200 protein-coding genes and 5 tRNA genes (1 of these 205 cut by a window edge) are annotated in these 228,872 nt (G+C 62.9%); 101 read left to right on the forward strand and 104 right to left on the reverse strand.

What is annotated here, in order from left to right:
* The 3 genes in view from ASD44_RS13825 to ASD44_RS13835 are tightly spaced (at most 9 nt apart) and all read left to right on the forward strand, a layout consistent with a single transcriptional unit that may run on beyond the window.
* Window positions 1–723: the end of a TonB-dependent receptor gene (locus tag ASD44_RS13825; protein ID WP_056116200.1), read on the forward strand. The gene continues 1,527 nt to the left of window position 1, outside the view; only the last 723 of its 2,250 coding nucleotides appear in the window; its start codon lies off the left edge, out of view; its stop codon occupies window positions 721–723.
* Between the two features lie 9 nt (window positions 724–732).
* The gene (locus tag ASD44_RS13830) at window positions 733–1,125 is read left to right on the forward strand and encodes a hypothetical protein (RefSeq protein ID WP_056113022.1); all 393 of its coding nucleotides are present in this window, start codon (window positions 733–735) and stop codon (window positions 1,123–1,125) included.
* Window positions 1,122–2,396 carry a RhtX/FptX family siderophore transporter gene (locus ASD44_RS13835; RefSeq protein WP_056113025.1) on the forward strand — a complete coding sequence of 425 codons (1,275 nt, stop codon included), beginning with the start codon at window positions 1,122–1,124 and terminating at the stop codon, window positions 2,394–2,396. Before ASD44_RS13830 ends, ASD44_RS13835 begins: the two co-directional genes overlap by 4 nt.
* A 26-nt stretch (window positions 2,397–2,422) precedes the next feature.
* Here the strand turns inward: ASD44_RS13835 and ASD44_RS13840 are convergent, their stop codons facing one another.
* Entirely contained in the window at window positions 2,423–3,601 is a 1,179-nt protein-coding gene (locus ASD44_RS13840) for an MFS transporter (protein WP_082542478.1), read from the reverse strand.
* A gap of 257 nt (window positions 3,602–3,858) precedes the next feature.
* Between ASD44_RS13840 and ASD44_RS13845 the strand changes: the two genes are divergently transcribed.
* The 4 genes from ASD44_RS13845 to ASD44_RS13860 are packed head-to-tail and all read left to right on the forward strand — an operon-like array spanning window position 3,859 to window position 9,705.
* Window positions 3,859–5,496, forward strand: a complete 1,638-nt coding sequence (locus tag ASD44_RS13845; RefSeq protein WP_244478776.1) for an IucA/IucC family protein — start codon at window positions 3,859–3,861, stop codon at window positions 5,494–5,496.
* Window positions 5,493–6,557: a GNAT family N-acetyltransferase gene (locus ASD44_RS13850; RefSeq protein ID WP_056113034.1), complete on the forward strand. Its 1,065-nt coding sequence runs from the start codon at window positions 5,493–5,495 to the stop codon at window positions 6,555–6,557. The genes ASD44_RS13845 and ASD44_RS13850 overlap by 4 nt, the downstream gene beginning before the upstream one ends.
* Entirely contained in the window at window positions 6,554–8,368 is a 1,815-nt protein-coding gene (locus ASD44_RS13855) for an IucA/IucC family siderophore biosynthesis protein (protein WP_056113037.1), read from the forward strand. Before ASD44_RS13850 ends, ASD44_RS13855 begins: the two co-directional genes overlap by 4 nt.
* A 5-nt stretch (window positions 8,369–8,373) precedes the next feature.
* Window positions 8,374–9,705, forward strand: coding sequence for a SidA/IucD/PvdA family monooxygenase (locus ASD44_RS13860; protein ID WP_056113040.1), 1,332 nt, complete (start codon window positions 8,374–8,376; stop codon window positions 9,703–9,705).
* Window positions 9,706–9,710: 5 nt separating this feature from the next.
* Here ASD44_RS13860 and ASD44_RS13865 read toward each other — a convergent pair whose 3' ends face one another.
* On the reverse strand, window positions 9,711–10,883 hold the full coding sequence (locus ASD44_RS13865) for a GGDEF domain-containing protein (RefSeq protein ID WP_056113043.1): 1,173 nt from the start codon (window positions 10,881–10,883) through the stop codon (window positions 9,711–9,713).
* Between the two features lie 106 nt (window positions 10,884–10,989).
* Complete coding sequence (locus ASD44_RS13870) at window positions 10,990–12,087, reverse strand: NAD(P)/FAD-dependent oxidoreductase (protein ID WP_056113046.1); 1,098 nt, start codon at window positions 12,085–12,087, stop codon at window positions 10,990–10,992.
* Between the two features lie 250 nt (window positions 12,088–12,337).
* Here ASD44_RS13870 and ASD44_RS13875 point away from each other — a divergent pair, with 250 nt between their 5' ends.
* Window positions 12,338–13,237: a 2-dehydropantoate 2-reductase gene (locus tag ASD44_RS13875; protein ID WP_056113049.1), complete on the forward strand. Its 900-nt coding sequence runs from the start codon at window positions 12,338–12,340 to the stop codon at window positions 13,235–13,237.
* 4 nt (window positions 13,238–13,241) lie between these two features.
* Here the strand turns inward: ASD44_RS13875 and ASD44_RS13880 are convergent, their stop codons facing one another.
* Together ASD44_RS13880 and ASD44_RS13885 are read right to left on the reverse strand one after the other, a co-directional pair.
* Window positions 13,242–14,465 carry a YeeE/YedE family protein gene (locus ASD44_RS13880; RefSeq protein WP_056116203.1) on the reverse strand — a complete coding sequence of 408 codons (1,224 nt, stop codon included), beginning with the start codon at window positions 14,463–14,465 and terminating at the stop codon, window positions 13,242–13,244.
* 165 nt (window positions 14,466–14,630) lie between these two features.
* Window positions 14,631–14,942: a hypothetical protein gene (locus ASD44_RS13885; RefSeq protein WP_056116206.1), complete on the reverse strand. Its 312-nt coding sequence runs from the start codon at window positions 14,940–14,942 to the stop codon at window positions 14,631–14,633.
* Window positions 14,943–15,178: 236 nt separating this feature from the next.
* On the opposite strand from ASD44_RS13885, the gene ASD44_RS13890 reads away from it, so the two are divergent.
* Together ASD44_RS13890 and ASD44_RS13895 are read left to right on the forward strand one after the other, a co-directional pair.
* Window positions 15,179–16,387, forward strand: a complete 1,209-nt coding sequence (locus tag ASD44_RS13890) for a GGDEF domain-containing protein (protein ID WP_320409849.1) — start codon at window positions 15,179–15,181, stop codon at window positions 16,385–16,387.
* 56 nt (window positions 16,388–16,443) lie between these two features.
* The gene (locus ASD44_RS13895) at window positions 16,444–17,658 is read left to right on the forward strand and encodes a GGDEF domain-containing protein (RefSeq protein WP_056113052.1); all 1,215 of its coding nucleotides are present in this window, start codon (window positions 16,444–16,446) and stop codon (window positions 17,656–17,658) included.
* Here the strand turns inward: ASD44_RS13895 and ASD44_RS13900 are convergent.
* Window positions 17,642–17,989 carry a hypothetical protein gene (locus ASD44_RS13900; RefSeq protein WP_056113056.1) on the reverse strand — a complete coding sequence of 116 codons (348 nt, stop codon included), beginning with the start codon at window positions 17,987–17,989 and terminating at the stop codon, window positions 17,642–17,644. The two genes, ASD44_RS13895 and ASD44_RS13900, sit on opposite strands and share 17 nt — an antisense overlap.
* A 397-nt stretch (window positions 17,990–18,386) precedes the next feature.
* Between ASD44_RS13900 and ASD44_RS18910 the strand changes: the two genes are divergently transcribed.
* The 6 genes from ASD44_RS18910 (at window position 18,387) to ASD44_RS13930 (ending at window position 22,952) form a co-directional block, all read left to right on the forward strand.
* Window positions 18,387–18,572, forward strand: coding sequence for a hypothetical protein (locus ASD44_RS18910; RefSeq protein WP_320409845.1), 186 nt, complete (start codon window positions 18,387–18,389; stop codon window positions 18,570–18,572).
* A 252-nt stretch (window positions 18,573–18,824) separates the two neighbouring features.
* A complete protein-coding gene (gene sdhC / locus ASD44_RS13910) occupies window positions 18,825–19,247 on the forward strand; it encodes a succinate dehydrogenase, cytochrome b556 subunit (RefSeq protein ID WP_056113062.1) in 423 nt (140 codons plus the stop codon).
* Window positions 19,244–19,627, forward strand: coding sequence for a succinate dehydrogenase, hydrophobic membrane anchor protein (gene sdhD, locus ASD44_RS13915; protein WP_056113065.1), 384 nt, complete (start codon window positions 19,244–19,246; stop codon window positions 19,625–19,627). The genes sdhC and sdhD overlap by 4 nt, the downstream gene beginning before the upstream one ends.
* Before the next feature lie 3 nt (window positions 19,628–19,630).
* Window positions 19,631–21,466 carry a succinate dehydrogenase flavoprotein subunit gene (gene sdhA, locus ASD44_RS13920; protein ID WP_056113068.1) on the forward strand — a complete coding sequence of 612 codons (1,836 nt, stop codon included), beginning with the start codon at window positions 19,631–19,633 and terminating at the stop codon, window positions 21,464–21,466.
* Between the two features lie 10 nt (window positions 21,467–21,476).
* On the forward strand, window positions 21,477–22,256 hold the full coding sequence (locus ASD44_RS13925; protein ID WP_056113070.1) for a succinate dehydrogenase iron-sulfur subunit: 780 nt from the start codon (window positions 21,477–21,479) through the stop codon (window positions 22,254–22,256).
* A gap of 63 nt (window positions 22,257–22,319) precedes the next feature.
* Complete coding sequence (locus tag ASD44_RS13930; protein WP_056113073.1) at window positions 22,320–22,952, forward strand: DUF480 domain-containing protein; 633 nt, start codon at window positions 22,320–22,322, stop codon at window positions 22,950–22,952.
* A gap of 73 nt (window positions 22,953–23,025) precedes the next feature.
* Here the strand turns inward: ASD44_RS13930 and lpdA (ASD44_RS13935) are convergent, their stop codons facing one another.
* From lpdA (ASD44_RS13935) to ASD44_RS13995, 14 genes are all read right to left on the reverse strand, one after another.
* Entirely contained in the window at window positions 23,026–24,429 is a 1,404-nt protein-coding gene (gene lpdA / locus ASD44_RS13935) for a dihydrolipoyl dehydrogenase (RefSeq protein ID WP_056113076.1), read from the reverse strand.
* 32 nt (window positions 24,430–24,461) lie between these two features.
* On the reverse strand, window positions 24,462–25,214 hold the full coding sequence (locus ASD44_RS13940; RefSeq protein ID WP_056113078.1) for an SDR family oxidoreductase: 753 nt from the start codon (window positions 25,212–25,214) through the stop codon (window positions 24,462–24,464).
* A complete protein-coding gene (locus tag ASD44_RS13945; protein WP_056116211.1) occupies window positions 25,211–25,678 on the reverse strand; it encodes a hypothetical protein in 468 nt (155 codons plus the stop codon). The genes ASD44_RS13940 and ASD44_RS13945 overlap by 4 nt, the downstream gene beginning before the upstream one ends.
* A gap of 88 nt (window positions 25,679–25,766) precedes the next feature.
* A complete protein-coding gene (gene odhB / locus ASD44_RS13950) occupies window positions 25,767–27,098 on the reverse strand; it encodes a 2-oxoglutarate dehydrogenase complex dihydrolipoyllysine-residue succinyltransferase (protein WP_056113081.1) in 1,332 nt (443 codons plus the stop codon).
* 43 nt (window positions 27,099–27,141) lie between these two features.
* Window positions 27,142–30,129 carry a 2-oxoglutarate dehydrogenase E1 component gene (locus ASD44_RS13955; RefSeq protein ID WP_056113084.1) on the reverse strand — a complete coding sequence of 996 codons (2,988 nt, stop codon included), beginning with the start codon at window positions 30,127–30,129 and terminating at the stop codon, window positions 27,142–27,144.
* Between the two features lie 108 nt (window positions 30,130–30,237).
* Window positions 30,238–31,140: a succinate--CoA ligase subunit alpha gene (gene sucD, locus ASD44_RS13960; protein WP_056113087.1), complete on the reverse strand. Its 903-nt coding sequence runs from the start codon at window positions 31,138–31,140 to the stop codon at window positions 30,238–30,240.
* A gap of 15 nt (window positions 31,141–31,155) precedes the next feature.
* Window positions 31,156–31,650, reverse strand: a complete 495-nt coding sequence (locus tag ASD44_RS13965) for a DUF1579 family protein (RefSeq protein ID WP_056113090.1) — start codon at window positions 31,648–31,650, stop codon at window positions 31,156–31,158.
* Window positions 31,651–31,674: 24 nt separating this feature from the next.
* Window positions 31,675–32,868 carry an ADP-forming succinate--CoA ligase subunit beta gene (gene sucC, locus ASD44_RS13970; protein ID WP_056113094.1) on the reverse strand — a complete coding sequence of 398 codons (1,194 nt, stop codon included), beginning with the start codon at window positions 32,866–32,868 and terminating at the stop codon, window positions 31,675–31,677.
* Between the two features lie 13 nt (window positions 32,869–32,881).
* Window positions 32,882–33,850, reverse strand: coding sequence for a malate dehydrogenase (gene mdh / locus ASD44_RS13975; RefSeq protein ID WP_056113097.1), 969 nt, complete (start codon window positions 33,848–33,850; stop codon window positions 32,882–32,884).
* A 405-nt stretch (window positions 33,851–34,255) separates the two neighbouring features.
* On the reverse strand, window positions 34,256–34,519 hold the full coding sequence (locus ASD44_RS13980) for a YMGG-like glycine zipper-containing protein (RefSeq protein WP_056113100.1): 264 nt from the start codon (window positions 34,517–34,519) through the stop codon (window positions 34,256–34,258).
* Between the two features lie 125 nt (window positions 34,520–34,644).
* Complete coding sequence (locus tag ASD44_RS13985; protein ID WP_056113103.1) at window positions 34,645–35,679, reverse strand: aspartate-semialdehyde dehydrogenase; 1,035 nt, start codon at window positions 35,677–35,679, stop codon at window positions 34,645–34,647.
* Between the two features lie 111 nt (window positions 35,680–35,790).
* On the reverse strand, window positions 35,791–35,913 hold the full coding sequence (locus ASD44_RS18880; RefSeq protein WP_274533096.1) for a hypothetical protein: 123 nt from the start codon (window positions 35,911–35,913) through the stop codon (window positions 35,791–35,793).
* Window positions 35,914–35,972: 59 nt separating this feature from the next.
* The gene (locus tag ASD44_RS13990; RefSeq protein WP_056113105.1) at window positions 35,973–37,022 is read right to left on the reverse strand and encodes a Gfo/Idh/MocA family oxidoreductase; all 1,050 of its coding nucleotides are present in this window, start codon (window positions 37,020–37,022) and stop codon (window positions 35,973–35,975) included.
* Between the two features lie 46 nt (window positions 37,023–37,068).
* The gene (locus ASD44_RS13995) at window positions 37,069–37,854 is read right to left on the reverse strand and encodes a ThuA domain-containing protein (RefSeq protein ID WP_056113107.1); all 786 of its coding nucleotides are present in this window, start codon (window positions 37,852–37,854) and stop codon (window positions 37,069–37,071) included.
* Between the two features lie 156 nt (window positions 37,855–38,010).
* On the opposite strand from ASD44_RS13995, the gene ASD44_RS14000 reads away from it, so the two are divergent.
* Window positions 38,011–38,748, forward strand: a complete 738-nt coding sequence (locus ASD44_RS14000) for a DUF805 domain-containing protein (RefSeq protein WP_056113110.1) — start codon at window positions 38,011–38,013, stop codon at window positions 38,746–38,748.
* Between the two features lie 8 nt (window positions 38,749–38,756).
* On the opposite strand, the gene leuB is transcribed toward ASD44_RS14000, so the two are convergent.
* The 5 genes from leuB to leuD form a co-directional block, all read right to left on the reverse strand.
* A complete protein-coding gene (gene leuB, locus ASD44_RS14005) occupies window positions 38,757–39,860 on the reverse strand; it encodes a 3-isopropylmalate dehydrogenase (RefSeq protein ID WP_056113114.1) in 1,104 nt (367 codons plus the stop codon).
* Window positions 39,861–39,990: 130 nt separating this feature from the next.
* Entirely contained in the window at window positions 39,991–40,341 is a 351-nt protein-coding gene (locus tag ASD44_RS14010) for a VOC family protein (protein WP_056116214.1), read from the reverse strand.
* Window positions 40,342–40,420: 79 nt separating this feature from the next.
* Entirely contained in the window at window positions 40,421–40,804 is a 384-nt protein-coding gene (locus ASD44_RS14015; protein WP_056113117.1) for a RidA family protein, read from the reverse strand.
* A 15-nt stretch (window positions 40,805–40,819) separates the two neighbouring features.
* Window positions 40,820–41,689: a hypothetical protein gene (locus ASD44_RS14020; RefSeq protein WP_056113120.1), complete on the reverse strand. Its 870-nt coding sequence runs from the start codon at window positions 41,687–41,689 to the stop codon at window positions 40,820–40,822.
* Between the two features lie 42 nt (window positions 41,690–41,731).
* A complete protein-coding gene (leuD, locus tag ASD44_RS14025) occupies window positions 41,732–42,337 on the reverse strand; it encodes a 3-isopropylmalate dehydratase small subunit (protein ID WP_056113123.1) in 606 nt (201 codons plus the stop codon).
* Window positions 42,338–42,511: 174 nt separating this feature from the next.
* On the opposite strand from leuD, the gene ASD44_RS14030 reads away from it, so the two are divergent.
* On the forward strand, window positions 42,512–42,934 hold the full coding sequence (locus ASD44_RS14030) for a GNAT family N-acetyltransferase (RefSeq protein WP_056113128.1): 423 nt from the start codon (window positions 42,512–42,514) through the stop codon (window positions 42,932–42,934).
* On the opposite strand, the gene ASD44_RS14035 is transcribed toward ASD44_RS14030, so the two are convergent.
* From ASD44_RS14035 to ASD44_RS14045, 3 genes are all read right to left on the reverse strand, one after another.
* Window positions 42,931–43,812, reverse strand: a complete 882-nt coding sequence (locus ASD44_RS14035) for an NAD(P)/FAD-dependent oxidoreductase (protein WP_056113132.1) — start codon at window positions 43,810–43,812, stop codon at window positions 42,931–42,933. The two genes, ASD44_RS14030 and ASD44_RS14035, sit on opposite strands and share 4 nt — an antisense overlap.
* A gap of 9 nt (window positions 43,813–43,821) precedes the next feature.
* Window positions 43,822–44,265 (reverse strand): Rrf2 family transcriptional regulator, encoded by a 444-nt coding sequence (locus ASD44_RS14040; protein ID WP_056113135.1) that lies wholly within the window; start codon window positions 44,263–44,265, stop codon window positions 43,822–43,824.
* Between the two features lie 600 nt (window positions 44,266–44,865).
* On the reverse strand, window positions 44,866–46,035 hold the full coding sequence (locus ASD44_RS14045) for an FAD-binding oxidoreductase (protein WP_056113138.1): 1,170 nt from the start codon (window positions 46,033–46,035) through the stop codon (window positions 44,866–44,868).
* An 84-nt stretch (window positions 46,036–46,119) separates the two neighbouring features.
* Between ASD44_RS14045 and ASD44_RS14050 the strand changes: the two genes are divergently transcribed.
* Entirely contained in the window at window positions 46,120–46,998 is an 879-nt protein-coding gene (locus ASD44_RS14050) for a CoA ester lyase (protein ID WP_056113140.1), read from the forward strand.
* Window positions 46,999–47,028: 30 nt separating this feature from the next.
* Complete coding sequence (locus ASD44_RS14055; protein ID WP_056113143.1) at window positions 47,029–47,238, forward strand: DUF1737 domain-containing protein; 210 nt, start codon at window positions 47,029–47,031, stop codon at window positions 47,236–47,238.
* 88 nt (window positions 47,239–47,326) lie between these two features.
* Here ASD44_RS14055 and ASD44_RS14060 read toward each other — a convergent pair whose 3' ends face one another.
* Window positions 47,327–47,749: a metallopeptidase family protein gene (locus ASD44_RS14060; protein ID WP_056113146.1), complete on the reverse strand. Its 423-nt coding sequence runs from the start codon at window positions 47,747–47,749 to the stop codon at window positions 47,327–47,329.
* Between the two features lie 184 nt (window positions 47,750–47,933).
* Here ASD44_RS14060 and ASD44_RS18790 point away from each other — a divergent pair, with 184 nt between their 5' ends.
* The 3 genes from ASD44_RS18790 to ASD44_RS14070 are packed head-to-tail and all read left to right on the forward strand — an operon-like array spanning window position 47,934 to window position 53,693.
* Entirely contained in the window at window positions 47,934–48,881 is a 948-nt protein-coding gene (locus ASD44_RS18790) for a hypothetical protein (RefSeq protein WP_244478777.1), read from the forward strand.
* A 16-nt stretch (window positions 48,882–48,897) separates the two neighbouring features.
* A complete protein-coding gene (locus tag ASD44_RS14065; protein ID WP_244478839.1) occupies window positions 48,898–50,376 on the forward strand; it encodes a DNA polymerase Y family protein in 1,479 nt (492 codons plus the stop codon).
* A complete protein-coding gene (locus ASD44_RS14070) occupies window positions 50,373–53,693 on the forward strand; it encodes an error-prone DNA polymerase (protein ID WP_056113155.1) in 3,321 nt (1,106 codons plus the stop codon). Before ASD44_RS14065 ends, ASD44_RS14070 begins: the two co-directional genes overlap by 4 nt.
* Window positions 53,694–53,732: 39 nt before the next feature.
* Here the strand turns inward: ASD44_RS14070 and ASD44_RS14075 are convergent, their stop codons facing one another.
* The 4 genes from ASD44_RS14075 to ASD44_RS14090 all read right to left on the reverse strand — a co-directional run bounded on the left by ASD44_RS14075 (window position 53,733) and on the right by ASD44_RS14090 (window position 56,270).
* Entirely contained in the window at window positions 53,733–53,942 is a 210-nt protein-coding gene (locus ASD44_RS14075; RefSeq protein WP_056116219.1) for a Trm112 family protein, read from the reverse strand.
* 29 nt (window positions 53,943–53,971) lie between these two features.
* Entirely contained in the window at window positions 53,972–54,643 is a 672-nt protein-coding gene (locus ASD44_RS14080; RefSeq protein WP_056113158.1) for an LON peptidase substrate-binding domain-containing protein, read from the reverse strand.
* A gap of 71 nt (window positions 54,644–54,714) precedes the next feature.
* Window positions 54,715–55,695 carry a thioredoxin gene (gene trxA / locus ASD44_RS14085; protein ID WP_056116222.1) on the reverse strand — a complete coding sequence of 327 codons (981 nt, stop codon included), beginning with the start codon at window positions 55,693–55,695 and terminating at the stop codon, window positions 54,715–54,717.
* A 77-nt stretch (window positions 55,696–55,772) separates the two neighbouring features.
* Entirely contained in the window at window positions 55,773–56,270 is a 498-nt protein-coding gene (locus ASD44_RS14090; RefSeq protein WP_056116225.1) for a prolyl-tRNA synthetase associated domain-containing protein, read from the reverse strand.
* 211 nt (window positions 56,271–56,481) lie between these two features.
* Here ASD44_RS14090 and ASD44_RS14095 point away from each other — a divergent pair.
* A tRNA-Gly gene (locus tag ASD44_RS14095) sits at window positions 56,482–56,556 on the forward strand.
* Window positions 56,557–56,677: 121 nt separating this feature from the next.
* Window positions 56,678–57,727 carry a DNA polymerase III subunit delta gene (holA, locus tag ASD44_RS14100; protein ID WP_056113160.1) on the forward strand — a complete coding sequence of 350 codons (1,050 nt, stop codon included), beginning with the start codon at window positions 56,678–56,680 and terminating at the stop codon, window positions 57,725–57,727.
* A gap of 17 nt (window positions 57,728–57,744) precedes the next feature.
* Here the strand turns inward: holA and ASD44_RS14105 are convergent, their stop codons facing one another.
* From ASD44_RS14105 to mnmE, 5 genes are all read right to left on the reverse strand, one after another.
* Window positions 57,745–58,629: a ParB/RepB/Spo0J family partition protein gene (locus tag ASD44_RS14105; protein ID WP_056113163.1), complete on the reverse strand. Its 885-nt coding sequence runs from the start codon at window positions 58,627–58,629 to the stop codon at window positions 57,745–57,747.
* 32 nt (window positions 58,630–58,661) lie between these two features.
* Window positions 58,662–59,462, reverse strand: coding sequence for a ParA family protein (locus ASD44_RS14110; RefSeq protein WP_056113166.1), 801 nt, complete (start codon window positions 59,460–59,462; stop codon window positions 58,662–58,664).
* 35 nt (window positions 59,463–59,497) lie between these two features.
* Window positions 59,498–60,142, reverse strand: a complete 645-nt coding sequence (gene rsmG, locus ASD44_RS14115) for a 16S rRNA (guanine(527)-N(7))-methyltransferase RsmG (protein WP_056113169.1) — start codon at window positions 60,140–60,142, stop codon at window positions 59,498–59,500.
* Window positions 60,139–62,010 carry a tRNA uridine-5-carboxymethylaminomethyl(34) synthesis enzyme MnmG gene (gene mnmG / locus ASD44_RS14120; RefSeq protein WP_056113171.1) on the reverse strand — a complete coding sequence of 624 codons (1,872 nt, stop codon included), beginning with the start codon at window positions 62,008–62,010 and terminating at the stop codon, window positions 60,139–60,141. Before mnmG ends, rsmG begins: the two co-directional genes overlap by 4 nt.
* Before the next feature lie 67 nt (window positions 62,011–62,077).
* Window positions 62,078–63,403, reverse strand: coding sequence for a tRNA uridine-5-carboxymethylaminomethyl(34) synthesis GTPase MnmE (gene mnmE, locus ASD44_RS14125; protein WP_056113175.1), 1,326 nt, complete (start codon window positions 63,401–63,403; stop codon window positions 62,078–62,080).
* 53 nt (window positions 63,404–63,456) lie between these two features.
* Here mnmE and ASD44_RS14130 point away from each other — a divergent pair, with 53 nt between their 5' ends.
* Complete coding sequence (locus ASD44_RS14130; RefSeq protein WP_056113177.1) at window positions 63,457–65,475, forward strand: thioredoxin domain-containing protein; 2,019 nt, start codon at window positions 63,457–63,459, stop codon at window positions 65,473–65,475.
* A 39-nt stretch (window positions 65,476–65,514) separates the two neighbouring features.
* On the opposite strand, the gene rho is transcribed toward ASD44_RS14130, so the two are convergent.
* From rho to hemE, 3 genes are all read right to left on the reverse strand, one after another.
* Window positions 65,515–66,780: a transcription termination factor Rho gene (rho, locus tag ASD44_RS14135; protein WP_156459853.1), complete on the reverse strand. Its 1,266-nt coding sequence runs from the start codon at window positions 66,778–66,780 to the stop codon at window positions 65,515–65,517.
* A gap of 165 nt (window positions 66,781–66,945) precedes the next feature.
* Window positions 66,946–67,488, reverse strand: coding sequence for a protoporphyrinogen oxidase HemJ (gene hemJ, locus ASD44_RS14140; RefSeq protein WP_056113181.1), 543 nt, complete (start codon window positions 67,486–67,488; stop codon window positions 66,946–66,948).
* A complete protein-coding gene (gene hemE, locus ASD44_RS14145; RefSeq protein ID WP_056113185.1) occupies window positions 67,485–68,516 on the reverse strand; it encodes a uroporphyrinogen decarboxylase in 1,032 nt (343 codons plus the stop codon). The genes hemJ and hemE overlap by 4 nt, the downstream gene beginning before the upstream one ends.
* A gap of 400 nt (window positions 68,517–68,916) precedes the next feature.
* On the opposite strand from hemE, the gene ASD44_RS14150 reads away from it, so the two are divergent.
* From ASD44_RS14150 to dnaQ, 5 genes are all read left to right on the forward strand, one after another.
* Complete coding sequence (locus ASD44_RS14150; RefSeq protein ID WP_056113187.1) at window positions 68,917–69,735, forward strand: pyruvate, water dikinase regulatory protein; 819 nt, start codon at window positions 68,917–68,919, stop codon at window positions 69,733–69,735.
* Between the two features lie 27 nt (window positions 69,736–69,762).
* Window positions 69,763–70,359 (forward strand): Maf-like protein, encoded by a 597-nt coding sequence (locus ASD44_RS14155; RefSeq protein ID WP_056113190.1) that lies wholly within the window; start codon window positions 69,763–69,765, stop codon window positions 70,357–70,359.
* On the forward strand, window positions 70,352–71,194 hold the full coding sequence (locus tag ASD44_RS14160; protein WP_056113192.1) for a shikimate dehydrogenase: 843 nt from the start codon (window positions 70,352–70,354) through the stop codon (window positions 71,192–71,194). The genes ASD44_RS14155 and ASD44_RS14160 overlap by 8 nt, the downstream gene beginning before the upstream one ends.
* Entirely contained in the window at window positions 71,191–71,781 is a 591-nt protein-coding gene (coaE, locus tag ASD44_RS14165) for a dephospho-CoA kinase (RefSeq protein ID WP_056113195.1), read from the forward strand. Before ASD44_RS14160 ends, coaE begins: the two co-directional genes overlap by 4 nt.
* A gap of 64 nt (window positions 71,782–71,845) precedes the next feature.
* On the forward strand, window positions 71,846–72,550 hold the full coding sequence (gene dnaQ / locus ASD44_RS14170) for a DNA polymerase III subunit epsilon (protein ID WP_056113197.1): 705 nt from the start codon (window positions 71,846–71,848) through the stop codon (window positions 72,548–72,550).
* Window positions 72,551–72,610: 60 nt separating this feature from the next.
* Here dnaQ and secB read toward each other — a convergent pair whose 3' ends face one another.
* Window positions 72,611–73,108, reverse strand: a complete 498-nt coding sequence (secB, locus tag ASD44_RS14175; RefSeq protein WP_056113199.1) for a protein-export chaperone SecB — start codon at window positions 73,106–73,108, stop codon at window positions 72,611–72,613.
* A gap of 112 nt (window positions 73,109–73,220) precedes the next feature.
* Window positions 73,221–73,718, reverse strand: coding sequence for an FxsA family protein (locus ASD44_RS14180; protein WP_056113202.1), 498 nt, complete (start codon window positions 73,716–73,718; stop codon window positions 73,221–73,223).
* Window positions 73,719–73,917: 199 nt separating this feature from the next.
* Here ASD44_RS14180 and ASD44_RS14185 point away from each other — a divergent pair, with 199 nt between their 5' ends.
* Genes ASD44_RS14185 through ASD44_RS14200 form a run of 4 tightly spaced genes read left to right on the forward strand, consistent with a single transcriptional unit; the run spans window position 73,918 to window position 76,632 of the window.
* A complete protein-coding gene (locus ASD44_RS14185) occupies window positions 73,918–74,616 on the forward strand; it encodes a Tim44/TimA family putative adaptor protein (RefSeq protein ID WP_056113204.1) in 699 nt (232 codons plus the stop codon).
* A 17-nt stretch (window positions 74,617–74,633) separates the two neighbouring features.
* Window positions 74,634–75,740 (forward strand): murein transglycosylase A, encoded by a 1,107-nt coding sequence (locus tag ASD44_RS14190; protein ID WP_056116230.1) that lies wholly within the window; start codon window positions 74,634–74,636, stop codon window positions 75,738–75,740.
* Window positions 75,737–76,273: a Smr/MutS family protein gene (locus ASD44_RS14195; RefSeq protein ID WP_056113207.1), complete on the forward strand. Its 537-nt coding sequence runs from the start codon at window positions 75,737–75,739 to the stop codon at window positions 76,271–76,273. The genes ASD44_RS14190 and ASD44_RS14195 overlap by 4 nt, the downstream gene beginning before the upstream one ends.
* A complete protein-coding gene (locus tag ASD44_RS14200; protein ID WP_056113209.1) occupies window positions 76,270–76,632 on the forward strand; it encodes a helix-turn-helix transcriptional regulator in 363 nt (120 codons plus the stop codon). The genes ASD44_RS14195 and ASD44_RS14200 overlap by 4 nt, the downstream gene beginning before the upstream one ends.
* A gap of 6 nt (window positions 76,633–76,638) precedes the next feature.
* Here the strand turns inward: ASD44_RS14200 and ASD44_RS14205 are convergent, their stop codons facing one another.
* Complete coding sequence (locus ASD44_RS14205; protein ID WP_056113212.1) at window positions 76,639–77,247, reverse strand: TetR/AcrR family transcriptional regulator; 609 nt, start codon at window positions 77,245–77,247, stop codon at window positions 76,639–76,641.
* A 78-nt stretch (window positions 77,248–77,325) separates the two neighbouring features.
* Here ASD44_RS14205 and ASD44_RS14210 point away from each other — a divergent pair, with 78 nt between their 5' ends.
* On the forward strand, window positions 77,326–79,026 hold the full coding sequence (locus ASD44_RS14210; protein ID WP_082542480.1) for an MFS transporter: 1,701 nt from the start codon (window positions 77,326–77,328) through the stop codon (window positions 79,024–79,026).
* 23 nt (window positions 79,027–79,049) lie between these two features.
* Here the strand turns inward: ASD44_RS14210 and ASD44_RS14215 are convergent, their stop codons facing one another.
* Window positions 79,050–80,639, reverse strand: coding sequence for a peptide chain release factor 3 (locus ASD44_RS14215; RefSeq protein ID WP_056113217.1), 1,590 nt, complete (start codon window positions 80,637–80,639; stop codon window positions 79,050–79,052).
* A gap of 219 nt (window positions 80,640–80,858) precedes the next feature.
* On the opposite strand from ASD44_RS14215, the gene iolC reads away from it, so the two are divergent.
* From iolC to ASD44_RS14260, 9 genes are all read left to right on the forward strand, one after another.
* Window positions 80,859–81,872, forward strand: a complete 1,014-nt coding sequence (gene iolC / locus ASD44_RS14220) for a 5-dehydro-2-deoxygluconokinase (protein ID WP_244480487.1) — start codon at window positions 80,859–80,861, stop codon at window positions 81,870–81,872.
* Between the two features lie 130 nt (window positions 81,873–82,002).
* Window positions 82,003–82,488: a dUTP diphosphatase gene (dut, locus tag ASD44_RS14225; RefSeq protein ID WP_056116233.1), complete on the forward strand. Its 486-nt coding sequence runs from the start codon at window positions 82,003–82,005 to the stop codon at window positions 82,486–82,488.
* Between the two features lie 3 nt (window positions 82,489–82,491).
* A complete protein-coding gene (locus ASD44_RS14230; protein WP_056113224.1) occupies window positions 82,492–83,154 on the forward strand; it encodes an HAD family phosphatase in 663 nt (220 codons plus the stop codon).
* Between the two features lie 115 nt (window positions 83,155–83,269).
* Window positions 83,270–84,070, forward strand: coding sequence for an isocitrate lyase/phosphoenolpyruvate mutase family protein (locus ASD44_RS14235; RefSeq protein WP_056113227.1), 801 nt, complete (start codon window positions 83,270–83,272; stop codon window positions 84,068–84,070).
* A gap of 101 nt (window positions 84,071–84,171) precedes the next feature.
* Entirely contained in the window at window positions 84,172–85,164 is a 993-nt protein-coding gene (locus ASD44_RS14240) for an adenosine kinase (RefSeq protein WP_056116235.1), read from the forward strand.
* A gap of 84 nt (window positions 85,165–85,248) precedes the next feature.
* Window positions 85,249–85,833 carry a histidine phosphatase family protein gene (locus ASD44_RS14245; protein ID WP_056113232.1) on the forward strand — a complete coding sequence of 195 codons (585 nt, stop codon included), beginning with the start codon at window positions 85,249–85,251 and terminating at the stop codon, window positions 85,831–85,833.
* A 166-nt stretch (window positions 85,834–85,999) separates the two neighbouring features.
* Window positions 86,000–86,815: an ABC transporter ATP-binding protein gene (locus tag ASD44_RS14250; protein ID WP_056113236.1), complete on the forward strand. Its 816-nt coding sequence runs from the start codon at window positions 86,000–86,002 to the stop codon at window positions 86,813–86,815.
* Window positions 86,812–87,582 carry an ABC transporter permease gene (locus ASD44_RS14255; RefSeq protein ID WP_056113239.1) on the forward strand — a complete coding sequence of 257 codons (771 nt, stop codon included), beginning with the start codon at window positions 86,812–86,814 and terminating at the stop codon, window positions 87,580–87,582. The genes ASD44_RS14250 and ASD44_RS14255 overlap by 4 nt, the downstream gene beginning before the upstream one ends.
* A 26-nt stretch (window positions 87,583–87,608) precedes the next feature.
* A complete protein-coding gene (locus ASD44_RS14260) occupies window positions 87,609–88,637 on the forward strand; it encodes an ABC transporter substrate-binding protein (RefSeq protein ID WP_056113242.1) in 1,029 nt (342 codons plus the stop codon).
* 59 nt (window positions 88,638–88,696) lie between these two features.
* Here the strand turns inward: ASD44_RS14260 and ASD44_RS14265 are convergent, their stop codons facing one another.
* Window positions 88,697–90,982: an NADP-dependent malic enzyme gene (locus tag ASD44_RS14265; protein WP_056113245.1), complete on the reverse strand. Its 2,286-nt coding sequence runs from the start codon at window positions 90,980–90,982 to the stop codon at window positions 88,697–88,699.
* A gap of 252 nt (window positions 90,983–91,234) precedes the next feature.
* Between ASD44_RS14265 and mutS the strand changes: the two genes are divergently transcribed.
* Complete coding sequence (gene mutS / locus ASD44_RS14270; protein WP_056116238.1) at window positions 91,235–93,946, forward strand: DNA mismatch repair protein MutS; 2,712 nt, start codon at window positions 91,235–91,237, stop codon at window positions 93,944–93,946.
* Here mutS and ASD44_RS14275 read toward each other — a convergent pair whose 3' ends face one another.
* The 3 genes from ASD44_RS14275 to ASD44_RS14285 all read right to left on the reverse strand — a co-directional run bounded on the left by ASD44_RS14275 (window position 93,947) and on the right by ASD44_RS14285 (window position 97,242).
* A complete protein-coding gene (locus ASD44_RS14275) occupies window positions 93,947–94,333 on the reverse strand; it encodes a tautomerase family protein (RefSeq protein WP_056113248.1) in 387 nt (128 codons plus the stop codon). It lies immediately after the preceding gene.
* 113 nt (window positions 94,334–94,446) lie between these two features.
* Complete coding sequence (locus ASD44_RS14280; RefSeq protein WP_056113250.1) at window positions 94,447–94,836, reverse strand: DUF305 domain-containing protein; 390 nt, start codon at window positions 94,834–94,836, stop codon at window positions 94,447–94,449.
* Between the two features lie 39 nt (window positions 94,837–94,875).
* A complete protein-coding gene (locus ASD44_RS14285; RefSeq protein ID WP_056113253.1) occupies window positions 94,876–97,242 on the reverse strand; it encodes a heavy metal translocating P-type ATPase in 2,367 nt (788 codons plus the stop codon).
* Window positions 97,243–97,393: 151 nt separating this feature from the next.
* On the opposite strand from ASD44_RS14285, the gene ASD44_RS14290 reads away from it, so the two are divergent.
* The 6 genes from ASD44_RS14290 (at window position 97,394) to ASD44_RS14315 (ending at window position 105,344) form a co-directional block, all read left to right on the forward strand.
* Window positions 97,394–98,173, forward strand: a complete 780-nt coding sequence (locus ASD44_RS14290) for a GGDEF domain-containing protein (protein WP_056113256.1) — start codon at window positions 97,394–97,396, stop codon at window positions 98,171–98,173.
* Between the two features lie 78 nt (window positions 98,174–98,251).
* On the forward strand, window positions 98,252–101,053 hold the full coding sequence (locus ASD44_RS14295; RefSeq protein ID WP_056113260.1) for a [protein-PII] uridylyltransferase: 2,802 nt from the start codon (window positions 98,252–98,254) through the stop codon (window positions 101,051–101,053).
* 229 nt (window positions 101,054–101,282) lie between these two features.
* Complete coding sequence (gene murJ, locus ASD44_RS14300; RefSeq protein ID WP_056113263.1) at window positions 101,283–102,869, forward strand: murein biosynthesis integral membrane protein MurJ; 1,587 nt, start codon at window positions 101,283–101,285, stop codon at window positions 102,867–102,869.
* Between the two features lie 146 nt (window positions 102,870–103,015).
* The gene (gene trpS / locus ASD44_RS14305; protein ID WP_056113266.1) at window positions 103,016–104,089 is read left to right on the forward strand and encodes a tryptophan--tRNA ligase; all 1,074 of its coding nucleotides are present in this window, start codon (window positions 103,016–103,018) and stop codon (window positions 104,087–104,089) included.
* A gap of 72 nt (window positions 104,090–104,161) precedes the next feature.
* Window positions 104,162–104,653: a universal stress protein gene (locus ASD44_RS14310; RefSeq protein ID WP_056113269.1), complete on the forward strand. Its 492-nt coding sequence runs from the start codon at window positions 104,162–104,164 to the stop codon at window positions 104,651–104,653.
* A gap of 121 nt (window positions 104,654–104,774) precedes the next feature.
* Window positions 104,775–105,344 (forward strand): NifU family protein, encoded by a 570-nt coding sequence (locus ASD44_RS14315; protein WP_056116241.1) that lies wholly within the window; start codon window positions 104,775–104,777, stop codon window positions 105,342–105,344.
* A 152-nt stretch (window positions 105,345–105,496) separates the two neighbouring features.
* On the opposite strand, the gene ASD44_RS14320 is transcribed toward ASD44_RS14315, so the two are convergent.
* Window positions 105,497–106,117, reverse strand: a complete 621-nt coding sequence (locus ASD44_RS14320; RefSeq protein ID WP_056113274.1) for a L,D-transpeptidase — start codon at window positions 106,115–106,117, stop codon at window positions 105,497–105,499.
* 235 nt (window positions 106,118–106,352) lie between these two features.
* Between ASD44_RS14320 and cueR the strand changes: the two genes are divergently transcribed.
* Window positions 106,353–106,745 carry a Cu(I)-responsive transcriptional regulator gene (gene cueR, locus ASD44_RS14325; protein ID WP_056113275.1) on the forward strand — a complete coding sequence of 131 codons (393 nt, stop codon included), beginning with the start codon at window positions 106,353–106,355 and terminating at the stop codon, window positions 106,743–106,745.
* A 43-nt stretch (window positions 106,746–106,788) separates the two neighbouring features.
* Window positions 106,789–107,289, forward strand: coding sequence for an MmcB family DNA repair protein (locus ASD44_RS14330; protein WP_056113278.1), 501 nt, complete (start codon window positions 106,789–106,791; stop codon window positions 107,287–107,289).
* Here ASD44_RS14330 and nhaA read toward each other — a convergent pair whose 3' ends face one another.
* From nhaA to ASD44_RS14410, 16 genes are all read right to left on the reverse strand, one after another.
* Window positions 107,290–108,480 carry a Na+/H+ antiporter NhaA gene (nhaA, locus tag ASD44_RS14335; RefSeq protein ID WP_056113281.1) on the reverse strand — a complete coding sequence of 397 codons (1,191 nt, stop codon included), beginning with the start codon at window positions 108,478–108,480 and terminating at the stop codon, window positions 107,290–107,292.
* 111 nt (window positions 108,481–108,591) lie between these two features.
* Window positions 108,592–109,155: an ActR/PrrA/RegA family redox response regulator transcription factor gene (locus tag ASD44_RS14340; RefSeq protein ID WP_156459854.1), complete on the reverse strand. Its 564-nt coding sequence runs from the start codon at window positions 109,153–109,155 to the stop codon at window positions 108,592–108,594.
* 74 nt (window positions 109,156–109,229) lie between these two features.
* The gene (locus tag ASD44_RS14345; protein ID WP_056113284.1) at window positions 109,230–110,555 is read right to left on the reverse strand and encodes an ActS/PrrB/RegB family redox-sensitive histidine kinase; all 1,326 of its coding nucleotides are present in this window, start codon (window positions 110,553–110,555) and stop codon (window positions 109,230–109,232) included.
* Between the two features lie 51 nt (window positions 110,556–110,606).
* Entirely contained in the window at window positions 110,607–113,102 is a 2,496-nt protein-coding gene (gene hrpB / locus ASD44_RS14350) for an ATP-dependent helicase HrpB (RefSeq protein WP_056113285.1), read from the reverse strand.
* Between the two features lie 112 nt (window positions 113,103–113,214).
* Window positions 113,215–114,591: a glucose-6-phosphate dehydrogenase gene (zwf, locus tag ASD44_RS14355; RefSeq protein WP_056113288.1), complete on the reverse strand. Its 1,377-nt coding sequence runs from the start codon at window positions 114,589–114,591 to the stop codon at window positions 113,215–113,217.
* Between the two features lie 16 nt (window positions 114,592–114,607).
* Window positions 114,608–115,639: a phosphogluconate dehydrogenase (NAD(+)-dependent, decarboxylating) gene (gnd, locus tag ASD44_RS14360; RefSeq protein ID WP_056113291.1), complete on the reverse strand. Its 1,032-nt coding sequence runs from the start codon at window positions 115,637–115,639 to the stop codon at window positions 114,608–114,610.
* Window positions 115,640–115,825: 186 nt separating this feature from the next.
* A complete protein-coding gene (locus ASD44_RS14365; protein WP_056116247.1) occupies window positions 115,826–116,221 on the reverse strand; it encodes an MAPEG family protein in 396 nt (131 codons plus the stop codon).
* Between the two features lie 170 nt (window positions 116,222–116,391).
* Window positions 116,392–116,476 (reverse strand) — tRNA-Leu (locus tag ASD44_RS14370).
* 85 nt (window positions 116,477–116,561) lie between these two features.
* Entirely contained in the window at window positions 116,562–117,182 is a 621-nt protein-coding gene (locus tag ASD44_RS14375) for a 2,3-bisphosphoglycerate-dependent phosphoglycerate mutase (RefSeq protein WP_056113294.1), read from the reverse strand.
* Between the two features lie 33 nt (window positions 117,183–117,215).
* The gene (gene dapB, locus ASD44_RS14380) at window positions 117,216–118,043 is read right to left on the reverse strand and encodes a 4-hydroxy-tetrahydrodipicolinate reductase (protein ID WP_056113297.1); all 828 of its coding nucleotides are present in this window, start codon (window positions 118,041–118,043) and stop codon (window positions 117,216–117,218) included.
* Window positions 118,040–119,902, reverse strand: a complete 1,863-nt coding sequence (locus ASD44_RS14385) for an ABC transporter ATP-binding protein (RefSeq protein WP_056113300.1) — start codon at window positions 119,900–119,902, stop codon at window positions 118,040–118,042. The genes dapB and ASD44_RS14385 overlap by 4 nt, the downstream gene beginning before the upstream one ends.
* A gap of 81 nt (window positions 119,903–119,983) precedes the next feature.
* The gene (locus tag ASD44_RS14390; RefSeq protein ID WP_056116249.1) at window positions 119,984–121,006 is read right to left on the reverse strand and encodes a glucokinase; all 1,023 of its coding nucleotides are present in this window, start codon (window positions 121,004–121,006) and stop codon (window positions 119,984–119,986) included.
* Window positions 121,007–121,213: 207 nt separating this feature from the next.
* Entirely contained in the window at window positions 121,214–122,314 is a 1,101-nt protein-coding gene (gene mepA, locus ASD44_RS14395; RefSeq protein ID WP_056113302.1) for a penicillin-insensitive murein endopeptidase, read from the reverse strand.
* Between the two features lie 92 nt (window positions 122,315–122,406).
* Window positions 122,407–123,303, reverse strand: a complete 897-nt coding sequence (locus ASD44_RS14400) for an SDR family NAD(P)-dependent oxidoreductase (protein ID WP_056113304.1) — start codon at window positions 123,301–123,303, stop codon at window positions 122,407–122,409.
* Entirely contained in the window at window positions 123,300–124,466 is a 1,167-nt protein-coding gene (gene queG, locus ASD44_RS14405) for a tRNA epoxyqueuosine(34) reductase QueG (RefSeq protein ID WP_056113307.1), read from the reverse strand. The genes ASD44_RS14400 and queG overlap by 4 nt, the downstream gene beginning before the upstream one ends.
* Window positions 124,447–125,139, reverse strand: coding sequence for a glutathione S-transferase family protein (locus ASD44_RS14410; RefSeq protein WP_056113310.1), 693 nt, complete (start codon window positions 125,137–125,139; stop codon window positions 124,447–124,449). Before ASD44_RS14410 ends, queG begins: the two co-directional genes overlap by 20 nt.
* Window positions 125,140–125,296: 157 nt before the next feature.
* Between ASD44_RS14410 and ASD44_RS14415 the strand changes: the two genes are divergently transcribed.
* Window positions 125,297–126,235 (forward strand): undecaprenyl-diphosphate phosphatase, encoded by a 939-nt coding sequence (locus ASD44_RS14415; RefSeq protein ID WP_056113312.1) that lies wholly within the window; start codon window positions 125,297–125,299, stop codon window positions 126,233–126,235.
* A gap of 8 nt (window positions 126,236–126,243) precedes the next feature.
* Here ASD44_RS14415 and ASD44_RS14420 read toward each other — a convergent pair whose 3' ends face one another.
* On the reverse strand, window positions 126,244–127,218 hold the full coding sequence (locus ASD44_RS14420; protein ID WP_056116253.1) for a complex I NDUFA9 subunit family protein: 975 nt from the start codon (window positions 127,216–127,218) through the stop codon (window positions 126,244–126,246).
* Window positions 127,219–127,332: 114 nt separating this feature from the next.
* Window positions 127,333–127,776, reverse strand: coding sequence for a DoxX family protein (locus ASD44_RS14425; RefSeq protein WP_156459926.1), 444 nt, complete (start codon window positions 127,774–127,776; stop codon window positions 127,333–127,335).
* A 205-nt stretch (window positions 127,777–127,981) separates the two neighbouring features.
* Here ASD44_RS14425 and ASD44_RS14430 point away from each other — a divergent pair, with 205 nt between their 5' ends.
* Window positions 127,982–128,689, forward strand: coding sequence for an SDR family NAD(P)-dependent oxidoreductase (locus tag ASD44_RS14430; RefSeq protein WP_056113318.1), 708 nt, complete (start codon window positions 127,982–127,984; stop codon window positions 128,687–128,689).
* Window positions 128,690–128,793: 104 nt separating this feature from the next.
* Here the strand turns inward: ASD44_RS14430 and rpsA are convergent, their stop codons facing one another.
* From rpsA to aroA, 4 genes are all read right to left on the reverse strand, one after another.
* Window positions 128,794–130,491, reverse strand: coding sequence for a 30S ribosomal protein S1 (gene rpsA / locus ASD44_RS14435; protein WP_056116257.1), 1,698 nt, complete (start codon window positions 130,489–130,491; stop codon window positions 128,794–128,796).
* A 199-nt stretch (window positions 130,492–130,690) separates the two neighbouring features.
* Complete coding sequence (gene cmk, locus ASD44_RS14440) at window positions 130,691–131,329, reverse strand: (d)CMP kinase (RefSeq protein WP_056113321.1); 639 nt, start codon at window positions 131,327–131,329, stop codon at window positions 130,691–130,693.
* Window positions 131,326–131,970 (reverse strand): FMN-binding negative transcriptional regulator, encoded by a 645-nt coding sequence (locus ASD44_RS14445; RefSeq protein ID WP_056113323.1) that lies wholly within the window; start codon window positions 131,968–131,970, stop codon window positions 131,326–131,328. Before ASD44_RS14445 ends, cmk begins: the two co-directional genes overlap by 4 nt.
* 1 nt (window position 131,971) lies before the next feature.
* Window positions 131,972–133,324: a 3-phosphoshikimate 1-carboxyvinyltransferase gene (gene aroA, locus ASD44_RS14450; protein ID WP_056113325.1), complete on the reverse strand. Its 1,353-nt coding sequence runs from the start codon at window positions 133,322–133,324 to the stop codon at window positions 131,972–131,974.
* 198 nt (window positions 133,325–133,522) lie between these two features.
* Here aroA and ASD44_RS14455 point away from each other — a divergent pair, with 198 nt between their 5' ends.
* From ASD44_RS14455 to ASD44_RS14515, 13 genes are all read left to right on the forward strand, one after another.
* The gene (locus tag ASD44_RS14455) at window positions 133,523–133,909 is read left to right on the forward strand and encodes a TIGR02300 family protein (protein WP_056113327.1); all 387 of its coding nucleotides are present in this window, start codon (window positions 133,523–133,525) and stop codon (window positions 133,907–133,909) included.
* A 176-nt stretch (window positions 133,910–134,085) separates the two neighbouring features.
* Window positions 134,086–134,161, forward strand: a tRNA-Ala gene (locus ASD44_RS14460).
* A 706-nt stretch (window positions 134,162–134,867) separates the two neighbouring features.
* Window positions 134,868–136,718, forward strand: a complete 1,851-nt coding sequence (locus ASD44_RS14465; protein WP_056116260.1) for an iron ABC transporter permease — start codon at window positions 134,868–134,870, stop codon at window positions 136,716–136,718.
* A gap of 1 nt (window position 136,719) precedes the next feature.
* The gene (locus tag ASD44_RS14470; RefSeq protein WP_056113329.1) at window positions 136,720–137,847 is read left to right on the forward strand and encodes an ABC transporter ATP-binding protein; all 1,128 of its coding nucleotides are present in this window, start codon (window positions 136,720–136,722) and stop codon (window positions 137,845–137,847) included.
* Between the two features lie 22 nt (window positions 137,848–137,869).
* Complete coding sequence (locus tag ASD44_RS14475) at window positions 137,870–138,991, forward strand: ABC transporter substrate-binding protein (protein WP_056113332.1); 1,122 nt, start codon at window positions 137,870–137,872, stop codon at window positions 138,989–138,991.
* A 55-nt stretch (window positions 138,992–139,046) separates the two neighbouring features.
* Complete coding sequence (locus ASD44_RS14480) at window positions 139,047–140,180, forward strand: ABC transporter substrate-binding protein (RefSeq protein ID WP_156459855.1); 1,134 nt, start codon at window positions 139,047–139,049, stop codon at window positions 140,178–140,180.
* 53 nt (window positions 140,181–140,233) lie between these two features.
* Window positions 140,234–141,376: an ABC transporter substrate-binding protein gene (locus tag ASD44_RS14485; protein ID WP_056113338.1), complete on the forward strand. Its 1,143-nt coding sequence runs from the start codon at window positions 140,234–140,236 to the stop codon at window positions 141,374–141,376.
* Between the two features lie 58 nt (window positions 141,377–141,434).
* The gene (locus ASD44_RS14490; RefSeq protein WP_244478778.1) at window positions 141,435–142,289 is read left to right on the forward strand and encodes an inositol monophosphatase family protein; all 855 of its coding nucleotides are present in this window, start codon (window positions 141,435–141,437) and stop codon (window positions 142,287–142,289) included.
* Window positions 142,289–143,104 (forward strand): HAD-IA family hydrolase, encoded by an 816-nt coding sequence (locus tag ASD44_RS14495; protein ID WP_056116267.1) that lies wholly within the window; start codon window positions 142,289–142,291, stop codon window positions 143,102–143,104. Before ASD44_RS14490 ends, ASD44_RS14495 begins: the two co-directional genes overlap by 1 nt.
* The gene (locus ASD44_RS14500; RefSeq protein WP_056113342.1) at window positions 143,101–144,012 is read left to right on the forward strand and encodes an inositol monophosphatase; all 912 of its coding nucleotides are present in this window, start codon (window positions 143,101–143,103) and stop codon (window positions 144,010–144,012) included. The genes ASD44_RS14495 and ASD44_RS14500 overlap by 4 nt, the downstream gene beginning before the upstream one ends.
* Window positions 144,013–144,106: 94 nt before the next feature.
* Complete coding sequence (locus ASD44_RS14505; RefSeq protein ID WP_056113346.1) at window positions 144,107–144,928, forward strand: inositol monophosphatase family protein; 822 nt, start codon at window positions 144,107–144,109, stop codon at window positions 144,926–144,928.
* Between the two features lie 31 nt (window positions 144,929–144,959).
* Window positions 144,960–145,604, forward strand: a complete 645-nt coding sequence (locus tag ASD44_RS14510) for a dual specificity protein phosphatase (RefSeq protein ID WP_056113348.1) — start codon at window positions 144,960–144,962, stop codon at window positions 145,602–145,604.
* A gap of 3 nt (window positions 145,605–145,607) precedes the next feature.
* Window positions 145,608–147,314, forward strand: a complete 1,707-nt coding sequence (locus ASD44_RS14515; protein WP_056113349.1) for a metallophosphoesterase — start codon at window positions 145,608–145,610, stop codon at window positions 147,312–147,314.
* Here ASD44_RS14515 and ASD44_RS18225 read toward each other — a convergent pair.
* The 11 genes from ASD44_RS18225 to ASD44_RS14570 all read right to left on the reverse strand — a co-directional run bounded on the left by ASD44_RS18225 (window position 147,218) and on the right by ASD44_RS14570 (window position 159,873).
* Window positions 147,218–148,291: a substrate-binding domain-containing protein gene (locus tag ASD44_RS18225; protein WP_082542482.1), complete on the reverse strand. Its 1,074-nt coding sequence runs from the start codon at window positions 148,289–148,291 to the stop codon at window positions 147,218–147,220. The genes ASD44_RS14515 and ASD44_RS18225 overlap by 97 nt on opposite strands.
* 248 nt (window positions 148,292–148,539) lie before the next feature.
* Window positions 148,540–150,123 carry a cysteine--tRNA ligase gene (gene cysS / locus ASD44_RS14525; RefSeq protein WP_056113351.1) on the reverse strand — a complete coding sequence of 528 codons (1,584 nt, stop codon included), beginning with the start codon at window positions 150,121–150,123 and terminating at the stop codon, window positions 148,540–148,542.
* Window positions 150,113–151,207: an enoyl-CoA hydratase/isomerase family protein gene (locus tag ASD44_RS14530; RefSeq protein ID WP_056113352.1), complete on the reverse strand. Its 1,095-nt coding sequence runs from the start codon at window positions 151,205–151,207 to the stop codon at window positions 150,113–150,115. Before ASD44_RS14530 ends, cysS begins: the two co-directional genes overlap by 11 nt.
* A 26-nt stretch (window positions 151,208–151,233) precedes the next feature.
* A complete protein-coding gene (locus ASD44_RS14535) occupies window positions 151,234–152,244 on the reverse strand; it encodes a 3-oxoacyl-[acyl-carrier-protein] synthase III C-terminal domain-containing protein (RefSeq protein ID WP_056113355.1) in 1,011 nt (336 codons plus the stop codon).
* 11 nt (window positions 152,245–152,255) lie between these two features.
* The gene (locus ASD44_RS14540; protein WP_056113358.1) at window positions 152,256–153,245 is read right to left on the reverse strand and encodes a 3-oxoacyl-[acyl-carrier-protein] synthase III C-terminal domain-containing protein; all 990 of its coding nucleotides are present in this window, start codon (window positions 153,243–153,245) and stop codon (window positions 152,256–152,258) included.
* Window positions 153,246–153,290: 45 nt separating this feature from the next.
* Window positions 153,291–155,000 carry a cobalamin-dependent protein gene (locus tag ASD44_RS14545; RefSeq protein WP_056113366.1) on the reverse strand — a complete coding sequence of 570 codons (1,710 nt, stop codon included), beginning with the start codon at window positions 154,998–155,000 and terminating at the stop codon, window positions 153,291–153,293.
* Window positions 155,001–155,025: 25 nt separating this feature from the next.
* The gene (locus ASD44_RS14550) at window positions 155,026–155,304 is read right to left on the reverse strand and encodes an acyl carrier protein (protein ID WP_056113369.1); all 279 of its coding nucleotides are present in this window, start codon (window positions 155,302–155,304) and stop codon (window positions 155,026–155,028) included.
* Window positions 155,305–155,703: 399 nt separating this feature from the next.
* Entirely contained in the window at window positions 155,704–156,852 is a 1,149-nt protein-coding gene (locus tag ASD44_RS14555; RefSeq protein ID WP_056113372.1) for an acyl-CoA dehydrogenase family protein, read from the reverse strand.
* Window positions 156,853–156,907: 55 nt separating this feature from the next.
* Window positions 156,908–158,191 carry a TRAP transporter large permease gene (locus ASD44_RS14560; protein ID WP_156459856.1) on the reverse strand — a complete coding sequence of 428 codons (1,284 nt, stop codon included), beginning with the start codon at window positions 158,189–158,191 and terminating at the stop codon, window positions 156,908–156,910.
* A 117-nt stretch (window positions 158,192–158,308) separates the two neighbouring features.
* The gene (locus ASD44_RS14565) at window positions 158,309–158,821 is read right to left on the reverse strand and encodes a TRAP transporter small permease (protein ID WP_056113379.1); all 513 of its coding nucleotides are present in this window, start codon (window positions 158,819–158,821) and stop codon (window positions 158,309–158,311) included.
* Window positions 158,822–158,880: 59 nt separating this feature from the next.
* Entirely contained in the window at window positions 158,881–159,873 is a 993-nt protein-coding gene (locus ASD44_RS14570) for a TRAP transporter substrate-binding protein (protein ID WP_056116269.1), read from the reverse strand.
* A 458-nt stretch (window positions 159,874–160,331) separates the two neighbouring features.
* On the opposite strand from ASD44_RS14570, the gene ASD44_RS14575 reads away from it, so the two are divergent.
* The 8 genes from ASD44_RS14575 to ASD44_RS14610 all read left to right on the forward strand — a co-directional run bounded on the left by ASD44_RS14575 (window position 160,332) and on the right by ASD44_RS14610 (window position 170,125).
* A complete protein-coding gene (locus ASD44_RS14575; RefSeq protein WP_056113383.1) occupies window positions 160,332–161,261 on the forward strand; it encodes a LysR family transcriptional regulator in 930 nt (309 codons plus the stop codon).
* Window positions 161,262–161,478: 217 nt separating this feature from the next.
* A complete protein-coding gene (gene ilvD / locus ASD44_RS14580; RefSeq protein WP_056113386.1) occupies window positions 161,479–163,152 on the forward strand; it encodes a dihydroxy-acid dehydratase in 1,674 nt (557 codons plus the stop codon).
* A gap of 224 nt (window positions 163,153–163,376) precedes the next feature.
* Window positions 163,377–164,399, forward strand: a complete 1,023-nt coding sequence (gene dctP / locus ASD44_RS14585) for a TRAP transporter substrate-binding protein DctP (RefSeq protein WP_056113389.1) — start codon at window positions 163,377–163,379, stop codon at window positions 164,397–164,399.
* Window positions 164,400–164,488: 89 nt separating this feature from the next.
* On the forward strand, window positions 164,489–165,100 hold the full coding sequence (locus tag ASD44_RS14590) for a TRAP transporter small permease subunit (protein ID WP_082542485.1): 612 nt from the start codon (window positions 164,489–164,491) through the stop codon (window positions 165,098–165,100).
* Complete coding sequence (locus tag ASD44_RS14595) at window positions 165,097–166,383, forward strand: TRAP transporter large permease (protein WP_200946422.1); 1,287 nt, start codon at window positions 165,097–165,099, stop codon at window positions 166,381–166,383. The genes ASD44_RS14590 and ASD44_RS14595 overlap by 4 nt, the downstream gene beginning before the upstream one ends.
* A 47-nt stretch (window positions 166,384–166,430) precedes the next feature.
* On the forward strand, window positions 166,431–167,117 hold the full coding sequence (locus ASD44_RS14600) for a YggS family pyridoxal phosphate-dependent enzyme (RefSeq protein ID WP_056113396.1): 687 nt from the start codon (window positions 166,431–166,433) through the stop codon (window positions 167,115–167,117).
* Window positions 167,118–167,130: 13 nt separating this feature from the next.
* On the forward strand, window positions 167,131–168,480 hold the full coding sequence (locus ASD44_RS14605; RefSeq protein ID WP_056113398.1) for a hypothetical protein: 1,350 nt from the start codon (window positions 167,131–167,133) through the stop codon (window positions 168,478–168,480).
* Between the two features lie 58 nt (window positions 168,481–168,538).
* Window positions 168,539–170,125 (forward strand): amino acid adenylation domain-containing protein, encoded by a 1,587-nt coding sequence (locus tag ASD44_RS14610; protein ID WP_056113399.1) that lies wholly within the window; start codon window positions 168,539–168,541, stop codon window positions 170,123–170,125.
* Window positions 170,126–170,233: 108 nt separating this feature from the next.
* Here ASD44_RS14610 and ASD44_RS14615 read toward each other — a convergent pair.
* Both ASD44_RS14615 and ASD44_RS14620 read right to left on the reverse strand, forming a co-directional pair.
* A tRNA-Cys gene (locus tag ASD44_RS14615) sits at window positions 170,234–170,308 on the reverse strand.
* 142 nt (window positions 170,309–170,450) lie between these two features.
* On the reverse strand, window positions 170,451–170,918 hold the full coding sequence (locus ASD44_RS14620) for an Lrp/AsnC family transcriptional regulator (protein ID WP_056113402.1): 468 nt from the start codon (window positions 170,916–170,918) through the stop codon (window positions 170,451–170,453).
* Window positions 170,919–171,097: 179 nt separating this feature from the next.
* Here ASD44_RS14620 and ASD44_RS14625 point away from each other — a divergent pair, with 179 nt between their 5' ends.
* The 5 genes from ASD44_RS14625 to ASD44_RS14645 all read left to right on the forward strand — a co-directional run bounded on the left by ASD44_RS14625 (window position 171,098) and on the right by ASD44_RS14645 (window position 178,102).
* Window positions 171,098–172,372, forward strand: a complete 1,275-nt coding sequence (locus ASD44_RS14625) for a 3-methyl-2-oxobutanoate dehydrogenase (2-methylpropanoyl-transferring) subunit alpha (RefSeq protein WP_056113406.1) — start codon at window positions 171,098–171,100, stop codon at window positions 172,370–172,372.
* A 50-nt stretch (window positions 172,373–172,422) separates the two neighbouring features.
* Window positions 172,423–173,436: an alpha-ketoacid dehydrogenase subunit beta gene (locus tag ASD44_RS14630; RefSeq protein ID WP_056113410.1), complete on the forward strand. Its 1,014-nt coding sequence runs from the start codon at window positions 172,423–172,425 to the stop codon at window positions 173,434–173,436.
* Window position 173,437: 1 nt separating this feature from the next.
* Window positions 173,438–174,763, forward strand: coding sequence for a dihydrolipoamide acetyltransferase family protein (locus tag ASD44_RS14635; protein WP_056113413.1), 1,326 nt, complete (start codon window positions 173,438–173,440; stop codon window positions 174,761–174,763).
* Window positions 174,764–174,773: 10 nt separating this feature from the next.
* Window positions 174,774–176,171 carry a dihydrolipoyl dehydrogenase gene (gene lpdA / locus ASD44_RS14640; RefSeq protein WP_056113416.1) on the forward strand — a complete coding sequence of 466 codons (1,398 nt, stop codon included), beginning with the start codon at window positions 174,774–174,776 and terminating at the stop codon, window positions 176,169–176,171.
* A 377-nt stretch (window positions 176,172–176,548) separates the two neighbouring features.
* Window positions 176,549–178,102: an MFS transporter gene (locus tag ASD44_RS14645; RefSeq protein WP_056206831.1), complete on the forward strand. Its 1,554-nt coding sequence runs from the start codon at window positions 176,549–176,551 to the stop codon at window positions 178,100–178,102.
* A 200-nt stretch (window positions 178,103–178,302) separates the two neighbouring features.
* Here ASD44_RS14645 and ASD44_RS14650 read toward each other — a convergent pair whose 3' ends face one another.
* The 4 genes from ASD44_RS14650 to ASD44_RS14665 all read right to left on the reverse strand — a co-directional run bounded on the left by ASD44_RS14650 (window position 178,303) and on the right by ASD44_RS14665 (window position 183,611).
* Window positions 178,303–179,073 (reverse strand): 2OG-Fe(II) oxygenase, encoded by a 771-nt coding sequence (locus ASD44_RS14650; protein WP_056113421.1) that lies wholly within the window; start codon window positions 179,071–179,073, stop codon window positions 178,303–178,305.
* A 110-nt stretch (window positions 179,074–179,183) separates the two neighbouring features.
* Window positions 179,184–181,043, reverse strand: coding sequence for an IucA/IucC family siderophore biosynthesis protein (locus tag ASD44_RS14655; protein WP_056113424.1), 1,860 nt, complete (start codon window positions 181,041–181,043; stop codon window positions 179,184–179,186).
* A gap of 29 nt (window positions 181,044–181,072) precedes the next feature.
* Complete coding sequence (locus ASD44_RS14660) at window positions 181,073–182,443, reverse strand: SidA/IucD/PvdA family monooxygenase (RefSeq protein ID WP_056113426.1); 1,371 nt, start codon at window positions 182,441–182,443, stop codon at window positions 181,073–181,075.
* A gap of 436 nt (window positions 182,444–182,879) precedes the next feature.
* A complete protein-coding gene (locus ASD44_RS14665) occupies window positions 182,880–183,611 on the reverse strand; it encodes an ectoine synthase (RefSeq protein WP_210168689.1) in 732 nt (243 codons plus the stop codon).
* Between the two features lie 287 nt (window positions 183,612–183,898).
* On the opposite strand from ASD44_RS14665, the gene ASD44_RS14670 reads away from it, so the two are divergent.
* On the forward strand, window positions 183,899–185,050 hold the full coding sequence (locus ASD44_RS14670; RefSeq protein WP_056113431.1) for an amidohydrolase: 1,152 nt from the start codon (window positions 183,899–183,901) through the stop codon (window positions 185,048–185,050).
* Between the two features lie 24 nt (window positions 185,051–185,074).
* Here the strand turns inward: ASD44_RS14670 and ASD44_RS14675 are convergent, their stop codons facing one another.
* A complete protein-coding gene (locus tag ASD44_RS14675; RefSeq protein ID WP_056113435.1) occupies window positions 185,075–186,226 on the reverse strand; it encodes a mandelate racemase/muconate lactonizing enzyme family protein in 1,152 nt (383 codons plus the stop codon).
* A gap of 139 nt (window positions 186,227–186,365) precedes the next feature.
* Between ASD44_RS14675 and ASD44_RS14680 the strand changes: the two genes are divergently transcribed.
* Genes ASD44_RS14680 through ASD44_RS14715 form a run of 8 tightly spaced genes read left to right on the forward strand, consistent with a single transcriptional unit; the run spans window position 186,366 to window position 195,256 of the window.
* The gene (locus tag ASD44_RS14680) at window positions 186,366–188,081 is read left to right on the forward strand and encodes an SMP-30/gluconolactonase/LRE family protein (RefSeq protein WP_056113438.1); all 1,716 of its coding nucleotides are present in this window, start codon (window positions 186,366–186,368) and stop codon (window positions 188,079–188,081) included.
* A gap of 13 nt (window positions 188,082–188,094) precedes the next feature.
* A complete protein-coding gene (gene ugpC / locus ASD44_RS14685) occupies window positions 188,095–189,189 on the forward strand; it encodes a sn-glycerol-3-phosphate ABC transporter ATP-binding protein UgpC (protein ID WP_056116276.1) in 1,095 nt (364 codons plus the stop codon).
* Entirely contained in the window at window positions 189,186–189,992 is an 807-nt protein-coding gene (locus ASD44_RS14690) for an SDR family oxidoreductase (protein WP_056113442.1), read from the forward strand. Before ugpC ends, ASD44_RS14690 begins: the two co-directional genes overlap by 4 nt.
* A 49-nt stretch (window positions 189,993–190,041) precedes the next feature.
* Window positions 190,042–191,316 carry an extracellular solute-binding protein gene (locus ASD44_RS14695; RefSeq protein ID WP_056113446.1) on the forward strand — a complete coding sequence of 425 codons (1,275 nt, stop codon included), beginning with the start codon at window positions 190,042–190,044 and terminating at the stop codon, window positions 191,314–191,316.
* Between the two features lie 56 nt (window positions 191,317–191,372).
* Window positions 191,373–192,314, forward strand: a complete 942-nt coding sequence (locus ASD44_RS14700) for a sugar ABC transporter permease (RefSeq protein WP_056113451.1) — start codon at window positions 191,373–191,375, stop codon at window positions 192,312–192,314.
* Between the two features lies 1 nt (window position 192,315).
* A complete protein-coding gene (locus ASD44_RS14705; RefSeq protein WP_056113452.1) occupies window positions 192,316–193,152 on the forward strand; it encodes a carbohydrate ABC transporter permease in 837 nt (278 codons plus the stop codon).
* The gene (locus ASD44_RS14710; RefSeq protein WP_200946423.1) at window positions 193,149–194,066 is read left to right on the forward strand and encodes a dihydrodipicolinate synthase family protein; all 918 of its coding nucleotides are present in this window, start codon (window positions 193,149–193,151) and stop codon (window positions 194,064–194,066) included. The genes ASD44_RS14705 and ASD44_RS14710 overlap by 4 nt, the downstream gene beginning before the upstream one ends.
* Before the next feature lie 8 nt (window positions 194,067–194,074).
* Window positions 194,075–195,256, forward strand: coding sequence for a mandelate racemase/muconate lactonizing enzyme family protein (locus tag ASD44_RS14715; protein ID WP_082542488.1), 1,182 nt, complete (start codon window positions 194,075–194,077; stop codon window positions 195,254–195,256).
* A 24-nt stretch (window positions 195,257–195,280) separates the two neighbouring features.
* Here the strand turns inward: ASD44_RS14715 and ASD44_RS14720 are convergent, their stop codons facing one another.
* The 5 genes from ASD44_RS14720 to fabD all read right to left on the reverse strand — a co-directional run bounded on the left by ASD44_RS14720 (window position 195,281) and on the right by fabD (window position 205,768).
* Window positions 195,281–196,027, reverse strand: coding sequence for a sulfite exporter TauE/SafE family protein (locus tag ASD44_RS14720; RefSeq protein ID WP_056113455.1), 747 nt, complete (start codon window positions 196,025–196,027; stop codon window positions 195,281–195,283).
* 383 nt (window positions 196,028–196,410) lie between these two features.
* A complete protein-coding gene (locus ASD44_RS14725; protein WP_162246425.1) occupies window positions 196,411–200,556 on the reverse strand; it encodes a beta-ketoacyl synthase N-terminal-like domain-containing protein in 4,146 nt (1,381 codons plus the stop codon).
* A 72-nt stretch (window positions 200,557–200,628) separates the two neighbouring features.
* Window positions 200,629–202,536, reverse strand: a complete 1,908-nt coding sequence (locus ASD44_RS14730; protein WP_056113458.1) for a polyketide synthase — start codon at window positions 202,534–202,536, stop codon at window positions 200,629–200,631.
* A 5-nt stretch (window positions 202,537–202,541) separates the two neighbouring features.
* Entirely contained in the window at window positions 202,542–204,647 is a 2,106-nt protein-coding gene (locus tag ASD44_RS14735; protein WP_056113461.1) for an AMP-binding protein, read from the reverse strand.
* A 233-nt stretch (window positions 204,648–204,880) separates the two neighbouring features.
* Complete coding sequence (fabD, locus tag ASD44_RS14740) at window positions 204,881–205,768, reverse strand: ACP S-malonyltransferase (RefSeq protein ID WP_162246426.1); 888 nt, start codon at window positions 205,766–205,768, stop codon at window positions 204,881–204,883.
* A 56-nt stretch (window positions 205,769–205,824) separates the two neighbouring features.
* Here fabD and ASD44_RS14745 point away from each other — a divergent pair, with 56 nt between their 5' ends.
* The gene (locus ASD44_RS14745) at window positions 205,825–206,616 is read left to right on the forward strand and encodes a 4'-phosphopantetheinyl transferase superfamily protein (protein WP_244478840.1); all 792 of its coding nucleotides are present in this window, start codon (window positions 205,825–205,827) and stop codon (window positions 206,614–206,616) included.
* A 73-nt stretch (window positions 206,617–206,689) separates the two neighbouring features.
* Here ASD44_RS14745 and ASD44_RS14750 read toward each other — a convergent pair whose 3' ends face one another.
* Window positions 206,690–210,736 carry a non-ribosomal peptide synthetase gene (locus ASD44_RS14750; RefSeq protein WP_056113471.1) on the reverse strand — a complete coding sequence of 1,349 codons (4,047 nt, stop codon included), beginning with the start codon at window positions 210,734–210,736 and terminating at the stop codon, window positions 206,690–206,692.
* Between the two features lie 170 nt (window positions 210,737–210,906).
* On the opposite strand from ASD44_RS14750, the gene ASD44_RS14755 reads away from it, so the two are divergent.
* Window positions 210,907–212,439, forward strand: a complete 1,533-nt coding sequence (locus ASD44_RS14755) for an NAD(P)/FAD-dependent oxidoreductase (protein ID WP_056113474.1) — start codon at window positions 210,907–210,909, stop codon at window positions 212,437–212,439.
* Entirely contained in the window at window positions 212,432–212,689 is a 258-nt protein-coding gene (locus ASD44_RS14760) for a phosphopantetheine-binding protein (protein WP_056113478.1), read from the forward strand. The genes ASD44_RS14755 and ASD44_RS14760 overlap by 8 nt, the downstream gene beginning before the upstream one ends.
* A gap of 62 nt (window positions 212,690–212,751) precedes the next feature.
* Here the strand turns inward: ASD44_RS14760 and ASD44_RS14765 are convergent, their stop codons facing one another.
* The 3 genes from ASD44_RS14765 to ASD44_RS14775 form a co-directional block, all read right to left on the reverse strand.
* Window positions 212,752–213,591: a fumarylacetoacetate hydrolase family protein gene (locus tag ASD44_RS14765; protein WP_056113480.1), complete on the reverse strand. Its 840-nt coding sequence runs from the start codon at window positions 213,589–213,591 to the stop codon at window positions 212,752–212,754.
* Between the two features lie 32 nt (window positions 213,592–213,623).
* Window positions 213,624–214,508, reverse strand: a complete 885-nt coding sequence (locus tag ASD44_RS14770; RefSeq protein ID WP_056206834.1) for a glycosyltransferase — start codon at window positions 214,506–214,508, stop codon at window positions 213,624–213,626.
* A gap of 102 nt (window positions 214,509–214,610) precedes the next feature.
* On the reverse strand, window positions 214,611–215,357 hold the full coding sequence (locus ASD44_RS14775; RefSeq protein ID WP_056113487.1) for an SDR family NAD(P)-dependent oxidoreductase: 747 nt from the start codon (window positions 215,355–215,357) through the stop codon (window positions 214,611–214,613).
* 252 nt (window positions 215,358–215,609) lie between these two features.
* On the opposite strand from ASD44_RS14775, the gene ASD44_RS14780 reads away from it, so the two are divergent.
* Window positions 215,610–216,575, forward strand: coding sequence for an aldo/keto reductase (locus ASD44_RS14780; RefSeq protein WP_082542574.1), 966 nt, complete (start codon window positions 215,610–215,612; stop codon window positions 216,573–216,575).
* Between the two features lie 50 nt (window positions 216,576–216,625).
* On the opposite strand, the gene ASD44_RS14785 is transcribed toward ASD44_RS14780, so the two are convergent.
* From ASD44_RS14785 to ASD44_RS14795, 3 genes are all read right to left on the reverse strand, one after another.
* Window positions 216,626–218,137 (reverse strand): altronate dehydratase family protein, encoded by a 1,512-nt coding sequence (locus ASD44_RS14785; protein ID WP_056113492.1) that lies wholly within the window; start codon window positions 218,135–218,137, stop codon window positions 216,626–216,628.
* 216 nt (window positions 218,138–218,353) lie between these two features.
* The gene (locus ASD44_RS14790) at window positions 218,354–218,683 is read right to left on the reverse strand and encodes an L-rhamnose mutarotase (RefSeq protein WP_056113495.1); all 330 of its coding nucleotides are present in this window, start codon (window positions 218,681–218,683) and stop codon (window positions 218,354–218,356) included.
* Window positions 218,684–218,711: 28 nt separating this feature from the next.
* The gene (locus tag ASD44_RS14795) at window positions 218,712–219,386 is read right to left on the reverse strand and encodes a GntR family transcriptional regulator (RefSeq protein ID WP_056113498.1); all 675 of its coding nucleotides are present in this window, start codon (window positions 219,384–219,386) and stop codon (window positions 218,712–218,714) included.
* A 224-nt stretch (window positions 219,387–219,610) separates the two neighbouring features.
* Between ASD44_RS14795 and ASD44_RS14800 the strand changes: the two genes are divergently transcribed.
* The 6 genes from ASD44_RS14800 to ASD44_RS14825 all read left to right on the forward strand — a co-directional run bounded on the left by ASD44_RS14800 (window position 219,611) and on the right by ASD44_RS14825 (window position 226,940).
* Window positions 219,611–221,110 (forward strand): sugar ABC transporter ATP-binding protein, encoded by a 1,500-nt coding sequence (locus ASD44_RS14800; protein WP_056113501.1) that lies wholly within the window; start codon window positions 219,611–219,613, stop codon window positions 221,108–221,110.
* Window positions 221,107–222,105: an ABC transporter permease gene (locus tag ASD44_RS14805; protein ID WP_244478779.1), complete on the forward strand. Its 999-nt coding sequence runs from the start codon at window positions 221,107–221,109 to the stop codon at window positions 222,103–222,105. The genes ASD44_RS14800 and ASD44_RS14805 overlap by 4 nt, the downstream gene beginning before the upstream one ends.
* Window positions 222,105–223,100, forward strand: a complete 996-nt coding sequence (locus ASD44_RS14810; protein WP_056113503.1) for an ABC transporter permease — start codon at window positions 222,105–222,107, stop codon at window positions 223,098–223,100. Before ASD44_RS14805 ends, ASD44_RS14810 begins: the two co-directional genes overlap by 1 nt.
* Entirely contained in the window at window positions 223,097–224,035 is a 939-nt protein-coding gene (locus tag ASD44_RS14815) for a sugar ABC transporter substrate-binding protein (protein WP_056113505.1), read from the forward strand. The genes ASD44_RS14810 and ASD44_RS14815 overlap by 4 nt, the downstream gene beginning before the upstream one ends.
* A gap of 121 nt (window positions 224,036–224,156) precedes the next feature.
* A complete protein-coding gene (locus ASD44_RS14820; protein ID WP_056113509.1) occupies window positions 224,157–225,200 on the forward strand; it encodes a MupA/Atu3671 family FMN-dependent luciferase-like monooxygenase in 1,044 nt (347 codons plus the stop codon).
* Window positions 225,201–225,212: 12 nt separating this feature from the next.
* Window positions 225,213–226,940 (forward strand): polyketide synthase, encoded by a 1,728-nt coding sequence (locus ASD44_RS14825; protein WP_056113512.1) that lies wholly within the window; start codon window positions 225,213–225,215, stop codon window positions 226,938–226,940.
* 63 nt (window positions 226,941–227,003) lie between these two features.
* On the opposite strand, the gene ASD44_RS14830 is transcribed toward ASD44_RS14825, so the two are convergent.
* Window positions 227,004–228,206: an MFS transporter gene (locus ASD44_RS14830; RefSeq protein ID WP_056206836.1), complete on the reverse strand. Its 1,203-nt coding sequence runs from the start codon at window positions 228,204–228,206 to the stop codon at window positions 227,004–227,006.
* Window positions 228,207–228,572: 366 nt separating this feature from the next.
* Window positions 228,573–228,648, reverse strand: a tRNA-Ala gene (locus ASD44_RS14835).
* Window positions 228,649–228,872: the final 224 nt, after the last annotated feature.

A 228,872-nucleotide genomic window follows, 5' to 3' on the forward strand; every position in this document is an offset into this window, starting at 1 on the left:
GGCGGCTTCACCCGCCGCGCCGGCCTGAACTCCAACGGCGAGATCTGCGATGCCTATGGCAGCACCGTCGCGCCTCTGGGGCTGCCATGCGTCGGCGCCCCGGACTACGCCATCAGCTATGCCGACATCGCGCCCGAGCCTCAGCTGGTGAACACCTATGAAGCCGGCCTGCGCGGCGACTGGGGCACCTATCGGGGCGGCGTCAGCGCCTACATGTCCACCTCGGACAACGGCGTCAGCTACGACATCGCGGCCAACCGCGTCTCGCAGCAGAAGGAACGCATCTGGGGCTTTGAAGCGAACGCCGAGACGGACCTCAACGGCATGTTCACGCTGGGCGGCTCCGTCGGCTATGTCGAGGGCAAATACGACGCCGACCGCGACGGCAGGATCGAAAGCAGCGAATACCTGCCCAACAACCGAATACCCTCGACGTACAAGGGGCTGGTCTATCTCGTCACCCATTTCGAGAACGATCTGACGCTGCGCACCGAACTGGAGCTGTTCTCCGGCCGCGACCGCGTGGCGACACAGGAACTGGACGGCGCGGCGCTGGTCAATGTCGGCCTCTCGAAGAAATTCGCCAATGAAAGCGTGCTGAGCCTCGCCGTCCGCAACGTCTTCGACACCGACTACGTCAACCCGTCGGCATCGGCGACGCGCGGCGCCGACGTTCCCGGTCTCGGCCGATCCTTCGGCATGTCCTACCAGGTCACTTTCTAGGGCAGCCCGATGACGATAACCCTGCAACGGCAAGGCAACGTGGTTTCGCTGGTCGGCGAAGCCCCCGCCGATCCGGCCGACGGCGAGCGCTACGTCGAGGCGATCAGGCGGATTTCGTCGGAGCCGGGACCGTTCGTCCTGCTGGTTGATATCGGCGTCGAGATCAATCTGACCGACGCCCAGCGCAAGGCGCAGAACCTTTGGTACAAGGCGGACCGCGAGACGGTCGAGGCCGCCTGCCGCGCTTGCGCGCTCGTTCGCCCTGCTGCCGACGACAAGATGCAACGCGTCTGGCAGGGCCTGTTCGACTTTCCGGTTCTTGTCACCCGCAGCCGCGCCAAAGCCGACGCCTTCCTGAACATATTCGTATCGGAGCCGCTTGTCGGCGGAGCGCACCAATGAGCCCGTCCGCTGAACGCCGTGCCCCCGGCGCATCGCGCATCAGGCTGTTCGTCGTGCTGGCGTGCCTTTATCTGGCGCAGGCGATCCCGAGCTACCTCTTCGCCGCCGCCATTCCGCCCATCCTGCGAGAGCAGGGCGTCTCACGCACCGCCATCGGCATGATGGCCCTGTTGATGCTGCCTCTGATCCTGAAATTCCTGTGGGCGCCACTGGTTGACCGCTTCCGCCCTGTGGCACGCGCGCACCGCGCCGGCTGGGTTATCATCACCCAGATCGGCGTCATCGCCGGCATCGCCGCCATGATGTGGGTCGAGCCTACGGATGTCACTGGCATCTTCGCCATCGGCTTCGTCGTCTCCGTCCTGATGTCAACGCAGGACATCGCCACCGACGGCTACGCCGCCAAATATCTCGACCCGAAGGACCGGCCGATCGGCAATGCGATCCAGGGCGGTTCCGTCGCGCTCGGCGTCGTGCTGGGCGGCACGCTCGGCCTCCTGACCTACCACCATTTCGGCTGGACCAGCATGCTGGCCATGGTCGCTTCCGTGTCGGTCATCCCACTGTTCGCCGCCCTGGCCATGCGCGAGACTGACCCGGTCAGCAACGGCCAGGCGGCGATCACCCGTCCTTCCATCACGCGCTTTCTGCGCCGGCCGGAAGCACGCCAGATTCTGTGGATCGCGCTCATCTACCGCGCCAGCGAAGGACTGGTGAAGTCGATGGAGGGGTCCTATCTCGTCGACGCCGGCGTGCCGCTCGACATCATCGGCTATCTGTCGGGCGGTGCGGCGTTTACTGTCGGGCTCGGGGGTTCGGCGCTGGCGGCATGGCTGCTGCACAAGCGCGGCGCGGCGTCCGTGCTCGGCCTGCTGGGCACCTTGCGCACCGTCTGCTTCCTGATGTTCGCGCTGCACGCCTTCGGCGCGCTGACCGGCTTCTGGCCGATCTTCGGCGCCTCGTTCCTGCAGACGCTGGTGCGCTATATGGAAATCGTCGCGCTCTACAGCCTGTTCATGGCCGTCACCTCGTCGGACCAGCCGGGCACCGACTTCACCATCCTGTCCTGCACCCAGCTCATCGTCTATCTCGTCGGCTCGATGCTGGCCGGACGCCTTGCCGACATGCTCGGCTATTCGGCGCTGTTCACCCTCGCGGCGGCGCTGTCGGCCATTGCCGTGATCGCGACCTATCGCATGCTCAATGCCTATGCCGCCGATGCCGGAAAGATACGGGCCAATGCGCGGCCGCTCCCGGAGGTCGCCGAATGAGGGCGTTTCCGGCAGCCCGCTTCACGCTATTGGCCGCTACCCTTGACCGTGGTCGCGAAGCAGGCGGCGATAAGCGCCAGCGCCGCGCAGCCAGCCAGCGGGGCGAACGGCCAAAGCGTGAAGGCGAAGCCGCCGACCAGCGCACCGATGCTCTGCCCCAGCACATGGGTGCTGGCCAGCCATCCGGCCGCCGCACCCTGCTGTTGCGGCTCGACGCGCTTCGTCAACCAAGCGATGTAGCCCGGCGTCGCCACCGCGATGCCGGCCGCGGCCGCCGCCAAGGCAATAGCCGAGACGGTATGGTTGCCCGTGACCGCCAGCAGCACCATGCCGGCGCAGACCAGCAGGCATCCGGCGACGACGCTCTTGCGCTCGCTCAGGAGCAGCCGTGCCACGACCAATCCCTGCACCAGCACCATCACCACCGCCACCAGCATCAGCGCCACGCCGGTGACCGTCGTCGCCTGTGTTGCGTCGAGGCCGAAACGCTGCTGGATCATAGGCCCAAGCATCATCTGCACCTGACCGAAACCGAGCGTCAGGCAAAAGCCGATCGCCAGGCAGGGCAAGACACGGCGGTCGAACGGCGATATGCCAACGTCCTTGCTGGCATTGACCGCATTGCCGTCCGCTCGTCCGCCGCTTTCTTCCTTGCCCGGCGCCAGCCACAAGAGCAGCGGGCTGAGCACGAACAGCAGCGGAGGCAGCAGCGGCGAGATGATGGCTGCGGCAGCCGGCACCGCGCCGGCCAGCCTTCCGGTGCTGACGCCGGCGCCGAGCAGACCCAGCGCCGCCTGCCGCCTGTCGTCGGCAACCGCTCGGCTGGCCCAGACTTGCACCGTCGGCATGACGCCGGACGCGGCAAAGCCGTATACGAATCGCGACAGCATCAGCAGAACGATGCCCAGCGCTGCGCCGGCTCCGAACACCAGAAGCGCCGCGAACATCGCCTGCGCCGCCAGCATGGCGAGGCCGAGCAGACGCAACAGCTTCCCGTATCCGAGCCGCTCGCCCATGCGGCCCCACAGGGGCGAGCCGACCAGGAAGGCGGCGGCGCCAATGGCCGTCGCCGCGCCGATGGCAAATGCGTCCAGCTTCAGCCGTTCCATCACCATGGGGACAAGCGAGACGAAGGCGGACTGGCCGAACCCGATGGCCGATACCGCCATCGCCAACCGAGGCAGCAAAGCGGACGATTTTTCCATATCACTCACGGCAAAAGCAAGTTCGTTTCTTGGCGTTTGTTAATTGATAAAAAGTAATATTGAAAGCTATAAAGTATAAATATCTATCTCCATTATATTGTACTTCCAATATGAGGAAACCCATGGAACCAAGTCCATTTGGAGCGTCTCCGGCATTGAGCCCTTTTCTTAATGCTCTCTTACGGGAATGGAACGGCTGGGAATTTATCACCGGCGTACCGACCGGACTATTCCGCCCGCGGGCGGACGTCCTCCGCTTGAATTTCCCTGCCTCGCGCTGCGCGGTTCTGGTCGAGGCACGGCACCGCTCCAAAGTCGGCTACCACGACTTCGCCATGCCGCTCTTGCGGCTCCGCCCCGATGGCGAGGCGACCGAGATCGATCTTTTCAGCCTTCTGGCGCTGATCCTTGAGGAGCCCGGCATTGCCGGCCGCGCCACGCCGAAAAGCCGGATGACCTTCCTGCGCCGCAGCCTCGCCAGCATCGCGGCCATCGGCGAGGTGAGCGCGGCCCGTGGCGAAATAAGGCCCTTTGCCGAGGGCGACCCGGACTTCATCGAGGCGGAAAGCGCCCTGCGCTTCGGCCACGCCGTCCACCCCGCCCCGATGAGCCGCGAGGAGTTCACGCATGTCGACTCAGAACGCTTCGGCCATGAATACGGCAATGACTTCACCCTTCGCTGGTGGGCTGTCGATCCCTCCATCCTTGCCTCGGGAAGCGTCGAGCCTCTCAACGTCGTCGATATGGCTCGCAAGCTCGCCGCCGGCGATCCGCAACTTCTGACCCGGGCAGCAAGGGAATATGGCAAGGTCCTTGTCCCAATGCATCCCTGGCAGACCCTGCGGCTGATGCAGGAGGAACGTATCGAAAGGCTGTTCCGCGACGGCCGCATCGTCGATCTCGGGCTCGGTGGGCCGGCGTGGCGCGCCACCACCTCGTTGCGCACGATCCATTCATCACGAACGGACTGGATGCTGAAGTTTTCGCTCAGCCTGCGCCTGACCAACTCCCGGCGCATTGTCGAGGAGCATGAATGCCGGCGCGGCCTTTCGGTGCACCGGCTGGTCAAGGGCAAGCTTGGTGAGGCCCTGCGCAAGCGCTGCCCAACCCTGACAGTGCTGGGCGAGCCGGCCTGGTTCGGCCTGCGCGATGAAGATGGCAGCCTGATGACCGACACCATCGTCTCCTTTCGCGAAAACCCGTTCCGCGGTGAGGACAGCCCCTCGGCGGTCGTGCTCGGCGCATTGTGCGAGCGCCATCCCGGCCGCACCGAAAGCCATCTGTCCGATCTGGTCAACCGCATCGCCCGCGACGAAAAGAAGCCGGTGGAGGATGTTGCGCGCCTGTGGTTCGAGCGATTCCTCGCAACCGCCATCGAACCCTTCATCGTCGCCTTTTCGGAATTCGGCCTGCTGTTCGGCGCGCACCAGCAGAACCTCGTCGTCGGCCTCGCCGGCGGCTGGCCAGACGCGCTCTATTTCCGCGACTGCCAGGGCACCGGCTATGTCGAGGAATTCCTGCCGAAACTCCGGCAGTTCCTGCCCGAGGCGGGCCAGAAGGGCGACCACGTTTTCCCGGCGCCCGCGGCGGCAAAGCTCTTCGGCTACTATTTGATCGTCAACGGCGCCTTCGCCACCATCGCCGCGCTCGCCGCCGCCGGCCTGGTGAAGGAGGACGGGTTGCTGGCGATCTTCCGCCACTCGCTGGAAAGATTGGCCAAGCAGCCGATGGCCGACAGAACTTGCCTCGACTATTTGCTCAACGCCCCGACGCTGGCCGCCAAGGGCAATTTCCTGATCGCGCTGCGCAACATCAACGAGAACACCGAGGTGACCGACCCGCTGGCAGGTTACGTGGAGCTTCCCAATCCCCTGCTGGTGAGAGAACACGCATGAACATCGAGACCGCGAAGAACTGGCCACATGCCAGCGACCTTGGCACCGGGGGATGGCAGCACCTGGCATCCGCCACCGAGCCGCTGGCGATTCACGTCGATGGCGAGCGCCTCAGTCTGAATGCCGCAGACGGCACGCCGGCCGGACAGGCGCGCGTCACGACCACGGATGGTCGGCTTCTTGTCGACGATGTCACCTTCGCCGCCGAACGGCTCAACCAACCGCAGATCCTCGCCGGTCTCGTCGACGCCGCGTTCCGCCTGTATCCGGCTATCGACCGCGCCTTGCTGCCGTCGGCCAGGACGCTTTGGCCGGTTTCGGCATTGGCGACGGAAACCCTCCCGGACGAAGCCGAACGCGCCCTCGTCCATCGCTCGGTCCTGCGCCAGCTGCCGCTTCTGTGGCGCCGGCAGGCTTCGCACGTCACCTATCCCGAACTGCCCACGGCTCTCGGTCCGCAGGATCGCCTGCCGCCGCTGCGTCCGCCGCGCCCGTGCGGGCCGATGTACGAGCGCTGGATCGCGGAAATCGGCATGACCCTGTCGTTCCGGCCCATAGACCGCCGGTGCGATCTCGACCTCTTTCATCGCTGGATGAATGACGGGCGCGTCGCCTTTTTCTGGGAGCTTGCCCAGAGCCGCGAGGAGCTGGACAAGTATCTCGCCGACCAGGAAAGCGATCCGCATATTTTCGGCGTCATCGGCAGCTTGGACAACGAGCCTGTCGGCTATTTCGAATTCTATTGGGCCAGGGAGGACAGGCTCGGACCCTACTACGAACCGCACGACTATGACCGCGGCTGGCATGGGCTGATCGGCAACGCGCGCCACCTCGGCCGGCCGAAGACGCTCGCCTTCTTCCGCTCGATCACGCACTATTTGTTCCTCGACGAGCCGCGCACGCTGCGCATCGTCGGCGAGCCGCGCGCATCGCATCAGAAGATGCTGAGCTATTGCGCCGACGCCGCCTATAACAAAGTCAAGGAATTCGACTTTCCGCACAAGCGCGCCGCACTGGTCTGCTGCGAGCGCGAGCGCTTCTTCCGCGAGGTGCCGCTGTGACGGCACACCAACCCGTATCCAAGGCTCGCGACACCGCGACCTGGGTCGCGATCAACCGTGACGTGGTCGCCAAGGCGATTTCCGAATTGACCTTCGAGGAATGCCTTGCGCCGCGCGAGGCATCGCCCGGGCGGTGGGAGCTGACGCTCGGCTCCGGCGTCACCTACCGCTTTGCCGCCACGCGCCGCATTTGGGGCCAGCTTAGCGTCCGTCCCGAAACCCTCACCCGCGATGCCGGTGTTGAACTGCCGGTCGATGACGCGGTGGCCTTTTTCGCCGACTCGCGAGAGACGCTTGGCATGTCGCCGGCCACCTTCTGCACCTATGCGAAGGAACTCTACAACACGCTGATGGCCGACAGGCGTATCGCCGAGCGGCGAGGCGCGAGATCCGCTGCTGAACTCGCAATGCTACCGGACCCGGAATTGCAGACGCTGCTCGATGGCCATCCGAAGGCGCCCGCCAACAAGGGCCGGCTCGGCTGGGGACTGGACGATTTCGAGCGTTATGCACCGGAATCCGGTGAGACATTCCAGCTTTTCTGGCTCGCCGCCGCGCGCGACCGCTGCAAGCTGGCTCTGGATCGCGAACTGGACGAAGAGGCCTTGCTGCAGGCCGCGCTCGATCCGGACGAACGGAGAAGGCTTGAAGCAACCCTTGCCGCCGCCGGCCTCTCCCGCCGCACTCACCTGTTGATGCCGGTCCATCCATGGCAATGGCAGGGCATGATCGCTTCGCAGTTCGCGGGTGAAATCGCCGCCCGCAGGCTGGCGCCGCTTGGCCGTTTCGGCGACCCGTTCCTGCCGCTGCAATCGCTGCGCACGCTGGCAAACACGGCGCGACCGGAGGCGTTTCACGTCAAGCTGCCGCTGACCATCCTCAATACATCCGCCTGGCGCGGCGTGCCGGGTAAATACATGGAGATCGGCGCCGACCTGTCACGCTGGCTGGGTGAGGTTGCGGCCGCCGACCCTGTGCTCAAGAATGTGAAAGTGCTTAGGGAAGTCGCCGGCGCATTCTACCCGCACCCCCACTATAGCGGCGTCGATGGCGCACCCTATCAGTTCTGCGAAATGCTCGGCGCCATCTGGCGCGAAAGCCCGGAAAAGGACCTGCCTTCGGGCCACCGCCCGATGATGATGGGGGCATTGCCGCAGCGCGACGCCCATGGCCGCCCGATCGCCAGCGCCCTGATCGAACAGTCTGGTCTCGACGCCGAAGTCTGGCTCGACCGGCTGTTTTCCTCGGTTTTCGTGCCGCTCTACCATTTCATGTGCCGCTACGGCGTCGGCTTCATCGCCCACGGGCAGAACATCACCGTCATCCTCGATGGCGCGACGCCTGTCGGCGTGGCGGTCAAGGACTTCCAGGGCGATCTCGACCTTGTCGATCAGTCTTTCCCCGAACTCGGCGCGCTCGATCCGAAAATCCTCTCAACGCTGAAACGACGGCCGCCGGCGCACCTGCTCCAGCATCTGCAGACAGGCCACATCGTCAGCGTGCTGCGCTTCCTCTCCGAGGCGCTGGCCGAATATGACAGCTTTGACGAACGACGCTTTTACGCCATTCTGGCCACAGCCACCCGGCGCTATCAGGCCGAACATCCCGAACTGGCCGACCGCTTCGCGCTTTTCGACCTGTTCGCTCCCGAAATACCGCGCATCGCCATCAACAAGGTCCGCTTCGCGATCGGTTACGGCGATGCCGGCGAGCGCCCCTTGCCCGATCTCGGCACACCGCTCGACAATCCGCTCAACCCGAGTCAGCCCGGCGATCTCCCATCGGCCCAGCCAGCTCCAAACGGAGTTTGACCGCCATGACCCATACGCTTGATCTTGCCGGCATCGGCATCGGACCTTTCAATCTCAGCCTCGCCGCACATCTCGATTCCATCGAGGGCTTCGAGGCCCGCTTTTTCGACCGCGAACCAAGTCTCGAATGGCATCTCGGCATGATGCTGCCGGGCGTCGAGCTGCAGACGTCTTTCCTCAAGGATCTCGTCACCGCCACGCACCCGACCAGCCCATGGTCGTTCATGGCCTATCTGGTCGCGCAGAAGCGCTTCTATGAATTTCTGAATGCGGACTTCAACGCCATCCCGAGGCCGGAATTCGCCCGCTATCTCTCCTGGGTCAGCGAGAACCTCGCCTCACTTCGCTTCGCCAGCGCGGTCGAGGAAATCGATTTCGACGGCAGGGATTTTCGGCTCCGCCTTGGTCGCGAAGACGTGACCGCACGCAATCTGGCGATTGCCGTCGGATTGAAACCCAACATCCCTGCCTGGGCGCAGGCGGCGGCGGGGGAGCGCTGTTTCCACAACAGCCAGGCCGCCGACCGGCTGGATCGCCTGACCGGAAAACGCATCGCCATCGTCGGCGGCGGCCAGAGCGGCGCCGAGGTAATGTTGCATCTGATCTCCTCGGACCGTTTCGCCGGCTGCGAGATCGACTGGATCAGCATGCGGCCGAACTTCCTGCCGCTGGATGACTCGCCCTTTACCGACGAGTTATTCACGCCGGGTTACGTTGAAAACTTCCACCGCCTGCCGCGGGGGCGGCGCGAAACCATCCTCGAGCAGCAGGTACTCGCCGGCGACGGAGCCTCGACCAGCACTCTGAAGGCGATCTACCGCCAGCTCTACACGCTGCGGCATCTTTCCGCCGATGCCACCACGATCAACCTGACGCCGCACCGCGAAGTGTTGAACCTGACGCGCGAAGGCAACGAATACCGCCTCATCATGCGCAACGGCTTCGACGGGGCGATCGAGGCGCGGACCGCCGACGCGGTGGTGCTGGCCACCGGCTATGCCTTCGCCATTCCCGACTGCATGAAACCGCTGCTCGGCAGGATCGCCCTGGACGAACGCGGCCACTACCGGCTCGATGCGAATTTCGAGATCGAGTGGGACGGCCCCGCCGACCGCCACATCTATGCGCTCAATGCCGGACGCCTGACCCATGGCATCGCAGAGCCGCAGCTCAGCCTGATGGCGTGGCGCAGCGCCACCATCGTCAACGCGCTGCTCGGCCGCCACCATTTCGACCTCGAACTGCCGCAGCCGCCGGTGACATGGGCTTCCAGGCAGACGGCGCGGGCCAGCCATCTCTACAGCGTCGGCCAGGAAAGGCAGCCGGTGCTCGGATAGGGGGCTCAGGCCACGGCGATCTGCGACGGAGCCGCCGAAGTGCAGACCCGGTTGCGGCCAGATCGCTTGGCCTCGTAGACGGCGGCATCGGCGTCGGCCATCAGGTCAGCGATCGTCCTGTGCCGACCGGGTCCCCGGCAGGCCAACCCGATGCTCACCGTCACGGTGCGCTTTATCGCCGGGGAATGAGCGTCGGACAGCGTCTCCACATTGCTCCGCATCTGCTGCGCAACGGTTTGCGCCGTGTCTTCATCGACATGCACAAGGACGATCGCGAATTCCTCGCCACCCTGCCGCGCGACGAGATCGACCCCCGGTCTGGCGCTAGCCTGCAGTTCTGCGGCGACTAGCACCAGGCAGGCATCGCCCTCCGCATGGCCGAAACTGTCGTTGTAGGCTTTGAAATGATCTACATCCACGATCAACACCGCGCAGCGTTCGGGCGCGGCGCGGGCAAAGCTCATCAGCTGGCGCCGGTTGGCCACGCCTGTCAGCGGATCGGTCAGGCTCTGAATCCTGAGTTCGCGATTGGCGGCCTCCAGCGCCGCTCCGCGCACCTGCAATTCCTCGGCAAGCTTGCGGTTCTCGTCATAGAGGCGAAGCGCCAGCACCAATTGCGATCCCATCCCCTGACCGATGATCGCGGCGAAGATGCACAGCAGCCCGGAGGCTATGGAAAGCAGTGCGCCAAACTCCATGCCGCTTGTGGCAAGGCCGATAGCGAACATCAAGAAGATCGGCACCTGGAAAAGATTGTAAGCCGGCGCATAAACCACGGCTGGGAACGTGACCGTCACCGCGCCCATGGCCAGGCAGCAGATCACCAGGGCCTGCTGCTCGTTGCCGTGGCCGAGCATCCAGGCGCCGCCGACGCCCCAGGAGAGGCCGGAAGCAAAATAGATAGCGCTGGCGACGCGCGCCCAGGAGACCGGCGTCCATCTCGCCGGCCTGCCGCTGGCGCGCAGGGCGGTGCCCGCGAGATGCAGCAGGGCCACCGTGCTGACGCAGCCGACCCACAGGATCAGTCCGAACTTCAAATCAGGCGACCAGTAGGCGAAGATGGCCATCAGGGCGCCGGAAATGCTCAGTATGGAAGCCGGGGCCGCCTTGTAGAGCGCGTCCATCTGCAGGGCCAGCACATCGGCCGCCTCGCCCCTGTTCCCGTCTGCCTGCGTCACACCAAGCCCCTCGTGCGCCTGCAGCCATACATGCCTAGTCCTAAGATTTGATTGCCCCAGGGTCACCCCAAGGCAAGCCCATTCATGGCTTTGGCCGGCGGGCGTCCTAGACCAGAGCCGCCACGTGGGCGGCAATCGCCAGCGACGCCGTCAATCCGGGAGACTCTATGCCGAACAGATTGACCAGCCCGACGATCCCGTGCGCCGCGCGGCCCTGGATGACGAAATCGTTCCAGCCGGCGCCGGGCGCGGCGAGCTTCGGCCTTATGCCGGCATAGTCCGGCAGCAGCGATCCATCCGGCAGCGCCGGCCAATAGCGGCGGATCGCAGCATAGAAGCTCTCGCCACGCGCCGGGTCGACGGCGTAGTCGATCTCGTCGATCCATTCCACGTCCGGACCGAACCGGGCACGTCCGGCGAGATCGAGCGTCAGATGCGTACCGAGCCCGCCAGGGACGGGAACCGGATAGATCAGGCGGCTGAATGGCGAACGGTCTGCAAGCGAGAAATAATTGCCCTTGGCGTAATACGGTTTCGGTACCAGTGCAGGCGGCATGCCCTTGATGCTTGCCGCCAGTGTACAGGCATTCAGCCCGGCGGCGTTGACGAGGGCGCGGCAGCGCATGGACATCCCCGCCTCACCGCCGATGTGAAGAACGATAGCGTCTTCACCGGCCTCGCCGCGCAGCACCGGAGCATGGAAGGCGAAGGCCGCGCCGGCGTTTTCGGCATCGCCTTGCAGCGCCAGCATGAAGCCATGCGTGTCGAAGATGCCGGTCGAGGGCGACAACAGCGCCGCCGTGCAGGACAGCGCCGGCTCGAGGTCGCGGGCGGCGGCGGCGTCGAGTTCGACCATGTCGTCGACGCCGTTTTGACGCGCATGGGCGGCGATGGCTGCGAGGCGGGCGCTTTCCGCCGCATTCGTCGCCACGATCAGCTTGCCGCATTGGCGGAACGCGATCTGGCGTTCGGCGAGATAGCGGTAAAGCCGATGCCGGCCCTCCACGCACAGAAGCGACATCAGCGAACCGGCGGGATAGTAAATGCCGGCATGAATGACTTCGCTGTTGCGGCTGGATGTCTCTCGGCCAATCGCAGAATTGGCCTCCAGCACCAGGACCTCGCGGCCCTGCAGCGCCAGTTCGCGGGCAACGGCAAGGCCGACCGCGCCAGCACCGATGACGGCTACGTCAATGTCCTCCACATTGGTCTCCCGCTTGGCCGATGGCCGTTGCCCGGCAACATATGCCGCTCGCGCATAAACGCACGGCACCTATGCAGAAAGCTCAATTGCCAGATTTTTGGATCGCGTTATAGGTCAGTGATGCTGACAATTCATTCCTCCCGGAACAATGTTGGCACAGACTGCGGTGCACCTCCTCCCGCGCCGCTGTTCAGATCAGGCCTGCCGGTCCTCCCCCGGCGGGCCTTTTTCTTGTCCGCGAGGTGATCTCATGAACATTGCCGTGATGGGCGCTGGTGCTGTTGGCTGCTACATGGGCGCGATCTTGGCGAAGGCCGGCCATGCCGTAACCCTGATCGGCCGGCCGCAGCATGTCGAGGCAGTCGGGCAGAGCGGTCTTCTTCTTGAGAGCAAGTTAAGGTTCACCGGCCATGTGCCGATGCAGGCGACGACCGAACCTGACGGCGTCGCCGGCGCGGACATCGTCCTGTTCTGCGTGAAATCGACCGATACCGAAGCGACCGGACGGCAGATCGCGCCGTATCTCGGCGACCGGACGGCGATCATCTGCCTGCAGAACGGCGTCGACAATGCCGAACGCCTGCGGGCCGTCATCGGACACACAACCATCCCGGCTGCCGTCTACGTGGCGACGGAAATGGCCGGGCCCGGCCATGTCAAACATCACGGCCGCGGCGATCTCATCATCGGCGCCTCGCTGGATAGTGACAGGATCGCCGAAGCATTCACGGCGTCCGGCATCCCGACGGTCGTCTCGGACAATGCCATCGGCGCGCTGTGGAGCAAGCTGATTGTCAACTGCGCCTACAACGCCTTGTCGGCCATCCCGCAGCTTCCCTATGGCAGGCTGCTTGAGACCGATGGCGTCAAAGAGGTCATGCAGGATGTTTTGAACGAATGCCTGGCCGTCGCCCGCGCGGCCGATGTCACTGTTCCGCCGGAAACCGCGCAGACCGTCGCCAACCTCGCCGCCAGCATGCCGAACCAGTATGCCTCGACGGCGCAGGACCTCGCCCGCGGCAAGCCGACCGAGATCGAGCATCTCAACGGCTACGTCGTCCGCAAGGGCGACGCGCTGGGTGTTCCGACCCCGGTCAACCGGACGCTTCTAACGCTTGTCAGGCTGATCGAGGCGAAGGCGCTTTCCTGAGACGTCAGCCGTCGCCGCGGGCGACGATGCGGCGCGGCTCGAAGAAGAACGGCCGCATGCCGACGCCCAGGATGTTGCCCGCGAACGCCGCAATCGCCCATAGATAGCCGTGCAGGCTGCCGGATGCGATGCCGGAGAAATAGGCGCCGATGTTGCAGCCATAGGCGATGCGCGCGCCATAACCCAGAAGCAGGCCGCCGATCACCGCTGCCGCGACCGAGCGCAGCGGAATGTCCAGGCTCGGCGCGAAGCTGCCGGCGAGCGCCGCCGCCAGCATGGCCCCGGCGACAATGCCGAAATCCATAACTGAGGTGATGTCGGCGAACACGCTGTTCGCCAGTGCGCTGGCATTGCCCGGCGTCTGCCAGTATGCCCATGCCGTCGGATCGATGCCGACAAGCTGTGCGCCCTTGGCGCCCCAGAGCGCGAATGCCGAGGTTATGCCCCAGGGGCGTCCAGCCAGCGTCAGCGTGGCGAAATTGAGCATCACCAGCGCAACGGCGCCGAACACAAGCGGCCATGGTCCACGCAGGAATCGCGACAGGCCGTGACGCGGCGAGGCCGGCGCCGTTTCCAGCGCGCCGTGCTTGCGTTTTTCCACCAGAACGGAAATGCCCGCCACGGCGGCGAAGACCACCAGCGACAGCGCGATGCCGCCTGCCGCGCCGAAGCTCTGCACCAACGAGATCGGCGGTAGCGAAGGCAGGCTCGTCCACCAGTCGAAATTGACAGTGCCGAGCAGCGACCCGACGATGAAGAACAGCAGCGTCACCAGCATCCGCGCATTGCCGCCGCCGGCCGTAAACAGGGTTCCGGAAGCGCAGCCGCCGCCCAGCTGCATGCCGAGTCCAAACATGAAAGCGCCAACGACGACCGAGACCCCGGCCGGAGAGACCGAGCCCTTGATCGGGTTCCCGAACAGCGTGCCCTGCGCCAGGAAGGGGAAGAACAGCAGCACCGCCAACGCCAGCAGCAGCATCTGCACCCGCAAGCCCCGGCCACGGCTTTCGGCGATAAAGACCCGCCAGGCCGAGGTGAAGCCGAAGGCGGCGTGGTAGAGCGCGATGCCGAGGCCGCCGCCGACCAGGAACAGCGCCCCTTGCGCCGGACCGTAGGCATAGGCGAGAAGCAGCGTGCCGATGACCAGCACGGCAAGCGCCGTGATCCCGGCCGGGCCGATGGGCGGGAAGCGGCTTTCGGCCGCCAGAGGCTGAACCAGTGTCGACATCGTCATTCTGCCCTTGGATGTTACCGTGACGTCAGGATCGGAACCTAAACCCTCCGGCGCCAGCCGGCGAGGCCCATGTTCCCGCTGGCTCGTGGTCTACCGGAACGATGTTTCCTTCAGCGGGTCTCAGCCGGATTCCCTTTCCGGGAGCGCGCACGGTCCTTGTCAGTCTGAGCGGCGCACCAGCTGGTGATACTGTTCCCGCCTGCCGGCCTGCTCCGCTTCCACCACCAGGGCCAGTTCCAGTTCATCGAATAGCGTGAACCATTCATCCCACTCGACCAGTTCGTACCCGCCAGCATTGGCCGGCCGGTCCGCCTGATCGTTGTCGGCATAGGCGTGCTGGCCGAAAACGATCCGCAGCATAGGTTGCGTGCCGCTTTCCGGCGACACGTCGACGATCGCCGGGAAACCGGCGCGGGCGGCGGCCCAGTCGCGGACGGCTTCGTGGTCGGTAAGGGTTACGGTTTCAGCCATCTCAATCTCCTGAATCGCAGTGTGCATCCGCATAGAAGGGTTGGCCGTGCAACGCCGGCCGCCGCCGCTGGTTCCAGGCAAAGGCGCCGGGCCGTTCGTGCCATGCCGGGGTGGCCGACGCCGGCAACGTCGCGGCGTTGCGCCGCACTTGGCGATCCAGGAGTTTAACCCGTTGTTTGTGCTTGCCCCTTATGCTCCTTCCGCAGGGGAAACGGCTGAAGGCGCAATCGGTGAACATGGGCCTGGTGACAGCGCTGCTCAATCCGTCGATCGCGCTTATGCTGGCGGCGTCGTTCGCCACCCTGTGGCTTTATCAGCGCCATAGCCGCTATCTGGCCGTGCTTGCCTTCGGCTATCTTTTTTCCTCCGTCGGATTCCTGCTGCAGTATTTCGTGCTGCCCATCGGCTTTTACCCCACCAAGCTCATCTCCAACGTCGCCTTCATCGCCGGCACCGCCTGTATCGCTCTGGCGGTCAGCGCCCGCTACACGGCGCGCCCGCCCTATGCCGCCGTCGGCATCCTTTCAGCGATCGGGCTTTCGCTTCTGATCTGGTTCCTTTTCATCGATCCCAACCTGTCCTGGCGCATCTACGCCATGAACTTCTCGCTCGGCGGCATCACCTTCTTCGTTGCCGCGCAGATGTATCGGGCGCCCGGCAGAGGGCCTCTCGGAACGGTCCTGGTGATGCTAACTTTCGTTGTTGGGCTGAATTTCGTCGCCCGTACCGCCGTCGTCCTGTCCTTGCAGGATGGTCCCCTCACCTATGATAACCTCTACCAGTCCGCCTACTGGATGTCCGCCGTGCTGTCGCATGCGCTGCTGTCGCTGATGCTGGCGCTGGTCCTGCTCGCCGGCGCGGGGCTGGACGTGGTGTCCGGGCTCAAGGCCGATTCGCATACCGACCCGTTGTCCCGGCTGCTGAACCGCCGAGGCTTCGAGGAGCGCGCCGCGCGCCTGCTGGACCGTTGCGGCAAGACCGGGCTGCCCGTGGCGTTGGTCCTGGCCGACCTCGATCATTTCAAGGCGGTCAACGACGTTCACGGCCATCAGGCCGGCGACAGGGTGATCGCCGATTTTGCCCGCAAGCTGCAGGCCGCCGCCGGCAACCGCGCCCTGGTTGCGCGGTTGGGCGGCGAGGAATTCGCCATACTGCTGCCGGTGGCTGATCTCGCTGCGGCCCGCCTGTGCGCCGAGGCGATCCGCACCGGCTTCGCCGCCGCCGATGTGGACGGACTGCCGCCCGGCAAGCGCGTCACAGCCAGCTTCGGCATTGCCGCACGCAGCTCCGGCGAAAGCCTTGAGCCGCTGATGCGCCGCGCCGACGACACCCTTTATAAGGCCAAGCGAAGCGGGCGCGACAGCGTGCGCCTGTCCTATGAGCGCCCTGCCGCCAGCCCCTTGCCGGCCCACCCGATGTCATTTGTCGCCGTGGATCCTGCCTGACGTTAACTGGATTTTCGTGCCTGCGTGATTAGCTGGGCCACACGCGTGGAACGACGATGAGCGGAGCAAACTTCATCCTGGCGATCAACATGGTCGTTGCCGGCCTGCTGGCCGCGGCGTTCCTGGCGATTGCCGTTCAGGATGCAAGGCGCATAGCGGCGCGATGGATGGCCGCCAGCTATTGCATCGGCATCGTCTATCTCCTGATCGAACTCTCGATCCAGTCCTTAACCGACGCGCGCTGGCCGGTGGTGGCCGCCTTCGCCGTCCTGCTGGTCGCGACGATCGTCTTCAACACCGGTCTCGCCCGCAAATACGACGTCGCACCACCCTGGTGCTCCATGCTGGCCTTCCTCGTGTTCGCCAGCGCTGCCGTCTATCTGGTTCAGGATCTGCCGCGGCAATCGCTGGCGAGGATGATGGCCTATCAACTGCCTTATGCCGCGATGCAGCTGATCGGCCTCGGCATCGTCTGGTCGTCGCCGCACCGGAAGGAGGCGCTGGATCGCATCCTCATGGGCGTTCTCGCCGCCAGCGCGCTGCAATTTCTGAGCAAGCCCTTCATCGCCCATGCCGTTGGCGGCTGGGGAGCCGATGCGACGGCGTATCTGCAGACCACCTATGCCATGGTTTCCCAGTCCCTCGGCACGGTGTTTTCGATGGCGCTCGCCCTTCTGGTGCTTGTCATCCTCGTGCGGGACACGCTGACGGAGGCAGCGTCGCGCTCCGACACCGATTCGCTTTCGCTGCTGCTCAATCGCGGCGGCTTCGAACGCCGGGCCGGGGCCGTGCTTTCAGGCGCGGCGCGCCGCGGCATATCCGTGTCGCTGGTGATCGCCGATCTCGATCATTTCAAGTCGATCAACGATAGTTTCGGCCATGCCTGCGGCGACAAGGTTATCGAGACCTTCGCCAGTTTCCTGCACGAAGCCAGCGTCGAACGCCATGTCGCCGGACGCATAGGCGGCGAGGAATTCGCCATTCTTCTGGTTGGCACCAATCTGGCCGGCGCCCGGCTGCTGGCCGAAGGCACCCGCAGCGCTTTCGGCGCGCTCCCGGTGGAGGGTCTGCCCCGCGACTATCGCTGCACTGCAAGCTTCGGCGTCGCCGAACTGACGCCGTATGAAAGCTTTGCCGAACTGATGCAGCGGGCGGATCACGCGCTCTATGAGGCGAAGAAGGGCGGCCGCGATCAGGTCCGTGTTTCGGCCGTCTCCTCGATCATCTCGACCGGCGCAAGATCCGGACGCGACTTCAACGGCAAGGGCTGATCTGCGGCATCTCACCGTCGGAAAGACCGTACATGTAGCTGCGGCCCTTCACCAGGACGGGAGGCCGGTAGCAGCCGCGCTCCGAGCTGGCGTCCGGCTCGCTGGAATAGACGACCTCCGGCTGGCCGGCGCCGGTATAGCGCGACAATTCCTTCGCCATCGCGCCTTCGCCGACAAGGATGCGCTTGTAGCCGGCAGCGCTTTCCACCACCAGATTGCCGAACGAATCGGCATAGACGTGATCCCGCTCGCGCGCCGAGGCGGATTGAAGGCCTGCGCAAAGCGCCAGAACGGCAAGCATTCCGAAACGAAGCAAATGTGTCGAACGCATTGAGCGTCCTCCCTGATAAGAACGTGCCGCCTCGATTCGCCAAATTAACCTTTTCTTAACCTTTGTTAAGAGGTGCGTGCCTCAACCAGGCCTGCCTTCAGCAAACATGGTTAACGCCGTAGTTTCGGTCAGCCGAGCCAGCCATTTTCTTGCGTTTGTCCGCCAGGACCAGCTAAGTTCTGCGGCAGGAGAATAGAAAATGGCGTCATGCCAATTCCATCGGACGATACTTGCCGTCCTCCCGCTCGTTGCTGTTTCAGCCTGTGTTTCCCAGCCCGGGACGCCACAAGCCGGCGCTTCCGGTCCGGGCCCGTCAGCAGCGCTGCCAGCGGCTCACGTCGAAACCGATCCGGCGCAGCCGCGCGTTGCGACCTACACTTGCGCCGATGGCGGCAGAATGACGGTCGAAAACCTCGGCGGGTCTGTGCGCCTCGTCGGGTCGGATGGCATGAGCGAGGAACTGCCCGCCTCGCCCTCCAATCAGAACAGCCGTTTCGGGTTTGAGCACGACGCTATCGTCATCGACGGCAGCGAGGCGCTGGTCATGAAGGGCGGCTCGTCTCCCATGGCTTGCAAGCGCTGATTTTTTGGTGGAAGTGACACTTTCCGATGGGCCAGCCCGGGCCTGAAACCGGTCGGCAAGGATACCCTCACCGGCTTCAATCGTTTGAAGCGCCGCATGCGGGATTTCTCAGACTAAATGACTTTTCCAAAACGGTTTTCCGGCTTTGACGCAGTGCAAAAAGAGTTCTAGAAACGCGCTGTCCGAAGTCGCAACCGGAATGGTCGTGCCGGTTTCCGAGTTGCATTCATGGGCGTCGATTCTGGGGGAGCCATGAGCCAATCACCAGCCACCCAAGCGCCGATCCGCCGTGAGAGGCCGCTTTCACCGCACCTGACGGTCTATCGCTGGCCGATCACCATGACGGTGTCGATCGTTCACCGCATCACCGGCGGCGCGCTCTATGTCGGCACGCTGCTGGTTGCATGGTGGCTGCTGGCTGCGGCGACCTCCGAACAGCAATTCTCCTTCATTGACGGCATCGTGGGCTCCTGGTTCGGCCGGCTGGTTCTGTTCGGCTACACCTGGGCGATTTTCCAGCATCTGCTCGGCGGCGTCCGCCACCTGATCTGGGATACCGGTATCGGTCTGGAAAAACATACCGCTTCACGTCTTGCCTGGCTGACCGTCATCGCTTCGGTGGTGCTGACCCTGGCGCTGTGGGCGCTCTATTTCTTCGTCGGGAGCGCCACATGAACGACTTTCGAACCCCTCTCAACCGCGTCCGCGGACTGGGCTCCGCTAGGGAAGGCACCGGCCATTTCTGGCGTCAGCGCCTGTCCTCCATCGCGCTTCTTCCCTTGTCCTTCTTCGTCGTCGGCTGGATCGTCTCGCTGCGCGGCGCCGGCTTCGCCGAAGTGCGCGCCTCGCTGGCGCAGCCGCTGGTGACGCTGGTGGTGGCGTTGTTCCTCGTCATCGGCCTCGACCACATGCGCCTCGGCATGAAGGAAATCATCGAGGACTACACGCACCATGAAGGCAGCAAGCTTGCCCTGATGGTGCTCAACACCTTCTTCACGGTAGCGGTCGGCGTCGTCTCCATCTTCGCCCTGCTCAAGCTCGCATTCGGAGGCTGAGCCTTGGCAACTGAAACGAAAACGGCCGGCAATTCCGCCTATACCTATGTCGACCATAAATTCGATGTCGTCGTCGTCGGCGCCGGCGGCGCCGGCCTGCGCGCCACCCTCGGCATGGCCGAACAGGGTCTGCGCACGGCCTGCATCACCAAGGTCTTCCCGACCCGTTCGCACACCGTCGCGGCGCAGGGCGGCATCGCCGCCTCGCTCGCCAATATGGGCCCCGACAACTGGCAGTGGCACCTTTACGACACCGTGAAGGGTTCCGACTGGCTGGGCGACGTCGACGCCATGGAGTACCTCGTGCGCGAGGCGCCGGCCGCTGTCTACGAGCTCGAGCACTATGGCGTGCCCTTCTCGCGCACCGAGGAAGGAAAGATCTACCAGCGTCCGTTCGGCGGCCACATGACCCAGTTCGGCGACGGCCCGCCGGTGCAGCGCACCTGCGCCGCGGCCGACCGCACAGGCCACGCCATCCTGCATACGCTTTACGGCCAGTCGCTGAAGAACAACGCCCAGTTCTTCATCGAGTACTTCGCCCTCGACCTGATCATGGAGCCCGACGGCACCTGCACCGGCGTCGTCGCCTGGAACCTCGATGACGGCACCATCCACCGCTTTTCCGCCAAGACGGTGGTGCTGGCGACCGGAGGCTACGGCCGCGCCTACTTCACAGCCACCTCCGCCCACACCTGCACCGGCGATGGCGGCGGCATGGCGGCCCGCGCGGGACTGCCCCTGCAGGACATGGAGTTCGTCCAGTTCCACCCGACCGGCATCTACGGCGCCGGCTGTCTCATCACCGAGGGCGCTCGCGGCGAAGGCGGCTATCTGGTCAATTCAGAAGGCGAACGCTTCATGGAGCGTTATGCGCCCTCGGCCAAGGACCTCGCTTCGCGCGACGTCGTCTCGCGCTGCATGACGCTGGAAATCCGCGAGGGCCGCGGCGTCGGCAAGCTCAAGGACCACATCTACCTGCACCTTGACCATCTCGACCCGGCCGTGCTGCACGAACGCCTGCCCGGCATTTCCGAATCGGCCAAGATCTTCGCCGGCGTCGATCTGACCAAGGAGCCGATCCCGGTCTCGCCGACGGTTCACTACAATATGGGCGGCGTGCCGACCAACTTCTGGGGCGAGGTGCTGAACCCGACCGCCGGTGAACCCGACCGTATCTCGCCCGGCCTGATGGCTGTTGGCGAGGCAGGCTGCGCTTCCGTTCACGGCGCCAACCGGCTCGGCTCCAACTCGCTCATCGACCTTGTCGTCTTCGGCCGCGCCGCCGCCATCCGCGCCGGCCAGGTGGTGGACCGCAAGTCGGCGATTCCCTCGCCCAATCAGGCGTCTGTCGATGCGATCATGGACCGTTTCGACAGACTTCGTCACGCCAACGGCCCGATCCCCACCGCGGTGCTGCGCGACAAGATGCAGCGCACCATGCAGGAGGATGCCGCGGTGTTCCGTACTGAGGAATCGCTGCAGAATGGCTGCAAGCGCATTTCGGAGATCTGGAGCGAGTTGAAGGACATCAAGGTCTATGACCGCTCGATGATCTGGAATTCCGATCTGGTCGAGACGCTGGAGCTGGAGAATTTGATGGCCAACGCGATTACCACCGTCTACGGCGCCGAAGCCCGCAAGGAGAGCCGCGGCGCCCAGGCGCGCGAGGATTATCCCGACCGCGACGACGTCAACTGGCGCAAGCACACGCTGGCCTGGCTTTCTGCCGATGGCAAGGTGACGCTGGGTTATCGCCCGGTCCACACCGAAACCGTGCTGCCGCAGTCCGAAGGCGGCATCGACCCGAAGAAGATCGCGCCCAAGGCGCGGGTTTATTGAGGATCGCACCATGGTCGAACTGACCCTTCCCAAGAACTCGCAGATCAGGCAGGGCAAGACCTGGCCGAAGCCGGACGGCGCGACCAATCTGCGCGAATACCGCATCTATCGCTGGTCGCCGGACGACGACGAGAACCCCAGCATCGACACCTATTTCGTCGACATGGACGATTGCGGGCCGATGGTCCTCGACGCCCTGCTCTGGATCAAGAACAAGATCGATCCGACGCTGACGCTTCGCCGTTCCTGCCGCGAGGGCATCTGCGGTTCCTGCGCCATGAACATCGACGGGTCCAACACGCTCGCCTGCACCAAGGGCTGCGACGACATTTCCGGCGCCGTGAAGGTCTATCCGCTGCCGCACATGCCGGTGGTCAAGGACCTGGTGCCCGACCTCACCAATTTCTACGCCCAGCACCGCTCCATCGAGCCATGGCTGAAGACGGTTTCGCCCGAGCCGGCCAAGGAATGGCTGCAGAGCCATGAGGACCGGCAGAAGCTGGACGGGCTCTACGAGTGCATCCTGTGCGCCTGCTGCTCCACCTCCTGCCCGAGTTACTGGTGGAACGGCGACCGCTATCTCGGCCCGGCGACGCTGCTGCAGGCCTATCGCTGGCTGATCGATTCGCGCGACGAGGCGACCGGCGAGCGGCTCGACAATCTCGAAGACCCGTTCCGGCTCTATCGCTGCCACACCATCATGAACTGCGCGCAGACCTGCCCCAAAGGCCTGAACCCGGCCAAGGCGATCGCCGAGATCAAGAAGATGATGGTGGAACGGCGGGTTTAGGCCGCGATCGTCTGGTATTTAGGCGCCGCGGCTAGCGCGCCGCGAGCCTGAGAGCAGCAAACTATGACCGAAGACCTCCCTCACCTCTCTCCGGCCGAAGCGCGCATCCTCGGCTGCCTGATCGAGAAGAAGGAGCTGACACCGGACGTCTATCCGATGACGTCGAACGCGCTGGTCGCCGCCGCGAATCAGAAGACAGCGCGCGAGCCGGTCATGGCGCTCGACATGGCGGACATCAACCGGGCGCTCGGCACGCTGCAATCAAAGGGACTGGTGCGGCAGGTCTTCGCCTCGCGCGTCGAACGCTACGAGCATCAGATGGCGCAGAAATTCTCGCTGACGCGTGGCCAGACCGCCCTTGTCGGCCTGCTTCTGCTGCGTGGGCCGCAGACGGTGCATGAACTGTTGGCGCGCAGCGAACGGCTGGCGCAGTTCGCCGATGCCGATGCGGTGCGCGGCGAACTCGACATGCTTATCGGCCGCCGGCCGCCGCTGGTGCAGGATATCGGCCGCGCGCCCGGCCAGCGCGAGGAGCGCTTCGCCCATCTGCTCGCCGGCCCGGTCGAAGCGGCAGCCGCGATTGAGCCTTTCAAGGCCTCGCCAGTTGCGAACTCAGGTCTCGAATCCCGCGTCGCGGCGCTGGAAGCCGAGGTGGCGGAACTGCGTGCGTTGATCGAGGCCCTCACACGCGCGTAGCGCATCGTTACGGTCCCGAATCGAGCAGTGTGAAAATTCACTTCACAGGCCAGGTCTTCGAGCCGTGGCCCTCTCAGATATGAATCGGCTTGAAGAACGTCGCCAGAGCCGCTTCCTTAACCGCTTCCGACATGGTCGGGTGCGCATGGCAGGTGCGGGCCAGATCTTCCGACGAACCACCAAACTCCATCAGCACCGCCGCCTCGTGGATCATCTCGCCGGCGCCGAAGCCGACGACGTGAACGCCCAGAACCTTGTCGGTCGTCTTGTCGGCCAGGATTTTGACGAAACCGTCCGTGTGCAGCATGGCGCGCGCCCGGCCATTGGCCGTGAACGGGAACTTGCCGGCCTTGTACTCGATGCCCGCCTTCTTCAACTCCTCCTCGGTCTTGCCGACTGAAGCAATCTCCGGGCTGGTGTAGACGACGCTCGGGATCACCTCGTAGTTCACATGCCCGGCCTGCCCGGCGATGGTTTCCGCCACCGCGACGCCCTCGTCCTCCGCCTTGTGCGCCAGCATCGGCCCGGCGATGGCGTCGCCGATCGCCCAGATGCCGGGCACATTGGACTTCAGATGGCCGTCGGTCTTGACCCGGCCGCGCTCATCGACCTCGACGCCGGCTTCCTTCAGCCCGAGCCCGTCCGTATAGGCGCGCCGGCCTGTGGCGATCAGCACCACATCGGCATCGATCGTCTCGGTCTCGCCGCCCTTAACCGGCTCGAAGGTGACGCTCGCACCCTTCTTCGCCTTGGCGACGCCGGTGACCTTGGCGCCGAGCTTGAAGTCGAAGTCCTGCTTGGCGAGCAGCCGCTGGAACTGCTTCGATACTTCGCCGTCCATGCCGCCGAGGATCGTGTCGAGGAACTCCACCACCGTCACCTTGGCGCCGAGCCGCGCCCAGACAGAGCCGAGCTCAAGCCCGATGACGCCGCCGCCGACCACGACCAGATGACCCGGCACCTTGTCCAGCGACAGCGCGCCGGTGGACGAGACGATGGTCTTCTCGTCGATATCGACCTTGACGCCGGGAATGCCGGCGACATCCGATCCGGTGGCGATGACGATGTTCTTCGCCTCGATCTCCTGGCTCTTGCCGTCCTCGCCGGTCACCGAAACCTTGCCGGCGGAAACAACCTTGCCGGTGCCACGGAAGGCATCGATCTTGTTCTTCTTGAACAGGAAGGCGACGCCCCCGACATTCGAGGCGACAGTAGCGTCCTTGTGAGCCATCATCTTCTTCAAGTTCAGCTTCGGCGTCACCTCGACGCCCAGCGTGTCGAAGGAATGGCCAGCCTCGGCGAACATTTCCGACGCGTGCAGCAATGCCTTGGACGGAATGCAGCCGATGTTGAGGCAGGTGCCGCCGAAGGTCTCGCGCTTTTCCACCACGGCCACCTTGAGGCCAAGCTGAGCCGCCTTGATCGCGCACACATAGCCGCCGGGGCCGGAACCGATCACCACAACATCGTAAGCCATTTCATTTTCCCTTCTTGGTCCGGTCCACGACCTTAGCGCCCGCCGCTGACGTCGAGCAGCGCGCCTGTCGTATAGGAAGCTTCGTCAGAAAGCAGCCATAGTACGGCCGCGGCGATTTCATCGGCGCGGCCTTCCCGCTTCATCGGGATCAGCGCACGCATCCTTTCGATCCTGTCCGGCTGGCCGCCGGAGGCGTGGATTTCGGTGTCGATCATGCCCGGCCGCACCGCATTGACGCGAACACCCTCGGTCGCGACTTCCCGGGCAAGCCCCACGGTAAATGTGTCTATGGCCCCCTTGGACGCGGCATAATCGACATATTCGCCGCTGCTGCCGAGCCTGGCGGCTGCGGAAGACAGATTAACGATGGCGCCGCCCCGACCGCCATGCCGGCTCGACATGCGCTTCACCGCTTCGCGTGCGCACAGGATCGAACCGATGACGTTGATGCGGAACATCCGCTCCAGCCGTTCGCCCGACATCTCGTCGATCCGCGCCTTCTGGTCGACAACGCCGGCATTGTTGACCAGCCCATCCAGCGAGCCGAAATGGGCATCGACGGTTTCGAACAGCCGCATGACGTCGGCCTCGCTGCCGACATCGGCCTGCACCGCCAAGGCTTTCGCGCCTGTCTCCTCGAGCTCCCGCGACAGACTGTCGGCCGCTTCGCGGTTCGCGACATAGCTGAAGGCGACAAGCCAGCCGCGCGCCGCCGCCATGCGCACGATCGCCGCGCCGATGCCGCGCGAGCCGCCGGTCACCAGCAGCGTTTTCGGCGCGTTCATTCCTGGCACCCCTTCAACGCGAAGACGTCCCACGGTAGTTTCGAAAAGCCTTGCGCGCCGTAGGCGGAGGAGTGGCGCAGCGAAGGGCCGAGGTCGGGAAAGATCAGCGTCTTCGGCGCATCGCCCTTCTTCGGCAGCAGGCTGACCACGCCGGTCTCGTCCGCTGCATAGATGACGCCTTGCCATAATGTGCAGGCTTGCAGTTCGGCGCCCGTCACGTCGCCGTCCGGACACTTGTACATCAGAGCCCCATAGGGCCGCTCGACGTCTTCGCTCCACATCACCATGCCGTCGAGCTGGACGCCATTTTCGAGATTCATCCTGAAGGCGTTGGTCACCGTTGCCGACTCCGTCGCTGGCCGGAAATCGATTCCGGCTGCATCGTCGCGATCACCATACACGGCGAGTTCGACCGGGCAGCCGGCAAGGGCCGCTTGCGCCGTCGAAAGGACCGAGACGGCCATCACCGCGGCCCTGATCAGCCACCCGCTGTGGCCAGGCAACAGTCCGGCTTTGGCAACTGATGCTCCGAGCGAACCCATTCCACTGTGCTTACAGATCCAGCACCAGCCGTTCGGGATCTTCCAGGCTTTCCTTGACCCGCACCAGGAAGGTGACGGCTTCCTTGCCGTCGACGATGCGGTGGTCGTAGGAAAGCGCCAGATACATCATCGGCCGGATCACGATCTGGCCGCCGACAACGACCGGCCGGTCCTGGATCTTGTGCATGCCGAGAATGCCCGACTGCGGCGCGTTGAGGATCGGCGTCGACATGAGCGAGCCGTAGACGCCGCCATTCGAAATCGTGAAGGTGCCGCCCTGCATGTCGGCGACCGACAGCTTGCCGTCGCGGGCAGCCACGCCAAGCCTTCCGATTTCCTTCTCGATCTCGGCGATCGACATCTGGTCGGCATTGCGGACGACCGGAACCACCAGGCCCTTCTCGGTGCCGACGGCCACGCCGATATGGGCATAGTTCTTGAAGATGATGTCGGTCGCGTCGATCTCGGCATTGACCGACGGGATTTCCTTCAGCGCATGGGTAACGGCCTTGGTGAAGAAACCCATGAAGCCGAGCTTCACGCCATGCTTCTTCTCGAACACGTCCTTGTATTTGGCGCGCAGATCCATCACCGCCTTCATGTCCACCTCGTTGAAGGTGGTCAGCATGGCGGCGGTTGCCTGCGCTTCCTTCAGCCGGCGCGCAATCGTCTGGCGCAGCTTGGTCATGCGCACCCGCTCCTCGCGGCCCGCATCCTCTTCCGAAGTCGGCGTCCGCGCCGCGGGAGGAGTGGAAATCTTCGGCGTTTCGGCCGGCTGCGACGGCGCGCCCTTGGAGATCGCATCGAGCACGTCGCCCTTCAGCACCTGGCCGCGCTTGCCCGAACCAGAGACCTGGTCTGCCGAGAGATTGTTCTCGGCAAGCAGCTTGGCGGCGGACGGCGCCGGCGGGGTGTCGCGCGGCTCGACGGGGCTTTCGCCGGCGATCTTGGCCTGCTGGGCAGCGGCCTCCTTGGTGGTCGAAGCGGCAGTCGGGGCCGACGCTTGTGCGACTGCCGTTTCCTGCTTGGGCGTAGGCGCTTCGCCGGTCTTTTCCGAGGTCTTTTCAGCCGGTTTGGCAGCCGGCTTTTCCGACGCCTTGTCGCTACCAGCGGAGATCGCGCCAAGCACCGCGCCGACGCCGACGGTTTCGCCTTCCTGGACGATGATGTCGGACAGCATCCCGGCAGCCGGCGATGGCACTTCGATCGTCACCTTGTCGGTTTCCAGCTCGACCAACGGCTCGTCGGCCGCGACGCTTTCGCCCGCCTTCTTGAACCATTTGCCGACGGTCGCTTCGGTGACGGATTCGCCCAGCGTCGGGACTTTGATTTCGGTGGCCATTGGTTGCTTCCGTTGATTCGAGGTCTATCAGCCGTGGGTCAGGTCAGCCGCCCAGCGCGTCTTCGAGGAAGGCGGCGAGTTGGGCGAGATGCTTCGACATCAGGCCGGTCGCCGGCGATGCGGCTGCAGGACGGCCTGTATACCGCACCCGTTGATGCTTGGCGTCGATATGGGCGAGCACCCATTCGAGATAGGGGTCGATGAACGCCCAGGCGCCCATGTTCTTCGGCTCTTCCTGGCACCACACCATCTCGGCATTGCGGAACCGAGACAGTTCGGTGATCAGCGCCTTGGCCGGGAACGGATAGAGCTGTTCGACGCGCAGCAGATAGATGTCGTTGATGCCCCGCTTCTCGCGCTCCTCGTAAAGATCGTAATAGACCTTGCCCGTGCACAGCACGACGCGGCGGATCTTCGAATCCTTGGTGAGCTTGATCGCCTGATCGGGCAGCATCTGCGCATCATCCCACAGCAGCCGGTGGAAGGCGCTTTCGCCCGACATTTCGGGAAGCGTCGATACCGCCCGCTTGTGGCGCAGCAACGATTTCGGCGTCATCAGGATCAGCGGCTTGCGGAAGTCGCGCTTCAGCTGCCGACGCAGTATGTGGAAATAGTTAGCCGGCGTCGTGCAGTACGCGACCTGCATGTTGTCCTCGGCGCAAAGCTGCAGGAAACGCTCCAGCCGCGCCGACGAATGCTCCGGCCCCTGTCCTTCATAGCCATGCGGCAACAGGCAGACGAGGCCCGACATGCGCAGCCACTTACGCTCGCCCGACGAGATGAACTGGTCGAACACCACCTGCGCGCCATTGGCGAAATCGCCGAACTGGGCTTCCCACAGCGTCAGCGCCTTGGGTTCAGCGAGCGAATAGCCATATTCGAAGCCGAGCACGGCCTCTTCCGACAGCATCGAGTTGATGACCTCGTAGCCGGCTTGCGCGGCCGAGAGATTGTTCAACGGAATGTAGCGCGTTTCGTCCTTCTGGTCGTACAGCACCGAATGGCGCTGCGAGAAGGTTCCGCGCTCCGAATCCTGGCCCGAAAGACGGACCGGATTGCCGTCGAGGAGGATGGCGCCGAAAGCCAGCGCCTCGGCGGTCGACCAGTCGATGCCTTCGCCCGACTCGATCGCCTGGCGGCGATTGTCGAGAAAGCGGCCGATGGTCTTGTGGACCTCGAAGTCCTTCGGCACCTCGGTCAGCTTCTTGCCGATTTCCTTCAGCGTCTTGACCGGCACGGCGGTCTTGCCGCGGCGCTGCTCGTCCTGATTGTCGGCGCTCCGCAGGCCAGTCCATGCGCCGTCCAGCCAGTCGGCCTTGTTGGGCTTGTAGGACTGGCCGACCTCCCACTCGCTCTCCAGATGCGCGCGCCAGTCGGCCTTCATCTTGTCGAACTCATCCTGGGTGAGGAGCCCTTCCGAGATGAGCCGGTCGGCATAAAGCTGCACCGTCGTCTTGTGCGAGCGAATGTTGCGGTACATGAGGGGCTGCGTGAAGGCAGGCTCGTCGCCCTCATTGTGGCCGAAGCGGCGGTAGCAGAACATGTCCACCACGACCGGCTTGTGGAACTTCATGCGGAATTCGGTCGCGATCTTGGCGGCGTAGACCACGGCTTCCGGGTCGTCGCCATTGGCGTGCAGGATTGGCGCTTCCACCATTTTGGCGACGTCGGAGGGATAGGGCGACGAACGCGAGAAACGCGGATCAGTGGTGAATCCGATCTGGTTGTTGATGATGAAATGCAGCGTTCCAGCGACGCGATGGCCGCGCAGCCCCGACAGGCCGAAGATTTCGGCGATCACGCCCTGGCCCGCAAAGGCGGCGTCGCCATGCAGCAAAAGCGGCATGACCTTGGCGCGCTCTTCCAGCGGCACCAGTTCGCCGCGCGAGCGCCCGAACAGATAATCCTGCTTGGCGCGCGCCTTGCCCATCACCACGGGATTGACGATTTCCAGATGCGAGGGGTTTGCCGTCAGCGAAAGATGCACCTTGTTGCCGTCGAACTCACGATCCGACGAGGCGCCGAGATGGTACTTGACGTCGCCCGAGCCTTCGACGTCGTCGGGAGCGTAGGAGCCGCCCTTGAATTCGTGGAAGACCGCCCGGTGCGGCTTCGACATCACATTGGTCAGCACGTTGAGCCGGCCGCGATGCGCCATGCCGAGCACGACTTCCTGCAAGCCGAGCGAACCGCCCCGCTTCAGGATCTGTTCCAGCGCCGGGATCAGCGATTCGCCGCCGTCGAGGCCGAAACGCTTGGTGCCCTTGTACTTGACGTCGATGAACTGCTCGAACCCCTCGGCCTCGATCAGCTTCGACAGGATCGCCTTCTTGCCCTCCGCCGTGAAGATGATCTCCTTGTCGGCGCCTTCGATACGCGACTGGATCCAGGCCTTCTCTTCGGGATCGGAAATATGCATGAACTCGACGCCCAGCGTCGAGCAATAGGTGCGGGTGAGGATTTCCAGCATCTGCCGGACGGTGCCGAATTCCAGCCCCAGCACATTGTCGAGGAAGATCGGGCGGTCGTAATCGGCTTCGGTGAAGCCGTAATTCTCCGGCGACAACTCGTTATAGTCCTCGAGCGGCTTGGCGATGCCGAGCGGATCGAGATTGGCGTGCAGGTGCCCGCGCATGCGATAGGCGCGGATCATCATGATGGCGCGCACCGAATCGCGCGTCGCTTGGTGGACGTCGGCGTCGGACATGGTCGCGCCATTGGCAACCGCCTTGTCCTTGACCTTCCTGTCGATGACCTTTTCGACCAGGCCCCAATTGCCGTCGAGCGCCGAAACCAGTTCGCCATTGGCGACGAGCGGCCAGGACGGGCGTTCCCAAGAGGCGCCCTTGGCGTTCCTCTGGACGTCGTTGGAATCGTCCTTCAGCCCGGCGAAGAACTCCTGCCACTGCGGATCGACCGACTGTGGATCCTCCTCATAGGCGGCATAGAGCGCGTCGATGTAGTCGGCATTGCCGCCATAAAGGAAGGAAGTGAGGGAAAACTGGTCGTTGGCCTGATCTTGTCGTGCCATTTTATGTCTGCGGAGCCTTGCTCCGTCTCCTTGTTCCGAGGCAGTCGGTCTTCGGCAGTCGGCAGTCGATAACGCGGCCCCGACTGCCTATTGCCGATTGCTCACTGTCTAGCCCTTTATCGCTTCCACCAGCGTTGTGCCAAGACGCGCCGGCGAGGGCGAAACCTTGATGCCCGCGGCTTCCATCGCCGCGATCTTGTCTTCCGCGCCACCCTTGCCGCCCGAGATCACCGCGCCGGCATGACCCATGGTGCGGCCGGCAGGCGCCGTGCGCCCTGCGATGAAGCCTGCCATCGGCTTCGAACGGCCGCGCCTGGCTTCGTCCCGGAGGAACTGCGCGGCGTCTTCCTCGGCCGAGCCGCCGATCTCGCCGATCATGATGATCGACTTTGTCTCGTCGTCGGCGAGGAACATTTCCAAAATATCGATGAACTCCGTGCCCTTGACCGGGTCGCCGCCGATGCCGACAGCGGTGGTCTGGCCGAGGCCGACATTGGTGGTCTGGAAGACTGCTTCATAGGTAAGCGTTCCCGAGCGCGAAACAACGCCAACCGAACCCTTCTTGAAGATCGAACCCGGCATGATGCCGATCTTGCATTCGTCCGGCGTCATGATGCCCGGGCAGTTCGGCCCGAGCAGCCGCGATTTCGACCGGTCGAGCCGCGCCTTGACCCGCACCATGTCCATCACCGGGATGCCTTCGGTGATGCAGACGATGAAGGGGATTTCGGCGTCGATTGCCTCGATGATCGCTTCAGCCGCGCCCGCCGGCGGCACATAGACGACCGAGGCGGTGGCGCCGGTCGCTTCCTTGCCTTCGGCGACGGTGGCGAAGATCGGCAGTTTCTCGCCTTTCGCCCCTTCCCAGGTCTCGCCGCCCTTCTTGGGATGGATGCCACCGACCATCTTGGTGCCGTGATAGGCCAGCGCCTGTTCCGTGTGGAACGTGCCGGTCTTGCCGGTCAGCCCCTGCACCAGGATTTTCGTGTTCTTGTCGACGAGAATGGACATGCCTTACCTTCTTGCTCAGAGGGTGATCGATGAAGACGAAACGCGGCTGAAAGCGCCCTTCGCCATGTCTTGCCAGGTTTCCGAGCCCGCCGGCCGAAATCGCAGTTCGGTACGGTAGCTATCCTGGCTTTCGAGAATATAGGTGATGCGCGCCGCGCCACGCGGCGACGAGCGCTCCAGGACCAATCTAGCGCCGTCCCACGATCCGCTGGCTGGGGAAGCCGGGACAAAGCCCATCGAATCGAACGCGTACATCTTGGTCAGCCCGTCCGCCTGGTCGAAACCGAAGACATTGCGCGCGGCGAAGCTTTCCCTGCCGTCGCGCATCTGACGGTAACGCTGGGTGACGAACAGGCCGCCGAACTCGGCTTCCCCAACCGCCTCGGCGCTCGCCGTGCCCGCCGGCGCCCATTGCGTCGCCGACATTTCTTCCACGCCACGCCACGCGCCGACCAGCGCCTGCAGGCGCTGGTGACCGTCGGAGAGGGCAAAGGAAGGCGCCGCGTTCATGTGTCTCTCGCTCCGTCAGCCGGCTTACTTGCCCACCGCCGCGACGATCTTCTTGGCCGCATCGTCGAGATCGTCGGCTGAAATGACGTTCAGGCCGCTTTCGTTGATGATCTTCTTGCCGAGCTCGACATTGGTGCCTTCCAGCCGCACCACCAGCGGCACCTGCAGCCCGACTTCCTTCACCGCGGCGATGACGCCCTCGGCGATGATGTCGCACTTCATGATGCCGCCGAAGATATTGACCAGGATGCCTTTGACGGCCGGGTCCCTGGTGATGATCTTGAACGCCGCCGTGACCTTTTCCTTCGTGGCGCCACCGCCGACGTCGAGGAAGTTCGCCGGCTCGGCGCCGTAGAGCTTGATGATGTCCATCGTCGCCATGGCGAGGCCCGCGCCATTGACCATGCAGCCGATATTGCCGTCGAGCGCGACATAGGCGAGGTCGTATTTCGACGCCTCGATCTCCTTCTCGTCCTCTTCGGTCGTGTCGCGCAGTTCCACCATGTCCGGGTGGCGGAACAGCGCGTTGTTGTCGAACGACATTTTGGCGTCGAGCACGCGCAGCCTGCCGTTCTTCATCACGATCAGCGGGTTGACCTCGAGCAGGCTCATGTCCTTCTCGACGAAGGCCTTGTAGAGGATCGGGAACAGCTTTTCGCCGTCCTTCGCCGCATCGCCATCGAGCTCATAGGCGGCGTTGATCTTCTTCACATCGTCCGGCGTCACGCCCTTTTCCGGGTCGATGGCGAGCGTGATGATTTTTTCCGGCGTGTCATGCGCCACGCCTTCGATGTCCATGCCACCCTCGGTCGAAACGACGAAGGCAACCTGTCCGACAGTGCGGTCGACCAGCAGCGACAGATACAGCTCGCGCTCGATATCGGCACCGTCCTCGATATAGAGGCGGTTGACCTGCTTGCCGGCCGGGCCGGTCTGCTTCGTCACCAGCGTGTTGCCGAGCATCTCGTTGACGTTGGCGACCACTTCCTCGGCCGACTTCGCCAGCCGTACGCCGCCCTTGGCGTCGGCGGAAAGTTCCTTGAACTTGCCCTTGCCGCGGCCGCCGGCATGGATCTGGCTCTTCACCACATAGAGCGGGCCGGGCAGCTTCTTCGCCGCCGCTTCCGCCTCGCTTGCCTTGAACACGGGCACGCCTTCCGCAACCGGCGCGCCGAACCCCTTTAGAACCTGCTTGGCCTGATATTCGTGGATGTTCATGGCTGCCTCCGGATCACTTCTTGCCGAGTTGCGGGGCGATCCCGACACAGGCTTCGCAAAGCCCCTTCACCGCCGCCACCGACTTGTCGAACATCTGCTGCTCAGCCTTGTTGAAATCGATCTCGATGACACGCTCGACGCCGCCGGCGCCGATCACCACCGGCACGCCGACATACATGTCCTTGACGCCGTACTGGCCGGTCAGGTGCGCCGCGCAGGGCAGAACGCGCTTCTTGTCCTTGAGATAGCTTTCCGCCATGGCAATCGCCGAAGCGGCGGGTGCGTAATAGGCCGATCCGGTCTTGAGCAGGCCGACGATCTCGCCACCGCCCTTGCGGGTCCGCTCGACGATGGCGTCAAGTTTCTCCTTGGTCGTCCAGCCCATCTTGATCAGGTCAGGCAGCGGAATGCCCGCGACCGTCGAATAGCGTACCATCGGCACCATGTCGTCGCCGTGGCCGCCCAGCGTCATGGCGCTGACATCCTCGACCGAGACCTTGAACTCGTCGGCGAGGAAATAGCGGAAGCGGGCCGAGTCCAGCACGCCGGCCATGCCGACGACATGGCTCTTCGGCAGGCCGGAGAACTTCTGCAGCGCCCACACCATCGCGTCGAGCGGGTTGGTGATGCAGATGACGAAGGCGTTGGGCGCATACTTCTTGATGCCCGCGCCGACCTGCTCCATCACTTTCAAATTGATGCCGATGAGGTCGTCGCGGCTCATGCCGGGCTTGCGCGGCACGCCGGCGGTGACGATGCAGACATCAGCGCCCTCGATGCCGGCATAGTCGTTGACGCCGGTCAACCGCGAGTCGAAGCCGTCGACCGGCGACGATTGGGCGATATCGAGACCCTTGCCCTGCGGCGTGCCTTCCGCGATATCGAACAGAATGACGTCGCCGAGATCCTTCAGTCCGATCAAATGGGCGAGCGTGCCGCCGATCATGCCCGAGCCTATGAGCGCTATCTTGTTGCGTGCCATGTGAGGATCAATTCCCTTTGCATTGGGCGACGCCGGGCGGCGTCGGAGAGGGGCCGAGGAGGACGGAAACCGCGAATTTTCGCCGCACCCAATAGCCCCGGAGCGCTGAAAATTCAAACGATTATTTCAAGCCTAATAATTTCAATCGGTTAGAAACGTTTTGTCTTACGTAAACGTCAAAATATACGAAGCAAGATCGGCGCATGGAGGCGAGCTGGACCTGTTCACCCAGAAGAACGTTAAAAGCCGATGACAATGTGGCGTCCGCGGCGACAAACAGCAATCACATTGCGCTGCATCGTGACCAATGACAAACGGCGCACGGCGATTGCTCGCCGCGCGCCGTTCAAGCGTCGCGTTTTCAGGACCAGCCGACAGCCGGCCCGTTCCCTTAGCCAGCGCTTTTTAGTAACCGCGCGGGCAACGGGAGGTGTAGACGCGGCCATAACGGTCGCGATAACGGCACTGGCCGCGTTCGCTGGCATGGCCGACCAGCGCGCCGGCAACGGTGCCGACGGCGCCACCGATGATGGCTCCCTCTAGCGGGTTGCCGGATACGGCCGCGCCGATGGCTGCACCGCCGAGGCCGCCAACGGCGGCACCCTGCTCAGTCTGGGAGCAGGCGGCGAGCGGAATAAGCAGCGCCGCTAGCACGATCAATTTCTTCATAAGTTTTCCTCTCGAAACCGGTATTGCCCCTACCGGGCCCATAACGCGGCAGTCGCGGATTCGATCCATCGCTGTTCGACAACAGGCAAAGTCGCTGTTTTCAGCCTGACAGCGGGAGGGCTAATTCAAGCCGCCTGCTTCTTCGGCTGGATCAGCCCGCGCTCGACCAGAAGCTCGGCGATCTGCACCGCGTTCAACGCCGCACCCTTGCGCAGATTGTCCGATACGATCCAAAGATTGAGGCCGTTATCGACGGTCGAATCCTCGCGGATGCGCGAGATGTAGGTGGCGTCTTCGCCGGCGCTCTCGATCGGCGTGATGTAGCCGCCGTCCTCGCGCTTGTCGATGACCAGGCAGCCCGGCGCCTCGCGCAGGATCTCACGCGCTTCGTCGGCGGTGATCGGCTTCTCGAACTCGACATTGACCGCTTCCGAATGGCCGATGAACACCGGCACGCGCACGCAGGTCGCAGTCAGCTTGATCTTGGGGTCGAGCATCTTCTTGGTTTCCGCCACCATCTTCCACTCTTCCTTGGTGGTGCCGTCCTCCATGAACACGTCGATATGCGGAATGACGTTGAAGGCGATGCGCTTGGTGAACTTCTTCACGTCAACCGAATCGGCGACGAAAACGGCGCGGGTCTGCGTGAAGAGTTCGTCCATGCCTTCCTTGCCGGCGCCGGAAACCGACTGGTAGGTGGCGACGACGATGCGCTTGATTGTGGCCGCATCGTGCAGCGGCTTCAGCGCCACGACGAGCTGCGCGGTCGAGCAGTTGGGATTGGCGATGATGTTCTTGCGCGTGAACAGCGAGATCGCGTCCGGGTTCACTTCCGGCACGATCAACGGCACGTCCTGGTCGTAGCGGAAGGCCGACGAATTATCGATGACGACGCAGCCTTGCTTGCCGATCTTCGGCGACCATTCCTTCGAGACGTTGCCGCCTGCCGACATGATGCAGAGGTCCGTGTCGGAAAAATCATACTGGTCGAGCGTGCGCACCTTCAGCGTCTTGTCGCCGAACGACACTTCCGTCCCCTGGCTGCGGCGCGACGCCAGCGCCACGACCTCGTCGACCGGGAACCCGCGTTCCTCCAGTATGTTGAGCATTTCCCGGCCCACATTGCCCGTGGCGCCGACGACCGCAACCTTGAATCCCATAAGAATGTCTCCTGTCGCTCTCCGCTTGTTGGCTTGGAGAAACCCGCCGGCCGGTGCGGGTTCCGTCCCCCTCCGGCTAGACCCGGGAGAGGGCGGTGCAGCCAAGGGAGATCAGACCGTGGTGGCGGTCGTTTTTTTGGCCGTGGTTTTGGTGGAACGGCGCGGGGCTGCTTCTCCGGCCATATGATGGCCGGGGAAGTCGAATGCGAAAAGCGCCAGGATGAGGCCGCGCATGGTGTGTTCCTGTTCGAGGCGGGCTTTTACGCTGTTTGGAAGAAGAGTCAATCAGCGCTTCAGCCTGTGATGGCCGCCCGTCCGGTCGCGCTGCTTTCGAACGCTGCGTCGATCAGTTTCTGCATGTCGGCTGCGCGGTGGAATGAAGGCTCGCCGTTCACGCCGCTGGCCAGCGCATCGACGAAACGGCGGGCGTTGCGCTTCACCGCCAGCAGTTCGATCGCGCGCCATTGCGCCCTGTCGATGTCTTCGCCGAAGCAGCCCTTGAGCAAGGACTGCTTGCCATCGGTCTCGACCAGCAGCGCGCCGCGCGTGCCATGCAGCTTGAGCGTCAGTTCGTTGAGATGGCCCGTGGCGTAGCGCGTCGCCAGCACGGTGCCGAGCGCGCCGGATGAGAACCGCACGGTCATCGCCACGCTGTCATTGGCGTCCAGCGTGTAGGCGCCGATTCGGTCGCCCTCGGCCTTCGGGAAGGTGGCGAGATCGGCATGAAGCGAGACGATGTCCTGACCGGCGCCGAAGGTGGCGAAGTCGAGAATATGGATGCCGACATCGCCAAGCACGCCGGTCGAGCCATGGCTGGTCGACAGCCGCCACAGCCAGGTGTCCAGGCTGCGCCAGTCGCCCCATGCCTTCGACACCAGCCAGCTCTGCCGGTAGCTCGCCTCGACATGGCGCAGTTCACCGATCTCGCCGGCCTCCACCATCTGCCGCGCCATCTGCAGGGCAGGGGAATTGCGGTAGGTCAGATTGACCATGTTGATAAGGCCGGCCTGCTCCGCAGCTTCGGTCATTTCCAGCGCCTCGGCATAGGTCGGCGCCAGCGGCTTTTCGCAGAAAACATGCTTGCCCGCCGCCAGCAGCGCCAGCGTCGTCGCCTTGTGCACGCCATCCGGCGTGGCGTTGATGGCGGCATCGAACGCGCCCCATTGCAGCGCCGTCTCAAGACCCTCGAAAGCATGGCCAATCTCGTTCTGCTCGGCGAAGGCTTGCGCCCGACCCGGTATGGCATCGGCGCAAGCGACGATGCGGCAATCTTCCAGCAGGCCGAATTCGGTCATGTGCTGGCCGGCAATGCCGCCGGTGCCGAGAAGCAGAAGCCGATGCATGATTTCAGAACCTTTTCGAGGATGCGTCAGAGCGCGACGAAGATTTTTAGCGGAGACCTTCCTCGCCGTCCCGATGCAGCCGGGGTCCCTTCTGCACCAGCTTTTCCTTCGCCGCCGCAACCGGGACGTTCGGCGCGTCGGCGATCGCCGTCCACGCCGGCGCGGGATTGTGGGCCCAGTGCACGGCGTTGCGCAGCACCTGCCGCACCTCGGTATTGTGATAGATCGGATAGGTCTCGTGGCCGGGACGGAAATAGAAGATTTTTCCGGCGCCGCGCTGGTAGGTCAGGCCGGAGCGGAACACCTCGCCACCCTCGAACCAGGAGATGAACACCGTCTCCAGCGGCTCCGGCACGGCGAAAGGCTCGCCATACATTTCGGTGTTGGGCAACTCGATGCATTCGCCCAGCCCCTGTGCGATGCGATGACTGCGGTTGACGACCCAGATGCGCTCGCGCTCGCCCGCCTCGCGCCATTTCAGCGAGCAGGCGGTGCCCATCAGCCGCTTGAAGATTTTCGAGAAATGGCCGGAATGCAGCACGATCAGCCCCATCCCTTCCCAGACGCGCTTCTGCACCCGCTCGACGATGGCGTCCTCGACCTTGCCGTGCGCCGCATGGCCCCACCAGACGAGCACATCGGTCTTGGCCAACCGCTCTTCAGTCAGCCCATGTTCGGCGTCCTGCAGCACCGCCGTTGTCGCCGCGATGCCGGCATCCTCGTTCAGCGCCGAAGCGATGGTGGCATGCATACCCTCGGGATAGAGGCCGGCGACGACCGGGTTCTCCTGTTCATGCACGTTTTCGCCCCAGACCAGTGTCTTGATCGGCATGATGCATCTCCTGCGAATTCGCAAATTGGATCGTTTCAAATACAACATCGGGCGTTCACCGCAAGGGCCTGGCTCAACGATCCGGCATTCGTGTCCAGCCTCTTGCGGATCGGCCGGACTTTGCACAATCTCAACCGGCAAACCCCGGAGGCAGCAATGCGCGGCGAAGTGCTTTACTACGATGAAAGCCAGGGTTTTGGCTTCGTCCATGCCGACGATGGCGAGCGTTATACCTTTACGCGTGAGGATTTACGCCGCGAGGCCACGGTCGGGCAGGGCACGCTCGTCGAATTCCAGCCGAATGGCGGGCGCGCGCGCGACATTCTCATCCTCCGCGCCCAGATCGGCGCCTCCACCCCGGATCGGCACGAAGAGGCGGCTACTCAGCCGGCAGGGGCGCAGTCCGCGGCGCATTTCGGCCGCCTGGCGATGGAGGATGAACGGCAGTCCTCGGCCAGCCTGCCGGGATATTTCTGGCGCGCGCTCACCACCAATTATGTGAATTTCGCCGGTCGCGCCCGCCGCAAGGAATATTGGGGGTACGCGCTGTTCTGGCTGATTGGATTCACCGTGCTGCTGATCGCCGGGCTGCTGCTCGATGTGTCAACCGGCAGCCTAGACAGCGGACAGGACTTGCCAATCGCCACGTTCGGCATCGTCGGCACCTTCACGGTGGCAACCTTCTTTCCCGGCATCGCGCTGATGGCGCGCCGCCTGCACGATATCGGCCTGTCGGGCTGGCTGGTTCTCGTCGTGGTGATCCCGCTCGGCTGGCTGGTCATGCTGGTCTTCGCGCTGGTGCCGACGCAAAAGCGCGAAAACCGCTGGGGACCGATCCCGGAAGGCGTCACGCCTACGCCAACGACGCCGCCGGATGAAGAGGCTGTCTACTAACGGGACACCTACCCCAGGAATTTTGCCAGGATCGCGTCGCCCATCTCTGTCGTGCCGACTTCCTTCATGCCGGCCGACATGATGTCCTTGGTCCGCAGGCCATCGTCCAGCACGGCGGCGATCGCCGCCTCCAGTTGGTCGGCCTCGGCCACCATGGCGAAGGAATAGCGCAGGCACATGGCGAAGGAGGCGATCATCGCGATCGGATTGGCGATGCCCTTGCCGGCGATGTCCGGCGCCGAACCGTGCACCGGCTCGTACAGCGCCTTGCGCTTGCCGGTTTTCGCGTCCGGCGCGCCGAGCGAAGCCGACGGCAGCATGCCGAGCGAGCCGGTCAGCATCGCCGCCACATCCGACAGCATGTCGCCGAACAGATTGTCGGTGACGATGACGTCGAACTGCTTCGGCCAGCGCACCAGCTGCATGCCGCCGGCGTCGGCCAGCATGTGGTCCAGCTTGACGTCGGAATATTTCGCTTTGTGGGTCTGGGTCACCACCTCGTTCCACAGCACGCCCGACTTCATGACGTTGCGCTTTTCCATCGAGGTGACGTGGTTGTTACGGGTGCGCGCCAGCTCGAAGGCGACGCCGGAAATGCGTTCGATCTCGAACGTGTCGTAGACCTGCGTGTCGATGCCGCGCTTCTGGCCGTTGCCGAGATCGATGATCTGCTTCGGCTCGCCGAAATAGACGCCGCCGGTCAATTCGCGCACGATCAGAATGTCCAGGCCCTCGACAACTTCCTGCTTGAGCGAGGAGGACGCGGCGAGCGCCGGGTAGCAGATCGCCGGACGCAGATTGGCGAACAGCTCCATGTCCTTGCGCAGGCGCAGCAGTCCAGCCTCGGGCCGCACCTCATAGGGCACGCTGTCCCATTTCGGCCCGCCGACGGCGCCGAACAGCACCGCATCGGCAGCCATCGCCTTATCCATATCGGCGTCGGAGATCGCCGCGCCATGCGCGTCGTAGGCGCAACCGCCTACCAGTCCTTCGTCAGTGACGAAACCGGCGCCGGTTTTATCGTTCATGGCTGCGATCAGCTTCTTGACCTCGGCCATGGCCTCGGGGCCGATGCCGTCGCCGGCGAGGAGGAGAAGCTTTTTCAATGCCATGATGATTGTCCTGAAATCTGCGCCTGGAATGTGTGAATAGCCGCGAACTTGCTAACCGCCGAAGCGCCGCCGCGCAAGCATATCGTTCGACTGATCGGTTATGTTCTGCAGGTCGAAACGGGAACCGGCTCTAGCGGTGCTGCAGGATATTCACCAGCCGCCCGAAGGGATCCCGCACGTAGAAGCGCCGCACGCCCCATGGCTCCTCCACCGGCCCGTATTCGATGGCGACGCCGGCCTCCTTCATCGCGGCAAGCGCCGCATTGACATCGTCGACCTCGATGGAAAGGTCCGGCACCGGCGTCCCGCTGCCGCCTTCCGAGGCGAAGCTGACCTGCACGCTCATGCGCTCGGCCGAACCGTAGGTGGCGATCCAGCCATGGTCCATCAAAAGATCGAGGCCGAGTATATTCCCATAAAAATGTTTCGCTGCCGAAACATCCGCCGTCGCGATATTGGCGACGATGCGCCTGACCTTCACCGGGCTGACCTTCATGAGAAGAACTCCTCGCTGCCGCAGGCAAACACAACGAACGCATTTCCGGTCGGTCTTCAGCCAGTCAGGCGCCGCGCCGCAGCGCCGTCACTTCGATCTCGATCTTCATTTCCGGCCTGTTCAGCCCGCAGACGATCATCGTCGCGGCAGGGCGTATCTCGCCGAAGGCCTCGCCAAGGATCGGAAACACCCGATCCACGAATACCGCATCGGTGATGTAGTAATGCGCCCGCACTACGTCCGCGAGTTCGAAGCCGCCTTCCGCCAGCGCCTTTTCGATCGTCGCCAGGCAATTGCGCGCCTGCGCCTCGACCTCGTCCGGCATCGTCATGGTGGCGTAGTCGTAGCCAGTCGTGCCGGAAACGAAGCACCAGTCGCCCTGCACCACGGCGCGCGAATAGCCGGCGGTCTTTTCGAAGGGCGAACCGGTGGAGATCAGCTTGCGCACGGCCTGCTCGCCGGCTCAGTTCGGCGGCGTCAGCGCGGTCTTCATCGCCTGCCGCAGATCGGCCGGCCATTTATCCGCCGCCGGCCAGGCCTGCGGGGCGCCCTTGTCGCTCTGATGCGCGAAATACAGCGCCTTGTTGCCGGCATCGACGGCCATGAAGGAATCGGCGACACCGCAGGCATGCGGCGTGCAGCCGCTGGCGTAGATCGCGCCGGAAGCCATCTTTTCGGTGCCGCCGCCGACCAGCAGCCCGGTGACGACCTCGGTAAGGTCCTTGCCCAGCAGCTTGCGGCCCGCTTCATAAACGGCCTCGTTGTGGAAGGCGTCGATGATGTTTTGGAATTTCGATGCGTCGATGTCCTTCCAGTCCGTCTTCGGCTCGGGGACATAGCTTAGCATGCCGGCCGTCATCAGCCCGCTGTCGGGTGTCCAGCTCAGCACAGCCTTCGATTCACCTGGCAAAAGGTAGGGCACGAAACTGATGCTGTAGTCGGAAACCGCCGCCGGCGGCGCGCCGCATTCCTCGGCCCCGACCGAAACAGTGCGGATGTCGGCATCCTTCGGTTTCCACACCAGCAGCATGGCCGGTCCGCAGGCATTGCCGCCGGGACCGACGTCGAACAGCGCCACCTTGGTGCCGGCGACATCGACGACCTTCTCGAAATAGACGACATAGTCGCGCGCCAGCTCCTTGCCGCCGAAGGACAGGATCTTCTCGCCATATTCTTCCGGCTGCGCGATCGTCAGCTCGCCGCCCTCGAAGGGGATCGGCGCCTGCTTTTCGCTGGCCCCGGCGTCCGCATCGGGCGCGGCCGTCTGCGCAAATGAGGCTGCGGACGCCAAGAACAGCATTGCCGCCGTGGTTGCGATGAGAAAGGGCCGCATCGTCACCTCCCGGTTGCCGGCTCTACGCGATGCCCGGGCCGTTCAGGCCCAGGGCCGGCTTTCGGCGTTGCGCTTTTCGAACGAGGCGATGGCGTCCGACTTCTCCATCGTAAGGCCGATATCATCCAACCCGTTGAGCAGGCAATGGCGCTTGAAATCGTCGAGGTCGAAATGCACCACGCCGCCATCCGGACCGCGGATTTCCTTGGCTTCGAGATCGATCGAAACCGTCGCGTTGGAGCCGCGATCGGCGTCGTCCATCAGCTTTTCCAGATCTTCCGGGCTGACGGTGATCGGCAAGATGCCGTTCTTGAAGCAGTTGTTGTAGAAAATGTCGGCGAACGAGGTCGAGATGACACAGCGAATGCCGAAATCCAGCAGCGCCCACGGCGCGTGCTCGCGGCTCGAGCCGCAGCCGAAATTGTCGCCCGCCACAAGAATCTGCGCCTTGCGGTAGGCCGGCTTGTTGAGCACGAAATCGGGATTTTCCGAACCGTCGTCATTGTAGCGCATCTCGGCGAAAAGCCCCGTGCCGAGCCCGGTCCGCTTGATCGTCTTGAGGTAATCCTTGGGGATGATCATGTCGGTATCGACATTGATGATCGGCAAGGGCGCGGCGACGCCGGTGAGCTTGGTGAACTTGTCCATGGCTATTGCCCGTCTTTCACGTTGCGGGGATTTTTTGTTGGGGTCGGTTTACACAAAGGCTCGGGCAAAGAAAAGGCGGCTGTTGCGGGCGGGTCTTGATTCAGGAATGGTCCTGCTGCCTGCCGGCGTTGGAAAACCGGTCGAAACCATTCCATTTTCGTGCAAACTGCCGGCATGAGCGACCGCCCTGCCGTAATATACGCTGCCGAACCTGGCCTCGGTCCCGCCGAATTCCGTCGCGTGCTGGAAGAATCCGGGCTTGGCGCGACCCGTCCTGTCGATCCGGAGCGGCTGAAGGCGATGCTCGACGGCGCCGATCTCTTGTTGACCGCCCGTCTTGGCGGCCCCGAAGGCGAACTGATCGGCGTCTGCCGCGCCATCACCGATTTTTCATGGGTCTGCTACATCTCCGAATTGGCGGTGTCGAAACAGGCGCAAGGCCTCGGCATCGGCAAAGGCCTGCTGGACGAAACCCGCCGCCGGCTGGGCCCGTGGGTTGCGCTTGCGCTGATCTCGATGCCGGACGCGGTCGGCTTCTACGAGCGCGTTGGCCTGGCACGCATGACCGATGCGTTTTGGCAAAAACGCGAACGCTAGAACACCAGCGAGCGATGAAGCTGCACACCGGCCCAGGCGCCGTCGCCAACCGCCAGCGTGACCGAATGAGGGATACGTGCCGCATCACCACAGGCGAACGCGCCCGGCACGGTCGTTTCCTTGGTCTCTTCGGTCTTGATCTGCGATCCGAACGGCGTCGGCTCCAGCTCGGCACCAAGGCCTGCGGCGACGGACGAGGCAGGATGCGTCTCAGTCGCGGTGAAAAGCCCGGCGAAGGAAAGAACCCGCCCGTCTGTCAATTCCACATCCGCATGGCCTTTGATTCTTGCGATGGGTGTTTCCTCGACGCTGACCTGGCGCGCCACCAGGTCAGCGCGTATCGCATCGTCGAGCGGCACGGCGTCATTGGTAAAGAACGTCACCGCGCCCCATTCGGGGATGAACTGCGCCTGGTGCACCGACATCTGGCTCGTGCCGATGACGCCGATCCGGCCTCGGCCGAGTTCATAGCCATGGCAATAGGGACAGTGGAAGATGCTCTTGCCCCACCGTTCCCCGACGCCCTCGATGGCAGGTAAAGTATCGGCGACCCCGGTGGCGAAAAGCAGGCGGCGCCCTCCATGCTCGTCACCGTCCTCGATCCCGACGACAAAGGCGTCCTTGTCGCCCCGCGCTGTTTCCGCGCGTCCGTCGATCCAGGTCAGCGTCGGATAGGCGAGAAGCTGTTCGCGCGCCTTGGCCGCAAGGACCGCCGGATCGACGCCATCCTGGCCGAGAAACCCGTAGGAATGGCTGGCGAAGCGATTGCGGCGCTGCCCCGCGTCGATCACCAGCACCGAGCGGCGCGCGCGCAGAAGCTGCAGCGCGGCGGCCATGCCGGCATAGCTGCCGCCGATAATGATCACATCATGCTGCATGTCGATGTCCTATGCTTGCGGCGTCCGGATGGATTGGTGCCGCCGGGCAAAATCCGCTGCGATGTCGCCGATCCTCACCTGCGCGAAATGTTCCAGCAGCAGCGCTTCGGCCTTGGCGAAGGCGCCGTCGAGCGCGGCATTGACCGACTGTTCGACCAGGCATTCCGGCACTTCGCTGTGGTTGCCGATGGCAAAGACAGCCGGTTCGCCAAGAACCTCGTGCAGTTGGCGCAGTGTCACCGTCGACAGATCGGCGGTAATCGACCAACCGCCGGCATGGCCGCGCGCCGAAGCGACGATCCCGGCCTCGCGCAGCAGTCCCATCGTGCGCCGCACAACGACGGGATTGGTGTTCATGCATTGCGCCAGCGCCTCCGACGTCATCGGCCGATCGTGTTCGGCCATGTGCAGAAGCGCGTGCAGGACTGAGGAAAGGCGGCTGTCTCTTTTCATGTAACTTTTGATATTACGAATATGAACAGGCTGTCAAGAAGCCGCTGCCGAAGCCATCGTCATCGGAAGCTGCAGCGAAGCCTGGGCTGGCCGGCTCCGGTCCCAGAGGCCGCGCGCTTCCAACAAAAAATCTATCCACGCCCTCTCCATCCCCTCCTACACTCTCCGTAGTTCCTACCGCGGGAGCGCCGGTCATGACGGTGGTTGTGCGTAGAGGAACCGGTTCCCGGCAAAACCGCTAACGTGGCGGCGGAGGCGGGCCGCGGTCCTTTTCCGGAAGGGGAAGACTTGAAAATTGTTCGCCAGCCGGTAACGGGGCGCGGGCAAGAGACAAGCGGGCCTGATGAGGCAGCGCTGGGTTTTCCTCCGGAGCGGTAAGCTTCCTTCCAAAGAAGCAGCTCCGCTCCCTTGACCGGGGAGCTCCCCTGCGGAAGCCGCGGTAAAGACTGGACGGGCGGTTGTGAGACCGCACGACTGCCCCCTCCCAGATGAGCGATCGCGCGACCGCCCGTCTTCCCGACCTTCGCCTTGTGGCAGGTCAATTCTCCGGCAATGGCCAGACTGCGAAAGCAGGGCGTGGCGAAGAGGAGGCGCGTCCGTTCAAATCACATTCAGTTCCCGGAACGGACGCCCGGACGTCACCCGTTCGTAGCCAAAGGCCGAGCAATCGATGGAGCGGTAGCCGCCATGCACGACCAGTTCCGCCAGCGCCTTGCCCACCGCCGGCGCCTGCTGCAGCCCATGCCCGGAAAAGCCGTTGGCGAAGAGAAAGTTGCCGACCTGGGGATGCGGCCCGATCACCGCATTCTGGTCGAGCGTGTTGTAGTCATAATGACCAGCCCAGGCGCGCGTCATCTTGATCGCCTCGAAGGCCGGGATGCGGGTCGCCAGCACCGGCCAGATCGTTTCCTCGAACAGGCTCCATTCCGGCTCGAAATCGGCCGGGTCGGCGGCGGTCTCGCCCTCTTCCGATTCGGCGCCACCGGTCAGATAGACCGAGCCTTCCGGCCGCACATAGATGCCGCTCGGATCGACCAGCAGCGGCATGTCGGCGAATTTTTCTCGCGCTTCGAACACGAACACCGTGCGCTTGCGCGGCTCGACCGGCAGGGCGATGCCGGCCATGGCGGCGACCTTGCCGGCATTGGGGCCAGCGGCGTTGACGACGATGCCGGCGTCCAGCCGCTCGCCATTGGCGAGCGTCACGCCGGTGACGCGGTTGCCCTCCCGGCCGATCGCGGCGACCGGCGCGGTGATAAGATCGACATCCATGCCGCGCAGCGCCTTGCGCAACAGAGCCAGCAGCGCATGGGCGTCGAACCAGCCTTCGCCGCTCAACCCGAGCGCGCCGGCAACCACGCCTTCCGGCGAAAGCCAGGGGAAACGCCGCCGCAGCGCCTCGATATCCTCCAGCACGATGTCGGCGCCCTCGGCGATCTGTGTTTCATGGTTCGCCTTGAGGATCGGCAGGCCTTCCTCGCCGGCGAGGATCAGATAGCCACCTTCGCGGAAGCCGATATCGGCCTCAGTGCCGAACTCCTCGCGCAATCGCCGGAACAGGCCGAGCGTGAAGCGCGACAGGCGGATGTTTTCGGCGATGGAGAATTGCTGGCGGATCGACGCCATCGACAGGGTCGTCGCCGCGTGGGCAAACTGCGGATCGCGCTCGATCAGCGCCACCGTCCCCGAAAACCCTTCCTTGCGCAGATGATAGGCGAGCGACGAGCCGACGATGGCCCCGCCGACGATCACGATGTCATAGTGCGCCATGATGCATGTCCCGGATTGCTTCGATGCAAACAGCTTGAGCCGCTAGACCTTGCAAGGGCCAGCCTTGAAAGGCAAGAAGACCAGATGACCCAGACATACCGCCCGCGCCGTTCCGTGCTTTACGTACCCGCCACCAACGACAAGGCGCTGGCCAAGATCGCCACGCTTGCCTGCGATGCCGTCGTCATCGACCTCGAGGATGCCGTCGCGCTGCAGGACAAGGCCGCCGCCCGCGAAAAGCTCGGCGCCATTTTCGCCAACCGGCCGGGCAAGCGCTACGAGATGATCATCCGCGTCAACGCGCTCGCCAGCGAATGGGGCAGCGACGATCTCGCCGCCGCCGCCGCCTGCGAACCGGACGGAATCCTCCTGCCCAAGGTGGATACGGCGCGCGATATAATCGAGGCCGGCGATGTGCTGGACGATGCCTTTGCGCCGGAAAGCGTCCGGTTGTGGGCGATGATCGAGACGCCGAAGGGCCTGCTCAACATCGGCGCCATCGCCGAACTCGGCCGCGACCCGGCCTCGCGGCTTGCCTGTTTTGTCGCCGGCACCAACGATCTGGCCAAGGAAACCGGTGTCCTCGCTTTGCCGGACCGGCGCTATATGGTGCCGTGGCTGATGCAGATATTGTTGGCTGCGCGTGCCGGCGGCCTCGATGTCGTCGATGGCGTCTTCAACGATTTCCGCGATGCCGACGGCCTGGCGCGCGAATGTGCCGAGGCGGTCGCCATGGGATTCGACGGCAAGAGCGTCATCCACCCGGCACAGATCGAGGCGGTCAACAAGTCGTTTTCGCCCTCGGAGGTGGCCTTGACGGAAGCCCGCGCCATCCGGGATGCTTTCGCCAGGCCGGAGAACGCCGGCAAGGGCGTCATCGGCCTGGATGGCAGAATGGTTGAGCGCCTGCATCTCGCCCAGGCCGAAAGACTTCTCGCCAAGGCCGGGGCGATTGGCGCATGATAACGAAGATTACAGCATAGGATCGACCCGATGCGACTCTACCGTTTCCTCACCGAAGTCGACGATTCCAAATTCTGTCACAAGGTGACCGCGGCCTTGAACAAGGGCTGGCACCTCTACGGTTCGCCCACCTACGCCTACGACAAGAAGGGCAAGGTCATGCGATGCGGCCAGGCCGTGGTGAAGGATGTCGATGGCCAGGAATACAAGGCAGGCGAAACCAAGCTGGGCGACTGGTAGGACTTTTCCTTGCCCCTTCAGGAAAAGGTGCCGAGCGAAACGAGGCGGATAGGGCGTTTAGTTCTGAATCGCTCTAAAGCGGACAGTTCTACTCCGCCGCTTCCTCGAGCTTTTCCATGTCGTCGTCGGACAGGCCGAAATGGTGGCCGATCTCGTGGATCAGAACATGGGTGACAATGTCGCCCAGCGTCTCCTCGTTCTCGGCCCAGTAGTCGAGGATGGCGCGGCGGTAGAGCGTTATCCGGTTCGGCCCCTCGCCGGTCGCCGGGTTCCAGCGCTCGGCAATGCCGCGCCCCTCGAATAGGCCGAGCAGGTCGAAGGGCGTTTCCAGCGACAAATCGTCCATGATCTCGTCGGTAGGGAATTCCGCCATCTGGATGATGATCTCGCCGGTCAGATTGCGGAAATCCGCCGGCAGATGCGCATAGGCCTCCAGCGCCAGGAACTCCAGTTCTTCCAGCGAGGGTGATAGTTCACCATGCCAGGTGCGGGTCTTGTAGATGCGGGCCATTCTTCGTCCTTCGTCTCGCGGCATATAGGCTTTTGTACGGGACTCGGCAAACGACGGTCATGCCCGGCGGGGCCGCTTCGAAAACAACAGGAATAAATTCTTTTCTTCGGGGCGCTTGACTCTCGTCGCAGGCTCAGGAATCTATAAGAACACAACAGGAACAAACTGTAGGAAAGCGACCGCCATGGCGACGAACGCCGTGGCGCAGAAGGCTATTTTCGCCCTGCGCCGGGAAATCTCGAGGATAGAAGGCACGCTGCCCGAACGGTTCGCCGAACCCGGTTCGGAGGACGCAGTCGTGCTGCGCCACAATGGCCGCCCTCGCGGCGAGGCCAGCCTGCTCATTACCGGAGTCCCAGCCTTGGACGAAGCGCTGGGCGGCGGGATTTCCAAGGCAGCGTTGACCGAAATCCACGGCCAGCATTCCCGCGATGCCGGCGCCGTGACGGGTTTCACGCTGTCGCTGATCAGCCTCCTGCTCAAACAGGCGCCGTCAAAGCCGGTTCTGTGGATCGGCACATCAGGGTTTTTCGCCGAAGCGGGCCTTCCCTATGCGCATGGGCTTTCCCGCCTGTTCGGCATTATGCCGCAGGGCGTGCTGTTCGCCGAAGCGCCGAGACCGGTCGATGCGCTGTGGATCGCCGAGGAGGCGGCTGGGCTGAAGACACTGGCGACCGTCGTCATCGAGATCTCAGGCAATCCGCAACGGCTGGACCTGACCGCGACACGCCGGCTGCACCGCCGCGCTGCCGAGGCGGGCCGCCCGGTCTTCCTGCTCCGACAGTCGGCACAGGCCGAGGCGACCGCCGCACCCCTGCGCTTCGCCGTCACCCCGGCGCCGGCCGGGAAGCGGCATATCCTTGGCCGGCCGCTCGCTGGTTCCATTGGGCCACCGGCCTTCATCATCGCCCTCGACAAGAACCGTCTGGCGCCTTCAGCGCGCTTTGTACTCGAATGGAATGCCGATGAACGCACCTTTGAAACGCGTGATGCACTCCGGCACGGCAGGCCGCAGGATCCTGTCGCTCTGGTTCCCCTACCTCGCCACCGACCGGATATGGCGGCAGCGGCTGGGCCGCGCATGGCTTACGGCCTGTTCCGCTTTCCCCCCGCTGCTCGTCAGCCATCGTGACGGCAACGCTCAGCGCATCGCCGCGCTCGACCATCGCGCCGAGATGCTGAAACTGAAGCGAGGTATGGGCGTTGCCGATGCGCGCGCCATGCATCCTTCGGTGGAAATCGTCGAGGCCGACCCCGAAGCCGACCGCCGCCTGCTCGAAGGCCTCGCCGACTGGTGCGACCGCTACACGCCGCTGGTGGCGCTCGACGGAACCGACGGGCTTTTCCTCGACATCACCGGCTGCAGCCATCTTTTCGGCGGCGAGGAGGCTCTGGTCGCCAACATGCTGCGCCGCTTTTCCGAGCAGGGTCTTGAAGCAAGCGCCGCCGTCGCCGCAACGGCCGGCACGGCTTGGGCCGTCGCCCGTTTTCGCGGCAATTTCGTCGTGCCCGATGGCGAGGAAGCCGGTTGGCTGATGCCATTGCCGCTGGCGGCTTTACGTCTCGATGCAACGATCTGCACGGCCCTCGACAGCGTGGGCCTACGCACGATCGAGGCAGTCATGACGACGCCCCGCGCGCCGCTTGTCCGCCGCTTCGGCAAGGCGCTTGTCCTGCGTCTTGATCAGGCGCTCGGCCAGATCGACGAAGCGCTGTCTCCGCGCATGCCGGTGCCGGAACTGTCGGCCGAGCGCGCGCTAGCCGAACCCGTCATGATGGTGGAGGACATCGAGCGCATTATTCTTCTCCTCGCCACAGCGCTCCAGGAAGCGCTGGAAAGGCGTGGCGCCGGCGCGCTCGGCCTGCGGCTCTTCCTGTTTCGGGTCGATGGCGCCGTCACCCGGCTTTCCGTTCATCTGTCACGGCCGGCGCGTGCCCCGGACCGGATGGCAAAACTTTTCCATGAACGGTTGGCGGCACTTGGCGATAGCCTCGACACCGGCTGCGGCTTCGATCTCGTCCGGCTCGCGGTGGAATCGGTTGCGCCGCTTGCCGCACAGCAAGTCGATCTTGGCCATGCGGATCGCGACGACGACGCCGATCTGGCGCTGTTCGTCGACCGGGTCTGCGCTCGGCTCGGCCGCAACGCCGTGCGTCGGCCGGTTCCCGTCGCAAGTCACCTGCCGGAACGGTCAGTGGCTTTTTCATCCTTCGCCAATGCCGCCAAAATCGTCGAGACCGCGCTGCCGGCCAGGGCGGAGCGCCCGATGCGTTTGCTCCGCCAGCCCGAACACGTCGAGGTCGTGGCCGAAGTCCCGGAGGGTCCGCCCCTGCAATTCCGTTGGCGACGCGCACATTACCGCATTGCCCGTGTCGAAGGGCCGGAGCGGATCAGCCCGGAATGGTGGCTTGAGAGCTTGCCTCCCGTCGAGAAAAAGGACGGTGAAACGGATCCGGATCACGAAAAGCGCCGCAAGCAGGCCGCGGCGCTGAAAACGACGCGTTCGGTTCGCGATTATTTCCACGTCGAGGATACCGACGGCCGGCGCTACTGGCTTTACCGCCAGGGATCTTACGGCAATGCCGATGCGCCCCCGCGCTGGTTCCTGCACGGCATCTTCGCATGAGGCCGACGCTACCGCCCTGCAGCACGCCAATTGAACCGCGCTATATCGAGTTCGGCGTCCAGTCGAATTTCTCTTTCCTGCGCGGCGCCTCACAGCCAGAGGAACTGGTCGTCGCCGCCTGCATGTTCGGTCATGCCGGCATGGGTCTTGCCGACCGCAACAGCGTCGCTGGCGTGGTGCGCGCCTGGAGCCAGTCAAAGCATATCCAGCTTGCCGACGCAGAGCCCGTGCACCTGCCCTATCATCCCGGTTGCCGCCTCGTCTTTGCCGACGAAACGCCTGACATCCTGGCCTATCCGCAGGACCGCCAGGGTTGGGGGCATTTGTGCCGCATGCTGACCCAGGCCAATTTGCGCGACGAGACCGGGAAAGGCGCGACGCTTCTCAAGCGAACCGATCTTCTGGAATGGGGCGATCGGCTGTCCCTGGCGGTCCTGCCTGAACTGGCCGCTACCGAAGACGCAACGCTTACTCTGCTGCGCGGGCTGAAATATCGGTTCGGCGACGACATCCGATTGGCCGCCGCCCCCGCCTATCACGGCGACGACCATTTCCGTCTGGAGAAAGCCGCGGCTTTGGCTGGCGCGGCGAAATTGCCGCTGATGGCCACCAACGACGTGCTCTATCACGCATCCGAGCGCCGGCCGCTGCAGGATGTGCTGACCGCCATCCGGCTGAACAAGACCGTCGCCGAGGCCGGGTTCGCTCTGGAAGCCAATGCCGAGCGCCACATGAAGTCCGGTTTTGAAATGGCGCGGCTGTTCCGCCGCCATCCGGAAGCGCTGGACGAGACGCTGCGCTTTGCCGAAAGCCTGACCTTCTCGCTCGATGAATTGAAGCACAATTATCCCGAGGAAACGACCGAGGAAGGCGTCGATCCGCAGACCGAACTGGAACGATTGACCTGGAAAGGCGCCCACCGGCGCTATCCCGGCGGCATTCCGCAAAAAGTCACCGGCCTGATCCGCCATGAACTGGCGATCATCGCGGAGAAGACCTATGCCCGGTATTTCCTGACCGTGAATGACATCGTCCGCTTCGCACGGGAAAAGGCGGATGTCCTGTGCCAGGGACGCGGCTCGGCCGCCAATTCCGTGATCTGCTATTGCCTCGGCATTACCGATGTCGATCCGTCGCTGATCGAGGTTCTGTTCGAGCGCTTCGTCTCGACCGAACGTGACGAGCCGCCCGACATCGACGTCGATTTCGAACATGAGCACCGCGACAAGATCATCGCCTATATCTACGAGAAATACAGCCAGAAGCACACTGCGCTGGCGGCGGCGGTGATTTCCTATCGCGGCCGCTCCGCCCTGCGCGAGGTCGGCAAGGCGATGGGACTTTCCGACGATGCGCGCAGCGCGCTTTCCGGCTCGATCTGGGGCTGGTGGTCGTCCACGCTCGGCGAGCACGAAGCCAAGGCTGGCGGGCTCGATCTGGAACAGGCCATATCCCGCCATGTCATCGATCGCTCCAATGAGATCATGGGCTTTCCCCGCCATCTTTCGCAGCATGTCGGCGGCTTCGTCATCACCAAGGATCGGCTCGACGAGATCGTTCCGATCATGAAAACGGCCATGCCCGAACGCAAGATGGTCGAATGGGACAAGGACGACCTCGATGCCGTCGGCCTCCTCAAGGTCGATGTCCTGGCGCTCGGCATGCTCACCTGCTTGAAGAGGGCCTTCACCCTCTTGGAAGATCACTATCGGGTCCGCGACGAATACGGCCGACCGGTCACCCTGGCGACGCTGCCGCAAGAAGATCCCAAGGTCTATGACATGATCTGCCGGGCCGACACGCTCGGCGTTTTCCAGATCGAATCGCGTGCGCAGATGTCGATGCTGCCCCGGCTGAGACCGCGCCGATTCTACGATCTCGTCATCGAAGTGGCGATCGTCCGCCCCGGTCCCATCCAGGGCAACATGGTGCATCCCTATTTGCGCCGCCGGATGGGGGTGGAAAAGATCGACTATCCGAGTCCGGTGCTGGAAGCGATTCTGAAAAGGACGCTGGGCGTGCCGCTGTTCCAGGAACAGGCGATGAAAATCGCCATCGACGCCGCCGGCTTCAAACCGAGCAAGGCCGATCAGTTGCGCCGATCGATGGCGACGTTTCGGCGCAATGGCACAATCGACGGCCACAAGCGTGAATTCATCGAGGGCATGGTCGGCAACGGTTATGAGAAAGAGTTCGCCGAGCGCTGCTTCAGCCAGATCGAAGGCTTTGGCGACTATGGCTTCCCCGAAAGCCACGCGGCTTCCTTCGCCCTGCTCGTCTATGCATCCTGCTGGTTCAAGACCTTTTACCCGGACATCTTCTGCGCCGCCATCCTCAACTCCCAGCCCATGGGCTTCTATGCCCCGGCGCAGCTCATCCGCGATGCGCAGGACCACGGCATCGAAATCAAACCTGTCGACATCAATCACTCAGATTGGGCCTGCACGCTAGTCAAGGGCGGCTTCCAGCCAGCTCGGGTCGCCGCGCGCCATGTCGAGATGCGGCCCGTCATCAAATCCATGCGGGCTGTGCGGCTCGGCTTCAATCAGGTCAAAGGCCTGTCCGAAGCGCGTATGAACGCCTTCGTCGCACGGCGCGAGGCTGGCTACACTTCAGTGCGCGACGTCTGGCTGCGGTCGGGTCTCGAGGTGAGGGAGATCGAATGCCTCGCCAATGCCGATGGCTTTCGCTCTATCGGCCTCGACCGCCGGGCTGCGCTTTGGGCGGTCAGGGCTCTTGGCGACAGGAGCACGGCCAATCTGCCGCTGCTCGATCAACCGGGGCTTGTCCTGACTGACAATGAGCCCGAGACCCGGCTTCCGGTCATGCCGCTGGGCGAGCATGTCCTGCATGACTACCGCTCGCTCGGCATGTCGCTCAAGGCGCACCCGATTTCCTTCCTGCGCCGGCGGCTTGACCGGGCTGGCGTCACCCCTAACATAAGGCTGGCCGCGCTCGACAATGGCCGCAAGGTCTCCGTCGCCGGTCTGGTGCTGGTGCGGCAGCGTCCCGGCAAGGGCAATGCCATTTTCCTGACTCTGGAAGATGAGGAAGCGATCGCCAATATCATCGTCTGGAGGCGGGATTTCGACCGGCTGCTGCCGGTGATCATGGGTTCGAAATTCATCCGCGTCACCGGCAAGCTTCAATCGGCTTCCGGTGTCGTCCATATCGTTGCCCAATCCATGGAGGACCTCTCCTCCTGGCTGGGCGTTCTGCGTTCTTCCGAAGAGTCAGTCGAAGAAACGGACGGCGTTTCCGAGATGACAGTGCGTCATGCAAACGACGTCATGCCGAAAGGACGCAATTTCCAATGATCGAGGAGGTTGACCTGTGGCGGAGCCGGCGGCCCCTTCCTATTTGCCGTCGCTGCCGATCGACCGGGCTTCCGAGGGGAGCATGATCGGAATTCCGTCTCGCACCGGATAGGCAAGCCGCGCCAGCCTGGACACCAGTTCGCCATGTTCGCCATCCCAGACCAGCGGCCCCTTTGTCAGCGGACACGCCAGCAGTTCGAGAAGTTTAGGATCCACCTGCGCTTTGCCGGGTTCACGGTCCTGGGCCATTGCAGTCTCGCTCACTATTGCAGGCCCCACTATTGCAGGCTTGAGCCGAAATCATCGGTATCGCGCGCCAGCGCCATTTCGGTAATCGCAACCAGCGTTTCCGCCCGCGTTTTCAGGTCCGCGGCCTCCAGCAGCGCCTGCTTCTCCGCCGATCCATAGGGCGCCATCATAGAAAGCGCGTTGACCAGCATCGTGTTGTCGGCGCGGCTGACGCTTTCCCAATCGGCCTCCAGGTCGTTCGCCTGGAGATAAGCTCGAAACGTCTTCAACAGAGATGGCCGGTCGATTTCGTTAGAGGACTGGTCCTCTTGCAGATCGGCCAGAAACGGCATTATCCGGCATTGCCGGAAAGGCGTCTTCGCCGCCATCTCCTGCGCCACCCTGAAGCGGCAGACGCCCTGCAGCGAGATCAGGTATCGTCCGTCCCCGGTTTCGGCAAAGGAGGTGATGCGCCCCAGACAGCCGACATTGCACAATTCGGGCTCGCCATCGGCACGAACAGCGCCCTCGAGACTTGGCTGGATGATTCCGATCAGGCGGTGGTCGGCCAGCACGTCATCCAGCATCTGCAGGTAGCGCGGCTCGAAAACATTGAGCGGCATGCGGCCGCCCGGCAACAGCAACGCACCGGCAAGTGGAAAGACCGGAACCGTCTGGGGCAGATCCTTGTCGCGCCGATAATGTGCGTTACCTGCCTGCACTGATCATCCCAGTCCCATCGACAAATATTCCCCTGTTGATCTGGCCGGTAATCGCGGCATGGCAAGCTTGATCAGGAAAATAACAGCGACGAAAGCTTCCTGCGCGCCGAAAGCGTCGCCTCATCGGTCACTCCCCAGGCCTCGAAAAACTGCAGCAGCTGCGTTCGCGCCGCATCGTCCTGCCAGCTGCGGTCGGTCCTGATGATGGCAAGCAGGCTGTCGGCCGCTTTTTCCCGATCGCCGTGCGCATTCTGGATCATGGCCAGATCGAACCGCGCTTGATGGTCCTTCGGGTTTTCGGCCAGACGCTTTTCGAACTCCGCCGCGTCACCCAGCAAAGCGGCCTGATCGGCCAGCGCCATCTTGGCGCGGACTGCGGCCAGGGCCGGCGCGTCCTTCTTCGCCTCCGGCGCGCCGTCCAGCAGCGCCTCGGCGCCCTCCCTGTCTCCGGCCTCGAACAGCAAATCCGCCAGTCCGGCAATCGCCTCGACCGAGTCGGGAGCCTGCTGCAGGACGGCGTCATAAAGGCCGGCGGCACCCTGGATGTCACCCTTGGCGCGCGCTTCCGCTGCCGCTGCCAAGGTTTCATCGAGCTTTGGTTGCGCGCCGTTCTTGCCTGCCAGTTTGGCGATGAACTCTTCCACCTGACTTTCAGGAATGGCGCCCATGAAGCCGTCGACGGGCTGCCCGTTGCTGAAGGCAATGACCGCCGGAATGGACTGGATGCCGAGCTGTCCGGCAATCGAGGGGTGCTCGTCGATATTCATCTTGACCAGTTTCACCCGGCCGCCGGCATTCCTGACCACCTTTTCGAGAACCGGCGTGAGCTGCTTGCACGGATTGCACCACGGAGCCCAGAAATCCACCAGGACAGGCTGGGTTCGCGATTCCTGAATGACGTCGGCGGTAAAAGTCGCCGTCGTGGTGTCCTTGATGATGTCGGCAGCGGCAGCCGGCGCTGCGCTTGCCGGGCCGCCATCGCCGCCGAACTGGACAGTGGTGGTGTACTGGCCGCCCGCGGCGCGAAATGGATTGTCGTTGTTCGTCGTCATCTGGCCCTTCGCCGCGTCCTGCTCAATTTCGATATCGAAGACCGCAACCCGGTCTGCCGTGCCCACGCATGTGGCGATCACGCGGCCACTTTCAAGATGACGGGATCGTGCCCTGTCGCCTTGATGAACGAGAGCAAATCGCCTGCGGCAATCGACGTCGTCGCCTCATTGGTCAGCGGATGCGCGTTGATGACCGCATTTTGCATCAACGCCTCATCGAGGACAACCTTGACCTCCAGCCGGGCGTCATTGATGAGCCCGAACACTGTGACCGCACCCGGAACGACGCCCAGCAGCTCCATCAGTTTTTCAGACCTCCCAAAAGAGACACGGCCGGCGGCGCCGATCAGATGGTGTATCTGCTTCAGATCGACCGACGCCTCTTCATCGACGGTCACCAGGAAGTAATGGTCCTTCTTGTCCTTCAAAAAGAGGTTCTTGGTGTGCCCTCCGGGGATTTCACCGCGCAGCGCCTGCGAATCGGCCACGGTGAAAAGCGGCGGGTGACGCAGCGTCGAAACCGCAATTCCCAGTTCGTCGAGGAAAGCAAAAAGGTCTTCTTCAGATTTTGGCATTGGATCATCCGCACCGTCGAACTGCCGTTTTTGGCCAAGATGACAAAAGAGACAAGAGGCTTGTGCTTCTTTGTGTTTATTGCGGCTCTCGATGATGTGAGAGCGAGCTTTCCACGTCTCCAGCGCGAAGGTTTCAAAGTCCACGATTTCCCTGTTGCAATCGCCGCGCTCTTCGGCCATATAGGCGCGGCTTGCGGCCAAGGCCGCGCGAGCGGGTGTAGCTCAGGGGTAGAGCACAACCTTGCCAAGGTTGGGGTCGAGCGTTCGAATCGCTTCACCCGCTCCAAATCTTCTTAATTCTGAAGTGCTTAGAGGCTCGGATATCCGGGCCTTTTTGCCGTCTGGAATCTTGTTCGGTGGCCGGCAAAACGCATGCGCGCAGGGCCTCTCCATGCTAGGAGAGATCAATGGCGCAGAAGAAAGCATTCGAAGTCGATTCCTGGCTGGCAAGACCGGACCCGCGGTTTTCGATCGTGCTGATCTATGGTCCCGATCGAGGGCTTGTCGCCGAGCGGAGCAGCGACTTCGCCAAGAAAACCGGTCTCGCCCTCGACGACCCGTTTTCCGTGGTCAAGCTCGATGCGGCCGACATCGACCGTGAAGAGGGCCGCCTTCTCGACGAGGCGCGCACCGTCCCGATGTTCTCGGATCGGCGACTTCTATGGGTGCGAAATGCCGGCGCGCAGAAAGGCCTGACCGAAGACATCAAGGCCCTGGCCGCCGATCCGCCCGGCGATGCGATCATTCTGGTCGAAGCCGGCGACCTCAAGAAGGGCGCCGCGCTGCGCGCTCTGGTGGAGAGCGCCGCAAACGCCATCGCCCTGCCATGCTACTCCGACAGCGGCCGCGACATCGACCAGCTTATCGATGAGGAATTGACCAAGGCGGGAATGACCATCAGCCTCGAAGCCAGGCACACGCTGCGCCGCAGTCTGGGCGGCGACAGGCTGGCTTCGAGAGGCGAGGTGGCCAAGCTGGCGCTCTTTGCCCACGGCGCCGGCGAAGTTGGTCTTGATGACGTGAGAGCCTTGACCGGCGACGTATCGGGTCAGTCCTTCGACAATGCACTGGATGCTTTGCTGGAAGGGCGGGTCGAGGATTTCGATACCGCATTCAGCCGGCAGTGCCAGGCAGGCGGGCACCCATTTCAGGCGCTGTTGACCGTCATGCGACAATTCCACTCCCTGCATGCCATGCGCGCAGTGCTGGAAACCGACCGGAAGAGCGCTGCCGCAATCGTCGCCTCAGCACGTCCCCCGGTATTCTTTAGCCGGCGAAAGTCTGTCGAAAAGGCTCTTGAACGATGGAATTCCGAGGCGCTTTCCCGTGCTCTGACACGCTTGCAGGCCGCCGTTCTTCAGACCCGGCGCCGTTCCGACATGTCGATCGCCGTGGCAAGGCAGGCATTGCTTGGAATTGCCGTCGAAGGCGCCCGTCTTTTGAAACAACGGGAATAACTAGAGCCGGCTAAATATCACCGTTCCTGCTTCAGCCGCCGGCACAGTTCATCAAGTTGGTCCAGTGTTCGATAGGCGATGCGAAGGTGTCCGCCGTGGTTTTTGTGGGCTATCGAGACCTGCATTCCCGTCACGTCGGTCAAAAGCTTCTCGAGCGCCAGAGTATCGGTATCTTTCTCGTGCGAACTGCTGGACTTGCCGCCACCCTCCCGGGCTGCCGGCATTTGCGCCAGTGCTTCGGCCTGACGAACGGATAACCCGTCCTCGACGATCCGCTTAGCCAGCCCTGCCGGATCCTGAGCCGTCACCAGCGTCCTGGCGTGACCGGCGGAAAGCGCTCCGTCGACCAGCATGTCGCGTATCACCTCCGGAAGCCTCAGCAGACGCAGCGTGTTGGCGACATGGCTACGGCTTTTGCCGATCACCTGTCCGAGATCGGCCTGGCTGTAGCCGTGATCGTCGATCAATTGCTGATAGCCCAGCGCCTCTTCGACCGGATTGAGATCGGCGCGCTGCACGTTCTCAATGATGGCGAGTTCAAGTGCCGTGCGGTCGTTGACGTCGCGGACGATAACGGGGATTTCAGCAAGCCCGGCGCGCTGCGCCGCCCGCCAGCGGCGCTCGCCGGCGATGATTTCGAATCTGTCGCTTTGCTGGGGCGACGGTCGCACGACGACCGGCTGCACCACGCCATGCTCGCGAATCGACTGCGCAAGGTCGGCAAGATCTGCCTCGCCGAAGCTGCGCCTCGGGTTCTTGGGATTGGGCGAGACGAATTCGATCGGAACCCGGCCATCCGCTGAAGCCCGCGGCCTTTCGGCCGTCTCAGCGGGACGGTCCATTTCGCCGATCAGGGCTGCCAGGCCTCGGCCGAGGCGTTTTCTTGCCGGATCTTCAGTCATGCTTCTTCCAGATCGTTTCGATATCGAATCAATTATGCGGCCCTCAAGCGGCGTTCCCGGCGGATCACCTCCGAAGCAAGCTGCAGATAGGCTTGGCTGCCTGAGCACTTTAAATCATACAGAATTGCCGGCTTGCCATAGGATGGAGCCTCGGAAACGCGCACGTTACGGGGAATGACGGTCTCGTAGACCTTTTCACCCATATGCGCCCGCACATCCTGCACAACCTGGTTGGCGAGATTGTTCCGGCCATCGAACATGGTCAGGACGATTCCCTGGATCGTCAGGTCGGGATTGATCGAGGCCCGCACCTGCTCGACAGTCTCAAGCAACTGGCTCAACCCCTCAAGTGCGAAAAACTCGCACTGGAGCGGAACCAGCACCGAATCCGCTGCCGCCATGGAGTTCAAGGTCAGCAAATTCAGTGAAGGCGGGCAATCGATGAGAATATAGCTGAAATCAGGCGTTCTCAGGGTCGATTCGCGAATCGCGTTGCGTAGCCGCAGCACACGATCCGGCGAGGCGGCGATCTCCATCTCGACGCCGAGCAGATCCAGGGTCGATGGCACGACGAATAGCCCAGGCACGGCCGTCGCCATCGCGGCGCCTTCCAGCGTCAGTTCACCCATCAGCACATCGTATGACGAAACGGCGCGATCGCGCCGATCGATACCCAGACCTGTACTGGCATTGCCCTGCGGGTCGAGATCGACGATCAGCACCCGCTCGCCAATGGCCGCCAGGGCCGTGGCGAGGTTGATCGCCGTCGTCGTCTTGCCGACCCCGCCCTTCTGATTGGCGACTGTGATGATTCGTGGGCCGCTATGATTCATGATATATGCCGAATATATGCCGATAATTCAGGTCATTAATCCGGTTTCTTCGACACGGATCGTAAATTTCTAAATTCGAGAACGACGCCTTCCGGATCGACCAGACTGGGATGTTCTATCAGATCGAAAGCCCAGTGGTGAGCGCTTTCTGCCACCTCCTGCCGATAATCCCGTCCTTTATGGAACAGACCGGTTGCACCGTTCGTCAGCCACGGCGCAGCGAGGTCCAGTAAGGCGACCAGGGGCGCCACGGCGCGGGCGGTAACAATTTCGGGCTGGGGCACCAGTTGATAGCAATCATGAATTCGCTGGGCAAATACATGCGCGGGGAGGCCGAATTGACCGATTGTGGTTTGTAGAAATGACGCTTTTTTCCGGTTGCTTTCAACCAAACGGATGAATCCGCGGCGCTCTTGCAAAAGAAATGCCACCACAAGTCCGGGAAATCCACCGCCCGAGCCCAGGTCCAGCCAGTTCGTTGCGTCAGGGGCAATTGACATTAGCTGGGCGCTGTCCAGCACATGGCGCCGCCAAATCTCACCCTCCGTTGAAGATGCGACAAGGTTTATACGCTGGTTCCACTTGCGGAAAAGCTGCTCGAAGGCCTGAAGCCCCTCAAATGTTTCACGTGAAACGGGTCCCGCGACCGCCCGGAGACTCTCGATGGTTGCGGCAGTCAAGCCGCACCTCTTTGGAGGAGCTCTGCATTCCGAACATGGGCGATCACCAAACCAAGCGCCGCCGGGGTCATCCCCTCCATCCGTTGCGCCTCGGCGACGGAACGCGGCCGGCGATCCCGCATTTTTTGCCGCAGTTCGTTCGAAAGACCGGGAATCGTGGAGAAATCGAGACCGTCCGGAATGAGGCGGGCTTCTTCGTGGCGCAACTGCTCGACGTCCGCTCGCTGCCGATCGAGATAGACAGCGTATTTGGCCTCTGTCTCAAGGGTTTCGGCGGTCCTGGCATCGATATCGCCAAATTGAGGTTCGATACGAGCCAGCCATTCCACGCTTACGTCCGCATGGGACAGCAACTCATACGCCGACCGACGGACGCCGTCCTGATTGACCGCCAGTCCATATCTTGCGGCTTCATTGGGCGTCAAAGTGGTCTGGAAGGCCAAATTCTTCGCTTTTTGGAAACGATCCTGGACGAGGCGAAACCGCTGCCGCCTCGCTTCCCCTACGATTCCAAGGGCTTCTGCCCTCGGCGTCAGGCGTTCATCGGCATTGTCCGCTCGCAGTGAAAGCCGAAATTCCGCCCTGGACGTGAACATGCGGTATGGTTCGGCTATGCCTCGACTGGTCAGATCGTCGACCATAACTCCCAGATAGGCCTCCGAACGGCTCAGCACCACGCCGTCGGCGCCGGAAGCGCGGCGGGCGGCATTGACCCCGGCAAGGAGACCTTGTGCGGCGGCCTCCTCATACCCGGTGGTGCCGTTGATCTGTCCGGCCAGGAAAAGCCCGGTCACACGCCGCGTCTCCAGCGACGGCTCAAGCTCGCGCGGATCGATATGGTCGTACTCGATGGCGTAACCGGGCTGCAGCATTGTCGCGCGCCCAAGTCCGGGAATGGTCTTTAGGACTTCCAACTGGACTTCTTCCGGTAATGAGGTCGAAATGCCGTTGGGGTAAACGGTAGTATCGTCCAGCCCTTCCGGCTCCAGAAAGATTTGATGACCTTCCCTGTCACCGAACTTGACGATTTTGTCTTCGATGGACGGGCAGTAACGTGGGCCCACTCCTTCGATCGAACCGGAATACATGGCCGAACGCCCGAGATTCTGCCGTATGACATCATGTGTGGCGGCGGTAGTCCGCGTGATCCCGCATTCGATCTGCGGGTTGATGATTCCATCCGTCATCAACGAGAACGGCACAGGATCGGCATCGGCAGCTTGCATGTCGAGGCCGGCCCAGTCGATGGTCCGTCCATCGAGCCGGGGAGGCGTTCCGGTCTTGAGGCGTCCGAGCCGGAAACCAATGCGGGACATGGCTGCCGAGAGGCCGATTGACGCCGGTTCATTCATCCGCCCGGCGGTGATCTTGCGTTCGCCGATATGAATCAATCCACGCAGGAACGTGCCCGTGGTCAGAACAATGGCCCCGCAGCGGATACGGCGCCCATCGGCCAGAACAACACTTGTCGTTCTTTCATTCTGGACTATCAGGTCGGCAACTTGGCCTTCGATCACCGAAAGTCCCGATTGCTCAAGAATCGCCGTCTGCATTGCCTGGCGATAAAGCTTCCGGTCTGCTTGCGTCCGCGGTCCACGCACCGCCGGGCCCTTGCGCCGGTTGAGGAGACGAAACTGAATTCCGGCGGCGTCTGCGACCCGGCCCATCAGCCCGTCCATCGCATCGACCTCGCGCACCAGATGGCCCTTGCCGAGGCCCCCGATTGCGGGATTGCAGGACATCGCACCGATTGTATTGAAGGACAGCGTCACCAGCGCCGTGTTGGCGCCAAAGCGCGCTGCGGCGGCGGCGGCCTCGCAACCCGCATGTCCTCCGCCGACCACAACCACATCGAAATTCAAATCCATGGGTCCATATCCGCCATCATCAGCGTTTCACGTGAAACGACAAGCACCGGTGCATGTTTCACGTGAATCACTTCCCTATACAAAATTGACCGAAAATGACATCGAGCAGTTCTTCGGTATCGATACTGCCAACGATCCGGCCCAGCTGGTCAGCGGCCAGACGCAAATCCTCGGCATGAAGTTCAGCGCCGCGACCGCGGCCAGCCAGGCATACGAGCAGGAATTCCCGGCACCGCCTCAGCAATTCGACATGGCGGAGCCTCGACGGCAAGATATCGCCATGGAACCCTGCCGCCGACGCCGCGCGGCGTTTCAGTTCATCGAGCAGAATATCAAGCCCGGCCTCAGTCCTGACCGAGATTGCCATGTCGTACTGATGCCGGTCTTCTCCATCGGGCACCAGATCGAGCTTGGTGCCTATCCGCATCACTGCCGACGAGAGCGTCGGAAGCTTCGGGTCGACAGGCGAAACCAAATCGGTGAGCAGGAGAACGAGGTCGGCGCCGTCCAACCGCCCCTTCGCCCGTTCGATCCCGATCGATTCCACCTTTCCCGCACCGTCGCGCAAACCCGCCGTATCCGTTATCCGCACGGGCAATCCGCCCAGATCCAGCATCACCTCCAGCAAGTCGCGTGTCGTGCCCGGCTCGTCCGTTACGATGGCTACCTCACGCCGCGCCAATGCATTGAGAAGACTGGACTTTCCGGCATTGGGAGCGCCGACGATAACCACGTCAAAGCCGTCGCGAATGATCTCTGCAGCGTGGAATCCATCAATGTGATTCTGAATTTCCGCAGCGAGCGCCTCCACATCCGTCCACACCGACGACGCGACCGATCCCGGTACATCGTCCTCGTCGGCAAAATCGATCTCCGCTTCGATCATGGCGCGGGCGTGCACCAACCGTTGCCGCCAGCCGAGATAGAGTTCGCTCTGTGCGCCGCCAGCATTGGCCGCCGCAAAACGTCGCTGCGCCTCGGTCTCGGCGGCGATCAAATCCGCCAAAGCCTCGGTCTCCACCAGATCGAGCTTGCCGTTGAGAAAGGCGCGCCGGGTGAATTCCCCCGGCTCTGCCAGGCGCACGCCGTCGATGGATGTCAGGGCTTCGATCATCGACGCGACAACGGCGCGGCCGCCATGCACATGGAATTCGACGACGTCCTCGCCGGTAAAGCTGGCCGGGCCTGGAAAAAAAAGCGTCAGACCGCGATCGATCCTCTCGCCAGCGGCATTGCTGAAATCAGCGACCACTGCTTTCCGGGGTGAAAAAGCAGCTCCGTTAACGATCGTTTCGAGAGCGAATCGACAGTGGTGGCCCGACAGACGGATCACCGCCACTCCCGCTGGCAGCCTGCCGCTCGACAATGCAACGATGGAGTGTGTGAAATTCATTGCCGCGGAACCGGATAGCCGTAGTTTGATCTGAAGTCTCTAGGGATGCCGACATGAACCAGCCGCAACATAATCTGCTCGACAAGGAAGCCAGCCCGTATCTGCGACAGCACGCCGGCAATCCCGTTCATTGGCGGGGCTGGTCGGCAGCCTCCCTGGCGGAAGCGCAGGCGCTGGACCGGCCAATTCTTCTGTCGGTCGGCTACGCCGCTTGCCACTGGTGTCATGTCATGGCGCACGAAAGCTTCGAAAGCCAGGAAACCGCCGCCCTAATGAACCGTCTCTTCGTCAATATCAAGGTGGACAGGGAGGAGCGGCCCGATATCGACCAGATCTACATGGCTGCCTTGTCGGCTATGGGAGAGCAGGGCGGTTGGCCGCTTACCATGTTTCTGACGCCGGAGGGCAAGCCATTCTGGGGCGGGACTTATTTTCCGCCAGAGCCCCGATATGGGCGCCCTTCCTTTGGGCAAGTCCTCGAGGCCATCGCCAAGAGCTGGAACGAGAAGAAGGACGATCTGACAAACAGCGCCCACGCCTTGTCCAGCCATGTCGAGGCTCAGCTCTCGAGCACCGCGAGCAAAATCGGACTCGATCCCGATCAGCTCCCGACGCTGGCAGGCAGGATCGGGCAAATGATGGATCCCGAACTGGGCGGCATGCGCGGCGCCCCGAAATTTCCCAACGCACCGTTCATGCATAGCCTTTGGCTGTCGTGGATCGGGACAGGAAATGCCGGACATCGCGATCTCGTACTACTCAGTCTCGAACGTATGCTCGCTGGCGGCATTTACGATCATGTTGGAGGCGGCCTTAGCCGATACTCGACGGACGAGCGCTGGCTGGTGCCTCATTTCGAGAAAATGCTCTATGACAACGCCCAGTTGCTCCGTCTGTGCAATTGGGCGCTGGGCGAAACGGCAAACGATTTGTTCCGGATACGAATCGAAGAAACCATCGCGTGGCTTCTGCGTGAAATGTCTTCATCGGGCGACGGTTTCACGGCCAGCTATGACGCCGACAGCCAAGGTGAGGAAGGGCTATTCTACACGTGGAAGAAAGAAGACATCGACGAAGCGCTCGGGACCGACTCCTCCTTGTTTTACAATTACTTCTCGCTGGAGAAGCCCCCCGGTTGGGAGGGCGATCCAATTCTGTTCCAGACCAGCGGGCAACAGAGTGCAAGCATCGTCGATGCTCAAAAAGCGGCCGGCCTGAAGGAAGGGCTACTTGCTGCCCGCGCGCGCCGTCCCATGCCCGGTCGGGATGACAAGGTCCTGACCGATTGGAACGGCCTGGCGATCGCCGCCCTTGCTGAATGCGGTCGTTCTCTGGGCCGGGCCCAATGGATAGAACGGGCAGGGAAAGCGTTTCTATCGATACTGGAGTCCTCGCAGGAAGGCAGGCTTCCCCATTCACAGCTTGACCGACAGGCGCTGTTTCCAGCGCTGTCGAGTGACTATGCCGCGATGACCAGTGCGGCGGTGGCCCTGTTCGAAGCGACGTCCGACCGACGATTCCTGAACCATGCCCGGCATTTCATGGAAATGCTCGACCGCTGGCATTCCGATACGGACAGGACAGGCTACTATCTGACGGCTTACGACAGCGCCGATGTGCCGCTTCGCGTCCGCGGCGATGTTGACGAGGCGATCCCGTCCGCCACCGCCCAGATCATCGAGGCCTTGCAGAAGCTGGCGACGGCAACTGGCGATATAAAGCTGCAGGAGAAAGCCATTGTCGTAGCCGAACACGCCTTCGGCCGGGCTTCACGCCAGACCTATGGACAGGTCGGCATCGTCAATGCCTGTGCGGTGGTCATCGAACCGATGAAACTCATCCTCGTCGATGATCCGGACAACCCGGCATTTGTTACGGTAGCGAATCGACACCCGGACCCCAGGCGCGTCGATATCGTTCTGCCTTTGAGCGCAAATGGCGGCGGGGCAACGCTGCCAGACGGAACGCACCCCGCCACAGACAGGCCTGCGGCCTATCTGTGCATCGGCCAGTTGTGTCATCCGCCGATATGGGATGCGACCGACCTGCAAGCCAGGCTCAGGAAGCGCTGATGCCCGGCGCCTTGAGCCATGCGATCGAAAATCAGGCCGTCAGGTATTCATGGAATCGAAGAAGTCGCTGTTGGTCTTGGTCTGCTTGAGCTTGTCGATCAGGAATTCGATGGCGTCGGTCGTGCCCATCGGGGCGAGAATGCGCCGCAGCACAAAAATCTTCTGCAAGTCGGCGCGTGGCACCAGCAGGTCTTCCTTACGCGTTCCGGATTTGAGAATATCCATCGCCGGATAAATCCGCTTGTCGGCCACCTTGCGGTCGAGCTGGATTTCGCAGTTGCCGGTGCCCTTGAACTCTTCGAAGATGACCTCGTCCATGCGGCTGCCGGTATCGATCAGCGCCGTCGCGATGATCGTCAGCGAGCCGCCTTCTTCGATGTTGCGCGCGGCGCCGAAGAAACGCTTCGGCCGCTGCAGGGCATTGGCATCGACACCGCCGGTCAGCACCTTGCCGGACGACGGCACGACAGTGTTGTAGGCACGGCCAAGACGCGTGATCGAATCGAGCAGGATGACAACGTCACGGCCATGCTCGACCAGGCGCTTGGCCTTTTCGATCACCATTTCAGCGACCTGCACGTGGCGAACAGCCGGCTCGTCGAAGGTCGAGGAGATCACCTCGCCCTTCACCGACCGCTGCATGTCTGTGACTTCCTCAGGTCGTTCGTCGATCAGGAGCACGATCAAATAGCATTCAGGATGATTGGCGGTGATCGAGTGCGCGATGTTTTGCATCAGCACCGTCTTGCCGGTACGCGGCTGCGCGTTGATCAACGCACGCTGGCCCTTGCCGATCGGCGCAACCAGGTCGATCACACGCGGCGAGATGTCCTTACCGGACGGATTGTCCACTTCCATCCGTAGCCGCTGGGTCGGATAAAGCGGCGTCAGGTTGTCGAAATGGATCTTGTGGCGGATCTTTTCCGGATCGTCGAAATTGATCGTGTTGACCTTGAGTAGCGCGAAATAGCGTTCCCCCTCCTTCGGGCTGCGGATCGGTCCTTCAACGGTATCGCCGGTCTTCAGCGAGAAGCGGCGGATCTGCGACGGCGAAATATAGATGTCGTCGGGACCCGGCAGATAGTTCGCGTTGGCTGATCGCAGAAATCCGAACCCGTCCTGCAGAACTTCGACAACGCCTTCGCCGATGATCTCGATATCCTGTCCGGCCAGCTTTTTCAGGATGGCGAACATCAGCTCCTGCTTGCGCATGACGCTGGCGTTTTCGACCTCGAGCGATTCGGCATAGGCGATCAGCTCAGGTGGCTTCTTGTTCTTGAACTCTGAGAGTTTCATTTCCTGCATGGATAGACTCTGAATGTGCGTCAGGGGAAAATTTTCGGCTGTATGCGAAAGTGCCGGGCGCGGCCGAAAGCAATGAAAAGCGGCGGCGCATGGCGGGAGGAAGACCCGTCTTTTATCGTCGCTCCAGCCAAAGAGCAAGCGGCCTTTTGGCGTTGGCGAAGGTGTTCAGAAAGGCTTCACGATCACCAGGATCACAATGGCGATCATCAGCAATGTGGGTATTTCGTTGACGATACGCCAGTGTCTCGCCGGCTTTTCGTTGCGGTCTTCGGCAAACTTGCGCACGGCGCCGGAAAGATAGCCGTGGACGCCGGACATCAGGACGACCGCCGCGATCTTGGCATGCAGCCAGCCGCCCTGGAAACCGAAGCCTTTCCAGGCAAGCCAAAGGCCGAAAGTCCAGGTCACGATCATGGCTGGATTGATGATGCCGCGCAGCAGCCGGCGCTCCATCACCTTGAAGGTCTCGGACTGGACAGAACCTGCCTCCGCCGCCGTATGGTAGACGAACAGGCGCGGCAGATAGAGCATGCCGGCCATCCAGGAAATGACGGCGATGACGTGGATCGCCTTGGCCCAGAGATAGAAACCGTCCGGCGCGAAAAGAAACAGCAACCCCGCCAACACGGCGAAAATAGCGATTGCCATTGCCGCCCGGCGCAGCGCCATCTTTCCACTGCCCGTTTCCGTCGCGCCCGGCGTGGTCATCGCTTCGCCTTCCGCACCAGCCGCACCATCTCCTCGACATGCGGGATCGGCGTCTCCGGCGTGATGCCGTGGCCGAGATTGAAGATCAGCGGCCCACCGCCGAGTTTCCCGAGGATGGCATCGACGCCCTCGGCAAGCGCCGGGCCGCCGGCCACGAGCCGCAGCGGATCGAGATTGCCCTGCACGGCGCCGCCAGCCTGTAATTGCCGCGCCTGTTCCAACGGCACGGTCCAATCCAGTCCCAGACCATTCACCCCGGTCTCGCCGCGATACCCGGCATAGTTGGCGCCGGCGCCCTTCGGAAAACCGATGATCGGAACATCGGGATAAACCTCGCGCACCCTGCTGACGATCTTCGCTACGGGCGCGACACAAAATGTCCGGAACGATGCCTCATCGAGAACCCCTGACCAGGAATCGAAAATCTGCAAGGCATCGGCTCCTGCCTCAACCTGGCGGATCAGATAAGCCGCCGATTGCTCCGCAAGGATGTCCAGCAGGCTCCGGAAAGCCGCAGGCTCCCGGTAAGCGAACAGCCGAGCCGGAGCCTGGTCCGGCGTTCCATGGCCGGCGATCATGTAGGTCGCGACCGTCCAGGGCGCCCCACAGAAGCCGATCAGCGTGGTTTCCTGTGGCAGGGAGGTGCGAAGACGACGGACCGTTTCATAGACCGGCTCCAGATTCACGTGAAACGTTTCCGTATTCAGCGCCCCGATTTCTGCCGCCGTGATCGGCGTCAGCATCGGCCCGCGGCCCTCCTCGAAGCGAAGGTCCCGGCCGAGCGCATGGGGCACGACGAGGATGTCTGAAAACAGGATCGAGGCATCGAAGCCGAAGCGCTTGATCGGCTGCAAGGTCACTTCCACGGCGAAATCGGGATCGTAGCAAAGATCCAGGAAGGAGCCGGCGCGCTTCCGCGTCGCTCTGTATTCGGGAAGATAGCGTCCGGCCTGCCGCATCATCCAGAGCGGAGGCGGAAATACCGCCTCGCCTCGCAGTACCTTCAGGACGGTCCGGTTCTCACTCATGTCTTCGTCCTCAAGAGCCCTTCTAAAAAAATAAAGAAAAGAGAAAAGAAGGTATTCTGATTCTAAGAGTCTGTTTGTAGCGGGAATACCTACCTGTCCATTGCCACGGTCAAAAAGGCCATCTGCCACGGTGTCGCGGACAACAATCCGGATCGTTGAGAATATCGGGGACAATCCGGATTCCCCTTTTGGATTCAAAAGCCTGCGAGACTGCCATGCCGCGGTTGCCTGTGCGTCGAAAAAGCCCCTATATCTTCGTCCACGCTTTTGTCCCCAGCCCTCCGGCGGAGCTGACAGCACATCGAATTGTGGACAATCGCCCACCTGATACAGTCGCCTCCGACACGCCTATCCGCTGCCTCGACTTATTCACAGTAACCCACAAGGCCTCAAGGATATCGTGAACAAACCGCAAAGCTTCTTCCATTTGCACCTGATCTCTGATGCGACCGGCGAAACCCTGCTGGCGGCCGGCCGAGCGGCGGCGGCGCAGTACAAGGACGCCCGCGCCATCGAACATATCTATCCGCTGATCCGTAATGAGAAGCAGCTGATGAAGGTGTTCGACGACATCGAGGAGGAGCCTGGCATCGTGCTCTATACGATGGTCGATCAGAACCTCTCGCGCATGATTGATGAACGCTGCGGAGCGATGGGCCTGCCCTATGTCTCAGTGCTCGAGCCTGTGCTGACCGTCTTCCAGTCTTATCTCGGAACGCCGGCGGGTCGGCGGGTCGGCGCCCAGCATGTCCTCGACGCCGATTACTTCCGCCGCATCGACGCGCTCAATTTCACCATGGAGCATGACGATGGGCAGCTGTCCGATGATCTCGACGAAGCCGACATCGTGCTCATCGGCATTTCCCGAACGTCGAAGACGCCGACCAGCATCTATCTCGCCAACCGCGGAATAAAGACGGCCAACATCCCGATCGTTCTTGGCGTACCGATGCCCGACAGTCTGGCCAAGGCGACGAGGCCGCTGATCGTCGGGCTGGTGGCGACGGCCGAGCGCATATCGCAGGTCAGGCAGAATCGCGTGCTCGGAAATGCCGGCTATGATGCCGCCAACTATACGGACCGTTCCAACATAAGCGAGGAACTGGTCTATGCGCGGCAGATCTGCAGCCGCCATGGCTGGCCGATGCTCGACGTGAGCCGCAGGTCGATCGAGGAAACGGCCGCGGCAATCGTTGCCCTGCGCGGCAAGACGCGTTAGGTCCGCCGTTCAGAAGGAGTGGTTGCGATGGAAAAGATCGTTCTTGCCTCCGGCAGTCAGTTCCGCAAGGCGATCCTGATGAACGCCGGTCTCGATATCGAAGTCGTTCCGGCGCAAATCGATGAGCGGGCAGCCGAAGCTCCCTTGCAGGAAAGCGGAGCTTCGCCCGAGGACGTGGCCCTGATCCTGGCCGAGGCGAAAGCCGTCGAAGTCAGCACACGTAAGCCCGGTGCATTGGTGCTTGGCTGCGACCAGACAATGTCTCTCGGTGACGAGGTTTTTCACAAGCCTGCCGACATGGAGGGAGCGCGGCGTCATCTCCTCAAACTCTCCGGCAAGACGCATCATTTGAACAGCGCCGCGGTTCTGGTGCGCGACGGCGAAGTCCTGTGGCGCCATGTCGGCACCGCCAGCCTGACCCTGCGCAAGCTCGATCCGGCGTTCATCGGCCGGCATCTGGCTCGGGTCGGGCCGAAGGCCCTGCTGAGCGTCGGCGCCTATCAGATCGAAGGCGAAGGCATCCAGCTTTTCGAGAAGATAGAGGGCGACTATTTCACCATTGTCGGCGTGCCTCTGCTCGCCACGCTTGCCGAACTTCGCCGGCTCGGGGCCATCGATGGCTGAGACTGGCGGCAAGGCCTTTGTCGTTGGCCACCCGATCAAGCATTCCCGCTCGCCGATGATCCACGGCTGTTGGCTGAAGCACTACGGCATTGCCGGCAGCTACGAGGCGATCGATGTGGCGCCGGAAGATTTTTCTGCCTTCGTCCAGTCGCTCGCGGCGAACGGGTTCAGGGGCGGCAATATCACCATTCCGCATAAGGAGACGGCTTTCAAAGCCGTCGCTCGGCGCGACGAATCGGCCGAGGCGATAGGGGCGGTCAACACGCTCTGGCTGGAAGACGGCAGGCTCTGCGGCGGCAACACCGACGCTTATGGGTTCGCCGCCAATCTCGATGCTTACAGTCCCGGCTGGGCACGGAACGGTCCGGCGGTGGTGCTCGGGGCAGGCGGCGCCGCGCGCGCCGTGATCCACGCACTCAAGCAACGCGGTGTCGGCGATATTCGCATCGTCAACCGCACAGTGGCGCGAGCCGCGGAACTGCGCGACATATTCGGCATCGGCATATCGGCCCACTCGCCAGCTCAAACCGGCGAGCTGCTTGAGGATGCAGGGCTGCTGGTCAACACGACATCGCTCGGCATGGAAGGTAGCGCCGAGTTGCAGGTTGATACGACGCTGCTGCCGAGCCACGCCATCGTGACCGACATCGTCTACGCGCCGCTGGAAACGCCTCTGCTGGCTGCTGCCCGCCAAAATGGCCTGAAGACGGTGGATGGCCTCGGCATGTTGCTGCATCAGGCGGTGCCGGGCTTCGAGCGCTGGTTTGGCCATCGGCCCGAAGTGACGGCGGAATTGCGGGCGCTGATCGTCGCCGATCTGGACCGTGTAAAATGATCGTGCTCGGCCTGACCGGTTCCATCGGCATGGGAAAGTCCACCACGGCGAAGATGTTTGCCAAGGCAGGGGTGCCGGTTCACGATTCCGACGAGACGGTGCATCGGCTTTATGGGGGCAAGGCCGTGCCCCTGATCGAGGCGGCGTTTCCCGGTGTTGCTTCCAATGGCGCCATCGACCGAACGGAATTGTCGCACCGGGTTCTTGGCAATGCGGCAGCTCTGAAGCGGTTGGAAGAGATCATTCATCCACTGGTACGCGCTGACGCCGATGCGTTTGTCGCCGGCCACCGCAAGGCTGGCGCGCCTCTCATTGTATTGGATATTCCGCTTCTGTTCGAGACCGGCGGAGAAAGCCGCGTCGACAGGATCGCCGTGGTGTCGGCGCCGGCGGAGATCCAGAGGCGGCGTGTAATGGCGCGGCCGGGGATGACGGCGCAGAAGTTCGAAGCCATCCTGGCGCGGCAGGTTCAGGATGCGGACAAAAGGGCAAAGGCCGATTTCGTCATCGACACCGGCCATGGACTGAGGGCAGCCCGCGCGCAGGTCGACAAAATCATCGCCAGCCTGACAGGGGAAAAGACCTGATCGCCCTCCGGCCGAACTTGCACCTGGTTGCCACAGCCGCCATCTTTGGCTCCGGAGCGATTCGATGCGTGAGATAATCTTCGATACTGAAACCACCGGCCTTGATGCGCGCGAAGACCGTGTCATCGAGCTTGGTTGTATCGAACTGGTCAACCGCTTCCCGACGGGCCGCACGTTTCATCACTACATCAATCCGCAGGGGCGCTCGATCAATGTCGAAGCCCAGGCCGTGCACGGCATCAGCGCAGCGGATCTCGTCGGCAAGCCGAGCTTTGCCGATATTGCCGAGGAATTCCTTGTCTTCATCGATGGCGCCAAGCTGATCGCGCACAATGCCGGCTTCGACATGGCGTTCATCAATGCGGAGTTCGGGCGGCTTGGCCATCCGGCCGTCGGCCAGGAGCGTGTCATCGACACGCTGGCGTTGGCCCGCCGCCGGCATCCCATGGGTCCCAATTCGCTGGATGCGTTGTGCCGACGCTATGGCATCGACAACAGCCACCGCACAAAGCACGGTGCGCTTCTCGATTCCGAGCTCCTGGCCGAGGTCTATATCGAGCTGATCGGCGGCAAGCAGGCCGCGCTCGTTCTCGACGCGGTCGTCGTGACGAAACAGGGCAACGATGCGGCCGAAATGATCGACATCACCATCGGCATGCGGCCGGCGCCGCTGCCTCCGCGCCTGACCGATGCAGAACGGGCGGCGCATGCGGGGCTGGTGGCTGAGCTCGGTGACAAAGCCATCTGGCTGAAAGTGCCCGCCAATTGAAAAATCCGGCGCGAGGCCGGATCTTTCTGGACAATCACGATTGCCGAATGCTGACGCCGGTCAGCTGACCTTGACCTTGGAGGCGGCCTGGTCTTCGGCGATCTTCTGCTGGAACATTTGCGCGAAATCGATCGGGTCGAGCATCAGTGGCGGGAAGCCGCCATTGCGCGTCGCTTCCGCGATGATCTGGCGGGCGAACGGGAAAAGCAGCCGCGGGCATTCGATGAACAGGAGCGGCAGCATGTGCTCCTGCGGGAAGCCGCTGATGCTGAACACACCGCCATAGACCAGCTCGACGTTGAACAGCACTTCCTTGTCGTAGGCAGCCTTCGCGGTGAGCGTCAGATTGACATCGAACTGCTTGTCGGAAAGCGGATTGGCGTTGACGTTGACGTTGATCGCAATGCCTGGCGCCTTCTCGCGGCCGCGCAGGGAATTCGGGGCTCCTGGGCTCTCGAAGGACAAATCCTTGACGTACTGGGTGAGTACGTTGAGCGTCGGCTGCGTGCCGTTGCCATTGGTGGCGGCGCCTGTCGGCGCTTCGTTGTTATCGGCCATGAGCCTGTTCCTCGTGAAGCTTGCGGGTGGAATGCAGCCGATCGGCTAAGGTCGGCGGAAGCGGGCGTTCGCTATCATGCCCGGCGCGGCAAGACAAGGTTTGAGGCCTTCCTCAGTCGTCGGCGGTTTTGTCGTCCTTCAGTCGGCGCCAGGGCGAACTGGGGTCAGGCCGGCGCGAATAATCGTCGCTGTCCAGATCGATGACCTTCTCCTTGCGGCGCTGCGAAAAGCCGCCGCCGCTGAAATTCGTCACGATGGAGACGCGGTTCTTCAGAAACCGCCAGGCGAAATCGCGGACGGGGGGAATGAACAGAAGGATGCCGAGAATATCGCTGATGAAGCCCGGTACGATGAGCAGCATCGCGGCGATCAGCACGATCAGGCCATGGGCAAGTTGCCTGCCCGGGTTGCGGCCGGCATCCATTTCGGCGCGTACGCGCGACATGACGCCAAATCCCTGTTGCCGCAGCAGGAAGGTGCCGACCAGCGCAGAAAGCAGCACCAGGCCTACCGTGGCAAGAACGCCGATCTCGCGTCCGACCACGACGAAGCCGGCGATCTCCAGGATCGGAAGGGCGAGAACGAGGAGGGGGAGGAACGAAATGCGCAAACCGTGCCGAATCCGCTTCTTGGCCTGTTCCGTGGCCGGCGCTCATCGCCTGGCCGCTATCGGATGGGGCGGAATGCCTTAAATAGGAACGCCCACCATCCATTTGAATGATTGCGCTGCACGTTCTATATGCTTTGATGATTGGGCGCTATGCGGAGCATGGCCGTAACCAGCCCGACAGGATCGATTGGCAAACCATATGGCATTCTTCGACTTCGGTACGATTTTCTTCCTGGTCGCGGCGGTTGTCATCTTCCTGCAACTGCGCAATGTGCTTGGCCGCCGCACCGGCAACGAACGGAAGCCTTTCGATCCCTATACGGCAAGCCGGACCAAGGAAGCTGCGCAAGGACCCGACAATGTGGTTTCACTGCCGCGCAAGCGTGCTGCCGGAGAGCCTCCGGTAGAGGTCTATGCTGGGATCGACGCATTCGCCAAGCCGGACGGCGATCTTAACAAGGGTCTGCGCGCGATCAAGGACGCCGATGCGTCTTTCGAGCCCAAGACCTTTGTCGATGGCGCGAAAATGGCCTACGAGATGATCGTCATGGCTTATGCCGATGGTGATCGCAAAACGCTCAAGAACCTGCTTTCGCGCGAAGTCTATGACGGCTTCGTCGCAGCGATCACCGAACGCGAGTCAAAATCCGAAAAAGTTCAATCGTCCTTCGTCGGTATCGACAAGGCCGACATCGTTTCCGCCGAAATGAAGGGTGGCGAGGCGCATGTGACCTTGCGCATCGTCAGCGAACTCATCTCGGCCACCCGCGACAAGGCCGGCGCGGTCATCGACGGCGATCCGGAAACCGTCGCCGAGGTCAAGGACGTGTGGACCTTCTCTCGCGATACGCGCTCGCGCGACCCCAACTGGAAGCTGGTCGCGACCGAAGAAGAATGAGCCAGGGCGACGCTGCCGTGTCGCTTTCGCCGCTCTTCGCTCAAAAAACTTTCGCGGATTTGCCCGGCTGGGATGGCGACGACCATCTGGCCGCCTTTGCCGCATTTCGGCGCTCAGCCTTTCATGTGTCGGAAAAACCCTACAGGACAGGGTCGCTTGGCATCGACTTCGCCGCCTTCCAGCCGGCCTATGCCGAGGCGCGGAGTTCTGTTCCCACCCATGCGAACACCGCGCGTGCTTTCTTCGAACAGCACTTCACGCCTTTCCGTGTCAGCCCCGAAACCGGCGCTTCGGGCCTCGTCACAGGCTTCTACGAACCGGAAGTAATGGCCTCGCCGGTTCAAACCGGTGAATTCAACGTGCCGTTGCTGTCGCGGCCGGTCGATCTGGAAGATCTGGACGACGAGAACAGGCCTGCGGCAATGGATCCCTATTTTGCGTTCGGACGCCGGACGTGCGGGGGACTGACGGAGTATTTTGACCGTGGCGAGATCGAACGCGGCGCCCTGAGCGGCGAGAATCTCGAACTGGCCTGGCTGGCCGACAAGGTCGATGCCTTTTTCATCCATGTGCAGGGCGCCGCGCGGCTCCGCATGACCGATGGCAGCTTGCGCCGCATCACCTATGCGGCCAAATCCGGGCATCGTTTTACCGGTGCCGGGAAGGTTCTCGCCGACCTGGGTGAAATTCCGCTCGCCGAAGTGACGATGCAATCCATCCGCGCCTGGTTCAAAAAGCACCCGCACCGGGTCGATGAGATCCTGTGGCGGAACCGCTCCTACATTTTCTTCCGCGAAGCACCGGTTGCCGATCTCGATCTGGGTCCGGTCGCGGCGGCGAAAGTGCCGCTGACGCCGGGCCGTTCGGTGGCCGTGGACAGGCTTCTCCATACATTCGGCACGCCTTTCCATATCCACGCTCCGTCGCTGACGGCGTTCGGTGATGACGGATTCCACCGGCTGATGGTCGCCCAGGATACCGGCTCGGCGATCGTTGGTGCTGCCCGCGGCGATCTGTTCGCCGGTTCGGGCGATGCGGCGGGCGAAATCGCTGGCGTCATCCGCCATGCAGCCGATTTTTACGCTTTGGTTCCAAAAGCTCTCGTTTCGGAACCGAATCGATGAAGCGGCCGGTGGCAAATCCACTAAGCGACGAAGATCGCGTTCTGTGGAACCTGGTCGCTCGCACGGCAATGCCACTGAAGGGCCGTCTCGCGGTCGAGATTCCGGATATGTCCCTTCCGGACAGCAAGGCCGGGGAAACCGGGACATCCCGCGAAGCTCCGTCCGTAACGGCGGCAACCAAGCCGAAATCCCAGACGGTCGTGCAGCGGCTTGACGAACCGACCCTGGACAAGCTTGCAAAGGGCAGGCTGCCGATTGAAGGCCGGGTCGATCTGCATGGGCTGCGGCAGGATGAGGCATACAGCCTGCTTCATTCCTTCCTGTTGCGCGCGCAAGCAGGCGGCGTGCGTTATGTACTGGTGATCACCGGCAAGGGATCGTCGTCTGGGGGTGACGGCGTGCTGCGGCGCTCGGTGCCGGCCTGGCTGTCGACGCCGGCTTTTCGAACCGTCGTTTCCAGCCATGATCATGCCGCCCGTCACCATGGCGGCGGCGGCGCGCTCTATGTGCGGCTGCGCAAGACGAAGCCATGACTCCGCTCGGTGAAAAAATCCGTGCGCTTCGGCGTCAGCGCGGCGTCAGCCAGAAAGATATGGCTAGTGCCATCGGCGTCAGCGCCGCCTACCTTTCGGCGCTGGAGCATGGCCGGCGCGGTGCGCCGAACTGGACCATGGTCCAGAAAATCATAGGCTATTTCAACATCATCTGGGATGAGGCGGAGGAATTCGAGCGCTTGGCGGACAGCTCCCACCCCCGCGTCCGCCTCGATACATCCGGCCTTTCGCCCGCCGCGACTGAGCTCGCCAACCTTCTGGCGGGAAACATTGCCAACATGGATGAGATCGACATCGCCCGAATAACCGCCGCTGTCCGCGAGGCGCTGGGCAAGTAGCCGGAATTATGATCCTGCTTCCAGATGCGCTTTGAGCATCTGCCGGAGCTCGTCCACGACACCGTCCCTCAATCGTTTCTCGCCGGTCAGCGCCAGCGGTATGCGCATGAGCTGCGGCACGATGACGGCGATTCGCTCAGCCTGCTCGGGGCTCAGCGCCGGCTCGGCCCTGGCGAACAAAGCTGAAATCTGGTTGCGGCGGCGGATGCGGATCGCGCGTCGCCAGCTTGCGTCGCCCGGCAGGTCGAGCATGGCGGAATAGGCCGGATGGGTTTTAAGAAAATCGCCCAGCAAGGCAAACAGTGCATCGGCGATGGCGGCCGGCGCATGACCGACCATGCGTTCGCTCAAACAGTCTAGCTGTGAGGAGATTTCCTCGGCCTGCTCCCGCAGAATCGCCTCGGCCAGCGCTTCCTTCGTCGGAAAAAACAGATAGAGCGTGCCGATGGCCGCGCAGGCGTTCGCGGCCACCTCGGTCATGGTCGTCGCTTCAAAGCCCTTTTCGGCGAACAGTTCCGCAGCGCTGGCCATCAGCGCGGCGACACGAAGGCGGCCGCGCTCCTGCTGGGGCCGGCGCGGCTTCAGGGCTTTAGCACTTGCTTTTTCCGAGGCCATCCTCATATACCAAACCTGAGATAACCCTCATATAAGACGCCGGCGGCTGCCGCGCCATAGATTTCGAAAGCGTGTTCCATGAATTCCGCACATGCCGAGCGCCCGCAGAACCACAAATGGATCGTTTTGAGCAACACCACCTTGGGCATGTTGGCCGCGGCAATCAACAGTTCTATCCTGCTGATCAGCCTGCCGGCGGTGTTTCGCGGCATCGGTCTGAAGGCGCTCGATCCCGGCAACATCAATTACCTGCTCTGGGCGATCATCGGCTATATGATCGCCACGGCGGTTCTGGTCGTGGCGTTTGGCAGGCTGGGCGACCAGTTCGGCCGCGCCCGCATGTATAATCTCGGCTTCGCCATCTTCACGGCTGCCTCGATCGCGCTCAGCCTGCTGCCGGGGCAGGGCGATTTCGCCGCCTCTTATCTGGTCACGGTTCGTATCATACAGGGCATTGGCGGCGCGCTCATCATGGCGAACGCGACCGCGCTCTTGACGGATGCCTTTCCCCAGAACGAGCGTGGCTTCGCGCTCGGCATCAATGTCGTGGCGGCGATCGGCGGCCAGTTCATCGGCTTGCTGATCGGTGGCCTGCTGGCCGACGCCAACTGGCGGCTGGTGTTCTGGATCAACGTGCCGTTCGGCCTCGTCGGGACGATCTGGGCCTATATGAAACTGAACGACGCGCCGAACCGGCGCAGCCACACCATCGACTGGCTCGGCAATATCAGCTTCGGCCTCGGCCTGGTGCTGATTTTGACAGCCATCACCTACGGCCTGCAGCCCTATGGCGAGCAGGTGATGGCATGGACCAGCCCGAAGGTGCTGTCGTTCTTCGCCATCGGCATCCTGTCGCTCATCGCCTTTGTCGTCGTGGAAAGCCGCGTCGCCAAGCCGATGCTCGACCTCAAGCTGTTTCGCATTCCAGGCTTCGCCTGGGGCAATCTTGCCAATCTTTCCTCAGGTATTGCCCGTGGCGGCTTGCAGTTCATGCTCATCGTCTGGCTGCAGGGCATCTGGCTGCCGCTGCATGGCTATTCGTTCGAGGAAACCCCGCTGTGGTCGGCCATCTTCATGCTGCCGCTGACAGTTGGCTTCCTGCTGGCGGGTCCGCTTTCCGGCTACTTTTCGGACCGCGTCGGCGGCGTGCCGTTCTCGGTCGGCGGCATGGTTGCCGGCGCCATCTCCTTCCTCGCGCTGATGGAACTGCCGGCCAACTTCTCCTATACCGCCTTCGCCGCGCTGCTGTTCCTCAACGGCCTCGGTTCTGGCCTGTTCGTAGCGCCGAACTCCACGCAGATCATGAACTCGGTGCCAGCGTCCGAGCGAGGCCAGGCTTCCGGCATGCGCGCCACCACCACCAATGCCGGGCAGGTTCTGTCGATCGGCCTGTTCTTCTCGCTTATGTTGGTCGGGCTTGCCTCTTCGCTGCCGGCGGCAATGGAAAGCGGGCTATTGGCGCAGCATGTGCCGCTGGCGGTGGCGCATCAGGTGGCGAACATGCCGCCGGTCGCCAGCCTGTTTGCCGCCTTCCTCGGTTACAACCCGATGGGCGAGCTCATCCCAGTCGACGTGCTGCACGCGCTGCCGCCGCAGAACGTCGCGGCGCTGACCGGCAACGAGTTCTTCCCCGGCCTGATGGCAGAACCGTTCAAGCACGGGCTGGTCTTCGCCTTCACCTTCTCGGCGATCCTCTATCTGCTCGCCGCCTTCGCCTCATGGCGCGGCGGGAAAAAGGCGGATGCGCCGGCTATGGCCGAAGCGGTCGCCGGGGAGTGACTCCGAAACGGCAGGGATAGCCGCTACGCCGCTTCGCGCACCTGATAGTCCTTCACGGCCGTGAAACGGATGGCTTTCCAGCGCTCGGCCTCATAATTCAGCGAGAATTCGTGCTGCGCGAGATAGACCGGATCGTTGTCGAGGTCCCGGGCAATGTCGCCACGATGCGCTTCGATGAAGCGGTGCAGCTCGGCCCGGTCGTCGGCATCGATCCAGCGGCAGACCGAAAAGCGCGACATCTCGAAATCGACCGGCAGCGTGTATTCGAAATTGAGCCGCTCCTTCAGCACGTCAAGCTGCAGCGCGCCGACCACACCGACGATGGCCGGCGAGCCGTCTTCCGGCGAGAAAAGCTGCACCACACCTTCCTCGGCCATCTGCTGCAGCGCTTCCTTCAATTTCTTCGCCTTCATCGCGTCGCCAAGCCGCACGCGACGCAGGATTTCCGGCGCAAAGTTCGGTACGCCACGGAACAGGATCTCCTCGCCCTCGGTCAGCGTGTCGCCGATGCGCAGCGTGCCGTGGTTCGGAATGCCGACCACGTCGCCGGCGAAAGCCTCGTCGGCGGTGATGCGCGAACGGGCGAAGAAGAACTGCGGGGCCGACAGGCTCATCGGCTTGCCGGTGCGCACCAGCTTGGCTTTCATGCCGCGCTGGAGCGTACCGGAGCAGACGCGCACGAAGGCGATACGGTCGCGGTGGTTGGGATCCATGTTGGCCTGGATCTTGAAAACGAACGAAGTCATCTTCGGCTCGGTCGCTTCCACCTTGCGCATGTCCGCCTCCTGCGCGCGGGGCGGCGGCGCCCAGTCGCCCAATGCTTCGATCAGGTCGCGGACGCCAAAGTTGCGCAGCGCCGAGCCGAAGAAGACCGGGGTCAGATGGCCCTCGCGGAACGCCCCCAGGTCGAAGGGCCGGCAGGCTTCGCGGGCAAGTTCAAGTTCCTCAATGAAGGCCTCGCGCTCATTCTCCGGCAAGAGCCCGGCAACGCGGTTGGAGTCCGGTCCGTTGACCTTGGTGCGCTCGGTTTCGGCGTCACCACGCCGAACCGCGTTCTCGGCCAGGTGATAGGTGCCGGAGAAACTCTTGCCCCGGCCGATCGGCCAGGTGATAGGCGCGGTGTCGAGCGCCAGCTTCTGCTCGATTTCGTCCAGGATTTCGAAGGTGTCGCGCGCCTCCCGGTCCATCTTGTTGACGAAGGTGATGATGGGGATGTCGCGCAGCCGGCAGACTTCGAACAGTTTCAGCGTGCGCGGCTCGATGCCCTTGGCGGCGTCGATCACCATGACCGCGCTATCGACCGCAGACAGCGTTCTGTAAGTGTCGTCGGCGAAATCCTCGTGGCCGGGTGTGTCGAGCAGGTTGAAGACGTTGTCGCCATATTCGAACGTCATCACCGAGGTGACGACCGAAATGCCGCGCTCGCGCTCGATCTTCATCCAGTCCGAACGGGTCTGGATGCGGTCCTTCTTCGCCTTGACCTCACCGGCGAGTTGGATGGCGCCGCCGAACAGCAGCAGTTTTTCGGTCAGCGTCGTCTTGCCGGCGTCCGGGTGCGCGATGATCGCGAAGGTGCGGCGGCGGGCGACCGCCTGTTCGATGCTTTCGGTCATGATTGGAAAATCCGTCTGGTGCGCGGGCTTCTAGCAGTGACACGTCAGGCTGTCGAACGGAAATGAGGGTCAAACGCGGGCCTGGGCATGCCGATTCGCGATGCATTGACAGTCTTGCCGCCCGTGACCATTGTGCGGCGCGATGGCTTCCAGGGACTTTTCCAGAGCAGCATACAGCCGACCGGATGGTGGCCTCCTTTCCATAGCGCGGATTCCGCATTGGCTGGGAATTCGGCCGTGACGGCGGCGGTGGACCGTATTAGGGGCGGCCGTTTTCTGGTCCTTGGGCGGGCCGGAATGGATCTCTATGCCGATCCTCCCGGCACTCTTGTCGAGGACGCAACGAATTTCACCCCATGCCTCGGCGGATCGTCCGCGAACATTGCCGTTGCGCTGACCCGCCATGGGTTGAAAAGCACGCTTCTCACATCTGTTTCGGACGACGCCGTGGGCCGCTTCTGTATCAATCAACTCCAGCGCAACAATGTGTCGACGGATCACATCCGCCGCGTTGGCGGTCCGGCGCGCAATTCGCTGGCGCTGGCGGAAAGCCGTTTGAAAGATGCCCGCTGGGTGGTCTACCGCAAGGACGCCGCCGATCTCGACATGACGGCGGCCGATGTCGAGCGGCTGGATTTCTCAAGCTTCGATGCGCTTGTCGTCGCCGGTCTGGTTCTGGCGACCGAACCATCGCGAAGCGCCTCCTTGAGGGCGGTCGAGCTTTCCCGGCAAGCGGGCGTCTGCGTCGTGTTCGACATCGACTACCGTGCTTTCGCGTGGGCATCGCCGCAGGAAGCCAGCGCCGTCTGTGCCCAGGTAGCCGCGCTTTCCGATATCGTGGTCGGCAATGAGGAGGAATTCGAAGTCCTGTCGGGCTTCGATTCCAACGGCTTCGCAGCCGCGTCTCGCCTTGCTGCGACAACTGCGGAGATCGTCGTCTACAAGATGGGCGACGCGGGTGCCATAACCCTGCATGGCAGCCAGCAGGAACGGACCGGAATATTTCCCGTCGAAGCCGTCAAGCCAATGGGTGCGGGCGACGCTTTTCTGGGCAGCTTCCTGGCGGCATTGGCGGATGGACGGTCGGTTCGCGAATGCGTCATACGCGGGTCAGCCGCCGCTGCCATCGTGGTGACGAAGGTCGGCTGCGCGCCCGCCATGCCGACCACCGGGCAGCTCGACGATTTTCTTGCCGCGAACGGCGCGCCAACAGAGTTTGTAGCTGTCGCCTGAGCCAGCCCGTTTTTGAGCCTGCCACGTCTTTTGCAAACTGGCCGGAACGGCAACGTTCCTGTGCAAAAGGAACGCGTCGATGACCATGGCCGTTGACCGTTTTGATGGCGAGGCGAATAGGATGATGCCCATGCCAAATCTCGCCTATAGCCACTCCGTACTCGGCCAGGCCGTCGGAATCGTGCGCCTGCCGCACAGCGAAGGTTTGCCACTTCCGGCCTATGAGAGTTCCGGCGCCGCCGGCATGGATTTGCGCGCCGCCGTACCGGAAGACCGGCCGATGCTTATCCTGCCGGGCAAGCGTGCGCTGGTCCCGACCGGCCTGGTCATGGAAATCCCCGAGGGGATGGAAGGTCAGGTCCGCCCCCGTTCCGGGCTGGCGCTGAAGCACGGCATCACCTGCCTCAACACGCCGGGCACCATCGACAGCGACTATCGCGGCGAGGTGAAGGTCCTCCTCATCAATCTCGGCGATGAGGACTTCGCGATAACGCGCGGCATGCGCATCGCCCAGATCGTCTTTGCCCAGGTCACCCAGGCCAGCATCGAAGAACGCAGCTTGGCCGGCGGCACCGCACGCGGCGCGGCTGGCTTCGGCTCCACCGGGACGGCCTGACGATTGTCCAGCCAACCACCCAAGCTTGTGATCTTCGACTGCGATGGCGTGCTCGTCGATACCGAGAACCTGGCCAACCGCCGATTGTCGGACTGGCTGAACGAGGCCGGATTTTCCACGACCTTCGAATATTGCCGCAAGGTCTTCACCGGCCGCAGCATGGTCTCTGTCCAGAAGGAAATCGAGGAAGGCGGCATCATGCTTGGCGCCGATTTCGTCGAACGCTGGAATGCCGGCCTGCCGGATTTGTTCGCCGGCGGCGTGACGGCCATACCCCATGTCCGCGAATTCATCGACACGGTGCGCGCGGCCGGCATCCCTTACTGCGTCGCCTCATCGGCTCGCGTCTCCAAGATGCACATCACGCTCGGCGCAACCGGCCTGCTGCCGCTGTTCGAGCACGCCATGTTCTCGGCCACCATGGTCAGCCGGGGGAAACCCTTCCCCGATCTGTTCCTCCATGCCGCCAAGACCATGGGCGTTGCGCCGGAAAGCTGCATTGTCGTGGAAGACAGCGTTGCCGGGACGCAAGCCGGCATCGCCGCCGGCATGCGGGTCTTTTCCTATCATGGCGACCCGCATTCCGATCCGGATGGGCTTGAGGCGGCGGGCGGCGTCCTGTTTGACGACATGCGCGATCTGGCTGGGCTTGCTGGCCTCCGTTAGCGGACGATTCCGCTCCGGTTATGGAAAAATCCCTGCTACAGCGGCATCCGTTGCTCGCCGCGCAACGCCCGGCTATGAAATAGGCGGGGTTTTCGTTCATCGCGGGGTGACACGGATGGGGACGGGCAGCTTTTTTCGCCAACTTCACGACAACATTTTCGTCATGCCCAATCCGTGGGACATCGGTACGGCCAAGCTGCTCGCCTCGTTCGGCTTCAAGGCCCTGGCCACTACCAGCGCCGGTTTCGCCTTTTCGCGCGGCCTGCCCGACGGCGGTGTCGGCTTCGACATGATGATCCAGCATTGCCGCGAGCTGGCGAATGCGACCGACCTGCCGGTCTCCGCCGATCTCGAAAAGGGCAAGGGCGACAGCGCCGGAAGCGCCGCTGAAACGATCTTCGCCGCGGAGGCCGCGGGTCTGGCGGGCTGCTCGATCGAGGACCACACGGGCGACACTTCCCAGCCGATCTACGATTTCTCCCAGGCCGTCGAACGTGTCGCCGCCGCGGCGGAAGCGGCGCGGGCGCTGAAGCGCGACTTCGTCTTCACCGCGCGCTGCGAAAACTTCCTCTGGAACAGGCCCGATCTGGACGAGACCATCAAGCGTCTGCAGGCTTTCGAGAAGGCGGGCGCCGATGTGCTCTACGCCCCCGGCCTACCGGATATGGAGGCGGTGCGCCTCGTCTGCTCGGCGGTACAGAAGCCGGTCAATGTCATGGCCCGCCCCGGACTGACCGTCGCGGCGCTCTCGGAAGTCGGCGTCAAGCGGGTGTCGCTTGGCCCATGGCTGACCGAGTTTGCTTTCGGCATGCTCGAAACGGCTTCCCGCGAGATATTGCAGGACGGCACATTCGGCTTTGCCCGCGCCGCCATGCCATTCTCCAAGCTTCAGGGCCTCTTCACGCCGAAGCCATGACGCCGCCGCCGGGATTGCCGCCGCGGGCTTGCAAATGTGCCACAACCGGCTAGAACGCGCCCGGCCCGCGTTTCATGCCGGGCAACGGCATGGAGACGCTTATGAGCCAGTATGACGTGCTTTGCATTGGCAATGCCATTGTCGACATCATCGCCCAGTGCGAGGAAACGTTCCTGGCCGAAAACGGCATCATCAAGGGCGCCATGAACCTGATCGATACGGACCGCGCGGAGCTGCTCTACAGCCGCATGGGGCCGGCGATCGAAGCGTCCGGCGGCTCGGCCGGCAATACCGCCGCAGGCGTCGCCTCGTTCGGCGGCAGGGCGGCATTCTTTGGCAAGGTCTCCAGCGACGCGCTGGGCGAAATCTATGCGCACGACATCCGCGCCCAGGGCGTCGCCTTCGATACCAGGCCGCTGGGCGGCACGCCGCCGACGGCACGCTCGATGATCTTCGTCACGCCCGACGGCGAACGCTCGATGAACACCTATCTCGGCGCCTGTGTCGAACTCGGGCCGGAGGACGTTGAGCCGGAAAAGGCGAGCGGCGCCAAGGTCACCTATTTCGAAGGCTATCTGTGGGATCCGCCGCGCGCCAAGGAAGCGATCCGCCAGACCGCCGCGCTGGCGCATGGCGCCGGCCGGGAAGTTTCGATGACCCTGTCAGACTCTTTCTGCGTCGATCGCTACCGCGATGAATTCCTCGATTTGATGCGTTCGGGCACCGTCGACATCGTCTTCGCCAACTCGCATGAGATCAAATCGCTTTACCAGACGGCGTCCTTTGACGAGGCGCTGGCCGCCATTCGCAGGGATTGCCGCATCGCCGCCGTCACCCGCTCCGAAAAGGGCTCTGTCATCGTGCGGGGCGATGAAACCCAGGTCATAGAGGCGACCAAAATCCGCGAACTGGTCGATACCACAGGCGCCGGCGATCTTTACGCCGCAGGTTTTCTCTACGGCTACACGACAGGCCGCAGCCTCAAGGATTGCGGCGATCTGGGCTCGCTGGCCGCCGGGCTGGTGATCCAGCAGATAGGCCCGCGCCCGCGCCAGAACCTGCGCCAGGAAGCCGAGCAGGCTGGACTTATCTGACAGGCGTATTGGCCACTGTCTGCAGCCTTTTCCAGCGGCTTGGCGCCGGGCTAGGATGCTGTGGGAACAGCTAGAGGAGTCCGCATGGCAGGCAAATTCCCTGAAATCTACCTGGTTCGCCACGGCGAGACCGAATGGAGCGCGACCGGCAAGCACACCGGCCGCAGCGACATTCCGCTGACCGCCGCCGGCGAGGATGCAGCCCGGGCGCTGGCCGAAAGGCTTCGGGCCCACGCATTCTCGACGGTCTGGTCCAGCCCGTCCAGCCGCGCCTGGCAGACCTGCGTTCTATCCGGCTACGGCGGGAACGCGGTGAAGAAGGACGACCTGCAGGAATGGGACTATGGCGATTATGAAGGCCTGACGACCAAGCAGATAACCGCCGAGCGGCCGGGCTGGAGCCTCTACAGCGATGGCTGCCCCGGCGGTGAAAGCGTGGCGGAGGCAGGCAAGCGCGCCAACCGCGTCGTTGCCGCGCTGAGGCGCCTGGAAGGCACGACGCTGATCTTTTCCTCTTCGCATTTCCTGCGCACGCTGGCGTCCTGCTGGCTTGGCCTTGGCCCCGAAGGCGGCCGGCACTTCGTGCTCGACACGGCCAGCGTCAGCATCCTTGGTTACGAGCATGACATGACCGAGCCGGTCATTCGCCGCTGGAACCAGCGCGGCTAGTTCGGCAATGCGCCCGGCAGCACTTCTTGCGCGATAATCGTCAAATCAGACTTATAGACCAAGTTCGCGCCGCCTTTGGCCCTAGCAATACTTGACCGAAAACGCTTTGGTGTGTCCTAACGACAGACGCGCCCGACGAGGCGCCGTCAGGGAGGAATGACGAAGGATGACGGATCGGGTTCAGGCCGTTCGCCTGAAGCAAGTAAGCATCGCGTTCGATCTCAAGGATCGTGGCCGTTTCGAAGCCGTCGCGGCAACGGATCTGGCGGTGGGCGACGGCGAGTTCCTGTCGATCGTCGGTCCTACCGGTTGTGGCAAGTCGACCTTGCTCAATGCGGCCGCCGGGCTCTTGCAGCCGTCTACGGGTACGGTCGAAATATTCGGCCAGGAATTGAAGGGCATCAACCGCCAGGCCGGCTACCTGTTCCAGCAGGATTCGCTCATGCCGTGGAAGACCGTGATCGAGAACGTCGCCATCGGCCTGGAAATCGCCGGCACGAAGAGATCCGAAGCGAGACGGATGGGCATGGAGTGGCTGGAGCGCGTTGGCCTTGCCGCCTTTGCTGATCGGTACCCGCAGATGCTCTCTGGCGGCCAGCGCAAGCGCGTCGGCCTTGCCCAGGTGCTGATCCGCAACCCCAGGCTTCTTCTGATGGACGAGCCGTTCGGCCCCCTCGATGCCCAGACGCGGCTGATCATGGGTGATCTGCTGTTGAAACTATGGTCGGAGAACCGCAAGGCGGTGATGTTCGTCACCCACGATCTTGACGAAGCCATCGCGCTCTCCGACCGCGTCGTCATCATGTCCGCCGGTCCGCGCTCATCGATCATCGGCGACTTCCCCATTCCGCTGGAACGACCGCGCGCCGTCGCCGACATCAGGCACGATCCGCGGTTCAACCGGCTGCACAAGGAAATCTGGGACGCGCTGCGCCAGGAGGTCCTGAGGGCTTATGGGCAGACCGGGGAGGACAGCCGATGAAAAAGGCGGTGCTTCTTTGCCTGCAGGTTCTTGTCGCGGTGGTTATCATCGCGGTCTGGCAGCTTGCCTCGACCACCACACTGTTCGGCAACCCCAAGACCATCGAGTTCTTCTTCGCCGATCCGTTCAGCGTCATGAAGCGCATCGTCCAGTGGTTCGTCGATGGCTCGATCTGGTACCATCTCGGCATCACCCTGTCGGAATCGCTGCTCGCCTTCGTGCTCGGCTCGCTGGGCGGTGTCTTTTTCGGCTTCTGGTTCGCACGGCGGCCGCTGCTGGCGGCGGTGTTCGATCCCTACGTCAAGGCGGCCAACGCGCTGCCGCGCGTCGTGCTGGCGCCGATCTTCGCGCTCTGGTTCGGCCTCGGCATCTGGTCGAAAGTCGCGCTCGGCATCACGCTGGTGTTCTTCATCGTCTTCTTCAACGTCTATCAGGGCGTCAAGGAAGTCAGCCGGCCGGTGCTCGACAATGCCCGCATGCTCGGCATGAGCGAGCGCCAGCTGCTGCGCCATGTCTATGTCCCCTCGGCGCTCTCCTGGATGTTCTCCAGCCTGCACACTTCGGTCGGTTTCGCCGTGGTCGGCGCGGTTGTCGGGGAATATCTCGGCTCGGCAGCGGGCCTCGGCTATCTCATCCAGCAGGCTGAAGGCGTCTTCGATGTCGTCGGCGTCTTTGCCGGCATGTTCGTGCTGATGGCCTTCGTGCTGATCGTCGACTGGCTGGTGACGCTGGTCGAACAACGCCTGCTGGCTTGGCGGGCGCAATAATTCAAACTGGAAAGTGGAGGAAACACATGAAACGCAGAACATTCCTGATCGGCAGCGCCGGTCTGGCCGTCGGGGCCTCGGCCGGACTGATGCCGAGCTTCGCGCAGGACGCCAAGCCGGAGAAAACCACGCTGACGCTCGGCGTCGGCGGCAAGCCGCTGCTCTACTACCTGCCGCTGACGATCGCCGAGCGCAAGGGCTTCTTCAAGGAGGAAGGGCTGGACGTGACGATCAACGATTTCGCCGGCGGCTCCAAGTCGCTGCAGGCGCTGGTCGGCGGTTCCGTGGACGTCGTCACCGGAGCCTACGAGCATACGATCCGCATGCAGGACAAGGGCCAGGACATCACCGCGGTCTGCGATCTCGGCCGGTTCCCCGGCATCGTCATCGCGGTGCGCAAGAACCTCGAAGGCGAGGTAAAATCCGTCGCTGACCTGAAGGGCCGCAAGATCGGGGTCACCGCTCCCGGCTCGTCGACAGCCCTGATGCTGCAATATGCGCTGCTGAAAAACGGCCTCAAGGCTGAGGACGCCTCGATCATCGGCATTGGCGGCGGCGCCGGTGCCGTAGCCGCGATGAAGAGCGGTGAAATCGACGGCATCTCCAACCTTGATCCGGTGATCGCGCAGCTCGAATTCGAGGGCGACATCAAGGTGCTGCTCGACACCCGCACCGAGGCCGGCACGCGCGAACTGTTCGGCGGCCCGAACCCTGCCGCGACGGTCTATCTCAAGCGCGAGTTCGCCGAGGCCAATCCTGTGACGACGCAGCGCCTGGTCAATGCGTTCATGAAATCGCTGAAATGGATCGGCCAGGCCAGCCCTGCCGATATCGCCGATACGGTGCCGCAGGAATATCTGCTCGGCAACCGTGACCTCTATATGCAAGCGGTCAAGAACTCGAAGGAGATGTATTCTCCGGACGGGATGGTGACCAAGGAAGGCTATGATTCGATGATGGGCGTTTTGAAAACGCTCGATCCCGATCTGGCCAATGCCGACGTCGCCTACGAAAAGACTTTCGATCCGAAATTCGTTCAGGCCGCCAAGACCTGATCGGCAAAAAAGAAGGGCCGTTTGGCGGCCCTTCTTTTCCTTGCCGGGTTACAGGGAGATCACGTCCCTGCGGAAAATGCCGCCATTGCCGCCATGTTGACGATGTCAGAGTCCTTGGCGTTCAGGCTGACGATCTGCACTGGCTTGTTCAGGCCGACCAGCAGCGGGCCGATGACGGTCGAGCCGCCGAGTTCCTGCAGCATCTTCGTCGAGATCGAGGCCGAGTGAAACGCCGGCATGACCAGCACGTTCGCCGGGCCTGAGAGACGGATGAACGGGTACTGGCCCATGGCGCGCGCATTGAGCGCAACGTCGGCTGCCATTTCGCCGTCATACTCGAAATCGACGCGCCGCTTGTCGAGAATGCGGACGGCCTCCTGGATCCGCTCGGAACGTTCGCCATGCGGATGGCCGAAGGTGGAATAGGCGAGCATGGCCAGACGCGGCTCGTAACCCATGCGGCGGGCAAAGCCGGCCGCTTCCTCGGCGATATCGGCGATCTGCTCTGCATTCGGCATATCGTGTACAGCCGTGTCAGCGACGATGACGGTGCGGCCGCGCGCCAGCACGATCGAGACGCCGATGACGCGGTGCCCCGGCTTGGCGTCGATGACGCGGCGGATGTCGTCAAGCGCCGTCGAATAATTGCGCGTCACACCGGTGACGATGCCGTCGGCGTCGCCCAAGGCCACCATGCAAGCGGCGAAGTGGTTGCGGTCGTTGTTGATGAGGCGCTGGCAATCGCGGAACAGGAATCCTTTTCGCTGCATCCGCTCATAGAGATAGTCGGCATAGATGGCGTTCTTGCGCGACAGCCGGGCGTTGATGATCTCGAGCCCGGGCTTGTTCAGATCGACGCCGGCATTGCGGGCGTTTTCCTTGATGACGTCGTCGCGGCCCAAAAGAATGGCGGTGCCCAGCCGCTGGTTGACGTAGGCGACCGCCGCGCGCATCACTTGGTCCTCCTCGCCCTCGGCAAAAACGATACGCTTCGGCTGCCGCCGCACGCGGTCGTAGATGCGCTGCAGGGTAGAGGCGATAGGGTCGCGCCGGGCCGACAGTTCGTTGGCGTATTTGTCGAGATCGAGGATCGGCTTCCCCGCGACACCGGACTCCATGGCCGCCTTCGCCACGGCCACCGGAATGGCCGAGATCAATCTCGGGTCGAAAGGGACGGGGATGATATAGTTGGGGCCGTATTTCGGCCGGTTGCCCTGATAGGCTGCCGCGACATCGTCTGGCACATCCTGCCGCGCCAGATCAGCAAGCGCGCGGGCGGCCGCGATCTTCATATCGTCATTGATGGTGGTCGCGCGCACATCCAGCGCCCCTCTGAAAATATAGGGGAAGCCCAGCACGTTGTTGACCTGGTTCGGATAATCCGAGCGGCCCGTCGCCATGATCGCGTCGGTGCGGATTTCGGCGGCTTCCTCCGGTGTGATTTCCGGGTCCGGATTGGCCATGGCGAAGATGATCGGGTTCTTGGCCATCGACTGCACCATCGCCGGCGTCAGCGCGCCCTTGGCGGACAGGCCGAGGAACACATCGGCGCCATCCAGCGCGTCAGCCAGCGAGCGTGCTTCTGTCTTCACCGCATGGGCCGATTTCCACTGGTTCATGCCTTCGGTGCGGCCCTGGTAGACGACGCCCTTGGTGTCGCACAGGATGACGTTTTCCGGCGCGAATCCCATCGCCTTGATCAGCTCGATGCAAGCGATGCCCGCCGCTCCCGCGCCGTTGCAGACGAGCTTCGTCGTCTTCATGTCACGGCCGGTCAGGTCGAGCGCGTTGATCAGGCCGGCGGCCGAGATGATGGCGGTGCCGTGCTGATCGTCGTGGAAAACCGGTATATCCATCAATTCGCGCAGGCGCTGCTCGATGATGAAGCATTCCGGCGCCTTGATGTCTTCCAGATTGATGCCGCCGAAGGACGGTCCGAGGTAGCGCACGCAATTGATGAACTCGTCAGCATCCTCGGTGTCGACTTCGAGGTCGATGGAATCGACATCAGCGAAACGCTTGAACAGGACCGCCTTGCCCTCCATCACCGGCTTGGAAGCGAGCGCACCGAGATTGCCGAGGCCAAGAATGGCGGTACCATTGGAGATGACGGCCACCATGTTGCCGCGCGTTGTGTAGTCGAAGGCACGCGATGGATCGTCCGCGATCGCCTTGACCGGAACGGCGACGCCGGGAGAGTAGGCAAGGCTGAGGTCGCGCTGCGTCGCCATCGGCTTGGTCGGGCTAATCTCAAGCTTGCCTGGCCGGCCCATGGCGTGGAATTCCAGCGCCTCCTGTTCACTCACAGACGGCGTCTGACCGTTGGACTTGTCGTTTCTTGCCATTTTAAGAGATTTCCTTCCCGGGGGTGCCGCGCCATTTGATCCGGCTGCGTGCTTTCTTCTGTGGAGTGTGATCGATTAAGGCTACACATCGAAACTGTAAACCGCCAAGCAGCAGAAGATTGTTTTTGTGCAGAGCTCGATTGGGATGTCAGGCAGAAAAAACAGAGGGACTTGCGCACCCTCCTCCTCGCCGGGGAGGGCGCCCGAGCCTGGCGCAATGAAGCGGGAATCCCTGTGAACGACGAGACGCCGATCCGGACAGGAATCGCGGTGCCGGCTTCGGCTGCCGCCGGCACCGTCACGCCGATGATGGAGCAGTTCATCGAGATCAAGGCGGCGAACCCGGATTCGCTGCTGTTCTACCGCATGGGTGATTTCTACGAACTTTTCTTCGACGATGCCGAGAAGGCGAGCGCGGCGCTGGGCATCGTATTGACCAAGCGTGGCAAGCATCAGGGCGCCGATATCCCGATGTGCGGCGTGCCGGTCCATGCCGCCGACGACTATCTCCAGAAGCTGATTGCACGGGGCTTCCGTGTCGCCGTCTGCGAGCAGATCGAGGATCCGTCCGAAGCGCGCAAGCGCGGTTCCAAATCGGTCGTGCGCCGCGATGTCATCCGGCTGGTGACGCCGGGCACGATCACCGAGGAAAAGCTGCTCGCGCCTTCGGAATCCAGCTTCCTTATGGCGCTTGGCCGGGTCAAAGGCGCCAGTGGTGGCATTGGCGGCCTGGCCCTTGCCTGGATCGACATCTCGACCGGTGCGTTCCGGGTTGCCGAAACCACCGATGAACGGCTCCTGGCGGACATCTGCCGGGTCGATCCGCGCGAACTGATCGTGGCCGATGCCGTCTTCTACGATCCCGGGTTGAAGCCGGTCTTCGATCTGCTCGGCCGCGTCGCCAATCCGCAGCCGGCCAGCCTGTTCGATTCTGCTTCGGCAGCGGGCCGCATCGCGCGTTTCTTCGACGTGGCGACGCCGGATAGTTTCGGCGCCTTCTCCCGCGCCGAGCTCTCGGCGATATCGGGTATCATCGCCTATGTCGAAAAGACGCAGAAGGCGGAGCGGCCGCCTCTGTCGAGGCCGGAACGCGAAGAAAGCGGCTCGACCCTGTTTATCGACCCGGCGACCCGCGCCAATCTGGAACTGCTGCGTACATTGTCGGGCAGCCGCGACGGCTCGCTGTTCAAGGCCATAGACCGCACCGTCACCGGCGGCGGCGCGCGCCTGCTGGCCGACCGGCTGATGGCGCCGCTGACCGATCCGGACAGGATCGCCGCGCGACTGGATTCAGTTTCCTTCTTCCGCGCCGAACCGCGCTTGTGCGAAGCGGTGCGGCAGGCTCTGAAAGGCGTCGCCGACATGCCGCGCGCTCTGTCCAGGCTGGCGCTCCACCGCGGCGGCCCACGCGACCTCGGGGCCTTGCGAGCCGGATGCGAGGCCGCCGCGCAGCTTTCCGCCATCTTCGCCAAAGCCGAACCGCCCGTCGAGTTGCAGCGGGCGCTGGAAGCGATCGCGGCATTGCCGCGGCCGCTGGTCGAGCATCTCGCTCGCGCGCTGTCGGACGAACTGCCGCTGCTGAAGCGAGACGGCGGTTTCGTGCGCGCCGGCTACGACTACGAGCTCGATGAGATGCGGGCGCTGCGCGACGAGTCGCGAAAAGTCATTGCCGCCATGGAGCGCGAGCTGATCGAGGAGACCGGCATAAGGTCGCTCAAGATCCGCCACAACAATGTGCTCGGCTATTATATCGAGGTGACCGCCAACCACCATTCGGTGCTGGCGGGATCGGATGGCGCCAAGGCCCGGTTCATCCATCGCCAGACCATGGCCAACGCCATGCGCTTCACCACGACGGAACTGGCCGGGCTGGAAACCAGGATCGCCAACGCGGCGGATCGGGCGCTGACCATCGAACTGACCGCCTTCGAGCGGCTGTGCGCCGAAGCGGTAGCGGATGCTGCCAAAATCCGCTCCTCCGCCGAGGCGCTGGCAGTCCTCGATGTTTCGGCGGCGCTTGCGCTGTTGTCGGAAAGCGAGAACTGGTGCCGGCCCGCGGTGGATTCAAGCCTGGCCTTCGAAGTGGCTGGCGGCCGGCATCCGGTGGTCGAACAGGCGCTCCGGCGATCGGGCGAGGGGCCGTTCGTCGCCAATGATTGCGATCTGTCGCCGGAAGGCGACGGGCCGCATGGAGCGATCTGGTTGCTCACCGGCCCGAACATGGGCGGCAAGTCCACCTTCCTGCGCCAGAACGCGCTGATCGCGGTCCTGGCGCAGATGGGCTCCTTCGTTCCGGCGCGGAGCGCCCATATCGGCGTCGTCGACCGGCTGTTCTCGCGCGTCGGCGCATCGGACGATCTGGCGCGCGGTCGCTCGACCTTCATGGTAGAAATGGTCGAGACCGCCGCCATCCTCAACCAGGCCGGCGAGCGGGCGCTGGTTATTCTCGATGAGATCGGCCGCGGCACCGCGACGTTCGACGGTCTCTCTATCGCTTGGGCGGCGGTGGAGTATCTGCATGAGCAGAACCGCTGCCGCGCCATCTTCGCTACCCATTTCCACGAGATGACGGCGCTTTCCGGCAAGTTGCCCCGCCTGCACAACGTCACCATGCGGGTGAAGGAGTGGGAAGGCGACGTCGTCTTCCTGCACGAGGTTGGCAAGGGCGCCGCCGACCGCTCCTATGGCGTGCAGGTGGCGCGGCTCGCGGGCCTGCCCGAGGCCGTGGTGGCGCGCGCCCGAGAAGTGCTGCAGCAATTGGAAGCCGGCGAAGTGTCCGGCAAGACAGACCGGCTCATCGACGATCTGCCACTGTTCTCGGCTGTGCTGAAGCGTGAAGCGCCCGCGCCGAAGACAGCCGAAATCGTTGGCGAAGCGCTGGGCAACATGAATCCAGACGAGATGACGCCAAGAGAAGCGCTGGAAGCGCTCTACCGGCTGAAGGGGCTGACCCAAAAACCGTAGCTATTCCGGCACGTACTGGGCTTCGCCATTGCCGAACGACCAATCGATAAGCTCGTTCTCGGTCAGCACGATCATGATGTCCTCTTTACGAAGGCCTGCGCGCGTAACGAGGTTGTCGGCGAGAGCCCGGTAGAGCGCCCGCTTCTTTGCAACTGTGCGGCCCGAACGCATGGTGATCTGGATGATCACCGCATCTTCGCTGCGCTCGATATCCATGTAGGTCGGGTCGATCACCAGCCTGCCTGCGGCATGTTCGGTGATGACCTGAAACCGGTCCGCCTGCGGGATGTCGATGGTGGCGACCATCGCATCATGCACGCCTTCGGATACGCTTTTGGCGAAGGCCTCACCTTTGCCCGCGGGAACGGAAATCCGAACGAGAGGCATCTGCGCGTTCCTTCCAAAAGGGGAAATCCTACGCTTGGATAGATCGGTGCAGCAACGTCGATTGCTGAGAGGCCAGAAGGGCCGGACAGTCGGTCCAGCCCGAGTTCTTGCGCCTATTTTGGTGCGTGCGCGGCAAGCCAATCCTGCATCTGCTTGATCTCGGCCTCCTGCGCCTTGATCACTGTCTCGGCCAGCTTGCGGATTTCGGGGTCCTTGCCGTGTTCGAGCTCGACCTTGGCCATGTCGATGGCCCCCTGATGGTGCGGAATCATGCCACGCACGAAGTCGATATCGGCGTTGCCAGTGTAAGGGATGGCCATGTCGCCATGCATCTTGTCCATCGCCTTCCTGTAGCCCTCGGTCGAGGGACCATCGGCGGTGGTCGTGGTCATGCCGCTCATATCGTGGCCTTTGTGGTCCTGGGCCGGCGCGGTTTCGAGGAAAAAGGCAAGCAGCATTCCAGCTGCCATCAGCGCCAGCACGATCTTCTTGAATGGGGTCATGGAGGTTCCTTTCGAGGTTACGTAGCCCCGCCCTGAGGTCTATAATTTCAGCGTCCGCAGCCGCAGCGCATTGCCGATGACCGAGACGGAAGAAAGGCTCATCGCCGCGGCGGCCAGCATTGGCGACAGCAATGCGCCGGTGATCGGATAAAGCACGCCGGCCGCCACCGGCACGCCCAGCACATTGTAGAGGAAGGCGAAGACCAGGTTCTGGCGGATGTTGCGCAGCGTGCCTTCCGCCAGCCTTCTCGCCCTCACGATGCCGGCGAGGTCGCCCTTGAGCAGGGTGATGCCGGCGCTTTCCACGGCAACGTCCGCACCCGATCCCATGGCGATGCCGACATCGGCCGTCGCCAGCGCCGGCGCGTCGTTGACTCCGTCCCCGGCCATGGCGACGATGCCGCCGCGTTGGCGCAGCTCTTCGACAAGGTCGCTTTTCTGCTCGGGCAGCAGGCCGGCGCGCATCTGATCGATGCCGAGTTTCGCCGCGACGGCTTTCGCCGTGCGCCAGTTGTCGCCGGTGGCCATCACCACCGTGATACCCCTTTCCTGCAGGGCGCGGATCGCCTCGCCGGCGTTCGCCTTGAGCGGATCGGCAACCGCCACGAGACCGGCGAGCCGACCGTCGACAGTGACGAACATGACGGTTTTTCCCTCGGCTTGCAGCGCCTCCGCCGGGGGGATCATCGGCTGTGCATCGATGCCGAAATCGGCCAGCATCGCCGCGTTGCCGAGCGTCACCTGCCGGTCCGAGACGGTTCCCGAAACGCCTTTGCCGGTGATCGCTTCGAAATTCCCGGCTTCGCCCGGGCGGACGCCACGTTCCCGCGCGCCATCGACGATGGCTCCCGCCAGCGGATGCTCGGAGCCGACTTCGAGCCCCGCTGCCAGCGCCAGCAGCTCGTCTTCAGCAATGTCTTGAGCAACCACATCGGTCAGCCGGGGCCGGCCTTCGGTCAGCGTCCCGGTCTTGTCGACCACCAGCATGTTGACGGAGGCTAGACGTTCGAGCGCCGCGGCATCCTTGACCAGGACGCCGGCATGGGCGCCACGCCCGGTGGCCGTCATGATCGACATCGGCGTGGCGAGCCCGAGCGCGCAGGGACAGGCGATGATCAGCACCGAAACGGCCGAAGCGATGGCGAAGGCGAGACCCGGACCGAACAGCAGCCAAATCAGGAAGGACGCCAACGCCACCAGCGCCACGGCGGGGACGAAATAGAAAGAGACGCGATCGGCCAGCCCCTGGATCGGCGCACGGCTGCGCTGCGCCTTGGCGACCAACTCGACGATGCGTGCCAGCGTGGTGTCGGCGCCCACCTTTTCGGCCTGCATGATCAGCGAGCCATTCTTGTTCAGCGTTCCGCCGGTCAGGGCGTCGCCCTCGGTCTTCTCGACCGGAACCGGCTCGCCGGTGATCATCGATTCGTCTACCGAGGAACGCCCCTCGACCACTCTGCCGTCGACGGGAACGGCTTCACCCGGCCGGATGCGCAGCCGGTCACCGGCTTTCACCTCATCGCGCGGCACATCGGTCTCGGAACCGTCACGGTTAAGCCGCCGCGCGGTTTTCGGAGCGAGGTCGAGCAAGGCGCGGATCGCCGAGCCGGTTTGCTCGCGCGCCCGCAGTTCCAGCACCTGGCCGAGGAAGACCAGCGCCACGATGACCGCAGAGGCCTCGAAATAGACCGGCACCGCGCCGCCATGGCCTCGGATTTCGTGCGGGAAAAGCCCCGGAAACAAGACGGCGACCAGGCTATAGAGATAGGCGGCGCCGACGCCGAGCGAAATCAGCGTCCACATGTTCGGACTGCGGTTGACGATGGAAGCCCAGCCGCGCTCGAAAAAGGGCAGCGCCGCCCACAGGACCACCGGCGTGGCGAGCACAAGCTCGATCCATACGGCCAGGCCCTCCCCGATCCAACTGCGCGCCGGCAGGCCGAGCATCGGGCCCATGGTCAGGAGCAGGAGCGGCACTGACAGCGCCGCGCTCACCCAGAAGCGCCGGGTGAAATCGACCAGCTCGGGATTCGGTCCCGCGTCGTCCGCCGGAACCCCCATCGGTTCCAGGGCCATGCCGCAGATCGGGCATGAACCGGGTTTGTCTCGGATAATCTCCGGATGCATCGGGCAGGTGTATTGCGTTCCTTTCGGCATTGGGGCCGGGTCCGGTCGCTCGCCCAGATATCTTGTCGGGTCGGCTTCGAATTTCTTCAGGCAGCCTTCGGAGCAGAAGTAGTGTTTTTCTCCGTCGTGATGCAGGAAATGAGCCGCGGTGGCGGGATCGACAACCATACCGCACACCGGATCGCGTAGGACACTGCTCTCCTTTGCCACGGCTGGATGCGCCGCGCAGCAGGCGCTGCTTGCGGCATGATGATGATGGGAGTGATCGGACTGGGCCATTGGCATCTCGCTGTCGTTTCATCAGGAGATAGGGCTTCCAGTTACTGGAAGGTCAAGGGCTTAGAATCCTGATGCTTGAATATGAGCTATCGCTAAAATCTTAGCCGTTCCAATAAACGGAATTTAGCCGCCGTAGACTAGGCTCGGCGAAATGAATGAAATAAAAAAACGTATATTGGCCAAAACCTTGCTGGTCATTGGGCCGGCGGTCATCGCAACGTTTGCACTCTCGTTTTCATTGCGTCTGGCTTTCGGCATGCCGATCGACTGGCTGAGTTGGGTCGAATGCGCCGCCATCCCTGTCCTGGTGGGAACGCCGATCGCCGCTTTCATTTTCTCGCAGGCAGAGAGACTTCAGTCCGCACTTGCAGAACTGGGCGAATCACATCGCAGCCTCGTTGAAACGCATGACACGCTGGCATTCGTTACCGGCCATGACCGGATGACCGGGCTCCCCAATCGCGAGGTTTTCCTGCGGCGCGTGGAGGAAGTGCGCCGGCGCGACGAAGCCTACGCGCTTCTTGCTATCGATCCCGACGGCTTCAAGAGCATCAATGACCGCTTTGGCTACGCACGGGGTGACGAAGCCCTGATCAGGGTGGCAAAGGCCATCCAGTATGCCGTCCGTCCGGTCGACATCGTTGGCCGCATCGCCGGCGACGAGTTTGGCGTGTTCCTTGTCTCCGTGGGCCCGGATGAGGCGCAACGGCTGGCCGAACTGATCCGCCGCCAGGTCGAGATCATTCCATGGCATGTCGATGGCGCCCGCATGCCCGATGTGAAAGTAAGCGTCGGCGGTGTCCTCATCCCGCGGTGCAGCCCCTTCCGCATCGTCGACGTGCTGCGTCAGGCAGACCGCCAGATGGAGGATGCCAAACGGCAGGGCGGCAACCGCGTCGCTCTGAACCATGCGCTGCCGGCGGTCGCCTGAGTTCGTCTTTTTCTGCCCATACCCACGGACCGGAAAACAGGCTATAGACCGCGCCGGAAAAAGGGTCCGTCCGGCTTTATGGCGAAGATATCTCTCAAGCTAGATCATCTCATCGACGGCGACGCCCTGCGCCGCGACCTAACGGCGCTGACATCGGCCACCGGCGGCGACGGTGCGGCCGCTTCGGTCCGAGCACAGGTCCTGCAGGCGCTGAAGGAGAGAATGATTGCCGGTCGCAAGACCGTCGAGGACATGTTGAAGGAAGATGGCGGCGGCACCGCCTGCGCTGCCCGTCTTTCACATCTGATGGATGAGTTGATCAGGGCGCTTTACGACTTCGCCGTCACCCACGTCTACCGGGCCCGTAATCCTTCGCTGGGCGAGCGCATCGCCATCGTCGCCGTGGGCGGCTACGGGCGTGGCACACTGGCGCCAGGTTCGGATATCGACCTGCTTTTTTTGCTTCCCTCCAAGCAAACGCCCTGGGGTGAGCAGGTCGTCGGATATATCCTGCATATGCTGTGGGATCTTGGCCTCAAGGTCGGTCATGCCACCCGCGACATCGAGGACTGCATCCGACTTTCGCTCTCCGACATCACCATCCGCACCTCCATCCTCGAAGCCCGCTTCTTGTGGGGCGAGGAAAAACTCTACCAGGAGCTTGTCGGGCGTTTCGACCGGGATGTAGTGCGGCCCACCGGGCCGGAATTCGTCCAGGCCAAGCTTGCCGAACGCGACGACCGCCACGCCAAGGCCGGCGAAAGCCGCTATCTGGTCGAGCCCAACGTCAAGGATGGCAAGGGCGGACTGCGCGATCTGCAGACGCTGTTCTGGATCGGCAAGTATTTCTACCGCGTCCGCACCGGCGAGGAATTGGTCGACAAGGCCGTCTTCACGGACGCCGAATACCGCTCATTCCTGAAGGCCGAGGATTTCCTCTGGGCGGTGCGCTGCCACATGCACTTCCTGACAGGAAAAGCGGAGGAGCGGCTGCATTTCGACATCCAGCGCGAAATCGCCGAACGCCTTGGCTATACCAGCCATCCCGGACTGTCGGCGGTCGAACGCTTCATGAAGCATTATTTCCTCGTCGCCAAGGAAGTGGGTGATCTGACCCGAATCTTCTGCGCAGCACTTGAGGAGGAACAGGCCAAGCATGTGCCCGGCTTCAACCGCATTTTCCAGACCTTCCAGCGGCGCAAGCGCAAGCTGGCCGGTACCGCCGACTTCATCGTCGACAATCACCGCATCAACGTCGCTGACGACAAGGTTTTCGAGCGCGACCCGGTCAATCTGCTGCGGCTGTTCTGGCTGGCGGACAAGCACGGGCTGGAGTTCCATCCCGACGCGCTAAAGCTGCTCACCCGCTCGTTGAAACTGGTGGACCGGGCGTTGCGACGCGCCCCGGAGGCAAACCGCCTGTTTCTCGATATCCTGACTTCGGACCGCAATCCGGAACTCAATTTGCGGCGCATGAACGAAGCCGGGCTGCTCGGCAAGCTGATCCCGGATTTTGGCAAGATCGTCGCGATGATGCAGTTCAACATGTATCATCACTACACGGTGGACGAGCACCTCATACGCTGCATCGGCGTGCTGTCCGAGATCGAGCACGGCGACAGCAAGAAAATACATCCGCTTTCGCACGCATTGATGCCTGGATTGAAGGGCAGCCGCGAAATGCTCTATGTCGCGGTTCTGCTGCACGATATCGCCAAGGGCCGCCCTGAGGATCATTCGGAGGCTGGCGCCAGGATCGCACGGCGCATCTGCCCGCATATGGGCCTGTCTGCCGCCGACACCGAGACCGTCGTCTGGCTGGTCGAAAATCATCTCTTGATGTCGATGACCGCCCAGACGCGCGACCTCAACGACCGCAAGACCATCGACGATTTCGCCTCCGTCGTTCAGACGGTGGACAGGCTCAAGTTCCTGCTCATCCTCACTGTCTGCGACATACGCGGCGTCGGTCCCGGTGTCTGGAACGGCTGGAAGGGCCAGCTGCTCAGGACGCTTTACTATGAGACGGAACTCGCCCTCACCGGCGGCTTCTCGGAAGTGTCCCGCGCCGAACGGGCATCGGTCGCGCGCGAAAAGCTGGCTGAGGGCCTGTCCGGCTGGCCGGATGCGGAACGCCATCGGGTCGTCGGGCTCCACTACGAGAATTATCTTCTGGCGGTCGATCTGGCCGACCAGCTGCGCCATGCCGAGTTCATCCGCGAGGCCGACGGTGCCGGCAGGAAGCTCGCCACCATGGTGAAGACGCATCAGTTCGAGGCAGTCACCGAGATCACCGTGCTGGCGCCGGACCATCCGCGCCTTTTATCCGTCATCGCCGGGGCTTGCGTCGCGGCGGGCGGCAATATCGTCGATGCCCAGATCTTCACGACGTCCGACGGCCGGGCGCTCGACTCCATCCTCATCAGTCGTGAATTCGATCGCGATGAAGACGAACGCCGCCGCGCCGAGCGGGTCGGCAAGCTGATCGAGGACGTGCTTTCCGGCCGGGCCTGGCTGCCGGAGATGATCGAGAAACGCACCAAGCCGAAGCGCGGCGCCAAGGTGTTCCGCATTCCGCCCCGCGCCGAGGTCCGCAACGCCCTGTCGAACCGCTTCTCCGTCATCGAGGTCGAGGGTCTCGACAGGCCGGGGCTTCTCTCGGAAATCACCGGAACGCTGTCCGATCTCTCGCTCGACATTGCCTCGGCCCATATCACGACGTTCGGCGAAAAGGTCATCGACACCTTCTACGTCACCGACCTGACTGGCCAGAAGCTTGAAAACTCGGCCCGCGTAAAAACCGTTCGCGACCGGCTGACAGCGGTGCTGGAGGATGCGGTCCCCCAGCGCGCCGGCAAGGCCAGGGCGGCGGCGGAATGAGGGTGCGTCTTTCGAGGCTCGTCCGCCCGTCGATGCGGCCGCCCGACGCGTGCCGTGCGCGCACGCACCTCAGGATCGGGGCTGTTTGTTCTCTACGCCGGCAAATCTTCGTAGGCTTTTCAGGGCTTGAATCGAAGGGCGGAGGCAACGCCCGCTGCAAGCTCTACGCGAAGCGCATCAACAGTCCTCATCCTGAGGCGCGAACGGAGCGAGCCTCGAAGGACGCACTATGAGCCTCGTCAGAAAATTTGCCACGGTCGCATCCGGCACGCTGATGAGCCGGATTCTCGGGTTCACCCGCGAAATGCTGATGGCGGCGGCGCTTGGCACCGGTCCGATCGCCGACGCCTTCAATGCCGCTTTCCAGTTCCCCAACACCTTTCGCCGGCTGTTCGCGGAAGGCGCGTTCAACGCTGCCTTCGTGCCGCTCTTCTCCAAGGAAATCGAAGCCCACGGCCTCGAAGGGGCGAAGCGTTTTTCCGAGGAGGTCTTCGGCGTTTTGTTCAGCGCGCTCCTGGCGCTGACCATCGTCATGGAACTGGCGATGCCGCTGATCGTCCGCTACGCCGTTGCGCCGGGCTTTGCCGACACGCCCGACAAGTTCGCCATGACGGTGACGCTGGCGACCATCATGTTCCCCTATCTGATCTGCATGTCGCTGGGGGCGATGATGGCCGGCATGCTGAATTCGCTGCGCCGCTATTTCGCCGCCGCGGTCGCGCCGGTGTTTCTCAACGTCATTCTCATCGCTGTTCTGGCCTATGCCTGGTATGACGGCCAGGACGCCATCCGCGTCGGCTATGCCTTGTCATGGGGCGTGCTGGCGGCCGGCCTGGTCCAACTCGCCATCGTCTGGGTCGCTGTGCGCCATGCCGGCATTTCCATCGGCTTTCGCATGCCTCGCATGACGCCCAACGTCAAACGGCTGCTGGTGCTGGCGTTTCCGGCGGCGATCACCGGCGGCATCACCCAGATCAACCAGCTCATCGGTACTGCCATCGCCTCGGGGCAGGACAGCGCGGTGTCGTCGCTCGCCTATGCCGATCGCATTTACCAGTTGCCGCTTGGCGTCGTCGGCATCGCGGTGGCCATCGTGCTCCTGCCGGAACTGTCGCGGGCGCTGAAGGCGGGCAATGTGGTCGAGGCCGCAAATCTGCAGAACCGGTCGGTCGAATTCACCCTCTTCATGACACTCCCGGCAGCGGCAGCGCTTCTGGTCATGTCGGAACCCATCGTGCGGCTGCTTTATGAACGCGGCGCCTTCGCCGCCAACAATTCGACGCCGACCGTGGCCGCCATCCTGGCCATCTTCGGGCTGGGACTTCCGGCCTTCGTGCTCATCAAGGCGTTCACGCCGGGCTATTTCGCCCGCGAGGATACGCGCACGCCAATGGTCTTTGCCGCCATATCGGTCGCCGTCAACGTCGCTACCGCGCTCACCCTGTTTCCGTCCATGGGCGCGCCGGGCATTGCCGTCGCCTCGGCGGCGGCCGGCTGGGTCAACGCGGCGCTTCTGCTCGGTGTGCTGGTCCGGCGCGGTCACTGGGGCAGGGACGTGCCGCTGCTCAAGCGCATACCGCGCCTTCTGCTATCGGCCGCTCTGATGGGCGTGGCATTGTGGTTCGGCCAAGACTGGCTGGCGCCGCAACTGGCTTCATCCGCCCCGCTTCTGACCAAGGCGGTGGCGCTCGCACTGCTTTCCGGAGCCGGCGCCATTCTCTATTTCGCGCTTGCCTTCCTCACAGGGGGCGCCGATTTCGGCATGATCAGAAGAAATGTGAAGCGGGGGGCCAAGGCCGCCGAACCACCGCCGTAAACCACGGATATCTTGCCTATGGCTGCGTCATCGGTCATAAGCGCGTCCGAATTTGCCCACCGGGTTCCAGCAGCGTGGCCGTCGAAAAGTGTCAAACTTCTCGGGGTCATGCTCGACCGGCCCTCCATAAGCCAGGGAAAACAATCATGCCCTCCAGTCCTTTCCGGGAACTCGTGTTTTCCGGCGTGCAGCCGACCGGAAATCTGCATCTCGGCAACTATCTCGGCGCCATCAAGCAGTTCGTCGCGCTGCAGGAAAAGTCCGATTGCATCTACTGCGTCGTCGATCTGCATTCGCTCACAGCACAGCTGGTGCACAAGGATCTGCAGGACCAGACACGCTCGATCACCGCCGCCTTTCTGGCATCGGGCATCGACCCCAAAAAGCACATCGTCTTCAACCAGTCGCGGGTGATGCAGCACGCCGAACTCGCCTGGATATTCAATTGCGTGGCCCGCATCGGCTGGATGAACCGCATGACGCAGTTCAAGGACAAGGCCGGCAAGGACCGCGAGAACGCCTCGCTCGGCCTGCTCGCCTATCCGAGCCTGATGGCCGCAGACATTTTGGTCTACCGCGCTACCCACGTGCCGGTGGGCGACGACCAGAAGCAGCATCTGGAGCTGACCCGCGACATCGCCCAGAAGTTCAACAACGACTTTTCCGGCCGCATCGCCGACCTCGGCCTTGGGGTCGAGATGCAGGTCGGCGACGAGACGGTCAACGGCTTTTTCCCGATCACCGAGCCTGTCATCGGCGGTCCGGCGACGCGCATCATGTCGCTGCGCGACGGAGCGAAGAAGATGTCAAAGTCCGATCCCTCCGACCTGTCGCGCATCAACCTGACCGACGATGCCGACACCATTTCCAAGAAGATCCGCAAGGCCAAGACCGACCCGGATGCGCTGCCGAGCGAGCCGGACGGTCTTGCCGGCCGGCCCGAGGCGGAGAATCTGGTGGGCATCTATGCCGGTCTCGCCGACATCTCGAAGGAAGCGGTGCTGAAGGAATTCGGCGGCCGTCAATTCTCGGAGTTCAAGCCGGCCCTGGCCGACCTGGCGGTGGAGAGAATGGCGCCGGTGGCAGCCGAGATGCGGCGCATTTCAGCCGATCCGGCCTTTGTCGATGCCGTTCTGAAGGATGGCGGCGAACGGGCCGGCGCCCTTGCCGAAGCCACCATGAAGCACGTGCGCGACATCGTCGGGCTGCTGCAGGGTTAGAAGACACCGCGGCAACGCTGCTTGCCGCTGAGGGGCGGCAATGGCAGATTGCCCGAAACGGGAAGACAGCCAATGGTTTCAAAACGTCTCAGCCGGGAAGCCGGCCACCGGCGGAAGTTCCTGGCCATCATCGACGATACGCCCGAATGCGAACGGGCCGTGGTCTATGCATCGAAACGAGCGCAGACCACCAATGGCGTTCTCGTGCTTCTCTATGTCATCGAGCCGGACGATTTCCAGCACTGGCTCGGCGTCGAGAAGATCATGCGCGAGGAAGCCAATGCCAATGCCCGCGCCGCGCTCGACGGCTACGCCACCAAGGTCCGGCAGAAATTGGGCATCGAACCCGAACTCGTGGTGAAGGAGGGCAAGCCGGCCGACGAAATCCACAGACTGATCGAGGAAGATCAGGACATCGCCATTCTTGTCCTTGCCGCCGGCGCCGGCAAGGAAGGTCCGGGCCCCCTTGTCGCCTCCATCGCCGGCAAGGGCGCGGCTTTTCCGATTCCTGTCACCGTCGTGCCGCAGAATCTGTCAGACGAGGATCTGGAAAACCTGGCGTAGGGTTCCGACATGATGCGGGACGGTTGCTGAGGCCGTTTCTGCTTGAAGGCCGGACCGATTGGGCTTATTTAGAACTATTCCAAACTATTTGGCCCGCCATACGGCAGGCGTGGAGATCAAGATGTTCATCCAGACCGAGTCGACCCCCAATCCGGCGACGCTGAAATTCCTGCCTGGCAAGGAAGTGCTGCTCGAGGGCACCGCCGATTTCCGTGACGCCGGCAGCGCGGCCGCCGCCTCGCCGCTGGCGGGACGGCTGTTCGAGGTTCCAGGTGTCACCGGCGTCTTCTTCGGCTATGATTTCATCACCGTCACCAAGGACGGCCCCGACTGGCAGCATCTCAAGCCGGCGATCCTCGGCGCCATCATGGAGCATTTCATGTCCGGCGCGCCGGTGATGGTCAACGCCGGCCCCGCCGCCGAGACCAGCCAGACCGGCGAATTCTACGACAAGGCCGACGAGGAGATCGTCGTCACCATCAAGGAACTGCTCGACACCCGCGTACGGCCGGCGGTCGCCCAGGACGGCGGCGACATCACCTTCCGCGGCTTCGAGAACGGCACCGTGTTCCTGCACATGAAGGGCTCCTGTGCCGGCTGTCCCTCGTCCACCGCGACGCTGAAGCATGGCATCCAGAACCTGCTGCGCCATTTCGTGCCGGAAGTTCAGCAGGTCGAGCAGGTCTCCTGAACCTCCAAACCGCTTTTCTTTCGGGATAGCACAACAAAAAACCGGGCTTTGAGGCCCGGTTTTCCGTTTGGGACGTCCGTGTTGCCTGGACGGTCCGCGTAAGAAACTTTTGCACCGCTTGGCCGGAAGGCAGGTCGCCTCCGCGTCCGTTGCTACTTCACGATAACCTTGGCGCCGACTTCGGCGCGGTTGTAGAGGTCGATGATGTCCTGGTTCATCAGGCGGATGCAGCCCGACGACATCGCCTTGCCGATAGAGTTCCATTCCGGGCTGCCATGCAGCCGGTAGCCGGAATCGCCGCCCTTGTTGAACAGGTACATGGCGCGCGCGCCGAGCGGATTGCTGAGCCCGGGAGGCATGCCGCCGGCCCATTTCGCCAGCTCCGGCTGGCGGCGGATCATCTCGCGCGGCGGCGTCCAGGTCGGCCATTCGCGCTTCAGCGCGATGCGGGCCGTGCCGTGCCATTCGAAACCCTCGCGGCCGACGCCGATGCCGTAGCGCATCGCCTTGCCGTCAGCCATCACCAGGTAAAGAAACTTCTCATTGGTATCGACGATGATGGTGCCGGGCTTCTCCTGGCTGTCGAAGCGGACGATCTGCCGGTGATATTTGCGCGGAACCTTGCTGATCGGAATGCTAGGCAGCCGGTAGCCTGCATCCGTGACCGAACCATAATTGTTGGTGAACATCGGCAGCGAGCCGATGGTGCTGCATCCGGAAAGCGCGGTCGCCAGCACAAGTCCGGCAACGATGGCCAGTGATTTCATCCGCATGAACTGTCCGCACCCCCCAAAATCCGTCGCAGCCCGATTCGAGCCGTCTTTTCGACATCATTCATGCTGGCATTTGCTTTGCTTGCCAAGCAGGCGATGCCTATATGCTTTCCCTTACGCATCGGTAAGCCGATACCTATGGTATTTCGGCAACAGGCTTCACGGGAATGTGAAGGAAAAACAATGAAGCTGCACTTCTTCTAACGGAAAGACGGCTTTGAAAAGGGCAAGGACCATGAATGTCGGAACTGCCGCCCGCCGGTCAGGACTGCCGGCCAAGACCATTCGCTATTATGAGGAAATCGGCCTGATCAGTCCGATTCGCGCCGGCAATGGCTATCGCGACTATACGGGCGACGATATCCACCGCCTCGCCTTCCTGCGCCGCGCGCGCAATCTCGGCTTTTCCATCGACGATTGCCGTCAGCTCATGGCGCTCTATCGTGACCGCAGCAGGGCCAGCCATGATGTCCGCGCCATCGCCTCGGCGCATGTCGCGGCGATCGAGGAAAAGGTGCGCGAGCTGCAATCGATGCGCGCCACGCTGCAGAAGCTCATCCACGCCTGCCACGGCGACGACCGCCCCGACTGCCCGATCCTGGAGGAAATGGCGGGGGAGATTTCCTGACGGAGCGGGTTCAAACCGTGAACAGAATCGGCCATACTGGGCCATGCCCATCGTTTCGCCGATTCTCGTGAACCCCCTTGTCGACGGCCGTCAGTCCGAGCGCGCCATGCTGGTCAGGCGCGGCGTGCAGCGCCTGCTCATGCAGATGGGGGCGCATGTCCTGCCCGAACTGTCGCTGGCCACCGGCCGCCGGGCCGATCTGGTGGCGCTGACCCGGCAGGGCGATATCTGGATCATCGAGGTGAAGTCCTCGATCGAGGATTTCAGGGTCGACCGCAAATGGCCGGACTACCGGCTGCATTCCGACCGCTTCTTCTTCGCCACCCATCCCGGCGTGCCGTCGGAGATCTTCCCGGCCGAGTGCGGCTTCATTCTTTCGGATGGCTATGGCGCCGAGATCATGCGTGACGCGCCGGAGCACCGCATGGCGGCGGCCACCCGCAAGGCGCTGATGCTGCGCATTGCGCGGGCAGGCGCGGCACGCCTGCTGGCGGCGGAACTCGCCGGCGTCTCGGTGCCGGCGCTGGAAGGCGAAAGCGAGTAGCTATTCGCCCGTATCGCCCACGGGTTTCGACGCCAGCAACAACACTGCCGCGCCGAGCGCCGCCGCGATCAGCGAGCCGGCCAGGATGCCGACCTTCACCGCATCCTGCAGCGCCGCATTGTCGCCGAAGGCGAGCAGGCCGATGAACAGGCTCATGGTGAAGCCGATGCCGCACAGCAGCGAAATGCCGACCATATGGATCCAGCCGGCATGGGCGGGCAGGTCGGCGAGACCGAGGCGCACCGTCAGCGCCGAGGCGCCGAAGACGCCGACCAGCTTTCCAAGCACCAACCCGGCGGCGACGCCCAGCGTCAGCGGTTCGATCAGATTCGAAGCGGAAAGGCCTGCCAGCGAAACGCCGGCATTGGCGAAGCCGAAGATCGGGATGACGAGGAATGGCACGGCTTTGTGCAGCGCATGTTCCAGCCGGTGCAGCGGTGAACGCTCCAGGTCGTGCGCCAGGCCGGGTGAAACGCGCAGCGGCACCGTCAGCGCCAGCGCCACGCCGGCCAGCGTCGCATGCACGCCCGATTTCAGCACCAGCACCCACAGGACTACGCCGAGGACCAGATACGGGATCAGCGAGAGAACGCCCATGCGGTTCATCGCGATCAGAATGGCGATGACGGCGAAGGCGCCGCCAAGATACGCGAGCGACAGACCGCTTGTGTAAAAAATGGCAATGATGATCACTGCGCCGAGATCGTCGATGATCGCCAGCGCCGTGAGGAACACCTTCAGCGAGGCCGGCACGCGGCTGCCGAGCAGCGACAGCACGCCGAGCGCGAAGGCAATGTCGGTGGCGGTGGGGATGGCCCAGCCCGGAAGCGCCGGCGCACTGTTGCGGTTGACCACGACATAGACGAGCGCCGGCACGATCATGCCGCCGACAGCTGCGATACCCGGAAGCGCCCGGCGCGGCCAGGTTGAAAGCTGCCCGTCCAGCACCTCGCGCTTGATCTCCAGCCCGACCAGCAGGAAGAACACCGCCATCAGCCCGTCATTGATCCAGTGCTGGATGCTGAGCGGGCCGAGATAGGCGTGCAGGGCGGCGAAATAGGGTTCCGCCAGCGGCGAATTGGCGACGATCAGGGCAAGCGCCGCGGCGACGATCAGGATGATGCCGCCAGAGGCTTCGCCGCCGAGGAATTCGCGGAAAACGGAAACCGGACGGCGATTTTCATTCGTCATGTCGGGCTCCCTCACGCCGGTTGCGGATGCAGTGAATCGGCGACGATGATGCGCAGGCCGGCTTTGGGAAGCAAGCGATGTAACCTACTCTCGGGTCATGCGGTAAAGAACTCAGCGTGGGGCGCGCTTGGCGAGGATCCGCTGCAACGTGCGCCGGTGCATGTTGAGCCGCCGGGCCGTTTCGGAAACGTTGCGCTCGCACATTTCGTAAACGCGCTGGATGTGCTCCCAGCGCACGCGGTCGGCCGACATCGGGTTTTCGGGCGGCGCGGCGCGTTCGCCGGAGGTACGGGTCAGCGCGGCGAAAACATCGTCGGCATCGGCCGGCTTGGACAGATAGTCGACGGCGCCGAGCTTCACTGCCGTGACCGCCGTGGCGATGTTGCCATAACCAGTGAGGATGACCGTCCGGGCATCTTCGCGCTTTTCGCGGATCGCCACCACGACGTCGAGGCCGTTGCCGTCGCCGAGCCGCATGTCCACGACCGCGTAGGCCGGTGGATTGGCGCGCGCCTTGCCGATCGCCTCCTCGACGCTTTCGGCCGTATCGACGATGAAGCCGCGCGTTTCCATCGCCCGCGCCAGCCGTGTCAGGAACGGCTTGTCGTCTTCCACGATCAGCAGCGACGTGTCGTCGCCGGTCACCATGCTGCCGCTGTTTTCTTCACCCGCCATGATCGGTCGTTTCCTGATGCCTTTTTATGACGCAGATATAACTCCGGAGGCCGAATGTCCAATTTCGCCGCATTTCAGGCGGTGTCGAACATCGGGCCTGTGGCCGTTTCGGGATGCAGGAAGACCTCGCGCGGCCAGCTGATGTTGACGATGGCGCCCTCGCCCAATCCGCTCGAATTGCGGAAATCGATCGTCGCGCCGGAGCGCTCCAGCAAAGTCTTGGCGATGAAAAGCCCGAGCCCGAGCCCTCCGCCCCGTTCCGCGCCCTGCCGGGTCGACATGTAAGGCTCGCCGATACGGTCGATGATCTCGGGCGGAAAGCCCGGCCCGTCGTCGATGATGGAGAACGTCACCTGCTCCTCGTTCCAGCTCCAGCGCACCGTGACGTTGGAGCGGGCGAAGTCGACGGCGTTTTCAACCAGATTGCCGAGACCGTAGATGACGCCGGCATTGCGCCGCCCGACCGGTTCCGGCCCGATGCGCTCGCCGGGCCGCAGCTTGATGGCGATGCCGAAGTCGCGATGCGGCGCGATGACCTCCTCGACCAGCGAGGTCAGCGGCAGGCGGGCGAGATGCTCCTCGCCCTCCGAGGAGAGACTGGTGAGGCGCTTCAGGATTTCGCGGCAGCGTTCGCTCTGCGAGCGCAGCAGCGTGACGTCTTCCCGGTATTTCGGATCGTCGCCCAGCGCCTTTTCCATTTCCCGCGCCACCAGCGTGATGGTGGCGAGCGGCGTGCCCAATTCATGCGCCGCCGCCGCCGCCAATCCATCCAGCGCCGACAAATGCTGTTCGCGCTGCAGCACCAGTTCGGTGGCGGCGAGAGCGTTGGCAAGCAGCCGCGCCTCCTCGGCGACGCGGAAGGCGTAGATGCCGGTGAAAGCGATGGAAGACAGCACCGCCATCCACATGCCGGCGACATAGATGAACGGCATCGGCAGCGGCGAGCCGTCATACCAGGGCAGCGGCAGGTGGAAGAACACCAGCAGCGAGGCGAGCGCCGTGACGATCGTGCCAAGAACCGCCGTCAGCTTCAGCGGCAGCGATGTCGCCGAAATGACCACCGGCACCGTCATCAGCAGCGAGAACGGATTGGTCAACCCGCCGGTCATGTAGAGCAGGCCGGCGAGTTGCAGGCTGTCGAACACCAGGATGCCCATCGCCGCCAAGGGCTTCAGCCGATGCGCGGCGGGGAAGCGGAACGCGAGCATCAGGTTCAGCCAGGCCGAGCAGGCGATCAGCCCGAAGCACAGGCCGACTGGCAGCGGGAAGCTCAAGCCGTAGGCGACGACAAGCACGGCCACGCTCTGGCCGACAATGGCCAGCCAGCGCAGGCGGATAAGGGTATTGAGCCGAAGCCGGTTGCTCTGCTGGAAATCCGGCGTGCGTTGGACGTTGATCATCCGCCTGCATTACAGCCTGGCGTGCGGGAACGCCAGAATGTGCGGTCCGGATCAGGTGCCGCGCGGCTTGGCGCGGCTGGTCGCCGCCGCCTCGAGCGGGTTTTCCGGCCAGACATGCTTGGGGTAGCGGCCGCGCATGTCGGCGCGCACGTCCGCCCACGAACCGCGCCAGAAACCGGGCAGGTCGCGTGTCGTCTGGATCGGCCGGTGCGCCGGCGACAGAAACTCCAGCGTCAGCGGCACCGTGCCGTCGGCGATGGCAGGGTGGCGGTCGAGACCGAACAACTCCTGCACACGGATCGAAAGCACCGGCCATTCGCCTTCATAGTCGATCGGGACGCGGCTGCCCGACGGCGCGTCGTAATGGATCGGCGCCAGCGCATCGACGCGCCGATGCAGATCGTAAGGCACGATCGACATCAGCCCCGCCGTCAGGGCTTCGCCCGGAATGGCTGCGAAGGAAGCCTTGCCGGTCAGGAACGGCAGCAACCATCTCTCCAGCGTGTCCAGCAGCGCTTCCTCCGACATGTCTGGCCATGGCGCGCCAATGCCACGCTGCAGCCAGGCAAGCCGGCGGCGCAGCGTCTGCGCTTCCTTGCCCCATGTAAGCAGCGACAGGCCGTGCTGGCGCAGGGCGTCGAGGATGGCGCGGTCGGCGGCTTCGCCTTGCGGCGGCGGCAGCATCCGTTCCGAAAGCAGAATGGCGCCGAGCCGCACCGTTTCGCGCACCCGTACGGCCCGCTTTTCCGGGTCGAAGGCGGTTTGCCCGTGCGTCTCGATGCGGCCGGCGAGTGCGGTGCGGATGTCGGCCTCGGCGATCGCCGCCGCCGCCGTGATGCGCGCATTCTGCGCCTTGCCCTGCATGTCGGCGACGACGAGATAAGGCTCGGCCGCCAGCGGATCGGATGCGTCGAGCGCGGCGCCTGAACCATTCGCCAGCACGAAACGCCCACGTTCCCCGCGTGCTTTCGCCACCCGGTCCGGCCAGGCATGCAGAAGGAGGGAGCCGGCCTCTATACCCTCCTCCTTGTGGGGAGGGTCCGACCGTAGGTCCCGGGCCGGGGCGCGGGGCGGTAAAGCCCGCGCCAGCCTTTCCGCCAGTTGCCGGGCGGCATTGGCGCGAGGCGACCGGTCCGCGCGAAACCGCATCAGCCGCCGTTCCAGATCGGCGCTGTCCCCGCCTAGGCCGCGCTCGGTCAAAAGCACCGCAAGTTGAGCCGCCTCGCCGGCATGACCGGTCTTCGCTGCTTCCGCCACCATATGCGCCAGCCGTACCGGCAGCGCCAGCCGGCGCATGGCAGCGCCGGCCTCGGTGAGCCGGCCTGTGTCATCGATAGCGCCGAGCGTCCCCAGCAGCACCCGCGCCTCGTTCAGTGCCGGCGCTGGCGGCGGATCGAGAAAGGCGAGGCTTGCCGGGTCGGCGACGCCGAACGCGGCGCAATCAAGCACCAGGCCGGACAGATCCGCTTCGAGGATTTCCGGCGGCGTGAAGGCGGCGAGCGCCGAGGTCTGCTCCGCCCGCCACAGGCGGATGGCGACACCCGGCTGCGTGCGTCCGGCGCGGCCGGCGCGCTGCTCGGCCGAAGCGCGGGAGACGCGGACCGTCTCGAGCCGCGTCAGGCCGCTCGCCGGTTCATATTTCGGCAGCCGCGACAGGCCGGAATCGATCACCACGCGCACGCCTTCTATGGTGATGGAGGTCTCGGCGATCGCCGTCGCCAGCACCACCTTGCGACGTCCCGCCGGCGCCGGCTGAATGGCGGCGTCCTGCGCTTTGCCGTCGAGCATGCCGTAGAGGGGGACGACATCGACGTCGCCGCCGACACGTCCTTCCAGCCTCTCGGCTGTCCGTTCTATCTCGCGCTGGCCGGGCAGGAAGGCGAGTACGCTGCCGTTCTCGTCGGCCAGCGCCATGCGCACCGCCTTGGCCATCGCGTCCTCGATGGCTTCACCCGCGGGTCGCTCGCTGTAGCGGACCTCGACGGGGAAGCTGCGCCCTTGGCTCTCGATCACCGGCGCCCCCGCCAAAAGCCGCGCCACCCGCGCGCCATCGAGTGTCGCCGACATGACCAGGAGGCGAAGGTCCGGCCGCAACGCGCCTTGCACATCCAGCGCCAGAGCCAAGCCGAAATCGCCATCGAGCGACCGCTCGTGGAACTCATCGAAGATGACTGCCGAAACGCCGGGCAGTTCCGGATCATCAAGGATCATGCGCGCCAGCACGCCTTCGGTGACGACGAGGATTTTCGTGCGGGCCGATGTGCGGTTTTCCATCCGCATCGCATAACCGACCGTGCCGCCAGGCTCTTCACCGAGCAGCATCGCCATGCGCCGCGCGGCGGCGCGGGCCGCCAGGCGGCGCGGTTCGAGAAGCACGATCCGGCCTTCACCAATCCACGGTGCATCGAGCAGCGCGAGCGGCACCAGCGTCGTCTTCCCGGCGCCGGGCGGCGCCACCAGCACGGCACTGTTGCGGCCTTCCAGCGCGGTCCGCAGCGCCGGCAGCACCGCGGTGACGGGAAGGTCGGGAAGGTCAGGCAAGCTCATCGCTCGATCGTTCGCATGGCGCGCGAGCCCATAGCAGCGCTGGCGCCGTCCGGCAAATGCCCCGCCGACAAGGAGCGCTCAACCGGGATGCGCCGGCTCGCCTCGATGGCGCCTATTTCCCCGGATCGATCCAGCCATTGGGCGGCGCGAAGCCGGCCATCGCGTCCTCAGGCCCCCAGCTTCCCTGCTTGTAGACAGGCGGTGGCGTCTGGTCGTCAAGCACCGGCCCGACGATCCGCCAGGCGATTTCGCTGGCGTCCTGCCGGGTGAACAGCTCGCTATTGCCGTTCATGGCGTCGCCGATCAGCCGCTCATACGGCTCCATGTCGCCCTTGGCATCGTCCACGGCGGTCAGTTCGACCTGCTCGCCGACCATCTCGTCGCCGGCCGCCTTGCGCCGCGCGCCGATACCGATCGACATGACCGGGGCGATACGAAAACGGACGTAGTTGCCCTCGTTGCGCTTGAACTCGTCGAAGACAGGCAATGGCGGACGCTTCAGTTGAACCACCACCTCTGTCGCATGCACCGGCAGGCCCTTTCCGGCGCGGATGAAGAACGGCACATCCTTCCAGCGCCAGGTATCGACGAAGAAGCGCACGGCGGCGAAGGTCTCGACCGGCGAGTTCGGCCGCACGCCGGGCTCCTTCAGGTAGCCTTCGAACTGGCCGCGCACCACGTCGTCCCTGGTCAGCGGCCTTATCGCCTTCAGCACCTGCACCTTTTCGTCGACGAGGTCGTCAACCGTTCTCCCCGGAGGCGGCTCCATCGCCAGTAGCAGCATGACATTGAGCAGATGGTTCTGGATGACGTCGCGGATCGCGCCGACCTCGTCATAGAATTTGCCGCGGCCCTGCACGCCGAAATTCTCGGCCATGGTGATCTGCACGCTCTCGACATAGTTGCGGTTCCAGATCGGCTCGAGGAAGGAATTGGCGAAGCGGAAATAGAGCAGGTTCTGGATCGCTTCCTTGCCGAGGTAGTGGTCGATGCGGAAGATCGCCTTTTCCTCGAAGACGATGTGCAGCACGCGGTTCAGCCAGCGGGCCGATTGCAGGTCGCGGCCGAAGGGCTTCTCTACCATCAGCCGGGCGCCTGTGGCGCCGCCGGATTGTTCGAGGCCCTGCACCACCGGCTCGAACATGGAAGGAGGCACGGCGAGATAGTACAGGGGGTGCCGAAAACCGGACAATGCCTCCTTCAACGCGTCGAACGTCGCCTGATCGCGGTAGTCACCGCTGACGTAGCGCAGCAGGCCTTTGAGTTTCTTGAATATCTTGTCATCGACCTTGCCGAAGGCGGCCTTGATGCCATCATGGGCGCGCTCGGCAAGCTGCTCCACACTCCACTTGTCGTAGGCAATGCCGACCACCGGCTCCTTTAAAGTCCCGCGGGAAACCATCGCGTAAAGCGCCGGAAAGATTTTCTTGTGCGCCAAATCGCCGGTTGCGCCAAACAACACCAGCACGTCGGATCGTGGTTCGCTCATGTCCTGCCGCCCTGGATTACTTGCCGGATTTCGGCTTGAGGCCTGTCTTCGGCTTTTCGACATGGCCGCCGAAGGCGTAGCGCATGGCCGAAAGCAGCTTGTCGGCGAACATGGATTCGCCCTGTGAGGAGAAGCGGTCGAACAGCGCCGACGACAGGACCGGTGCGGGAACGCCGGTATCGATTGCGGCCTTCAGCGTCCAACGTCCCTCGCCGGAATCGGAAACCCTGCCGCCGAATTGCTCCAGCGCCGGGTCGGCCTTGAGCGCGCCCGCGGTCAGGTCGAGCAGCCAGGAGCCGATGACGCTGCCGTGCCGCCAGACTTCGGTAACCGCCGGGAGATCGATGTCGAACTGGTAATATTGCGGCTGCGCCAGCGGGCTGGTCTCGGCGTCGGCCTCGCGCTTCTTCTTGCCGGCATTGGCCGCCTTGAGGATGTTGATGCCCTCGGCGTAGGCGGCCATGACGCCATATTCGATGCCGTTATGCACCATCTTGACGAAATGGCCGGCGCCGCTTGGCCCGCAATGCAGATAGCCGAGTTGTGCGGTGCCTGCCTTGGGATCGGGCGTTGCACTCCCGTCGGCTCCTGGCGCCAGCGTGGCAAAGACGGGGTCGAGATGCTTGACCGCGTCGTCCGGCCCGCCGATCATCAGGCAGTAGCCGCGCTCCAACCCCCAGACGCCGCCACTGGTCCCGACATCGACATAGCGTATGCCCTTGCCGGCGAAGGCTGCCGCCTGGTCAACCGCGTCGTGATAGTGGGAATTGCCGCCGTCGATGACGATGTCGCCTTCCTCCATCAGCGCCGCCACCTGCCCGGCGATCTTGGCCGTGATGGCGGCGGGCAGCATCAGCCAGGCGCTGCGCGGCTTGGACAGTTTGGAAACGAATTCCTCCATGGAGGAAGCGCCGATCGCGCCGTCCTCGACCAGGGCCGCAACGCTTTCCGGATTGATGTCGTAGACGACGCACTGATGTCCGTCGCGCAGCAGGCGGCGCACCATGTTGGCGCCCATCCTGCCCAATCCCATCATCCCGAGCTGCATTGGGTTCTCCGTGTTTGGTGGGTCCGGTGGCGGACGAATGAGACTTCGAGAATCGGCATCAAGCCACACGAATATGAAGTTTCGATGCCGCCTGCCGGTCTGGCGGACCGGTCAGTCAACACCGATAGGACATAGACCACAGGACGGGATTTTCCAATGGAGTGATGGAGACGAGCCGGAACCCGCCTACATCAGCCAAAGATAGAGAATTCTTCCTAGTGCGCCCAGGAGCAGCACGAAGGCGGCGATCGACTGAATGAAAAATCCCGGATAGCGCTTCAGGGGCGCCGACAGGTAGCCGGTGAAATACAAGATCCGGCCGATCAGCCATAAGAATCCCAGCCCGGCCGCCCAGGTCGGACTGCAGTAGATGGCGAACAGCCACAGCGAGGGAAGGAAAACGGGGAGCCATTCGATCGTATTCGAATGGGCCCGGATCGCCCGTTCAAGCAAAGGGTCGCCGGTCATGGCCGGTGCCAGTATGCCGGTCTTGGAATGCATTCTCGCCACGGTGAGCGCCATGCCGAATATGAGCAGGCTGCAAAGCAGGGTGACGACGGCCACAGGATAATATTGTTCCATCATGGCTCTCCTCCATGCCATGCCGGAAGACAATCAGAGGTGAAGTCCATCCGCAAGCGTCTGCGCCACCGCTCCTGACGGAAGATGTCACCACCCATGCCGCCGCGGGGCCAATCAGGTGGGCGCCAAAGAAAAAGCCCCGCACGATGTACGGGGCTTTTTGCTGAAACTGGTGCCCAGAAGAGGACTCGAACCTCCACGCCTTGCGGCACACGGACCTGAACCGTGCGCGTCTACCAATTCCGCCATCTGGGCTGGTGCGCGCTGATGTAAGCGGGCCGGACTGGCCTGTCAACGCGCTTTTTTGCCGGCGCTTGCCGCTCCGCAGGTGCCCCGGCGCTCAGCCTTCCAGCACTTCCTTGGAGGCGACGGTGGAATCGGCGTTGAGCTTGTAGACGATCGGCACGCCGGTGCCGAGTTCCAGCTTGACGATCTCCTCGCCCGAAATCCCCTCCAGCGCCATGATGAGCGCGCGCAGGGAATTGCCGTGCGCCGCCACCAGCACCGTGCCGCCGCAGAGCACATGCGGCTGCATGACATGCATGTAGTAGGGCCACACGCGCGCGCCCGTGTCCTTCAGGCTCTCGCCGCCGGGCGGCGGCACGTCATAGGAGCGGCGCCAGACATGCACCTGCTCCTCACCCCATTTCTGGCGAGCGTCGTCCTTGTTCAGGCCGGAGAGGTCGCCATAGTCGCGCTCGTTCAGCGCCTGGTCGCGAATGGTCTTGAGATTGCTCTGGCCGACCGCGTCGAGAATATGCTGCGAGGTCTTCTGCGCCCTTATCAGGGCCGAGGTGAAGGCGATGTCGAATTTCATCCCGCGCGCCTTCAGCTTCTGGCCGGCCGACTTCGCCTCCTCATGCCCCCGCTCGGTCAGATCGACGTCGCGCCAGCCGGTGAACAGGTTCTTCAAATTCCATTCGCTCTGGCCGTGGCGGACGAGCACGAGGGTTCCCGACATGTTTTGCTCCCTTGACGAGTTAAGGCGGGCTGCTCAGCTGAGGCCGAGCACGTCCCGCATGGAATAGAGCCCCGGCTTGCGGCCCTGCGCCCAGAGCGCCGCCTTGACCGCTCCGCGGGCAAAGATAGCCCGGTCTTCGGCATGATGCGAAAGCGTCACCCGCTCGCCGAGCCCGGCCAGCAGCACTGAATGCTCGCCGATCACCGAACCGCCGCGCAGCGTCGCGAAACCGATGGTTCCGGCCTCACGCGCGCCGGTATGGCCGTCGCGCACGCGCACCGATTTCTCCGCAAGCTGGATTTCGCGGCCCGCCGCCGCCGCCTCGCCGAGCAGCAGCGCCGTGCCTGACGGTGCATCGACCTTGTGCTTGTGGTGCATTTCGAGGATTTCGATGTCGAAATCCGCCGCATCCAGCGCCCGTGCCGCCTGCTCGACCAGCACCGAGAGCAGGTTGACGCCAAGGCTCATATTGCCCGATTTGACGATGGTGGCATGGCGCCCCGCCGCCGCGATCCTTGCATTGTCATCGTCGGAGCATCCCGTCGTGCCGATGACATGGACGATGCGCGCCTGCGCGGCGTAGCCCGCGAATTCGACCGAAGCCGCCGGGGTGCTGAAGTCGAGCACGCCGTCGGCCTTGGCGAAGGCCGGCAGCGGATCGTCGCTGATGACGACGCCGAGCGGGCCGACGCCGGCCGGTTCCCCGGCATCCTTGCCGATATGCGGCGAACCGGCGTGCTCGATGGCGCCGACCAGGGTGGCGCCCGGCGTGGCTTGGATGATCTGGATCAGCGTCCGGCCCATCCGGCCCGCCGCGCCGACAACCACGAGACCCATATCCTTTGTGCGCTGGTCGCTCATGTGCTTTCCCCTGCGGTCTTCTTCACGCGAACGCGCTTTGCCTTCGGCTTCGCGGCCACGGCTGGAAGGCTGTCATCGACGAGACCCAGGCCTTTGCTGCCCTGCAGGCGATGGAACCGGGCATACACGCTGTGCGGGTCGGCGAGCAAGGAGGCGTGCGTGCCTTCCTCGACCAGCCGGCCCTGTTCCATCACGATGATCTTGTCGGCGTTCACGACAGTGGAAAGCCGGTGCGCGATGACGATCGTCGTGCGGTCATGCATGACCTCGGACAGCGCTTGCTGCACTTTTGCTTCCGACTCATTGTCGAGCGCCGAGGTCGCCTCATCGAGCAGCAGGACCGGAGCCTGCCGCACGATCGCCCGCGCGATCGACAGACGTTGCCGCTGGCCGCCGGACAGCGTCACGCCGTTTTCGCCAACGGGGGTGTCGTATCCCATCGGCTGCTGCAGGATGAAATCGTCGGCGGCGGCGAGGCCGGCGGCGGTTTCGATCTCGCTGTCGGTGGCATCCGGACGGCCGTAGCGGATGTTGTCGCAGATCGATCCCTCGAACAGATAGGGCTGCTGCGAGACATAGGCGATGGATTGCCGCAGCGAACGCTTCGTCACCTTTGAAATATCCTGGCTGTCGATTTCGATCACACCGCTGTCGACGTCGTAGAAGCGCTGCAGCAGCGACACCAGCGTGGTCTTGCCGGCGCCTGACGTACCCACGATGGCCGTGGTCTTGCCGGCCGCCGCGACGAAGCTCAGATCCTCGATGACAAGATTGTCGCCATAGGCGAACGACACATTGCGAAAACGGATTTCGCCGCGATCGACATGGATTTCCTTTGCATCTGGCGCATCGAGCTGGTGCGGCTCGATGTCGAGCAATTCATAGATCATGCGGGCGTTGACCAGCGCCTTTTCGAGGCTGACCTGTGTGCGCGCCAGACGCCGCGCCGGGTCGTAGGCCAGGAGCAGGGCAGAAATGAACGAGAACACCGCGCCTGGCGGCTCGCCATTGACGGTGGCGCGATAGCCGGCATAGCCGACCACGCCGGCCACGGCGATGCCGGCGAGGATTTCGGAGATCGGCGTCAGCCGCTCGGATACGCGAGCGATCCGGTTGGCGCGCTGCTCCGAACTGTCGATCAGCTTTTCGATACGCTCGGAAAGCTGGTCCTCCATGGTGAAGGCCTTGACGATGCCGATGCCCTGCGTCGCTTCCTGCATGGCGCCGATCAGGCGCGAATTGATTTCCACCGCCTCGCGGGTGACGCGCCGCAGCCGCCGCATCAGATAGACGACTGAATAGATCAGCGGCGGCCCGATCAAAAGCGACAGTACCGACAGGAACGGGTCCTGCACGATCATCACCCCGATCAGGCCGATGAGCGAGACGAAATCGCGCGCCACCGAGGTCAGCGTTATGCCGAGCAGGTCGCGGATGCCGTTGACGTTGACGTTGATCTGCGCGGCCAGCCGCCCGGAGCGGGTGTCGGTGAAGAAGCCCATGTCGAGCTTCATCAGGTGCTCGAAGATTCGGCTCTGGTAGCGGGCGACGAGATTGTTGCCGATCTTGGCCAGCGTCACCGCCTGTCCGTAGCTCGCCAGGCCTCGGATCAGGAAGGCAGCGAAAATCGAGGCGCAAATCAACAGGATCAGGTCCCCGCGCCGGCGGTAGAAGATCTCGTTGATGACGTCGCGCATGATCCACGCGGTGAAAGCGGTGGTCGCCGCCACGGCCAGGAGGCACAGCACCGCGAACACGTAGTACCCGATATAGTCTCGGCTGTTTTCGGCGAAGACGCGACGGACTACGGCCACAATCTCGCGCGGTTCGGCCCGCTGCGTTTTTTGGGCAGATTTCAAATCGGACGTCCCATGTTGCGGCGCTTCTCTTAGCGCCCCACGGTGTCGTTGCCTATTCCCCGCACGCGAATAATTGGCTGACTATGACCGCCAGCGCCGTCCGTTCGTCTGCACGCCGAAAAGCGACGGCATGCGCGCATAGGCGGCAAGCCCGGCCAATGCGGCTAGCGGATGGGTGATGACGTAGACAGGCATGGACCGCAGCAATTCGCTGTGCGGGGCCTTGTCCTCGAAGGCGGCGCGGAAAGCGCCGTCCTTCAGCGCCGGAACGATCTTCTGCGCGATGCCGCCGGTGAGAAAGACGCCGCCGCGGCTCATGAACACCAGCGCCAAGTCGCCGGCGGTGCGCCCCAGGCACGTCACGAAAAGCGACAGTGCTTCCTCGGCCACCGGGTCGGATTTCGCCAGCGCCGCGGCGGTTATCTCCGCCGGCAGGGTGAACGGCGCCGGCTTGCCGTCGGCCTTGGCGACGGCGCGATAGACGTTGACGAGGCCACGGCCGCACAGGATCTGCTCGCCGGAGATACGGCCGTCGATCTTCTCGATATGCGGGAAAACCTCGAAATCACGCGGCGTGCGCGGGCCGATATCCATGTGCCCGCCCTCGCCTGGGACAGGAATCCAGTGACGCAGCGCATAGACGAGCCCGGCGACGCCAAGGCCGGTGCCGGGTCCCAGCACCACGCGTCCGGCATCGGGCTCCGGCGCCCCGCCGCCGATCTTCTCCATATGCTCTTCGCCCAGCGCCACCACGGCCAGCGCCTGCGCCTCGAAATCATTGAGCACGACGATGTCGGCGAGTCTCAGATTGGTCAGCATCTGCCGTGGCTTGACGACCCACGGGCAGTTAGTGAGCTGGATTTCGTCGCTCTCGACCGGCCCGGCGACGGCGAGCACCGCAGATTTCGGCTGAACGGAAATACTGTCGAGAACAGTCTGGATCGCTTCGTCAATGGTCGCGAAATTGGCGGTCTGCACGATCTGCGGCTCACCGACGCCGGAATTCGCGTCGAGCACCACCGAAAAGCGTGCATTCGTACCGCCGATGTCCCCGATCAGGATCGGGAACTCGAGCACGGTCTCGTCTTCCGCTACGCTTGCCATTTTCATGTCGTCCCCAGTCCAGACGGCTTTAGCCGTTCTTTCGTTGCTTCGGCAAGATGGTGGCCACGGTAGACGGCGGTTCCGTTCGGTAATTGTATGAAAGAAGCAACGTCACTCGACCCCGGCTCCTCCGGGCCAAGGTTGGCAGAGCCATTTTCAACAATTCCAGCGCGGACAGGGATCGCGCCACATCGCAGCCCGATGCCACTAGTTTGTCGGGCGTGGACGTGGCAGCGGAACGCCCATATCGGGCGTTTCGGCAAAGGCGTTGACGCCAAGGGGAAGAGCCGCCTTGGGACGAAGCACGTTGGGCGCCATCGCTCCTTGAACCGTTGCTGGCCCCGGCGACGCGGCGACGGCGACCGCGGCGCTGCCGCCCGGGTACGTCACAGCTTCGGCTGAAACGGGTCCGGGCGCGTCGAGCACCGCCTGGCAGGCTTTCGGCAGGCTGGCCATGGTCATCAGGTCGCGGGCCTTCGGCGCGTCGGGATTCTTGTTTGGCCGCCACGGCTCCTCGGTGAACCACCAAGCCAGGCTCTTGTCGCAGCCGTCGCCGGTGCCGGTGCCTTGCTGTGGCTTGCAGCCCGGCGAACCCGGCTGGCAGCCGATGCGGACATGGAAATGGTAGTCATGACCCCAGAACGGCCGCACCTTGTTCAGCCATGACCGGTCGTCTGTGACGGTATCGCACAATTTCTTCTTGATGCCCGGATTGACCAGGATGCGCTCGACTTCCGGATAGCTTGCCGCCCGCCGCAACAGCCGTGTATGCGCCGACGTCCACAGTTTGTCTTTAACCAGATGCGTGCGCTCGTTGACCATGGATACGGCGCTCATGTTCTCGCGTTCGCGGGCCGAAAGCCGGTGATCCGGCATTGGCGTGAACCAGATGTCGGCATCGAGGCCGATCTGGTGCGATGCGTGCCCGGTCAGCATCGGGCCGCCGCGCGGCTGCGATATGTCGCCCAGAAGCAGTCCCGGCCATCCGTCGGCGAGGGCGTCGCGCGAGAATTTCTCGATCAGCGCGATCATCGCCGGATGACCCCAGCGGCGGTTGCGCGACAGCCGCATCGCCTGCCATGTCGGCCCGTCGGTGGCGATCGCCACGCCGCCGGAAAAGCATCCCTTGGAATAGAAGCCGTAGGATTGCGGATTGCCGAGGGAAGGCAATTCCTCAGAGCCGAACAGGGTCTTGGCCAAATCGGAGGCCGCCGCCGGCCGCGTATCCTGCGCGGTGAAGGACAGAAGCGTCGTCAGCGCCAGGGCGGCGAAACTTGTCCTGCGCAGGAAACCCATCATGGCCTTCATCCGGAAATCCTCTCCCTGACGCCCATGGCCTCTGTTTCCAAAACCGCACTCCGGCACGACGAATCACACCATAGCCGGTCCGCGCGCGGCGATCACGGCTTCTTCATCGGGCTGCGCGGCTCTCCTTGCCCCCAGTTGCCGCTCTGCCACATATGGTCGAGAGCACTGCGATAGTCCGGGAAGCGAAAGCGATAACCGTCAGCCTCGATGGCCGTGTTGGAAACGCGCTTGTTCTCGCCATAGAAAGACCGCGCCATGGGCGAAAGTTGGGCGGTCTCGAAGGAAATTGCCGGCGGCGGCGTCACATTCATGACCGACGCGGCGTATTCCACGACGTCCTGCGGCGGCGCCGGCAGATCGTCGGTGACGTTGAAGATGCCACCCTGATTGCGGCCTGCCAGATGCCACAACGCGCCGGCGATGTCCTCGACATGGATGCGGTTGAACACTTGGCCGGGCTTTATCAACCGCTTCGCCGTGCCGTTGGCGAGATTGACGAAGGCGTTGCGGCCAGGGCCGTAAATGCCTGAAAGCCGCAGGATGGCGACCGGAATGCCGGTCTTCTCGCCGAGTTCCCGCCATTGCTGTTCGGCGGCGACCCGCAAGCGCGACCGCTTCGAGACCGGGCGGCATTCGGCTGTCTCATCCACCCACGCGCCGCCATGGTCGCCATACACGCCGACGGTGGAAAGATAGCCGATCCATTGCAAGGCGGGCATTGCGGCAATCGCGTCGTGCGCGGCAGCCAGCACCGGGTCGCCGCCTTCGTCAGGCGCGATGGAGATGATCAGGTGCGTCGTTTGCGGCAGGGCCGCGTCGATCTCCGGCGTCAGCAAGCCATCGAACGTCAAAGGTGTGATGCCTGCCTCGCGCAGAGCGTCGAAATTGTCTGCCGAGCGGGTGGTCCCGGTAACGGGGAGCCTGTTGCGATTGTCCCGCGCGAACGCCTTGCCCGAATAACCGGCGCCGAAGATGAAAAACTTGCTCAAGCAACGATCTCCAGTGCGGCCTTTTCAGCCAATACCGTCCGCCATTCGTTGCGAACACTTTCATCTGGCTCGAACCGCAATGCCTCCGCTGCGCGGCCTGCGAAACCGCCGGCCTCGTCCAGTCGCGCCAGCGCCCACACCGCGGCTCCGCGCACCAGCGGCGATGGATCGGCCAGCAGCGTCGACACCTGCCCAAGCAGCGTGCCGTCGCCGGAATTGCCGGCGGCGATCAGTACGTTGCGGATGAACCGGTCGCGGCCGATCCGCTTGATCGGCGAACCGGAAAAGAAGCTTCGGAATGCCGCGTCGTCGAGCGTAAGCAGAGCTGTCAGCGGCGGTTCGCGCAGATCGTCGCGGGCGACGAGTTTTGCCTCCGACGCCGCATGAGCGAATTTGTTCCACGGACAGGCAGCCAGGCAGTCGTCGCAGCCATAGATGCGGTTGCCGATCGCGGCGCGGAATTCGTGCGGGATCGGCCCTTTGTTCTCGATGGTGAGGTAGGAGATGCAGCGCCGCGCATCCAGTCGGTACGGCGCCGGGAAAGCGTCGGTCGGGCAGGCGTCGAGGCAGGCGCGGCAGGAGCCGCAATGGTCCTCTTCCGGGACATCAGGCGCTATATCGGCGGTGGTGAAGATCGAACCGAGAAAGAGCCATGAACCATGCTCGCGGCTGATCAGGTTGGTGTGCTTGCCCTGCCAGCCAAGCCCCGCGGCTTCCGCCAGCGGTTTTTCCATCACCGGCGCGGTGTCGACGAACACCTTCACGTCGCCGCCGGCGCGCGCGACGATCTTGCCGGCAATCTCCTTCAGCCGGCCCTTCATCAAATCGTGGTAGTCACGATTGCGGGCATAGACGGAAATGGCGCCGCGTCTTGGTTTTGATTGTAGCGCGCGAGGGTCCTCATCCGGTCCGTAATTCATGGCGACGATGACGATCGAGCGCACGTCGGGCCACAGGATGGAGGGGCTGCCGCGGCGGTCGAGCGTCTCGACGATCCAGTCCATAGAGCCGTGGAAGCCGTCGGCGACGAACTGCGCCAGCCGTTGCGGCGCCAGCGGCGCGGCATCGGGCGAGGTGAAGGCGACCGCGTCGAAGCCGGCGCGATGAACCTCGCGCTCGATCAGATCACGCAGTTTCCGGGCGTCAGAAGTCGAGGTCCGCATAGTGCGATACCGGGGACAGGCCGCGCACGCGATCGGTAAGCAGCGGCCGGAAGGAAGGCCGCGATTTCACCCGCGTGTACCATTCGCGCGCCGCGCCATGCTCGCGCCAGTCAATCTCGCCAAGATAGTCGAGGACCGAAAGGGCCGCCGCCGCCGCAAGATCGGCATAGGTGATGCGGCTGCCGGCCAGCCAATGACGGGTGCCGGCGAGCCAGTTGGTGTACTTCATGTGCTGGCGGATATTGGCGCGCGCCGCCCTGATCGCGGTGGAGTCGGGCGAGCCGCCGCCGGCCTCGGCCGGCATATGCGGTTTCAGCACGCGCTCGCGCACCAGATGGCGGGTGACCTCGCTCTCGGTCTTGGTCAGGTACCAGTCGGTGACGCGACGGATCTCGGCGCGCTCCATCGGCCCTTCCACGAAAAGGCGCTTGTCGCGCTTCAGCACGCCGCGCGTCTCGTCGAGATATTCGGCGATGACAGACGCACCCACCACCGGCACGTCTCCTTCCGCCAGAAGGATGGGCAAAGTGCCCGCCGGGTTCAGCGCCAGGAACTCCTTGCGCCGCGTCCACGGCTTTTCTTCGATCAGCGCCAGCTCCTCTCCGTACTCGCCGAAAGCGAGACGTACGAACCGGCAGGAAGTGAACATGGGGTGATGGAAAAGGGTCAGCATGGTCCGTGCTATCAAAAGCGCTCTGGCGAATCGCCGCCCGCGCCGATAAGTCTTGGTCGCCCGATTCTATGGGCGATAAGGGTGCTGGGACCTATAGGGGGAGTCCCGCGCCGTGACAAGTAAAGCCACAACGGGCAAGGCCTGAGCAAGGGTGCCGATGGAAATCCAGACGCTGATCGAAGCGCTTTTGCTCGGACTGCTCGAGGGCCTGACCGAGTTCTTACCGGTCTCCTCCACGGGACACATTCTGCTTGCCGGGCATTTTCTCGGTTTCGAATCGACCGGCAAGGTCTTCGAGGTGCTGATCCAGCTCGGCGCCATACTTGCCATTCTCAGCGTCTATGCCGGGCGATTTTTTACTTTCCTGCGCCGGCCCGGCGCCTTTCGGCTGATCGGCGAAGCGATCGTCGGCGTCATCGCAGCCCTTGTCTGGCTTTGCGGCTGTGCCTTCGAAATCGTTGCCGCGACTGTCCGCCGCCGCAAGGTCAACCTGTTCCTGCCGCCAGAACTGCCGAACGATCCGGCCGTGCGGCTGATGGTCGGTGTCGGCCTCGGCTTCCTGCCCGCTGCCGTAATCGGCGCGCTGGCGCATGATTTCATCAAGACCGTTCTGTTCGAAACGCCGATCCTGATCTGCGTCATGCTCATTCTGGGCGGCATCGTGCTGTTGTGGATCGATCGGCAGGACCTGAAGCCGAAGTATCATGATGCGGCCAGTCTGCCGCTTTCGACCTATCTCAAGATCGGCCTGTTCCAGTGCCTGGCGATGATCCCCGGAACCTCGCGTTCAGGCGCCACCATCGTCGGTTCGCTGCTGCTCGGCGTCGACAAGCGCGCCGCGGCTGAATTCTCGTTCTTTCTCGCCATCCCGACCATGATGGGCGCCTTCGCGCTCGACCTGTTCAAGAACCGCGACCTGCTGTCGGCCTCGGATTTCCCGGTGATCGCGGTTGGCTTCATCGCCGCTTTCGTCACGGCGATATTGGTCGTTCGCAGCCTGCTCGCTTATGTGTCGCGGCACGGCTATTCGCTGTTCGGCTGGTGGCGTCTGGCCGTCGGCGGCGTTGGACTGATCGCCCTGCTCATCTGGGGTTAAGACAGCACTCAGGCCGCAGGCTTGCGCTGGAACTGTCCGGCGGCGCGGAACCGCCACAGGTAGCTCGGCAGGATGGTTCCCACCGACTGGCCCTGGATGCCAAGGCCTGCAAGCGTCCGTCCATCCTTTTCGGCGACTTCCGAAACCACATTGTGCTGTCGAAGCTGGATCACCTGATCGCGGGTCAGCAGCGGGTTCGGCAGCAATTCCAGGATGGAGGCCTGGATGTTGGCCAGCCACCACGGCACCGGCACAAGCAGGCGCTTGCGGTCGATGACGTCAAGCAGCTCCTGCATGCACTCCTTGAAGGTCAGGACCTTCGGACCGCCCAGTTCATAGACTTGGCCGCGCTTCACCTTGCCATCGACGGACCGCGCGATTGCCTCGGCCACGTCGCCGACATAGACCGGCTGGAACCGGGTCTCGCCGCCGCCGATCAGGGGCAGCACCGGCGAAAGACGCGCCATGCCGGCAAAGCGGTTGAAGAAGCGGTCTTCCGGGCCGAACATGATCGATGGGCGGAAAACAATCGCTTCCCGCACGGTCTCCAGAACGGCCTGCTCGCCCAGCGCTTTCGTGCGTGCGTAGGCGGATTCCGAGTTGGCGTCTGCGCCGAGCGCTGAAACATGTGTCATGCCGGCGCCGACCGCTCGCGCGGCTTCCGCTATGGCGCGCGCGCCGAATTCCTGCACGGCGGAAAACTTCTGCCGGCCGCCTTCATGCAGGATGCCGACGAGATTTATGACGTGATCGGCGCCGCGCACCGCGTTGTCGACCGACCAGCGCACCCGCACATTGGCCTGCACCGCCTGGATCTGACCGACATTGCCCAGCGGCTGCAGATGCCCGGCGAGATCGGGCCTGCGGCAGGCCACCCGTATGCGATAGCCGCGCTTGGCCAGCGCCCGCACCACATGCCGGCCGACGAAGCCTGAACCGCCGAAGATCACCACGAGCTTGGGGGTCTGCAGAATCTCGGTCATGGTCGGCTCCGGCTGTACGCCCTTTTCTGCGGGCTTTGGCTGAAGCCGTTTCATAGTGCGTTTCAGCCCAAACGCAAAGGGCAAAGCGGCCGTTAGCCGCTCTGGAGCCCTGCGTTAAAGCGCCCTGCCCAGATGTGCGTCGACCGACTGCCGGTTGCCGCCGCGGATGACGAAGAAGAACAGGGCCGCCGCCCACAGCAGCGACTTTTCCGCACCGGAAAAACCCTGCCCCTGGACGATCCAGTGAAACCACACCGTGACCAGCAAGATGATCATGCCCGCGAAAGAGGCCGGACGCGTCAGAAAGCCGATGGCGATCAGGATGCCGCCGAAGAACTCGGTGACCGACAGTAGCGGCGACCAGAACGTTCCGGGATAGAAGCCCAGGCCCTCGACCATACCCACTGCGCCGAACGGATCGACGATCTTCTGCGAGCCGTGAATGGCCAGGAAACCGCCGGCCACCACACGCAGAAGTGTTTCGGCCAGATCGTGCAGGGCGCTGTAGATGTTTCCCATTGCCGGTATTAAAAGACGGGTGCGGCCGGGTTCGGTCATGTGTGACAAGAATGGTCTCCTTCGTGGTCGAGGACCTGAAACGCCCGATGGTCAACCTCACGGTCAAATGAAAACAAGTTGATTAGTCGGGTCATATTTAAGGCGAATGCGGTTACGCGTTGCGGCCTTCGGCCAAGCGAATTTCGGTTGAGGGAATGCGCCGAAGGCGCAAGAATCGGCAGGGATCGAATAAGGAATTGTAGGAATGACGAGTAAGCTCGAAGGCAGGCATATCGTGGTGACGGGCGGCACCGGGCAGCTCGGCAGCACGGTGGTGGCCAAGCTTTTGGAAGAAGGTGCGGTCTGCCACGTCCCCAACAGCCACGCGGCGGCGCCGGAGCATTTTCCTTTTGTCGGGCACGAGCGCGTCAGGCTGGTGAACAATGTCTATCTCGCCGATTCCGCCGCGGTCGAAGCATTCTATGCGGATGTGCCTGAGCTTTGGGCGTCGGTTCACCTTGCCGGCGGGTTCGCCATGGCGCCGCTTGAAAAAACCGAATCGGCTTCATTCGCAGAGATCATGGACACCAATGTCCGCACCGCCTTTTTGTGCAGTCGCGCCGCGGTGCGGGCGTTGCTCGCGGCAGGCAATGAAGGCCGTATCGTCAATGTTTCGGCCCGTCCCGGGCTCGATCCGCGTCGCGGCGCCGGCATGGTCGCCTATGCTGCCAGCAAGGCGGCCGTTGCGGCGATGACCGTCGCCTTGGCCGAAGAGGTGAAGAGCAAGGGCATCCTCGTCAATGCCATAGCCCCGTCGACGCTGGACACCGCTTCAAACCGCGCCGACATGCCCGATGCCGATTTTTCGCGCTGGGTCAGCCTCGAGGCGGCGGCGGAAGCGATTTTCTATCTTGTGTCGCCGGCCAACCAGGCGATGAGCGGAGCTCTCGTTCCGCTCTATGGCCGCGCATAGGGCGTTCAGCGCCAATACGCAGAGCCCTCTCGGCGAAAGGCAAGCCGCATAAAAAAACCCCGCGAACCATGAGGCTCGCGGGGTTTTTGTTTTTCGTGGCAGGCTTAGTTGCCGGACTTCTTCAGCGCCGCGCCCAGGATGTCGCCGAGCGAAGCACCGGAGTCGGTGGAACCGTACTGGGCCACCGCTTCCTTTTCCTCGGCGATTTCCAGCGCCTTGATCGAGACCTGCAGCTTGCGGGTCTTCTTGTCGTAGGCGATGACGCGGGCATCGACCTTCTGGCCAACGGTGAAGCGTTCCGGACGCTGCTCGTCGCGATCACGTGACAGGTCGGAGCGCTTGACGAACGAGTCGAGACCGCTCTCCACCAGCCGCACCTCGATGCCGCCATCCTTGATGCCGGTTACTTCGCAGGTGACGACGGCGTTCTTGCGCAGTTCGCCCGAAGTGGCGGCTTCGCCGGCCGCGTCGCGCTGCAGCTGCTTGACGCCGAGCGAGATACGCTCCTTCTCGATGTCAACGTCGAGCACCTGCGCCTTGACCATGTCGCCGCGATTGTACTCTTCGATGACCTGTTCGCCCGGACGGTTCCAGTCCAGGTCGGACAGGTGAACCATGCCGTCCACGTCGCCTTCGAGGCCGATGAACAGGCCGAACTCGGTCTTGTTCTTGACCTCGCCCTCGACTTCCGAGCCGACCGGATGGTTTGCGGCGAAAGCATGCCACGGGTTTTCCAGCGTCTGCTTCAAGCCCAGCGAAATACGGCGCTTGGCCGGATCGACCTCGAGCACGACAACGTCGACTTCCTGCGTGGTGGAGAGGATCTTGCCGGGATGCACGTTCTTCTTCGTCCACGACATTTCCGAAACGTGGATGAGACCCTCGATGCCCGGCTCCAGCTCGACGAACGCGCCGTAGTCGGTGATGTTGGTGACGGTGCCGGTGATCTTCTTGCCGATCGGGAACTTGGTGCCGATATCGGACCACGGATCGCTTTCGAGCTGCTTCATGCCCAGCGAGATGCGGTGCGTCTCCTGGTTGATGCGGATGATCTGCACCTTCACCGTCTGGCCGATGTTGAGGATCTCGGTCGGATGGTTGACGCGGCGCCATGCCATGTCGGTGACGTGCAGCAGGCCGTCAATGCCGCCGAGATCGACGAACGCACCGTAATCGGTGATGTTCTTGACCACACCCTCGACCACCTGACCCTCTTCGAGGTTCTGAACGATCTCGGAGCGCTGTTCGGCGCGGCTCTCTTCCAGCACGGTGCGGCGCGAAACCACGATGTTGCCGCGGCGGCGATCCATCTTGAGGATCTCGAAGGGCTGCGGGTTGTGCATGAGCGGCGTGACATCGCGGATCGGGCGGATATCGACCTGCGAACGCGGCAGGAAGGCCACGGCGCCGTCGAGGTCGACGGTGAAGCCGCCCTTGACCTGGTTGAAGATCACGCCTTCGACGCGCTCGCCCTTGGTGAATTTCTCTTCGAGCTTGACCCAGCTCTCTTCGCGGCGGGCCTTCTCGCGCGACAGCATCGCCTCGCCCAGGGCGTTTTCGATGCGCTCGACATAGACTTCAACCGTATCGCCGACCTTGAGGCCGCCTTCCTTGCCCTTGACGCCGAATTCCTTCAGCGGCACGCGGCCTTCGACCTTGAGGCCGACATCGATGATGGCCATGTCCTTTTCGATCGCGGTCACGAGACCGCGCACGACCTGGCCTTCGCCGGAATGGCCGGCGCCGAAAGATTCGTCGAGCATGCTCGCGAAATCATCGCGAGTGGGTGTTGCAGTAGCCATATTTTCTCCTGGGAACCCCGCGTTTGTCAGCGAGGTCGGCGCCGTGGTTAGCGTTGCGTTGGCCTGCCGGCGTTCCGGGTCGAAACCCTGGCCGCCCTGGAGCGGCAAATCCGGCGCATGCTAGAATGCTGGCAGGCTGGTTCTTGGTCTCGCCTGGGCTTCGCCGCATCTCCCGGCGGGAGAACAGGGCAAAAGCCGGTCAGGCCTTGTTCCGGATGGCAATGGCCTCGTCAACGATCGCCCGCGCCGCCTGGAACGCGGCTTCTATAGACATTTCCGAGGTGTCGAGCAAGTGCGCGTCAGCGGCGGGCCGAAGCGGCGAGTCGGCACGGCCCATGTCACGCTCGTCGCGCCGGACGATGTCGGCGAGGATATCGGCTCCTTCGGCCTTTCCGCCGCGCGCCTCGATGTCGCGCAGCCGGCGCTGCGCCCGTACCTCGGCGCTGGCGGTGACATAGAGCTTTACGTCCGCTTCGGGGCATACAACCGTACCGATATCACGCCCGTCCAGCACGGCGCCGGACGCTTGCGCGGCGAAGGCGCGCTGCTTGTCGACGAGGATTTTGCGCACGTCCGAAATCACCGCCACGCGGGAGGCTGCATCGGCGACCTCGTGGGCGGATAAGGCCTCCCGGTCGAGGTTGCCGAGATCGACCAGTTTAGCAGCCTCGACAGCGTGCGTTTCATCTCCGAGCGGCCAGCCCCTGGTCAGGAGCATGTGCGCCACGGCGCGGTAGGTCAGCCCGGTGTCCAGATGCGGCAGATGATAATAATCGGCCAGCCGCCGCGCCAGGGTGCCCTTGCCGGAAGCCGCCGGTCCGTCGATGGCGATGATCATCGCTTCACCCTGTAATGCCGCATGATCGCTGCCATATCGGCATTGGCGTGGACTTCACCGGGGTCGCCGAGACCGTCCGCCACCCGCTCCATGTCGGTCACCGGGCGGTTCTGGCTGGCCTTCCACTTGCCGTCGATGGCGGTGATTTCGATTTCGACGCCGATAATGCCCTTGATCTGCGCCTGGATGAAGTCTTCCGGCGCGTCCTCGACCGCCCACGGGGCCGGTCGGGCGGCTTCATGGTCGCGCGTCAGTGCGCCGATCTGGGTCCGCAGCCAACCTCCATCATCGATGACGCGCGCCACGCCACGCACCTGCACGACGGCATAGTTCCAGGTCGGCACGACCTTGCCGGTTTCCTGCTTCGCCGCATACCAGGACGGCGTGATGTATGTTTCCGGCCCCTGGAAGACGATGAGCACCGTCGCTCCGTCGGCGATTTCGCGCCATTGGCCATTGGCCTTCGACATGTGCACCTGCAAGGTACCCTTCTCGGACCGCTCTGCTTCCAAATGGAAGGGAAGCAGATTGGCGTTCGGTCCGTCGGCGGCCGCGGTAATGAGCAGGCCGAGAGGATGCGACCGGATCAGCGCATGCTGGACCGAGAGATCATCCTCGCGGAAATGCGGCGGCTGATACATGTCACTCTATCCCTGCGCCGAGTCCCTTCATAAGTCCCATGAATTCGGGGAAACTGGTAGCGATCATGGCGGCGTCGTCGATGGTGACCGGCTTTTCTGCTGCCAGTCCCATAACCAGGAAGCTCATGGCGATGCGATGGTCGAGGTGGGTTTGCACCATATCATCTTTCGCCTGACCGCCGAGTCCCTTGCCGCCGGGAACGCCGCGCACGGCGAGCGTGGAATGCCCCTCGGTGCAATCGACGCCGTTGAGCTTCAGCCCTTCGGCGACGGCGGACAGCCGGTCGCTCTCCTTGACCCGCAATTCCTCCAGGCCCTGCATCAGCGTCTCGCCTTCGGCGAAGCTCGCGGCGACGGCCAGCACCGGATACTCGTCGATCATCGACGGCGCCCGCTGCGGCGGGACTGAAACGCCCTTGAGTTCGGAGTGACGCACCCGCAGATCGGCGACGTCCTCGCCACCCTCGTTGCGCGGGTTCAGGATGTCGATCCGGCCGCCCATTTCCTGCAGGGTCAAAAGCAGGCCGGTGCGGGTCGGGTTCATCAGCACGTTTTCGATGACGATATCCGAGCCAGGCACGATCAGTGCGGCGACCAGCGCGAAGGCCGCCGACGACGGGTCGCCGGGCACCGCGATGGTCTGGCCGGTCAGTTTTCCCTGGCCTTCGATGAAGATGTGGCGCACGCCGCGCTCGTCCGTCTCCACCGTCAGATTGGCGCCGAAACCCTGCAGCATCTTCTCGGTGTGGTCGCGCGTCATCACCGGCTCGATCACTGTGGTGATGCCGGGTGTGTTCAGCCCGGCCAAAAGCACAGCCGATTTCACCTGCGCCGAAGCCATCGGCACCCTATAGGTAATAGGCGCTGCGTGTTTGGGGCCGCGCAGCGTGATCGGCATGCGGTCGCCGGCGGCTGCGCTCAAGACCTGAACGCCCATCTGGCGCAACGGGTCGAGGACGCGGCCCATCGGCCGGCCCGACAGCGACGCGTCGCCGATGAAGGTCGTCTCCATGTCGTAGGTGCCGACCAGCCCCATGGTCAGGCGCGAGCCCGTGCCGGCATTGCCGAAGTCGAGCGGTCCTTCCGGCTGCAGCAGCGCCCCATTGCCGGTGCCGCGGATGATCCATTCATCACCCTTCTTCTCGATATGGGCGCCCATTGCCTTCATGGCGGCGCCGGTGCGCATCACGTCCTCGCCCTCGAGCAGGCCGGTAATGCGGGTTTCGCCGGAGGCCAGGCCGCCGAACATGAAGGAGCGGTGCGAGATCGATTTGTCCCCCGGCACGCGGGCATTGCCGGAAAGCGGCGGCGAACGCCGCGCGGTCGCTGGTCGTGGTTTGGCGTCATGCGCCATGTCGTTATGCCCTGGATTGTTCGGCCGAGCGTGCTCAAAGCCGGAATGATCATTTTTGCACCGCTTCCGTAGCATGAAGGACATCGGCCGTCATCCTGAAAAAGCCTCGTGAAAATGCCGCCGGGCAACGTGGCTTTTGGCTTTGACAGCACGGTCAACTGTGAGTAAGGGGACCAGTCTTTCTGTACGAGGCTTGCCGTGGCAAAATCTGAACTTGGCACAAAACGCATAGACCCTGAGACGGGTCAGAAATTCTACGACCTGAACAAGGACCCGATAGTTTCGCCCTATACGGGCAAAACCTATCCGCGCTCCTACTTCGAGGAAGGCAAGGTTGCCGCCATCGAGGAAGAGGAGGAGGTCGAGGAAAAGGAAGCAGACGCCGAGGAAGAAGGCGCCGAGATCGTTTCGCTCGAGGATGCCGATGAGGAAGCCAAGGCCGACGATCTTCCTGACCTTGGGGACGACGAAGACGATGTCGACATCGGCGACGATGACGAAGACACCTTCCTCGAGGATGAAGAGGAAGAGGACGACGACGTTTCCGACATGATCGGCGTCGGCGATGACGAGGACGAAATCTGATCGGGCCGGTGGGCGCCAGGGCGCTCGCCGGCTTTCGCTGCCGGCATGATAAAAAGCCGCCGCGGAAGACTTGCTATTGCTGCAAGGCGGCGCTAGAAGCCGCCAGCATTAGGCGGCCGGGACCCAACCCGGCCTGATCTTTTCGCCGGAAACGGCGCCGGCGGCTTGCCGGGTGTGGGGCCATAGCTCAGCTGGGAGAGCGCCTGCATGGCATGCAGGAGGTCAGCGGTTCGATCCCGCTTGGCTCCACCAAATCGTTCTTCCTGAATTGCAATTCTTGGATTCCTGGAGTGTCCTCGGCATATCCGGAGCTGGTCCTTCGATCTGTTGGCCGGTTCAGGCAATCCAACGTGGCGATGCCGCCGGCTCAACCCAGTCTCTTTAAAGCATCCAGAGATGCAGCCCACGAGATATTCCTCGGTCGATGGGATCGATTTCTATCCCGTTCATCCGCCTGCCCGGCAAGGAAATCGCTCGGCGTCGCCGATCTGTAGCCGCAAGTCTGGTGGGTACCAACACAAAAAATGAATTGCACGCCTGTGCAAAAATGCCCTGCCCAGCACTTGTCAGGCGAAGAAATTGCCATCTCCGCCGCAAGCGGCCCAGAAAGACAAGGGGTTGATTTTTCACAAGAAAGACAAGTTAATGCCAAGAGTGAACGCCCCTCATCCGGGTATGAGTCATGTTCAGAAAGCTATGCGCCTATATGCACACCAGTGCAAAAATGTCGCAAAGTTGGGTTGACTTTTGTCGACGGCACGGCGACAAAAATAAAAACCGTACTTCACGTGCGGTGCGGGCCGCGGGAGGTTGGCTCGGCAGGCGGGTGGCAGTAGCCGGCCTGCAAGCGTCAGGGAGGAACAATGACGCCCGGATTTTGTCTTCGTTTGTCCGCGGTCCGGCAATCCGGACCGATCATGGCTTCGGCATGACTCTTTCGAAGGCCGAACCGTCGCCAATGCGCCGCCGCGAAGCGCATCATCATGCGGTGTCGCGCCCGGACGCACGGGTCGCGCCGAGCCGCTGGCAGCGTTTGCGCTACAAGCTGCGGATCGCCATGCGCGAGCCCACGACCCTGATCGGCGTGCTGGCGGCGCTGCTGTTTGCCTATCTGATCGTCGTGCCGATCATCTCCATGCTGCTCGACGCCATCCGGGTGCAGCTGGGCGATGGCCGGCGCATCAAGGCGGAAACGGGTGAACTCACCTGGTACTATCTGGAGCGGACCTTCACCTCGCGCGTGGCGCGAAGCCTGTTCTGGGAGCCGCTCGCCAACACGCTCTCGGTCGCCTTTGGCGCCATCGTGCTGTCGGTCATTGTCGGCGGCATCCTGGCATGGCTTTTGGCGCGCACCGACATGTTCGGGCGCAAATGGTTCGCCACGGCGCTCATCGTTCCTTACATGCTGCCCGCCTGGACCTTCGCGCTCGCCTGGACGACCCTGTTCAAGAACCGCACCGTCGGCGGCCAGGTCGGCTGGTTCGAGGCTCTCGGCTTTTCGCCGCCCGACTGGCTTTCCTACGGCCGCCTGCCGGTGACGCTGATCCTGGCGCTCCACTATGCGCCCTTCATCATCCTCCTGTTCGGCAATGCGCTGCGCCGCTTCGATTCCCAGCTCGAGGACTCGGCGCGGATCCTCGGCGCCGGCCGCGTCACCGTCACTCGCAAGATCATCCTGCCGCTGATGCTGCCCTCGCTGCTGTCGGCCATCGTGTTGATCTTCGCCAAATGCCTCGGCGAGTTCGGCGTGCCCTATGTGCTCGGCCTGCCGGTCAATTTCGACGTGCTGGCGACGTCGCTTTACCGCAACATCTCCTCGCGCCAGACCGGCGTCGCCGCCGTGCTCGCCGGCTGCATCATGCTGATCGGCATCATCACGATCGTCATCGACGCCAAGCTCATCAAGGAAGCGCGCCGCTTCGTCACCATCGGCTCGAAGGGTTCCATGGACCGTCTGCAGCCGCTCGGCGCCATGCGCATTCCAGCAATGGCCTTCGCGGCGGGCATCTTCCTGGTCAGCGTCGGCCTGCCGCTGCTCACACTGTTCCTGTCGACCGTCATGAAGGTGCCTGCGCGGTTCACCCTGGACAATTTCACCCTCGACTACTGGATCGGCACGGATCTGAACACGGTCGCCCTGCAGACCGGCATCCTGCTCAGCCCCGACCTTTGGAACGCCGCCTGGAACAGCCTGCGTATCGTCGGCCTGGCATCGGTCACGTCCGGCCTGCTCGGCCTGCTGGTCGGCTACGTCGTCGCCCGCACGCCGGTGCGCCCGCTGGCAACCTTCCTCCGCCAGGTGACGTTCCTTCCTTATCTGGTGCCCGGCATCGCCTTCGCCGCCGCCTATCTGTCGCTCTTCGCCGTGCCGCGCGGACCGATACCGGCGCTCTACGGCACCACCCTCATCCTCATGCTGGCGCTGATTGCGGATCAGATGCCTTACGCTTCCCGCGCCGGCATCTCGGCCATGATGCAGCTTGGCAAGGAACCCGAGGAGGCGGCGCAGGTCGCCGGCGCCGGCTGGTTCCGCCGCATGCGCTCGATCGTCGTGCCGATCCAGAAAGGCTCGCTGGTCACCGGCATCCTGCTGCCCTTCATTTCCGGCATCAAGGGGCTGAGCCTGTTCGTCGTGCTGGCCGTTCCCTCGACCGACGTGCTGACCACCTACTCGCTGCGGCTTGTGGATTACCACTACACGCAGGCGGCCAATGCGGTCGTGCTGATCATCGCCGCGATCGCCTATTTCGGCACGCTGCTCGGCCAGAAACTCACCAGAACGAATCTCGCCCAGGGATTAGGGGGCTGACATGCCAAGAATAAACCTTCGCGGCGTCGACAAGAGCTATGGCTCCAATTCAGCCAATGCCGTCGCCAACCTCAATCTCGAAATCGGCGACGGCGAGTTCATGTGCCTGCTCGGCCCGTCCGGTTGCGGCAAGACAACGACGCTGCGCATGATCGCCGGGCTGGAGCATCTCAGCGACGGCGAAATCCAGGTCGGATCGCGGATCGTGGATTCGGTCGGGCAGGGCATTTTCATTCCGCCTGAGAAAAGGCAGATGGGCCTCGTCTTCCAGAGCTATGCGCTGTGGCCGCATCTGACCATCGAGCGCAACACCGATTTCGGCCTGCGCCTGCGCAACATGCCGAAGGCCGAGCGCGAACAGCGCGTCAGCGACGTCATGAAGACGCTGGGGATCGAGCAGTATCGCGACCGCTATCCGTCGCAATTGTCGGGCGGCCAGCAGCAGCGCGTCGCGCTGGCGCGCATGCTGGCGGTCAATCCGGAGGTCCTGCTGCTGGACGAGCCGCTCTCCAACCTCGACGCGGCCCTGCGGCTGGAAATGCGCGCCGAGCTGAAGCGGCTCCACAACGAGTTCAAGACCACCATCGTATTCGTCACCCACGACCAGTGGGAGGCGATGACGCTTGCCACGACCATCGCGGTGATGAGTGAAGGCCACCTCCAGCAGGTCGGAACGCCGAACGACATCTACGACCGGCCGGCCAACCGTTTCGTCGCGCAGTTCGTCGGCAATCCGCCGATCAACATCGTCGAACTGGCTGGCAAATCGACCTTGAGCCGGATGGCCAGCGACTACTTCACCGCCCGCTATCCCAACCTCTCCAACGTCGGTTCGATGGGAATTCGTCCGGAATCGCTGCGCATTGCAGGACCCGACGCGCCGGTTCCGCAAGGCGCTTTCACCGGGAACGCGGAGGTGACGGGCATCCTGCCCACCGGCGGCAGCTGGATCGTCGAGCTGACCCTGCCGGGCGAAAAGCTGTTCATGGCGACGCACCAGTCACCGGAGATGAGCTTGGGCGACCGTATCGAATTCTTCGTCAAGGCGAAGGCGCTTCACGTCTTCGACCGGCAGGGCAACCGGCTGGCGGAAGCGGACAGGGCGCTGTCGGCTTCGGAAGTTCATTGAGACATTGGGGGGAAACGACATCATGAAGCCATTGAAGAAGCAGCTCGCAGGATTTGCCGCGGTCGGCGCAATCACATTCGCCTTTGTGGCGGGCGCATCGGCGCAGGAAAAATTCGATCTCGACGCGCTGGTTGCCGCCGCCAAGGGCGAGGCTCCGATCACCGTCTATGCGGTGACCGGCAAGATCGTCGATACGGCGAAGGCGTTCACGGAAAAGTACGGCGTGCAGGCGACCGGCAAGAAGGTCAACGAGGCGACGCAGGCCGATCTCATGATCCGCGAAAGCCAGTCGGGCAAGGTCATCGGCGATGTCAGCCTCGCCATGGATGTCGGCTCGGCCATGGCGCAGCTGCTCCCCGAGGGGATCGTCGAAAGCTGGGTGCCCGGCGATATCGAGCCCGATATCGCCGACGCATCCCGCAATCCGCTGGTGGTCGTCTCGGACCCGCAGGTGTGGACCTACAACACCGAAAAATACAAATCCTGCCCGGTGAAGAACATCTGGGAGCTGACCGAGCCCAGATGGAAGGGCAAGGTCGCCATGCTCGACCTGTTCGAGAAGCCGCTCTACGCCGATTGGTTCAACCAGCTCGAGACGCATCACGACGCCGAGATCGCCAAAGCCTATGAGGACCTCTACGGCAAGAAGCTGGAGACCGACCAGCCGAGCGCGACCGCCGCATGGGTCAAGGCCTATGCAGGGAACGCGCCGCTTCTGGCCGACTCGACCGCCGTGGCCGATGCCGCCGGCGCACCCGGCCAGGCCGAGCCCTTCATGGCGATAACGGCGACGGCGAAATACCGCGAGAACGTCACCGGCGGGCTGAAGCTTGGCATCTGCGAGGGCATCGAACCTTTCGTCGGGTTTTCGTATCCCGGCTTCGGTCTCATCGCCAAGGGCACCAAGAGCCCCAATGCCGCGAAGCTGTTCATCCACTATTTGCTGACCGAAGAGGGCATCGCCAACCAGACCGTCGACGGCAAGCTGCCCAGCAACGGCAAGATCGCGCTGCCCGCCGACGAGCCGTCCGGTATCGCCAAGCACCGCGACAGCCTGATGCTTTTCGACTCGTCCACTGCGGCCGACGATTTCGACAAGCGTCAGGATTGGCAGGACTTCTGGCGCGTCAACTACAAGAAATGAGGCTGGAACCGCCGGATGGCAAAGCGGCCGGCCAACGATAGACGGGAGGAACATCATGGTATTGGAAGGCATGGCAAGGACCTGGAAATCGATTCTGCTCGCCGGTTCGGCGGCGGCGCTTGCCGCCCTGTCGCTTCCGGCGCATGCGGACACGTTCGATATCGACGCGCTGATCGAGGCGGCCAGGAAGGAACCGCCGGTTTCGGTCTACTCGACCACCGGCAAGATCGTCGAGCAGGCCAAGGCGTTCACGGCGAAGTATGGCGTTCAGGCAACCGGCACCAAGGCCAATGCCGCCGCGCAGCTGGAAATGGTCGTGCGCGAAGCGCAGGCCAAGAACGTCCAGGCGGACGTACTGCAGATCAGCGACGTCGCCGCCGGCGTCGCGCAGCTGGTGCCGGAAGGCTATGTCGAGAGCTGGGTGCCACCGGATCTGGCCGACAAGATCGACCCGATCTACCAGAACCCGCTGGTCATCTCCAACGAGGCGAACGTCTGGGCCTACAACACCCAGACCTATGACAGCTGCCCCATCAAGAACATCTGGGAACTGACCGAGCCGAAGTGGAAGGGCAAGGTCGCCCTGCAGGATCCGCTCGGCAAGGCGTCCTATGTCGACTGGTTCAACCAGATGTCCATGCATGCCGACGACAAGGTGGCCGCCGCCTACAAGGAGCAGTACGGCAAGGATTTGGAAACCGATGAGGAGAATGCGACCTCCGCCTGGGTCAAGGCGCTCGCCGCCAACGGCCCGCTGCTGACGGATGCGGACGAAGCCGCCGCCCAGGCAGCCGGCGCCCCGGACCAGAAGGAGCCCTTCATGGGCATGATGAGTTCGGCCAAGTTCCGCGACAATCAGGAAGCCGGCACCAAGCTTGGCCTGTGCACCGGACTGAAGCCTTTTGCCGGCTGGATGTATCCGAGCCTCGGCTTCATCGCCAAGGGAACCGACAGCCCGAACGCGGCGAAGCTCTTCATCCACTATCTGCTGACCGAAGAGGGCATCGCGCCGCAGGCCGTGGACGGCAAGATTTCCACCAACAAGGACGCCAGGCTGCCTGCGGACGAGCCTTCCGGCATCGCCAGGGTTGTCGACCAGATGTTCCCCTATGACGCCTCGTCGGCCGGAGACGACTGGGATGCGCGCCAGGATTGGCAGGATTTCTGGCGCGTCAACTACAAGAAGTGAGACATGGCCGCACCGCCTGCACGCGGTGCGGCGTCATCCGTGGGAGGAAGACAATGACTTTTCTGAAAAGGCGCGCCGCCATCCGGCGCGGACAGGCGATCGTCGCGAGCATCGTGGCTGCGGGCGCGCTGGCGACGGCGGCCGTCGCGCAGGAGGCATCGAGCGTCGATGATTTGGTCAAGGCGGCCAAGACCGAAGCGCCGATCAACATCTACGACAGCACCGGCAAGATCGTCGAGATGGCCGACAACTTCTCCAAGAGGTACGGCCTGAAGGCGACCGGCATCAAGGTGTCGGCTTCCAGCCAGCTCGAGATGATCGTGCGCGAGGGGCAGGCGAAAAACGTCCAGGGCGACGTCGTTCTGATCACCGACGCCCCTGCCGGTCTGGCCCAGCTGCTGCCGGGCGGCTACGTGGAAAGCTGGCTGCCGCCGGACATGAAGGACAGGATCCCGGCGAAGTTCCAGGACCCGCTATCCATCACCACCAATGCCAGCGTCTGGGCCTACAACACCGAGGTCTATGACAGCTGTCCGGTCAAGAACATCTGGGAGCTGACCGAGCCGAAATGGAAAGGCAAGGTCGCCTTCTACGATCCGCTGTCGAAGGGCACCTATCCGGACTGGTTCAACCAGACCGAAACGCATTTCGATGCCGAGATGAAGGACGCCTACAAGGCGCGGTTCGGCAAGGACATCGACACGGGCGGCGAGGAAAGCGCAACGGCGGCCTGGGTAAAGGCTTTCGCGCAGAACGGTCCCTTGCTGGCGGATTCGGACGATGCCATTTCCGAGGCGGTCGGCGCACCGGGACAGAAGGAGCCCTTCTTCGGCCTGCTCTCGTCGGCGAAGTTCCGCGACAATGCCGACAAGGACTTCAAGCTCGGCCTCTGCGCCGACATGGGACCGTGGCCGGGCTGGACCTATGTGAAGCTCGGGCTGATCGCCAGCGGCACCAGGAGCCCGAACACGGCGAAGCTGTTCATCCACTATATCCTGACGGAGGAAGGCATCGCGCCGCAGGTGATCGACGGCAAGCTGCCCACCAACCCGGATATCAAAATTCCTGCAGACGAGCCGTCTGGCATCACACGTGTGCTCGACAAGCTCGAACAGTACGACACCTCGACCGCTCTCGACGACTGGGACGCCCGCCAGGACTGGCAGGATTTCTGGCGCGTCAACTACAAGAAATGAACCCTGTGAGGGGCCGTGCCCGCAAGGCGGCCGGCCTCTTTTACCCTCTGGAAAGCCGATGATGAATTCGTTGCCGCAATCCGCACGGCTGCTCGATGTCGCCACAAGCGCGGTGCTGGCTGTCGAGGTCCAGCTCAGGTCTGCCTTCCGTTCCGTGATGACCCACAGCGCCAAGCGCGATTTCCATGACATCGTTACCGAGCACGACCGGGCGAGCGAGGAACGTATTTCCGAAGTCATTTTCAAGCAGGTGCCGGACTCGACCATCATCGGCGAGGAAGGCGGCAGCAAAGGTTCGGGGGCGGTGACCTGGTATGTCGATCCGATCGATGGGACGTCCAACTTTGCGCGCGGCATTGCGCAGTGGTGCGTATCCATCGCAGCCGCGGTCGAGGGCGAGGTCGTCGCTGGCGTCGTCTTCGAACCGGCGGCCGGCAATCTCTTTTCCGCCAGCCTTGGCGGCGCCTGGCTGAACGGCGCGCCCATCGTGGCATCGTCCTTTGCGCAGGAACGCCAGGCGACGCTGCTGACCAGCTTTCCCAATGTCCGCAACATCAACGATCTGGGCGCTCAGGCCTTCGATGCGCAGGTCGAACTGCTGCGGTCGTTCCTGGCCGTCCGCAACCTCGGCAGCGGCGCGCTGAACCTCGCCTATATCGCCGCCGGCTGGTCCGACGCGACGCTTGGGCTCTCCACCAATCCCTGGGATGTCGCGGCGGGGACCCTGATCCTGCGTCAGGCAGGCGGCGCATATCGCGGCCTCGAAGCGGGGAGGGACATTTCCCCCGCGCATCTGGCGCCGGATTATTTCGCATTCGGCGCAGGCGCGGATTACCCGGTGCTGGAACGCGTGGCGCGCACGCTTTCCGCGCAGTCGAGTTTCAGGCCCAGAGCCGCCGCAGGAGGAAGATGATGACCACGGCCAAGCAACTATCCGGCAAAAGGCTGGCCTTTCCGCGCGCGCTGCTGCTGGATTTCGGCGGGGTCATTGTCGAAACGACGCGGATTGTGGACTGGGAAAATCGGCTCGCCGAAAAGGTGGAAACAGTGCTCGACCGCGCCGGCGCCCGCGTGGCGCTTCTGTCGCGGCAGCGGATCGTCGCCGACATCCAGGCCGGCTGCATCGCGGATTCGCATTGGAAGAACGCGATGTCGCGAACCCTGTCGCCGCCGGAACTGACCTACGAGCAATTCTGGGGCGAATTCGTCGGCGCCGACTGGCCGGCCGATGCGCGCGAAGCGGTCCTCGCCGAAGCGCGCGAACTCTGCCGCCGGATGGGACACCTGCGCAGCGACCGCAAGCTGCGCGACGGCATGCAGGAACTCCTCGAGCGCTGCGACGCCGCCAGTATTTCCGTCGGCATCGTCAGCAATGCACTGTCGGGACAGGTCCATCTCGATTTCCTCGATGATATCGGCTGGACGGATCGGTTCGCGGTGAAAATCCACAGCGACGAGGTGAAGGTCCGCAAACCGAACCCGGAAATGATCTGGCTGGCATGCCGGGAGATCGGCGTCGACGCGGGCGATGCCTGGTATGTCGGCGACAATTTCGACCGCGACGTGCTGTGCGGCGTGCGCGCCGGTATCGGCGGCAATATCCTGATGGAGGCGAAGGGCACCTATGACATGCCCTATGATCTCGGATTGAAGCCCGACGCCATCGTCGCCACCCCGCGCCATCTCCTGGCGCTGCTCGAGCAACTGCAGACGGGCAAGGTGGCATGATGGACAGGGATAGGTCTGCCGACTTGCGAGCGATCGCCATTGAGGCGGCGCTGCTGGTGCGCGAACCGCTCGCGGCAGCGTTCAGGTCCGAGATGGCGGTCGACTACAAGGTCGACCTCCACGACATCGTGACCAAGCATGATCGCCAGGCGGAAGAAACGATCCGGGCCCTTATTCTTGAGCGGCTGCCCGGTTCGACCATTGTCGGGGAGGAATATGGCGCCAGCGGCGAGGGGCGGGTGCGCTGGTATATAGATCCGATCGACGGCACCTCGAATTTCGCCCGCGGCATCGCATTCTGGTGCGTTTCCATCGGCGTGACGGTGGACGACGAGATCGTCGCCGGCGTGATCCTCGATCCCGTCACGGGAAACATGTTTTCGGCCGACCTGACCGGCGCATGGCTTAACGGACATCCACTGAAATCGTCCGCGCTCGCCGATGAGCGCAAAGCGACGCTGATTACCGGCTATCCCGTCGCCCGCGATTTTCGGCTCGATGGCCGCGAGCGCGCACTGGAGAATTTCGCCACGCTGGCCGAGACATTCTCGACGCTGCGGCGGCCGGGAAGTGCTGCCCTCAGCATCGCCCATGTCGCCGCCGGCTGGGCTGATGCGGCAGCCGGGTTCGGCGTCAACACCTGGGATGTGACGGCCGCCATCCTGCTGCTGAGGCAAGCAGGCGGAACCTACACCAGCCTGCCGATGGGCAAGGTGGAGCCGGAAAGTCCGGACCATTTTTGCCCCGGTTATATCGCTGTTGGCGCGGGCGCTTCCTATCCGACATTGTCGCGGATCGGGCAGGATATATCCATGCGTCGTACTGCGGCGGGACCGGTGAAAACCCATGCCCAGAGCAGCATGCACACGAAACCAAACCATGAAATAAACGCGCCGAATGATTCTTGAAAATCATATTAAAAATGGCTTTCAAGTCACTTGCACGCGTGTGCAGTAAAGATTAGAAGCGGCAGAAAATCGGATACGAGGAAAGCGGAAGGCCATGAACGTTGCAACTGGATCGCAGCCAGCCTCGAAGGTGCTGGGCCTCGATGCGCGCGAGGCGCTTTGCCGGGATATGATCCTCGCCGCTGGACAACTGGCTTTGGAGGGCTTCAAGGCGGCGAAAGAAGACCGCACGGCGATGAAGGGGCCGCAGGATTTTCTCACCGAAACCGACGGCATGGTCGAGCGTTATCTGAAAAGCCGGATCGAGCAGGCTTTCCCGGAGGACGGTTTTCTCGGTGAGGAGACCGGCGGAACGCCGGGAGACAATCTGTGGGTCGTCGATCCGATCGACGGAACGGCGAATTTCGCCCGCCAGATCCCCCATTTCTGCATTTCGATAGCCTTTGTTCAGGAAGGCGTGGTGGAAATCGGTGCGATCTATAATCCTGGGCTCGATGAATTGCATTTCGCCCGACTTGGATTGGGTGCGACCCGCAATGGCGCCCCGATCCAAGTCGCCAGGACAGCCGACTACCAGCGCGCCTGCGTCGAACTTGGCTGGTCGAACCGGCTGCCGAACATCAGATATCTGGATGCATTGAATCATATCCTGACGCAGGGAGCCAATGTTCGCCGCGGCGCTTCGGGGGCGCTGGGATTGGCTTTCGTCGCGGACGGCCGTTCCGACGGTTACGCCGAATTGCATATGCATCCATGGGATTGCCTTGCCGGTTTGCTGATGGTGCGCGAAGCTGGCGGCGTGACGGCGCCGTTCCTGGAGCTGGATGGCTTGGCGAAGGGCGGCGGCGTACTGGCTGCGTGCCCCGGCATCGCGCCGGGAATGAGTGAAGCGACCGGAATTTCCCTGACGCTTTGACCTGCTGCAGAACTGATTTTGGGAACCACCTATGAACATCGCACCGCGCTACGAACGACCCAATGTCAGCCTGATCGAAGCGGATTTGCCGGGATACGGCATAGATCTTTTCATTGGTGGGATGGAAGGGGCCGGCGACCTCGCCGATCTCAAGGCCAGGAACATAACCACTGTCGTCAATTGCGCGGTCAACCTTGATTTCAACTATGCGGTCGAGCCTTTCCCACAGGAACCCGATCCCGAGGCGATCTATGGCGTTGGCGCTGTCCGCTACTACAAGCTCGGACTGATAGATGGCGACGGCAATCCCGAGACCATGATGCTGGCTGGCTTCTACATGTTGCGCGGCGCACTCTCGCAGAACCTGCCGGACCGGCCAACCTATCCGCGCCGCGAAAAGGGCAATGTCCTGGTCAATTGCAGGGGCGGGCGAAGCCGGTCGGTGTCGCTCGTCGCGCTGTTCCTGCACATCGAGGCCAGCGAAAGGTATCCTACCTTCGATGCGGCGCTGGACCACGTCCGCACACGGAGGGAATTGCGCCCGGACGAATGGTTCGAAACACCGAAGCCGATGCTGGTCGATGCAGCCCGCCGGGCCGCCCAATGGATCAAGCTCATAGACAGCGGTGTGGCGCCGGCAACATTCGCTTCCTTCCGGAACAAGGCTGAAGACTGACGCATGGCTCGCCCAGAAATCGCTGTCGTTGCGGATCCGCATTTTCATGATGTGACCTATCGGCCGGGCGGCGGTGGCGGGACTGCGTTCCGCTCTCTGGCCAATACAGTCGAATCGACCCGCGTCTTCAACGAGAGCTTCGCGGCCCTGCCGGCGCTGCTTGACGATATCGTTCGCCGTGGCATCGAGATCGTTATCCTGGTTGGCGACCTGTCGGACGACGGGCAGCTTTCCACGATGACGCGCACATGCGATTTGCTGAAGCGGTATAGCAGCACGCACGGCCTGCGTTTTTTCGCGACCCCCGGCAATCACGATCTGTTCGCCATGCACGGCCGCCATCAGAGCAAGTTCTTCCTCGATGGGGATGGAACGCAAACGCTGGTCACCAGCGACCCGGCTGTTGCCGCCGCCTGCGCCGGGGATTGCATCCTGACCGACGAGATCTATTGCGGCGGCTACCCGCAATCGCTCGGATTGATGGCGTCGTTCGGGTTCTTCAAGCGGCCCGAGTTTCTGCACTGGGAATGCCCTTTCGGGCAGGACGACAGCCTTTCGGCGCGGCAATTCGAAATCCGCTCTCAGGACGGATCGGTCGTCACGCCCATGACTGACGCTTCCTATCTGGTGGAACCGGTCGAAGGGCTGTGGGTCCTGTCCATCGATGCCAACGTCTTTGAGCCGAGAAACGATGCAGCGGACCTGACCGCCGAAAAGAGCTATTTCGACAGCACCGATGCGGGCTGGAATTCGATGCTGCGCAACAAGCGCTTCATCCTGGACTGGATGGCCGATGTGGCCAGGCGCGCCACGCAGCAGAACAAGCGCCTGCTTGCATTCTCGCACTACCCGATTCTGGACACGTTGAACGGCACCGCGCCAGCGGAAGCGGAGCTGCTCAACAAAACCGGCTTCAGCCGCCGCACGCCCTCGGCCGACGTTGCGAAAGCCGCCGCCGCCACCGGCATAGGGGTGCATTTCAGCGGACATCTGCATCTCAACGACACGGCGATCGCCAGGTTCGGCGACGATTTCATCGTCAACATCGCAGTGCCATCCACCGTCAGCTTCCCGCCGGCGTACAAGATCGTCTCATTCGGGGAAGCCAGCCTGAACGTTGAAACCGTGCTGGTCGACAATGTGCCGAGTTTCGACATGGCCTTCGATGCCTATCGCAGCGAAACGGCTCAAGGCGGGCGCGATTTCAGCGGCGTTCTTGCCGCCGGGAACCACATGGATTTTCTCGACAGAGTGCTGAGGCAGACCGTGCTTGCCCGCTACCTGCCGCGTGAATGGCCGAAAGACATGGCCACACTGGTCCCCTTGCTGCGCGAAAGCGACCTTGTGCGGCTGGCGCACGGAACGCCAATGTCAGCCGCTGAGGCCGGCCAGACTACCACGGGTGGACGCGGAGACCTGCCCTTTCTGGACATCGTGGTGGACTGGTATCGGCTGCGCCACGCGCGCAGCCTGGCTTGGGAGCTGATTGGAACCGATCGTCTGCAAAAATACCGCGATCTCGCAGATTTGTTCGCCGCGACGGCTTGGCCGGAAGGGAGCGTGCAAGCCTGGCTCGCGACGTTCTTCTCGGTGATGCGCGCCTATTTGAACGCTCAGGAATCGGACTGCTTCTCGGTAGATCTTTCAAGCGGCGGGATTGCCAGGCCGCTGCCGGGCCGCACCGTCTTGCGCCACACCGGAACCGCCTGAAATTTTGCCGTCGGTTCGCTGACGATGCCCTTCTCCGATTCATCCAGCAGCGTGGCGATGTGATCGGCCATCTGCTCGATGGGCTGGCGGAAGGTGGTAAGCGCATAGGAACCCCATGCCGCCTGCTCGATGTCGTCGAAGCCGACGACGCAAAGCTCGTCGGGTATGGAAATGCCGAACTCCTTTCGGGCGGCGTCCATGAAGCCGCAAGCCAGGAGATCCGTCACGCAGAATGCCGCATCCGGACGTTCCGACCCGGCCAGCACCTGCCGTCCGGCCTCATAGCCGCTTTCGTAGCCGGTCGGGCCGGTTCGTATCACCCGCACCGACAGGCCGTGTTCCGCAGCGGCCTGTTCGAAGGTCTTCTCGCGTATCGTGATGCTCGGCGTGCCGGCGCTTGAAGACACGACGGCCATGTTCCGACATCCGGCCCGGCGAAGCATGTGGAACGCCTCGCGGCAAGCGGTGACATTGTCGACATAGATGTTTTCCGAGCCGCTATGACGGTCGTCGCGGTTGATGAGGATCACGTGCTGGCCGCTTCGGACGCAGGTTTCGATCAACGAAGCTGGCGGTGCACCTGAGAGAACCAGCGTGGCGTCAGCCCGGTAGTTCAGGGTCTGCCGCAAGGCCGCCTCGACGGAGTTCGTTTCGCCCGACGTGTTTATCACCATCGCGACGCGATTGGTGCTCTGAAGGCGCCGTGTAATCGCATCCAGTATCTTGGACGGGTAGGGAAGATTGAGGTCCGCGCCGATGATGCAGACGATGCCGCTGCTGTCGTGGATCAGGCTTCGGGCGAGATGATTGACATGATAGCCGAGCTGTTCGGCCGCCTCCATGACCTTGCGCCGCGTGCCGTCGGAGACGCTCGCGCCGTTGGTGAAAGTCCGCGAAACCGCCGATCGCGAGACGCCGGCCAGGGCAGCCACCTGCTGTGCCGTCACGAAGGAGCGTGTGGTCTTCACGTCGGGCATTGCCGGGTTTCCCAAGCGGTTCGCTGCTGATTCCAGCCATTGTAGGATCGCAGCCCGTTGGTTGACCAGAAGCCATTATTGTTCAAGCCAAATCGTGGCCTGCCTGGTCAGGCGACAGAAATGACGACGAGCGGCCGCATCTGCTCGAGCACGGCAGGCCGGTCCGAACTGGAAGCTACTTGCGGCGTGTCCCCGGACAGCCGGTCTGGCCGAAGGTTCCCGTGCTCGACTCATCTGTTGGGTCGAAGCTAGGCGCTGAGTTCCCAGGTGGTGATGCGCTCGCCGGTCACCGAATCCTTGCCATCCTTGAGGCGGACCTGGCGGCTTTGAAGCTCCTCGCGGATGCGGTCGGCTTCCGCCCAGTTCTTGTCCCGGATGAACGCCAGCCGGCGTTCTATGGCGCGGTCGATCTCGCCGGTGTCTGCGCCCGCCAGCATGGCCATCAAGGTGCGGAGCGTGTCGGGAACCGATCCGCCGTGGCAGGCTGCGATCTCGATCAAGGCTTCCTGCTGGCCGAGGTTCGCCAGTTTCTGTAGCGGCGTCGGTAGGACGCCGAAGAAGGCCATGGCGGCGGCAAGCGCGTTGGAGTCGCTGTCTTCCGCTAGCCTGTGGATGGCAAGACTTGCCGCCGGGCTGTTCAGATCGTCCATCAGCGCGGCTACGACTTCTGGGGACGGCTCCCGCCAAAGCGAGGCGACGGACGCGGCGCCGATCTGCTCGCGCCATTTGTGCAGAATGTTCTCGGCCTCCTCCAGCTTGCGTATGCTGAAATCGATCGGCTCGCGATAGTGCGTCATCAGCATGGCCAGCCGCAGCACCTCGCCCGACCACGAGCGGCCGGCGAATGTGTCGGTCGAAAGCAATTCGCGGATGGTAACGAAATTGCCTTCACTCTTCGCCATCTTGCGACCCTCGACCTGGAGGAAGCCGTTGTGCAGCCACACGCTCGCCATCCTGGTCGTGCCGAAGCCGCAGCAGGACTGCGCCAGTTCGTTCTCATGGTGCGGGAAGGTCAGGTCGATCCCGCCGCCATGAATGTCGAACTGATGCGGATTGGCGAGGCCAGCGGCCGACAGCGCTGGTTTCGCTTCCTCCCACAGCCAGCGGTCCGCCATGGCTGAGCATTCTATATGCCATCCGGGACGGCCTCGCCCCCATGGGCTTTCCCAGCCCGGGTCTTCCGGCGAAGACGGCTTCCACAGAACGAAATCCATGGGATTGTGCTTGTAGGGCGCCACCTCGACGCGCGCGCCGGCGATCATGTCGTCCAGGGAGCGGCGTGCGAGCCTGCCGTATTCGGACGCGCCGTCGGCATCTTTCCAACTCGTCACGGCGAACAGCACATGGCCGTCGGCGGCATAGGCGTGACCGTTGGCAATGAGCCGCGCGGTGAGATCGATCATATCCTGGATATGCGATGTGGCGCGGGGTTCGATGTCTGGCGCCAGGCAGCCCAGTTCAGCGACGTCCAGATGAAACTGCCTTGCGGTCTTTTCCGTCACCGCGCGGATCGCCTCGTTCAGGGGAACGCCTGGATAGTCGCGGGCAGCCCGCGCATTGATCTTGTCATCGACGTCGGTGATGTTGCGGACATAGGTGACGCGCGCCTTGCCACCATGCGCTTCCCAGTGGTTGTGCGCCGCCAGATGCTTAAGAAGACGGTAGAGCAGGTCGAAGACGATGACCGGCCGTGCATTGCCGATATGGGCGTAGTCGTAGACCGTCGGTCCGCACACATACATGCGTATGTTGGAAGGGTCCAAGGGTGCGAAGTCGTCCTTCGCCCGCGCGCCGCTGTTGTGGAAACGCAATGTCTGGCCGCTATCCGGCATGGCCAATCCTCACTTTGATCGGTTCGCTCCCGGTCCCGGAACCCGGAGGGATGAAATCGAAATCGCCACTTTCCGGCGGCGCGAACATCCCGTCCAAGACCTTGCTCGGAACGTCCTCGACGCTGCCATATTTCCAGCGCGGTTCGCGATCTCTGTCGATCAGAGCCGCGCGCACCCCTTCAAGGAAATCGCCGTGCTCCATGCAGCCGCAAACGAGCCGGTATTCGGTGCGCAGCGCCCCGGCAAGGTCTGGCGTCAGACGTCCCTGCTGGATCGCGCGCAACGTCATCGCAAGCGACAGCGGCGATCCCCGGTTCATCCGCCGCAGGCTGGCCCGATGCCATTCGTCGTCATCCCTCGCCGACAGCGCCTCGACGATTTCCGCCAGCGTCGCCAATCCGAAAACCGCGTCGATATCCTCCCGGCGGTCCAGCAAACCGCCAGCGCGTTCGGGTCGCCCTGCGAAGGTGAAGACAAGGTCCGGCTCGCCGCTTGCCGCGATTGCAGCCGAAAGCTCCGGCAGTTTTTCCGCAACTACGTAAACCGAGGCAAAGCCAGCATCGATTGCGTCGGCGGCGTTGAGCTTGACGCCAGTCAGGGCCGCATATTCGCCAATGTGCCCGGGCGCGCGCGACAATATATGGGTCGCGCCGGAATCGGGAACGAAGCCCACAGAACATTCCGGCACCGAAATGGCGGTGTTTTCGGTCGCCACCGTGTGGCTGGCGTGCGCGGATATGCCGATGCCGCCTCCCATCGTCATGCCGTCCATCAGCGTGACGACAGGCTTGGAATAGGTGGCGATCAAAGCGTCCAGCGCGTACTCCGTGCGGCAATGACGGCGCGCGGCTTCGATGTCCCCTGCCTTCACCGGATCGTAGAGCTCGGCGATATCGCCGCCGGCACAGAATGAGCGGCCTCCCGCTGCATCGATAATCACGATGCGAACGGCCGGGTCATGGACCCACGCCAGCAGCGCCTGCTCCATCAGCGTCACCATTTGCAGCGTCAGGGCGTTCAAAGCCCTGGGACGGTTGAGCGTGATACGCCCGGCGCGACCGTCAATGCGGATGATGACATCCATCTCGGTGTGTTCCAGCCTGAAACGACTCAGTGATGGACAAGCGCGGCCGACCAGGCGAAGCCGGCGCCGTTGGAAACCACCATGACCCTGTCGCCCTTGCGGATGAGGTTCTGCTCGACCGCCTCGGCGTAGTTGATGACCATGTCGCTTTCCTGGACATGGCCGCGCTTGGCCAGCGCCTTGGTGTAGACCTTGTCCGGCGTCAGCTTGAACCGCCGCATGAAGTAGGCCTGATCCCAGGTCGAAAAGGTCGGATAGACGTAATAATCGACGTCGTCGAAATCGAGTTTCAGCCTGTTGAGGAGCTTCTCCATCACCTTTCGGAACATGACGAAGTTGATCGGAATGACACCCTCGTTGAACTTGTCCATCTTGCAGTACATGTGCAGGAGTTCCTCAGAGACCGCCTCGTCGGAGGTCCGGTTCTGCAGTCCCGGCACATACCAGACATCGTGCAGCCGACCGATCGAGATTGTCTCGACACCCAGAATCCTGGCCCGCTCGGAATTGCGGCGCAGCACGATGGCGCTGCCGCCGTCGCTGGCCACGGTGATCGGATAGTATGTCTTGTTGCGATCCGGCGTTCGGTCGCCGGCGAACAAAAGCGCCGTGTTGAAACGGTCGTCGCACTGCATCATCGCGACAACGGTCTTGAGCGCCAGATGGTAGCTGGCGCAGCCACCCGTATTGACGGCCGTCGCAAAGGCGTTCTTCAACCCCAACCTTTCCTGCACCAGCCCGGCCGCCGACCATGTCGGCCCGACATAATCTTCGGGAATACTGGTGAAATCGACGATCAGGTCGATCTCTTCGGCTTTGACATTCGCCTTGTCCAGCGCGCGTTGCGCGGCCTTCAGTCCAAGTTCCGAGGGCAGTTCATCGGTCACGTGCACTTCCTCGACGCCGACGTCGCGCTGGAAGTCGATGTTCTTGGATAGCGTGCCGAAGGGCACGTTTTCGTCGCGGAACACGTCCACGACCTTCTTTTTCTTTTCCGGAAGATAGAACGCTTCCGCCAGGATGCCGATCATATCCATGCAACTCTCCGTCAAAGCCGCAGCAATGTCGCAGCGGTGGTAAATCCCATGCCGTGCGAGGCCAGCATCACCAGGTCGCCGGCGCGGGCGCCGTTCAGTTGGGCGCTGAGATAGTTCATCACCAGATCGTTTGAATGAAGGTGTCCGCAGCTTGACAGGTTCTGCCGCGCGAGATGGTCCTGCGATCCCATGTGGTCGAGAAAGGCGTCGATATCGTCGCCGGAGATGTTCGGTGTGATAAAATGGCCGATATCGCGCTCTCCCAGCGCATGCTTGTCGAGCAAGGCGGAGGTCAGCCTCTTGAGTCCGCCGACGCGGTCGAAGGCGTCGTACTTGGCGCGGTCCAGCATCAGCCTGTACAGGTCCAGCCGCGCCGGATGGGCGATGCCGCCGCCCGGTATGTTGATGACGTCGTGCAGACTGCCCTCGGTGGAGACCATCGTATCGATGATGGCGCTTCCCGGCGCGCCGCGCTGGACGATGAGCGCGCTGGCTCCGTCACCTATCGCGGTCACCGGGTTCGTCCTGTCGATCAGGCGGTTGCCGGGGATGGCGCAGTCGCTGGCAACCAGCAGGATTGTCCGGACTTCCTCGTCGGTGCGGATCAGCGACGTGGCGAATTTGAGGGCGACATGCAAATTGGAGCAGCCGCCGCCGCTATAACCGAGCGTGAACGCCTTCTTGGCTCCCAGTTCCGCCTGCAACTCATTGCTCATCGACCATGCCGGCTCGACATATTTCTGCGGCATCACCGAGAAGTCGATGATGGCGTCGAGGTCGAGCGGCGACAGCGATCCCTTGCCGAGCGCATCCTTCGAGACCTCGACGGCCATGTCGGTCGGGCTCTCGCCCTCGAAGACGTGGACCTGCTCGACGCCGAGACGGGAAGCGGCCTCCTCGCTGAAAGGCACGCCCTCCTCCTCGAATATCTCGCGCAGGGTTTTGGTCCTCGGCGGCAGCAGGGTAGCCGCGGCCAAGATGCCGATAGGCTGGTCGTTCATCGGGAACCTCCTGGAAATGTGCCTGCGGCCAGTGTGGCCGTCGATCTAGTGAAGGCAGCTCTGGATGACGTCTTTCGGCACCGCATGGTCGTCGTACCAGCGCCCCTCCAGCGGCTTCTTCACCAGCACGACGTCCGCTGCGTAAGAGAGGATGTCGTTGTTGTGGTCCAGAAGCTCCCGCCGCAGCGATGCCGGCAGGGCGCCGTCCTTCGCATAGGCGCGGTCGATCGATCCGGTCAGGTAGCGCAGATGATCGATGCGCGAATTGACGATCTTGATGCTCTTCTTGGTGACGCGCCCGAAATCGGCCTTGTAGTTGGCCAGCGTCTGCATCGCTTCGTACATGGAAGGCAGGAATTCGTCGCGCGCCATCCACTTGGTCTCGTAGTTCATGGCGTCTTTCCACATCGGCTTCAGCAGCGACTCCCGATGTGATTGCAGGTCGCGATGGAAGACCTTGTAGCCGTGTTTCTCGGGCTCCTCGAACCATTGGCAGCCGGGATCCAGGAACGGGATCATGCCGAAGATGGTTGGTATGACCTTGTCGTCGGGAAAGCGCTCCATCAGCCTGGCTGAGTATTCCACGGTCTCCATGACGGAAGCGTGGGTCTGCTGCGGCATCCCGATTGTGTACCAGAGGTAGAAGCCCTTGATGCCGATATCGAGCGCTTCCTGTATCCAGTCCTCCATCTCGGGATTGGTATAGGTTCCGCGGCCGGTCAGCCGGCTGATCTCCACGTCGTGCGACTGCGGCGACAGATTGATGTAGATGTCGGTGTTCGGCGCAGCGTTCACCATTTCCCTCAACAGCGACGGTTTGGTCAGCCGGAACTGCTCGAACGAAACGGATTTCACCACGCCGCTTTCATCGACCGCCTTGAGATAGTCGATCAGGCGCGGGCCGGACTCCGAATAGGCCTGCAGCGTGTAGACGCTGAGCGGCGATTCCGTCTTGGGGAAGGTGGTTATCTCGCGTGCAAGCTGTTCGGAACGGCGGTGGAAGACCGTCTTCTTCGATACGTTCATCATGCGCTGGTAGGCCCAGCGCGATCCGGAACACCAGCCGCAGCTCTGCTGGCAGCCGGTGTTGGGCAGAACCATGAGATTGGGGAGGTTCAACAGGCTCTGCGTTTTGGGGAACATCTTCGACCAGTCGATGGCGACGTCGTTGAGGATGTCCGGCGTGTAGGCATGGCCATTGTCGACGATGAACTCGTCGTCCTTGTAAATCATGTTGGGCACGTCGAACTTGCCCCGCTGACCCTTCTTGATGTCGCTGACGAGCTGGCAGAGTGGCTCCAGCGTGTCGTAGCCCCTGATGACGCCGTCAATCTGGGGATACTGCATCATTTCCTTGGCGTAGTAGGTGGAAACGATGCCGCCGAATACGACGAACGAATCCGGATGATGCTTTTTCAGCACGCCCGCAACCTCGACGGAACCCTGGCAATGGGGAAGCCAGTGCAGATCGATGCCGAAGATCGGCGCGTCGAGATGCCCGATGAGCTTGTCCACGTCCAGCGTGGGATGCTTCAGCATCAGCGAGGCGAGATTGACGATCTCGACATGCAGCCCGCGCTCGGCCAGGTAACTTTTGATCGAGAGAAATCCGAGCGGATACATCTCGAATATGGGCGTCACATTGCTGCTCTCCTGGCTGGAGTACCAGCCGAGCGCCATGTCGTCCCTGTTCCTGAAATCGAAGATCGCCGGCGCGTGAACGAGAATCAGGTCGGCTTTGACCGTGCTCTTCATCGACAGTTCCTTTAAGGGAAGGGATTTAAGCGGCGGCTCTTCCGAGCTTCGCCAGGCAGAAATCGGTCAGCGTTTTCAGCGACCGGTAGTTCTTCGCCGAAATCTCTTCTTCGTCGATCTCGACGCCGAATTCCTTTTCCATGAACTCGGTGATTTCAGCGATTCCCAGCGAATCCAGGATGCCTGTGTCGAGAAGGTTTTCTTCGGGATCGATTGTGCCCGAGACGCTGACGCTGGAGTTCTCGACCAGATAGTCGTTCAGGGATTTCTGCAGCTGGGCTGCATTCGGCACAGTATTGCTCACAACAATCTCCTCCTCGTTTGTGCAATTGTGGAAAACAAGCAGTCCCTTTGAGGGTCTTCGGCATCTGTGCTGCTGTCATAGGCCCGCCGGCGCGACAGACAGTTCCGAACGACGCAAATCCACGCTCCTTCCGCAGGCTTCAGGCTTGAAGCGCACGAAGATTAAACTTGTCGAGCCCGTGGATTTTTAGGTCTGCTTTGACACCAGATTGCAAAAACAAAAACTACATGTCAAGCGAGAACCAAGAATAAAATGCTATATTTTTGAGATTCGCCGATAAATTCATAAAATATACAAGTAACTATATTATGCCTATTTTTATATCAAGCAACAATACTTACTGACGCCGGCAAGACCTTCGCCGGCATCTCGTTCTCCAGAAGGAAAGAGGCTTCGGGATCAGAGGCCGAGAAAGCGTGCCGCTATGCTGCGCTGGATGTCGGACGTGCCGGAATAGAGCAGGCTGCCGGCGGAATCGCGATAGTCCCGTTCGATCTCATAATCCGACATGAAGCCGTAGCCGCCATGGATGATCAACGTGTTCTGACAGGACGCCACCCAGGATTCGCTCAGGTAGAGTTTTGCCAGCGCCGCTTCCATGGCGCAGCTGCCCTTCACCTTTTTGAGGTAGGCGACCTTGTAAAGCAGCAGCTTCGACGTCTCCAGCCGCAGCTTCATGTCGACAATCCGGTTGGCAACCGACTGAAATTTGCCGATCGGCTTCCTGAACTGCTCGCGCTTGTTGGCGTGAGCGATGCAGGTTTCGATCTGGTACTCCATCGCGCCGACCAGATTGGCCAGGATCGCGCTGCGTTCCCACTCCATGGAATAGTTGAAAATCCTGCCGCCCTGGCCCTCTTTGCCGATCCGGGCAGTCACCGGGACGACGCAATCCTCAAGCGTCAGTTCCGCCATCGGCGATGTCCTGAGGCCCATCTTTCTCTTGTTGGGGCTGACGATCAGGCCGGGCGTATCGCGGTCCACCAGAAAACCGGTGATGCCGAGCGATCCGGCGCTGGCGTCGACTGTCGCGAAGATAACGAACACGTCCGCCACCGGCCCATTGGTGCAGAACACCTTGGCGCCATTGAGGACATAATTGTCTCCCTGGCGGACGGCCGAGGTCGAAAGGCTCATGACGTCGGAGCCGGCGTTCGGTTCGGTGATGCCATGGGCGCCGATCAGATCGCCGGCGATCAATCCGCGCAGATATTTTTCCTTCTGCTCGTCTGTACCGAATTTGGATATCGGCATCTGCACAGTCCACATCTGGCCATTGATGCTGAACAGCAAGCCGTTGTCCCGGCAGCCGTAGCCGAGGGCCTCCATGGCCAGAACGGTGGTGACGATGTCCTTTTCAGAGCCGCCATATTCCTTGGCGAAGGGAAGTCCCTGGACGCCGAACTGCGCGCACTTCTTCCACAGATCGCGTGACAGCTCACTGTCGGCGTCACGCTGCTTCAGCGTGCTGTCGGCCAGTTCCGCAAGGGCGAAATCCCGCACCTGCTGTTTAAAGTTCTCCTGCTCCTCGGTGAATGCGAAGTCCATTTCAACTCCTATTCGCAGATCAACTTTCTCGTCCCCCGGCCTGTCCTCCTGCCGGTCAATATCCCAGCGCTTGCGGCAGAGCCGTCGATAGGGCCGGAATGAAGGTAAGCAGCATCAGCACGATCAGATGCCCGATCAGGAACGGCGTCAGTTCCTTGGTGAGATCGGACATGCTGACCTTGGTGGCCATGGAAACCACGAAGAGCAGGCTTCCGACGGGCGGCGAAATCATGCCGAGTGTCAGATTGTAGATGACGATCATGGCGAACTGGATCGGATCGACGCCGAGCGCGGTGGCGATCGGTGCCAGGATCGGCACCAGGATCAGCACGCCGGGCAGCGGCTCGAGAAAGATTCCGAACAGCAGCAAAAGCACATTGACTGCCAGCAGGAAGCCGATTGGGCCGAGGTTCCAGGAGACGATCGCCTGTGCGACGTCCTGCGGAAGACCTTCGATCGTCAGGATCCAGGCGAAGGCCTGCGACGTTGCCAGCACCAGCAGCACCGATGCCGTCATCATCGCCGAGCGGGCGAGGATGCTGGGCAAATCCGCGATCTTGAGCGTCCGGTAGAAGAACATGCCGCAAATGAGCGCATAGAACACGGCGATGACGGAGGCTTCCGTCGGCGTGAAGACGCCGGAACGTATGCCAACGATGATGATGACCAGCAGCATCAGCGCCGGAATGGCGCGCCATGTGTTGAGAACCATCGTCCGCCAGTCGGGGCGCGGTTCGGTCGAACGGTAGCCACGCTTGCGGCAGATGTACCAGTTGGCGGCCGCCATCGCCAAGGCGATGACGATTCCGGGAATGAAGCCGGCGATAAAAAGCTCGATCACCGAGACGCCGTCATACTGCAGCGCATAGATGATCATGGTGATCGAGGGCGGAATGATCGGACCGATGATGGCGGTCGATGCCGTCAGGGCGGCAGCATAGGAGCGTTTGTAGCCGGCCTTGTCCATCATCTGGATCATCATGGCGCCTGGTCCGGCGGCATCGGCGAGCGCCGAACCCGAAATGCCGGAGAATAGCGTCAGCGAAAGAATATTCGCATAGCCCATGCCGCCGCGCAGATGACCCAGGAACTGCATTGCAAAGCGCAGCAGGACGATCGTCAGCGCGCCGCCGGTCATCAGCTCGGCGGCAAGGATAAAGAACGGCACGGCCAGCAGCGGGAACGAGTCCATGCCGGTGAACATCTCTTTGAGCACGACGATCTGCGGAAACTGGCCACCCACGGCTACTGCGAGCCAAGCGGCGATTCCGAGCGCGAATGCGACCGGCATTCCCAGGGCCAGCAGCAGAACAATTGATATGACGAGTGTGGCGATCACGACTGTGTAGACCCTCTGTAGCCGGGCGGACGCGCCGGACTTCCCCTGTTTTTCTTTGAATTCCGGAATCCGGCTCTCTGGCCGGTGCCGTGTCCTGAACCCGGCGGGAGCGTGGATCTAGATCGATGCCGCGGCTTCCGCATCCATCTCGTCGCTCTCGGCAAACCGGTATTCGAGCACGTAGGAGCGCATGATGAGCAGCAAATGGATGATAAGCAGCCCGAACCCGATCGGGAATGCCGCATAGGCATAGTCGAACGAGAAGCCCATGGCGGGCATGGTCTGGTAACTCATCATGTCCATGTAGACTAAGCTCTGCCAGATCATGACGACGAAGAAAGCGAGCAGGAGCAGGCAGAGGAAGATGCGCAAAAGCCGCGCCAACGGCTTGCTGAGCATGAAATGAATGTTGTCGATGGCCACGTGCCCACCGAAGCGAAGCACCAGCCCCGCTCCCAGAAAGGTCATCCAGATCATCAGGTAGCGGGCCAGTTCCTCGGCCCAGACGATGGAATCGTTTGTCAGGTAACGCAGAGTTACGTTGGCGAAGACGATCACGCTCATCGCCGCGAGGATCAGGATAAGCGCCCAACGGTTGATGGCGACGAAGATTTCTTCCGCTTTTGCCATTTTTCCCTCCAAAAAAATGCGGAAGCGCCGGTTAAGACGCTTCCGCCAGTTGGGGCACGTTATTTCGCGGCGATGATGCTGTCGATGAGATCCTTGCCGTACTTCTCATAGTACTGGTCGTAGGCGGATTTGAGGGCCTTCTGGAAGCCTTCCTTCTGTTCCGCCGACAGTTCGTTGACCTGCATGCCGGCGGTCTTGAGCGTCTCGACGCCGGTCTTTTCGACATTGTCCACATAGGCGCGCATGGCGTCGCGGCCCTTCGCGGCGCCGTCGCGGAAGATTTTCTTCTCGTCGTCGCTCAGGCCGTCATAGAACTTCTTGGACATCAGGATCATGGCCGGCGAATAGACGTGGCCGGTCAGCGTCAGATATTTCTGCACCTCGTTCAGCTTGGCCGAAACGATCACCGACAGCGGGTTTTCCTGGCCGTCGATCGTGCCCTGCTGGAGCGCGCCGATCACTTCCGGCCATGCCATCGGGGTGGGAGCCGCACCAAGCGTCTTGAATGCCGTGATGTGGACCGGATTTTCCATGGTGCGCAGCTTCAGGCCGGCGAGATCTTCAGGCTTGGTGATCGGGTGCTTGTTGTTGGTGATGTGGCGGAAACCCTGCTCACCCCAGGCCAGCGCCACCATGCCGCGCGCATCGAACTTTCCGAGCACGTCCTGGCCGATCTTGCCGTCGAGGACGCTGCGGGCATGCTGCAGGTCGCGGAACAGGAACGGAATATCCGTCGCGCCGACCTCCGGCACGAAATTGCTGAGGGTGCCGGTAGAGACGATGGTCGCCTCGACGGTGCCGAGGGGCAGACCTTCGACCACTTCGCGCTCGCCGCCCAGACCGGAGGACGGGAACATGCGGAACTTGTATTTGCCGTTGGTCTCTTTTTCCACATAATCGGCCCACGCCTTGGCGCCTGCGCCGTAGTGGGAATTTTCGGCGAGTGCATAGCCGAGCTTGACTTCGGTCTGCTGCGCCATGGCGACCGTACCGAGGCCGCAGACGCCGGCCACGATCGCGGCCGCCAGGAATGGAACTTTCAGAATTTTCATCATACTCCCCTTTGGAATGTTGCCGGCAATTTCTGGGAAGAAGCCTTCCAGATGCTCCCAGCCGTCTGCAGGACAGGCGCGGACGGCTTCGGCCGTTCCGGCTGATCCAGGCAGATCGCGACCGCGCACAAGTACGGCCTTTGCGCGTCGGCTGTTTTTTTCGTGCGAGGCGATTCCTGCGCTCCATCCGGCAGATCAGAACCGTAGCCGCGGTGGTGCAGTGAGAACTCACATGCACCATTACCTCCCGCAGCCCGGAAAAATGCTGCAACAATGGACAGCCCGGCGGCTGGATGGCCACCCAAGCGACGAAAAAACATCTATGCATTTCCTCCCATTTAAGCGAAAGCATCCTTTAGTAGGAGTTTCACTTGAAATCTTGCATAGACTTTTTTCGCAGTATTGGGAAATATCTCTTTTAGACCCAAATAGGTTGCGCGCTGAATTAGAGGCCACCGATGAACCTGAGGCAGCTTCGTTTTTTCGTTACCGTCGCAGAGGAATTGCATTTCGGTCGGGCCGCTGAGCGGCTGAGTATGACCCAACCACCGCTGAGCCAGGCCATACTGGCTCTCGAGCAGGAACTGGGGGTGACGCTTTTCAAGCGCACCAAAAGACATGTCGAGCTTACTCCAGTGGGGGAGCACTGGCTCGTTCATGTGCGCAAGATACTGGACGATGCCGAGACGCTGCCGGTTCTTGCCCGGCAACTGGCCCGCGGCGAGATAGGAACCTTCAAGCTCGGGTTTGTATCCACGGCGGACTATAGTGTGCTTCCCGATCTGGTCGGCAATTATGGCGCCGCCTACCCGGACGTGAAGGTCACGTTGCGGGAAATGACCAGCGATCTCCAGATCGAGGCGCTTCTTCAGGGCGATATGGATGCCGGCCTGATCATACCCGTCCACGCCACCCTGCATTCATCCCTGGCCTACCTGCCCCTCCTGCGCGAACCGCTTGTCGCAGCCATTCCGGAGGCCTGGCTGAACGAAGGACGCATCAATTGCGCCGATGGCAGATTGCGGCTTTCGGAACTCGTCGATACGCCGCTGGTCATCTTTCCGCGCCGCAGCGCGCCGGCGTTCCACGACATCATCACAAGCTATTTCGCCACCCATGGCATTCGGCCCAATATCGGCCAGGAAGCCATCCAGATGCAGACGATCGTCAGTCTGGTATCGAGGAGCATGGGGATAGCGCTGGTGCCGGAATCGCTGCGTCGGCTAGGGCGCAGCGGCACCTGCTACATCCCTCTGGAAGGCAACCCGCCGATGATCGAAACCGGTCTTGTCTGGCGCAGCGACGACCCATCTCCCACAGTCAAGCGTTTCGTCAATATTGCCCGGCAGCAGGGGATCGAGCCGCAAAAAATGATTGGGGCTGCCTGACGCTCGCCCGTCTGCCACGCGAACGGCTTGGCCGGGTTTTGGAAGGCGGGCAGGATCGTCTTTTCAGATGTATGGAGGAAAACGAAAATTCTTTCGTTGTTTCGGCATTCGTAATACGCAAATCAACTCAAAATAATATGACAAATAGATTTCAGAAATAACCGGCCGGCATGTAGTGTTCTCCCACATGAGACTTGAGCCCTAGGGAGGGGACGGAGTGGCGTACGACAAGCGTTCTAGGAATATTATTGAAGGAGTGGAACGTTCGCCCAACCGGGCGATGTTTTACGCGCTTGGCTACACCAAGGAAGACTTCGACAAACCGATGATCGGCGTGGCCAATGGCCATTCGACGATTACGCCCTGCAATGGCGGGCTTCAGGTTCTGGCCGACGCGGCCTGCGCCTCGATCAAGGAAGCGGGCGCCAATCCGCAGGTTTTCGGCGTGCCGACCATCTCTGATGGCATGTCGATGGGCACCGAGGGAATGAAGTATTCCCTCGTCTCCCGCGAGGTCATTGCCGATTGCATCGAGATGACCGTCCAGGGTCAATGGATGGACGGCGTTCTGGTCATCGGCGGCTGCGACAAGAACAAGCCCGGCGGCATGATCGGCATTGCCAGGGCCAATGTGCCGGCGGTCTACGTCTATGGCGGAACCATCAAGCCGGGCAATTGGAAGGGGCAGGATCTGTCTGTCATTTCCTCGTTCGAGGCGGTTGGCGCCATTAAGGCCGGCCGCATGAGCCAGGAGGATTTCGACGGGATCGAGCGCAACGCATGTCCGACCACTGGCGCCTGCGGCGGCATGTACACCGCCAACACGATGAGCTCCTCCTTCGAGGCGCTCGGCATGGCGCTGTTTTATTCCTCGACGATGGCCAATATCGACGAGGAAAAGCGTGAATCGGCAGCGGAATCAGGTCGTGTCCTCGTCGAGGCGGTAAAAAAGGGCCTGCGCCCGCGCGATATCATCACCCGCAAGAGTGTCGAAAACGCCATCGCCCTGGTCATGGCGACGGGTGGCTCGACCAACGCGGTGCTTCACTATCTGGCTATCTGCCACGCCGCGCAGGTGGAGTGGACGCTCGATGATTTCGAGCGCGTCCGGCGCAGGGTCCCGGTTATTTGCGACCTTAAGCCTTCGGGCAAGCATATGGCGGTCGACCTGCATCGCGCCGGCGGCATTCCGCAGGTTCTGAAGATCCTGCTGAACGCCGGCCTGCTGCACGGCGACTGCATGACCGTTACCGGCAAGACAATCGCCGAGGAGCTGGCGAATGTGCCGGACGAGCCGCCCGCCGGTCAGGACGTAATCCGGTCGATCAAGGATGCGCTTTATCCCCAGGGCCATCTGGCCATCCTGCGCGGAAATCTGGCCACCGCCGGCGCCGTGGCCAAGATAACCGGCCTGAAATCGACGTCCATAACCGGACCGGCCCGCGTCTTCAACGATGAGCAGTCGGCGATGGATGCGATCCTGTCCGACAAGATTCAGCCGGGCGACATCCTGGTGCTTCGTTATCTCGGGCCGAAAGGCGGTCCAGGCATGCCCGAAATGCTTGCCCCGACATCGGCGATCATCGGGCGGGGACTGGGCGACAAGGTTGGCCTCATCACCGACGGACGATTTTCCGGCGGCTCCTGGGGGATGCTGGTCGGCCATGTCACCCCGGAAGCTTACGAAGGCGGCCTTATCGCGCTGGTTGAAGAAGGCGACAAGATCACGATCAGCGCGGAAAAGGCGCTGCTGCAACTCGATGTCGACGAGGCGGAAATCGAGCGCCGGCGCAAGAACTGGCGGCAGCCGAAACCACGCTATGTAACGGGCGTGCTTTCGAAGTTCGCCCAGCTTGCGCGCCCGGCGAACGAGGGAGCGGTGACGGGCTGACGAGACAGCCAAAGACAACAAGGCGCGGGCAAAAGTATCCGCGCTACCAGGGCAGATGACATCGCAGGTTTGAAGAACGCGGTAACCGATTGGTTCCAGCGCTGGGAGGAGTCATGCGCAATATCGAGTCTGGAATATCTGCCACTCTATCACATGTTTTCCGCATCTGCCGGCGTCACGCATATCGGCCAGGTCTCCTGGGCGCGAGCGTTCTCACGCTGGGAATGGCCCTGGGCGGTATGCCGGCCAAGGCGGCGACCTTCACGATGACGATTGCCCATCTCTATCCGGACGATCTCACCAACAACGAGACGGCGCCTTCGCTCAAACATTTCGAGCAACTGGTCGAAAGCGCCACCAATGGCGATATCGACGTGCAAATCTTCGGCAACGGCGCCCTTGGCGGCGAGGTCGAGGTGGCGCAGCAGGCCCAGGCTGGCGTCACCGTCCAGTCGATCATGCTTGGCTCCGGAACACAGGCCTCGATCTTCAGAAATTACGAGATGATCACGGCGCCGTTCCTGTTCCCCGACTACCAGACGGCTTGGGCGTTTTTCGACTCGCCCTGGTTCGCGGACTTCATGAAGCCGATGGTCAAGGAAAGCGGTCTTCGCTACCTCGGCACGCTCGATGACGGCGGCGGATTCGTAGCCTTCGCCAACAACAAGCGGCTGATAAAGACGGTCAAGGACATTGAGGGCCTGAAGATCCGCGTCGAGGAAAACCAGGCGCATATGGCCATCGTCAAGGCCCTCGGCGGAACGCCGATTTCCCTGCCGTGGGGCGAAGTCCAGACCGGGCTGGCGACAGGCCTCATCGACGGCCATTTCCACGCACCCGGCGTCAACGATATTTTCCGGCTTTACGATGTCACCGACTACACGACGTGGACAGGCCACATCTACAACACGATCACCTGGAGCGTGAGTGAAGCCTGGTTCTCCAAGCTTCCTGAAAACTACAAGGAGATCGTCATTCGCTCCGCCAGGGAGTCGGTGAAGATGGCGCACGGCATCTCCGCTCAGATTTCCGTCGTCGGCTGGGTCAATTCCTGCAAGAAGTTCAAGGAATGCTACCTCCTGCCCGACAGCGAGAAGCAGAAGATGCGCGAAGTCTCGCAGTCCTACTATCGCGACTGGCTGGTCGAGGAGTTCGGTCCGCAAGCTTCCCGGTTCGACGATATCCGCACGGAAGTCGATCGCATCAAGGCTTCCCTCGATGAGGCCGACAAGCGCTACCTGAACTGAACAGCGATCACGGCGGTGGGCCCGCCCGCGTGCCGCCGGCGACGATCCCGCACAGCCAAATCGAACAACCGGAAGCTGGGAAGATCACGATGAGCGCTACCCTGCGACTAAGTAGAATAAGCGACGTGGCGAACCAGATATGCATCGCCATCTGTGCGTTGCTGCTTGTTGCCATGATGCTGGTTTCGACCCTCGGCATCCTGCTCGACCTGCTGCGCATGACACTGCGGTATGTCGGCATGGAAGCCGCACTCCAGTCGGGCGCCTTCGACTGGCTCTACTCCAACACCCGGCCTTCCTTCGTCAGGCTGTTCTTGCCCTGGTTCGGCATGCTCAGCATCACCGTCGCTTTCAAGTTCGGCGAACACATAGCCATCTCCGTGCTGGCCAACAGCATGCCACGCTGGGCTTTGACGACCACGCGCTGGATCAACTACATTTCCGTCGGCCTCTTCGGGCTGGCGCTGCTCTGGTACGGTTACACCTTCTTCCTGCACGCTACGCACATCTTCGTCGTTTCCGACACGCTGCAGATTTCCAATCAATGGATGGCGGCATCGGTTCCCATTACCGGTCTGATCATTTGCATACATCTTCTGGATGGGCTGGCGCTCGTCGAGGAGCGCAATCCAATGCCCTTTGTCGAAGATGAGCCGGCGCATGATCCGCCCGCCGCCAACATACTGGAGGGCGTGTCGTGAGCGCCGCCGCCGGAGCCTTCATTCTCCTCATGCTGATCGGCGTGCCATTGGGGCTCGTCATGACCGCGGCCGGCCTCGTCGGCGCCTACACGATCGGCGGCACGGGCTTCCTCGGCATCATCGCCGACCGGTTCTACGCCGGTGTCTCGGGCTATGTGCTGATCGCCGTGCCGTATTTCATCATCACCGCAGAGATCATGAACCGCGCCGGCCTGACCGATCGCCTGATCGCCTTCGCCGGCAGTCTGTTCGGCCGTGTCCCCGGCGCGCTGTCCCACGTCAACGTCACCACCTGCCTGCTGTTTTCCGGTCTCACCGGCGCCGCCGTCACCGAGACGGTCGCGATCGGCAAGACCCTGATCCCGTCAATGCGGCGCGAAGGCTACAGCGCCGCTTACTGCGCCGCCGTTACCGCCTGCGCATCCATCGTCGGGCCGATCATCCCGCCCAGCATCATCATGGTCGCCTATGCGGCCTCGCTGCGTGACGTGTCCATCCTTGGCCTCTTCGCAGCCGGCATCGTACCGGGCCTGATGATGGGTTTCGGCATGCTGATCGTCAGCGGCATTATCTCATGGCGCCGGGGCTATGCCAGCCACCAGAAAGTCAGGCTGTCCACGGTCCTGCAGACGGGGGCCAGCGCCATTGCCGCCATGGGCATTCCCGTCGTCATTCTCGGTGGCATCCTTTCAGGTCTCACCACGGTGACCGAGGCAGCCGTTCTGGCAGCCGTTTATGCGCTGGTGCTTGGCACGCTGGCCTATCGCAGGCTGACCTGGCAGGACCTTTGGGAATCGGTCGTCGCCACGGTCAGTTTCAGCGGCGTGGTGTTCTTCTTGCTCGGCGCATCGAACGTGCTTGGCTGGTATATCACCCGGTCGGGAATAGCGCTGTATTCCGCCGAGACCATCGCCTCGGTCAGCGACAATCCGGTCATCCAGATACTTGCCGTCGATGCTCTGCTCATCATCATCGGCATGTTCATCGATGTCCTACCGGCGATCATCATTGCCGTGCCCGTTCTGGCGCCGGCATTGGTGGAACTGGGCTTTCACCCGCTCCATGCCGGCATGGTGATGCTGCTTGCGCTCAACCTCGGCAATATCACCCCGCCGGTCGGGCTGACGCTGATGACGGCGGCGCGCATCGCCAACGTTCCCTATGAGAGCGCGATCCGCGAGGCGCTGCCTTTCATGGCGGCGCACGTCGTCATCATCCTTCTCGCCTCGATTTATCCGGCCATCAGCCTGCTCCTTCCGAGCCTTCTCGGTGTCGCGGGATAGGCATGGCGCTTTCACAACAACGACAACAGGCACAGGACGGAAGCATCATGGGAGAAACGCTGCAACGGCTTCAGGCCGTACGCGACAAGGTCGCCGCCGCTGAGCGCGCACGCGGCGGGCAGGCGGCAGCCGTCACACTGGTTGCGGTCAGCAAGACGTTCGAGGCTGAGGACATCCGTCCGGTCATCGAAGCCGGCTGCCGGGTCTTTGCGGAAAACAAGGTTCAGGAGGCCGCGGGAAAATGGCCGGCGCTGAAGAACGAGTTCCCGGGCATCGAATTGCGGCTGATCGGTCCGTTGCAGTCCAACAAAGCCAAGGATGCGGTCGCCGTCTTCGACGTCATCGAATCCGTCGATCGCGACAAGATCGCCGCGGAACTGGCTCGGGAAATGAAAAGTCAGGGCAAGTCGCCGCGCTTCTACGTCCAGGTCAACACCGGGTCAGAACCGCAGAAGGCAGGCATCGAACCCGAAGACGCTGTCGCCTTTGTCGACCGCTGCAAGAATGTTCACGGCATGCAGATCGAGGGGCTGATGTGCATCCCGCCTGCCGGCGAGGACCCCGGTCCGCATTTCGACATGCTGGCGCGGCTGGCGCGCGAGGCCGGCCTGCAAAAACTGTCGATGGGCATGTCCGGCGACTACCAGGCGGCAATCGCTCATGGATCGACGAGCGTCCGGGTCGGGTCGGCGATCTTCGGCAGCCGCACCTACCCCGTAACCGAAAAAATCTGATGGGATTACACGGATGAATATACGCCAACGTCTGAACTACACGGTTACGCATAGCTATGACGGTCTCGACATTTCCGAGAAGGAGAGGACGAGGTTGCTCGACATAGCCAGTTGGAATGGCGCTGTGCCGACCTTCACCCGCCGGGGCCGCGGCGCCTGGGAAGGGCTGCACGAAACCGTTGCGCTGAAAGAAGACCCGACGGTCACATTCCATGCAGCGAAGCTCAAGGGTGTCGGCCTCTGGAACCCTGTCCTGCCCGGCGATGCCGCCTATTCCAACAAGCTCGCCGACGGCTCGGGCGACGATCCGGTGCCGCCATTGACCGATCTTCTCGAATATCTGGTTACCTATCCGCATTTCGGCGTCTCGAACACCGGCGAGTATCAATATGCCTACAGTTCGCCGAGCCCGATCGGCGGCATCGTGCACAGCCGCGCCCATCGCGAATACTGGGCGGCGGAACGCCTGATCGCCCATAACGTGCCGTCCATCGCGCCGCTTGCCGTCATCCAGTACGACAAGTCGCTCGAATTCCAGGGTGAGCCGATGGGGGCCGTGATCACCCTGTCGCCCGGCCTTGCCCCCTACCGCATTTCGGAAGTGCTGTTCGGCGCCGGCGTGGCGCGCGGGTCCGACCCGAAATTCGACGTTCATTACGACGAGATGCGCGCCTGCCTCGGCATCGAAGGCGATCCCGACGACGAGCGGGTGCGCCTCGCCGTCATCTGCGCTCTCGCCCGCGAAGCCGGCAAACTACTGCACGATTTCTCGCTGGCCGAGATGTTCCGCTATTCCGGCGACTGGGGCAATTTCGTCTATTCGACCGAAAGCAGGCGGCTGTTCCTGATCGATCTCGATTCCGTCCAGGACATCAATGTCCTGCCTGAACCGGTGCGACCGCTGCAGGCTTGGCGTGACATCGTCAGCTCCGTCTACCGGATGGTGGCGAAGATCGGCTACCCGACGGCCCTGGATAAATACACGCTCAACAATTTGCTCGAGTTCGATCCGATCACGGCGCTGCTGCAGGGCTATTTCGCCGAAGTTCCCGAAGCCGAGCTGCGGGCGATCTCCAAAAAGATGTGGGGCTATTTCATCCCGCATCTCTTCTTGCTGAAGAAACACCAGAACGCGATCCTGAACGAATGGTCCGGCGATGTCCGCAAGAGTTACAAGATGGACCATGACCTGTTCTACATTCTGGCGCTGACGCTGCTGCAGCCGCTGTTCGAGCGCTCGGCGGTCGGCCGTAAATATCCGAGCCCGATCACGCAAAAGGACATGTGGGGCAAGGCGGAACGCTTCCTCGGCCGGCGTTATGAATATTTCGCCTATCTGATGGGCGAATCCCGGCACGGCTGAGTTAATTGCCGGCCCTCCCGCGACGGGGGCCGGAAACCTCCTGGGGAGCGGGTCGGCGATGAGCGGCATCATACCTTCGATACTGGAGGCGGCAACCGCCCGGGCGGGCGATAGGATTGCCGTCACATTCGAAGACCGGGCGATCTCCTACCGCGAACTGGACGGATTGGCGAACCGCATCGCGCACACGCTGCTGGCGGCCGGTACCCGGCATGGCGACAGGGTCGGCGTCTTTCTCGACAAGTCGATCGAATCCGTCGCCTGTCTCTTCGGCATTATGAAATGCGGTGCCGTCTGCGTGCCTCTCGACCCGACCGGACCGGCAGAGCGGATAGCCTATATCATCGCCGACTGCGCCATCCGGCGGCTCGTCACCAGTGTCGGCAAAAAGCGCAAGCTCGCCGAGATTCTGGCTCTTTCGCCGCCGCTCGGCACGATTGTGACGGTGGGCTCCGGTGCGCTTGACATCGATGCGGGCGATGCTGCCGTCGTACCCTGGGACACGGTGCTCGCCCCGAGCGAAACGGCTTTGCCGCAGACGGCCATCGATACCGATCTTGCCTACATCCTTTACACCTCAGGCTCCACCGGCAAGCCCAAGGGGGTGATGATCACTCATCGCAACGTGCTCTGTTTCGTCGACTGGGCCTGTGAGTATTTTGGTCTGACGCAAGACGATCGCGTCTCCTGTCATGCTCCGTTCCATTTCGACATCACGCTTTTCGACCTCTATGCCACGATGCGGCGGGGTGGCACGGTCTGCCTTGTTCCGCAGGAGATCAGTTTTCTCGGCGTCGATCTTGTGCGCTTCATCGTCGACAACCGGATTACCGTCTGGCAGTCGGTACCGTCCGTGCTGACGATCATCGCCAAGCAGATAACCGGGCCCGGCATTGACCTTGGCAGCTTGAGGACCATTTTCTTTTCCGGGGAAGTTTTTCTGCCCGAGGCACTGCGTGACTTGATGGCGAAGATACCGTCCGCCCGCTACGTCAACATCTACGGTTCGACTGAGATGAACGACGTCACCTGTTTCCCGGTCGATACGCCGCCGTTGGGGCCGGTATTGCCGATTGGCAAATCCTGTTCCCACATGAATGTCTTTGCCCTCGATGACGACGGCGCGCCCGTTACGAAGCCGGGTGCAGTCGGAGAGCTCCATGCACGCGGCGGCACCTTGGCGGCCGGATACTGGGGCGACCCCGAGATGACGGCTGCCCGCTTTATCCAGAACCCGCTGCACGACCGCTTTCTTGATCTGGTGTATCGAAGCGGCGATCTGGTCGAACTGGATGCGGACGGCAACTACCTCTATGTCGGTCGCCGCGACGCGCAGGTGAAAATCCGCGGCTTCCGCATCAATCTGAACGAAGTCGAGGAGGCGCTTTCGCGCCATCCCGCTGTCGAACAGATTGCCGTCGTCGATCTGGAGGACGAGTCCCGGCAACGCTTTCTCAAGGCTTTCGTCGTTCCAGCCGCAGGCGCCGCGCTGGCCTATGGAGACCTGAAGAGGCATTGCCTCGACAAGCTGCCGAAATACATGGTGCCCGAGCAACTGGAGCTGTGCGCCTCGCTTCCGAAAACCTCCACCGGCAAGATCGACCGGCGTCAGTTGCGTCAGGCGGCTACCAGTGCAGGATCGTAGTAAGACGCCAAGTAAAGCACCGGGAAATCAAGCTTTTCCCGAGGGGTCGCCTGATTCCGTGTACAAGAACAAAGATGTGAGAAGTCAGCGCCTATCAAAGAAGAAGAGTGGAGGCTTCGCCCGGATTCGAACCAGGGGTAAGAGGATTTGCAGTCCTCTGCGTAGCCACTCCGCCACGAAGCCATATCACTTCTTTCCGATAGAGACTGGATACGTCAATGTGACGGGATGGTCAACACTTAGACTAAATAAAATGAATTCCTATCGGTTTATATACTATTTGATATATATCGGCCGTGAGGCCTCCTGTGTAGCCGCCGGCCCTTCACAGCGGCGAAGGCGCATGCATGTCCTTCAGGCTGCGAATGACGAAACTGGTGCGCGTGTTCTGGATGCCGCCAATCTTGTAGAGTTTGCGGAACAGAAAATCCTCCAGCCCTTCTGCCCCCTTGACCGCAACTTTGATGAAATAGTCGAATTCGCCAGTGGTCAGGGAAACATCCATGACCTCGGGGAGCGCCGCGACGAGCGTTCCGAACTTTCGAAGGACGTCTTCGTCGTGCCTGTTGAGCGTGACATCGATGAGCACGGTGTCGGTGTAGCCGAGCTGCTGGAAATCGACCAGGGTGGTGTAGCCCTTGATGTAGCCTTCCCGTTCGAGCCGGCGGACGCGCTGCCAGCAGGGGCTCGGCGTAAGGCCTACGCGCTGCGACAGGTCGTTCGTGGTTTGCCTGCCGTCGGCTATAAGCGCGTTCAGGATTTTCCGGTCGGTCGCGTCGATCGGCTTGCTCATTTGAAGTCCTCCACCGTCAAAAGAAACTATTGAGTTTTTGAACGAATAGCGGATTTTCTTTCAGCTGACTAAGACTTATGCAGACTTTTTCGAAAGCTTTTATCTCATAGTCCGGTAAAATAAACTGTGTCGCGGTTGCTTGGTCAAATGCGCGGCGGGAGACGGCCGGGAGACGTTTCATGGCACCTGCTTCAAAATCAACATCTGTCGGGCCTGAAGCCGGCGCAACATCAGCGCCGCTGCGTTTTCACGTCCCGGAACCAGAAGTCCGGCCCGGCGGCGCGCCGGATTTCTCCAGGGTCAAGATTCCGGAGGCCGGATCGGTCGAACGCCCGCCGGTCGATGCCGATCCGGAATCGATCCGCAAACTGGCCTTCTCCATCATCCGCGTCCTCGATCGCAAAGGCGAGGCCGTTGGCCCCTGGGCCGGCTCGCTGACCGACGAGGAACTGGTTGAAGGCCTGCGGCACATGATGCTGCTGCGAACCTTCGACGCCCGCATGCAGATGGCGCAGCGGCAGGGCAAGACGTCCTTCTACATGCAGCATCTGGGCGAGGAGGCGGTCTCCTGCGCTTTCCGCAAGGCGCTTGCGCCGGGCGACATGAATTTCCCGACCTACCGACAGGCCGGCCTGCTCATTGCCGGCGGCTATCCGATGGTCACGATGATGAACCAGATCTATTCCAATGAGGCCGATCCGCTCAAAGGCCGGCAGCTGCCGGTGATGTATTCGGCCAAGGAGCACGGCTTCTTCACCGTATCCGGTAATCTCGCCACCCAGTTCGTCCAGGCGGTCGGCTGGGCCATGGCCTCGGCGATCAGCGGCGACACCCGCATCTCCGCCGCCTGGATTGGCGATGGCTCGACCGCCGAATCGGACTTCCATTCCGCGCTTGTTTTCGCCTCCACCTATAAGGCGCCTGTGGTGCTCAATGTCGTCAACAACCAGTGGGCGATCTCGACGTTCCAGGGCATCGCGCGCGGCGGTTCCGGAACCTTTGCCGCTCGCGGGCTCGGCTTCGGCATCCCGGCGCTGCGGGTTGATGGCAACGATTATCTGGCCGTCAACGCCGTGGCCAAATGGGCGACCGAGCGGGCGCGCAGCAATCTCGGCCCAACGCTGGTCGAATATGTCACCTACCGCGCCGGCGCGCATTCCACCTCCGACGATCCCTCGGCCTACAGACCGAAAGCCGAGTCGGACGCCTGGCCGCTTGGCGATCCCGTCATCCGGTTGAAGAACCACCTCATCGTCAGGGGCATCTGGTCCGACGAGCGCCATACCCAGGCGGAGGCAGAGGTGCTGGACGAGGTCATCACCGCCCAGAAGGAGGCCGAAAAGCACGGCACGCTGCACGCTGGCGGCAAGCCGTCCGCCCGCGACATGTTCGAAGGGGTCTACGAAGACATGCCGCCGCATCTGAAACGCCAGCGCCAGCAGGCGGGAGTCTGATGCCGATGGTCCACGCCGTTCGCCGCTTCCTTGCTATCGGAGCCTGACCCATGCCGCGCAAGACAATGATCGAAGCCATCCGTGACGCCATCGACGTATCGATGGGCCGCGACGAGCGCGTCGTCGTCTATGGCGAGGATGTCGGCTATTTCGGCGGCGTCTTCCGCTGCACGGCCGGCCTGCAGGCCAAATACGGGAAATCGCGCTGCTTTGACGCGCCGATCAATGAATCGGGCATCGTCGGTACCGCCATCGGCATGGCGGCCTATGGGATGAAGCCCTGTGTCGAAATCCAGTTTGCCGACTACATGTATCCGGCCTACGACCAGCTGACGCAGGAAGCGGCGCGTCTGCGCTACCGCTCCAATGGCGAATTCACCTGCCCAATCGTCGTGCGCATGCCGACAGGTGGCGGCATCTTCGGCGGCCAGACGCACAGCCAGTCGCCTGAAGCGCTGTTCACTCACGTCGCCGGCCTGAAGACGGTCGTGCCTTCCAATCCCGCCGACGCCAAGGGATTGCTGATTGCCGCCATCGAGGATCCTGATCCGGTCATCTTCCTGGAACCGAAGCGTCTCTACAATGGGCCGTTCGACGGCCATCACGAGCGGCCGGTGACGCCATGGTCGAAGCATGAACTGGGGGAGGTCGCCGACGGTCACTACAAGGTGCCGCTCGGCAAGGCGGCCATCCGACGCAAGGGGTCGGCGGTGACCGTGCTTGCCTACGGCACCATGGTCTATGTGGCCTTGGCCGCCGCCGAGGAAACCGGCATCGACGCCGAGATCATCGATCTGCGCACCTTGCTGCCGCTTGATCTCGATACGATCGTCGAGTCGGTGAACAAGACGGGTCGCTGCGTCGTCATTCATGAAGCGACGACGACCTCCGGCTTCGGAGCGGAGCTGGTGACGCTGGTCCAGGAGCACTGCTTCTACCATCTCGAAGCGCCGGTCGCCCGCGTCGCCGGCTGGGACACGCCCTACCCGCACGCGCAGGAGTGGGACTATTTTCCCGGCCCGGCCCGCGTCGGCCGGGCGCTGATCGAAACGATGGAGGCCTGAGATGGGTGAACATGTCATCAAGCTTCCCGATGTCGGTGAGGGTGTTGCCGAAGCCGAGCTGGTCGAATGGAATGTGAAGGTCGGCGATCTCGTGCGCGAGGACAGCGTGCTCGGCGCGGTCATGACCGACAAGGCGACGGTGGAAATTCCCTCGCCGACCGATGGCGAGGTGTTGTGGCTAGGCGCCGAGGTCGGCGATACGGTGGCCATCGGCTCGCCGATCGTCAGGCTGAAGGTAGCCGGCGACGGCAATGTTGTTGAAAGCGACACGGCCACGGCAAAGCCGGAAAACTCTCCGAAGGCCGACCTTGCCGCAGTTGAAGAGACGGCCAGGTTGGAACCTGCTGTCGTGGCAAAGTCGCCAGAGTCAAAGCCGGTATCGAAACCCGCTTCCGCCAAGGTTCTCGCAAAACCGGCATTGTCCGGCGCGCCGCGTCCCGAAGGGGAAAGGCCGATTGCTTCGCCGGCTGTGCGCCAAAGGGCGAAAGAGGCGGGGATTGACCTGCGCCAGATAGCTGGCAGCGGACCCGCCGGCCGTATCACGCATGAAGACGTCGAAGCCTTTCTTGTTCGCGGGCCGCAAACCGCAGCTACGGCAGGTGGCCTCATCCGGAACAACACTGTCGAGGACATCAAGGTAGTGGGTCTGCGCCGCAAGATCGCGGAAAAGATGAGCCTTTCCAAGTCGCGCATCCCGCACATCACCTATGTCGAGGAGATCGACGTCTCTGCCCTCGAAGAACTGCGTGCTTCCCTCAACAAGGACAAGCGTGCTGCCAATGGATTGGAAAGGCCCAAGCTGACCATCCTGCCGTTCCTCATGCGCGCCATGGTCAAGGCGATTGCCGAGCAGCCGCAGCTCAATGCCGTCTTCGATGATGAGGCCGGCATCGTCCACCAGCATGGCGGTGTCCATATAGGCATGGCGGCGCAGACGCCGAACGGTCTCGTCGTCCCGGTCGTCAAACATGCCGAGGCGCGGGACCTGTGGGACTGCGCCGCCGAAGTGATCCGCCTAGCCGAAGCCGCGCGCTCGGGCGCGGCGACGCGGGAGGAACTTTCCGGCTCGACGATCACCATTACCTCGCTGGGCGCGATGGGTGGCGTGGCGACGACGCCGGTGATCAATCATCCAGAAGTCGCCATCGTCGGCGTCAACAAGATGATGGTCAGGCCAGTCTGGGACGGCGCCCAGTTCATCCCGCGCAAGATGATGAACCTGTCCTCGTCGTTCGACCATCGCGTCATCGACGGTTGGGACGCGGCGGTGTTCGTCCAGCGCATCAAGGCGCTGCTGGAAACGCCGGCGCTGATTTTCATGGATTGAGAGAACGCTCGTGAAAGACATCACCTGCAAGCTTCTGGTCATCGGCTCTGGTCCGGGCGGCTATGTCTGCGCCATTCGCGCCGGCCAGCTTGGCATCGACACTGTCATCGTCGAAGCGCAGAAGCCCGGCGGCACCTGCCTCAATGTCGGCTGCATTCCTTCCAAGGCGATCATTCATGCCGCCGAAGAATATGAGATCGCGCTGCATCATGCCGCCGGGACAAGCCCGCTCGGCATTTCCGCCGGCGCACCGAAACTGGATTTCCGCAAGACCATCGCCTGGAAGGATGGCGTGGTCAGCCGCCTCAATGGCGGTGTCGCCGGCCTTCTGAAAAAAGCCAGGGTCAAGGTGGTGCAGGGCTGGGCCGTCTTCCGCGACGGCAAGACCGTTGCGGTGGACACCGAAACCGGCGTTCAAGTCATCAGGGCCGAAACGATCGTCATCGCCACGGGGTCGGCGCCCGTCGAGCTGCCCTTCCTAAAATTCGAAGGTGACGTCATTTCATCGACCGGCGCGCTGGCGCTGGCCGATGTCCCAAGACGTCTCGCCGTTGTCGGCGGCGGCTATATCGGTCTCGAACTCGGCATCGCCTTCGCCAAGCTCGGTTCGAAAGTGACCGTGGTGGAGGCGCTGCCGCGCATCCTTGCCACTTACGATGCCGAACTGACGCGCCCGGTTGCCAAGCGGCTGGGCGAACTCGGCGTTACCGTTTTGACCGGAGCCAAGGCGAAGGGGCTTTCGGCCAAGGGCGATGCGCTGCTCGTCGAGGATGCCGGGGGCGGTGACCAGAAGATCGCAGCCGACAAGGTGCTCGTCACCGTCGGCCGCAAGCCGCTCACGGAAGGCTGGGGGCTGGAGGAGATCGATCTGGCGATGAACGGCCGGTTCATCCGTATCGATGACCAATGCCGCACATCGATGCGCGGCGTCTATGCCATCGGCGACGTCACCGGCGAGCCGATGCTGGCCCATCGCGCCATGGCGCAGGGCGAGATGGTGGCTGAGATCGTCGCCGGTCACAAGCGTTCTTGGGACAAGCGCTGCATTCCGGCGATCTGCTTTACCGATCCGGAGGTAGTCTCTGCCGGTCTCTCGCCGGAGGAGGCCAAGGCGACTGCGCCCGAAATCAAGGTCGGGCAATTCCCCTTCCAGGCCAATGCCCGCGCCATGACGAAGGTCGCGGAAGACGGGTTCATCCGTATCGTCGCGCGCGCCGACAACCACGTCGTGCTGGGCATTCAGGCCGTCGGCCAGGGCGTGTCTGAATTGTCAACGGCGTTCGGGTTGGCAATAGAAATGGGCGCCCGGCTGGAAGATGTCGCCGGCACGATCCATGCTCACCCCACCCAGGGTGAAGGGTTCCAGGAAGCCGCGCTGAAGGCGCTCGGCCACGCGCTGCATATTTGAAGCGGCTGTCGCGTGGCGAAAAACCGTGCCGTGAAGCGGCAATGAACCCAGTAATAGATTCCATGACTATCCACACCGGGAAATATATATTTCTAACAAAAAGCACTACGTTCTAATCTCCTCCTGAGCGTCCCGCATGCGCGCTCGAACAATTCCGGAGGAGAACGACGTGCGAGCATTGAGAGCGTTTCTGTCTGTCGTTCCGATTGCCGTCGGAAGACATGAGCCAGAGGCGTTTTCATTTCATCCTTCATCCACTGTGAAGAAATAGTCGCCGCGCCTGGATCCGTCCGGATTCACGGTTGGTCTGCAACGAATGCGGCTGTGCAACCGATCGGTTCACCCAGCGCGCAGATTACAAACCAGGAAACGTCCCTATGTCCAACACCGACGTAAAACGCTCAGGGCTCATGGAAAACTGGCCGACCCTGGCTGTGGCCGCGCTTGGCGCCTTCCTCGTGATCATGGATGTTACGGTTGTGGCGGTCGCCCTGCCGTCCATCGAGCGCGACCTCAACTCAAGTTTCGCCGAGCTGCAGTGGATCATCAATGCCTATAACATCGCTTATACGTCGGTGCTGGTCGCCGTCGGCGCGCTCGCCGACCGGATCGGCCGCAGGCGAACGATGGTGACCGGCCTCGCCCTGTTCGGCGTGATGTCGCTCGTCGTCGGTTTGGCGAATTCGCCCACCGCGCTCATCTGGGGCCGTCTGGCGCAAGGTCTCAGCGCCAGCGCGATGCTGATCCTTGGCGTGGCGTTGATCTCTCATGCTTTCCAGGGCGCCGACCGCGCCAAGGCGTTCGCGTTCTGGGGCGTCTCCATCGGCGTGGCAGCCGCCTTTGGACCCATGATCGGCGGCGTGCTCGTCGATTTCCTGAGCTGGCGCTGGATCTTCCTGATTAACATTCCGCTCGTGGCGATACTGATCGCGCTCTGCTACTGGCGCGTCGAGGAATCCCTCGATCCGAATCCAGGCAAGTTCGATTGGCCGGGCATAGCAAGCTTCACCGCGGCATTTGCGCTCCTGTCCTTCGCCGTCATCGAAGGCGGCGAACTTGGCTGGAACAGCACACCGATCGTCAGTTCCTTTATCGCATCGGCGGCGCTCTTCCTTTTGTTCGTGTGGATTGGCTTGAGTTCGAAAAACCCGGCCTTCGATCTCGGCCTTTTCCGCATCCCGACTTTCACCGGCGCGCAGCTCCTTTGCATGCTGAGCAGCGTCACCTTCTGGGTCATGCTGGTCTACCTGCCGCTCTACTTCCAGGTGATGCGCGGCATGTCGCCCTGGGCGGCCGGCCTGATGCTGCTGCCGCTGACGGTGCCTCTGCTCCTCTTGGCTCCCCTTGGCGCCAAGCTGGCCGCACCATCCAGTCTCGGCGTGCGTGGCCTGATGATCCTGGGCTGCCTGCTGCCGGCCATCGGCTTTGTCTGGCTGGCCGTCGCGCCGCCGGAGTCGATCGCCCTTTGGGTCGTCGCGTTCCTCATCATCGGCATCGGCACCGGCCTGATCAACGGTGAACTCGCCAATGTGGCGACCGCCGTTGTCCCGCCCGAGCGTGCCGGTCTTGCCTCGGGCATCAACATTACCTTCCGCCATGGCTCGTTCACGCTGGCCATTTCACTCGTCGGCGCCATTCTGCTTGCAAGCGTCACCGCGCAACTGGCCGCCGCGCCGGTGGCCGCCGCTCTCAGCGACCTGCCGCGGACGGCCAATTTGATCGCGCTTGGCGATTTCAGCTCAGCCGTCAGCGGAGCGCCGGCGGGCGCCCAGGAAGCATTGACCCAATTCGGCAGGGCCAGCTTCGAAAACGCCTTCTCACTCATCATGGGGATCGTTGCTCTCCTGGCGGTGCTGGCGGTGATCTGCGCGGTGTTCATGATCCGGCGCAGCGATCTGCCGGCAGCCGAGCCGGTAACGTCCAGCAGCTGATCGCTGCGGATTGAAGCCTGCAGCTTGCGGGCGGGATTTCGAGGCCGCGCGATTTTCGCGCGGCCTTTTCCTTCCGACCAGCGTCTGTGTGACTCGGTTCACGGAAGTGATGGGATTGGCGTCCGCTTATCAGTGCAGACATCAAAAAAATGGCCCCGAAGGGCCATTTCGTCGAGCAGTGCACAGAACGGCGCAACAGCTCAACTCCAGTAGGTCAGCGGCGCCTCGTCGCCGCGATAGCCGATGAACGAGGACATGGTGACGCGGTCCGATCCCTTGCCGGGCGTCACGCCGTGTATGAGCTGCGAGTTGAAAATCACCAGGTCGCCCTGTTCCGGCCGGATCAGCAAAGGCGGTTCGCCGAGCACCGTTCGGTCCAGCCCGTCGCTGATCACCATTTCCTTGTCCTGATCGGGGGTCGGTTCGCGCAGCCACAGTTCTATCTCGCCGCCCTCCTGCGGCATCTTGAGATAGATGTTGACGGCAAGCTGGCCAGTCAGGTCGGATTCGCCGTTGATGAGCATGCGTCCCAGCCGGTCGCTGTGCGGCAGCATCTTGGCGCCGGGATCGATGACGCGGCAAGTCCCGACGAAGCACTTGTGCTCGTCGATCGATTCGATGTTCGATCCCGCCGGCCAGATTTCCTCGAGCATCAGCCGCAGATGGTCGAGCGGCGTGATGTAGGGATACATCAGATTGCGGATATCCCAGACCGCCTGGATGGCTTCGTCGTGGTACCGGATGGCGTTGCCGGCATCCTGGCCGACGTCAACATACCCCATGCCCAGGCGCTTGAGCGCAGTCTGCGTCTTGTAGGCTTCGAGCTTGGAGTTCGCCGCGATCTTCTCGGCAAATTTCAACGAGATGTCGCGCGGATAGAATCCAGGAACATGGATGACGTCTATCTCCTTGGCGACAAGTTTCCGGATGCTGTCCGGGGTCAATTCTTTCGCGATCTTTGCGCTGGTCATCGTCTCGGGCTCCTCCTGGCCAACATGCTGATTCGATTGATGCTGAACGGAACGCTTTATGTCGCTCCTCACTCTTGCCCGGCTTCAACAGTGGCAACCCCTGGCTTGGTCTAGTTCGGCTTCGCCTGGCCAGCCGCCATGGCCCTGACTTTCGCCGCGGCCAGCGGGTTTCTCAGCGTTCCGGCATACTGAAAGCCTTTCGCCGGATCGTTGGGGTCAAGAAGCTGCTGGTTGTCGCGAAGCTGCAGGCGGTTGATGCAGTTGCGGGGAAATTCGGCGATGAAGAGATCGTGGCGGGAAAACTTCTCGGCCAGCTGCGGCTGGCTGGCCTGGTAGTCTTCGACGCATTTTGCCACCAGTGTCCAGAAGCGCTGTTCCGGCAGGACGCCCTTGTCGTCGAGGATCGCCGCCAGATGGCGGAAATAGCAGTCGAAGACGTCGGTGAAGATGCCGTCCAGCCAGACCTCGTCGCGCACGGTGATGCAATTTCGTTGCACCGTCTCCGGCAGGCCGGCGCCGTCGTTGAGGATACGCATCTCCTCGGCGATGTCCTTCATGACGATGCGGGCGGGAGCATTGTCCTCCAGCATGAGAATGACGTTTTCGCCATGCGGCATGTAGATGATGTCGTAGGCGTAGAGGCAGTGCAGGATGGGCGACAGATAAGCCTTCAGGTACCGCTCTATCCAGGTATCGGCATCCAGGCCGGAAGCTTCGATCAGCGCGGCCGTCAGCGACTCGCCCTGCGGATCGAGATGCAGCAGCGCCGCCATGGTCATCAGCCGCTCGTTCTTGCCGAGCAGCGCCACCGGGCTCTCGCGCCACAGCGCTGAAAGCATGTGCTTGTAGCCCGAGTCCGATTTCAGGCCCTGTTCGTAATAGCTGTTGCGATAACCGAGTGTGGCTGCTTCGCAAATGATCTGGAACCCGTTATCCTGGAGGTATGGATCGGCATTTACCAGCCCGCGCACCCAGTCGTTGACTGGTGGCGTGGCCGCCATGTCCTCCGGCGACAACCCGCGCATCAGCATGAAGCCCATGTTGAGAATGGACAGCGCCATCTTCACATAGCGCCTAGTCGGATGGCTGATGTTGAAGAAAGTCCGGATCGACTGCTGCGGAAGATAGAGATCCGGCGACGGGCCGAGATAGACCACATTATTCAGGGCGATTTCCGCGGCGAAACTCATCGAGATGCGGTTGAACCACTGCCAGGGATGAACCGGCATGAAATAATAGGCGTCCGCGTCGAGCCCCTTGGCTTCGAGGATGGACTTGAAGCCGGCGATCGTTTCGGCGCCGAGTTCCTCGTCCATCAGCCGCTGATAATCCAACCCCTGCATGGCGGTGAAAGTGGCGTTGCGGCGCACCACAGCCACCCAGATAATGCTTTGGGCATGGGCTGCTTCCGGCGCATAGATCGGATAGTCCAGCGTGTCGAAGCCGATGCGGCCATTGTTGGCGACGAAGGTCGGATGGCCCTCGGTCATCCCGGTTTCGATCTGCTGGTATTCGCCGAGCGCCAGCCGCGCGGCATGATGCGGCTTGAAGGCGCGCTTGTAGGCGGCGCCGTAGAGAATGCTGCTGATCTCGTCGAGATAGACAGCCATCATCGCTTCACGGATGCCGAGAGGCTTCTGGAATTCGATGACGAACTTCAACGCATCGAGCGGCACGGCTTTGCCATCGATCGATTTTCCGATCGAGTCCGGGTCGATATGCCAGTGGTCGAGGCTCATCTTTCGGGCGCGGAAACGGTATTGCAGCCGTTGCGCCTCGTCTGCCAGCACATAGGTCTGCCAGATGCCATCGGCACCCGTAGCAATCGGCTCGAGCAGAAGTTCGTGCGCGAATTCCGCGATCGCCTTGCGCACCAGAAGCCGGTTCACCTGCGACCATGTCTCCGGTTCCAGCTGGGCGACTGCAATGCGGCCGGCGTCCTGAAGAGACGGGTCGTTATGCTGATCCATGGTCCGGGCTCCTCGCATCAGCGGCAATGTCATTTTTCAGGCGAGTTCACGCCGGCCAGCATCGACACCGGCCCACCCGCGGTCTGTGTGGCGGCCGTCTCGGGCGCACCAAAGCGCTGGAACGCCACGCTGCGCTCGATCGGGTAATATTCGCGGCCCAGGATTTCCTTGATGATGCAGGAATTGCGGTAGCAGGCCTGGCCAAGGTCGGGCGGGATGAAACTGTCGGCATGCGGCTCTGCGCTCTGCACGAAGATCTCATTGCCTTTGAGATCGACGGAACAATTGCGCGCCACGGCGAAGCGGCCATTGTCGCGCCAGTTTATGCGGTCGGCGATAGACTGGACGAATTCGGGCTGCTTGAAGCGGTAACCGGTCGCCATGATCACCGCTTCGGTTTCGAGATCGAAGCTTTTCTCCTCCTCGCGCTGGAAGAGACGCAGATTGAACCTGTGGTTCCGGCTGTCGTAGTCGCAGGACGACAATTCGGTGTTGGTCATCAGCGTCGTGTCGAAGTCGCTGACAAAGCGCTTGCGGTAGAGAAGATCGAAGATGTCGTTGATGAGCGACGCATTGATGCCGCCATAGACATCCTTCATCGATTTGACGAGGCGGGCGCGTTTTTCGGTCGGCAGCGTGTAGAAATAATCGGTGTAGTCTGGCGACGTGTGCTGCAGCGTGAACTTGGTCAGCTCCATCGGCGTGAAGCGTGGCGAGCGCGTCATCCAGTTCAATGTGTAGCCGTAGCGATCGATGTCCTTGAGCAGGTCGTAGTAGACTTCCGCCGCGCTCTGGCCGCTGCCGACGATGGTGATGGATTTCTTTGCTCTCAGCCTGTCCTTGTTGGCCATATAGGTGGAGGTGTGGACAAGCTCGTCCTTGAGATCGGCACAGAAATCGGGAATGGCGGGCGTCATGCCGGAACCGAGGATCAGCCGGCGGGTCCAGTAAGTCTGTTGCTCTCCCGTCTTGGTGTTTCGGGCGACGACTTGATAGAGACCGCTCGCCTGATGGTAATCGACGCCTTCGATTTCGGTGCTGAACATGACGCTGTCGAGCTGCGCCGCCGCCCATTGGCAATAGCGGTTGAATTCGTTGCGCAGCAGGAAGAAGTTTTCCGTCACGACAAGGTACGAATAGAAAGAATAGATTCGGCCCTGCCGCTTGAGATAGTTTAGGAAGCTGAACTCGCTTGTCGGGTCGGCGAGCGTGACCAGATCGCACAGGAACGGTGTCTGCAGCGTCGCATTTTCCAGCAGCATTCCCGCATGCCAGTTGAATTCGTCGTTGCGTTCCAGGAACAGGCCGTCGATGTCTTCGATCGGCTGCGTCAGGCAGGCAAGACCGAGATTGAACGGCCCGACGCCGACGCCAATGATGTCATATACTCTTGAGTTCATCCCATTCTTCCCGAAGATAATCGGCTGTCGAACCCGCCGCGTCCGGCGGGGCAAATCATGCGGGCTTGATGAAGGCTCTGCTTCTGGCAACCGTAAGCCGGGAGAGCCTCGGTTATACGGCTGCCGGCTGGGTCGTATGCTGGCTCAGCGCACAAACATCATGGCTGAACCATCAGCGAGGGTTTTTCCGCGAATCCTGCCAAATTGCAGTTGTTGACGCTGGAAACAGTCCTCCACCAGCAAAGACAGCCTGTGTTTCCTCCTCAGGCAGAATGTAGAACGCCTCCCGTGCGGCTGGGAAATATATAATAGTCTAGCAACTCGGTTACTTTTGGTATGAGTATTCAATCCATAGAGCAGAGCCGAACGTTTCATCTCCCAATATGACTGAACACAGAATGATTGCCGTGCGGGAAGCCATGAACGAAAGAGCAGCTTAGTAGGAAGAAGAACTGCCCGCCGACATATTGTGCGATTCATGGCCTTCGATGGGTGGCGAAAAGATGCTGAGGCATATGGATTCGTCTTTGACCACCATGCGGTGCGCATCGTTCCGGTTCATGATGAAAACAGTCGAGGTTCCCTCGCCCGTGTCGATCGGATGCCGGTTGGTGTCCCACACATACTCGCCGCTTCCCGAGACATAGTAGCAGGATTCGAAGTGGTTCCTGTACTGCAGGGGCGAGTCCGTGTTTGCGTTGCCGAAGGTTATGCAAAGGGCGAAGCCCAGCCCGTCTTTCCGGACCAGCAGCCTTCGGCTCTGGCCGTTGCCCCAGAATACGTCGCGTTCCGTCCCGACGATCTCATGCAGCGAACGCACCACCGCCTGGCCTGGTAGGGAGTCGTTGCCGAGGATCGTGCAGACGCGCATGTCCGTTTCAGCGATGATTTCAACGCTGTTTGGCAACGAAGCCGCTATCAGGGTGCCGGGACCGATATTGTGAAGCGCGCCGCCCAGCCGTGCCGTCCCACGCCCCTCAAGGCAGTAATGCGCCTGGCCCGAATAAAGCGCGACATAGTCGTCGGCGATGGTGTCTGACGTTCCGGCCTTGATTGTCGAATCGAACAGGAGATGTCCGACCTCGTCACTCGCAGTGACGATGTGCCTTGAAATAGAAGTTTTGAATAAATTGACAGAGTCAGACATATTAAATGTCCGTACGATCATCTTTGCCTCCTGTCTCGATGACAGGCAAATTAGATATCGTGTATTTATAGTTTTCAAGCATTGTTTTGCGCAGGAAAAGCTATGAAAGGAAATGATGTCCAGGGACATCAACCAAATATCGATATATTTACAAGTAATATGTAAATTATACATTCTAGAACAAAACCCGTATTTCAAAAGTCGAGATGTCGGATCGCGGTGGCCTGCCGCCGCGAAGCCGCGGCAGGTCTTGACGTCCATCCGCGTAATCCTGAAATGGCGCGGCAAGGAAAGGGAACAGGCAGGCGATGGCGTTTCTCACCAACACGGATGTCGTCGAACTGACCGGCTGGCGGCGCCATCTGCACCAGATGCCTGAGCTATCTGGCGAGGAAGCGGAAACCGCCGCTGAGGTCGAGAAATTCCTGTCGCCGACCGGTCCGGATCTCATCCTCTCAAGGCTGGGCGGGCACGGCGTCGCCCTTGTCTATGACGGCGCGGCAGCCGGTCCCACTCTGTTGTTCCGCTCCGAGCTCGATGCACTGCCGATCGAGGAACTCGGTGACATCGGCCATAAGTCCCGCGTTCCGGGAAAGGCGCATCTGTGCGGCCATGACGGGCACATGGCGATCCTGGCGGCGCTGGCGCGCGGACTGGGCCGCCAGAGGCCGCGGCGCGGTCGAGTCGTGCTGATGTTCCAGCCCGCGGAGGAGACGGGCGCTGGCGCGGACGCTGTTATCGCCGACCGCCGCTACAAGGAGATCGCGCCGGATTATGCCTTCTCGCTGCACAATCTGCCGGGCTTGCCGTTCGGCCATGTCGCGCTGAAGCCTGGGCCGGTGAACTGCGCTTCGCGGGGCATGCGCATCGTGCTTGAAGGCAAGACCGCGCATGCCTCGATGCCGGAAACCGGAACGTCGCCGATGGCGGCCATTTCATCGCTGATGCCGGCGTTGACCGCCTTGAGTGAGGGCAACGTGTCCTCGCCCGCCTTCACCCTGGTCACGGTCACCCATGCCGAAATGGGCGCGTCGGCCTTCGGCATAGCACCGGCGCGGGCGGAAATATGGGCGACGCTCCGATCCCTCGTTGACGACCGCATGGAGGCGCTGTGCGCCGCGGCCGAAGCGTTGGTGACCGAGACGGCGGCCAAGGCCGGACTGCGCTGCAGCATCTCCTATCACGAGATCTTCCACCACTGCGAGAACGATTCCGAAGCAACGCAGCATCTGCGCGCCGCGCTCGATGCCGAGGGCGTGGCGCATGACGAGGCCAATCTGCCGATCCGCGCCTCGGAGGATTTCGGGCGCTTCGGCGATACGGCCAAGTCCGCCATGCTTTTCCTGGGCGCCGGCGAAAACCATCCCGCCTTGCACAATCCCGATTACGATTTCCCCGACGACCTCATCGGTATCGGCGCGCGGATATTCATGCGGACGGTTCGCAATATCCTCGGCTAAAAAGGTGCAGAATAGCAGCCCCGATCAATAAGCCGGCTTCACAGGGAACCAGTCCTTGCGTTCCTTGTCGAGATAGGCGCCGGCAATGCCATCGACGCGATATTTGTCGATGAGGCCCTCATCGATCTCGACGCCGAGGCCCGGTTCCTCGGGCACTTCGAAACGGCCATCGGTCAGCTTCGGCGCGTTGGGCGAGATGTCGCCGCCCAGATAGGTCCGTTCCGTGTCGATGGCGATGGACATGTTCGGGATCGACGCGGCGAGATGGACATAGGCCGATTGCGACAGCGCCAGTTCGGCTCCCGAATGCAATGTGACCGCAATGCCGACGGCCTCGCAGACCGCCGCCGCCTTGATCGTCTGCCACAGGCCGCCCGCCTCATGCGGATCGATCAGCACGACATCCGCCGCCTGCGCCCGCACGATGTTGCCGACATCGGCGAGCGTGTAGGCGCTCTCATCCAGGGCAATCGGCACCGGGCTTGCGGCGACGAGCGCCGCGTGGCCGGCGAGATCGTCCAGTTCGAGCGGTTGCTCGACATAGGCCGGGTCGTATGGGACGAGCTTGTTCAACTGCCGCTTGGCGGTCGCCGGGTTCCACGCGCCGTTGACGTCGAGCCGCAGCGGCCGGTCGCCGATCACGCTTCGGGAAGCTTCGGCCAGCGCGATGTCGCTGCGCTCGTCGAAGCCGATCTTGACCTTGAACGTCTCGAAACCCTTGTCGAGGAAGCCTTGCAGGCGCGGCTTCAGCGCCGCTGGATCGTTGGTGAAAAGATAGGCCGCCGCCTCGACATCCTTGCGCCAGCGTCCGCCCAATAACGCATAAAGCGGCTGGCCCGCCTGCTTGCCCAGTGCGTCCCACATCGCCATTTCGAGCGCTGCGATCGCCATCACCGCGGCGCGCTTGTGATGGTAGTAGCCGGCGCCCAGCACATGGCGATGCAGCCGCTCGACATCGGCGACCGGATAGCCGATGGCCAGCGGCGCGACGATGTCGGCGAACACTGCCGGCACGTTGGCGATCAGCGAGATGGTCTCGCCCCAACCGGTGATGCCGGCGTCGGTTTCGATCTTGCAGACCAGCCGCGTCGTGCCGATGCGCCGCCCCGAACCCCACAATATATCCTCGGTGAACGGCATGCGGATCAATGCATGCTCGACCTTGATGATGCGCACGCGGGACCTCCTGCGGAAAAAATGCTCGAACCTGACGGAAGCTGGAACTGAGTTCCAAACATGTTGACATGGAACTTAGTTCCAAGATATAGCGGCGGTCAAGACAAGGATTTTTTGGAGGAGAAGCCCTGTGGCGCAGATGCTCGGCATCGAAGCCGGCCGCGACCCGAGCGCCGAGAGCCATGGCGTTCCTGGCGTCCAGGCGCTGACGCGCGGTATCCAGATCGTCGATGCTATCGCGGCTCGCACCAAAGGCATGCGCTTCACTGACTTGCTGGAAGATACGCAGCTGCCGAAGGGAACTCTGCATCGCCTGCTGCAGGCCTTGGTCGAGGAACGGCTGCTCGCCTTCGACGAGCGCGACCAGGTCTACCGCCTGGCGCCGCGGGTGTTCCAATGGGCGCACAAGGTCTGGGACGAGTTCGACCTGCGCGGGGCCGCCGAGCCTGAACTGGAAAGGCTGCGCGACCTGACCAGCGAGGCGGTGCGCCTCGGCGTCCTCGACGGCAGCTCGATTCTCTACATCGACCAGCGCGAGTCGACCCAGCCGATCCGGCTCAACAATGGCGTCGGCGCGCGCGCCGCCGCTCACGCCAGCGGTCTCGGCAAGGCGATCCTCGCGCATCTGTCGCTGGAGCGGCGGCACGCGCTGCTGACCGACAAGGCGCTTCAGCAACTGACGGCCAACACCATCATCGACGCTCGGGAATTGATGCCGCAGCTCGACCTCATCAAGGCGCGTGGCTACGCCATATCGGTCGATGAGCAGAACAGCGGCATTTCCTCCGTCGCCGCTCCGGTGCTGAACCATCGCGGCGACCCGATCGGCGCCATCGGCATCATCGGGCCGACCTATCGCCTTCCGGAAGAAAAGCTGCATGCGCTTGGCCGGGACGTCATCGAAGCGGCCCGCCGCACATCCGGCAATTTCGGAGAATTCGTCATGTCGCTCGCCATCAAGCCGCGTCCGCTCGGCCCCGACCGCTCGGATGTGCTCTGCGCTGTTCCCGCCAGCACCTTCCTGGGCGAGGGGCCGCATTGGTCGGCAGCGGAGAAGAAACTCTATTTCGTCGATATTCTGGCGCCGTCGATCTATGTCAGCGATCCGGCGCTCGGCACCCACAGGACGGTGCCGGTGGGCGACCTGATCGGCTTTGCCATCCCGCGCCGCGACGGCGGGCTGGTCGCCGGCATGCATGGCAACATCGTCGGTGTCGATCCCGCAACCGGCGCGACCTCTATCCTCGCGCGGCCTGAACAGGACCGGCCCGGCAACCGCTTCAATGACGGCAAGTGCGATCGCAAGGGCCGGCTGTGGGCCGGCTCGCTGGCGATCGACACCACGGCCGATCGCGGCCGCCTGTGGCGCATCGATGCGGATGGCCAGGCCACCGCCATGGAAAGCGGCCTCCACGTCGCCAACGGCCTCGGCTGGAGCCCCGACGACAAGACCTTCTACTTCGCCGATACCGGCAAGCATCTGATCTATGCCTATGATTTCGACCTGGAGCGGGGCGAACTCGCCAACCGGCGCCTTTTCGTCGCCGTGCCGGAAGCCGAGGGCAAGCCCGACGGCCTGACCGTCGATGCCGAAGGCTTCGTCTGGGTCGCGCATTGGGATGGCTGGTGCGTCACCCGCTATGACCCGGCCGGCAAGGTCGAGCGCGTCATTAATCTGCCGGTGCCGCGGCCGACCAGCTGTGTCTTCGGCGGCGAGGACATGCAGACGCTGTTCGTCACCTCGGCGCGCATCCGGCTCTCGGCCGCACAGCTCGCGGACGCGCCGCTTTCCGGCAGCGTCTTTGCCGTCAATACCGGCATTGCGGGCCTGCCGGATCCCGTCTTCGCCGGCTGAGAAAGGAAACATCATGGCAAAACTGGAACTCAGCGGCATCCGCAAATCCTTCGGCCCGGTCGAGGTGCTCAAGGGCATCGACCTGACCGTCGAGGACGGCGAATTCGTTGCCTTTGTCGGCCCCTCCGGCTGCGGCAAATCCACCTTGCTGCGGCTGATCTGCGGCCTCGACGAGATAACCGCCGGCCAGATGGCCATCGATGGAGAACTGGTCAACGACGTGCCGCCGGCCAAGCGCGGCATCGCCATGGTGTTCCAGTCCTACGCGCTCTATCCGCACATGTCGGTCGCCCAGAACATGGGCTACGCACTGCGGCTCGCCGGCACGCCGAAGGACGAGATCAAGAGCCGCGTCACCGAGGCGGCCAGGGTGTTGCGGCTCGATCCCTACCTGGAACGCAAGCCGCGCCAGCTTTCCGGCGGCCAGCGCCAGCGCGTCGCCATCGGCCGCGCCATCGTGCGGGCGCCGCGCATCTTCCTGTTCGACGAACCTCTGTCGAACCTCGATGCGGCGCTGCGCGTCGACATGCGCATCGAGATCGCCCGCATGAAGGACGACCTCGGCACGACCATGATCTATGTCACGCACGACCAGATCGAGGCGATGACGCTGGCCGACCGCATCGTCGTCCTCAATGCCGGCAAGGTCGAGCAGATCGGTTCGCCGCTCGAGCTCTACAACAAGCCGGTCAACCGCTTCGTCGCCGGCTTCATCGGCAGCCCGCGCATGAACTTCCTGGCGCTGAAGGGCCGCTCCGCCGACAAGGCCGGCATCGTCGCCGGCGGCGAGGTGCGCCTGCCTGCCGGCCTGACGGAGGAGCCTGCCGAAATCGGCATCCGCCCCGAGCATCTTTTGCTGACGCGGCGCGGCGCACCCGACAGCCTGGCCGGCAAGGTGACGATGACCGAGCATCTCGGCAGCGATACCTATGCCTATGTCGCGCTCGAAGGTTCGTCCGACATGCTGGTCGTCAGGCTCGCCGGCGAGAACGCCGTCGCGCGCAACGAGCCGATCGGTGTCCATGTCGATCCGAAGATGATCCATGTCTTCGCCGCGTCCGGCGCGTCGCTCGCTTCGGCGCAGCCCGCGGCGCTGGAGGCGGCATGACCCTCCACCCTGAATTGATTGCGAAGGTGAAGGTCGAGACGGCGCGGTACCTCAGCCTGGAGGGCAGGGGCGTCATCGTCACCGGCGGCGGCTCCGGCATCGGCGCTTCGCTGGTCGAGCATTTCTGCGCGCAGGGCTGCAAGGTCGGCTTTCTCGATCTGCATGCCGAAACCGCCGCCGCGACGGTCGAAGCCGTCGATGCGGCAACCGGCAACAGGCCGGTGATGGCGGTCGCCGACCTGCGCGATATCGATGCGTTGCGCGGCGGCGTCGAGATGCTGACGGCGGCGATCGGCCCGGTGCGGGTGCTGGTCAACAATGCCGGCAATGACGACCGCATGCCGCTCGAGGAGGTGACGCCTGATTATTGGGACGATCGCTTCGACGTGAATTTGCGCCACCAGTTTTTCGCTGCCCAGGCGGTGATCGGCCAGATGGCGGCGGCCGGCGGCGGCTCGATCATCAATATGGGCTCGATCTCGTGGATGCGCGGCGCCGCCGGGCTGATCTTCTACACCACCGCCAAATCGGCCGTCATGGGTATGACCAAGTCGCTGGCGCGTGAGGTCGGCGAACGCAACATCCGCGTCAATTCCATCGCGCCCGGCTGGGTGCTGACCGAACGCCAGGTCGAGCGCGCCAAGCGCGTCTACCAGGGCAAATTCGCCGAATATCTCGAGGTCCAGTGCCTCAAGGAACATCTGCTGCCGCCCGACATCGCCCGCATGGCGCTGTGGCTGGCGGCCGACGACTCGCGGCTGGTCACGGCGCAGACCTTCATCGTCGATGCCGGGGCGGTGTGAACATGTTGGTGAGTACGGTTGAATCAATCTGTAACGGGAGGAGTACGAAATGAAACTGAAGAAACTTGTCATCGCAACATTGGCCGCAAGCCTCATGGCTTCAGGCGCCGCGCGCGCCGCCGATCTGAGCTGGATGGGCTACAGCTATGCCGAGGAATCGGCCAAGCCGTCCGTCGAAAAGATTATAAAGGGCTTCGAGGCCAAGACCGGCAAGACGGTCGAGCCGATCGCCTCGTCTTTCGGCGACATGCAGAAGAACCTTCTGTTGCGCGCCCGCTCCAAGACGCTGCCGAGCATCGCGCAGATCTCGGAACGCTGGCTGCCTTCGCTCAGCAAGCTGCCCGGCCTGGTCGACTACAACACCGTCCTCGGCAAGGAATATCTCGAAAAGACCTATGCGCCGGAAGCGCTCGCCATGGGCCAGATCGACGGCAAGCAGCTCGCCATCCCGCTGATGTCCGGCTCCATCGGTATGGTCGCCAACCAGGCCGTGCTGGACAAGGCCGGCATCAAGGACCTGCCGAAGACGATCGAGGAGTTCAAGACCGATCTGGAATTGATCCGCGACAAGGTCCCGAATTCGGTGCCCTATGCGATGGCGACCAAGAACAACAGCGACATTCTGGTCGACTTCCTGACCTGGGAATATGTCTTCGGCGCCCATGTCATCGACCCGCAGGGCAAGGTAGTCGTCGACAGCGACGCCAGCAAGAAGGCGCTCGCCTTCCTCGTTGACCTGATGAAGAACCGTCTGGTCGCGCCCGAAATCGGCAGGCCCGACGCCCGCCGGCTGGTTGGACAGAACGCCGCCGCCTTCTACCTCGATGCACCGCAGTCGCGCGCCTTCCTGCGCAGCTTCTCAGGCCAGGGCAAAGCTTTCGACGTCAACGTCAAGCCGATGCAGGTGCCTTCGCTCAAGGCGGGTGACACGCCGGTCTCGATCCAGTGGGCGCATCTGATCATCGCCTTCGCCCAGAGCAACCCGCCGACGAAGGAAGACGCCAACATGATGTTCGCCGAATATCTCGGCGACGACGCGGTCGAGACGCAGTTCCCGGTCGAGCAGAGCGCTCTCCCCGGCACGATCTCGGCACGCGCCAACCCTGTCGTGGCGGATGATGTCTATCTGACGGCCTGGGCGAAGAACAACACCCATCCGCTCCGCAACGAAGTGGGCATCTGGAGCAATGGCGGCGAGCTGACCGACATCCTAGCGCAGGAAGTGCAGGCGGCGTTGCTTGCACAGAAGAGCCCTGAAGAAGCGATCGCCTCCATGGGCGAGCGCATGAAGGCGTCGATGACCAAGGCAGGCTACGCGCAGTAGAGGCGCGGCGGGCAGCCGCGCTCGGCGGCTGCCCTTGCCTTTGAAGGATTGAAACGATGAGCGATGTGACGCTGGCCTCCGGCCGCCTGAACTATCCGGTTTCGCCGCATGCAAGGCGCGGCGGCCTGCACGCCGTGCAGCGCCGGGTCGGCATATTGATGCTGGCGCCAGCCGCCATCGCCTTCGCGATCGTGATCCTCTATCCGTTCTTCCAGGCGCTCGGCCTGTCGCTGTTCGAGGACACGCTGCAGTCGATCGAGCCGACCTTCATCGGCCTGGCGAATTTCAAGGCGATCCTCGCCGATCCTGAAACGTGGAATTCCTTCGGCATCACCGTCATCTATGTCGGCGGCGCCACCATCGGCACCCTCGTCCTCGGCCTCGGTTGGGCGCTGATCCTCAACCAGCCTTTTCGTGGCCGCAAGGCGTTGCGGGCGCTGACGATCATGCCTTGGGTGGTGCCCAGCACCGTCAGCGCCTTTATCTGGGCCTGGATCTTCAACAGCCGTTTCGGCGTCATCAACGGCATATATCTCGAACTGGGCTTGATCGACGTTCCGAAAGCCTGGCTTTCGACCCCGGAAGGCGCGCTCATCGCCGTCATTCTCACCCGCATCTGGCGCTCGATCCCGCTGTTCATGGCCTTCTTCCTTGCTGGCCTGCAGAATGTCGATCAGGAGCAGATCGACGCCGCGCGCGTCGACGGGGCCGGCAACTGGGCGATCCTGCGCGACCATCTGCTGCCGCATCTGCGCCCGGTGCTGATCGTGGTGGTGGTGCTGGGCGTCATTGGCGGTCTCCAGGATTTCGACACCATCTACGCCTTGACCGGCGGCGGTCCCGTCAGCGCCACCTCGGTCCTGTCCATCTCCGTCTACCGCAAGGCATTCGAGCAGTGGGACATCGGCATGGCCTCGGCCATGGGCGTGCTCTGGGTCGCGACCCTTCTGCCGCCCGCCTATTTCTACCTGCGGCTGCTGATCAAGAAGGGCAATTGAAATGTTCGACCTGTCCAGCCGCACCGCCAAGCTGGTGTTCGGCGTCTCCATTCTGCTGATCGGTTTTTACCTCTTCTTCCCGATCTACTGGATGGTGATTTCCTCGTTCAAGGCCAATGGCGAGCTTTACCAGGTGCTGCCGACCTTCTTCCCGCGCGACGTGACGCTGGCGCATTACTGGTCGGTCTTCACCGAAAGCCAGCTCGGACTCTATCTGGTCAACAGCCTGATCGTTTCGGGCGCCAGCGCCGCCATCAACACTGTGCTTGCCGTCTATGCCGGCTACAGCTTTGCCAAATACCGCTATCCCGGCCGCCAGCCGATCATGCTGTTCATGCTGTCGGCGCAGATGTTTCCCTTTGGGCTGCTGCTCATCAGCCTCTATCCGGTGCTGACCAGTTTCGGCCTGCTCGACACGCGGCCGGGCCTGATCCTGAGCTACATCGTCTTCGCGCTGCCGGTGGCGGTGTACATGCTCTACAGCTATTTCACCCAGGTGCCGGACGAACTGATCGACGCGGCGCGCGCCGACGGCGCCAGTGATCTGCGCATCTTCCACACCATCGTTCTGCCGATATCGATCCCGCCGGTCGTCACCGTCTTCCTCTACTCCTTCATGTGGAGCTGGAACGACCTGCTCTATTCGATGACGCTGATCGTTTCCGAAGACAAGCGCACCATCGGACCGGGCCTTCTGCTGACCTATCTCAATGAGACCAATGCCGACTGGGGCGGCGCCATGGCGGCTTCGCTTGTGGTCTCCGCGCCCATCGTCATCGCCTTCATGTTCCTTCAACGCTACTTCATCCAGGGCGTCACCGCCGGAGCCGTCAAATGACCGAAACCGTGAAACTCGCCGGCTCCTTTCCGGTCCTGCCGACGCCCTTCCGCGACGATGGAAGCATTGATGAGAAAGACTTCCTCTCGATCATCGACTTCGCCGTCGAGAGCGGCTCCAACGGCGTCGTCTATCCGGGCGTCGCCTCCGAGGTCGATACGCTGACGCCGGAGGAGCGTCGCCGCCAGGTCGCGCTGCTGGCGGAACGCATCGCCGGCCGCATCCCGATCGTCATCGGCGCCAGCGATCCCGATCCGGCCAAGTCGGCCGCCCACATCGCCCAGGCGGCCGGGATCGGCGCCGCCGCCGCGATGGTCATGGCGCCGCTGGCGCTCGGCAACGACATCGCGGCGCAGGTCGCCTATTTCAAGAAGGTATCCGAAGGCGCGGGCGTGCCGGTCATGCTTCAGAACCAGCCGAAGCCGGTTGGCGCCGGCCTCACGCCGGAGGAGGTTGCAGCTGTCGTCGCGGCCGTGCCGGCGATCCGCTACATCAAGGAAGAGACGCCGCCCTGCGGCCAGCATCTGACCCGCATCAAGGCAGCCGTGAACGGCTCGGTCGACGCCATTTTCGGCGGCGCCGGCGGCCGCTACATTACCGATGAACTGGCGCGCGGCGCCGCCGGCACCATGCCGGCCAGCGAACTGGCCGACATTCATGCAGCGCTGGTCGATGCCTGGCGCGCTGGCGATGTCGCCACCGCGCGAAAACTTTACTCGGCCTCGCTGCCCTTGCTCAATTTCCAGGCGATCTTCCGCATGCACATGACCAAGGAGGTGCTGCGCCGCCGCGGGGTCATCGCCAACACCTTCGTGCGCGGCAAGGGGCCGAAGCTGGACGAGGGCGACCGCGCCGAGCTGGCGCTGCTTCTCGCCGAGGCAGACCTGCCTTACAAGCATCATCGTCCGGTCTGAGCCGCTCCATGCCGAAAAACATCGTCGATGCCATCGTCAAGGTCGAGACCTTCATCATCTCGATCCCGCGCGCCGTGCCTTATCTCGGACCGCTGAAAGAAGGCGAGGCGATCAACGAGCGCGGCTATCTGGTGCGCAAGGGCAACCGCACGATCTACCCCTCCACCGACATGACCTTGCTGGTCAAGATCACCGGCGAGAGCGGCAAAGCGGGCTGGGGCGAATGCTATGGCATCGTCGCACCGGAAGCGACCAAGGCTATCATCGACGACGTGCTTGGACCCGTCATCGTCGGCCGCGATCCCGGCGACGCCATGGTCATCCATGAAGACCTCTACGACCTGATGCGGGTGCGCGGCTTTTTCGGCGGCTTCTATCTCGACGCGCTGGCCGGCGTCGACATCGCGCTCTGGGACCTGGCGGGAAAGAACCTCGGCGTGCCGGTATCGACCCTGCTCGGCGGCCGCCGTCACGACACGCTGTCGGCCTACGTCTCCGGCCTGCCACGCGCCACGCTGAAGGAACGCTGCGATCTTGCCGTCGAATGGATCGGCAAGGGCTTCAAGGGTATCAAGTTCGCCGCTGTCGTATCGGACGAAGGCATCGTCGAGGAGATGGCGGCGCTGCGGGAAGCCGTCGGCCCCGGCATCGACCTGATGGTCGATCTGCACTGGAAGTTCGAGGCTGCCGAAGCGGTACGGCTGATCCGGCGTCTCGAACCCTACAACCTTTATTTCGCCGAAGCCCCGTGTCAGCCCGAAAACCTCGAAGGGCAGGCGCATGTCGCCCGCACCATCGGCGTGCCGTTGGCGCTGGGTGAGGAACTGCGCACCGTCTACGAATACCGTCCTCGCTTCGAGGCGCGCGCGATGAGCATCGTACAGCCTGAAATGGGCCACACCGGCATCGCCGAATTCATCCAGATCGGCAGGATGGCGCAGGCCTTTCACATGAATGTCATTCCGCACGCTTCGATCAGCGTCGGCATTTTCATGGCTGCGAGCCTGCAGGTGGCGTCAACCCTGCCCAACGTGCCCTATCACGAGTACCAGCATTCGATCTTCGACCGGAATCTCGGTTACACCGACGGCGACATGGGCTGCGCGGCGGGTGCCTACACGGTGCCAACCGGGGCGGGCATCGGCGTCGAGCCGCGCGAGGAACTGTTCGAATTCGTCGTCCGACGCTAACGGGCAGCGTTCGGATCTGCCGCGTCAGGGCGTGCTTGCGAGCAGGTAAAGCCCCTGCACGAAATAGAACGCGCCGACGCCTGTCACCAGCCACCGCAATCCCTGGCGGAAGCCGTGATTGGTCAGGCGCAGCAGGATACGGTGGCCGACGATCGACCCGAGGACCGAGAACGGCGCGGCGATGGCCACCGCCGCGGTCTCGCCTTTCGAAAGCAGCCACAGCGACTGCGAATAGAAGACGATCTTGGCCAGATGCGACAGCACCTGGATCGTCGCCTTGGTGGCGATGATCTGCCTGCGGTCATGTTCGGTCCGCACGAAGAAAATGTCGATGACCGGGCCGGAAACCCCGACGCCGATATTAAGGGCGCCGGAGATGAAGCCGCAAAGCATGGCGTGGCCCGGGCGCGAGGCGTCCAACTGCGCCCATCGCATCGGCAGCCAGACCAATATAGGCATCAGGCCGATCGCGATCGACACGACGGCAAGCGTCGGCGTATAGCTGACCAGCGCCAGCACGGCGGCGGCGAAGCCCAGGCCCGCCATGGCGAACCCGACGATTTTCCATTCGACGAAAGCGCGGGCGAAATAGGCGCGCGAACCGTTGGCGACAAGCTGGATCACGCCCTGTATGGCGATGGCCGTGGCGACAGGCATCATCAGGAGCAGCAGCCACAGCAGCACCATGCCGCCGACCATGCCAAACACGCCTGACAGGGTGGAGGTGGCGAAGACCGCCAGGATCAGAAGCGCAGTGGTCAGGATGGGCACGGCCGGTCTTTGTTCGCGAAGCTTTTTTGCAGTTCGGCCGGATGGGAGAACCTGCCGGCCCTCTTTGCCGGGCGGTGCGTGCAATGTCCAGCGCAACGGTCACATAGGGACGGGTAACCAGGGCGCGACACCGGCGTGATGTCGGAACAGCGGGCCGCAACTCCACTGCGGACGCGGCACTGGCGTTCGCTTGTATTGAACATTGAGAATGCGAAAGTGAGCGTCACGTTCTGGGGCGAGCGAGCTTTACATCGATCTCCCTTGTTCACGCCCGAGCAGCTGCTATCGATTCGCCGGCCGCGCGGGCTGACAGCGGCGCTTCTGGCTTCGGTTCCAGCCGGCAGATGGCGTCTAGGCGGCGACGGACGCGTTCAATAGAGAACCTATCGCCGTGGCGACCTGCGTTTTTCGATCTCGCGCGACATTCGGTCAACGGACGGAAAATCGATGAACCAGCGCGGCGAGATGCCGACCTCGAAACGCCTGTCGAGCTCCGACGCCAGCTTAACGGCGATGATCGAATCGACGCCGAGATTCGTGAATTTTGCATCGGTCGGAATCGCATCCGCCCGCAGCATCTTCTTCAGGCTCGACGTCAGATAGGTGGCGACAGCATCCAGGTCCCCGGCGCTGGGCGGGCCGGATGCGAGTTGGGCAGGATTCTGCGAACGCAGGTGTGCGGCAAGCAGCGCCACCGAAGGATACTGCAGCAGTTCCTTCGGCGAAAGGCGCAGCTGCATACGCTGCTCCACAAGCACGATCAGCCTGATCGCCATGACGGAATCGAGACCGAGGCTTGGGAACGGACTTTGAGAATCGATTTCGTCAAGCTTGAGCAATTCGCGGATGATCGCAGACAACCGGACTTCCAGAACATGCTCGCCGCCGCCGGTGCCTGGGGAGACGACGGCTTGTTCCTCGGCGGCGTGGGAGATTGGATTTGAAACCGGCGTTCGGTCCGGCGGGCCTTTTGCGATGGAACCCCCCGCCAGACTCGCATGGGTGGAATTCACGGCCTCCAGTCCGGTCGGTTCAGCGTCTTTGCCGCCAGCGAGCATAAGGCCCGTTTCCAGATCGAGATGCTTGAGAATTTGCTCTTGCCAGCCTTGGGTGGCGAAGATTTCGCCGCTGCCTCGACCCATGATCGCGCGCCAGGCGTCAAGACCTTCCTCGATATCGAGAAAAGCGTAGCCGAGCGATGCGAACCATTTGTCGAATGTTTCGGTGACGTATTTATCCCACTTCCAGCGCGACCAGCTGATGGCGCGGCTGGCCCCATGCCGGACGCCGGCGGCAACGGCTCGCTCGCGCCATTGCGCGAAAGCATTCTGGAAGGCGCAGCCATAGGCGTAGTCGCTGCCACCGGCTAGTCCCAGCGCCGCCAACGACGAGAAGGCGACAAAGAAATCGAGGTCTACGTTTGCTGTTGCCAGATCGAGGTTGATCGTGCCCTCGACCTTCGAGGCGGCGACGGTGGCGAAATCGGCCCAGTCCTTGCGAAAGAGGTAGGCATCGTTATGGGCCGTGACCATGTTGACAACGCCGTTCAGCCGTCCCTGGCCGAGAAGGATCGCGTCGACCATGGCGCGCGTCTGGACGCCATCGGTGATGTCGCAGGCAACGTAATGGATGGAGTCGGACGTCCTCGCCTGTCCTCGCAGCAAGTCGAGACGCTCGGCGATGAGACCCTGCAATTGGGAACGACCGCACAGAATAAAGGTGGCATCGATCTGGGCGACAAGCTTTTCGAGCAACCGATAGCCAAGTTCGCCCATGCCGCCGGCGATGAGATAGACCCCGCCCGGGCGGAACCATGTGTCAGGCCTGGCAGGGCCGGCCTGCAAGTCAGCCAGCCGCAATCCCTGGACTTCGCGCGCCGGATTGAAACGGAGCACGAGCGGCGTCCGCGGATCCGCGGCGGAGAGTTCGGCAGCCACCAGTTCGGCCAGATCGCCGGGTTCGGAATTGCGGCAAAAGATCGTGTGAACCTTTAACCGCTCGTTTTCGAGGAACGCCGATTTGGCGAGCGCGGGCATGGCGTCCGCGGCGGGCGAAACGCCGAAATCGAAGCCGGCCAGATAGAAGACGTCGATATCCCGGCCGAAGGAACGCTCCATCAACTCCTTGGCAAGGCCGAAAAGGATGCGTGTCTCTCCGTTCGCCACCGCCGCTGCGTCGCTGACTTCAGGCGGCAGGACGATGACGGCGTCCGGCTCGTCGCCGGCCAGGTTCCAGACCTCCAGCGAGGGCTCGGGCCGCGCTTCCGCGGGCGCGTCCAGCAGGGAGGTGACCAGTGTCGTCCTTGCCGGCAAGGCGGCGCGCAGCAGAGCTTCGAAGACTTCCAGCTGCGCGTCGCTCCGGCCGATGATCCAGACGCACTTGCCCTCTGTTCCCGGTCCGGTTCCCGCCTCTTGCGCCCGCCAGTGCCTTTCCAGATAGATCATCTGCGCAGGCTCGTCGGTTGCCATGTCGGCGTCGAGTCTCGGCTCGAACCAGCAGGTCCTGTCCGGCCACGGTGACAAGGGCAGCGGACAGCGCCTTGCCCGGGCGATCTCAGGCCACTCGGCAACGCCGCCGCCGAGCCAGCGCACGACATTTTCTGGCCAGTCCGCCTGCCCGGGACGGTCGAAGCCGGACATCGCCACGGTGTCCGGCAGCGCGCCGCCGGCGGCGATGACCTGCAACCCGTGCTGCAACTCCGCCAGCGACGAAGCAAGGACCGCCGCCCGTACCGCGCCGCACTCATTGCGGCTTCGCAGCGTGAAGGCGACATCGGCGAGCAGTTCATTGCCGCCGCGCCCTCCTAGCAGGCCGACCGCATCGGCGAGTTCTTCCGCGTGGATTTTCATCAGCTCGGCGTTCGACGCCGCGACCGGCACGAACAGCCGCTCCGCAGCTGCCGGCTCGCGGTGTGCCGCGGTGTGTTCCGCCACGACCACGCAGGCATTGGCGCCACCGAAGCCGAAGGAATTCACCACGGCTGCCAGCGACTTGCCGCTTGCCGGAGCTTGCCATGGCGCCGTTTCGGACTGAATGGAGAAGCCGTCTTCCAGTTGCAGATGAGGATTGAGGCTGCGGAAGTTGGAAAGGCCGGGCAGCGTGCGGTTCGCCATCGCCATGACGACGTTGGTCACACCGGCGACCCCGGCAGCGGGTTCCAGATGACCGATATTCGTCTTCACGGAGCCGATGGCACAGGCCGTCGAAGGCAAGCCGCCCTCGGTCCGCAGCTTGCGGAATGCGGTCTTCACGCCTTCCAGCTCGATGGGATCGCCGAGTTCCGTGCCGGTGCCGTGCATTTCCACATAGGAAATGTCGTTCGGTGTCATCCTGGCGTCCTTCAGGGCGCGCATGACCAGGTCGGCGTGGGCGCGGCTGTTCGGCGCCGTCAGCGAGGCCGCCTTGCCGCCGTGATTGACGGCGGTGCCCTTGATGACGCCGTAGATGTGGTCGCGGTCTTCCATGGCATTGCGGAGCGGCTTGAGCAGCAATGCGCCAACGCCTTCACCGCGCACATATCCATCGGCGGCGGCATCGAAGGTGCGGCACTGGCCCGTGGGCGAGAGCACGCCGAGCTGGCGGCCCATGATGAACAGATCCGGCGTCAGGAGCAGGTTCACGCCGCCGGCGATCGCGACATCGCACTCGCCTTGGCGGATGGCCCTGACGGCATTGTGGATCGCCACGAGGCTGCTCGAACAGGCGGTATCGATCGCCTCGCTCGGGCCATGCGCGTCGAGCAGGAACGAGACGCGGTTTGCCAGCATCGCATGGGCGTTGCCGGTGCAGGCTTGCGCGCTGAGCACCCCGCCCTGATCCAGCAGCTTCTGGTAATCCTGGAACTGGACTCCGGCGAAGACGCCGAGCGGCTTGCCGGCGAATTGGGCCGGATCGTATCCCGCGTCCCAGATCGCTTCCCACGCTGCCTTCAGGAAAAGCCGGTGCTGCGGGTCCATCTGCTCGGCCTCATAGACCGAAATGCCGAAGAACTCTGGCGCGAACTGATCTTCACCGTCGATGAAGCCACCCCATCTGACGTCCGTGCGGCCATTCTCGCGCAACGGATCGCCGAACAGGGCCTGCCAGTCCCAACGCCGTTTCGGCACTTCCCGGATGCAATTCCGACGCGCCGCCTGGTTGGCCCAGAACTGCTCTTTCGAGGCAGCGCCCGGCAAACGGCAGGATAGACCGACAATGGCGATGTCATGTCTGGTGTCGGTGCCGTCGTGCTTCGCCACGGTGACGGGCAAGCCGGCAACGGGTTCCTGCTGGCTGGCCGGCGCTTCCTGCTCTGCCAGATAGTCCGCCAGTGAACGCAGGGTCGGATAGGTGAACAGGAGAACCGTATCGACCGGTGTGGCGAAATGCTGTGACAGCCGTGCCGCCAGAAGCTTCAGTGAAGCCGAGTCGAAACCGAGATACCCCAGCGCCTCGTCCGGATCGAGGGCGGCCGTGTCCGTTTCCAGTATGGAAGCGGCAATCGTCAGAATGTCGGCAAGCCGGTAGGGATGTCTGGTCGCACTCGTCACGTCATAATCCATCGTCATGCCTCGAACGTCGCTTGTTCGCCGCTGCGCTGCCCGGAGGGAGCGCCGCCGCGCTCACATTCCATCCGCCTGCAGCCCCGCGGGCGCGGTCTTGCGGTCGCTGAACCAGAAACGCGTCGGTGCGAAGGGGTAGCCGGGAGCCGCGACCCGGCGCCTCTGCCCCGGCGCATAAAGGTTGGCGAAATCGACCTTCGCACCTTCCACCCACTGCCGCGCAAAACGCAGGGAGAGCGCTTCCATTTCGTCTTCCGGCGTGTCCTGCCTGATCACGCCGTCCACCGCTATGACAGCGGGGTGCGCCTGGCCGGCGGCGAAGCGCGCCAAAGCGACCTGGAGGCTTGACCAGTCCCTGGCGATGAAGGCGACGCGGCTGGGCAGGAATGCCCGTCCCGTCTGAAATGTATAGAGAAGGTCCTCCAGCGCCACGGCTTCGTCCGTGCCGGAGCCTTGCCCGGCGTTGCCGGTGGCGATCTCCTGCACGAACGACGACAACTGTCCGGCATAGCGCCGCAGCCGCTCCGGATCTTTGGCCGAGAGCGGCAGGATCGGCAACACAGGCGCGGCATCGGCGCCGACATCGCCACGGACCCCTGGCTGCGGATATTCCTCGACCACGACATGGCCATAAGCGCCGCCGAAGCCGAAAGCACTGACGCCGGCCCGATAAGGCAGCGGCTTGCCGTCCGCGTCATGCAAACGTTCCCAGCTTCCGGTCTCCTGGGCGAAGTGAAACGGCGTTCCCTGCGTCTTGCACATCGGATTGACCATTCGCAGATGTGGATTGCCGGGAATGCGTCCGTGCCGCATCGCCAGCAGCACCTTGACGACGCCGGCGAGGCCGGATGCCGCCTCGATATGTCCGATATTGGCTTTCACCGAGCCGATCGCGCAACGCTGCGGCGCGGCGTCGTTCTCCTGGCTGCCGGCGAGCTTGGTATACGCCCCGCGGATGGCGTTGAACTCGATCGGGTCGCCGATGGAGGTGCCGGTTCCATGCGCCTCGATATAGCCGAGCGTGCGTGGCTCGACGCCGGCTCGACGCCACGCGGTCAGGATAAGTTGTTCCTGGCCGATGGTGTTGGGCGCGGTCAGCCAGTTGGCGCGGCCGCCATGGCTGATCGCCGAGCCGGTGAGCAGGCCATAGATATGATCGCCGTCGGCTTCCGCCTGCGCGCGTCTTTTCAGCAGCAGCGAAACGGCGCCTTCGCCGCGCGCATAGCCGTTACCGGCGGCATCGAAGCTGCGGGTTCGGCAGTCGGGGCTGAGTGCTCCCTCCTTGTCCAGGGACCGTGACAAGGTGGGGCTGAGAATGAGGTTCACGGCTCCGACGAGCGCAACCGCGCAGTCGCCGTTGCGGATCGATTGGGCGGCCACATGCAGCGCAGCCAGCGAGCCCGAGCAAGCCGAATCGATGGCCAGGCTCGGCCCAGTCAGGCCCAGCGCAAAGGAGATGCGGTTGGGAATGACGGATGTCGCGACGCCGGTTGCGAAAGTGGCGCCGGGCTCGATATCGTCGCGGTACAGGAGCTCCTCGTAGTCGGATTTTCCTGTGGCGAAGAAGACGCCCGTCTCCAGCCGCTTTACGTCGGCTGCGCGATAGCCGGCGTCCTCGATGCAGTGCCATGCGGATTCCAGCGCCAGGCGCTGCAAGGGATCCATCATCGCCGCCTCGTCAGCGGAAATACCGAAAAACGCTGCGTCGAAGGCGTCGATAGCGTCGAGGAATCCGGCTTCGGCAACGCCGGCCTCATCTCCTGCACGGCCTGCAGGCCTTGGGCTGACACAGTCGCGGCAAGCCGCAAGGTTGTCCCAGTATTGCGCCAGCGTGCCGGACATCGGAAGCCGTGCGTTCATGCCGATGATGGCGATCGGATCGCGCCAATGCTCCTCGGCCGGACCGAGGGTCCTGCCATGCGCCGGCGAGCCTTGCCGGACGTTCGCGAAAGGCACGATCTCGGCCACAGCGCCTACTCCTGCCTCTCGAGCGTCTGCTCGCCAAGCGCGGCCTTCAGGGCGCGGAGCAGGTCGTCGCTCGAACGGCTCTGGGCAGCCGGCTTCGACGGCATGGCCGCCTGCTCCGGCGCCAGATGGCGGGCAAGCAGTTCAGGCGTGGAATATTGCCAGAAGACCGCCGGTTCGAGTGAAAGACCGAGCGTCTCGTTCAGGCAGACCGCCAGTTGCGCCGCCAGGACAGAATCGATGCCGATCGTGCCGAAGCTGTCCGTCGCCTGCACCGGCGCGGCCGTAGCGGCCAGCTTGCGGGCCGCCGCGAAGATGCGGTCCTGCAAATCCTGTGCCTGCAAGCCGGTCGAGCCCGGTGCCTGCGCAGCCGTCCCAGCATCCTGTCCGCGCGGCTTGAGCGCCGCCAATTCATCCGACAGATACAGAGCTTTCGTCAGCCGCCGCTGCACCTTGCCGCTGGTGGTCTTCGGCAGGGAAGCCGGCGCAATGAAAATGACAGCCGCGAGGCTTATGTCATGCTCCTGCCAAACGGCATTGCGGACGACCTTCTCCAACTCCGAGAAATCGGTCGTGTTGCGCGCCGTGCGCTCGACCTCATGGACGACGACGATCGACTCGCCCTCGTCGTCCTCTACCGAAAAGGCGGCCCCGTTTACGGTGCGGAAGGCTGGATGACTGTCCTTGACGGTCAGCTCGATATCCTGCGGGTAGATGTTGCGGCCGCGTGAAATGATCAGGTCTTTCAAGCGCCCGGCGATGTAAAGCTCACGGTTCCAGAGAAAACCAAGATCGCCAGTGCGCAGGAAATGCGGCTGCCCTGCATCTGCCGGGCTTCGTCCGAAGGTTTGCCGGCTTGCATCCGGTGATTGCCAGTAACCGCGTGCGATGCTGGCGCCGCGCACCCACACCTCGCCGATCATGCCGTCGGCGCAGCGCGTTTGCGACTCCGGGTCTATGATGGCGACCTCCATGTCGTGCGCCGGCCGTCCGGAGCTGACCAGTTCGACTGCGTCGCCATCCGTGTCTTCGGCCGGGACGAACGCGCCGCGCGCCAGCGCGGCCTTGTCGACGCGCATGATGACGGGTTTTTCGCCGACGCGCGACGTGGTGCTGAGCAATGTGGCCTCCGCCAGACCGTAGGCGGGGAAGAAGGCATCCTCGGCGAAGCCGTAGGGGGCGAAACGCTCCTTGAAGCCGGTCAGCGTCGAAGCATGGATAGGCTCGGCCGCATTGAGGGCATTGCGCCAGCTGCTGAGATCGACGCCTTCAAGCTGCTCGGGCCGTATCGACTTGACGCAAAGCCGGTAGCCGAAATCGGACGACATCGATGAGGTCGCGCGATAGCGGCTGATGGCCTGCAGCCACAGCGCCGGGTTTCCGCTGAATGCCGCCGGGCTCATCATGTAGCAGGTGGCGCCGACATACAGCGTCTGGACGACGATGCCGATCAGGCCAAGGTCGTGGAACAAAGGCAGCCAGCTGACGATGACGGTTTTGTCGTCGTGGCCCATATGCCGCGCCGTCAGGCCGGCATTGTGGATCAGATTGGCGTGGCTGACCATGACGCCCTTCGGCGTGCTGGTCGAGCCGGACGTGTATTGCAGGAATGCGATTTCGGTCTTGACCGGCGCCGACTCGTCCCAGTCGGCAGACGCACATTCGCTTTCCAGGTCTTCGACGCACAGGAGTTCCAGCGAGCTGACGGTCGGATAGGGTTCAGACCATGCGACGATGTTGTCGCGGATGGAGCGGCAGGTGAGGACAAACCGGGGCTGGCAATCCGCCACGATGGCCTCGAACGTCGACCAGCTGCGTTTGTTGGGTTTCGGCGTATGAGCGGGCACGGCAATCGCGCCGCCGTAAAGTGTACCGAAGAAGCCAAGGACGAATTCGGCCCCTTGCGGAAACAGCAGCAGGATGCGCTCGCCAGCGGTGCCGCGTTTTTGCAGGGCTGCGCCGATGCGCCGGCAGGCCTCATCCAGTTGCCTGTAGCTTATCTGCCTCTGTTCTTCCTTGCCGTCCTTGAGATTTGCGTAGGCAACCTTGCCGTCGAGTTGCTGCGCCCGGTCCCGCGCAATATGGACCAGGGTTTCAGAAAACGCTTGTGTCATACGTCATCCTCTCGCGCCGCTTCTTCGAAGACGGCTCCTCCCGATCTTCGAAGTGACGAGGTCCACCGGAGCATCCTGTTCTGTCGATGCCGGCTACCGTGGAACATTCATTCGTTTAGAGTTACACTAATATAATAGTATCCGCAACGCGAAACGGCTGGGAGACTCGGAGGTTTCTGCGTCTCTTGCGGATACTTGCAAGGTTGCTCAGGAACGGTGCCCCGGCCCTCCAATCAGGCGGCGATGCCGTTGTCGTCGAGTGCGGGAATCTTGGCGACCATGCGGGCCAAAACCGAGCCGGGACCGACTTCGATGAATTCGTTGGCCCCAGCGGCCTTGAGGTAGCCTATCGTCGGCGCCCATAGCACCATGGACTTGAGCTGCCGTACCAGCAGCGAACGGATGATCGTTCCCGGATCGCCATCGTTTGGGTAAGGCCGGGCCGTCACGTTTGAGATGACAGTCTTTCGGAGCGGATGGAAGACGATTGTCTCCAGGGACGCGTCGAAGGATGCCGCCGCCGGCTCCATGGCGCGAGAATGGAAGGCGGCGCCCACCGGCAGTTTCACGAATGCCAGCGCACCGGCGGCCACTAGCGGCATTTCAGCCTTCTCGATGCTCCCGGCCGGACCCGAGATCACCGTTTGATCCGGGGTGTTGAGATTGGCGATGTCGAGGTCGTCGAGACCGGCTCCGGCCAGCGCCCCGGCTATGGCGTGCGGCGCCATACCGATGATGGCCGCCATCGCGCCGTGGCTCAGCGCCGCCATGATCTGCCCGCGCCGAACCACCATGCGCAACCCGTCGAGCAGATCGAAAGCGCCCGCCGCCTGCAGCGCGTTGTATTCTCCAAGACTATGGCCGGCCAGCCAGTCCGGCGCTTTGCCGTTCGCCGCCTGATATTCATGATACAGCGCATTGACGATATAAAGGCATGGCTGCGTGACATCGGTTCGGCTGAGCGTCGCCTCATCGCCATCAAGGCACATCTGCCGGATGGAGAAGCCGGCAATCCGGTCGATCCGGCTTTCGAGCGGGCCGTACATGCGGCTCTGGCCGAACAGATCCTTGCCCATTCCCGGAAACTGTGATCCCTGACCGGGAAACATGAAGACTCGCATTGGATGCCTCTGTTGTTGGATCGTCATAGGGTTTTGCTCCAGAACGGCGCCGTTTGGTGCTGGCCGAACCCCTTGCCCTTGATGCGTGTCTGGCTGGTCCGCCAATGAATGGAGGCGACCCCCGGCCGGGCCAGATCGATCTCTGGTATGTGCCGCTGGCCGACTTCGGGGACGATGATCAGGCTGCGTGCTTCCGGCTTCTGAGCCCGCCGGAACGCGAACGGCACGATGCTTTCAGATCCGAGTCCGCCCGGCTTCAGCATCTCGCCGCACGGGGCCTCGTCCGCACCACCTTGTCGCGCTACCGCGATGTTGCGCCCGACCAGTGGCGGTTTGAAACGAACCGCTACGGGCGTCCGTCCATCGACGGCAGCCTTCAAATCAGCGGTCTTCATTTCAACTTGTCGCATACCCATGGCATGGCGGTGTGCGCGATTGCTTCCGTGGAAGAGATCGGGGTCGATGTCGAATCGCGGGATCGCGATGCCGGCCTCGACGAACTGGCAGCGACGGTGCTTTCGCGGCAGGAACGCGAGCGGTTCGACACCATGCAAGGTCAGGCGCGGGGGGATTTCTTTTTCACGCTGTGGACGTTGAAGGAAGCCTATGTGAAGGCGCGGGGCATGGGGCTTGCCCTGCCCATGAACGGCATCCTGGTTGATCTTGAAAGCTCTGCTCCAGCGGTGCATTTCTCCGATGAAATCGCTGACGATCCGGCGCGCTGGACATTCCGCAGCCTGCCATTGGAAGCCGGCTACATCGTTGGCGTCGCGGCAGCCCTCCCGGCGGACAAGCTCAAGATCAGACCGGCGCGCACACGCGCCATCAACCTGCCGACGACGCCCTGAGCGGGGACCGCCGGCGTTCGGGTTGAATGGCGTTCTGTGGCCCATGGTACGATCCGGCTGAAATGCGCGCTGCTCAACCGAGCCGCTGCGCGCGATCTCCGTGGCCCCCTGAATGCGCCTTGGGCTTGGCGTTCGCGTGCCTTGGTTCCGAGGCCTCGGTCCTGGCCATTACGGCTGTTATCTTTTTCGCGATGGCATCGATCATCGGCGCTCTCACGATGGTGTAGTGGTCGGCGTCCATGGCGATGATCTCGATACCTGGCATCAGCGTGCGCCATGTCTGCCGCATGCAGGCGGCGTCCGGCCTTCGGTCCGCTGCAAACAGAAGCACCCCGGCATCGACGCTGCGTGGCGCGTGCGCGTCGAGTGCTTCGGAGCCCGCCTGAAAGACATCGTACACGGACTTGATCGCCGCGCCGGTCATCGCAATGCCAGCCTGTTCCATCCGGCGCTCCAGCCAGGCGAAACGCGCCTCGTCGGACAGGTTTCCAAGCTCATGGTCCGCACCGTCCAGCTGCAGGTTGGCAACGGCGGCCAGATCGTTGGCGAACCGTTGGAAGCGGACCGGTGGCAAAGGCTCCGCCGCCGGAGATGGCGCCTTCGGCACGGCGCTGTCGATCATCGCCACCAGCCCCAGGGTTTCCCCTTCCATGGCGAGGTTGCGCGCCATCTCCTGCACCACCAACCCGCCAAGCGACCAGCCGAGGAGGTGATAGGGTCCATCTTGCTGCACCGAGCGTATCTCATCGACGTAACGGGCGGCCATCTCCTCGATGGAAGCGAGCGGGGTCTCCCGATCCGAGGCAAGGCCCGGCGCACGAATGCCATAGATCGGCCTGCCGGGCTCAAGCGCTTGCGCCAGCGGCGCATAGCACATGACGTTGCCGCCAATGGGATGAACGCAAAACAGCGGTGCGCCGTCATCGCCTGCGCGTATACGCACAATGAGGGAAGCATCGGGCACGCCCGCCTCGCCGCGCACTACCTCCGCCATTTCCGCCAGCGTCGGATGGCTGACCAGCATGGCGAAGGGCATGGTCCGGCCGAAGCGCTCTTCCAGCTTCGCCATCAATCGCATGCCGGCGAAGGAGGAACCGCCGAGCGCGAAGAAGTTGTCGTTGCGGCCGATCTCGCTTGTAGCGAGGACTTCCCGCCACAACGCCGCTATGGATTCTTCAAGGCTGTCGCGAGGCGGTTCGTAAGCACGCTCCGTCCTTTCGCGCGAGCCGAAGTCGGGCTTGGGCAGGGCAGAACGCACGACCTTGCCATTGTCACTGAGCGGTAGCCGGTCCAGTTCGACAAAGAAACTCGGAACCATATAGGCCGGCAAACTCGCGCGGAGCCGCTCGCGAAGCGCAGCGATATCAATATTCCGGCGATCCGCTTTCGGCACGATATGGGCCACGAGATGCCGCGTGCCGGCGCTGTCGGCAGCAGCCGAGACCACGGAGGCCTGCAGCTCCGGGCCGGCAAGCAAGGCAGCTTCTACCTCCGAGCATTCGACCCGATAGCCCTGGATCTTGACCTGAAAATCCTTGCGTCCAAGGAACTCGATTTCGCCGTCGCCGAGATAGCGCCCCAGGTCGCCGGTGCGGTAGAGCCGTTCACCCGTGACTGGATGGATAATGAAGCTGGCCGCCGTCTTGGCCTCGTCGCCCAGATAGCCGAGCGCGACGCCGATGCCGCCGATGTAGAGATCGCCCGGAACCCAGGGCGGACAGACCATGAGATTGGCGTCGAGAACGTGGATCGACTGATGATCCATTGCATGGCCATAAGGGATCGAGCGCCATTCGGGATCGACCGCGGCGATCGGGTAGAGCACAGACCATATCGAGGCTTCTGTCGCGCCGCCAAGGCTGTATATTTGCGCCCCGGGCGCTGCCGGACGGATACGATCCGGCAAATTCAGGGGGATCCAGTCGCCGCTGAGCATCACCAGCCGCAGCGACGGCATTGCGGCGCCTTGCGTGCCTTCGACCGCGAGCTGCATGAGGGCGGGAACCGAGTTCCAGATGGTCACGCCATGCCGGCGCACCAACTCGCGCCAGTGCGACGCTTCCTTGGTGCGCCCGGGATCGGGCATGACGATGGTGGCGCCCGCCGCCAGCGTACCGAAAATGTCATAGACCGACAGGTCGAAGCTCAGCGAAGACAGGGCGAGCACCTTGTCTGCCGGTCCGACCGTATAACGGTCATTGAGATCCGCGATGGTGTTCGCCGCGCCGCGATGATCGATCATGACGCCCTTGGGAATTCCGGTCGAGCCCGAGGTGAAGATCACATAAGCGAGATCGCCGACGTCTCCGGACGGCCCCGGGACATGGTCTGTACTGCTTGCCGCAAGGGCATCGATCGCGATGCGGACGACCTCGGGCTGCCAGGCCAGCGGCCGGTCGAGGGCTTGCTGCGTCAGCACGACGCGGGCTCCGCTGCTGGAGACGAGCAGCTTGCGGCGTTCTTCCGGAAGCTCGGGATCGACCGGCACATAGGCGGCGCCGGCGTAGAGGATGCCGAGCACGGAGGCGACCTGCTCCCAACCCTTTGTCAGCGAAACCGCGACCAGATCGCCGCGTTTGACGCCCTTGCGGGCGAGTTCGGCAGCAAGGGCCAGGGCTCGCTGGCGCAACTCGCCATAGGTCATGGCGCGCTCGCCTGCGATCACGGCAATCCTGTCCGGATGATCGACGGCCTGCCGGTCGAAGGTTTTCTCCAGCCGCTGCAGGATGCAAGCCGGCGTCGCGGCCGGAACGGGGGCGCGACGATTGTCCGTTCCCGGCTCCTTCTGGTGCCAGAGCTGTTCGTCGTTGGCCAGCCGGGAAATCAGGTCGTGATGCGCGTCGCAAAGCTCCTGCACGAAGCCGGCGGGAAATATCTGCTCGACATAATCCCAGTTGAAGACGACGGAGCCATCGTCGCAAAGATGCATCTGGTGATCGAGATAGACCTGCGGCACCTCCAGGCGGGCGGAGGCGTGATCGATGCGGGCGCGGGGCCGTTCCTGTCCATCGCCGTCGGTGGCCGGTGTGACAGCCGTGAAGGTTACCGGCACGCTGACGCCCGGTCCGGTGCCGGCGCGCTGCTGCATGGCGCGCGAAACGTCCATGCCACTAACTTCCAGGCGTTCGCTGTCACGCCAGAACTGCCGCTGCAATGTCTTGATACGGTCGAGGAAGGTGCAATCGCGCGACGCGTCCACTTCCAGGAGGATGGTGGTGCCGAAGTTGCCGAACACGTTGGCCGATCTCGGCAGGTGCTGGAAGCGGCCGGAATGCAGGATGGTTATGGCGAAATGCTGGCTCCCGGCATAGCGCGACAGAACCTCGGTATAGACCGCGCAGGCCAGCATGCTGGGCGTGACCCGCATTCTGGCGCAGATGTCGACAATGCTTTTCCAGTCGGCGGCGTTCACCGTGCGGCTGAGATGACGAAAGCGCGGCGGCTGGCCCTCCCCCATCGCACGGCTCAAGGGAAGCGCCGGCGGGCCTGGAAAATCAGCCAGGCGCGGCTGCCAATAGTCCCACGCCTTTTGCCATCGCGCTCCCCGGCGCGTTTCGCCCTGCGCCTCCACATAGTCGGCAAAGGACATGTCCGGCGTCGGCAGGACGGCTTGCGGGTTCGCGCTGAGCGCCAGCAGTTCCTGAAGCAGTATATGGAAGCTCCAGCCATCCATCATCCACAGCGCGAAGCGCATGTGCAGCAGCAAACCCGCATCGGTGCGCGTGGCGCGTATATCGAATTGCGGCCACGTTCCGGACAGCAACTCCCTTGCCTGCATGTCGGTCCGCAGTGCATCGATCCGCAGGCCGCGTTCGCTTTGCGGGAGCTTTCGCAGGTCCTGTATGTCGATGGTGTAGGTGCCGACGTCCTGCAGCACCTGCTGCTCACCGGAGGGTGTGATGACAGCGCGCAGCATGGCATGCCGTTCGATGACGCGCCGCAAGGCGGGCGTCAATCCATCGGCCAGATCGGCCGGAATGTCGGTTTCGACGTAGTAGCTCGCCGGTATGCTGAGCTCCAGCGCGGCCGTCTGCCCGACCCAGTAAGCCTGTTGGATGCTTTCAAGCAGAAACGGCTTTTCACCTGTGTCGACGGGTCGAACCTCGGCACGCTTGTGCATGTTTTTGCTCCTCCTCAGCAAATGGGACACCGCTCCGCATCAGCGCCTTGATCAGTTCTAATATATTAGTGTAATAGGAAGGACAAGTGCGACAAGGCCGCGAGCGGCAGTCGGCTGCTGCGTGTCGCGGAGCAATTCCGCGTCGTCAGGTTCCGGGAGGATTGAGGCGGATGGGCGTGAATGTCCGTGAGTTGAACGGGAACCTGTCCGACAACGAGCGGGCGGCATCCATCGCCATACACCAAGAGGCGGTCGCCCGGGCCCTGCGGCTTCATGGGGTGGCTCCCGATAACTGGGTCCCGGAGCGCCCGGGCACCGACCATGACGTGACGGTCGTCGGCGGTGGCCAGTCCGGCGTCGCCATCGCCTTCGCGCTACGGCGCGCCGGGATCGCCAGGACGACCGTCATCGACGCCGCTTCCGAAGGCCGGGAGGGCGTCTGGCTGACGACGGCGCGGATGAACAACCTGCGCTCGCCCAAGACGCTGCCGGGACCCGAACTCGGCATACCGGAACTCGGCTTCCAGGCCTGGTACGAAGCCCGGCACGGCGAAGCCGCTTACGCCGCCATGACGTTCATCCCCCGGCTCGAATGGGCCGCCTATCTGAAGTGGTACCGCGCAGCCACGGGCATATCGGTACGGTACGATACACGCCTCGAGAGCATTGAACCCGCCGGGGAAGGATTTCGGCTCAAAATGTCGGCCTTCGGCAGTCCGATTGAAGAGGTCTGCCGGAAAATCGTGCTGGCCACCGGCTTCGCCGGCAGCGGCAACGCCAACGTGCCTGCCTTCATCAGGCATCACCTGCCCGAGCAGTTCTATGCCCACACCGAAGAGCCCCTCGATTTCGAACGGCTGCGAGGTCGCCGCATCGCCATATTCGGGGCCGCCTCAGCCGCCTTCGATACCGCGGCGGCCGCCCTCGAGAATGGTGCGGCTGCCGTGCACATGTTTTGCCGGCACGACGATATCGAGCGGTATTCGCTGATGCGGACGCTTTATTTTCCCGGTTCCGTCGAGCATTACCGCGAGTTGTCCGACGCCGACCGTTGGCGCATCATGAGCATCCTTTGCCGGCGTGCCCAGGGGCCGGTGCCCGACACGGTACGCCGTGTCGAGCGGTTCGAGTCTTTCTATCTGCATCTCGGCGCGCGCGACCCGAAGCTCAGGGCGGAAAATGGCGCGATCCACCTGACCCTGGCCGGACGCGACAGCGACCCTGAGTTTGATTTCGTGATTGCCGGCACAGGCTACAGCGTCGACCTGTCCACCCGTCCCGAGCTAGCCACCATCGTCGACCGGATCGCACTGTGGCGCGACCGCTATCATCCGGAACCGGGCCAGGAAAATGCGGACCTGGCGCGCTATCCCTATCTGACGCCCGGCTTCGCCTTCACCGAGAAGGAAGCCGGCACGGCGCCCTATCTGCGGAACATCCATTTCTTCAGTGCCGGTGCGATGCTCTCCAACGGCCGTAATCCCGGCGAGGTCAGCGGCATGCGTTTTGGTATTCCGCAGCTTGTCTCAGCCATAGGCCGTGACCTGTTTCGCGACGACGCGGAAGCCCATGTGGCGCGTGTCCTGACGCCGGTAGCACCGATCCTCACAGGCACGGAATACCAGGGTTGCCTGTGGAAACCGGAAGGCGGCGAGCCAACGAGGAGCCGCAAAGATACGACAGGAGCAACAGGCAATGGATAGCACGGCTGCGACAGACCCCGACGCGGTAAAAGAGCGGATCCTGGAACTGGCACGCGTCATACTCAAATGCGAGAGCGTCGGGTCGCAGGACCACTTCCTCGATCTCGGCGGGGATTCACTGGTGGCGCCGGTTCTGGCCGGGCGGATCGAGACCGAATTCGGCACCCGCCCGGAAATGGAAGACATCTTCACGCGGTCGTTCGGCGAACTGGCGGAACTGGTTTCGGCAGCGTCGGCAAGCCGCCGCTAGAGACAGCGGCCGCTTTCCATTTTGAGAAGCCGGCTTCTGCAGGCGCGAAGCCGGTCTGCTCGTCAGGTGTCGGCGCGGACGTTTTGCCGTTGCGCACCGAGCCCCTCGATGCCGAGTTCGACGACGTCGCCCGCCTTGAGATAGCGCGGCGGCTTGAACCCCTGCCCCACGCCGGGCGGCGTGCCGGTGGAAACCAGGTCGCCGGGATGCAGCGTCATGAATTGCGACAGGTAGCTGATGCAGTGAGCGACGCCATAGACCATCGTACTGCTCGAACCGTCCTGTTTCGTGTCGCCGCTGACCTTCAGCCACATTTTCAGCTTCTGCGGATCGGCGACCTCGTCGCGCGTCACCAGCCACGGCCCGATCGGACCGAACGTGTCGCAGGATTTTCCCTTGGTCCATTGTCCGGAGCGCTTGGTCTGGAAGTCGCGTTCGGACACGTCATTGATGACGCAATACCCTGCCACATGATCCAAGGCCTCGGCTTCGGAAACATATTTGGCCGGTTTGCCGATGACGACGCCGAGCTCGACCTCCCAGTCGGTGGCAGTCGATCCACGTGGAATGACGACGTCGTCGTTCGGCCCGCAGATGGCCGAGGTCGCCTTCATGAAGATCACCGGTTCCGGGGGCACTTCCAGTCCGGACTCGGCGGCATGATCGGCATAGTTCAGCCCGATGCAGATGAATTTTCCGGTGCCGGCCACGCACGGGCCGAGACGCGGCTCGCCTTCGACGACCGGCAACTTCGCAACATCGAGAGAGCGCGTCCAGGACAGGTCCGCCAGCCAGCGCCCGCCAATGTCGTCGACAATGCCGGAAAGATCGCGGATGCGGCCGTCGCCGTCGAGCAGGCCGGGCCGTTCTGAACCGGCCGCGCCGTATCGGAGAAGTTTCATTTCCTATTACCTTTCAGGACTTGCGGGAGCGGTCAGGCGACGTTCGCCGCCTGGCGCATCAGGTGTGCGTTGAGCTCCCAGGACTGGATGTCGATCAAGAGTTCGGTTTCCGGCCGTTTGAACTTGCTGTGCAGATAGATCTTGTTGGGCCGGGACGAGCGCGAGTTGACCTCATGCGACTTCGAATGCGGCAGGTGAATGCCACAGGCGTCACGGCATATCGAAAACTGCGCTCCGCTCTCGAACAGCGTTAGCGAGAAGTCGATGTCTTCGGCGCCCCATGTGCGGTAGTTTTCATCGAAGCGGAAGCGGTCGCCGAGCCTGTCGCGCCGGACGGAGATGTTGCCGGACCAGGCGATCGACCATGGCACTGGCAGGGCGGACATGTTGTCGGCGCAAGCCGCGTAAGTTGCCTCCCGCAAATCGGGGAAGCGGCCGGTCTGGCGCAGCTTGTCGATGGTCCGATCGACGTCGGCAAGATTCATTTCCGCGATCGCGGCGTCGAGTTCCTCGGCATGGTCGTCGGTGTTCGAGAAGCCGTAGAGATAACCAAGCACGACGGAGTTCGGCTTCGCGTGCGCGTCGATGTGGGCCTGAACGAAGCCTTGGGACACGACGATGCCGCAATCAAGGAGAATGCAGACGGCTCCTTCGGACAATTCGATACCAAGATTGCGGGCGCGACCGGCTCGATAGCCGCTGTCCTGCTGATAGACGTAGCGTATCTGGCAACTGTCGGTGAAGTTGCGGACCACGTCGAGCGTGTTGTCCGACGAGCCGTCATCGACGACGATGATCTCGAAATCGTCCTTTGAGATCGAGCTCGCCTTGAGAGACTGCAGGTTCTGATAGAGCATTTCCTGACGGTTATACGTCGGGATGATGACGCTTGCCGCGAACTTGGTTTCCCTGACCATGCTTACTTCCATCTCCTCCAGATCACCGGCTATCCTCGTCGCCTCGAAGACGGCCGGCCTGACGCACACATTCGCCGCGATCGTGTTCGCGGCGGCGTGCCGTTAATAGGTCGTCCGTCCGCCCGACAGATCGAAGGTCGAAGCCGTGGTGAAGCTGTTTTCCTTCGAGACCAGCCAGGCCACCATGGCGGCGGCCTCGTCGACCTCGAGCAGACGGCCACGCGGAATACGCGAGCGCATATACTCGATATGCTCCGGCGTCAGCTGCTCGAGGATGCGCGTCTGCGCCGTGGCCGGCGATATGCAGTTGACGGCGATGTCGTACTGGGCGAGCTCCTTGCCGAGCGACTTGGTCAGCCCGATGACCGCGGCCTTCGATGCTGAATAGGCGGCGGCGTTGGGATTGCCTTCCTTGCCGGCCACCGAGGCGATGTTGACGATACGCCCGTAATTGCGCGCCTTCATGCCCGGAACCACAGCGCGGTTGACGTAGAAGGTGCCGTTGACGTTGACGTCGATGACCTTCTTCCACGTCTCGATGTCATAGGTATCGAGCGGCGCGGCCGGGCCGGCTATGCCCGCCGAATTGACGACGATCGAAATCTTGCCGGCGCGTCCTTCCGTACTGGCGCGCGCCGCATCGACGGAAGCCCAGTCAGCCACATCCACGATTTCGGTCGATGCGGCGCTGCCCAGTTCCTTCTTCGCGGTTTCGAGCCGGGCCTCGTCCAGGTCCCACAAGGTGACGGTTGCACCAGAAGCGACGAAGCGCTTCGCCATCGCAAAGCCGAGGCCTTGTGCGCCGCCCGTTACCACGGCGTGTTCGCCCTCAAGATCGATCCTGTTCATGTCGCGCGCGCTCTCCCTAAGATGTTTCGCAGACCCGCAGCGACCCGCGGACGGGTGCCGGCCCAATTCCTCACGCCGGTTCCACGCCGCATCAAGGCGCCAGCGCAAGGCTTGATCGGGATCATTATATTAGTGTAACAACTCCGACAAGCAGGCGATGCGATTTTTCGGGCCTGCAGGATTGGAGGGACTGTGAAGGTCGAGAAAAAGAGCGCCGTGGGCGGAACTGGTCTGGAGATCACCGCGCTCGGAATGGGCTGCGCGTCGCTGGGCGGGCTTTATGCGCCGGTGGATGCGGCAACCTGTATGGCGACCTTGCGGGCCGCGCTCGATGCCGGCATGAACTATTTTGACGCCGCGCCCATGTATGGGCTGGGGCGCGCCGAACACATGCTCGGCTATTTCCTGCGCGAGCAGGTTCCGGCTGCACCCGCTGTGGTCAGCACCAAGGTCGGGCGCCTGATGACGCGCGAGCGGCCCGGCCGCATCCTGCCCCCCGCTGCGGAGAAGAACCCGCTCGACGCCGGTTGGGAGAACGGCCTGCCGTTCCGCGAGGTGTTCGATTATTCCTATGACGCGATCATGCGCAGCTTCGACGACAGCCAGCAGCGCATGGGCCGATCGCAAATCGACATCCTGTTCGTCCATGACATAGGAAAACTGACGCATACCGACGCGTCGCAATTCCACTGGGACGCACTGACCAGGGGCGGCGGCTTCCGCGCGCTGGCGGACTTGCGGGACGCCGGCATCATCCGCGGCTTCGGTCTCGGCGTGAATGAAGCCGAGGTGGTTCTGGACGCCATGGGCGAAGCGCGCCTGGACTGCACATTGCTCGCCGGCCGCCACACTTTGCTGGAGCAGAATGCCGATACACTGCTGGAGAAGGCGCATCGCGACGGCATGTCCATCGTCATCGGCGGCGTTTTCAACTCAGGCATTCTTGCCGCCGGAAACGCCGGCAACCGCAAGTTCAACTACAAGGACGTTCCCGAGGCGGTTGCCGCCAAGGTGGATGCACTTGCAGAGGTCTGCGACGAATTCGACGTGCCGCTCGCCGCAGCCGCCATCCAGTTTCCCTTCCAGCACGAGGCAGTGACCTCGGTGCTGATCGGCGCCAAGCACCCCGATCGAGTCCGGCAGAATGTCGAATGGTTCGAAAGGCCCCTGCCAGACGAACTGTGGCAGGCGCTGAGGAGCAAGGGGCTGGTTTCCTGAAGCCTACGCGAGACCTGAACGGGCGCATCCCGCTCAGGTCGCGCTGATTGCTACATCGTCGCGCCGAGGCTCCACGGCACGAACTCGTTGTCGCCATAGCCCAGGCCTTCGGAGCGGGTGCGGCCTCCGGAGGCGACGCGCAGGATCTCGGCGAAGATTTCTTCGCCCTTCTGCGCCAGCGTCACCCCGTCCAGTATGTCGCCGCAGTTGATGTCCATGTCGTCGCGCATCTGTTCGTAGATGAAGGTGTTCGAAGCGAGCTTGATCGACGGCGTCGGCTTGCAGCCGAAGGCGGAGCCGCGTCCGGTGGTGAAGCAGAGAACGTTGGCGCCGCCCGCGACCTGTCCTGTCGCCGAGACCGGGTCGTAGCCGGGCGTATCCATGAAGACCAGGCCGCGTTCGTTGATCGGCTCGGCATATTCCAGCACTGCGCGCAGATTGGTCGTGCCGCCCTTGGCCGATGCGCCGAGCGATTTTTCCAGGATGGTCGTCAGCCCCCCCAGCTTGTTGCCGGGTGATGGGTTGTTGTTCATCTCCATGTCGTGCCTGGCGGTGTAGTCCTCCCACCAGCGGATGCGCTCGATCAGCTTCTCGCCGACCTCGCGGCTCTCGGCGCGCTGCGTGAGAAGATGTTCGGCGCCGTAGATCTCGGGCGTCTCCGAAAGCACAGCCGTGCCGCCCTGCGCGACCAACAGATCGACGGCCGCGCCGAGCGCCGGATTGGCGCTGATGCCCGAGTAGCCGTCGGAACCGCCGCATTGCAGCGCCAGCACGAGTTCGGAAGCAGGCTGGGGCGTGCGCTCCGCGGTATTGACGACAGGCAGCATATCCATGATCGCCTTGACGCCCGCGTCCACGGTCTTGCGGGTGCCGCCGGTCTCCTGGATCGTCATCGTGCGGAAGGTCGTGCTTTCCTCGATATTGTAGGATTGCATCCAGCGCGGAATCTGGAACGCCTCGCAGCCAAGGCCGACCATCAGCACGCCACCGACATTGGGGTTGGTGGCGAAACCCCATTGCGTGCGCTTCAGCAGATCGTAGGCCGGCCCGTTGACGTCAATGCCACAGCCCGTGCCGTGGACCAGTGAGATGACGCCGTCCACATTGGGATAGTCGCGCAGGACACCGGACCGGTTGATCTCGTCGGCGATGAAGCGCGCGACACTGGCCGAGCAGTTCACCGATGTCAGGGTGGCGATGTAGTTGCGCGTGCCGACCTTGCCGTTCGGTCTTCGGTAGCCCATGAAGGTGGCGCGCTCCGCCTCGGAAACCATAGGCGTGTCCCTGACGTTTGCGCCAAATCCATAATCGCGCTCGAAATCGCGCAGGTAGACGTTGTGCTCATGGATCCAGTCGCCGGCGGCGATGGGCACGCGCGCGAAGCCGATGGTCTGGCCGTATTTGACGATCGCCTCGTCCGCCGGAATATCGCGCAGCGCCATCTTGTGGCCGCGCGGTATGCGCGCCCTGGCGACCACCTCACCGGCCTTGTCTCCGACCTTCAACGGATCGACTGCCAACAGAATATTATCGGCGTCCGAAAGCTTGATGAACCGCGTCATTACCCAAACTCTGAAAAGGCGCTCGGCAGGGGGCCGGGATGCGCAAAAATGATTCTGAATACTAATATAATAGAATGACAATGGTCAAGCCGCGCAGCGGAACTGTGCGACGGGGCGGTGAGGGCTGGTCGGCAAGGGTACCACGGCGAACGAGGGCCACGACGCCTGGCCCGGGAAACGTGGTGAATTGCGGGGGCGCGATCCGGATACCGGGGATCAGTCTAGATGGAAAACCTCTTCCATGGCAGCCCACCACTCATCCTTGGCGCGGGTCGGCAAGGGATGCTGCATGGGGTCGCACAGCTTCCACCATTTCTGCATCGCTTCCGCTTCGCCCATGAGCTCGGCGTCACGCGCGAAGTCGCTGCCGTGGTATTCCCAGTAGGCGAAGAGGAGGTTCTCCGGTTCGCGCAGGAAGATGGAATAGTTGCGGATGTTGGCGCGGCTGATGACGTCCAGCACTTCCGGCCAGACATCGGCATGGACCCGCTTGTATTCCTCGAGTGCCTCGGCTTTCACGCCGATGCAAAGCCCCATTCGCTTCATATTGCCCTGTCCGTTGCTGGTCCGACCGTCAGCCGAGAAGTTCGGCCGCGACGTCGAGCGTGTTGCGGAACGACGTCTCGAGGTGATGCTCCATGGCTTGAGCGGCAGCCTCGGCGTCATGGCGTTCCAGCGCGTCCAGGATCGCTTCGTGCTGCTCGATCGTCTGTTCGCCATAGCCGGGTTTCGGGATCGCCAGATAACGGCCTCGGTCCATTTGCGCCTTGGAGATGTCGACCGCCCTCCAGATCATCGGCATGCCGCAAATCTCGGCGATGGTGCGATGGAACACATCGTCGAGCTGGATTGCCACGGCGTATCGGCCCCGCGATATGGCGAGGCGATGCGCCGCCATATTGTCTTCCAGCGTTTCCTTGGCGACAGGCGTCAGCTTGTCGGCGGCGCGCCTTGCGCTTTCCATCTCCAGCGCCCGTCTGATGACATAGGCTTCTTCGAGATCTGCCCGGCTGATGGGCGCGACATAGGTTCCGGTCTGCGCCAGGATCTTGACCAGCCCTTCGTCGCTGATGCGCTTTACCGCTTCCCGCACGGGTGTGCGGGACACGCCCAGGGCTTCGGCGATGGCCACTTCATTGATGACGTCGCCGGGTTTCAGCCGCCCGACGACGATCATGTTTCGGATCTTGTAGTAGATCTGGTCGCGCAGCGGCAGGGCCCGGTTCAGAGTCGAAGGGTCGAGGTCCATGGGAAATCCCGAGTTTTGTTGACCTGAAATGATAAGATTATATTAGAATGTCAAACGGAATGCACCTGCCTCCCGATGGGTGTCGTTCCAGCGCTGAACAGCGCCCAAAACGACTGAATTCCAGCTTGTCAGAACTGTTATATTAGTGCAATAGTCTCCTCCGGTCGCGTAAATCTCCTCTGCGGATTGTGCGGCTATCTTGCCAGGGAGGAACCTAGCCAGACATGACTGCAGCCGATTGCGCCTTGGATATGCGAGGCATCAGCAAGACGTTTCCGGGCGTGAAGGCCCTGTCCAACGTCAACTTCTCCGTGAAGTTCGGCACGGTCCATGCCGTCGTGGGCGAGAACGGCGCTGGCAAGTCGACGCTCATGAAGGTGCTCAACGGTTCATATGCGCCCACTAGCGGCACGATCCATGTCGGCGGCTCGGAAGTGCGCATGCGCCGGCCCGCTGATGCGCAGGCGCTCGGCATCCGCATGGTGCACCAGGAAATCAACCTGGTCCCCGACCTCACAGTCGCCGAGAATGTCTATCTCGGCCGCATGCCCGCCCGGTGGAGTCTTTTGCGCAAGAGCGAGATGATCGCCAGGGCTGCCGCGGTTCTCGACGAATTGGGCGCGGCCATCAACCCGCGCGAGCGGCTCGGAAACCTGTCGATCAGCCAGCAGCAGCTCGTCGAGATCGCCAAGGCCTATGCGGCGAAGCCGAGGATCATCGTCCTGGACGAGCCGACATCGAGCCTTAGCGAACATGAGACGGCGGCGTTGTTCAGGATCCTGCGCAAGATGCGCGACGACGGCATCGCCATCGTCTACATCAGCCACCGGCTCAAGGAAGTGCTTGAGATCGCCGACGAGGTGACGGTGCTACGTGACGGCAGCATGATCGAGACGCGGCCGATCCATGGCATAACGGCCGCTGGGATGATCCGGCTTATGGTTGGGCGCGAGGTCAGCAACGTCTTCCCGAAAAGCCCCGCCGAAATCGGCAACTCCGTGTTGCGTGTCGATGGCCTCAGCGATGGCCTCCGCTTCCGCGACATCAGCTTCGATGTGAAAGCCGGCGAGATTCTGGGGCTGACCGGCCTGGTCGGGGCCGGCCGCACCGAGGTCGCGCGGGCCATTTTCGGCCTGTCCCCGCTGATCGAGGGGTCGATCAGCGTCAATGGACGGAAGGTTTCCATCAACTCTCCCTCGGATGCGGTCAAGGCGGGGATCGCCTATGTGCCCGAGGACCGCAAGGGCGACGGCATCGTGCCCGGCATGTCGATCCGCGAAAACATCAGCCTGCCGATCTTGCGGCGCCTGACCCGGTTCGGACGCATCAGGCGCAGCGCCGATCGCTCGCTGGCGGCAGGCTATGTGAAGCAGTTCTCCATTTCGCCACCCGACGGCGAAAGGCGCATCAACCTCCTGTCCGGCGGAAACCAGCAAAAGGCGGTGATCGCCAAATGGCTTGCCGCCAATCCCCGGGTTCTGATCCTGGATGAGCCGACGCGCGGTGTCGATGTCGGCGCCAAGGCCGAGATACACCACATCATCGGCCAGCTCGTCGCCGGCGGCATGGCTGTCGTCATGATCTCGTCCGAGCTGCCGGAAATCCTCGGGGTCTGCGACCGCGTCGTCGTCATGCGCGACGGACATGCTTCCCAGCCGCTGGTCCGCAGGGAACTCAGCGAGGAACGCATCATGGCGCTGGCGACCGGGGAGGAGATAGCGTGACCGATACCGCCATGGAGATCAGCGGCGTGACCCGCAACGACCGTTTTACCCGCGGCAGCAAGCTTGCCGACATGCTGTCCAAGGCAGGGCTTGGCTTCGCCATTCTGGCCGTCGTGCTTTACGGCTCCTTTGTCAGTCCCGCCTTCTTCACCGCCGGCAATCTGCTCAACGTGCTGACGTCGATGTCCATCGTCGGCATCGTCGTGGTCGGCATGACGTTCGTGCTGGTGGCCGGCGGCCTGGCGGACCTTTCGGTGCCGGCCACCATCGCCTGCGGCGCCATCCTGTCGCTCGGGCTGCAGCCGATGATCGGGCCCGTGCCGGCCTTCGTCCTCGCGGTCGGCCTTGCCGGGCTGATCGGCCTGCTCAACGGGGTGCTGGTCGGATATATCGGCATCAATCCCATCATCGCCACGCTCGGTGTCGGCACGATCAGCCTCGGCATAGTCCAGGCGGCTGTCGGCGGCGTCATCGTCTATGGCAGCAACCCGGCCTCGGCCGAATTCGCCAAGGGGCGGCTGTTCGGGATTCCGGTCGTCGTGCTGATCTTTCTTGCCATCGCCCTTGTCGGCCATTTCCTGCTGTCGCGGTCCTTCTGGGGACGATGGACGCTCGCAACCGGTGGCAATTACAGCGCGGCCGAGGCCAGCGCGGTCCCGGTCAAGGCGGTCAAGGCAGGCGCTTTCGTCATAACGGCGCTGGCTTCAGGCATCAGCGGCGGCCTGCTCGGCCTGACGCTGCAGAGCGCACGCCCGCTTATCGGCGCAGGCTACGAGTTCAGCGCCATCACCGCGGTCGTCGTCGGCGGCGTTTCGATCATCGGCGGCTTCGGCTCCGTCCCGCGCGCCATCGCCGGACTTATCTTCGTGCAGCTCCTGACCAACGTCATGGTGCTGAACGGCGTCCGCACGCCGATCCAGGGTTTCGTGCTCGGCGCCCTGATCGTCGGCGCTGTCGGCGTCGACGCGGCCCTGCGCAAAAGGGGAGGAGCGTGATGCGTTTCCTGGCACTCATCTCGCAGCATCGCGTCGCCATCATTCTCGGCCTGACGCTGATCATCTCCTCGCTGGTCGTTCCCGGTTACCTTGCGACGTCGACCCTCAGCCTCGGCCTGGACCGGGCGGCGACCATCGGGCTTATCGCCATCGGCCTGACAGTGCTGCTGATCGCCGGCCAGATCGATCTGTCGGGCGGCGCGGTCTTCGCGCTTGCCGGCATCGTCTCCGTCATCCTGCAGCGTGAGATCGACGTCCTGCCCGCCGCGATCGTCGGCATTCTGGTCGGCACGCTGGCCGGTGCGATCAACGGTCTGCTCGTCGCCGGGCTGAAGGTGAATTCGCTGGTGCTGACGCTGGCGACCATGCTGATCTTCCGCTCCCTCGCGCACTGGATCACCAACAGCCAGCCTGTGACGGGCACGGACATCATGTTGTCACTGGCGTTCGCGCAGGTCTTCCTGGAGATATTCACCGTCCGCAGCGCGCTTTTCATCGTGCTCATCGTGCTGCTGCATTTCTGGCTCACGCGCACCGTGCCCGGCCGCAACGTCTTCGCTGTCGGTTCCAATCCGGTGGCGGCCAAAGACAGCGGCATCGCTTCCGATCGCATCCTTTTTCTCGGCTTCGTCTTCGCCGGCACGCTGGCCGGGCTGGCCGGCGTTCTCCAGAGCCTCGTCACCAATACCGGCTCGCCAGTTTTCGGCTCCGAACTGACGGTCGCCGTCATCGCCGCGGTCGTGGTCGGCGGCACGCGCCTCGAAGGTGGCAAGGGATCCGCGCTCGGCACGCTGGGCGGCGTGCTCACCATCGGGTCGCTGACCATCGCAATGGAGTTCCAGTCCATTCCCGCATACGTCCAGCAGGTCGTATCCGGGCTTATCCTGATCCTGCTCGTCGTGCTCGATCGGGCCGTGACTACCAAGGGGAGGGCTCCGGGCACACGCCCCGCGCTCGTTCGCGACAATCCAATCACTCAAGGAGGAAACGTATGATTGGCAAGAGAAGCATGCTCCACATCACCGCCATGGCGGTGGTGCTGGCATCGACAGGCTGGGCCAGCGCAAAGACCGTCTGCTATGTGACCGCGGCGGATTCGCATGCCTATGCGACGCCGGCCAACAAGGCGCTTCAGGCGCGCGCCGACGAACTCGGCATCGAGGTCCTCAGCCTCAGCCAGGACTTCGATGTGCAGAAGGGCACCGAGCAGCTCAACACCTGCGTGGCCCGCAAGGTCGACGGCATCATCCTGTGGCCGCTCGACCCGCAGGCATACATCCCCGGCCTCGCCCGCGCGCAGCAGGCGAACATCCCGGCGATCCTGATCAACTCACCCATGGGTGACGACGCCAAGCCGTTCATCAAGTCGTTCACCGGTCCGGACGTCTACGAGGAAGGCAAGCTTGCGGCGGACTCGCTCAGCAAGGCGCTGGACGGCAAGGGCTCCGTCGTCATCATCGCCGGCCAGGCCGGCAATGGCACGACCATCGGCCGTGTCGACGGTTTCAACGACCGTCTCAAGGAGACCAATTCCGAGATCAAGGTTCTCGACACGGTCAATGCCGACTTCGACCAGCAGAAGGCCCTCGTCGTCAGCCGCGACCTGATCACCCGCTTCGGCGACCAGATCAGCGGCGTCTATGCCAATGACGACACCATGGCCCGCGGCTTCATCGATGCCTGGAAGGAGGCCAACCCGTCCAAGAAGGCGCCGCCAATCGTCGGTATCAACGGGCAGAAGGACGCTTTCGCGTCCATCAAGACTGACGAGATGTACTCGACGATTGTCCAGTCGCCCGTCGAGGACGGCAAGCTTGCGATCAACACCATGGCCGAAATCATGGACGGCAAGGAGGTCAAGGACCGCCTTCCGATTCCGTTGACCGTGGTGACCAAGGAAAACGTCGACTCGGTCGAACCGGCGTTCTGATGCGGCAAGCCGGTCCGGTCCAGAGCCGGACCGGCTTCTCCGCCCTTGCGGCAAGGCGTGATTTGTCGCCTGTCGCAACCTGTCCCGGCGGGTCCGGAGATGCGGTTATCGAGGACCGATCATGAAGTTCAGCCTGATCTTCTTCTCCAACTCCTATCCCGAGGAAGCTGGAGGCGCCTATGCCGTCATTTCGGAAATGGCAAAGTATGGCGACCGGCACGGCTTCGAGGCGGTGTGGATCCCGGAACGTCATTTCCATACGATGGGCGGGATCTACCCTAACCCGGCGGTGGTTGCTGCCTATCTGGCGTCGATCACCAGGACCATCCGGCTGCGCTCCGGCAGCGTCGTGGTGCCGTTGCATCATCCCGCCAGCATCGTGGAATCGTGGTCGGTGGTCGATCACCTCTCCAATGGCCGCGTCGATCTTGCCCTGGCGAGCGGCTGGAACGTCAATGATTTCGTGCTGGCGCCGGGCGCCTTCGCCAATCTGCGCGACCTATGGTTCGACCGCATCGACGAAATCCGCAACCTTTGGTCGGGGCGGCCGATGTCCTATCCCAATGGCGCGCAGAAACCGACGCAGATCGTCACCTATCCGCGTCCGGTCCAGCCCGAGCTGAACCTGTGGCTCACCGCGACCAAGCAGCCTGAATCGTTCCGCAAGGCCGGCGAGCTCGGCATGAACGTGCTGACGATGCTCTCCGGCATCTCGCTCGAACAGCTGGCGCAGAAAGTGACGCTCTACCGGCAGGGGCGGGAAAGCGCTGGGCTCGATCCCGCCACGGGCACCGTCACCCTTATGCTGCATACATTCGTCCATGAGGACATGGACACCGTCCATCGCGCAGTTCGGGGGCCATTCCTGGACTACATCAAGACCAGCCTGAAAAGCCACCTGCAAGGCGGGGCCGTCGATGTCGGGCATCAGCTCTCGGCCGACGAAATCGACAAGATGGCCGAATACTCTTTCGAACGCTATTTCGGCACCGCCGCCCTGTTCGGCACGGTCGCCGATACGCGCCGGTTCGCGCTGACGGCCGCGGAAGCCGGCGTCGACGAGATCGCCTGCCTGCTCGACTATGGCCCGACCGTCGCCGATATTCGCCTGAACCTGCCCTATCTCGCCGAGCTCAAGCACAGCTTCGAAACGGTGGAAGCCTGAGCGGCCGACGGCATGAAGAAGCAATCGGAAAGCCAGGACTCGCAACAACAGGACATTGACGCCGGGGCTCCGGCGGCGATGGCGATCGTCGGCATGTCGTGCCGCTTTCCCGGCAGCGTCGGCCCGGAAGCGTATCACCGCTCCCTCATCGAGGGCGCCGATCTCTTCTCGCCACCACCGCGCGAACGCTGGGACTGGTGCGGCGACGACCGCATCCGCGTGCCGAAAATGGGCGTGCTGGACGATATATTCGCCTTCGACAATGCGCTGTTCCGCATCTCCCCGCGCGAGGCGGAGACGATCGATCCGCATCAGCGCCTGATGCTGGAGGAAGCGTGGCTGGCCGTGCAGAATGCCGGCTACGATCACGCCGATTTCGCGCGGCGGACCACCGGGGTTTTCGTCGCAGTCTACAATCCGGATTTCCAGTTCTATGCGCGCGCCGGGGATTGGGACGATATCTCCAGCATGTATCTGGCGACCGGCAGTGCCCACACGATGGTGCCGAATCGCATCTCCTATGCGCTGGACCTGCGCGGGCCGAGCGAGGTCGTGGATACGGCGTGCTCAAGTGCGCTGGTCGCCGTTCACCGCGCGGTCGAGGCAATCAGGAATGGTGAGTGCGAGCAGGCGATCGTCGGCGGGGTGAGCCTGCTTCTGGAACCGAGCCGTCTGGTCAGGCTGCAGGAACTCGGCCTGCTCAGCCTGTCGGGGCAAAGCGCGCCTTTCGACAGGGATTCGCGCGGCCAAGTGCTGGGCGAAGGCGCCGCCGCCCTTGTCGTCAAGCCGCTCGACCGCGCCATTCGCGACCGCGACACGATCCACGCCGTCGTCCTTGGCGGCGGCGTCAACCATCAGGGCGCAACGTCGGGCGGGCTCACCCGCCCGAGCGCTTCCGCACAGGCCGAGCTGATCCGGCATACCTATCGCCGCCATCGCATCGACCCCGAGGCCGTCGGCTATGTCGAGGCACATGGCAATGGCGGCAGCGGCGATCTCAGCGAACTGCTGGCTTTCCAGAACGTGTTCGCCGATGGCATCCAAGTCGGCTCGGTCAAAGGCAATATCGGCTTTCTGGAAGCCGCCGGCGGACTATCGCAGATCATCAAGGTGGCCATGGGCATGAAGGAAGGCGTCATGCCGGCCACCCGCTCGCACCGTACATTGATCGAGGACGAAACACTGCGTCCTCGCGCAGTTCGGGTTCTCCAAACCGACGCGCCGCTGGGTGCATTCAGCGCCGGCGCCCCGCTGATGGCCGGCGTCCATGCCTACGGGCTGGGCGGTTGCAACGCGCATGTGGTGCTCGGTCAAGCGCCTGTCAGCGAAAGCGGCGCCGACACGCCGTATCCCATCCTGTTGTCCGCTGAGGACGAGGCCGGCCTGTCCGCCCGTACGCAACAGATGGTCCAGTGGCTGGAAGGCGGCCCGCCGGCCACCCTGCCGGACATCTCCTTTACGCTCACCGTTGGCATGCCCCAACAGCAACGGCGGGCGGCTTTTCTTGCCACGTCCAAAGACGAATTGATGCAACGGCTGCGGGGGGCTGGATCGGCCCTCACTGAAGGCACGGCGGTCCAGCCGGACATCCACAAGGCAGTGGCCGCATGGCTGGCCGGCGAACGGGTCGACTGGCATCGGCTGCTGCCGTCCGGCCGCAGGACAGTGGTGGCGCCGCAAGCCCTTCACCGGCGCCGTTTCCAGCTGCCGGCGCTTCGCAGGCAAGCGCACCAGGCTTGAAGGCCCGATCCGGCATAGTTGAAGGAGTGCCTCCGCTTCGTGCAGCGCCTCTGCTTGGCAAGGTCAGGATTGCCCGTGCCGCGGAGTCTCTGCCGCGAAGGCGTCCATGGAGCCGAACGGCCGCCAGACGACCAGTCCGACGCACAGGCAAAACGCCATAACGCCCGCTATCCAGAAGATGGCGACGACTGAAATGATCTGCGCGATCACGCCCGCGACCAGAAGAGCGCCGACATAGGACAGCCGGAGGATGTTGGAGTAGATCGAGCTGGCGTGGGCGGGCCGGTCGGCCAGCCGCTCCTGAAGAACGATCAGGCTGAGACCCATCATGGTACCGGTGACGATGCCGTTGATCACGCTGAGGGAAATCAATCCGAACAGATTTTCCATCAGCGCGGCGGTCAGGAAATAGACGCAAAGCAGGGCGCATGAGAGGAGCAGTATCCTCGCATAGCCGAACCGGTTCCTTATGGCGTTCGAGCCGGCGATGATCGGGACCTCGATGGCGGCCGCGATCGAGAAGGCCAGTCCGACATGAAATTCCGTCCCGCCGATCTGTACGAGCCGCCACGGTATGCCGAGCGCGCAGATTGAAATCAGCAGGTGCACGGACGACAGTGTGAGCACGGTGAGGACGATCGACTCCTGCCCGGACGTCCCTTGTGGGGCCGGCTTCGCGGATTCCGCTGCAAACGGGGTTTTCTGGGAAAAGAAAGCCTTGGTCCCGACGATGAAAACCGCCAGCAGCGCATAGGCCGCGGCCGCCGCGTAGAACACGGCGGCCTGTGAGTAGACGGTGGCAATGAGCCCCCCGAAAGGCGGTCCCGCCACCCAGCCGGCGCTTGCCAGCGCGCGGATAAAGCCGGTCGAAGACCGGTCGTTAATGAAGGCAAGCGCCATCAGTTGCGAGAACAGGCTCCCCGCTATCGCGATCAGGGACGCGAAGACGAGAAAATAGACCCAGTAGTTGGTCGCCAAAGCCAGGCACAGGCTGCCGGCCAGTCCGCAAAGGGCGGTTGCTATCGTGATGGGGTAGCGCAGTCGCGGTACGTCGCCGATCCTGCCCAGCATATAGACGGCGGCCGAAGAAGCGAGCGTCCCCGCTACCATGAAAAGGCTTGCATCGAAGTAGGTGGCGCCAAGCTTTACCGTCAGGAAAATCGGCAGCGTGGCGGAAAAGGCGGCCGTGATGCAGGCATTGAGGGCAACGCAAAAAGCTATCGATCCCGTGTATCCCTGCGATTTCCAGTCATTTTGACGAGGCATCAACTCTTCCGCATGCACGCCAGTACGATCATTACACTAATATTTCAGTGCGGCAACCACGAGTCGGCAGGGAGATCGAATGCGTCATGGCAAGAAACAGAACGGCAGGTCATCGCTTCTCGTCATGCTCCGCATGAGGCCAGGCATGACCGGACGACGACCCCAGCTGCTCACGAGGGACCAGTCCGCGCAACGGTTGCGCCACCACCACGATGCTGGGGTCGGCGCGTCATGAGCATGGGGCTAAAGGACATTCCTTCATGGACACACGACTCCGGATCAACGGTCGAACCTATGGGTTCGCTGTCGACAAGCGCACGACGCTGCCCGAGACACTTCGTAACCATCAATACGGTGACCCGCCGGTGGTGGAGCTGAGGGGGATCGAACCCCTGACCTCGTCATTGCGAACGACGCGCTCTCCCAGCTGAGCTACAGCCCCGTCCAGCGGATGGCGCATTTATGTGGCCGGCCGGGCAGCTGTCAAGCAAGCATTGCCGGTGACAAGCGAGCTCCATCAAGGACCCTTATCCTCAGAGCAAGCTGGACCTGGAATGATCTCGATGCACTCCCGCGTTCGTGCCGTGTTCGCTGAAAGTGCGGAAATATTGGAAGGAAAGGCCGTCGTCGGGCCCACATTGCAACGGCTTGGGCCCCACAAGACAC

The sequence above is a fragment of the Mesorhizobium sp. Root554 genome (assembly GCF_001427025.1).
Taxonomy (GTDB): domain Bacteria; phylum Pseudomonadota; class Alphaproteobacteria; order Rhizobiales; family Rhizobiaceae; genus Mesorhizobium.

What these genes read in the sequence shown, in the direction of transcription:
- ASD44_RS14250 (WP_056113236.1), top strand. Translation starts at nt 86,000, where the DNA reads ATGACGGATCGGGTTCAGGCCGTTCGCCTGAAGCAAGTAAGCATCGCG.
- ASD44_RS14830 (WP_056206836.1), bottom strand. Translation starts at nt 228,206, where the DNA reads ATGCCTCGTCAAAATGACTGGAAATCGCAGGGATACACGGGATCGATA.
- dnaQ (WP_056113197.1), top strand. Translation starts at nt 71,846, where the DNA reads ATGCGTGAGATAATCTTCGATACTGAAACCACCGGCCTTGATGCGCGC.
- ASD44_RS14130 (WP_056113177.1), top strand. Translation starts at nt 63,457, where the DNA reads ATGAACCAGCCGCAACATAATCTGCTCGACAAGGAAGCCAGCCCGTAT.
- ASD44_RS14035 (WP_056113132.1), bottom strand. Translation starts at nt 43,812, where the DNA reads ATGCAGCATGATGTGATCATTATCGGCGGCAGCTATGCCGGCATGGCC.
- ASD44_RS14660 (WP_056113426.1), bottom strand. Translation starts at nt 182,443, where the DNA reads ATGAACTCAAGAGTATATGACATCATTGGCGTCGGCGTCGGGCCGTTC.
- ASD44_RS14260 (WP_056113242.1), top strand. Translation starts at nt 87,609, where the DNA reads ATGAAACGCAGAACATTCCTGATCGGCAGCGCCGGTCTGGCCGTCGGG.
- ASD44_RS14310 (WP_056113269.1), top strand. Translation starts at nt 104,162, where the DNA reads ATGGTTTCAAAACGTCTCAGCCGGGAAGCCGGCCACCGGCGGAAGTTC.
- queG (WP_056113307.1), bottom strand. Translation starts at nt 124,466, where the DNA reads ATGCGGACCTCGACTTCTGACGCCCGGAAACTGCGTGATCTGATCGAG.
- ASD44_RS13835 (WP_056113025.1), top strand. Translation starts at nt 1,122, where the DNA reads ATGAGCCCGTCCGCTGAACGCCGTGCCCCCGGCGCATCGCGCATCAGG.
- ASD44_RS13860 (WP_056113040.1), top strand. Translation starts at nt 8,374, where the DNA reads ATGACCCATACGCTTGATCTTGCCGGCATCGGCATCGGACCTTTCAAT.
- ASD44_RS14205 (WP_056113212.1), bottom strand. Translation starts at nt 77,247, where the DNA reads ATGGCCTCGGAAAAAGCAAGTGCTAAAGCCCTGAAGCCGCGCCGGCCC.
- ASD44_RS13985 (WP_056113103.1), bottom strand. Translation starts at nt 35,679, where the DNA reads ATGGGATTCAAGGTTGCGGTCGTCGGCGCCACGGGCAATGTGGGCCGG.
- ASD44_RS14695 (WP_056113446.1), top strand. Translation starts at nt 190,042, where the DNA reads ATGAAACTGAAGAAACTTGTCATCGCAACATTGGCCGCAAGCCTCATG.
- cysS (WP_056113351.1), bottom strand. Translation starts at nt 150,123, where the DNA reads ATGCCGGATAGCGGCCAGACATTGCGTTTCCACAACAGCGGCGCGCGG.
- ASD44_RS13875 (WP_056113049.1), top strand. Translation starts at nt 12,338, where the DNA reads ATGAACATTGCCGTGATGGGCGCTGGTGCTGTTGGCTGCTACATGGGC.
- ASD44_RS14755 (WP_056113474.1), top strand. Translation starts at nt 210,907, where the DNA reads ATGGGCGTGAATGTCCGTGAGTTGAACGGGAACCTGTCCGACAACGAG.
- mdh (WP_056113097.1), bottom strand. Translation starts at nt 33,850, where the DNA reads ATGGCACGCAACAAGATAGCGCTCATAGGCTCGGGCATGATCGGCGGC.
- ASD44_RS14690 (WP_056113442.1), top strand. Translation starts at nt 189,186, where the DNA reads ATGACCCTCCACCCTGAATTGATTGCGAAGGTGAAGGTCGAGACGGCG.
- ASD44_RS14415 (WP_056113312.1), top strand. Translation starts at nt 125,297, where the DNA reads ATGGAAATCCAGACGCTGATCGAAGCGCTTTTGCTCGGACTGCTCGAG.
- nhaA (WP_056113281.1), bottom strand. Translation starts at nt 108,480, where the DNA reads ATGACGAATGAAAATCGCCGTCCGGTTTCCGTTTTCCGCGAATTCCTC.
- ASD44_RS14255 (WP_056113239.1), top strand. Translation starts at nt 86,812, where the DNA reads ATGAAAAAGGCGGTGCTTCTTTGCCTGCAGGTTCTTGTCGCGGTGGTT.
- ASD44_RS14490 (WP_244478778.1), top strand. Translation starts at nt 141,435, where the DNA reads ATGATGAATTCGTTGCCGCAATCCGCACGGCTGCTCGATGTCGCCACA.
- ASD44_RS14605 (WP_056113398.1), top strand. Translation starts at nt 167,131, where the DNA reads ATGAATATACGCCAACGTCTGAACTACACGGTTACGCATAGCTATGAC.
- ASD44_RS14565 (WP_056113379.1), bottom strand. Translation starts at nt 158,821, where the DNA reads ATGGCAAAAGCGGAAGAAATCTTCGTCGCCATCAACCGTTGGGCGCTT.
- ASD44_RS13895 (WP_056113052.1), top strand. Translation starts at nt 16,444, where the DNA reads ATGAGCGGAGCAAACTTCATCCTGGCGATCAACATGGTCGTTGCCGGC.
- trxA (WP_056116222.1), bottom strand. Translation starts at nt 55,695, where the DNA reads ATGACGACGAACAACGACAATCCATTTCGCGCCGCGGGCGGCCAGTAC.
- ASD44_RS14680 (WP_056113438.1), top strand. Translation starts at nt 186,366, where the DNA reads ATGCTCGGCATCGAAGCCGGCCGCGACCCGAGCGCCGAGAGCCATGGC.
- trpS (WP_056113266.1), top strand. Translation starts at nt 103,016, where the DNA reads ATGCCCTCCAGTCCTTTCCGGGAACTCGTGTTTTCCGGCGTGCAGCCG.
- ASD44_RS14040 (WP_056113135.1), bottom strand. Translation starts at nt 44,265, where the DNA reads ATGAAAAGAGACAGCCGCCTTTCCTCAGTCCTGCACGCGCTTCTGCAC.
- sdhC (WP_056113062.1), top strand. Translation starts at nt 18,825, where the DNA reads ATGAGCCAATCACCAGCCACCCAAGCGCCGATCCGCCGTGAGAGGCCG.
- hrpB (WP_056113285.1), bottom strand. Translation starts at nt 113,102, where the DNA reads ATGAGCTTGCCTGACCTTCCCGACCTTCCCGTCACCGCGGTGCTGCCG.
- ASD44_RS14570 (WP_056116269.1), bottom strand. Translation starts at nt 159,873, where the DNA reads ATGAAAATTCTGAAAGTTCCATTCCTGGCGGCCGCGATCGTGGCCGGC.
- ASD44_RS14265 (WP_056113245.1), bottom strand. Translation starts at nt 90,982, where the DNA reads ATGGCAAGAAACGACAAGTCCAACGGTCAGACGCCGTCTGTGAGTGAA.
- ASD44_RS14470 (WP_056113329.1), top strand. Translation starts at nt 136,720, where the DNA reads ATGCCAAGAATAAACCTTCGCGGCGTCGACAAGAGCTATGGCTCCAAT.
- ASD44_RS14530 (WP_056113352.1), bottom strand. Translation starts at nt 151,207, where the DNA reads ATGGATGTCATCATCCGCATTGACGGTCGCGCCGGGCGTATCACGCTC.
- ASD44_RS14060 (WP_056113146.1), bottom strand. Translation starts at nt 47,749, where the DNA reads ATGGCCCGCATCTACAAGACCCGCACCTGGCATGGTGAACTATCACCC.
- ASD44_RS14315 (WP_056116241.1), top strand. Translation starts at nt 104,775, where the DNA reads ATGTTCATCCAGACCGAGTCGACCCCCAATCCGGCGACGCTGAAATTC.
- dctP (WP_056113389.1), top strand. Translation starts at nt 163,377, where the DNA reads ATGGCCCTGGGCGGTATGCCGGCCAAGGCGGCGACCTTCACGATGACG.
- ASD44_RS14000 (WP_056113110.1), top strand. Translation starts at nt 38,011, where the DNA reads ATGCGCGGCGAAGTGCTTTACTACGATGAAAGCCAGGGTTTTGGCTTC.
- ASD44_RS14825 (WP_056113512.1), top strand. Translation starts at nt 225,213, where the DNA reads ATGAAGAAGCAATCGGAAAGCCAGGACTCGCAACAACAGGACATTGAC.
- ASD44_RS14195 (WP_056113207.1), top strand. Translation starts at nt 75,737, where the DNA reads ATGAAGCGGCCGGTGGCAAATCCACTAAGCGACGAAGATCGCGTTCTG.
- ASD44_RS14485 (WP_056113338.1), top strand. Translation starts at nt 140,234, where the DNA reads ATGACTTTTCTGAAAAGGCGCGCCGCCATCCGGCGCGGACAGGCGATC.
- ASD44_RS13965 (WP_056113090.1), bottom strand. Translation starts at nt 31,650, where the DNA reads ATGAACGCGGCGCCTTCCTTTGCCCTCTCCGACGGTCACCAGCGCCTG.
- ASD44_RS14075 (WP_056116219.1), bottom strand. Translation starts at nt 53,942, where the DNA reads ATGGCCCAGGACCGTGAACCCGGCAAAGCGCAGGTGGATCCTAAACTT.
- mnmE (WP_056113175.1), bottom strand. Translation starts at nt 63,403, where the DNA reads ATGAATTTCACACACTCCATCGTTGCATTGTCGAGCGGCAGGCTGCCA.
- ASD44_RS14785 (WP_056113492.1), bottom strand. Translation starts at nt 218,137, where the DNA reads ATGACGCGGTTCATCAAGCTTTCGGACGCCGATAATATTCTGTTGGCA.
- zwf (WP_056113288.1), bottom strand. Translation starts at nt 114,591, where the DNA reads ATGAGCGAACCACGATCCGACGTGCTGGTGTTGTTTGGCGCAACCGGC.
- ASD44_RS14280 (WP_056113250.1), bottom strand. Translation starts at nt 94,836, where the DNA reads ATGACCCCATTCAAGAAGATCGTGCTGGCGCTGATGGCAGCTGGAATG.
- ASD44_RS14110 (WP_056113166.1), bottom strand. Translation starts at nt 59,462, where the DNA reads ATGAATCATAGCGGCCCACGAATCATCACAGTCGCCAATCAGAAGGGC.
- hemE (WP_056113185.1), bottom strand. Translation starts at nt 68,516, where the DNA reads ATGAGTGAGAACCGGACCGTCCTGAAGGTACTGCGAGGCGAGGCGGTA.
- sucD (WP_056113087.1), bottom strand. Translation starts at nt 31,140, where the DNA reads ATGTCCATTCTCGTCGACAAGAACACGAAAATCCTGGTGCAGGGGCTG.
- ASD44_RS14475 (WP_056113332.1), top strand. Translation starts at nt 137,870, where the DNA reads ATGAAGCCATTGAAGAAGCAGCTCGCAGGATTTGCCGCGGTCGGCGCA.
- ASD44_RS14760 (WP_056113478.1), top strand. Translation starts at nt 212,432, where the DNA reads ATGGATAGCACGGCTGCGACAGACCCCGACGCGGTAAAAGAGCGGATC.
- ASD44_RS14800 (WP_056113501.1), top strand. Translation starts at nt 219,611, where the DNA reads ATGACTGCAGCCGATTGCGCCTTGGATATGCGAGGCATCAGCAAGACG.
- ASD44_RS13930 (WP_056113073.1), top strand. Translation starts at nt 22,320, where the DNA reads ATGACCGAAGACCTCCCTCACCTCTCTCCGGCCGAAGCGCGCATCCTC.
- ASD44_RS13880 (WP_056116203.1), bottom strand. Translation starts at nt 14,465, where the DNA reads ATGTCGACACTGGTTCAGCCTCTGGCGGCCGAAAGCCGCTTCCCGCCC.
- leuD (WP_056113123.1), bottom strand. Translation starts at nt 42,337, where the DNA reads ATGGACAAGTTCACCAAGCTCACCGGCGTCGCCGCGCCCTTGCCGATC.
- ASD44_RS14330 (WP_056113278.1), top strand. Translation starts at nt 106,789, where the DNA reads ATGCCCATCGTTTCGCCGATTCTCGTGAACCCCCTTGTCGACGGCCGT.
- aroA (WP_056113325.1), bottom strand. Translation starts at nt 133,324, where the DNA reads ATGGCGCATGACGCCAAACCACGACCAGCGACCGCGCGGCGTTCGCCG.
- murJ (WP_056113263.1), top strand. Translation starts at nt 101,283, where the DNA reads ATGAGCCTCGTCAGAAAATTTGCCACGGTCGCATCCGGCACGCTGATG.
- ASD44_RS14715 (WP_082542488.1), top strand. Translation starts at nt 194,075, where the DNA reads ATGCCGAAAAACATCGTCGATGCCATCGTCAAGGTCGAGACCTTCATC.
- cueR (WP_056113275.1), top strand. Translation starts at nt 106,353, where the DNA reads ATGAATGTCGGAACTGCCGCCCGCCGGTCAGGACTGCCGGCCAAGACC.
- ASD44_RS14390 (WP_056116249.1), bottom strand. Translation starts at nt 121,006, where the DNA reads ATGGCAAGCGTAGCGGAAGACGAGACCGTGCTCGAGTTCCCGATCCTG.
- ASD44_RS14055 (WP_056113143.1), top strand. Translation starts at nt 47,029, where the DNA reads ATGCGACTCTACCGTTTCCTCACCGAAGTCGACGATTCCAAATTCTGT.
- ASD44_RS14465 (WP_056116260.1), top strand. Translation starts at nt 134,868, where the DNA reads ATGCGCCGCCGCGAAGCGCATCATCATGCGGTGTCGCGCCCGGACGCA.
- ASD44_RS14775 (WP_056113487.1), bottom strand. Translation starts at nt 215,357, where the DNA reads ATGAACAGGATCGATCTTGAGGGCGAACACGCCGTGGTAACGGGCGGC.
- ASD44_RS13925 (WP_056113070.1), top strand. Translation starts at nt 21,477, where the DNA reads ATGGTCGAACTGACCCTTCCCAAGAACTCGCAGATCAGGCAGGGCAAG.
- ASD44_RS14710 (WP_200946423.1), top strand. Translation starts at nt 193,149, where the DNA reads ATGACCGAAACCGTGAAACTCGCCGGCTCCTTTCCGGTCCTGCCGACG.
- ASD44_RS13995 (WP_056113107.1), bottom strand. Translation starts at nt 37,854, where the DNA reads ATGCCGATCAAGACACTGGTCTGGGGCGAAAACGTGCATGAACAGGAG.
- ASD44_RS13940 (WP_056113078.1), bottom strand. Translation starts at nt 25,214, where the DNA reads ATGAACGCGCCGAAAACGCTGCTGGTGACCGGCGGCTCGCGCGGCATC.
- ASD44_RS14045 (WP_056113138.1), bottom strand. Translation starts at nt 46,035, where the DNA reads ATGGCGCACTATGACATCGTGATCGTCGGCGGGGCCATCGTCGGCTCG.
- ASD44_RS14185 (WP_056113204.1), top strand. Translation starts at nt 73,918, where the DNA reads ATGGCATTCTTCGACTTCGGTACGATTTTCTTCCTGGTCGCGGCGGTT.
- ASD44_RS14600 (WP_056113396.1), top strand. Translation starts at nt 166,431, where the DNA reads ATGGGAGAAACGCTGCAACGGCTTCAGGCCGTACGCGACAAGGTCGCC.
- ASD44_RS14515 (WP_056113349.1), top strand. Translation starts at nt 145,608, where the DNA reads ATGGCTCGCCCAGAAATCGCTGTCGTTGCGGATCCGCATTTTCATGAT.
- rho (WP_156459853.1), bottom strand. Translation starts at nt 66,780, where the DNA reads ATGCAGGAAATGAAACTCTCAGAGTTCAAGAACAAGAAGCCACCTGAG.
- ASD44_RS14160 (WP_056113192.1), top strand. Translation starts at nt 70,352, where the DNA reads ATGGCTGAGACTGGCGGCAAGGCCTTTGTCGTTGGCCACCCGATCAAG.
- ASD44_RS13840 (WP_082542478.1), bottom strand. Translation starts at nt 3,601, where the DNA reads ATGGAAAAATCGTCCGCTTTGCTGCCTCGGTTGGCGATGGCGGTATCG.
- ASD44_RS14235 (WP_056113227.1), top strand. Translation starts at nt 83,270, where the DNA reads ATGGGGACGGGCAGCTTTTTTCGCCAACTTCACGACAACATTTTCGTC.
- ASD44_RS14765 (WP_056113480.1), bottom strand. Translation starts at nt 213,591, where the DNA reads ATGAAACTTCTCCGATACGGCGCGGCCGGTTCAGAACGGCCCGGCCTG.
- ASD44_RS13900 (WP_056113056.1), bottom strand. Translation starts at nt 17,989, where the DNA reads ATGCGTTCGACACATTTGCTTCGTTTCGGAATGCTTGCCGTTCTGGCG.
- ASD44_RS14295 (WP_056113260.1), top strand. Translation starts at nt 98,252, where the DNA reads ATGGCGAAGATATCTCTCAAGCTAGATCATCTCATCGACGGCGACGCC.
- ASD44_RS14610 (WP_056113399.1), top strand. Translation starts at nt 168,539, where the DNA reads ATGAGCGGCATCATACCTTCGATACTGGAGGCGGCAACCGCCCGGGCG.
- ASD44_RS14020 (WP_056113120.1), bottom strand. Translation starts at nt 41,689, where the DNA reads ATGCGGCCCTTTCTCATCGCAACCACGGCGGCAATGCTGTTCTTGGCG.
- ASD44_RS14810 (WP_056113503.1), top strand. Translation starts at nt 222,105, where the DNA reads ATGCGTTTCCTGGCACTCATCTCGCAGCATCGCGTCGCCATCATTCTC.
- dapB (WP_056113297.1), bottom strand. Translation starts at nt 118,043, where the DNA reads ATGAGCGACCAGCGCACAAAGGATATGGGTCTCGTGGTTGTCGGCGCG.
- dut (WP_056116233.1), top strand. Translation starts at nt 82,003, where the DNA reads ATGCCAAATCTCGCCTATAGCCACTCCGTACTCGGCCAGGCCGTCGGA.
- ASD44_RS14540 (WP_056113358.1), bottom strand. Translation starts at nt 153,245, where the DNA reads ATGAACGACCAGCCTATCGGCATCTTGGCCGCGGCTACCCTGCTGCCG.
- ASD44_RS13830 (WP_056113022.1), top strand. Translation starts at nt 733, where the DNA reads ATGACGATAACCCTGCAACGGCAAGGCAACGTGGTTTCGCTGGTCGGC.
- ASD44_RS14650 (WP_056113421.1), bottom strand. Translation starts at nt 179,073, where the DNA reads ATGACCAGCGCAAAGATCGCGAAAGAATTGACCCCGGACAGCATCCGG.
- ASD44_RS14590 (WP_082542485.1), top strand. Translation starts at nt 164,489, where the DNA reads ATGAGCGCTACCCTGCGACTAAGTAGAATAAGCGACGTGGCGAACCAG.
- ASD44_RS14200 (WP_056113209.1), top strand. Translation starts at nt 76,270, where the DNA reads ATGACTCCGCTCGGTGAAAAAATCCGTGCGCTTCGGCGTCAGCGCGGC.
- ASD44_RS14735 (WP_056113461.1), bottom strand. Translation starts at nt 204,647, where the DNA reads ATGACACAAGCGTTTTCTGAAACCCTGGTCCATATTGCGCGGGACCGG.
- ASD44_RS14535 (WP_056113355.1), bottom strand. Translation starts at nt 152,244, where the DNA reads ATGGATATGATCGGCATCCTGGCGGAAGCGTTCTATCTTCCGGAAAAG.
- leuB (WP_056113114.1), bottom strand. Translation starts at nt 39,860, where the DNA reads ATGGCATTGAAAAAGCTTCTCCTCCTCGCCGGCGACGGCATCGGCCCC.
- ASD44_RS18225 (WP_082542482.1), bottom strand. Translation starts at nt 148,291, where the DNA reads ATGCCCGACGTGAAGACCACACGCTCCTTCGTGACGGCACAGCAGGTG.
- gnd (WP_056113291.1), bottom strand. Translation starts at nt 115,639, where the DNA reads ATGCAGCTCGGGATGATGGGATTGGGCAGGATGGGCGCCAACATGGTG.
- mepA (WP_056113302.1), bottom strand. Translation starts at nt 122,314, where the DNA reads ATGAAGGCCATGATGGGTTTCCTGCGCAGGACAAGTTTCGCCGCCCTG.
- ASD44_RS18880 (WP_274533096.1), bottom strand. Translation starts at nt 35,913, where the DNA reads ATGCGCGGCCTCATCCTGGCGCTTTTCGCATTCGACTTCCCCGGCCAT.
- ASD44_RS14050 (WP_056113140.1), top strand. Translation starts at nt 46,120, where the DNA reads ATGACCCAGACATACCGCCCGCGCCGTTCCGTGCTTTACGTACCCGCC.
- ASD44_RS14245 (WP_056113232.1), top strand. Translation starts at nt 85,249, where the DNA reads ATGGCAGGCAAATTCCCTGAAATCTACCTGGTTCGCCACGGCGAGACC.
- ASD44_RS14630 (WP_056113410.1), top strand. Translation starts at nt 172,423, where the DNA reads ATGCCGCGCAAGACAATGATCGAAGCCATCCGTGACGCCATCGACGTA.
- ASD44_RS14510 (WP_056113348.1), top strand. Translation starts at nt 144,960, where the DNA reads ATGAACATCGCACCGCGCTACGAACGACCCAATGTCAGCCTGATCGAA.
- ASD44_RS14670 (WP_056113431.1), top strand. Translation starts at nt 183,899, where the DNA reads ATGGCGTTTCTCACCAACACGGATGTCGTCGAACTGACCGGCTGGCGG.
- ASD44_RS14790 (WP_056113495.1), bottom strand. Translation starts at nt 218,683, where the DNA reads ATGAAGCGAATGGGGCTTTGCATCGGCGTGAAAGCCGAGGCACTCGAG.
- ASD44_RS14780 (WP_082542574.1), top strand. Translation starts at nt 215,610, where the DNA reads ATGGGCTGCGCGTCGCTGGGCGGGCTTTATGCGCCGGTGGATGCGGCA.
- ASD44_RS14655 (WP_056113424.1), bottom strand. Translation starts at nt 181,043, where the DNA reads ATGGATCAGCATAACGACCCGTCTCTTCAGGACGCCGGCCGCATTGCA.
- ASD44_RS14505 (WP_056113346.1), top strand. Translation starts at nt 144,107, where the DNA reads ATGAACGTTGCAACTGGATCGCAGCCAGCCTCGAAGGTGCTGGGCCTC.
- rpsA (WP_056116257.1), bottom strand. Translation starts at nt 130,491, where the DNA reads ATGGCTACTGCAACACCCACTCGCGATGATTTCGCGAGCATGCTCGAC.
- sdhD (WP_056113065.1), top strand. Translation starts at nt 19,244, where the DNA reads ATGAACGACTTTCGAACCCCTCTCAACCGCGTCCGCGGACTGGGCTCC.
- ASD44_RS14410 (WP_056113310.1), bottom strand. Translation starts at nt 125,139, where the DNA reads ATGCTGACCCTTTTCCATCACCCCATGTTCACTTCCTGCCGGTTCGTA.
- ASD44_RS13945 (WP_056116211.1), bottom strand. Translation starts at nt 25,678, where the DNA reads ATGGCCGTCTCGGTCCTTTCGACGGCGCAAGCGGCCCTTGCCGGCTGC.
- ASD44_RS14645 (WP_056206831.1), top strand. Translation starts at nt 176,549, where the DNA reads ATGTCCAACACCGACGTAAAACGCTCAGGGCTCATGGAAAACTGGCCG.
- ASD44_RS14425 (WP_156459926.1), bottom strand. Translation starts at nt 127,776, where the DNA reads ATGACCGAACCCGGCCGCACCCGTCTTTTAATACCGGCAATGGGAAAC.
- odhB (WP_056113081.1), bottom strand. Translation starts at nt 27,098, where the DNA reads ATGGCCACCGAAATCAAAGTCCCGACGCTGGGCGAATCCGTCACCGAA.
- ASD44_RS14500 (WP_056113342.1), top strand. Translation starts at nt 143,101, where the DNA reads ATGATGGACAGGGATAGGTCTGCCGACTTGCGAGCGATCGCCATTGAG.
- ASD44_RS14705 (WP_056113452.1), top strand. Translation starts at nt 192,316, where the DNA reads ATGTTCGACCTGTCCAGCCGCACCGCCAAGCTGGTGTTCGGCGTCTCC.
- ASD44_RS14375 (WP_056113294.1), bottom strand. Translation starts at nt 117,182, where the DNA reads ATGTCGGGAACCCTCGTGCTCGTCCGCCACGGCCAGAGCGAATGGAAT.
- ASD44_RS14750 (WP_056113471.1), bottom strand. Translation starts at nt 210,736, where the DNA reads ATGCACAAGCGTGCCGAGGTTCGACCCGTCGACACAGGTGAAAAGCCG.
- ASD44_RS18910 (WP_320409845.1), top strand. Translation starts at nt 18,387, where the DNA reads ATGACGGTCGAAAACCTCGGCGGGTCTGTGCGCCTCGTCGGGTCGGAT.
- mnmG (WP_056113171.1), bottom strand. Translation starts at nt 62,010, where the DNA reads ATGGATTTGAATTTCGATGTGGTTGTGGTCGGCGGAGGACATGCGGGT.
- sucC (WP_056113094.1), bottom strand. Translation starts at nt 32,868, where the DNA reads ATGAACATCCACGAATATCAGGCCAAGCAGGTTCTAAAGGGGTTCGGC.
- ASD44_RS14090 (WP_056116225.1), bottom strand. Translation starts at nt 56,270, where the DNA reads ATGCCAAAATCTGAAGAAGACCTTTTTGCTTTCCTCGACGAACTGGGA.
- ASD44_RS14635 (WP_056113413.1), top strand. Translation starts at nt 173,438, where the DNA reads ATGGGTGAACATGTCATCAAGCTTCCCGATGTCGGTGAGGGTGTTGCC.
- ASD44_RS14480 (WP_156459855.1), top strand. Translation starts at nt 139,047, where the DNA reads ATGGTATTGGAAGGCATGGCAAGGACCTGGAAATCGATTCTGCTCGCC.
- ASD44_RS14365 (WP_056116247.1), bottom strand. Translation starts at nt 116,221, where the DNA reads ATGGAACAATATTATCCTGTGGCCGTCGTCACCCTGCTTTGCAGCCTG.
- ASD44_RS13850 (WP_056113034.1), top strand. Translation starts at nt 5,493, where the DNA reads ATGAACATCGAGACCGCGAAGAACTGGCCACATGCCAGCGACCTTGGC.
- ASD44_RS14625 (WP_056113406.1), top strand. Translation starts at nt 171,098, where the DNA reads ATGGCACCTGCTTCAAAATCAACATCTGTCGGGCCTGAAGCCGGCGCA.
- ASD44_RS14495 (WP_056116267.1), top strand. Translation starts at nt 142,289, where the DNA reads ATGACCACGGCCAAGCAACTATCCGGCAAAAGGCTGGCCTTTCCGCGC.
- ASD44_RS14620 (WP_056113402.1), bottom strand. Translation starts at nt 170,918, where the DNA reads ATGAGCAAGCCGATCGACGCGACCGACCGGAAAATCCTGAACGCGCTT.
- hemJ (WP_056113181.1), bottom strand. Translation starts at nt 67,488, where the DNA reads ATGACCACGCCGGGCGCGACGGAAACGGGCAGTGGAAAGATGGCGCTG.
- ASD44_RS14545 (WP_056113366.1), bottom strand. Translation starts at nt 155,000, where the DNA reads ATGAAGAGCACGGTCAAAGCCGACCTGATTCTCGTTCACGCGCCGGCG.
- lpdA (WP_056113076.1), bottom strand. Translation starts at nt 24,429, where the DNA reads ATGGCTTACGATGTTGTGGTGATCGGTTCCGGCCCCGGCGGCTATGTG.
- ASD44_RS14815 (WP_056113505.1), top strand. Translation starts at nt 223,097, where the DNA reads ATGATTGGCAAGAGAAGCATGCTCCACATCACCGCCATGGCGGTGGTG.
- ASD44_RS14215 (WP_056113217.1), bottom strand. Translation starts at nt 80,639, where the DNA reads ATGACCGAAAGCATCGAACAGGCGGTCGCCCGCCGCCGCACCTTCGCG.
- fabD (WP_162246426.1), bottom strand. Translation starts at nt 205,768, where the DNA reads ATGCGAGTCTTCATGTTTCCCGGTCAGGGATCACAGTTTCCGGGAATG.
- ASD44_RS18790 (WP_244478777.1), top strand. Translation starts at nt 47,934, where the DNA reads ATGGCGACGAACGCCGTGGCGCAGAAGGCTATTTTCGCCCTGCGCCGG.
- ASD44_RS14030 (WP_056113128.1), top strand. Translation starts at nt 42,512, where the DNA reads ATGAGCGACCGCCCTGCCGTAATATACGCTGCCGAACCTGGCCTCGGT.
- ASD44_RS13955 (WP_056113084.1), bottom strand. Translation starts at nt 30,129, where the DNA reads ATGGCACGACAAGATCAGGCCAACGACCAGTTTTCCCTCACTTCCTTC.
- ASD44_RS14155 (WP_056113190.1), top strand. Translation starts at nt 69,763, where the DNA reads ATGGAAAAGATCGTTCTTGCCTCCGGCAGTCAGTTCCGCAAGGCGATC.
- ASD44_RS13890 (WP_320409849.1), top strand. Translation starts at nt 15,179, where the DNA reads ATGGGCCTGGTGACAGCGCTGCTCAATCCGTCGATCGCGCTTATGCTG.
- ASD44_RS14795 (WP_056113498.1), bottom strand. Translation starts at nt 219,386, where the DNA reads ATGGACCTCGACCCTTCGACTCTGAACCGGGCCCTGCCGCTGCGCGAC.
- ASD44_RS14665 (WP_210168689.1), bottom strand. Translation starts at nt 183,611, where the DNA reads ATGATCGTACGGACATTTAATATGTCTGACTCTGTCAATTTATTCAAA.
- ASD44_RS13885 (WP_056116206.1), bottom strand. Translation starts at nt 14,942, where the DNA reads ATGGCTGAAACCGTAACCCTTACCGACCACGAAGCCGTCCGCGACTGG.
- ASD44_RS14445 (WP_056113323.1), bottom strand. Translation starts at nt 131,970, where the DNA reads ATGTATCAGCCGCCGCATTTCCGCGAGGATGATCTCTCGGTCCAGCAT.
- ASD44_RS13990 (WP_056113105.1), bottom strand. Translation starts at nt 37,022, where the DNA reads ATGCATCGGCTTCTGCTTCTCGGCACCGGCGGCATTGCCGGCCAGCAC.
- ASD44_RS14320 (WP_056113274.1), bottom strand. Translation starts at nt 106,117, where the DNA reads ATGCGGATGAAATCACTGGCCATCGTTGCCGGACTTGTGCTGGCGACC.
- coaE (WP_056113195.1), top strand. Translation starts at nt 71,191, where the DNA reads ATGATCGTGCTCGGCCTGACCGGTTCCATCGGCATGGGAAAGTCCACC.
- cmk (WP_056113321.1), bottom strand. Translation starts at nt 131,329, where the DNA reads ATGATCATCGCCATCGACGGACCGGCGGCTTCCGGCAAGGGCACCCTG.
- ASD44_RS14285 (WP_056113253.1), bottom strand. Translation starts at nt 97,242, where the DNA reads ATGGCCCAGTCCGATCACTCCCATCATCATCATGCCGCAAGCAGCGCC.
- ASD44_RS13980 (WP_056113100.1), bottom strand. Translation starts at nt 34,519, where the DNA reads ATGAAGAAATTGATCGTGCTAGCGGCGCTGCTTATTCCGCTCGCCGCC.
- ASD44_RS14820 (WP_056113509.1), top strand. Translation starts at nt 224,157, where the DNA reads ATGAAGTTCAGCCTGATCTTCTTCTCCAACTCCTATCCCGAGGAAGCT.
- ASD44_RS14340 (WP_156459854.1), bottom strand. Translation starts at nt 109,155, where the DNA reads ATGGCGGGTGAAGAAAACAGCGGCAGCATGGTGACCGGCGACGACACG.
- ASD44_RS14430 (WP_056113318.1), top strand. Translation starts at nt 127,982, where the DNA reads ATGACGAGTAAGCTCGAAGGCAGGCATATCGTGGTGACGGGCGGCACC.
- ugpC (WP_056116276.1), top strand. Translation starts at nt 188,095, where the DNA reads ATGGCAAAACTGGAACTCAGCGGCATCCGCAAATCCTTCGGCCCGGTC.
- ASD44_RS14275 (WP_056113248.1), bottom strand. Translation starts at nt 94,333, where the DNA reads ATGCCTCTCGTTCGGATTTCCGTTCCCGCGGGCAAAGGTGAGGCCTTC.
- holA (WP_056113160.1), top strand. Translation starts at nt 56,678, where the DNA reads ATGGCGCAGAAGAAAGCATTCGAAGTCGATTCCTGGCTGGCAAGACCG.
- ASD44_RS14210 (WP_082542480.1), top strand. Translation starts at nt 77,326, where the DNA reads ATGAATTCCGCACATGCCGAGCGCCCGCAGAACCACAAATGGATCGTT.
- secB (WP_056113199.1), bottom strand. Translation starts at nt 73,108, where the DNA reads ATGGCCGATAACAACGAAGCGCCGACAGGCGCCGCCACCAATGGCAAC.
- ASD44_RS14555 (WP_056113372.1), bottom strand. Translation starts at nt 156,852, where the DNA reads ATGGACTTCGCATTCACCGAGGAGCAGGAGAACTTTAAACAGCAGGTG.
- ASD44_RS14240 (WP_056116235.1), top strand. Translation starts at nt 84,172, where the DNA reads ATGAGCCAGTATGACGTGCTTTGCATTGGCAATGCCATTGTCGACATC.
- ASD44_RS14700 (WP_056113451.1), top strand. Translation starts at nt 191,373, where the DNA reads ATGAGCGATGTGACGCTGGCCTCCGGCCGCCTGAACTATCCGGTTTCG.
- ASD44_RS14575 (WP_056113383.1), top strand. Translation starts at nt 160,332, where the DNA reads ATGAACCTGAGGCAGCTTCGTTTTTTCGTTACCGTCGCAGAGGAATTG.
- ASD44_RS14070 (WP_056113155.1), top strand. Translation starts at nt 50,373, where the DNA reads ATGAGGCCGACGCTACCGCCCTGCAGCACGCCAATTGAACCGCGCTAT.
- ASD44_RS14770 (WP_056206834.1), bottom strand. Translation starts at nt 214,508, where the DNA reads ATGGTCAGGGAAACCAAGTTCGCGGCAAGCGTCATCATCCCGACGTAT.
- ASD44_RS14105 (WP_056113163.1), bottom strand. Translation starts at nt 58,629, where the DNA reads ATGACTGAAGATCCGGCAAGAAAACGCCTCGGCCGAGGCCTGGCAGCC.
- ASD44_RS14345 (WP_056113284.1), bottom strand. Translation starts at nt 110,555, where the DNA reads ATGATCAACGTCCAACGCACGCCGGATTTCCAGCAGAGCAACCGGCTT.
- ASD44_RS14290 (WP_056113256.1), top strand. Translation starts at nt 97,394, where the DNA reads ATGAATGAAATAAAAAAACGTATATTGGCCAAAACCTTGCTGGTCATT.
- ASD44_RS14420 (WP_056116253.1), bottom strand. Translation starts at nt 127,218, where the DNA reads ATGACCGAGATTCTGCAGACCCCCAAGCTCGTGGTGATCTTCGGCGGT.